We start from the raw sequence: 230,686 nt of genomic DNA, 5'->3' as shown, positions 1-230,686 counted from the left end.
TATCGACGGTACCGGCCTGGTCATCTATTTCAACATTGCCAAACTGGTGATGACTGACCTGCCGGTTTAAGCCGAAACCACCCTCTGTTAAATGGCGGAAGGCAGCGGGAGTCGAACCTGCCCGGGAACGGCTGCCGCCCCCAACCGGGTTTGAAGCCCGGCCGCGCCACCGGACGCGATTGCCTTCCTTGAAGTCAGTCCTCGGTTCGCTGTGCCAGAGCATTGTCCGCACGGATGCGACGCTGGTCGCCAAACCTCCGGGTCAAGCCGATCCGGTCGAAGAACTCGAGTATCTGGATACTGCGCTTGCGGCCGATCCCTACCTTGTCTCGAAACGCCGCCGCCTGAATCAGCGGATTGTCGGCGACCAGTTGCAACAGCATAGCTGCCAATTCGCGCACCGAAGCGTCGAGGTAAAACAGGTCACGGACAACTTGATGAACCAGCCCTGATCTCGCCAGCTTGCGTAGCAGCAAGCGCACGGCAGCTTCATCACATCCAACGGCGCTGGCCAGGTTGCGCACCCAGGGTGGATCGAAGCCAGCCTGTTCGAACAGCGGCTGCAGGCGTTGCCACAGGGCCTCGTCTTCTTCGCTCAGTCGCACCTGGTGTTCGGGCAAATGCAGCCACGGTCCACTGGCGGCAATGGCGCCGCTGGACAGCAGTTCGTCGAGCAGACTGATGAAGGTCGGTCGGTCCAGCGGCGTGGCTGCGAACCGGCGCAAGCGATCCCGGTCTGGCCCCAACTCGTCCGGTTCAAGCTGATGAAAGCGCGCCAGTTGCTCCAGCAACGAAACTTTCAGCGCCTCCCAACGGACAGTGTTGAACAATAACGGACCTTGGCGCGTAGCAACGACACGAACATCTGCCGGCAACTGCCAGGTGCTGCGCAGGCGATTGAACTGGCGTTCCAGGCGCAAGGGGTCGAGCCCGGCGTCACTGTTGGCAAGCAGTTCTGGCAGTGTTTGCTCCAGACTTTCGCTGGCGGCCAGGGCTTGCAACTGCATCAGTCTGATCGGACTGCGGCGCTGGCGTGCCGGTGCAAACGGGTCGAGCACCCGCCCGCCGCCGAGGGTGCGCCGTGCGCTCTGGTCGCGCAAAACCAGGCGGTCGCCATGCACCGCCTGCAACGGCGTGTTCAGCAACAATTGCGCGAACATCCGTTCACCCGGTTCCAGGCGTGTGCCCTCCAGTAATGCGACCCGGGCGGTGACATCCTGAGTGCCCAGATGCACATGCACCGGGCTGAAATGTTCGAAAGCGCGTGGTTCGCTGATCAGCAACTGCATCTCGATGTCCAGGCGCTGCGTGGGCGCGAACAGCCACTCGGCCAGTAACCAGTCACCACGGTGGATTTGTTCCAGGGCCAGGCGCTCGGCACTCAGGTTCAACGCCACCCGCTGCCCGCCCCAGGCTTCGACAACGACGTGGTTCTGCGCATGCAAACTCCGCACTCGCACAGGCTTGCCTGTCTTGCCCAACAGGAGTGTATCGCCCACCTTGACCTGCCCGGCCAACGCTGTGCCGGTGACCACAATACCGGCGCCGGCGACGCTGAAAGCGCGGTCGATAGCCAGACGGAATCCCCCACTGGCGCTACGCTGGTGGACCTCACACTGGGCGGCCAGCAATGCCTGGCGCAGCGCTTCAATGCCCTCCCCGGTCAGGCTCGACACGGCGAACTGCGGCGCGCCGTTATAGGCCCCTGACGCCAGCAACGCGGCGACCTGGGCGTGTACCGACTGCACTCGGTCGGGCTCGACCCGGTCACATTTGCTGATCACGACCAGCAACTGGGGGATGCCCAGTAGCTCGACGATTGCCAAATGCTCGCGGGTCTGGGGCATGACCCCGTCATCGGCAGCCACTACCAGCAGCACCAGGTCGATGCCTTGAGCGCCAGCGAGCATGTTGTGGATGAAACGCTCGTGACCGGGCACGTCGATAAAACCGGTCATGTCCGCCCCGGGTTCCAACGGTGCATAAAGAAAACCCAGGTCGATGGTGATGCCGCGCTCGCGTTCTTCCCGGCGCCGGTCACCGGCCTGCCCCGTCAGGGCTGCGAGCAACGCTGTTTTTCCATGGTCGATGTGTCCGGCGGTGCCGACGATCACCTTGCCTCCCCCACCCCTTGCAGCAGGTTCAGTTGAGCGAGCCAGGCCGCTTCGTCGTCCAGTTGGCGCAGGTCCAGCCACAGGGCATCGTCGTCGATACGACCGAGCACTGGAATGGGCAAGGCTCGCAAAGCGGCTTCCAGGCCATGCAATCGCCGTCCCCGCAAGCGTTTGGATACCAGCGGGCGCAGGCATAAGGCAGCGCTTGGCAACCGAGCCACCGGTTGGCTGCCGCTGCCGATCATCCCCAGTGCAGGTAACGCGGCCACCCCCCAGCCGCCGCCCAACACGTGCGCCAGCAGCGGACGCAGACGTTCGGCCTGAACCAGGATATCGGCTTGCGGGCGGGTGAGCAGACGCAGACTGGGCAGACGTTCGGCCAATCGGTTGGGATCGCGGTACAGCCCCAGCACGGCTTCGAGGGCAGCCAGGGTCAGTTTGTCCACGCGCAAGGCCCGTTTGAGCGGGTTCTTCTTGATCCGGGTGATCAGATCCTTGCGACCGACGATCAATCCCGCCTGCGGACCACCCAGCAACTTGTCGCCGCTGAAGGTGACGATATCCGCCCCGTCGGTCAGCGCCTGGCGTACTGTCGGTTCGGCGGGCAGGCCCCAGCGAGTCAGGTCCAGCAGACTGCCGCTGCCCAAATCTTCAAGCAGTGGCAGTCCATGCCGGTGGGCCAGTTGCGCCAGTTCGGCGGTCGGCACCTGGGCCGTAAAGCCTTGAATGCTGTAATTGCTGGTGTGTACGCGCATCAACAAACCACTGCGAGTGCCAATGGCGGCTTCGTAGTCTCGGGCATGGGTGCGGTTGGTGGTGCCGACTTCATGCAGTTTGACCCCGGCCCGAACCATGATGTCAGGGATGCGGAATGCACCGCCGATTTCGATCAGTTCGCCACGGGAGATGATGCCCTCTTTGCGCGCACCCAGGCTGTTGAGCGCGAGCAACACGGCAGCAGCGTTGTTGTTGACCACCGTTACCGCCTCGGCACCGGTCAGCTCGCGTACCAGGCCTTCGATCAGATCATCGCGATCACCGCGCTTGCCACTTTCCAGGTCGAATTCCAGATTGAGCGGATAGCGGGCAGCCTGTTGCACTGCCTCGATCGCTTCCTCCGGCAACAGTGCCCGACCGAGGTTGGTATGCAGCACCGTGCCGGTGAGGTTGAACACTCGTCGTACCCGACTGCGGTGCTGGTTTTCCAGGCGTTCGCCAGCCCTCCCCGCCAATACCTGAGCCGTGAGTTCAATGGCGTCAAGCTGGCCCAGTTGAACCGGTTCGCGCAAGTCATCAAGCAACTGCCGCAGGGTGGCGAGCAAGGCCTCGCGGCCATAGCGTTCGGCCAGCGGTTGGCAGGCGGGGCTGCGTAGCAGGCTGTCGATGGAGGGTAAATGCGTGGGGACGCTGGCGAGTCTTGCGGGCATCAAGGAGGCTCCCTGAAACGGTTGACCGTCGCGGGAGCGCAACTGAACAGGCGCAGGTCCCGGAAACCTGAGTGTAGCCGCTGCGATCAATCTCCCCCAGGCGCCAGCATCAGGTTCGGTGCCAGGCGCTGGTAGCCTTCCAGGTCCAGGCGCATGTCCAGCGTCAAGCTCGCGAGGTCCGCCGAGAGCGCTTCGGCTTCAGCGTCATTTTCCAGGTAGAGCAGTTTCAGGTAGCGGTTGCAGCCGGGACAGATTTCAGCCCGCAGCGGTGCCTGATCGGCGGTATGGCGGTCATCCTCGAAGCTGACGTATTTGAGCCCTTTGCTCTGCTCGCAGTAGACGCATTTGACCCGCACCACATGCCATTCGCAGGCACACAGCGAACACACCAGGTAACGCAGCCCGTTGTATTTGCCGCGCTGGTGAATCACCCCGGCCATGGCCGGCGAACCGCAAGCCGGGCATTGGCCGAGGCTGGTGCAAGGCTTTAATTCGCCAGTCGGCATGCTGAGTAACCATTGGCTCCAGGCCGCCTGCAAGGCCGCACCGAGAAACGGCACCAGCGCCGCCGGCAGCCCCGCGTACTGGCCGCTGAGCAAGGCAATCGCCCAGACTTTGCACTGCCCGACACTGGCGTTGTGCAAGGTTGCCACGGCATTTTTCACGGCAGATCGCGGCGGTGCCTGGTAACGCCGCAGTAAGGTTTCCAGATACGGCAGCCAGCCGTCCTCGCGCACCAGACTGTCGGCGGCCAACGGTGGCAAGCCATGCTCGTGGCACAGCAACAGGCGCTCGGGAGTCGGGGCCGGAGTCAGCGGCGGCTCGTCCAACAGGCTCTGCTGGAGGTGGCACAGACCGGCGACCAGATGCAGGTAATCGGCCAGTGGATGCCCATTGGCCAATCGCTCCAGGCGAATTGCACGCAAGCTGAACAGGTTGTGCGGCGGCAGGCGCAGGAACGGCGGCGTGCTCGCCGACGCTTCGATCTGGCCGGGCTCGAGTATCAGGCTCAAGGCATCATCCTTTTTTGCTGATCGGGCGGTCGGGTGGCTCGTCGCGCGTCACCTCGCGGTACCAGAGCGCATGGTGTTTTTTCGCCCAGGCGCGGCTGACCCAGCCATGCAGCATCGCGCTGACCGAGCCCTTGATCCAGATGCCGGCGTAGATGTGCACGATGATGCTCAACACCAGCACGAAAGCCGCCAGGGCATGCAGCAGCATCGCCAGGCGAATCGAGGTGATACCGAAGTATTGGCTGAAATAGACCCGCCAGATCACCACTCCGCTAAACAGCAGCACCAGCATGCAGGCCAGCAGGGTCCAGAACAGCAGCTTCTGCCCGGGGTTGTATTTGCCGATCGGCGGCACGCCCTCCTCTTCGTTGCGTATCACCCGGTCGATCCGTTTGAGCCACAGGCGGTCGTTGGCAATGAAAAAATTGGCCCGCCAGAAGCGGATCACCAGCCCGAGGAAAAACACGAACATCAGCACGCCCATAAAAGGATGCAGGATGCGCGTCCAGGGCCCGCCGCCGAATAGCTGGCTGAGCCAGAACAGCGACGGGTGGAACAGTGCCAGACCCGACAGGGCCGCCATCAAGAACAGAATCGCCACCAGCCAGTGGTTGGTGCGTTCGTTGGCGCTATAGCGCTGGATCGTTTTGTCGTTCATGGTCGTTTCCCCTCCTGCGATCCAGGCGTGTTCGGGTCATAGACATGCACGGCCGGGTCGACCTCATGCACGCTGAGGTCCTTGCCGGGCGGGTGTTCGTCTTCCTCGACGCGCTGCGGACCGATGCGCACGTAATGGAAGAAGCCCGCCAGCACCGCGGCTCCCATGGCCAACAACGCCAGGGGTTTGCTCACGCCTTTCCACAGCCCTACCAATGGGCTGATGACCGGCTGATTCGGCAAACCGGCGTACAACGATGGCTGGTCGGCGTGGTGCAGCACGTACATCACGTGGGTGCCGCCGACTCCGGCGGGGTCGTAGAGACCGGCGTTGTCGAAGCCCCGTGACTTGAGGTCAACGATACGTTCGGCGGCATGCTCTTTCATGTCTTCCTTGCTGCCGAACACGATGGCTCCGGTCGGGCAAGTCTTGACGCAGGCTGGTTCCAGCCCGACCGCCACCCGGTCCGAGCACAGCGTGCACTTGTAGGCCTTGTGGTCTTTCTGCGAAATACGTGGAATGTTGAAGGGGCAGCCGGTGATGCAATAACCGCAGCCGATGCAATGGTCCTGATCGAAGTCGACGATGCCATTGGCGTGCTTGATGATTGCCCCCGGACTTGGGCACGCCGCGAGGCAGCCAGGTTCGGCGCAATGCATGCAGCCATCCTTGCGGATCAGCCATTCAAGATTGCCGGCGTCGGTTTCGTGCTCGGTGAAACGCATCAGCGTCCAGGTCTGGGCGCTGAGGTCCTGTGGGTTGTCGTAGGTGCCGTGGTTGTGACCGACCTCGTCACGCAATTCATTCCATTCCGAACAGGCCACCTGGCAGGCCTTGCAACCGATGCATTTGGTGGTGTCGATCAGCTTGGCGACTTCCTCCTGTTGACGTACCGAGGGCGGCAAGGTGGTGGTGGCCGAACGGGCAATGATGTCTTGGTTGGCCATCAGATTTTCTCCACATTGACCAGGAATGACTTGGATTCCGGAGTCTGTGTATTGCCGTCACCGAGAAACGGCACCAGGGTGTTTGTCAGGTAGCCATGCCGGGTTGCCCCGGTGAAGCCCCAGTGCAGCGGGATGCCAATCTGGTGCACGGTCTGGTTGTTGACCTGCAGCGGACGGATCCGCTTGGTCACCACCGCCACCGCCTCGATATGCCCGCGTTTGGAGCTGACTCGCACCCGGTCGCCCGCGGCAATGCCCTTCTCCTTGGCCAGCGCTTCACCAATTTCGACGAACTGCTCGGGCTGGGTCACGGCATTGATCGGGCAATGCTTGGTCCAGAAGTGGAAGTGCTCGGTCAGTCGGTAGCTGGTGGCGGCATAGGGGAAGTCCTTCGCCGTCCCCAGCGAATCCCAGACCGAATCGAAGATGCGTCCGGCCGGGTTGCTGGTCGCCTTCTTGTTGCCGGGGTGCAGCGGGTTGATGCCGATGGGCGTTTCGAACGGTTCGTAATGCTCCGGGAATGGCCCTTCGTTCATCTTGTCGAGGGCGAAGAAACGCGCCACCCCTTCGGGGTTCATGATGAACGGGTTCATGCCCGCTTCCGGCGGCACGTCGGCCTTGTAGTCGGGCACGTCGGTGCCGCCCCAGGTCTTGCCATTCCACCACACCAGGCGCTTTTTCGGGTCCCAGGGCTGGCCCTTCGGGTCGGCCGAGGCGCGGTTGTAGAGAATCCGTCGGTTCATCGGCCAGGCCCAGGCCCATCCGAGGTTCTGCTTCATCCCGAAGGGGTCGCTGTTGTCGCGGCGGGCCATCTGATTGCCCTGCTCGGTCCAGCTGCCGCAGAAAATCCAGCAGCCCGACGCCGTGCTGCCGTCGTCCTTGAGCTGGGCGAAACCGGACAATTGCTGCCCGGCCTTGAGCGTCGTTCCCGAGGCGTCGGTGACATCGGCAATCGCGTAGCCGTTGAACTCTTTGGCGATCTCTTCCGGCGTCGGATCATCGGGCACCTTGTAGGGCCAACTGAGCTTGAGAATAGGCTCGGCGAAGGCACCGCCGTTGGCCTGGTAGCGCTGACGCAAACGGATGAACAGTTCGCTCATGATCTTGATGTCGGTGCGTGCTTGCCCCGGGCCGTCGGCGCCCTTCCAGTGCCATTGCAGCCAGCGGCCGCTATTGACCAGTGAGCCGTCCTCTTCGGCGAAGCAAGTGGTGGGCAGGCGGATGACTTCGGTCTGGATGCTGGCCGTTTCGACATCGTTGTAAGGCCCGACATTGCGCCAGAACTCCGAGGTCTCGGTGGCTAGCGGGTCCATCACCACCAGCCATTTGAGTTTGGCCAGCGCGGCCATCACACGGTTCTTGTCGGGCAAGGCAGCGATGGGATTGAAGCCCTGGCAGACGTAACCGTTGATCTTCCCGCTGGACATCATGTCGAACACTTTCAATATGTCGTAGCCGGGGATGTCGAGCTTGGGCAGCCAGTCGTAGCCCCAGTGGTTGTCGGCGGTGGCGTTGGCGCCGTACCAGGCCTTCATCAGGCTGACGTGGAACTTGCCGTAGTTCTGCCAGTAGGACAGCTGTCCGGGCCGAAGTGGTTTGAGCGCACGCTTGGCGATGTAGGTGTCGTAGTCCTGTTCGGCGTCGCCCGGCAGGGTCAGGTAGCCGGGCAGCAGGTTCGACAGCAACCCAAGGTCGGTCAGGCCCTGGATGTTGGAGTGCCCGCGCAGCGCATTGACGCCCCCGCCCGGCATACCGACGTTGCCTAGCAGCAGCTGCACCATGGCCGCGCTGCGAATCATCTGCGAGCCAGTCGAATGCTGGGTCCAGCCCAATGCATAGAGGATCGTCATGGTCTTGCCCGGTTGCGAGCAGGTGGCGATCTCTTCCCAGATCTTCTGCATGGCGTCTTGCGGCATGCCGCAGATCTGGCTGGTCAGCTCCAGGGTGTAGCGGCTGTAGTGCTGCTTCATCAGTTGGTAGACGCAACGCGGGTGTAACAAGGACGGATCGACTTTGGCGAAACCGTCCTCGCCGATTTCATAGCCCCAACTGGATTTGTCGCTGTAGGTGCGCTTGGTCGCATCGTAGCCGGTAAACAGCCCGTCCTCGAAGCCAAAGCCTTCCTTGACGATGAACGACACGTCCGTATAGGCATGCACGTACTCGTGCTGGATTTTGTTTTCAGTGAGCAGATAGTTGATCAGACCGCCCATGAAGGCGATGTCGGTGCCGGTGCGGATCGGTGCGTAATAGTCGGCCACCGAGGCGGTACGGGTGAAGCGCGGGTCGATCACGATCAGCCGCGCCTGGTTGTGCGCTTTGGCTTCGGTCACCCATTTAAAGCCACAGGGGTGGGCTTCGGCGGCATTACCGCCCATGACCAGGACCAGATTCGCGTTGGCGATATCGGTCCAGTGGTTGGTCATCGCACCTCGGCCATACGTTGGGGCAAGACTTGCCACCGTCGGGCCATGTCAGACACGTGCCTGGTTATCGAACCCCAGCATGCCCAGACTGCGAACGACCTTGTGAGTCATGTAACCGGCTTCGTTGGAGGACGCCGAGGCGGCGAGAAAACCCACCGAAAGCCAACGGTTGACCGTCTGGCCCTGGGCGTTCTTCTCGATGAAATTGGCGTCGCGATCGGCCTTCATCAGGTCAGCGATGCGATCCAGCGCTTCATCCCAGGACACCCGCGTCCATTCTTTGCTGCCCGGCTTGCGCACCTGCGGATAGTGCAGCCGGCTGGGGCTATGGACGAAGTCCAGCAGGCCTGCGCCTTTGGGGCACAGCGTGCCGCGATTGACCGGGTGGTCGGCGTCCCCTTCGATGTGAATGATGCTTTGGGTGACGTTCTTGGCCGCATCGCCCTGGCTATACATGATCAAGCCGCAACCCACCGAACAGTAGGGGCAGGTATTGCGGGTTTCACGGGTATGGGCCAGCTTGAAGTGGCGTACTTGTTCGGCGAAGGCAGGCGCCGGGGCCATGCCCAGCGCAGCCAGACTGGAGCCTCCAAGGCCGATAGCGGCGACCTTGAAGAACTGACGACGGTTGAGGTCCATCGTGCACTCCTGATCAGGTTAAGTTACCCGGAGTTTGGCCGGAAAATCCTGGACGATCACGGTGGCTGCGATACGGCCACACATAGTTGAAACTTTAGTCAAGATTTCAAGGGATGTAACGAAACCCGATCGTCGGCGGGGCATGCGCCCTGCTCCGCTTACTTCCTTGGGTGGCCGGTCAATTCAGATGCCCAATGGCCCGGTCACTGGTTTTTTTTGCGATAGGCCATCGAATCGTCGATACGTTTAAGAATGTAGTCGCCCGCAGCCACCGGCGGGTACAGGCTGAGTGCCGGGTCGATACCCAAATCACAGGGATCGACTCTGGCGCTATAGGTCGGGTCGTAGAATGTCGCGATGGAGTAGCGCTCATGGCCTGAAGAGTTGATCACCCGGTGCAGGGTCGAACGAAAACGATCGTTGGACCAATGCGCCAACAGGTCTCCGACGTTCACTACAAGACTGCCCGGAATCGGCGTGGCCTCGATCCAGCGATTGGAACCCAGTTCGCGCACCTGCAAGCCACCGCTGTTGTCCTGATAGAGCAAGGTGATGCAGCCGTAATCGGTGTGAGGGGCCACACCGAACTGGTCAGCCTCAGCCTGCGGCGGTTGTGGCGGGTAATAGACCATCTGCGTGCGCTGCAGGGGTTTGGTGTATTTATCCGCGAAGAAATTTTCTTCGATACCCAACCCCACCGCCACCACCCTCAGCAGGTCCGCCCCAGCCTTGCCGATTTGCGCATAGTACTCAGTCAATGCGTCACGCAGTTGCGGCATGAATGCCGGCCACTGGTTCGGTCCACGCAGAGCCTCGCCGGCGAGGACGCAAGGATCATCCTCCGCCAGCTCCAGCCCCATACTGAAGAACTCCTTGTGATCGGGCTTGGTCGCTTCATACATGGTCGCCCCACCCAGCGCATGCCAGCCTCGATGGCGCTTGTTTACCGCCACCTGCCGTTTGACCTCGACCGGATAGGCAAAGAACTGCCCGGCAGCCGACATGGCTCTGTCGATCACCGTTTGCGGCACGCCGTGGTTAATGATGTAGAAGAAGCCGGTTTCGCTACAGGCTTTTCGAATGGCGTCACCGGCGCGACGAATACTCGCCTGATCACCTTCGCGGACACCGGACATATCGATCAAGGGCAGATTGGCGCTAGAGGTCATGTTCACTCCTGGGTGCATCGTGCATGCAAGGGTGGGATGAAGGGTTTCGTCAGCAAACCGTTAACCGGTATATACAGGATAAAGCACTTACTGTGCCGCTCCGCCAGGCAATCACTGGCAAGCCTCAGACCAAAGCGAACATCCCTTTTTGATAACCGTACAAAACCGCCAGCGACCTGTTACCTACAGGTTTCCATTCGCCCCAGCCGGGTGCAGAGAGCCCCCACCTGGTGCAACCTTTGGTGACAGGCCTGAAAAAAAACAGGCGCCCGCGATTGCCTCTTCGTCTTGGGTAAACAGCGTCTGGAATGCTGGTTGGCGAGCGAATTCGCAATTATGGCCTGCATATTGCTCTACCTGTATATACAGGAGCATATAGCTACCCTATTCCCCGCCACCCTGACCTCAGGACACTCTCTATGTACGCACCGCTGCAGCTCAAACCCGGCCAGCTCTCCCTCGATCAATTGCGCGCCATTTACCAGTTGCAAAGCCCTTTCGAACTGGACCCGGCCGCTCGCGACGTGGTCAATGCCAGTACTCGTACGGTAGACGAAATTATCGCCAACCAGCGCACGGTGTACGGCATCAACACCGGGTTCGGCCTGCTGGCACGGACCTCCATTCCCACCGAGTCATTGGCCAGACTGCAACGTAACCTGCTGTTGTCGCACTGCACCGGCACCGGCCCGTTACTGGATGATGCCAGTGTCGGCTTGATCATGGCGCTCAAGGTCGGCTCCCTTGCCCGTGGTTTTTCCGGGATTCGCTGGGAAGTCATTCAGGCCCTGAGCAAGCTCTATGCCGCCAGGGTTTATCCCTGCATACCGTCGCAAGGGTCGGTCGGCGCTTCGGGCGATCTGGCGCCGTTGGCGCATATGTCCGCGGTGCTGATCGGTGTCGGCCGGGTGCGTCATGAAGGGCGTGAAATGGATGCCGTCGAAGGACTGGCGATTGCCGGCCTGGAACCGCTGGTACTGGGCCCGAAGGAAGGTCTGGCGCTGATCAACGGCACCCAGGTTTCGACGGCGCTGGCCTTGCGTGGTCTGTTCGCCTGCGAAAAGCTGTTCAGCGCTGCGGTAGTCGCCGGCAGCCTGAGCGTTGAAGCGTTGAAAGGCTCGGACGTGCCGTTTGACCCACGGATCCAGGCAGTTCGCGGACAACCGGGGCAAATCGACGTGGCATCGTTCTACCGTGAACTGTTGGCCACCAGCGAGATTCGCGAATCCCATCGTGACTGCGACCGGGTGCAGGACCCTTACTCGCTGCGCTGCCAGCCTCAGGTCATGGGCGCCTGCCTTGACCACATGCGATTCGCTGCCGGGGTGTTTCTGCGTGAAGCCAACGCCGTCTCGGATAACCCGCTGGTGTTCTGTGCCGACGGCGACGTGCTCTCCGGCGGTAACTTCCACGCCGAACCGGTCGCCATGGCGGCCGATGTATTGGCCCTGGCCATTTCAGAAATCGGTGCGCTGTCAGAGCGCAGGATCGCCCAACTGGTTGATCCGGCACTGTCGGGCCTTCCGGCCTTTCTGGTGCGCGAAGGCGGCCTGAACTCCGGTTTCATGATCGCTCAGGTCACCGCTGCCGCTCTCGCATCAGAGAACAAGACCCTCGCGCATCCAGCGTCGGTGGATAGCCTGCCGACTTCGGCCAATCAGGAAGACCACGTCTCGATGGCGACCTTTGCGGCACGTCGTTTGCTGGATATGGCCGGTAACAGCAGCGCAGTCGTCGCCATCGAACTGCTGGGTGCCGCTCAAGGCGTGGACTTGCATGCGCCTTTGCAGACCTCGGAAAAGCTCGGCGAAGTGCTGACGATGATTCGCCGCGAAGTCGCGCATTACGATGAAGACCGCTATTTCGCACCCGACATCGCTGCTGCACGGGCCTGGGTCGAAAACGCAGCGTTCACCCGCTGGTTGCCTGCCGAGCGCCTGTACGCCTGATCCTGATCTGTACATCTGAGCCGAACCCGTTCGCCGCGGCGCTGCTGCGGCGAACACTGATTCTTCCGTAGCCGAGGGGAAATGCCATGCGCCGCTTTTTTTTTCAGACCCCGATTATCGTCGAGCGCAGAGCTCGCTACCGATGCGGTTTTGCTTGGGCGCGCTACTTTGTATGGAGTGTCGACCGTCACCCGTTGAGCGCGACGCCTACCACTACCTTCACCGTGAGTTGAACCGATGAACGATCTGCAACAGACCCTCGAACAGTTGCGCCAGGCACTGGGCGATGCCGCGGTACTAACGGGCGCCGATATCAGTCAACGGCACTACAGCGACTGGACGGGCCATGCGCCGGCCTGCCCTGCCGCGTTGTTGCTGCCGCGTACCACGGAGCAGGTAGCGAGCGCCTTGCGCATCTGCAACGACGCGCAGCAATCGGTGGTTCCCCAAGGCGGGATGACCGGGCTGGCCGGTGGCGCAGTGCCTCGTGAAACGGACATTGCCCTGTCCCTTGAGCGCCTGCGCGGCATCGAAGAAATCGACCCGGCGGCGGCGACCATCAGCGTCTGGGCCGGCACTACTCTTGAGGAAATCCAGCATGCGGTTGTCGATGCGGGCTTTGTATTCCCGCTGGACCTCGGCGCCCGTGGCTCGTGCCAGATTGGCGGCAACATCGCCACCAATGCCGGCGGCAACGCGGTGATCCGCTACGGCATGACCCGTGATCTGGTACTCGGGCTGGAGGTGGTCCTGGCCGATGGCCGGGTCCTCAATCTGCTCAACAAGATGATCAAGAACAACTGCGGTTATGACCTGAAACAGTGCTTCATCGGCAGCGAAGGCACCCTTGGGGTGATCACCCGTGCGGTATTGAAACTGGCGCCGACACCCGGCGAAACCACCACCCTGCTCTGCGCCCTGCCCGATTACGCCAGCGCGGTCAGCCTGCTGCGGCGGGTGCAGCGCAGTGTTGGTACGCCGCAGGCGTATGAGCTGATGTGGCAGGACTTCTTCCGCCTGGGAGTCAGTTGGCTGGAAAACACCGCCGCGCCGATCTCGCTGGATTATCCGTTGTATGTATTGCTCGAGTCCGCCAGCTCTCGGGAGTCTCTTGAGCAGACGCTGGAAGAGGCTTTTGGCGCCGGTGAAGTGGTTGATGCAGTCCTCGCCAGCTCCCAGACCCAGGCCCGCGCGCTCTGGAAGATCCGTGAAGCGACCGGCGAATTCCCCCTGCGCATGACCCCGTTGAACTTCGACGTCAGCCTGCCGATCGGCCTGATCGGCGACTTTGCCGAACGCTGTCGCCAGCGCCTTGAGCAACGCTGGCCGGGCAACCACAGCGTGTACTTCGGCCACATCGGTGATAGCAACCTGCACCTGACCGTCGACTGCGCCTCCTTGCCCCAGCCCGCGCCCATCCTTGAAGTCGAGGAGCTGGTCTATAGCGCTGTCGGCGAACTGGGCGGCTCTGTCTCGGCCGAACATGGCATCGGCCTGCTCAAACGCGAATTTCTCCATCACTCGGTCAGCAGCGAAGCTCGCCAGGCGATGCAGCAACTCAAGGATTGCTTCGATCCCAAAGGCATTCTCAACCCGGGGAAAATCCTCGGTTGAATTCGAGTTCAAGCTGTATATACCGCAATGGCACGTTAACTGCTGTAGCGGTAATGAATCACCCGCAACACATAACTAGATCCAACACACACCATAAGCCTCGCTGCACCTGATGAAGGAGTTACACCATGCAACTCGATTCTCTGTTCAGTAAAAGATTCAACGGCCTGTGCATCGCCCTGACCCTGGCTGGCGCCTGTATGGCGGCCCAGGCCGATCAACTTGCGGATGTGAAAAAGGCCGGTGAACTGGTGGTCGGCACCGAGCTGCAATTTGCACCTTTCGACTTTACCGAGAGCGGTAAACAGAAAGGCTTGAACGCCGAGCTGTTCGAGCAACTGGGCAAAGAACTGGGGGTCAAGGTCAGGTTCATGGACTTGCCATGGCCAAGTGTGTTGCCGGGGCTTGAAGCGAAGAAATTCGACATGGTCGCAGGCCCCATTATCGTCACCAAGGCGCGTAAGGAGCGTTATCACTTCGTGATGCCGATCGCCGAGGCAACAGTGGCCTTGCTGGTCAGCGCCAAGGACAGTCCCATCAATAAACCCGAAGACATCGCCGGCAAAGCCGTGGGCGCCGGCAAGGGTTCGGCGCAGCTCGAAGAACTGAAAACCTTCTCCTCCACCCTGCCGAAGAAAGTCGATGTCCGTGAATACATCGACAACAACCAGGCCTACGCAGAGCTTGGGACCAAACGCATCGTTGCCGTCGCCAACTCGCTGCCGAACATTTCCTATGTCGCCGCCCAGCATCCGGACAAGTACAAAGTGGTCATGCCTCCGTTCGGCAAAAAGTCCTACTTCGCCTACCTGGGACGCAAGGATGACGACGCCAATAGCCTGATTGCCGCCCTCGATACCGCCATGTTGAAAATGCACGATGACGGTCGTCTCGCCGCCCTGCAGAAGAAATGGCTGGGGACCGAAATGGACGTGCCAAAAGCTGACTTCGACCCGACCTGGTAAACCGGGTTCGCGGGTTCGATGAACGGATCGCCGGCTCAGCCGAGCCGGTGATTTATCCATGCTGGAGGCACGACGATGTTCGATTGGCCTTTACTGCTGCAAAACCTGCCACTGCTGTTGGGCAGCCTGCTGGTGACCCTCGAGATTTCCGTCTCGGCGTTGGCCATCGGCTTTGTCATCGGCGTTATCGTCGGCAGCTTACGTCTTTCGCCCTTGCCGTTGTTGAGGCGCTTGGGTGGCGCTTATATCTTCGTGTTCCGCGGCATTCCGCTGCTGGTGCAATTGCTGTTCATCTATTACTTCCTGCCGCGTATCGGCCTGCCCAACGTTTCGCCCATGGTGGCGGCGGTGATCGGCCTGTCCCTGGCGGCGGGAGCGTACATCGCTGAAATCATGCGCGGTGGCTTTCTTGCCATCCCCGGCGGTCAGCTGGAAGCCGCCGGTCTGCTGGGTCTGAGCTCAGGGCAAATGCTGGTGCGCATTCGTGTCCCTCAAGCCGTGCGCCTGACCCTACCGGCACTGGTCAATGAAATGATCCTGCTGATCAAGGCCTCCTCGCTGGTGTCGGTGGTGGGCCTGGCCGACCTGACCCGCACGGCGCAGAACATTGCGGCCAGTGACTACCTGTTCGTTCAGGACTACCTGATGCTGGCCGGCTTCTATTGCCTGATCAACATTCCGCTGGCGTTTTTTGGCGGCCTGCTGGAACGCCATCTGAAGGAGCGCACCGCATGATCTTTGACCCCACCATCATCACCGACCACCTCGGCGACATCGGTGAAGGCTTCATGGTCACCCTCGGCACCTGGTCTTCGGGTGTGGCGCTGGGTCTGTTGTTGGGCCTGTTGATTGCCATCGCCCAACTGTTCGGCAACAGCCTGGTTCGCGCGCCGTTACGGGTGTTCATCGAGATGATTCGAAGTACGCCATTTCTGGTCCAGTTGTTCCTGGTGTACTACGGCGGCCCGTCTTTCGGTCTGAGCCTGGACCCGATACCGGCCGGTATTCTCGGTTTGGGCATTTATGGCAGCGTGTACTTCGCCGAAATTTTCCGCACCGGTTTTGAATCGGTAGCCCGCGGGCAACTGGAAGCCGCCGACTGCCTGGGCATCAGCCGCCTGCAATGCATCACCCGCATCCAGATCCCGCAAATGCTGGTGATCATCCTGCCAGCGTTGGTCAACCTGGTGACTATTCTGTGCAAGGAAACCGCCGTGCTATCGATCATCACCATCCCCGAGCTGACCATGGTCCTGACCGGCATAGGCTCGGAAACCTTCGCCTTTGTCGAAACCCTGCTGGTGCTGTGCATTGGCTACCTGCTGCTGGTGGAAGCCTGTTCCCGGCTGGGCATGCTGCTGGAACTACGCGTTGGGCGTTTCATGCAGAAGCAACCGCGATGAACAGCCTCCTCTCTACCGCTACGGACCTGCGCGCGAACCCCGTCACTTCGACGCCAGCAGTCCCGCCACACTCATCCGTATTGAAAGAATCAGGTGAAGCGATGAAGACTCCCAAGGCACTCTCCGACAACCGCGAGCCGATGCTCACGCTGCACAACGTCGGCAAGAGCTTCGGCACTCTGCGCGTACTCAAGGGTATCGACTTGCAGGTCCGGCATTCTGAAGTGGTGTGCCTGATCGGCCCCTCCGGCTCGGGCAAAAGCACCCTGCTGCGCAGCATGGCGTTCCTCGAAGAATACGACGAGGGCGAAATTTACATCGAAGGTCAATTGCTTGGCTGGGTGCCGGAAAACGGCAAAGGCCGCAAGCGTGCGGCGCAGTCGCAAATCAATCGGGTGCGGCGCAATGTCGGCATGGTCTTCCAGCAGTTCAACCTGTGGCCGCACATGACCGCCCTCGGCAATGTCAGTGAAGCCTTGTTGCGCGTGCGCAAGCTGTCTGCCGATGACGCTCGGCAACGGGCCATGGCGATGCTCGATAAAGTCGGCTTGGCCCACAAGGCCGCGGCCTATCCGGCGCAGCTGTCCGGTGGTCAGCAACAGCGCGTGGCGATTGCCCGGGCATTGGCGATGGAGCCGCACATCATGCTGTTCGATGAACCCACGTCTGCCCTCGACCCGGAACTGGTCGGCGAAGTGCTGCAGGTCATGAAGACCCTGGCCAGGGAAGGCATGACCATGGTGGTGGTCACCCACGAGATGGGCTTCGCCGCCCAGGTTGCCGACTCGGTGGTGTTTCTCGATCAGGGCCAGGTGGTTGCCCATGGCACACCCCGCGAAATTTTTCACAACGCCGAACAGCCGCGTCTGCAGCAGTTCCTGCAGAACTACCTGGACCGCAACGCCTTCTGGCAAGACACCCAAGAGATCAGCCCAGTATGAATGCCAACGACCTGAATCTGTTAGCCCGCGCCGAAGTGCGCGACCTTGCCAGCTATAACGCCGGCCTCGGCTCGGATGCGGTGCGCCAGCGCTTCGGCCTGACCCGCGTCGCAAAACTGGGCAGCAATGAAAACCCGATGGGCCCCGCCCCCGCCGTGACGGCCGCCACGGCCCGGGCCTGTGATGAAATTGCGCTGTACCCGGATGCCAGTTGCCAGGCATTACGCGCCGCCCTTGCGAAAAAGCTCGGCGTACCAGGTGATCAATTGGTCTTCGGCAATGGCTCGGAAGATCTGCTGAGCATCATCAGTCGAGTGTTTTTGGACCACGACGATGAAGTCGTCACAGTGGTACCGTCCTTTGGCTTGCACTTCATTTATCCAATGGCCGCCGGTGCCCGAGTGGTGGGCGTGCCGATGACGGCCGACGGGACCTTCGACGTGCCGGCGATGATCGCTGCGCTCACCCCGCGCACTCGTCTGCTGATGTTCTCCTGCCCATCCAATCCGGTCGGCTGCACCCTCAGCGCCGATGAGTTGCAGCAGTTGCTCGACGCATTGCCCGCGCACTGTTTGCTGGTGTTCGACGAAGCCTATTTCGAATACGCCCGATTCGAGGCCGATTATCCGGATTGCCTTGGCTTGATTCAGGCCAGCGACAAGCCATTCATCTTGCTGCGGACCTTCTCCAAGGCCTTTTCCCTGGCGGGGTTGCGAGTCGGCTACGGCATTGTCAGCGATCCGCTACTGGCTGATTTGATCAACCGTCTGCGGACACCCTTCAACGTCAACCGCATGGCCCAGGCCGCGGCGGTTGCGGCGCTGGCCGACGACGAACATCTACAGGCCTGTCTTTCCCATGTTGCCAGCGAACGCCGGCGTCTGGTGGCCGCCCTGCAGGAACAAGGCCTGGCGACCGCGCCGTCGATGGCCAACTTCCTGTACTTCAGCACCCCCTGGCCTGCCGAAATCATCAATCAGGCGCTGCTACGCGAGGGGGTGATCATCAAGCCCTGGCGCGAAGCCGGTCACACTCAGTACTTGCGGGTATCCATCGGAAGCTGTGAGGATAACGACCTTTTCCTCAAAGCCCTGGCAAGAGTACTTGCCGTACAAGAGACGCGGACCGACTGATGATCAAAAATGCACCGCAAGCCCTCTATCGGCGCGCGAAGGACTTTGTGCAGAGCCAGCTTCGCGCGGGCGTCTGGAAGCCCGGCGACCTGATCCCGTCAGAGAACCGTTTGGTGCAGGAGCTGGGCATGTCGCGCATGACCGTCAATCGGGCATTGCGCGAACTGACCGAAGAAGGTCATCTGGTGCGGATCTCGGGCGTCGGGACCTTCGTGGCGGAAAGCAAGCCGCAATCGAACCTGCTGCGCATCACCAACATCGCCGACGAGATCGTCGCCCGGGGTCATAGCTACACCTGTCGTGTCCTGCATCTGGGACGCGAGGCCGCCTCGATGCCGGTGGCTGCCGCCCTGGCGCTGGCCACCGGTTCCTCGGTTTTTCATCTGATCTGTGTGCATTGCGAAGAAGGTGTACCGGTGCAACTCGAGGATCGCTACGTCAATCCCGAGTTGGTACCGGAATTTCTGCAGCAAGACTTTGGCGAACACCTGCAACCGGCCAGATACCTGTTGCAGGTCATCAGGCCCGATGAAATGGAACACATCGTCGAAGCCAGCCACCCCAGCAGCGATGAAAGCAAGCACATGCAAATCGATGCCAACGAACCCTGCCTGGTTCTTATGCGTCGGACCTGGAGTCAGGGCAAGATCGTCACTTACGTGCGCCTGGTTCATCCCTCCTCACGCTATCGCCTGGGCAGTCGCCTGCCAGTAAACGGAGCCCACAGAGACAGTTGAGCCCTGATCGCTCTAGTGTCACTGGGGCAGCCGCTACAGGACCGTTGACTCAGGCATGCCATTGCCGCCTTTCCCGGTCACATCGTCCACCCAGCTCATGGCCGCAATGACGGTCGGGAAACCGATGGTGCTGGTCAGTGCGATCAGTGTGTGATGGATCTCCTCAGTCGTCGCACCGGCTGCCAGCGCTCGTCGGGTATGACTGTGCACTGCGCCCTCTGAGCGGATGGCCGCCGCGGCACCGAGCTGAATCAGCTGGACGGTTTTCTCGTCCAGCGGCCCGGCATGATGCGCCGCTGTACCCAAGGCCTCCATGGCACTGAAGTAATCAGGGTATAGATGTTTGAGGCGTTGGTACGTGTACGGGTTGTGATCGCTCTTGCTGTCCATCTTTACCTCCTCGCGTTGACGGTTCGATTCAGTTCTGGCCCTTCACTTCAGACAGCGCTCTACAAGTTCCTTGGCGCTGGTGACCGGGGGTTCGCACGTGTGGTTTCGGCACACATAGGCGCTGGTTTGTCCCGCGAGCGCATACCGGCCCGCGCCGATGGGCACATCCTCGGCAAAAGCCAGGACGCGTGCCGGCAAGTAGCGGCGCTGCAGGCTAGTGACCAAGATGCTGGCGGCGGAGCGGTCGCCGGCAACGACGATGCTGATCGGGCCACGCTGTACCCAGTCCTGCGCCGCCAGTAGATGGGCGAAACCGAAGGGATTCTGCGCGGCTGCGGCGCGGTACATCGTCAACACCTGCTCCGCACGTTCGCGGTAAAGCTCGCGGCCGGTCAGTTCAAAGAGTCGCAAGAAAGCGAACACGCAAGCCGAGGTTCCCGAAGGCCAGGCACTGTCGTGTGGCGCCCGAGGCCTGTGCACCAGCGGCTCGCCATCGCTGGGCGTGAAGTAGAGCCCGTCTTCCCAGAACTTATCGAGGATCACTTCGACCAGTTGCGTAGCGCGTTCGAAATAGCGTTTCTCGAAGTCGCACTCGTAGAGATCGATCAAGGCGTTGGCGAAGAAGGCGTAGTCTTCGAGGAAACCTGGAACCTTGGCCGTGCCCTCCCGCCAGGCCCGGTACAGGCGACCCTCGGGGGTCAAGAGTCGGTCCAGTATGAAATCGGCAGCGCGCCTCGCGGCATTCAGGTGGGTTGTGGTTCCGGTCGCCTGGTAGGCGGCGCAGAGGCCCTGGATCATTAGCGCGTTCCAGCTGGTGAGGATGTTCTCGTCGCGACCCGGACGAATACGTTGAGCACGTGCCAGCAATAACCTGTCGCGCAGACCCGCCAGTTGTACTTCCTGCGCCGCGTCCAGATCGACTGCGCGGTGCAGCACGGTGCTGGCATGCTCGAAGTTGCCAACAGCGGTGATGCCGTAGGCCCGACAGGCCAGCGCGGCATCCGGGTCGCCGAGTGCGGCTTGCACCTGAGCGGGTGTCCACACATAGAATTTACCTTCTTCACCCTCGCTGTCAGCGTCCTCACTGGCGTAGAAACCGCCTTCAGGGTGGGTCATGTCACGCAAGATGTAGTCGATCGTCTCCTCGAACACGCGCCGCCAGGCAGGATTGCCGGTCTCGCGATAGCAGTCGGCATAGAGCTTCACGAGCTGGCCGTTGTCATAGAGCATTTTTTCGAAGTGGGGCACGGCCCAGCGTTCATCCACGCAGTAACGAGCAAAGCCGCCGCCCAGGTGATCGTAGAGCCCGCCGGCGGCCATGCGATCAAGGGTCAGCTCCACAGAACGCAGCAGATCCGGCTCGTGTAGACGCTGATAGAGACGCAGGACGAGATCATGGCAGGCCGGGTTGGGAAACTTCGGTGTATTGCCCAGACCGCCATGCACGGGGTCGGTGTTTCTGGCAAATAATCGGGCTGCGGCCGCCGGCTGGTCTAGCTCCAGCGGAGTATCGCCTTCCAGCATTGACGCCTCCAGCTTGCGATACCCCTGAAGGAACTGCTCGACGTTCTGTTGCAGCGCCGCGCGGTTGTTTTGCCAGGCGTCGCTCAAACCGAGCAGGAGCTGAGTGAAGCCTGGCCTGCCATAACCGTCGTCTGGCGGGAAGTAAGTGCCGCCGAAGAACGGCTCGCGCTGCGCAGTCAAGAACACTGTTAGCGGCCAGCCACCCCCCTGCCCCATCATTTGTACGACGGTTTGATAGATGTCGTCGAGGTCAGGCCGTTCCTGGCGGTCGACTTTGATGTTGATGAAACGCTCGTTCATCAGGCGCGCGGTCTCGGGGTTCTCGAACGACTCATGCGCCATCACGTGACACCAGTGGCAGGCGGCATAACCCAGCGACAGGTGGATGGGTTTGTCCTCGTCGCGTGCGCGGCGGAACGCCTCTTCGCCCCAGGGATACCAATCCACGGGGTTCTCTGCGTGCTGCCGCAGATAGGGCGAAGTTTCTTTGGCGAGTCGATTGCTCACGATTGGCTCCTCACACCGGGTTCCTCAGAACAGCCCCAACTGCAAGCGCGCCGCCTCGGACATCCGGCTTTGATCCCAAGGCGGGTCCCAAACGATCTCGACCTCGACCTCGCTGACCCCAGGGATAGTCTGGACTTTGCTGCGCGCCTCTTCCTTCAGCACGTCGCCCATTCCGCAACCGGGCGCGGTCATCGACATCTTGATCTCGACTCGCTGGCCGCCGTCGGCGAGCAAGCGGGCTTCACATTGGTAGATCAACCCGAGATCGACCACATTTACCGGAATCTCCGGGTCGTAGACGGTGCGCAACATGTCGAGCACCTGCTGGATGTCGAAGGCGCCGCTGACCGCCGGTTGCACGCTTGCCTGAGGTTGCCCTTGCGGGTGAGCGTCCTGGCCCAGCGCATCGGCGTCAGCGGAGGCGATTCGCGCCAGCCGCCCCCTGGAGATTTGCACCGTGAAGCTGCCACCGAGCGCCTGGGTCACCACCACGCGCTCGCCGCGCCCCAGTTGCAGTCGCTCCCCTCCGGGAATCAGGGTCACCACGCAGTCCCGTGTGAGCTCGACCGGTTGCAGATAGCCCGGCTTATTCGGGTTATCGAAGTGGAAGCCGGCGCCATGCAGGTCATACTCGAAATCGATGGACAAGCCATCGGCACGTTCCGCGCTCGCGGGATCGAGCAACAGCGTGATGCCGTCTGCCTCGACCGCGATATCTCCTTCGGCAGCGCGCTCGAAGAAAAACTGATGCGCGAAGTGCTCGTCGATTTTCAGCCGCACCCCGCGCACGTGCCCGTCTGCCAGGGCATCGAGCAAGACCCTGCGCGCTGGTTCGCGGAGGTGAATGCCGGGGATTGGTAATGTGGCTGCCATGGCTGATTACTCCGTCGTGACCTGCGAGGCGCCGCCTTCGAGGGCGCTACGCAGCGTGTGCCAGGCCAGAGTGGCGCACTTGACCCGCACCGGAAACTCCCAAACGCCTGAAAGCACCGCGAGTTTGCCGAGTTCCGCGGGCGTCACCCTGGCGTTTGGCCCTTCGGTGAGCAGCGTATGCACCCGGGCAAAAAGTGCCTGCGCCTCCTCCGGTTTTTTGCCCTTCACCGCCAGCGTCATCAGAGATGCCGAGGCCTGGGAGATGGCGCAGCCAACCCCCTGAAAACTGATGTCCTCGATCACCCCGTTCGCAAGCTTGATATAAATCTTCAACTGATCGCCGCACAGCGGATTGAAACCCTCCGCCATACAGGTTGCGTCCTCTAGCGGGTGAAAGTTACGCGGCCGCTTGCCGTGGTCGATGATCACGTCCTGGTAGAGGTCGCGCAGTTCGTCGTGGCTCATCGGAACACCTCCTGAACCTTGGCCAGCCCCGCCACCAGCGCATCGATATCGCGCTCGGTGCTGTAGCAGCCGAGCGAGGCGCGAGCCGTGGCGGCTACACCAAAGCGGTTCATCAAGGGCTGCGCGCAGTGGTGCCCGGTGCGAATCGCGATCCCCTCGCGGTCAAGGATGGTGCCGATATCGTGCGGATGGATCCCGTCGAGGACAAACGAGAGAACACCCACCTTCTCCGCTGCCGTACCGATCAGCCTGAGGCCGGGCACCGCTGCCAGCGCCTTGAGGGCATAGGCCTGCACGGCCTGCTCATGGGCAGCAACGGCCTCAGGCCCCAGTTCACCGAGAAAATCGATCGCTGCGCCGAGGCCGATAGCGCCGGCCATGTTCGGTGTTCCCGCTTCAAACTTGTACGGGGGTTTGTTGTAGACGGTCTTCTCGAAACTGACCGAGAGGATCATGTCGCCGCCGCCCTGATAAGGCGGCATGCTTTCGAGCAGTTCGTGGCGGCCGTAGAGCACGCCGATGCCGGTGGGGCCGTACATCTTGTGGCCTGACAAGGCGTAGAAATCGCAGCCTAGTGCCCGCACGTCGACCTTGAGGTGGGGAGCCGCCTGAGCACCGTCGACCAGCACGCGTACGCCTTGGGCGTGGGCGAGTTCGACAATGCGCCGGATCGGATTGATGGTGCCGAGCACATTTGAGACATGAGTGACGGCCACCAGCCGGGTCCTGGGTCCGATCAGCCGTTCCAGTTCGTCGAGCAGCAGTTCGCCAGCGTCGTTGATAGGCGCCACCCGTAGCCGAGCGCCGGTCTGTTCGCAGAGCATCTGCCAAGGCACGATATTGGAGTGGTGCTCCATGGCAGTAATCAGCACCTCGTCGCCTGCACGGAGCTGAGTCTTGCCATAGGTTTGCGCCACCAGATTGATCGCTTCAGTCGTGCCGCGAACAAAGACGATCTCCTCGACATGCTCGGCATTGAGGAAGCCCTGGACCTTGGCCCGAGCCTTCTCGTACTCCTCGGTGGCGCGCACCGAGAGGTAGTGCACGCCACGGTGTACGTTGGCGTTCTCCTTCAGGAAGAAATGCGACATGGCATCGATGACCGCCTGCGGCTTCTGGCTGGTGGCGGCGCTGTCGAGGTAAATCAGCGGCTTGCCGTAGATCGTCTCCGCGAGGATCGGGAACGCCTGGCGCACGCGCTCGACGTCGTAGCCTGACGCAAGATCGAGCGGTTTCGATAGTCCTTGAAGGCTGTTTTCGAGGTCACTCATGCCGACACCTCCAGGCTACGCAACTGCGCGGCGACCCGTCGTTCCACATGCTCGCGCAACGGTTCCAGCTGAATCAGTTCGAGCATCTCGCTGACGAACGCAAAGGTCAGTAAAGACCGCGCCGCCGCCAAGGGAACGCCTCGTGAGCGCAGGTAGAAAACAGCTTGCTCATCCAGTTGGCCGACGGCGGCACCGTGAGCGCATTTGACGTCATCGGCGAAGATCTCCAGCCGTGGCTGGGTGTTGACCTGGGCCGACGTCGACAACAACAGATTCTTGTTGGTCTGACTGGCATCGGTCTTCATTGCATGTGGGCGCACGATGATCCGCCCGTCAAAGATCCCATGCCCATGATCATCGATCACACCCTTATAGAGTTCGCGGCTGGTGCAACGCGGTGCCAGGTGCTCGATGGTCGTCTGGTTGTCCAGGTGCTGCTGGCCTCGCGGCAGGTACAGACCGTTCAGGGCAACCTGCGCGCCGGGGCCCTCGAGCACGATCCGCACTTCCTGCCGTGCCAGTGCCGCGCCCAGCGCAAAGGAATGCGAAGCAAAGTGACTGCCCTGAGCCTGACGCACGCTAAGCAGCGCGACATGGAACGCCGCCGTGCTCTCGTTCTGCAGCGTGTAGTGTTCGAGTACAGCCTCCGCGTCGAGTACCACCTCGCTGACGGCATTGCTCAGGTAGACCTCACCTGCGCTGCCGACATGGCTTTCCACCAGAATCGCCCGGCTCCCTGCCCCCGCCCGCACCAGGACGCGTGGCTGTGTCACCCGTGGCGTGGCGCCTGGAGCCGAGAAAAAAACCAGGTGGATCGGTGCTTCGACCGTCGTGTGAGCGGGTATCTGCACCAACGCCCCGTCCTCGGCGAGTGCCGCATTCAGCGCCGTAAAGGCCTGCGGCTGCGAGCGAAACTCATGTGCGAACAGGCTTTCGAGCGCCCCGTTTTCGGCGTTCAACAAGGTCGCAAAAGGGCTTACCTGAGTGCCTGGGGGTAGCCCTTCAAGTACCGAGAGCTCAGCGGCGTAATGGCCATTGACGAAGACCAGCCGCACGCCGCCATAGTCGCCGGCGAGTGGTTCGACGTTGACTGCGGACAGGTCCTGACTCGCGCCCGGTTCGGCCGGCTGGAACGGGATCTCCAGGATCGGCGCGACTCGTGTGTGCTTCCAGGCCTCGTCCTTGGCCGTGGGAAAGCCTTGTTCGGTCACCCACTGGAACGCTGCGCGGCGCAACGCTTGCAGCCACGCAGGATGCCGGGCATCGGTCCTGGGCGTAAGCGGCGCAAGGAACGCCGTGGTGTTCATGGCCTGACTCCCGGCGCCGGATCCTGCTCATAGCTCGCATAGCCGTGCTTTTCCAGCTCGATGGCCAGCTCCTTGCCGCCAGACTGGACGATCCGGCCGTTGGCCATGACATGCACGCGATCCGGGACGATGTAGTCGAGCAGTCGTTGATAGTGGGTGATCACCAGCAGTGCACGGTCCTTGCTCCGCAGCGCGTTGACGCCCGCCGCGACGATCCGCAGCGCGTCGATGTCGAGGCCCGAGTCGGTCTCGTCGAGGATCGCCAGCCGGGGTTCGAGAATCGCCATCTGGAAAATCTCGTTGCGCTTCTTCTCGCCACCCGAGAAGTCGACGTTGACCGAGCGGTTCATGAAGCTCTGGTCCATCTCGACCAGCGCCATGCGCTCCTTGGCGAGCTCGAGGAAATCCAGCGCATCGAGCTCTTCGAGCCCGCGCTGCTTGCGCACAGCGTTGAGTGCCGTGCGCAGGAAATACAGGTTGCCGACGCCGGGAATCTCGACCGGGTACTGGAACGCGAGAAAGATACCGGCGACTGCGCGTGCTTCCGGCGGCATGGCCAGTAAGTCCTGGCCGTCATAGAGCACCTCGCCGCTGACCTCGTAGGTCTCAAGGCCCGCGAGCACCTGGGCCAGCGTGCTTTTGCCAGAGCCGTTCGGCCCCATGATCGCGTGCACCTCGCCCGCTTCAACCCGCAGTGTGATGCCCCGCAGGATTTCACGGCCTTCAACACTGGCGTGCAGATCATTGATGTCGAGCATGCTCCCACCCCGGGCCTCAGCCCACGCAGCCCTCCAGGCTCACGCCCAGCAATTTCTGGGCTTCCACCGCGAACTCCATCGGCAGTTCCTTGAGCACCTCGCGGCAGAAGCCGTTGACGATCATCGGCACCGCGTCCTCCGCGCTGATGCCGCGCTGCCGGCAGTAGAAGAGTTGCTCATCGCTGATCTTCGAGGTCGAGGCCTCATGCTCGACCTGGGCGCTGGGGTTCTTCACGTCGATATAGGGGAACGTGTGCGCGCCACACTCGCTGCCCAGCAGCAGAGAGTCACACTGCGTATGGTTGCGTGCGCCGGTCGCGGCTTTCTGGATCTTCACCAGACCGCGGTAGGTGTTCTGTCCATGGCCGGCGGAAATCCCCTTGGAAAGAATGGTGCTGCGTGTGTGCCGGCCGATGTGGATCATCTTGGTGCCGGTGTCCGCCTGTTGGTGATTGGCTGTCAGGGCGACTGAATAGAACTCGCCGACCGAATAGTCGCCCTGGAGAATCACCCCTGGATACTTCCAGGTGATCGCGGAGCCGGTTTCGACCTGAGTCCAGGAAATCTTCGAATGCACGCCTGCGCACTTGCCGCGTTTGGTCACGAAGTTGAAGATGCCGCCGCGTCCTTGGGCATCGCCCGGGTACCAGTTCTGCACCGTGGCGTACTTGATCTGGGCGTTATCCAGCGCGACCAGTTCGACCACCGCCGCGTGCAGCTGGTTATTGTCGCGCATCGGTGCGGTGCAGCCCTCGAGGTAGCTTACGTAGGCGCCCTCCTCTGCAACGATCAGCGTGCGCTCGAACTGACCGGTGTCCGCGGCGTTGATGCGGAAGTAGGTCGACAGTTCCATTGGGCAGCGCACGCCCTTGGGCACGTAGCAGAAAGAGCCATCGGAAAACACCGCCGAGTTCAATGTGGCGAAGAAGTTATCGCTGTAGGGCACGACCGAACCGAGGTACTTGCGCACCAGCTCCGGATGATCCTGCACGGCTTCGGAGAAGGAGCAGAAGATCACGCCGACCTCGGCGAGTTTGTGCTTGAAGGTGGTCGCCACCGAGACCGAATCGACCACGGCATCCACCGCGACGCCGGTCAGGCGCTCCTGCTCGGCGAGCGAGATGCCGAGTTTGCCAAGCATCTCGCGCAGCTCGGGATCGACTTCGTCAAGACTATTGGGGCCCGGCGTTTTCGGCTTGGGCGCCGAGTAATAGATGATGTCCTGGTAGTCGATGGGCGCGTAATGGACGTTCTGCCAGGTGGGTTCGCGCATCAATAGCCAGTGGCGATACGCCTTCAGGCGCCAGTCGAGCAGCCACTGCGGCTCGTTCTTCTTCGCCGAAATCAGGCGAATGAGGTCTTCGTTGAGCCCGCGCGGGGCCGCATCGCTCTCAAGATCAGAGACAAAGCCGTACTTGTAGGCCCGGTTACTGAGTTCGCGGATCCTGGCATTGTCAGTGCTCATCGCTGATGCCTCCCGCTTTTGGCAGGACGATATGATCTTTTAACTATACTCCTTCCCTCTATCTTGCGACCCGAGCTCGTCGGTAGTGTTCAAACATCCGACGATTGCCGTAACAGGATGTCGTTACCGTCAACCCGGACCTCGAACTGTTCGACTTGATAAGCCGGTTCTGTAAGGCATTCGCCACTGGTGACGTCGAACTCGTAGGCATGAACCGGGCAAATCACCACGTTGTCGCAGAGTATTCCTTCGCCCAGCGAACCGTCTTCGTGCGGGCAGGTGTTGTGGATGGCGAAATACTGGCCATCGACATTGAACAGCGCGACGGGCGTGCCCCCAAGGTTCACGGTTATACCGTTACCCGGTTCGATATCACCCACAGATGCGACCTTGACGAACTCACTCATGGTGCCACCCCTCTTGAGTGTCATTTTAGCTGCTCGAAGCGGCTGCTGATTAACAGCAGTAGGCTAAGCTTTCAGCAGCTATTCACCGGTGTACGCCTTCACCGTAGGAGCTGCCGCAGGCTGCGATCTCTTGATCTTGGCGTCCGTCCAGACAACGAGTCGTCTGTTGGAAAGATCAAAGGATCGCAGCCTTCGGCAGCTCCTACAGGTGTTGTGTACACCTGACACTTCACGCAGGACTGACGTGATGACCGAGCCCCTTCTCAGCTTCGAAGAACTGAAACTTGCCGCTACCGCAGGCGATATCGATACCGTGCTGGTCTGCATGGTCGATATGCAGGGACGACTGGTCGGCAAGCGATTCCAGGTCGAGTTTTTCATCGACAGCGGCCATGAAGAAACCCACTGCTGCAATTACCTGCTGGCCGACGACATCGACATGGAACCGGTGCCGGGTTACGCCGCCGCCAGCTGGAGCAAAGGCTATGGCGATTTTGTGCTGAAACCCGACATGGCCACCTTGCGTCGCGTGCCGTGGCTGGAATGCACGGCGCTGGTGCTCTGCGATGTGCTCGATCACCACCATCGGCGGGACCTGCCGCACAGCCCGCGGGCAATCCTGAAAAAGCAGGTCGAGCGACTGCACGAGCGCGGCTATAGCGGCATGTTCGCCTCTGAGCTGGAGTTCTATCTGTTTGACGAGAGTTATGAGGCCATCCACGAGCGCAACTACCACAAGCCGAAAACCGCGGGTCACTACATCGAGGATTACAATATCCTTCAGACCACCCGTGAGGAGCCGGTGCTGCGGGCGATTCGCAAGCATCTGCAGGCCTCCGGCATTCCCGTGGAAAACTCCAAGGGTGAATGGGGGCCAGGCCAGGAAGAGATCAACATCCGTTATGCCGATGCCCTGACCATGGCCGACCACCACGTCATCATCAAGCACGCCTGCAAAGAGATCGCGCAATTGCAGGGCAAGGCGATCACGTTCATGGCCAAGTGGCGCTATGACGCTGCCGGCTCCAGCAGCCATATCCACAACTCGTTGTGGGACAAGAATGCCAAAAAGCCGCTGTTTTTCGACCCCAAGGCCGAGTTTGGCATGTCGACACTGATGCGCTCCTGGGTGGCTGGGCAGCTCAAATACGCTAACGACATCACCTGTTTTCTCGCGCCCTACATCAACTCGTACAAGCGCTTTCAGGCCGGCACCTTCGCGCCGACCCGTGCAGTCTGGAGTCGGGACAATCGCACCGCTGGCTTTCGTTTGTGCGCCGAAGACAGCAAAGCCATCCGTATCGAATGCCGCATCGGCGGCGCTGACCTCAACCCTTATCTGGCCTTCGCCGCGTTGATCGCCGCGGGTCTGGCCGGTATCGACGAGAAGCTCAGCCTGACGCCGCCCTTTGAAGGCGATGCCTACCTCGACGAGCACTTGCCGGAAGTCTCGAAGACCCTTCGCGATGCCTGCGCCGCGCTCAAGGCCTCGAGCATGTTGCGCGAGGCGTTCGGCGATGAAGTGGTCGACCACTACGTGCACACCGCCGAATGGGAGCAGAAAGAGTACGACCGGCGGATAACCGACTGGGAACTGCAGCGCGGCTTTGAGCGCTATTGAGGCCACCATGACTTCAATGATTCAACTCATCTCGCCGGTCGATGGCCGGGTCTACGCCGAACGCCACTGCGCCGATGCGACACAGATCGAACAGGCTCTGACGGCTGCCGCAGTCGCCCAGGCGTTATGGAAGCGCCGGCCACTGAGCGAACGCGCCGCCCTATGCAGCGCCGCCGTGGACGCGATGCTGGCAATGAAGGCCGAAATAGTGCCGGAACTGGCTTGGCAGATGGGTCGCCCGGTACGTTTTGGCGCCGGCGAGCTGCGCGGTTTCGAAGAGCGCGCCCGCCACATGATCGCCATTGCACCTGAAGCGTTGGCAGCAATAGAACCTACGCCTATCGCGGGTTTTCGGCGCCAGATCAAACGCGAGCCGCTGGGTACGGTGCTGGTGGTCGCGCCCTGGAATTACCCCTACCTGACGGCGGTCAATACGATTATCCCGGCGCTGATGGCCGGCAACAGCGTCATCCTCAAACACGCCTCGCAAACGCTATTGGTCGGCGAACGTTTCGCCGAGGCCTTTCGCCGCGCCAACCTGCCCGAAGGGCTGTTCCATAACCTGCTGCTCAATCATACCTATACCGCGGCGATCATTGCCTCTGGACGGGTGCAGCAGGTGAACTTCACTGGCTCGGTCAACGCCGGCAAAGCCATGGAAAACGCCGCCACTGGGCACTTCCTCGGCATGGGGCTGGAGCTCGGCGGCAAAGACCCGGCCTACGTGCGGGCAGACGCCAACCTTGCACATGCGGTGGAAAACCTGGTGGACGGCAGCTTCTTCAATTCCGGGCAGAGCTGCTGTGCTGTCGAGCGTATTTATGTCGATGAAAAAATTTACCCGGCATTCGTCGAGCGCTTCGTCGCTTTGACCCGCCAATACGTGCTGGGCAACCCGCTGGACGAAGCCACCACGCTCGGCCCGCTGGTCAATCCGAGTGCCGCTGAATTCGTGCGCGGGCAGATCGCCGAAGCGCTGTCGAAGGGCGCCACGGCGCTGATCGATCCGAAGACCTTCCCTGCTGACGCGCCGGGCAGCGCTTACCTTGCACCGCAGGTGCTAGTTGACGTCACCCATCACATGTCGGTGATGCGTGAGGAAAGCTTTGGTCCGGTAATCGGCATCATGCCGGTGGCCAGCGACGACGAAGCCATTACCTTGATGAACGACAGTGAGTTCGGGCTCAGCGCCTCGATCTGGACCGCGGATCTTGCCGCCGCCGAACGTATCGGCAACGAGATCGCCACCGGCACCGTATTCATGAACCGTTGCGATTACCTGGACCCGGCCCTGGCCTGGACCGGAGTGAAGAACAGCGGGCGCGGCGTCACGCTTTCACGCCTGGGTTTTGAGAACCTGACCCGAGCCAAATCCTTCCATTTGCGCCACGAGATCTAAGCCATGAGCCTGACCGCGAACTGGAACTACCCCACGAGCATCCACTTCGGTGTTGGCCGTATCGCCGAGCTGGCCGAAACCTGCCGCAGTCAAGGTATCCAGCGACCGTTGCTGGTCACCGACAGCGGCCTGTCGCGCGCGCCAATCACCACAGCGGCGCTGGAGTCCTTGCGCGCCGCGGGCCTCGGCGTGGAGCTGTTCTGCGACCTCAAACCGAATCCGGTTGAAGCCAACCTGGCGGGCGGGCTCGACGCCTGGCGCGCAGGAAAACACGATGGGGTGGTCGCCTTCGGCGGTGGCAGCGGGCTGGATATGGGCAAGCTCATCGCCTTCATGAGCGGCCAGACCCGACCGGTGTGGGATTTCGAAGACATCGGCGACTACTGGACCCGCGCCGATGAAGGCAGCATCGCCCCGATCATTGCGGTGCCGACCACTGCCGGTACGGGGTCCGAGGTCGGCCGTGCAGCGGTGATCATTGATGAGAGTACGCATACCAAACGCATCATCTTCCATCCGAAAATGATGCCGCGGGTGGTCATCAGCGACCCGGCGCTCACCGTCGGCATGCCGACAAAAGTCACCGCCGGCACCGGCATGGATGCGTTTGCGCATTGCCTGGAGTCGTACTGCGCTCCCGGTTTTCATCCCATGGCCGAAGGTATCGCGGTCGAAGGCATGCGCCTGGTGGCCAACGCCCTGGTGCGGGCAGTACGCACACCCTCCGACCTTGAGGCGCGTGCGGAAATGCTCGCGGCGGCCGCGATGGGCGCTACCGCCTTCCAGAAAGGCCTGGGCGCGATACACGCGCTCTCACATCCGGTGGGCGCCCTGTACGACACCCATCACGGCATGACCAACGCCACGTTCATGCCCTATGTCTTGAAGTTCAATCGCCCGGCTATTGAAGAACGCATCACCCGCCTGGCGGCTTACTTGCGACTGCCATCCCCAGGCTTCGACAGCTTTCTGGCGTTCGTCCTCAAGTTACGCAAGGACATCGGCGTGCCGCATACGCTGTTTGAGCTGGGGGTGGATGATCGGCAGGTCGATCTGATCGCCGACATGGCGATTGTCGACCCCTGCGCTGGCGGCAACCCGCTGCCATTGACACGCAACGGCGCGGTAGAAATTTTCGATGCGGCTTACCACGGCCGGCTCTAGGGCCATCATCAGTCCATGGCCGAGGTATGAACGCGCACTGCCAAACCGACGAACGGTTCCCGGCGGCAATGTACACAGCGCACCATGGATTAATCTGTAGGTATCGGGAAACTCACCTTTGGACGGTGGCTGAAATGCTTGATGCTCCCAAGCCACAACAGAACCATCTGCTGGCGGCCCTTCCCGCCCAAGCGCTGGAACGCTTGTTACCCTACCTCGAACCGGTCACCCTGCCGCTCGGCAAGGTGCTCTACGAGTCTGGAGATGCCTTGCGGCATGTTTACTTCCCCACCGACTCCATCGTGTCCCTGCTGTACGTGATGGAAAACGGCGCATCGGCGGAGATATCGGTGGTCGGCAATGAAGGTTTGATCGGCATCGCCGTATTCATGGGTGGTGAAAGCACGCCGAGCCGGGCGATTGTCCAGAGCGCCGGGCATGCTTTCCGGCTGCCCGGCCAGCGACTCAAGGATGAGTTCAACCGCCACGAAGAGATGCTCCTGTTGATGTTGCGCTACACCCAGGCGTTGATCACGCAGATGGCCCAGACTGCAGTGTGCAACCGCCACCACTCGATTGATCAGCAATTGTGCCGCTGGTTGCTGCTGTCCCTCGATCGTCTGCAAGACAATCAACTGATCATGACCCAGGAATTGATCGCCAACATGCTCGGCGTACGCCGCGAAGGCGTAACCGATGCCGCCGGCAAGCTGCAACGCCTGGGCGTTATCGAATACAGCCGTGGCCACATCAAGGTGCTGGACAGGGACGCGCTCGAGAAACTCAGCTGCGAGTGCTACGCCGTGGTCAGAAAAGAAACCGAGCGCCTGCTGCCCTACGTTCCATTAAAGCCCACTCGCTGAGGCCTGCGACCGACGCCTGCGTGTTCTAGCGAACAGACCGCGCTGCCGGCGTCGCCCACACTTGAAGCATGAGACGGCTCGGCACCTGTCCCGCCCAACCCGGGCCCACTGTGCTGCAGGACGCTCGTGTGCCAAATACACCAGGGCGGCAAGTAGAAAACCGACTACTTCAGGGGCTGTCGAAAATTGACTACGGCCGGCTGGAGGCGCAGTGCGATAAAGTCGAACTGACCTTTGGCACCGTCCTGTGTGAGCCGGGCCATCCGATCCTGCATGTGTACTTCCCGCAAACAGCGTTCATCTCTCAAGTGGTTACGCTGTACAGCCACCCTCCTCTGCAAATGAGTCTGATCGGTAATGAAGGGATGCTCGGGGCGACGCTTGCTCTGGGGGTTAATACCGCCCCGATGCGCGCCGTCGTGCAAGGTAGCGGCACCTGTCTGAGGATGAGTGGCTTACAGCTGCAGGTCGCACTGCGCGAGAGCCCGTTATTGTTGCGCCGGCTCAATCAGTACCTGTATGTGCAGATGATGCAGCTCGCTCAAACCGCCGCCTGTACCCATTTTCACGAGATAGAGCCACGCCTGGCGCGCTGGTTGCTGATGACCCACGATCGTGCACACGCCAATCACTTTCATCTGACCCACATGTCCCTGGCGAACGTGCTTGGCGTTCGTCGCAGTGGCGTGACCCTGGCCGCCGGTGCGCTGCAACAGCGTGGATTGATCCGCTACACCCGTGGTGAGATCACGATTCTTGACCGCAAGGGTTTGGAGGCGGCGTCATGCGAATGCTATAGCGATACCCGCTCGACTCCGCTATGACGTGGCTATCGTGACAGGGGAAACGTCGCCGTAAACGTAGTGCCCTCTTCTATCGAGGAGCTCACCTTCACATCGCCGTGATGCGCTCTGACAATCTCTCTCACAATGAACAGGCCAAGCCCGACACTGCGCAGTCGCGCATTATCGTGACTGCCGCGAATCATCGGTTCGAACAGGTTGTCGAGCAGCTCTGAGGGGATCGGCGTGCCAAGGTTGTGCACGGCAATGATCACCTGGTCCTCAAACCGCGAAGACACCGTGACTCCACCCTCAGCCGTGCCATAGGCAATCGCGTTGGCAACCAGATTGCCAATAAGCTGGTAGAGCCGGTCACTGTCGGCGATGAAATTGCCTTGGCCGACACAGCGATGGGTCAACGTGTGCTCAGGGAACGCCAGACTCAGCTCGTCCAGGCATTCGCCCACCAGTGTGTGCAAATCAACCGGTTTGAGGGAAACCGCAATGCTTCGCCCGACTTGTCTCAGGGTGAAGTCCAACAGGTCCGCCACCAGACGCTGTGCGCGCTCGGCTGCGTGCGTGATATGGGCGAGTATTTGTGCTTGTTTAGGAGGCAAGTCACGGCATCCGAGCAATTGCGAAGCCATTTTTATCGCCGCCAGCGGATTGCGCAGATCGTGGCTGACAATCCCGATCAACTGTTCGGCGAACAGCGCCCGGTCTTCTGCCGCCGCATAGTTGCTACGTAACCCGTCCCGCGCAACGTCCAGTGCGTGTTGGACCTTGAGGTTCGTTGCCAGATGCCGTCCGGCAAGCATGCGTGCAGCGAGAGGCCGGTCGTCAGTCTTGAACAGCCTCATCTCATGCAACATGCCGTGATACGCAATGCCGGGTTGCACGCTATTCACTCCAATGCAAGTTCAGCGTTCCGACGGACTTTCCATCGAGTGCAATGGTGTGGCGCTCTTCATGGCCATTCAAACTGGCAATGACCAGGTATTTGTTTGCCGGTAATTGCGCGTACACGATGGGCCCCACCTGACTCAGCGACAACAGGGGGCTACCTTTTTCGCTCTGGATCACCACGTCGACATTGCTGACGTACTGATTGGCCGGTCCTGTTGAGAAGGTCATGTGAAGGTTGTAACCCTGAGTCTGGAGCAAGGCCTTTGACTCATCCAGGCCGATGCCACCTGTCAGATAGCGGATTCCGTTCTGCTCTTGCGGTTCCAACTGTACGGCCGACATATCGACCGGCTCTGCGGTGGCTGCATGCAGCACCACGGGAGACAAACCGAGCAATAGGGCCAGGGCGAGACTTGAAAGCGTCAGTGAATGACTGAACATCAGGCTGGTTTTCATGTGTTCTCCGGTAAATGACTGGCAGCAATAATCTGCCTGGCACTCAGAGTGCGCGTAGTGGCCGGATTGAGTCTGTGCGCTAGTGCACGGAGACCTGTGTGTATTATTGACAGGCTGATGACGGAAAGTAGCGGTAGGCGAAGGTGGTGGTGTTGCGCTCCCCCACGGCGAATATCTCCCCACTATTCACCGCAACCACTTGAGCGCAGGTTGTTTGTCGACAGACGTCATATTCTTCCTAGCAACAGCAACACAATCAGGACGATAACGACTACGCCCAATAAACCACTAGGCGCATAGCCCCAGCTTCGGCTGTGCGGCCATGTCGGAATGGCGCCAAATAGCAGCACAATCAGCAAGATCAACAGTATGGTTCCCAAGCTCATGGCTTTTCTCCTTGAGTCTGCAAGTGAGTGGATTATGTGCAGGCAGTGAGACCCTGATCTGCGCCCTGCATACCCCAAAGTGGCGCAAGTATCGGGGACGGTCTGTACGGCAACACACATATTGTCATTGTTTAATTGATCAGATGCACAGGTGTTGTTATTCCGTTTGTGCAATGTTTTTTTCGTTATTTAGAGCGCTCAGTGTGTGATGGCGTACAGAACGCTGCGACGATCAGGAACAGAATATAAATAACAACAGAGCAGCCTTCACTGCAGCAGGTAAAACCATGAACACAATGACCGAATCTGCCCTGGTACAGCGCATTAATGCACAGTGCCATCCATTGATGCGCTACCTCCACAAGTTAAGTGGCGTACGCTATTTGGCCGCCTATGACGAAGCCGGCAGTTATGAGCTGAGCCCCATAAACGGCCGCGCAAAACACGCCACCGACAGCGAGTTAGCCGATACGCAAGTCTGGGAGAGACTGCCTTAGGCAGCCTCTTTAACCCAGTTGTTCGTTGTCGGATTTATCGTTTGATCAGCGAAATCTTGGTGCCTTCGATACTGACGCCCGCCATCAGGCCTTGCTGGTCAAAGACAAACGCATAAGCATCGTCCTTCAATGTCGAGCTCGACAGATTTTTCGCCAGCCCTTGATCAACCAGGACCACAGTCGGACCTACGCCAACTTCCCAGCCCTTGGTCTCACGGACATACTTAACCGCCTTGTCAGTCATCAGGAACACGGCATAAGCATAGGACTGGGCACCCGCCTGCAAGCCCCATGAACCGGTCACTGTGTTGTAGTAATTGTCTACTTTCGAACCGCTGAACATGACCCCCTCACCATAGCTGCCACCAAACACCAGACCCGCCTTGACAACTTTAGGGAACACCAGCACTGCCTTGGCAGTGCGCGACATGGTCTCGGCCACCGGATTGGCTTTGTAGAGGATTTGCAAGGCATGCCGGGAATCCTGGTCCAGGTCCGCGGCCGTTGCAGCGCTTGCGGTATTGAGCAAACCTGTTGAAGCCAGCGACAGGGTTGCGAGCGCGATAAACAGAAGTGAACGTAGTGAGGTTGTCATGGTTGTACTCCGATACAAGCGATGCAAACGATGCGGTAAGCCGATAACCATCAGGATGGGCAGCCGCCGACTGTTCATTAGAGTGTAGTAGCGATCTCCCCGCGTCTGTTCGGTGGCGCACAATACCGGCGTCTGAAACGATTCAATCCTGGCGCAACCACTCGATAAACTGCGCGAACTCTGCTCTGGATGAGCGGACGAGCCTGCTAATGAGGGATTTTGCGGGCAGCACCATAAGCGGGTGTTGTCGGAATGATCAACACTCTCAAGACAGTGGAGATCCCTGTGGGAGCGAGCTTGCTCGCGATGGCGGCGTATCAGGCAGCTTCGATGTTGGATGTGCCGACGTCATCGCGAGCAAGCTCGCTCCCACAAGTTATGTGGGGTTGATCAGGCGTCGGCGGCCGCCGGTTTGCGTAGCGGATACAGCTGTTCGTCGAACTGCGACAGACGAGGAAACTCAAGGGGTTGCTCGTCGCCAAGATGCTCCAGGCGCAGGCGATAATCCTCAAGGAATGTCTGGCGCGCCTCATCGCTGATGTAAGGCACATGCCAGGCCACGAACGGCTCCAGCACCTCGAACCCGACGTAGGCCAGCGTGCCGCGCAGAATCGGCCGCAACATGTCCTGCAACGGGCCGTGAATCGCGTCCTCGCCGAACATGTGCTCACGTCCGCCAAGGGTCACGCTCACCAGCGCCTTCTTGCCGCTCAATCCGCCCTGGTCGTAAAAGCGCTTGCCGCCATAACAGACACCGGACACCAGCACCCGGTCGATCCAGCCCTTGAGCATCGCCGGGGCGGAGAACCAGAAGATCGGGAAGTTGAGGATAAGTAAATCCGCCCACAACAGCTTGTCGAGTTCTTGCTGGATATCCGCCGCCAGCGACTGGCTCTTCACGCCCAGACGTTGCTCCAGTGCGTAGACCAGATATTCCGGGTTTTCCCGCGAAGAAAAGTCATCGCTGCTTGCCACCGGGTTCCAGTTCATGGCGTACAGGTCGCTGACCTGGACCTGATGCCCTTGGGCTTCAAGGGTGGCGACAGCCTGGTCACGCAGTGCGGCGGTAAAGGATTTCGGCTCTGGATGGGCATGGACGATCAGTACTTTCATGGTAATTCCTTAGACGTTTGCAAGCTTTGTGTTTGAAGACAGTGACGCGCGCGTGGCCAGCAACCGGTCGAGCCAGTCGGGGTCCATTTGCGGTTCGGATGAAAACAGCAACCCGGTGTAATCCTGATGTGGCGGGGTGAAGATCGCATTGCGCGAGCCATGGTCGACCACCCTTCCCCGCTGCATCACCAGCACTTCATCGGCAATCGCCCGCACCGTGGCGACATCATGGGTAATAAACAGGTAAGCGACGCCCAGTTGCTGCTGAATCCGGTTAAGCAATTTCAGCACGCCTTCGGCGACCAATTGGTCGAGCGCCGAGGTCACTTCATCGCAAATAATCAGTTGCGGATCAGCCGCCAGCGCCCGGGCGATACAGATTCGTTGCTTCTGCCCACCGGACAGCTCACGGGGCTGACGCTCCATAAAGGTCGCCGGATCGAGCTCGATCATCTCCAGCAACTCGGCCACCCGCTCCCTCATCGCCTTGCCCTTGAGCCCCAGGTAAAAGGTCAGCGGTCGACCGATGATGTCGACGATACGCTGACGCGGGTTTAGCGCGGTATCGGGAATCTGGTAAATCATCTGGACGCGCCGCAGTTGTTCCTTGCTGCGCTGCCGGAAGTCCGCCGGCAGCGCCTCGCCGTCATACAGCACTTGACCGGAAGTCGGTGGCAGCAAGCCGGTGATCAAACGCGCAGTGGAGCTCTTGCCGCTGCCGGACTCACCGATCACCGCCAAAGTCTGGCCACGATACAGGCTCAACGAGACATCATGCAGCACCGGTTGATGGCCGTAACTGGCGCAGCTGTTGCGCAATTCCAGCAGCGGTTTTTCCTGTTGCGGGCACGGTTTGGGCTCGGTGCGAAAACTGCGAACCGCCCACAGTGACTTGGTGTAGTCCTCTTGCGGGTCTCCGAGCATCTTGCGGGTTTCGGCCTCCTCGACCAGTTTGCCGTGGCGCAGCACCATGATCCGGTCGGCCATCTGCGCTACCACCGCGAGGTCGTGGCTGATGTAAATCGCCGCGCTGCCGTAGGTCGCCACCGCATCACGAATCGCCGCCAGCACCTCAATCTGCGTCGTCACATCTAGAGCTGTGGTCGGTTCGTCGAAGATGATCAGGTCCGGATGACACGCCATGGCCATGGCGGTCATGACCCGTTGCAACTGCCCGCCGGAAACCTGATGCGGATAACGCTGGCCGATCTGTTCGGGATTCGGCAGCCGCAGCACCCGATACAACTCCACCGCGTCGCGCATCGCCTGAGCACGGCTCATCCCACCGTTCTTGACCGCAGTTTCCACATGCTGATCGATCAACCGATGGGCCGGATTGAACGAGGCCGCAGCGCTTTGTGCGACGTAGGCGATACGCAGGCCCCGCAATTTACGCAGCGCTTCGGGCTTGGCGTGCAGCAGGTTCATCCCGTCGAACTGCACCGAGCCGCCGGTGATCCGGCAACCGTCGCGGGTAAAGCCCATGGCGGCCAGCCCGAGGGTCGACTTGCCGGCACCGGATTCGCCAATCAAGCCCAGCACTTCACCGCGTTGCAGGGTCAGGTCGATGCCCTTGATCAGCGGATGCCAGGCGTCTTCGTAATGGCCTTCGATACGCAGATCACGGATTTCCAGCAGCGGCTTTTCAGGGTTCAGGGTGTTCATGCTCAGCACTCCTTGAGGCCGCTGGATTTATGCAGCATCCAGTCAACGACGAAGTTGACGCTGACCGTGATCAACGCCACGGCCAGCGCGGGCAGCAGCGGACTGATGTCACCGAAGGTAATCAGCACCGCGTTGTCGCGGACCATGCTGCCCCAGTCGGCGGTGGGCGGTTGAATGCCCAGGCCAAGAAACGACAGCGCGCTGATGAACAAAAACACGAAACAGAAACGCAGGCCGAACTCGGCAATCAGCGGCGCGGCGGCGTTGGGCAACACTTCGCGAGTTACCAGCCACCACAGGCCTTCACCGCGCAAACGTGCCGCTTCGACGAAGTCCTGAACCACCACATTCATTGCCACCGCCCGCGACAGGCGAAACACTCGGGTCGCATCCAGCAAGGCGATCACCAGCACCAGCGAGGTGGCCGTGGTGCCGACCACGCTGAGAATCAGCAAGGCGAAGATCAGTTGCGGGATCGCCATCAAAATATCCACCACCCGCGACATCCCCTGATCGATCCAGCCGCCCTTGATCGCCGCGATCAATCCACTCAAGCCACCGAGCAAAAACGCCAGCAGCGTGGTCAGAAAGGCAATCCCCAGAGTGTTGCGCGCGCCATAGACCAGTCGGCTGAACATGTCTCGACCGAGGTTGTCGGTGCCCAGCAGAAACTGGCCGCTCCAGGGCGCAAACCCGTCGCCCACCACTTGCGTCTCGCCATACGGCGCCAGCATCGGGGCGAACAGCGCGATCAGGATGTAAAGGATGATCACCAGCAAACCGAACTTCGCACTCAGCGGCGCCCGGACCAATTGTTTGAGCAGGCTCATGTTCTACCCCTTCGGATGCATCAGGCGTGGGTTGCTGGCGATGGACAGCACATCGGCTGTGGTATTGAGCAGGATGTAGGTCGCCGCGAAGATCAGGCTACAGGCCTGAACCACCGGGATATCGCGCTTGGCCACCGAGTCCACCAACAATTGGCCGAGGCCGGGATAGACAAACACCACCTCGACCACCACCACACCGACCACCAGGTAAGCGAGGTTCAGCGCCACCACGTTGACGATTGGCGCCAAGGCATTGGGCAAGGCGTGGCGGAAAATGATCCGCGACTGAGTGATGCCCTTGAGTCGGGCCATCTCGATGTAGGGGCTGGCCAGCAGGTTGATCAGCGATGCGCGGGTCATGCGCATCATCTGCGCGATGACCACCAGGCTCAGGGTGGCGACCGGCAATACCGAACGCTCCAGCACGGTACCGAAGGACGCGTCCGGCGCCAGGTTGGAAATGCTCGGGAACCAGTTGAGCTTCACCGCGAACAGCAGGATCAGGATGTAAGCGACGAAGAACTCCGGAAACGACACCGCGCTCAGGGCGGTGGTATTGAGCAAGCGGTCGAACCAGCTGTTGCGATACAGCGCCGCGAGCATCCCCAGCATGAGTGCGAGCGGCACTGAAACAAGCGCCGCCAGCAGCGCCAGACTGAAGGTGTTGCCCAAACGTGCAGCGACCAACTCGGCGATCGGTCGCTGGTTGGCCAACGAGACGCCCAGATCACCTTGCAGCAAATGCCAGATCCAGTGGCCGAAGCGAGTCAACGGCGGCATATCCAGGCCCAATTGAGCACGAAACGCCGCCACGGTTTCCGGGGTTGCGGATTGGCCGAGCATGGCCTGGGCGATGTCCCCCGGCAGCATGCCGACCGCCAGGAAAATAATGACTGATACCGCAAACAGCGATAACAGGCCCAGGGCCAGACGCTGGAGGAGCAGTTTGAAAAGGCTATTCATCGTGCGGTTCCTTGATATGGGGCACGGTTGTGAATACGGCGAATGTCTCCTGTGGGAGCGAGCTTGCTCGCGATGACGTCGGCACTCTCAACATTGATGTTGACTGACCCACCGCTATCGCGAGCAAGCTCGCTCCCACAGTTAATCTGCATTGCTACAACGATTACGCCTGCCACCACCGCTCAATCACCCGCAACCCATCCAGTTCGCCGTAAGGCGCGGTGAGTTCGCCATGCGCGACCCGGTTGGAACGCGCTGCCACCGAGCTTGCAAACAGCGGCACAATCGCCCCGCCATCATCCCGGCACAGCGCCTGCATTTCGTTGTACATCTCGCGGCGCAGCGGGTCGTTCATCTCGCCTCGGGCGGCGTTGAGCAATTGATTGAAACGCGGGTTGTCCCAGTGGGTTTCGTTCCACGCCGCGCCCTTGGCGTAGCCGATGCTGAACATCCGGTCGGCGGTCAGGCTGCTGTACCAGAAGGAGGTGGTGAAGGGTTGTTTCATCCAGACGTTGGAGAAGAAACCATCCGCCGGCTCGCGCACCACGTCGATATCGATCCCGGCCTGACGGGCCTGCTCCTTGAACAGTACCGAGGCGTCCACCGCGCCGGTGTAGGCTGCGTCGGAGGCTTGTAGACGAACCTTGAGCGAATCGACCCCGGCCTTGCGCAGGTAGAAACGCGACTTGTCCGGGTCATAAGTGCGTTGTTCCAGCGCAGTGTTGATGAAGCGGCTGCCGGGCTGGATTGGATGGTCGTTACCCACCAGACCATAGCCATGCAGCACCGAGGCCAGCAGGGTTTCGCGGTTGATCGCATGCTTCATCGCCATGCGGATATCGCTGTTCTGGAACTCATGGCTGTCGCACAACATCGGGAAGGTGTAGTGCTGGGCGCCTTTGGTTTCCTCGATGAACAGGTTCGGATTGCGCTTGAGCAGCGCCACGGTTTTCAGGTCGACCTTGTTGATTACATCGACCTGCCCGGTCACCAGCGCATTGACCCGCGCAGCGCCGTCGGCAATGGCGATCAGCTCGGCACTGGCGAAATGCGCCCGGCCCGCTTTCCAGTAATCGGGGCTACGTTCCAGCAGCATGCGCACACCCGGATCGAACGTCTTCAGGCGATAACCGCCAGTGCCGACACCCGACTGCCAATCCGCTACGCCGTCTTTGCTGGGCATGATTGCCAGATGGTAATCGGCGACCACATACGAGAAATCGGCGTTACCTGAATGCAGCTCGAACACCACACTGTCGGTGCCTTGAGCGCGGACCTGGGCGACATCGCCCAACACGGTCTTGGCCGCCGAGGTGGATTTTTCGCCCAAGTGATGCTGGATCGAGGCCACCACATCTTCGGCAGTCAGGGTTTTACCGTTGTGAAAGGTCACGCCCTGACGCAGCTTGAAGGTCCAGATGCGCGCATCCGGTGTTGATTCCCAGCTCTCGGCCAATTCAGGTATCGCGCCGCCGTCCACGGCAATTTCGGTCAGGGTGTTATAGACCGCGGAGAAACCGACGAAGGTGAAGGTGTCGCTCCAGGAACCGGGGTCCCGTGAATCGGTGGTGCTGCCACCGGCCAGGCCAAGGCGCAACACCCCGCCCGGTTTAGGCGTGGCGTCCTGGGCGAAGGCGCCAAACGGCAGTCCCATGGAAAACGCACCCGCCACGGCTGCGGCCGCCGTGCTGTATTTCAGAAAGTCCCTACGTGGGAAGCTGCAGTCATGGTTCGCTTGAGTAATTTTGTTGTTGTTATCGCTCATTGCATTGCCCCTGATCAAAAGCAGAGAAAGTAATGAATCACCGGAAAACCGCTGCCAAACCACGTAAAGCACCGGGCAGTAGCCCGGTGCGAAGGATCGTCAACCTATTCAACGATCACACCTGGATCGCCTTCACTTCAACGAACTCGGCAAGCCCTTCTTCTCCCCATTCGCGACCGTTGCCCGATTGTTTGTAGCCGCCGAACGGCGCCTGATAGTTGAACGCCGCACCATTAAGAAAACACTGGCCCGCCCGTAACTGACGACCCAGCTGCAAGGCGCGGTCAGCGCTGCCGGCCCAGACACCGCTGGAAAGACCGAACGGTGAATCGTTGGCGATCTGAATCGCTTGCGCCTCATCGGCATAGGGAATCAGGCACAGCACCGGGCCGAAGATTTCTTCCTGAGCGATGCGCATCCGGTTGTCGACATCAGCGAACAGCGTCGGGCTGACGTAGTAACCACGCTCGAACGCCTGCGCCGTGTCGCCGCCACACACCAGCCGTGCACCGTCTTGTTGGCCGACCTGAATGTAGTCAAGCACGGTGCGCCGTTGGGCTGCCGAACACATCGGCCCAAGGAAACTTTGCGGATCGAGCGGATCACCCATCCGCAAACTCAAGGTTTCTGCCCGCGCCAGTTCCACCGCCTCGGCGTAGCGACTGGCCGGCAGCAACATGCGGGTCAACGCGGTGCAGGTTTGCCCGGAGTTGATCATCACGTCCTGCACGCCGTAGCGCACCGCTGCGGCCAGATCCGCGTCCTCGGCAATCAGCAGCGGCGACTTGCCGCCCAGTTCCAGGCAGACACGCTTCACCGACGGTGCGGCCGCTTGCGCCACTCGCACGCCGGCGCCGGTGGAGCCGGTGAACGACACCATGTCCACGTCCAGATGCTTGGCCAGCGCTTCACCGACTTTCGAGCCCGGTCCGCTGACCAGGTTGAACACCCCGGCCGGCAAGCCGATGGCCTCGATCATCTGCGCCAGTAAAAAGGCGTGCAGCGGGGTTTCCTGACTCGGCTTGACCACCACCGTGCAACCGGCGGCCAGCGCCGGTGCGAGCTTGCCGATCAGTTGATGCAGCGGGTAATTCCACGGATTGATGAAGGCGCAAACCCCTACCGCCTCGCGAATGACCAGTGAATTACCGACCTCACGCACTTCATCCATCAAGCCTGCGAGTTCGACGTACTGCTCCAGCCCGATGATCGGCCCGTCCACCTGAACCGAACGGCACCACTGAACCGGCATTCCCAATTCAGTGGTGATGACCGCCGCCATTTCGTCGGCCCGTGCGCGCAACTGCTCGGCGAGGGCCCGAATGTATCCGGCGCGTACGCTGGATGGTGTCCGTGACCAGGGTCCGAAGGCTCGACGTGCGGCGGCCACCGCGTTCTCGACATCGCGTTCATCACCCAGTGGCACCACACCGGCCACTTCCTCCGTCGCCGGGTTGATCACCTCGGCAACGCCTTGCCCTGACGGCGTTTGCCAGCGTCCATCAATAAACAGCGCCATGTGCTTATGCATGGACCTGAGCCTCCATCAGTTCACGGGCACAACGGACGATCCGCTGGCAGGCATCGCGCAACGGTTGCGCTCCCACCACCAGCCCCAACCGAATATGCCCGGCGGCGCTTGGGCCAAACGCTTCACCGGCCAGCACTGACACGCCATGCCGATCCAACAGGCGATCGGCAAATGCCTGGGCGCTGAGCCCGGTTTCGCGGATATCGACCATCACGAACATCCCGCCATCGGGCTTCAACGGGCGCACGCCGGGGCAATCGGCGAGGCTTTCGCACACCAGATCGCGGCGCTGGTGGTAGGCGTCGCGCATGGCTGCGAGCTCCGGCAAGTTGCTTTCCAGCGCGACGACAGCGGCGTCCTGAACGAAATCCGGCGAGCCGTACAGCATGCACAGCGCAAGGTTTTCCAGATGCGCCGCCAGTGACTGTGGCGCCACCACCCAACCGACTCGCCAGCCGGTCATGGCGTGGGATTTCGACAGGCTGTTAAGCGTCGCGGTGCGCTCGGCCATGCCCGGCAAACTGGCCGGGCTGACGTGTTCACCCTCGAACAGCAACTCGCTGTAGACCTCATCGGAAATCAGCCACAGGTCGTGGGCGATGCACAGCTCTGCCAGCGCCTGCCAGGTGGTTCGCGGCAGACTGGCGCCCGACGGGTTGTGCGGGCTGTTCAGCGCCAGCGCCCGAGTGCGCGGAGTGATGCGTGCAGCGACGTCTTCGGGCAGTACCCGAAAACCGTTCTCCGAGCGCACCGGCACTGGAATCACCACCGCACCGCAAGCACCGAACACCGCTTCATAAGTGACGTACATCGGCTCGGCAACAATCACTTCATCGCCAGGGTTCAGCACACATTGGGCGACGCTGAACAGCGCACACTGCGCGCCGGCCAGCACGGTGACCTGATCGGCCGAAACCTGCTGGCCGCTGCGTAGCTGGTGACGCTTGGCGATGCTTTCGCGCAAGGCGCGTTTGCCACGCACTTCGGCGTAGTGAGTGTTGCCGGACAACAGGCTGTCGATAGCCGCCTGCACGATCGGCACCGGGGTGTCGAAATCCGGGTCGCCCACCGACAAAAGCAGAATGTCTTCGCCCTGTTCTTGCAGCGCCAGTGCACGGTAATGAATGTCCCAGGCGGCGGCGCCGTCACCGGCGATACGTTGAGTCAGATCGGAAAAGCGCATGGCTCCATCCCCTTAAAAAAAGCCCCGCAACAATGTTTGCAAGTCAGGCTGAAAGTCAGTGCGCGCACGCATGCTTGAGTTCGATCAGGGTCACGCCGTTGCGCTTGAAGCCGTGGCGCAAGTCGGTTTGCAGCTCCGCCAGACTCTGTGGCTGGCTCACGCTGCAACCGAAAGCCCGGCCAAGCGCGGCGAAATCCGGATTACGCGGCAGTACGCCAATCGGCTCGATATCCAGCCCGAGCATGTCGTCACGAATCTGCCCCAGCGCGTCGTTGTTCCACAGCAGCACCACCAGCGGGCTGTCCAGTTCTTCGACGGCGGTCGCCAGTTCCTGCGCGGTGTAGAGAAAACCACCGTCGCCAACCAACACCAGCCCCGGCCGTTGCGGCGCGCCGAACTTGGCGCCGATGCCCGCCGGCAAGCCATAACCCAAGGTGCCGTAGCCGGTCGGATGCAACCAACTGCGCGGTGCCAGGCTGTTGAAGGCGTAGTTGCCGGTGTAGGCCAGTTGGGTCATGTCGGTGCTGATGAACGCGTTGTCCGGCAGCTCGGCGGCGATACGCTCAAGAATCGCCTGATGGATCGCCTGCAACGGACCGTGGCCGGCCTTCACTGCTTCTCGCAATGCAGCGACGGCGGCAATCGGCGCACTGGCATCCCGCGTGGTGGGCGACAGACGCTCAAGCAATGCTGCGAGGGTTTGTTGCGCATCGCCGTGCAACGCCACCGCGCACGGATAGAAGTCGTTGAACTTGCGTGGGTCGATGTCCACGCGCAGCAGCTCGGCGTTCAGCGGCAGACGCTCGCGCCAGAAATCGGTGTCGGCCATTTCAGTGCCAACCGCCAGCACCACATCGGCCTCGGCGATCAGTTGCCAGCCCGGTTCAACACACAAGGTCGAGCCAGCATTGAGCGGTGCCTCCGGCGGCAACAAACCTTTGCCGGCGACGCTGGTGAAGAACGGCGCGGCCAGCCGAGTACTGAGGCTCTGGAGTTCCTGCGCCGCGTTCAGCGCTCCGCCACCGGCAATAATCATCGGACGCTTGGCCGCCTGCAGCTTGGCCACGGCTTGATCCAGCGCAGTAGCTGCCGGAACGCCGCGACCTGGGCGACGCACCACTTCATGGCTCCAGTCGCGGGTCACTTGCGCCGACAGCACATCCAAAGGCACGGAAATGTGCACTGGGCGTGGTCGCTCACTGTCGAATACCGCGTAGGCACGGGCGATCAACTCAGGCAGATCCTCAGCGCTCAGCGCGACTGCCGAGAACGCGGTGATCGGCGCGGTCATTGCGCGCTGGTCCTGAGTCTCGTGCAGGCAACCCCAGCCCTTGCCGAGGCTGGCGGTATGGTTGACGCTGGAAATCACCAGCATCGGAATCGAGTCGGCATAGGCCTGACCGATACCGGTCGCGGCGTTGGTCACGCCGGGGCCGGTAATGATGAAGCACACGCCGGGTTTGCCGCTGACCCGCGCATAGCCGTCGGCCATGAAACTGGCGCCTTGCTCGTGGCGGGTCAACACGTGGCGAATGCCGCTGCCGGGCAGGCCGCGATACAGCTCCAGGGTATGCACACCGGGAATACCGAACACGGTGTCGACGCCGTAGTTGGCCAGCAGGCGTACCAGGGCCTGGCCGCCGGTCAATGTTGTGGTTTGCATGTTCATATCCTCACTTGTGGCCGAGGCGAATCAACGCATCGACCGCAGTCGTGCCATAGGCACCGACCAACAATGGGTTCACATCGAGTTCCAGCAACTGTCCGGCGTTCTCGCAGGCGTAATCGGCCACGGCACGGATCGCCGCCACCAACGCATCCAGGTCCGCCGCTTCGCGTCCACGAAAACCTTGCAGCAAAGCGGCGCTGCGCAGGCTCAACAACGCCCCACGAATCGCGCCATCGGTGGTCGGCAGCAGCAGGCTGCGGCTGTCCTTGAGCAACTCCACCAGAATCCCGCCGGCACCGATGACCAAGGCCAGACCGAAGTCGTTTTCGCGTTTGATGCCGACGATCAGTTCGGCCAATGGCGGTGTGGCCATGGGTTCCAGCAGCACCTGATCGAACGGTACATCCGGCGCGTAATCGGCAATGCTGGCGCGCATCTTTTCCAGCGCTGCGCTCAAGGCCGCGCCATCCTTGAGGTTCAGCGCCACCGCGCCGGCTTCGGTTTTATGCGGCAACTGCGCGCTGAGCGCCTTCAACACCAAGGGATAACCCAGCGCATTGGCATCATTCAGCGCCTGCTCCGGGGTGCTCAACACGCCGTTGGGGGTTGGCAGACCAAACGCGCGCAATGCCTGTTTGGAGTCCCACTCATTGAGCAAGCGGCCTTCGCCATCCAGTGCCTGCGGACACAGCGGCACCAGCGCCGACTCACCAAGGGCCAGCAACGCCTGACGATTGCGCTGATAACCGGCAATGCGTCCCCACGCGGCCAAGCCGTCTTCCACGCCTTGCAACGCCGCCACGCCTTGAGCGTGCAAGCGCTCGCGAGCACTGGCCGGCAGCAGTTCGGGAAAGGCCGAAGTGACGAAACCGGTCTTGCCGTGTCGGACCAACGCCGCGCAGTACAACTCCAGCAGCAGGTCGCATTCCTTGCGTTCGCCGGTGAACTCCGACGGGTAATCCAGCACCAGCATCGCTGCATCGGCTTCGGTACGCAGGGCGCTGTCGAGCATGCGGTTCAAGGCGTCGCCATCACCCCAGATCGCCGTGGTGAAATCCAGCGGATTGACCAGATTGGCGTAGCTCGGCAGCACTTCGGCCAGCTCGCCGCGCTGACTCTCATCAAGCTTGGGCAGGCTCAGGTCGTTGCGTTCGGCGTAGTCGGCAATCAACCCGGCATCGCCGCCCGAACAGGCCAGCGCGATCAGGCTGTTGCCCGCCGGCAGCTTGCCGCACGCCGCAGCCTTGAGGGTTTCGACGAAACTCACCGGGCCACTGACGCGGATCACCCCAAGCCGTGCAAACAGACTGTCGTACAGCGCATCGGAACCCGACAGCGAGCTGGTGTGACTGAGGGCCAGTTCGGCACCGATCTGCGATACACCGGTTTTCAAAGCGATGATAGGAATGCCCTTCTCCAGCGCCTTGTGCGCCGCGCGGGCGAAACCGGGAACGTTTTTCAGGCCTTCCAGGTGCAAGCCAATGGCAGTGACCCGAGGTTCGTCGAGCAACACGTCCATCAATTCGGCAATACCGAGTTGCGCCTGATTGCCGACCGAGGCCATGTAGGCCACCGGCAGCGAACGGTCGCTCATCGACAGGTTGTAAGCGAAGTTGCCGCTCTGGGTCAGCACCGCGACGCCCTTCTCCACCGGTTTACCGCCATGCGCCACCGGCCACAGCGCCGAGCTATGCAGGTAGTCAAGCAAGCCGTAGCAGTTAGGCCCGAGCAACGCCATGTTGCCGGCAACCTTGAGCAATTGCGCTTGCAGAGCCTGCCCTTCGGCGCCGGTCTCGGCAAAACCGGAGGCATAGCAAATCACCCCGCCCGCGCCCTTGGCGGCCAACTCGGCCACGCAGGTCAGGGTCAATTCACGGTTGGTCGCAACAAAAACCGCGTCCGGGCCGCACGGCAGTTCGGCGATGTTGCGCACGCACGGCACGCCTTCAAGGCTTTCATGCTGCGGGTTGACCAGCCACATTTGTCCAAGGTAGCCACCTTCAGCGCAACGCTTGAGGGCCCGGGCCATGCTGCGACCACCGACAAACGCCAGATGGCGCGGCGCGAGCAGGCGTTTGAGGTTGTCACGAATCGTCTGGGACATGGGTATTCTCCAGCGCGATCAGCGCAACAGCGGCCGCAGCAGCTCGCGGGAAATGATGTGGCGCTGGATTTCCGAAGTGCCTTCCCAGATCCGCTCGATCCGCGCGTTACGCCAGATACGCTCCACCGGACCTTCATCCATCAGGCCCATGCCGCCGAAAATTTGCACCGCCTCATCGGCCGCCCGACCGAGCACTTCACTGGCGAACAACTTGGCCATGCCGGCCTCGCCGTCAGTCATCGTGCCCTGATCCATTTTCCACGCCGTGTGCAAGGTCAGCAGTTCAGCCGCGCGGATCTGCGTGGCCATGTCCGCCAACTTGAACGACACACCTTGGTAGGTGCCGATCGGCTGGCCGAACTGCTTGCGATCCGCCGCCCATTGCAGCGACACATCGAGTGCGCGTTGGGCCTGACCGACGCAGTTCGCCGCAACCATCACCCGCCCGGCAGTGAGCCAGGCGTTAGCCACTTCCCAACCCTTGCCGACTTCGCCCAGCACCTTTGACGCCGGTACGCGGCAGTCGTCGAAGAACATCTCGAAGGTGTGATAACCGCGGTTGCTTACGCACCTTGGCCCACGGCGAATGGTCATGCCTGGAGTGTTGCGATCCACCAGGAACGAGGTCACGGCGTTGCGCTGGCGGCCGTTGTGTTCGTAGGTATCGGTGACCGCGAAAACGATGGCGAAATCGGCGTGCCCGGCGTGGCTGATGAAGTGCTTGCTGCCGTTCAGGATAAAGTCGTCACCGTCGCGCACGGCGCGGGTCTTGATCGCGTTGGCATCGGAACCGGCACCTGGCTCGGTCAGCGCGAAGCAGTCAATCTTCTCGCCCTGGATGCACGGCAGCAGGTAGTCGTTGATCTGCTGACCGGTGCAGGCCATGAGGATTTTCGACGGCCGTGCGACAAACACATGCAGCGCCCAGGAAACCTTGGACAGCTCACGCTCGATCAGCGCCTGGGACAGGTAATCGAGGCCGCCACCGCCGACTTCTTCAGGCATGTTGAAGGCATAAAAACCCGCCGCAATCGCCTTGCCGCGAATCTGTGCCGCCAGCTCCGGGGAGACTTCGTCGGCGCGATCAACCGCTTCTTCATGGGGCAGCAGTTCCTTGGCGACAAAGCTGCGTACCGCGTCCACCAACATTTCTTGTTCTTGGGTCAGCTGGAAATTCATGGTGCTACCTGTTGTTCGTTTACTGAATAGATGAGCGACGCGGGCCTACTTGCCGACAAACTGTGCCGAACACTTTTCCATGGCCGCGCGCAAAGCTTCGGCGCCGTCTTCACTGCGACCGCAGAGCAAACCCGCCGCCAACTCGGCTTGCAGCTGTTCTGGCAGGCTGCGCCGGGCGCCTTCGCGCATGAGTTTCTTGGTCTGGGCAAACGCGAAGGTCGGACCAACGGCCAGGCGTGCGGCCAATTCGCCGGCGGCGCCGAGCAGCTGTTCATCGGCGCAGACTTCGCTGACCAGACCCGCTGCCAAGGCGCGATCGGCGCCCCACAACTCGTCGAGAAACAGCAGGCGTTTGGCTTGTTCGGTGCCGATCAGGCGTGGCAGATGCCAGCTGGCACCGGCGTCCGGCGAGTAAGCCATGCTGGTGTAACCGGCCTTGAAGCGCGCCGATTGCCCGGCGATGCGCAGGTCGCAGCACAGCGTCAGGTCCATCCCGGCGCCAACGGCGGTGCCGTTGATGGCGGCGATGGTCGGTTTTTCCAGGCTGTACAGCCGGCTCATCAGCGCGTGGGCGGTTTCGGTCCAGCCATAGCTTTCCAGTGCGCCACGGGCTTCGGCTTCGGCCCACTCCGCGAGGTCGGCACCGGCGCAGAAACTGCGGCCGCTGCCGGTCAGCACGACGACCCGAACCGCAGGGTCGGCATTGAAGCCATCCAGCAAGGCGTGAAGATTTTTCAGGGTTGGAATGTCCAGCGCATTGCGCTGAGCGGTGCGATTGAGGGTGATCCAGGCAACGCCTGCTTCGACCTGACTGAGCAGAGAAGATTGAGTAGTCATGCGAGTCCTCGAATTATTGTGTTTGGCATGAGGTGATGCGACTTGAGGCCATACTAAACGAGTGTTCAGCAAGACGGCAATCTGCGAAGAAATGGGCTGTAACAGCCTTTTTAACTCTATAAATAATTGATTTTATTGAATTATTTTCTTTTTTCTGGCTCTGCAACAGCTGAACTGTTACAACTTTGAACAACTGGCGACAGGGCACCGCAAACAACTGTGGGAGCGAGCTTGCTCGCGATGGCGGCACCCCATTCAACATCTCTGTTGACTGATCGACCGCTATCGCGAGCAAGCTCGCTCCCACAGGGAATGCGCTAAATCAAGGAATCAAACGGTCGGTAAGCTCGGCGCTAGCACGGTCTGGCGTTTGCGATGATGAATCAGGAAATACGCGCCGTAGCACAGCGCCATGAACCCAAAACCCCAATACAGCGAAGGACGCTGGGTTTCATCCATCGCCAGGAACACGAACAGCGAGCAGCACAAGGCGATGCACAGGATTGGCAACAGCGGGAACCACGGTGCACGGTATTTCAGGTCGCTGAGTTTTCCACCATCGCGCAGATAGGCTTTGCGGAACTTGTACTGCGCCAGTGCAATGACGATCCAGGTCACGGTGCCGGACATGCCACTCACCGCCATCAACACCATGAACAGCGTGTCGGCAGCGATGAAACTGGTCATCAGCGACACCAGCGCGAAGCACAAGGTGATGCTCAGCGCCCGCAATGGCACGCCGCGCTTGCTCAATGGAGACAGGCATTTCGGCGCCATGCCGGTTTTCGACATGGCCCACAAAATGCGGGTCGAGGCGTACAGACCGGAGTTACCGACCGACAGAATCGCCGTAAGGATCACGAAGTTCATCAGGTCGGCGGCGTAAGGAATGCCGACCATGTCGAACACCTGCACGAACGGGCTTTCCATCAACCCGGCCTGCTGCCACGGCACAATGGCCGACAGCACCACGATCGCCAGTACGTAGAAGATCAACACGCGGAACACCACGTTGCGCACGGCACGCGGGATGCTTTTTTCCGGTTGATCGGTTTCGCCGGCGGCCACGCCCATGATCTCGCAACCCTGGAAGGCGTAGACCACGGTCATCATCACCGCGAACACTGCCGACAGGCCGTTGGGAAACAACGAGTCGCCAATCAGGTTGGTCATCATTGGCGCTGGTGCGCCACTGGTCAGCGGGATGGCGCCGAAGATCACCAGTACGCCGACCACGATGAAACCGAGAATCGCTGCGACCTTGATCCCGGAGAACCAGTATTCCGCTTCACCAAAAGCACGGGTCGCCAGGGCATTCAGGCCGAACAGGACAACCACGAACAGCGCCGACCAGTACCAGATCGGCACGGTGGGGAACCAGCGCACCATCAACATCCCTGCCGCGGTGAATTCCAGGCCCACGGTGCTTGCCCAACTCATCCAGTACACCCAACCGATCATGAAACCGGTGGCCGGCCCGATGAACTTGGTCGCGTGGGTCTGGAACGACCCGGATACCGGCATTTGTACCGACAGTTCGCCGAGGCAAACCATCACCAGGTACATCAGGAAACCGGCAACCAGATAGGCCAGAATCGCCCCCACCGGACCACCCTGATTGATGGTCACGCCGGAGCCCATGAACAGCCCGGTGCCGATCACGCCGCCCAACGAGAGCATGAAAATGTGCCGGCTTTTCAGGGCGCGGGTCAGTTGTATGCCTTTGCGTTCGATAGTTTCGCTCATGTCGGCACCTCAGTAGTCGGCGAGGTGCGCGGCGGATGACAGGACGTCATGGCGCTGGGAAGGATCAGCTTTACGGCAGTTCATTATTATTATCTCCAATAAGCTTCGAAGACCGCACTGAGGCGGTTGTGTCGATTATTGGAAACCCATGTAAGTTCGCGTTGAACGCAAAGATCAAAGATGTAAAAAGTCGTAACGTTTTTGTACGTCAGGCTTGTACATCAAGCGTGCAACAGCTCTGCCAGCGTCTGTTGCGAACGCTGCAATTGCTCATGCACCCGTGGTGCCAGCACTCGCAGCGCGGACGCATCGTTGACCAGCGCCGCCTCTTCCAGCGTGCGCAGCACGTTGGCCAATGCGCGAAAGCCCAGTGAATCGCTGCTGCCGGCCAGACGATGGGCCAGATGGGCGACTTCGGTACAGTCGTCGGCCTCGATGGCCTCGGTCAGTGCGTCCCGGTGCTGGGTGATCGAGTTGCGCAATACCGCCAGCAAGCCCTGAACCTTCTGTTCGCCGAGCAAGGTCCGGTGAGTGTCTAACAACGGCCAATCCATCGCCTCGTCATCGTGCTGCGGCTCAGGAGTTGGCGACTGCCCGGCCAGCGCCTGCCGCAGGTTTTCCAGCTTCAAGGGTTTGGCAAGAATGCCGTCCATCCCGGCATCCAGATAACCGCGCACCAGGGCGGGTTGCACACTGGCGGTCAGGGCGAAAATCCGGCTGTGGCGGTTCGGGCCGGCGTTGCTGCGGATCAGTTTGCACAACTCGACACCGCTGATACCCGGCAGGTGCACATCGAGCAGGATCAAATCGAAGGTCTGGCTCGCGCAGTGTGTCAGCGCCTGCCCGGCCTCTTCGGCGAGCCAGACTTGATGCCCATCGCGTTGCAGCAAACCGCTGACCACTTCACGGTTCAGCGCCACATCCTCGACCACTAGAACATTAAGCGCCCGGCCCGGTGCACTGCTCGACACCACTTCAGTCACGCCGGTGGCCGGTTGCAACGTCAGCTCAAACCAGAAACAACTGCCGCGCCACACTTCACTGTCAACGCCGATCCGCCCGCCCAACTGCTCCACCAAGTGTTTGCAAATGGCCAGGCCGAGGCCGGTGCCGCCAAACCGTTGCGCAACATCTTCGCTGGCCTGGGTGAAACGCTCGAAGATTTTCTCCTGCATCGCCGGGGCAATGCCGATGCCGTTGTCCGTCACACTTAAGCGCAGCCGTTGACCGCTCTGGCCCGCGGCTTGCGCCAGTAGCGTCACCTTGACGCTGACCCGCCCGCCTTCGGTGAACTTGATCGCGTTGGCCAGCAGGTTGCTCAACACCTGACGCAAAAACTGCTCGGCGCCGTGGTGCCTGTCGGCGACCTGCGGATCGATGCGGCAGTGCAGTGTCGTGTCGTTGCTCAGCGCCCGCGGCTCCAGCAGCGTCAGCACCTCGTCGAGTAATTGCCGGACCGAGAAATCGACCGGTTCCGGGTGGCTTTCGCCCTCTTCCAGCCGGGCGAAATACAGCACTTCGTTGAGAATCGTCAGCAACCCTTCGCCAGCCTTGTACAGCGCATCCAGACGTTTACCGTCGCGCTCATCAAGGCTGGCGCCGCGCAGCAACTCGGCCATGCCAAGGATGCCGTTCAGCGGCGTGCGCAGTTCATGGCTCATGGTCGCCAGAAACCGCGACTTGGCGAGGTTGGCCGCTTCGGCTTCATCCTTGGCACGCATCAGGCTGGCGGTACGGCGCTCGACCATCCTCAGCAGTTCATCACGGTTATCTTGCAACGCCAGACGATCAGTTTCGCGCCGGGCAATGTCGCTGAGGATCGCCCGACGCATATCGTCCAGGGCGTGAGCCACCGTATCGATTTCGTCTTCGTGGGCGCCGCGGCTCTTGTCCAGGTGCAAGGGCTCATGCCAGTCGCCGGCAGCGATGCGCCGGGCAAACCCGGCCATGACTTGCAGATGGCGCGTGACCAGACGGTAAAACAGTCCCGACAGGGCCACCGCCAACCCGCAGAGAAATACGCTCATCCACAACAGACTGGTCAAACCGGTGGCGAACAGCCGCTGATGCACCGCCCCCAAATCAGTGCTGACTTCCAATTGCCCAAGATGCCGCACGGGACCTGCCGGCGGTTGATAGTCCAGTTCAAATCGCTCGATGCGCAACGGCCCGATCGGGTCCGGGCTGCCTTGCAGCAGATCGAAGTCCGGACTGGTCAGATGAACCCGGGCCACGTCGGAGAAATCCACCAGACCACGCAGTTGCACATTCAACTGTTCCTGGTTCAGGTCCCAAAGGCTGCGTTCCAGACTGGCCAGGTATCCGGCGCGAATCAGCTCCATGCGTGAGTCGATGTCGCGCATCTCGCGGCGGTACTCGAAATACAGTTGCACGGTACTCGCCAGCACCGTGAAGCACAGGCTGAACAACAGAATGAACAGCAACAGACGCCGCAACAGTCCGCCGGGCCGTGCGCGGATCATTGTGCATCCGCCGGCAGGTTGATCATGTCGCGATAGGTGACTTCGCTTTCGTTCAATAAACGATCGACTTCCCCGGCATCGACCATGCGCTTCAACTGCGCGTCGATTTCCGGCATGCGACTGGCCAGCGGTGAACGGCGCGATACCGCGATCCTCAGGTAATCCACACTCAAGGCATTGGGCAAGGCAACGATGTCTTGCGCCCCCGGCAGGTTTTCGACGTAAAGCTGCCCGGTGCGCCGCTCCGAGGTGATGAAATCAATGCGCCCGCGAATCAGTTTGCCGAAGTTCTGGCTACTGTCGGAAACCCATTCGATGTTCTGGTGTTGCGCGACAAAGCGGTCGAAATCCACGCCGTAACTTTCACCGAACAACAGCCCGCCCCGGTAATTGGCCAGGTCCTCCAGACGTTCGAACTTCACCGGATGCTGACGGTTGATGAACAGCGCGACTTCTTCGCGCAACACCGGCACCGTCGAGAACCGCATGCTTTGTTCGCGTTGCGCAGTGCTGTAGGCCAGTACCACGTCGACCCGGCCTTCGGCGGCGTCCAGCAGGCAGCGTTTCCAGTTGCCGAGCACGACCATCTCGACCTCGTAGCCGAGTTGCCCGAACAGGTTTTTCACCACGCTGGGGGCCAGGCCGCGCACCTGTTTGCCGTCGCTCCAGGAAATCGGCGGGTACACCGGATAGTCGCAATAGCGAATTTTCTCTGCCGCCATCGCGCTGTTGGCGGTCAGTGCCAACACCAGCGCCATCATCAGACAAAATAGCCGCAGCATGCGCCTCAGGCCGCCACGCTGGCGGTGAACAGATAACCGGCGCCGTGGATGGTGATGATCAATTGCGGCTCGGCCGGATCGTCGTGCAACTTGCGCCGCAAGCGTCCGACCAGCACGTCGATGGAGCGATCGTTCGGCACCCACTCGCGGTTACGGATCTGATCCATCAACTGATCACGACTCAAGGTGTGGCCACTGTTGCGCAGAAACACACTGAGCAACTGGTACTCGCCGTGGGTCAGCAGGGTTTCGCTGCCGGCGTGGTCGATCAGCCGACGACGGTCGGTATCCAGCGCCCACGCGGCGAACTGTTTGACCGGCCGGGAGATAGCCGCCACCGGTTGCGGCGTCTGCGCATGACGAACCCGGCGCACCAGGTTTTTTGCCCGGGACACCAGTTCTCGCGGATTCAGGGGTTTGATCACATAGTCATCGGCGCCGCACTCAAGCCCGACGATGCGGTCGATTTCATCATTGCGGCCGGTGATCAGAATGATCCCGACCTCCGAACGGACCCGCAGCTCCCGGGTCAGGGTCAGGCCGTCCTTGCCCGGCAGACGAATATCGAGCATCACCAGATCGACCGTCTGGCTCGCCAGAAAGGTTTCGGCCAGCTCCGCCGTGGCGGCGCAATGTACGTCGTAGCCTTCCTGGGACAGGTAGGCGTGCAGCAGTTCGCGAATCAGCGGATCGTCATCGACGATCAGTACCCGAGGAGTCATCGCTTGGTGTCCTGCGTATGCCCGAAGGCGTGTTTCTTATTAGAGTTTTTTCCCGCACCGGCGCCAGAGAGTATCCATTGCTGAACGGGTGATCAACAGCCCGTCGTCTGCAAGCAAAAACGCTGGCGTCCACCGGCCTGCAAACCGTCGACCCAGGCTTCGCAAATCTGTATGCCCTGCTCCGGGGTAAACGTGCCGGGGTTGAGTCCCGACTCCAGCCACAAGCCGTCGAGCAAGGCGCTAAGGCTGATGGCCGCCAGATCGGCGTCGAACCGTTCCCAGCCCTCCTCCTGCGCCAACTCGGTCAGGACCTTGCGCAATATGTCGCGGTACTCGCCATAGGAATGTTCGTGCGCCAGATTGATCGCTTCCGCGGTTTTGACCGCGCCCCAGAACGCCAGCCAGGCATCCAGCAGTTGTGGGTCCAATAGCTCAGCGGAAAACGAACCCCGGAAGAACGCCGACAAGCGCTCACGCGCAGTGGGTGCGGCCTGTTCCATGGCTTCGCGCAACAGGCTCATGACCCGCCCGGTGACTGCCATGTAGGCCTCGGCCACCAGTTCATCCTTGCCGGAGTAGTGATGACTGATCAACCCGACCGAGACCCCGGCCTCGGCGGAAATCTTGCGGATCGACGCGCCCTGAAAGCCGTGGCGCTTGAGGCACACCAACGTCGCCTCGATCAGGTTGGCCTTGCGCAGCTCCGGCTCCATGCGGGAAAAACGGGCTTCCTGACTCATGCGCGACACTCTCCTGGATCAATCGTTAGGGGTCGCGGCCGGGAAGACCGCGAGCTAAACGACTGTACAGCAAGAGCATGGCAAGTCTCCAGTCAGTCGCACGCCTGAGTGACCGTGTTGCCCCCATCGCGAGCAAGCTCGCTCCCACAGGGTTATGTGTCGAGCACAAGTGATTGTGGCCACCCGGATCAAGTGTGGGAGCGAGCCTGCTCGCGATGAGGCCAGCCCATTCAACACAGGGCACTCAGATCAATCGCGATAACCCGGCGCTACCCGCTCAAGCAATCGCAACAGCGCAGGCCACACCAGTTGCATGCCATCCGGATCGCTCAACTCGCCCTCGTCCAGCGGTCGACTGTGGTCGTTGAACTGGCGCTCGGTGTATTCGCAAACGTCGGCCGGCGGAAGTACCAGCTCACCACAGGCTTGCGCGGCCAGTTGGATTTCGCAGGCCTTTTCCAGGTAATACATACGCAAGAAGGCCTGACTCACGGTTTCACCGACGGTCAGCAAACCATGATTGCGCAACATCAATACCGGCTTGTCGCCAAGGTCGTGCACCAGGCGCTGCTGCTCACTCAGGTCCAGCGCCACGCCTTCATAGTCGTGGTAAGCAACCCGACCATAAAACTCCATGGAAATCTGGTTCACCGGCAACAACCCACACTTCAACGCCGCCACCGCACAGCCGGATCTGGTGTGGGTGTGCAGCACGCAGTGCGCGTCTTCCCGGGCACCGTGAATCGCGCTGTGAATCACGAAACCCGCCGGATTGACCGGGTACGGCGATGGCTCCACGGCCCGGCCATCCAGGCCGATCTTCACTAGATTGGAGGCCGTGATCTCATCGAACATCAGCCCGTAAGGGTTGATCAGAAAGTGATGTTCAGGCCCCGGCAGGCGCACTGAAATGTGGGTAAAGATCAGATCGGTCATGCGAAAGTGCGCGATCAATCGATAACACGCCGCCAGTTCCTCACGCAGGCGCTGCTCGGTGGCGTTGCGTTGAGGCGTGGCGCCAAGGTGGGTTGCGATCTCGTTCATTGTTCTGGTTCTCCAGGCTGATCGGCTGCGCAGACGGTAAAGCTGGACGCTTTCACACGTCCAGCCCGTTGCAATTACTTGCTGGCCCAGGCGTTGAAACGCTCTTCAAGTTCCTCGCCGTGATCGACCCAAAACGCCACGTTCATCGACAGCGCGCCCTTGAGGTTTTGCGGCGCAGTCGGCACCCATTGCGCCAGTTTGCTGTCCAGCCGGGCGGCGGCTTGGGTGTTGGTCGGGCCATAAGGGATCTGCTCGACATACTTGACCTGCGCATCCGGCTGGTTGGCAAAAGCGATAAAGCGCTTGGCCTGATCGACATGCTTGGAACCCTTGATGATTGCCCAGTAGTCCATGCCGTACAGGCTGCCCGGCCAGACCAGCCCGAAATGACTGCCGCTCTGCGCAGCGGCGGCCACACGCCCACTGTAGGTCGAAGTCATCACCACATCGCCAGCGGTCAGCCATTGCGCCGGTTGCGCGCCGGCTTCCCACCACTGGATATGCGGTTTGAGTTCGGTGAGTTTGGCGAATGCCCGATCCACGCCCTGCGGGGTGCTCAGTACCGAATACACGTCCTCGACCTTCACCCCATCCGCCAGCAAGGCGAACTCCAGGTTGTACACCGCACGTTTGCGCAGCCCGCGTTTGCCGGGGAATTTCTGCACATCCCAGAAGTCGGCCCACGAGGTCGGGGCCTGCGCAAACTTCTGGGTGTCGTAGGCGATCGCCACGCTCCACACCAGCGCGGCGGAACCGCATTCCTGCGCGGCATCCGGGATCAACTGCTCGGCGTGTCCCAGACTCTTCCAGTCCAGGCGTTCGTACATGCCTTCGTCGCAGCCGCGCATCAGGTCCGGGCCTTCGATCTGCACCACGTCCCAATCGACGTTACCGGTGTCGACCATCACTTTGATCCGGGCCATCTCGCCGTTATATTCACTCTGGATCAGCTTGCTCCGATCCGCCGCGCTGAAGGGTTGGAAGAACGCCACATCCTGGGCTTTTTGTCCGGCTCCGCCGTAACCTACCACCACCATCTCCGGTGCTGCCTGTGCGCTGCCGAGGCCCATGGCCAGGGTCAGCAACAAGGGATAAAAACCGTGCTTGAGCGTATTCGATTTCATCAGTGGTTCCTCGTGCAGGTATCACGTGAGCAAACGCCGACGTGACCCTTTTTTATTGTGGTGAGGTTCGCCCCAGGAGTGGGCGCCAAAATAAGCTACTGCAAGCGCCAGTAAAAAAACAAGTTGATTTTTTACTGGCGGTAAATTTCTATAGGGCAATAATAACAACGCCGAAACCCCGGCCTTTCGGCTTCAGCCCGCCTGGAGTACCCGCACCATGCCGACCTCGACCCCAGCTTTTACGCATCTGTTCGAACCGTTGCAGATTCGTGGCAAACGCCTGAAAAACCGCATCATGTCCAGCGGTCATGACACCTCGATGCCCACCGATAACCTGGTCAACGAGCAACTGATCGCCTACCACAAGGCGCGCGCCGAAGGCGGTGTCGGGCTGATCGTGTTGCAAGTGGCCGGCGTGCATGACAGCGCGCGCTACACCTCGCATGTGCTGATGGCCACCGACGACGCTTGCATCGAGGGCTACCGAAAGCTCGCGCAAAGCTGTCACGCCCACGGCACCGTGGTGCTCTCGCAGATCTTCCATCCGGGTCGCGAGATCATGGAGTCCAGCGATGGCCTGCTGGCGGTCGCCTACTCGCCTTCGGCAGTGCCCAACGAGCGTTTCCGGGTGATGCCGCGAGCCCTCGATCAGGCGATGATCGACGAAATCGTCTGCGGTTATGGCGCCGCCGCAAGGCGCCTGTATCAGGCTGGGCTGGACGGTGTCGAAGTGGTCGCCAGCCATGGTTACCTGCCGGCGCAATTCATCAATCCACGGGTTAATCGCCGCACCGACGAGTACAACGGTGATCTGGAACAGCGCCTGCGCTTTTTGCGCGAAGTGATCGCCGCCGTGCGCGCCAACACCGATGAACACTTCATCATCGGTTTGCGCATTTCCGCCGATGAGCGCGACCCCGAAGGGCTCACCGAAGACGAGTCGCTGGAGGCCGTCAAGTCGCTGCAAGCGCAGCTGGATTACGTGCACATCGTCGCCGGCACCTCGGCGTCGTTGGGCGGCGCGGTGCATATCGTGCCGCCGATGGCGATCGAAGCGGCTTACCTGGCCAAGGAAGCCGGGACGTTCAAGGCCAGCCTGAACATTCCGCTGTTCGTCACTGGCCGCATCAACCAGCCGCAGGAAGCCGAACTGATTCTGGCGCGTGGCCAGGCCGATGTCTGCGGCATGACCCGCGCGCTGATTTGCGACCCGCAAATGCCCAACAAGACCGACGCCGGCCGCGCCGAAGATGTGCGGGCCTGCATCGCCTGCAATCAGGCGTGCATCGGGCACTTCCACAAGGGTTTGCCGATCTCCTGCATCCAGCACCCGGAAACCGGTCGCGAGCTGCTGTTCGGCAAACGGCAACCGACCACCCGGCGCAAACGCATCATGATTGCCGGCGGTGGTCCGGCCGGGATGAAAGCCGCTGCGGTGGCCGCGCAGCGCGGACATGAGGTGACCCTTTACGAGGCCAGCGCGCAACTCGGCGGCCAAGTGCTGCTGGCGCAACTGCTGCCACGACGCAGCGAGTTCGGCGGTGCCAGCACCAACCTCCAGCGCGAGATGGAACTGGCCGGGGTGCGCGTGGTGCGCAATACCCGTGTCGACCGGGCGTTGGTGGAGCGCGAACGGCCGGACATGGTGATCGTCGCCACGGGAGCCGAGCCCTACTGGCCGCCGTTCGAACGCGGTGGTGAGTTGCAGGTGGTGGATGCCTGGCAGGTGCTGCGCGATGAGGTGCAGATCGGCCGTTCGGTGGTGGTGGTCGACTGGCGCTGTGACTGGATCGGCCCCGGTATCGCCGAGCGTCTGGTGCGCGCCGGTCATCAAGTGCAACTGGCGGTCAATGGCACCCATTGCGGGGAAAACCTGCCGCTGTACGTGCGCGACCAACTGGCCGGAGAACTGCATAAGCTCGGCATCCCGATCACGCCTTATGCGCGGTTTTATGGCTGCGATGACAACACCGTTTACCTGCAACACACCGCCAGCGGTGAACCGATGCTGTTCGAAAACATCGACACGCTGGTGCTCTGCCAGGGCCATCAACCGGTGGACACCCTGGGTTTCGAGCTGCAAGGCCTGGTGGAGTTTCGGCGTATCGGCGACTGCCTGGCACCGCGTACCGCCGAAGAAGCGATTTACGAAGGCTTGAAAGTCGCCTGGGAACTGTGAGGCTGTTTATACTCCGGGTCCGTATAACCTGTGGGAGCGAGCTTGCTCGCGATAGAGGCGGGTCAGCCAACATTGATGTTGAATGTGCTGCCGCTATCGCGAGCAAGCTCGCTCCCACAGGGATTTCGCTCATCAGCCCGGTTCGGAACTCACCATGAGCAACAGCACGACACAGCCCGCAACCGGCAGCGCCGAGCCGCATTTTCTCGGCACACGAATTCGCGGCCTGCGCAAACGTCGGGGCATGACCCTGGCTGAACTGGCGCAATTGAGTGAGCTGACAGCAGGCTACATCAGCCAGCTCGAACGCAACCTCGCCTACCCGTCGATCCCCGCGCTGTTCAACATCGCCCGCAGCCTGGGCGTGACGATTCAGTGGTTCTTCGCCAGTGAAGCCAACACCGCGCCCGAAGACCACGGTTACGTGGTGCGCAAGAACAGCCGCATGAGCGTGCATTACGAAGACGGTATCGTCGACCAGCTACTGACGCCACAACCCAACCGTCAGCTGGAAATGCTCCATTCACGCTTCCCGCCTGGCACCTACAGCCAGCACAGCTACAGCCACGAAGGCGAAGAAGCCGGCTATCTGCTGTCGGGGAGTTTCGAGTTGTGGGTCGCAGAGCGTTATTTCCAGCTCAACGAAGGCGACAGCTTCAGCTTTTCCAGCCAGGAACCCCACCGTTATGGCAACCCCGGCGATGTGGATGCGGTGGTGTTATGGGTGATTACCCCACCAACATTCTAACGAGGCACGCGCCCATTCGGCGGACTGGCGCAAGCGCGCTTGAGCGTGTCACTCGGTAATTCCTTGAACAGCGCCCGGTAGTTGCTGGAAAACCGGCCGAGGTGCCAGAACGACCAGTTCATCGCCACTTCGGCCACCGTGGTGTCGGTGGCCGTTCGGCTGAGCAATTCGCGGCGGGCGCTGTTGAGCCTGCGCAAGCGCAGCCATTGCGTCGGCGCCATGCCGGTGTAGGTTTTGAACGCGTGTTGCAGCTGACGCAGCGAGACTTCGGCGACCTGGGAAAGCTCCAGCAAATTGAGGTTCTCTTCCGGAGTGTCGGCAGCCCATTCACCCACCCGTTTCATGATCGCCCGCTCCCCTGTCCGCCGCAGCAACGCGCCTCGGTCCAGACAGACACAGGCGTTGTCGAGAATGAACAGGCAGTCGTCCAGAAGCTGCTGGGTCAGCGCTTCCTTGCTCGGTGGATCAAAGGTCTGTGACAGCCGCGTCAAGGTGCCGCTCAGCCAGCGGCTGAACAACGCGTTCTGCTGCGAATTGAGCGGCGCCATGAACAAGCCTTCCAGCCGCTCGATGCTCAGTCCGTGGCGCTGAACGAACTCCGGGCCGAACACCACGGCCACTTCCTGGTAGTTCTCCGGGGTGATCCAGATGTTGCGGCTTTCGCCGTTCAACACATAAAGCGCGTTGTCGCTGCGATCGAAACAGAACGCCAGTGAACCCGGAGGAGCGCTGAAATTCTGCTCGACACGGGTGTTCATGCACTCCTCGTAAATCTCCACGCCTTGCAGGTCGAGATAACGCACTTGCCCTGCGAAATGCCCGGGCGACATCTGCTGATAGTGCTGCACCCACCCAGGGGTCGCGCGGATCTGTTCGGCGACATCAGCGGTGTTGAAAGCCTGCACGTGCAAGGGGTTTGACTCTGTCATGGAATGACCTGTGCGCACTTTTTTGGTGCGTTCTGGTTCTGCTTAAAGTGGATAGATGGATCGAAACGCCTCGCCCAAGATAGTCGTCAACGCGCTACAGGGGAAGTCTCTTGCCGCTTGTACGGAATGCAGAGATCAACTCTGGCGCTGATAAAACCAACAACGAGGTCTTTATGAATGCCCCTTTCGATCAGCTGTCCACATGGCTGAAAGATCACAAGATTACCGAAGTCGAGTGTGTTGTCAGCGATCTGACCGGCATCGCCCGCGGCAAAATTGCGCCCACCAACAAGTTCCTGCATGAGCGAGGCATGCGCCTGCCGGAAAGTGTGCTGTTGCAAACGGTAACCGGGGACTTTGTCGACGACGACATTTACTACGACCTGCTCGACCCTGCCGACATCGACATGGTTTGCCGACCGGACTCTTCGGCGATTTACGTGGTGCCTTGGGCCATCGAGCCGACCGCCATCGTGATTCACGACACCTTCGACAAGCTCGGCAATCCGATCGAACTGTCGCCGCGCAACGTCTTGAAGAAAGTCCTCAAGCTCTATGCCGACAAGGGCTGGCAGCCGATCGTGGCGCCGGAAATGGAGTTCTACCTGACCCAGCGCTGCGAAGATCCGGACTTGCCGCTCAAGGCACCGCTGGGCCGTTCGGGCCGTGCCGAAAGCGGTCGCCAGTCGTTTTCCATCGATGCGGCCAACGAATTTGATCCGCTGTTCGAAGACGTCTACGACTGGTGCGAACTGCAAGGTCTGGACCTCGACACGCTGATCCACGAAGACGGCCCGGCACAGATGGAAATCAACTTCCGTCACGGCGATGCGCTGGATCTGGCCGACCAGATCACCGTGTTCAAGCGCACCCTGCGCGAAGCGGCGCTCAAGCACAACGTCACCGCGACCTTCATGGCCAAGCCGATCGGCGACGAACCCGGCAGCGCCATGCACCTGCACCAGAGCGTGGTCGACATCGCCACTGGCAAGCCGATCTTCGCCACAGACGACGGCCAGATGAGCGAGCTGTTCCTGCACCACATCGGCGGTCTGCAAAAGTACATTCCGAAACTGCTGCCGATGTTCGCACCCAACGTCAACTCGTTCCGCCGCTTCCTGCCGGACACCTCGGCACCGGTCAACGTCGAATGGGGCGAAGAAAACCGCACCGTCGGCCTGCGCGTACCGACCTCCAGTCCCGAGGCCATGCGCGTGGAAAACCGCCTGCCGGGCGCCGATGCCAACCCGTACCTGGCCATCGCCGCCAGCCTGTTGTGCGGTTACCTGGGCATGATCGAGCGCATCGAACCGAGTGCGCCAGTGCAGGGCCGCGCCTATGAGCGACGCAACCTGCGTCTGCCGATCACCATCGAGGATGCGTTGGCGCACATGGAAAACTGCCCGACCATCGAACGTTATCTGGGGACCAAGTTCGTCCGCGGCTACGTCGCGGTCAAACGTGCCGAACACGAAAACTTCAAGCGGGTGATCAGTTCCTGGGAGCGCGAGTTCCTGTTGCTGAGCGTTTGATCTCTATCAATTGAAACACTACCCCTGTGGGAGCGAGCTTGCTCGCGATGGCGGTAGTTCAGTCAGCATTGATGTTGAATGTAATGCCGCTATCGCGAGCAAGCTCGCTCCCACATGTATTGCACTTGACTGAAAAGCTCCGACCAAACACACATCGAAAACAATCATTCAAAGGGGTGTCGAAATGCGTCTATTGAAATCAGTCGTTCCCGCAGCGCTCGCGCTGTTCTGCAGCCTCGGCGCACAAGCGCAGCCGAGCGTCAGTGTGTACAACTGGACCGACTATATCGGTACGACCACCCTCGCCGACTTCCAGGCGAAAACCGGTATCAAGGTCATCTACGACGTATTCGACTCCAACGAAACCCTGGAAGGCAAACTGCTCGCCGGGCGTACCGGGTATGACGTGGTGGTGCCTTCCAACCATTTCCTGGCGCGTCAGGTCAAAGCCGGGGCGTTCCTCAAACTGGACCGCTCGCAGCTACCGAACTGGAAAAACCTCGACCCGAAATTGCTGACGTTGCTGGAGAAGAACGACCCGGGTAACGAGCATTCGGTACCGTATCTGTGGGGCACTAACGGCATCGGCTACAACGTCGACAAGATCAAACAAGTACTGGGCGTTGATCACATCGACTCCTGGGCCGTGCTGTTCGAACCGGAAAACCTGAAAAAGCTCACCCAATGCGGCGTGTCGATGATGGACTCGGCGGATGAAGTGTTCCCGGCGGTGCTGAACTACATGGGCATGGACCCACGCAGTTCGAATGTCGAAGACTACAAAAAAGCCGAAGCCAAGCTGCTGACGCTGCGCCCTTACATCACCTACTTCCACTCTTCCAAGTACGTGTCGGATCTGGCCAACGGCGACATCTGCATCGCCTTCGGTTACTCGGGGGACGTGTTCCAGGCGGCGAATCGTGCCAAGGAAGCGAAGAACGGCGTGAACATCGCCTATGCGATTCCCAAGGAAGGCAGCAACCTCTGGTTCGACTTGCTGGCCGTGCCCGCAGACGCTGGCAACGCCAGGCAAGCCCACGAATTCATCAACTACCTGCTGGAGCCGGAGGTGATCGCCAAAGTCAGCGCCACCGTCGGTTACGCCAACCCCAACCCTGCGGCCAAGCAGTTCATGGACGCGGAGCTGGTGAACAATCCAGAGGTTTATCCCTCCCAGGCGGTGCTGGACAAGCTGTATATCTCGACCACACCGACAGCGGAAATCATGCGTGTGATGACCCGTTCCTGGAGCAAAGTGAAGTCCAACAAATGAATCAGGCAACAGCAATGAACCCGTTGGCGGAGCACGCCCGCTCCTATTACAACGCCTCCGCCAACACGATGGTGCAACACCCGACGCTGACGTCGGATCTTGAGGCCGACGTCTGCGTGATTGGCGGCGGTTTTACCGGCGTGAACACCGCCATTGAACTGGCCCAGCGCGGGCTCTCGGTGATCCTGCTGGAGGCGCGACGGATCGGCTGGGGCGCCAGTGGCCGTAACGGCGGGCAGTTGATCCGCGGCATTGGCCATGACGTTTCGGGCTTTGCCCGTTACGTCGGTCAGGAAGGTGTGCGCTATCTGGAGCGCGCGGGCATCGAATCGGTCGAGGTCGTGGGCAATCGCATCCGCGAGCACGGCATCGACTGCGACCTGCGTTGGGGCTTCTGCGAACTGGCCAACACTCCCGCGCAATTCGCTGCGTTTCAGCTGGAGCAGGAAGCGCTGAACGCCCAGGGTTATGCCCACGAAACCCGCCTCGTCAGACCCGAGGACATGCGGCAAGTGGTGAACTCCGGTGTTTACGCGGGCGGACTGGTGGACATGGGCTCCGGCCATCTGCACCCACTCAATCTGGTACTCGGCGAGGCACGAGTGGCCGAGTCACTGGGGGTGCGGATCTTCGAGCAAAGCCCGGTGCTGGAGATCATTCATGGCAGCACCGTGCAGGTTCGTTGCGCGAGCGGCACGGTGCGCGCCGGGAGTCTGGTGCTGGCCTGCAACGCACATCTGGAGGAGCTTGAGCCAAAACTCAGCGGCAAGGTGCTGCCGGCGGGCAGCTACATCATCGCCACCGAGCCGTTATCGGCGCAGGCTGCCGCCGAGTTGATCCCGCAGAATCTGGCGCTGTGCGACCAGAAAGTCGGACTCGACTACTACCGGCTTTCGGCTGATCGGCGCCTGCTGTTCGGTGGCGCCTGCCACTATTCGGGGCGCGATCCAGCGGATATCACTGCCTATATGCGCCCGCACATGCTCAAGGTGTTCCCGCAACTGGCCAACGTGCGCATCGACTATCAGTGGGGCGGCCGGATTGGCATTTCTGCCAACCGTTTTCCTCAGGTCGGGCGTTTGCCAGAGCACCCGAATGTGTTTTACGCCCAGGGTTATTCGGGGCATGGCCTTAACGTCACGCACTGGACTGCGCGCTTGCTGGGCGAGGCGATTCACGCCGGGCACAGTCAAGGCATGGACGTTTTCAGCGCGGTGCCGCACATGACCTTTCCAGGTGGGCGTGCATTGCGTACACCGCTCCTGGCACTGGGTATGTTGTGGCATCGTTTGCGTGAGGTGCTAGGTTAATGGCCATAGCCATCGAATCGACTGGAGCTTCGGGCAATGGCCACGATCGAACTGCACCGCGCACAACGGGACGAACTGGACTGCATCGAAAACCTGATGCAGTTCTATATGTACGACTTCAGCGAGTGGCTGCCGCTGAAGTTTGGCGCGCACGGTTTCTTCACCATCCAGCCGATGCTCGACTACTGGAGAAAGCCTGCGACGCAGCCGTTTCTGATCAAGGTTGACGGCGACATCGCCGGGTTTGTGACGGTTGACGATGCGGTTCGTTTTGACGACGTGCAGTACAACATCGGTTACTTTTTCGTCAGTCGCCGCTATCGAGGTCGCGGCGTCGGGAAATGTGCAGTGTCTGCCCTGCTCAAGCAGCTTCCCGGTCAGTGGCAGATTTTTCATATCGACGCCAATCATCCGGCCCAGGCATTCTGGGCCACAGTCATCCCGCAGCTGACCCAGGGTGAGTTCACTTGCCATAAGCTGTCTGTCGACGGCTACCCGTGCACGCTGTTCAAGTTTCGGTTCATGCCGGCTTAAGCCCTCTTCATGCATCGAATGATGCTGGCAATGGCTGGCGTACTCCTGACACTGCGTCCAGACTCTGGTCAATAGCCGATCCCCCGCGCTGACGTCTCGAGGCCCTGTGCATGCTGCTTTTCCTGTTACCTCAGGCTGACTACGACCCCACTGAAAGCAGCGTGCCCTGGCAGGCGTTACACGACGCCGGGATCGAGCTGCGCTTTGCCACGCCGCAAGGCTTACCGGCGTATGCCGACGCGCGACTGGTGGACATCGGTTTCGGTCCGTTGAATTCGCTGCTGATGACCCGCAAAGAAGATCTTCAGCATTACGCGGCCATGACCATCGACGAAAATTTCAGGTCGCCCATGGCCTATGCTGACGTGGATCCCGAGCAGTTCGAGGGGCTGGTAATCCCCGGTGGGCATGCCAAGGGTATGCGCAGTTTGCTGGAATCCGAAGACGCCCGGCGGATTGTCCGGCACTTCTTTGAGGCACAGAAACCGGTCGCGGCGGTCTGCCATGGCGTATTGCTGCTGGCCCGCACGCTGGATGCCGACAACGTGTTTTCGGTGCTGCACGGTCGCAAGGTGACCGCATTGCTGGCCAACACCATGGAGCTGCCGGCCTGGTGGGTCACCGCGCCCTGGCTCGGCCGTTACTACCGCACGTACCCACAAACAGTGCAGGCCGAAGTCACCGCGGCATTGGCCAGCCCCCATGACTTCTTGCCTGGACCGCTGTTCCCGCAACGCGATTCGACAGATAAACCGCAACACGGGTTTATCGTGCGCGACGGCAACCTGCTGACCGCACGCTGGCCGGGCGATTGCCATCGATTTGCGGCAGAACTGGTCAGCATGCTGCGCCAGGTACGCGGGGTTCAGACTCAGCGCCGGGCCGACTGGACAGTCGGCATGCATTGATGGCTGCGGGACGCCTCACAGACGTCCGCTGACCGACCACCAACGCGGCAGCAGCTGTTGAACCTTGCTTTCGCCAAAGCGGTCATCGATCAGCATTACTACACCTTGATCCTGTTGGGTACGGATCACCCGTCCAGCGGCTTGCACCACCTTCTGCACACCGGGAAACAGGTAGGTGTAGTCGTAACCGGCACCGAAAATTGCGGCCATGCGCTGCTTCAGTTGCTCGTTGACCGGGTTCAGTTGCGCCAATCCCAATGTTGCGATGAAGGCGCCGATCAGCCGTGAACCCGGCAAGTCGATGCCTTCACCAAACGCCCCGCCCAATACCGCAAAGCCGATACCCTGGCTAGCTGGCGTGAACTGTTCAAGAAACTCCTGACGCCGGGCTTCGTCCATGCCACGTGACTGCGACCACTGGTTGATCTGCGGCCAGGTCTCGGCAAACAACTGCGCCACCTGTTGCAGATAATCAAAGCTGCTGAAAAACGCCAGGTAGTTGCCGGGGCGCTCTGTGAACTGTCGGGCCATCAGCTCGACAATCGGCTCGAGCGAAGCCTGCCGGTGCACGAACCGGGTGGAGATCCGGCTGACGATGTGCACCTTGAGCTGCTCGGCACTGAACGGCGACTCGACGTCGATCCACACCGTGGTCGCCGGCAACCCGAGCAGGTCGGCGTAATAGCGCTGCGGGCTCAAGGTCGCGGAAAACATCACGGTGCTGCGTGCCGCCGTCAGACGCGGGCGGATAAAGCCGGCCGGGACAACGTTGCGCAGACACAACTGCGAAAGGCTGCGCGTGTTGTTGAGATCGCGCTTGCTGATGTCGAACAGGAAATGCTCATCGAACAGCTCGGCGACCCGGCTGAATTGCAGCGCATCGAAATAGAAGCTTTGCAACGCAGCGTCCAGCCCTTGCGGGTGATCGTTGAGGTAATCGCCGATGGCCGCCGTGCAGAGCGACAGCGCCTGCAACAATTTGTCCGGCGCCTTGGCGTAGGCCTGATAAGGGCTGAGCTGTGTTTTGTGCAGCGCGTTCCATTCACGGTTGACCCGCTGCAAACCCTTCTTCAGAACTTCGGGAGCGCTTTTGCGCAACGCAGTCAGCGTGAATTGATCGAGGCTGGCGCTGTACATCTGCCGGCCGCGCTCCACCAGGTTGTGGGCCTCATCCACCAGCACCGCAACCTTCCACTGGTTGGCCTGGGCCAAACCGAACAACAACGCACTGAAGTCGAAATAGTAGTTGTAGTCGGCAACCACCACGTCAGCCCAGCGGGCCATTTCCTGGCTGAGGTAATACGGACAGACCTGATGTTCCAAGGCAACCTGGCGCAGGGCTGCCTGATTAAGCAGTGTCACCCGGCTCGCGGCCTCGCGTGCCGCCGGCAAGCGGTCGTAAAAGCCTTTCGCCAACGGACAGGATTCACCGTGACAGGCTTTGTCCAGGTGCTCACAGGCTTTGTCGCGAGCAATCATCTCAAGCACTCGCAACGGCAAGCCAGCGGCGCTGTCGACGATGACCTGGGTCGCATCCAGCGCCAATTTGCGCCCGGGAGTCTTGGCCGTGAGGAAGAACACTTTGTCCAGTTGCTGCGGCGCCAACGCCTTGAGCATCGGAAACAGCGTGCCCACCGTCTTGCCAATGCCGGTCGGTGCCTGAGCCATCAGACAGCGACCGGTGCTGACCGCTTTGAACACCGATTCGGCGAGGTTGCGTTGCCCCGGCCGAAAGTCCGGGTACGGGAAGCGCAACACCTGCGCGGCCTGATTACGCGCTTCACGATGCGCCATTTCCTGTTCGGCCCACTGCAGAAACAGCCCGCACTGCAGCGTGAAGAAGTGCTCCAGCTGAACCGCGCTCCAGGTTTCGAGCAGACTGGTTTCCTTTTCGCTGACGATATCGAAATACACCAGCGCCAGATTGATCTCGGCCAATTGCAGCTTCTGGCACATCAACCAGCCGTAGATTTTCGCTTGAGCCCAATGCAACTGGCGGTGATTGGCCGGCATCCGCTCCAGCTCGCCACGGTAGGTTTTGATTTCCTCAAGACGGTTCTGGCCAGGGTCATAACCGTCCGCCCTGCCCCTGACCGTCAACTGCCGGTACTCGCCTTCGAGAGCGACTTCGTTTTGATACGTCTCGCTGCGCCGCGAGGCTACAGTGCGGTGGCCCACGATGCCTTCCAGGGCAGTCGGCGACGGGGTGAAGCGCAGGTCGAGATCACCGGCCTTGGCGGTGAACTCACACATCGCACGCACCGCAACGCTGTAGCTCACGCCTCGAGCTCCGCCCATTGCACATAACAGACGGCGACAGGCATCTGATGCTCGTGGCAGAACTCCAGCCAGCGCAGTTGGTTGTCTTGCAGGCGATCACCCGGGCCTTTGACTTCGATCATCCGGTAGGTCTTGTGTTGCGGCCAGAACTGGATCAGGTCCGGCATTCCGGCGCGATTGGCCTTGATGTCCAGTAACAGGCGGTTGAACCAGTGCTTGAGGTGTTCGGCCGGCAGACAGTCCAGCGCCTGCTCAAGCAGCTCCTCGGTCAGCACGCCCCAAAACACAAAGGGCGACTGCACACCTGATTTGGCGCGAAAACGCTGGCGGATGGTCTCGGCATAACGCCCATCGTCCAGCTCTGCCAGGCACGCCTGGAACAACTCGGCACGCCGGGAATGAAAGTCCTCGTTGAGCAGGTCCACCGGCCCGCGCTGGAACGGGTGAAAAAACGCCCCCGGCAACGGTGCGAAAATCGCCGGCCAGCAGAGTAATCCGAACAACGAGTTGATCAGGCTGTTCTCGACGTAATGCACCGGTGCCGTGGGCTCATCGAGATGAGCCTGAACGTGGAACTCGACCGACAGCGCCGGGTCGACTCGCGACAGGCTCAGGTCCAGACGTTCAACTTCGCGCGGCTTGATCCGTGGCGCCGGCGGCCCGCCGAGTTTGCGCCGCAACCTGGGCAACACCCGCAACAGTTGTTGTTGCTCGGCGGCGCTCTCCGGCGCTTGTTCAGCGTCGGTCGCCAACTCCAGGGCCAATTGAAACTCAGCGCAACGCTCAAGCACCCGGATCAAGCGCAACCTGGCGCCGGGATACGCACATTCGCGGTAGATCGCCAGCGCTGCCGGGAAATCGGTGATGCGCTCGCAGTGTTGCCCGATCTGATACAGCAGCTTGGCGCGCCGCCGCTCAAGCCAGGGGTTGGCGGTTTGCAGTGCCTGGATCTGTTCGACGACCTGTGCCAGCGCTTCCCCAGCTTCAAAACGCAGCTGGCAATCGTGCAGATAGAGAAATGCGCTCACGTCGTCACGACTGCGCAAGCCTCGGGACTCGGCGCAAAACTCGACTTTCTCGTAGGTATAGATGCCAAGATCCGCCAGTACGAACTCCGACCAGTCCTGATACAGGTTGCCGAAGAACATCAGCCGCAGGCGATCGCACAGGTCCATGATGGTCAGGCTCAACAGCCGGTCATCCAGCGTTGGGCACCACTTCTTAAAAGTCTGCGGCTGGGTGAATTGCTCGCTCAATGCGGCCAGCCAGTCAGACTTTTTCGCTTTCGGTTGTTCGATGGCCGTGCTGAAACACTGAAGGATTTCCGGTTTGAGCAGCACCTCGAACAGTTGCTCAATCGACAGTGGCACCTGTTCGTCGACCCAGCCAAGGTTCAGCAAAGGTTCTGCCGCACGGGCGATTTCGCCAATTTCGGCATAGTGCAACTTGTCGAGGCGAAAATGCAGGCCCTTGCGCATGACCATTCTGACCAGCAGTGCCTGGGAGGCGCACGGTAACCGACCAAAATCGACGATAAATTGCTGCTCCTCCACGCTGAGCACATCGACATAGCGTTGCTCAAGCCAGGCGAGCACTTGCTGGAAGTTGTTCAGGTAATAGAAGGGATCATCGAGCGGATTGACTGTCACAGATTGAAAGCGCCATGGCGAGCAGGTACTGGTTATGCGTACAGATATCAGCTGTGCCCCGGTGTTGGCAAACGGAAAAAGATGAGTGGCGCGTTTTGCGTAATGCCTGCCAGTTAGGGAAATACATTCTGTAAAACGAAGCAAGTCTAGTGTGGGAGCGAGCTTGCTCGCGATGACGGTTTTACATTCGATATCAATGTTTACTGTTACACCGCTATCGCGAGCAAGCTCGCTCCCACATTCGATCTTTGCTGTTTCGAACCTTGTGTCCACTTAACTGACTGGCATTAACCGGTTTGGTGGCTTTTTCAGCCTTGAACCGAACTTTACCGAAATGAGTGACACCAAGGACGGTCAGTATCGAAATAACGCACCCGTGCGCCAAAACGATCTAGAGAATTCTGAAAGAGAGGTTTGTCTATGAATATCCGCATTCTGAGCTTGCCCCTGGCCATCGTGGGCTTGCTGGCATTAGGTGGTTGCGCGTCACCAACAGTCGTGACGTTGCAAAACGGCACCCAGTATTTGACCACGGACATGCCTAAAACCAAGGGCACAGGCGGCTTCGTTGAGTTCGAGGACATTTCCGGCGCCAAAATCAAGGTCAAGGCGGACGACGTCGCCACCATCCGCAAAGGAAAATGATCGAAAGCTTTAAGGCGTTAGCAGTGTAGGGTCTTGCCCCGGAATACTGTTATCGCAGGAAATAACCTGCCCACCGCGCCGCAGCATTTGCCCCCTGATAGTTTGGCAACGCTCGTAATCCCGAGCATTCGCGTTATCGATGCTGATGTTGCCGGTCACTGGCGGCTGTTTGCCGTCACCCAGGCTGAGTTTCACCCAGGGTTGTTCCGGCTGAATCTGAAAACGGCTTTTCTCGGGGTCAGGCTCAGTCTGTTCGGCCTGTGTGGGCATTGGCAGTTGATCGGCGGTCACACCGTATCGGTTCAAAATCGAGCCATGAGGCAACTCCTCAGCCATCGCGCTCGCCGATAAAATCATCAGCGCTGCTGCGACTGCCTGCCTCTTGCTGTTACTCACTGTGTTCAATCTCCTGTTTTCAGTTCTCCGCGCCTGGCGCCTGTGTTGCGCGCAGCAGTAGTGCCACCTGGAAACGTATGGCGTGGCCGATGGTTTAATGCCATTGCAGAAAAAAACACCGAAGCACACGCAGAAAACGCTCTTTTACGCCTGGCTCGCTGGAACATTGTGGCTATTCTCTCAGCATCGACAGGCTTTTCCTAAGTCCGGCGAAGTGCTTTTGTCAGGTATTGGAGCCTTCCGTGTAGCGACAGGTCACCTTTTTCGATCACAAGGAATTATCAGTGTGCAGACCCTACAACGCCCTTTGAGCGATAAGGACTTCGCGCTTGCCCTGCCTGGCTTCAAAGTACTGGCGCTGGCCCTTGCGGTATTCGGGCTCAGTGCGTGCAGTAGTATCCATTCGCACACCACCGAATACGCCGGTGTCCAGCACACAGCCGCCACGTCCCCGAACTCGGTGCAGATATTGCGTAGCGCGCCCACACGACCGTACACGCGGTTGGGTGAAGTGATTCTGCACTCAAGCGAGCAGCCGGCTCCGCCCGTCAACGAGTTCGAGCAGAAACTGCGTGAAGAAACGGCAAAAATCGGCGGCGATGCGGTGGTGGTGATCTACGACATGGTCCTGCCAATATCGGCTTACGTCAGCGCTCCGCTTCCGCTGAATCGGGATGTCCACACCGAGCAGAGACGCAAGCTCAAAGGCATCGTGATTCACTATGAATAAACGCTGAAAAGCCCGGCGCGAATCGACGTTCGCACCGGGCTTTTTAACGTCAGGCGATAACCACGCCTGAACTGGCCAGGTGATCGAGCCCAACCCCGACCAGTGTCACCGAGTCGTTGCCGAAGCTCAGCACGGTATCGGCGCCAACCGCTTTGGCGTGGTCGCGTACGTCGTAGTTTTGCCCGACACCTTCGACGCCGAGGAAGACCAGCTTGTCGCTGCTCTGGTAGCCCACAATCCGATCGTTGCCGAAGTCGCCGCTGAACAGGAAGGTGTTTTTTCCCCCTCCCGACTCCATCAGGTCATTACCGGCACCGCCGACAAACACGTCATTGCCCTTGCCGCCGATCAGATGATCATTGCCATCCAGGCCAAACAACCAATCGCCAGCCGCATGCGCCGTGAGGACATTGTCTCCCGCGTTGCCCTTCACCGATGACGCGTACTGGGTCAGGTTATTGCCGACCTGCAAGCCTTTGTCGGTGACGCTATGGGTCACGTCATCCTTGAGCAAGCCCCAGAGGAACCCCGGTTCTTTGCTGATGATGCTGCCGATGTCGCGGGTAATGCTGATCCCGCCGTTGGCATCGCGCACATACAGGGTGCCAGCGCCGTCGTTGGCGAAATCGAAGTTTTTCACCGACTGCTGCAGGTCCAGTGTGTTGCTGCCCTTACCGCCCAGCAGGATGTTGTAACCACCGGAATCCCTGAACGTGTCGTTGCCGTCGCCGCCCTCCAGGTAGTCATTGCCTTTGCCCCCCTGGATCAGGTCGTCACCGTTACTGCCTATGATAAAGGTGCTGCCCTTGTGAGTTTCGGCGTTGCGGTTGAGGTCCTGAACCCAGGTGTTAGCGCGCGCAGGATCCGACAGGTTGGCGACGATGATGGTCGAGTCCTTGCTGGTCAGGTCGTAGAACTTCGACTCCAGTACCCGGGTCATGCCATCGCCGTAACCGGTGGGCAGATGGGAAATCCAGGTCGGAACGTTGAGGATCGAAAACGGCAGCATGTTCCAGGCCGCCGAGGCGTAATGGTCGTTGAAGCTGACGATGTTGTTGGTTGCCGAGTCCTGATGGGCATCGTGTACGCCGACCGATGCCAGGTTGAACGTTGAACCGTCCAGCGCACGAAATACCGGATCGTTTTCGTAGCCGATGTTCAGCACTTTGTCAGTGCTGCTCTGGGTTGGTGACGCGTAGGCGACGTAGTTGGAATCCTTGTAGAAGCCGTTCCAGTGATCGCCGCTCAGGTCCGCCAGGCTATTGACCGCCAGCCCGCCGAGGCTGTGGCCGCTGACCAGCACGTCCTTGCCGCTCAGGCCATTGGCCGCAGCAAACTCAGCAACATTCTTGAGCAGTGAACCAAAGGCTTCACCGACGTAGTTCTTGGCGTAATCCTTGGGACCCAACGCCGCCATCAGGTCGTTGATTACATCACCGATGGAGTCCGAAATCTGTATTTCACGGGGACCACTGGTGCCACGAAAGGCGATGCCGATTTCCGTGAGATGCCCTTGAGCGTCGTACTTGCCGAGGATCTCGACTTGAGCCGTGGTGTAACCGGCTTTCTCGCCAAAGAAGGTTCCCCGTACATCGACCTTGCCGTCATAGCCTAACTGGCTGGCGGTGATCGGTGTCCAGCCAGCTTTCTGCACTGCATCCAGCGCGGCTTTTTCCGAATCGGGGTTCCAGGGAACGCCGGGAATCACCCCTTGCGAGTCTGTGCCGCCGATCAGCGCGGTGACCAGCGTCGCCGGTAACCCGAGGCCGAAACCATTGTGCTGATAGCCCGTGGCAAAGCCATTATCGAGGTTGTGATAGGAATACAGCGTGATCGCCAGCGCATCGGAAAACAGCGCTTTTGATTCGGCCGAGTTGTGGTTTTTGTAGTCATAAACACCCATGGTATTGCCTCTCTTTTGTTGAAGTTGTTAGAGATAGCTCACGCAGCTGGAACGCCCCGCAGCGCAGGGCGTTCTATTTAGTGCAATGCCTTGTGCTGCGGTTTAAACAAATACGATCTCCGCACCAGACAGGTTGTTCAGGCCGACACCCACCAGCGTCACCGCGTAGTCGCCGACCTTGAGCAGCGTGTCGTTACCCGATTGCGAAACATGCTGGCTGTAGTCATAGCCCTGCCCCGCGCCTTGAACGCCCATGAACACCAGTTTGTCGCTGCCCTGGTAGCCATTGATGGCGTCAAAGCCGAACGCGCCGCTGAACAGGAAAGTGTTGTGGCCACCGGCGGCATACATAACGTCATTGCCCTCGCCGCCCACGAACGTCACCTGGCTTTTGTCGCTGCGCAGCACGTCGTTGCCGGACAATCCGAACAGCCAGTCACCGTCGGCGGTCGCCACCAGTGAATTGCCGTAGGCATCGCCGTTGAGCGAGTGGTTGTAGTGAGTCAGCTCGGTGCCGGCCAGCAGGCCTTTGGCGGTGACGTTGTAGGTAACGTCCTTGTTCAGCAGACCCCACATGGCCCCCGACTCCTTGCTCACCAGCGCGCCGATGTCGCGGGTCATGCTGATGCCGCCGTAGCTGTCGCGCACATACAGCGTGCCGTCACCATCGTTGGCAAAGGTGAAGTTCTTCAGCGGCTGTTGCAGGTCGAAAACGTTCTGCCCTTTGCCACCGAGCAGGATGTTGTAGCCACCTGCGTCCCTGAAGGTGTCATTGCCGTCGCGGCCTTCGAGGAAGTCATTGCCCGTGCCACCGCGCAACAGATCGTTGCTGTCGGTGCCGATGATGAAGGTACTGCCGGTGTGCGTTTCACCGCTGCGGCCCAGGTCTTCGATCCAGGTGCTGGCCCGCAACGACTCCGACAAGGTCGAGACGAGGATCGTCGAGTCCTTGCTGGTGAGGTCGTAGAAGCTCGAGCCAATGACCCGGTTCAGGCCGTCGGCATAACCGAGGGAGCTGTGCGCCGCCCAGTGCTGCGGGTTGGCAATGCTGAACGGGGTCATCTGGGTGGAGACGTAGTGGTCGTTGACGTTGACGATATTGTTGGTCGCCGACTCCTGGGGCTTGTCGTGCTTGTACAGCGATGAACTGCTGAAGGTGGTGCCATCGAGCACACGAAACACCGGGTCGTTTTCATAACCGATGTTCAACACATGGGTGCCCGCCGAGCTTTGGGTTGGCGAAGCGAAGGTCACGTAGTTGGCCTCCTTGAAGTAACCGCCCCAATGGTCGGCACTCAAGTCGGCCACGCTGTTGGCGCCCAGACCGCCCAGACTGTGGCCAGTGATCAGCACATCCTTGGCGCTCAGACCCTTGGCGCTGGCGAACGCCGCGACATCCTTGAGCAAGGTGTCGAAGGCGCTTTTGGCATAGTTCTTCGCATAATCCGTCGGGCCGACAGCGGCCAGCAGATTGTTCTTCATGTCGCCGTAGGTGTCGCTGTAACCAAGGCCTCCAGTGCCACGAAAGGAAATGCCGAGGGAGATCAGCTTGCCCGCGGCGTCGTACTTGGCCAGCACTTCGGCTTCGGCACTGGTAAAGCCGTCCTGCTCGCCAAAGAACGTGCCCTGGGCACCGACCTTGCCCTGATAGCCCAATTGTCCGGCGGTGACCGGCGTCCAGCCGGAAGCCAATGGCTTGCCGGTCGGCGTGTAGGCGTACAGCGTCAATGCAATCGCATCGCTGTACAACGCCTTGCTGGCGTCGCTGCCGAACTTCCTGTAATCAAAAACACCCATTTTCTTGCCTCTTCATTGCTGGTACGTGTTGCGGTTTTTCAAATCAGAACTGCCAGTCGAGGGTCAGCCCGACGCCATGGGTCTTGTCCCTCGAGCCCAGCAGTCCGTTGTAATCCAGGTTCAGGGTGATATCGCGCGCTAGCGCCAGGCCTGCGCGAACGCCGACCACGGCCGCGTTGCGGTCCATGGAAACGCTTTGCACGGCAAACGGCGTAGCGCCGGATGCAAACGCGAGGTTTTCCTCGGAGTGGGTATTGCTCAGGTTGTGCTGCCAGCCCAGGGTCCCGGACAGGTCGAGTTGCTGATGCTCGGTGAGCGCCAGGCGTTTGTTCGCTCGCAGGCCCAGCGTGGAAAGCACTGCATCGCGGTTGTCGTCGCCGCCCTTGAGTGCCGCCGCACCGCCCTTCTCGGTAAAGCTGTCGCTGCCGAGGTGCACGTAGGCCAGATTGGCGAATGGCTCCAGCGCTAACGGTTGCAGGTCCAGGCGATAGGCCGCCTCAGTGAACACTTGTGTGGTGTGCGCATCGCGCTTGGATTTCTGCTTGGTGCTGATGTCGCCGAACTGCACATCGCGTTGAGTGTCGATGCGATGCCAGCTGTACGCACCGCCGACGCTCAGACGCAGCGCGTCCATTTCATGCCCGGCGTACAGACCCAGGTGATAGCTGTCGACCGAGGCAGAAGAATGGGTGCCATCGCCCATGTTCAACGAGCTGTTGCTGTAGCCAGTGACGAAACCCAGTCGAGTGTGCTCGGCAATCAAACCGTCGCCCCCGGCCAGCACACCGCTGATGGAGCTGGTGTAGTTGGCGTTGTCGTGGCCGCTGTCGGTCTTGCCCCACGCCCCCAGCACTTTGACCCAGGCGTTGTTCTCGTTGCTGTTGGGCGTCGCGGCGTCATAGAGGCCGCCATCGCGCAGACGCTCACCGACGGCATCACGCAGATAGCGCGAATCGTTGACCAGCAAGGTGCCAACCGCCGGATGAATTTCCCCGGACAGTTGCTGGAAAGCTTGCTGCGCGGCCGCCGCGCTCGGTGACAGCAGCAGGCTTTCATACACCGGATCGCCCGCGCCCAACTGCTCGGCGGCGACGGCCACAGAGCGCTGATTCGGGGTTTGCCCGACGCTGGCAAAGGAGTTGCCGTTACGCACGATCGCCAATTGCACGCCGGTCGCCGAGTAATCGAGACTGCCACCGATAAACGCGTAGTTTGGCAACACCGCGGCAAACTGGCCCTGAATACCGCCAGCCGCTTGCAGGATGTTGTACTGATGACCGATCAGGCTCTTCACGTCGCTGGGACTCAACAGCGTCGGACTGTTTTCCCGCGAAAGGCTCACGGTCGCGCCCTGGATCGTGGCTGTGCCGCCGGCAACGATGCTGTCGCTGCTGGTGGGCGACAGCTCGACGGCATAGGTCGAACCGGGCTCGAAGGTCACATCGCCGGCCACGTGCAAGGTGCCGATCGAGTTGCCCGGTGCGACGGTGCCGCCGCTTTTCGCGGTCAATGCGCCGACCCGCCCGGAACCACCGAGGATGCCGCTGTCATTGACCGTGACCGCTGACAGCAACGAACCGTTAACCGCCAACCGCCCCTGATTCACCAGGGTTGGCCCGGCATATGTGTTGCTGCCGGTCATCACCAGCGTACCGATACCCTGCTTGGTCAAACCACCGTGACCGGATATATCGTTGCGCCAGACATCGAGCCCGCAACTGATGTCATTACAGATTCGCTGCGTCGGCTTGCCAGCATCGATGACCGCGCCAATACCTGGCAGGTCGGCGACAAACTGGCCTGAGCCATAGGCCCCGGCCACGCGGAATTCCTGCGGAATGTCGGCGTCGGCGACGAACATGCCCGGACCATCGATACCCTTGCGCAGGTTGATCATGCCCCAGCCGTACAACGAATCGATGCCCGGAGCGCCGAGGTCGGTGGCGGTGGTTTTCAGTACTGTGGCGACCTGCGCGCCGGTCATGTACGGGAAGCGTTCCATCAACACTGCCGTGGCGCCGGCCACGTGTGGCGCGGCCATCGAGGTGCCGTTCTTGTTGGCATAGCCCATGGTCAGGTTGTCGACGCTGGTGCCGCCGATCACTGCGCTGTAGATCTTGGTACCCGGTGCCGACACGCAAAAGCCTGCGGTATAACCGCAACGCGACGAGAAGGTGCTGATGATGTAGGGATTGGGACTATTGGTGTCCGGGTTCATTTGCAGAGCCGCGACGGTGACCCAGTTCGCGGCAATGTCCGGCACGAAGTAACCCAGGCCGGCAATCGCGTCCGGGTTGTTGAGGTTGTAGTCGTTACCAGCGGCGAAGATCGTCACGATGCCGCTACGGGCCGCGTCGATGGCGCCTCGGTAAGCACCGCCCTGTTTGGTGTTGAGTAGCGGCTGGATCTGATCGAACTGAGCCTGGCCGTCCTGCACGGTGAAATGCGCGAACGCCGGGTCCTTGCCCCCCTTTTTGAAGCGGTCGGTGATGCCGATGCCCCAGCTGTTGTTGATGATCCGTGCACCGCTTTCTCGCAGAGCGTCCCAGCCGGCTTTGTAGACCGCGCCGTCGTTGCCGAGAATGATCCCGTCTTCAGGGCCCGGGTCGCCGTTGTCGGCGCTGATGATTTGCGCATTGAAGGCCACGCCGTGCATCGGGCTGCCATCGCGGCTGCCGGCGGCAATCCCGCCGACGTGGGTGCCGTGAGAGCCCAGCTTGCCGTCGGAACCCACCGACGGTGTGCCGTCATACCGAAAGGCATCTCCGGCTTTGACCGGAATGTAGGGGTCGGTGTATTCGCGGATACCGCTGGTGACCAGGGTCAGCACTTTATTCGCCCCGGAGAACTCCGGGTGTTGGGCGTAGACCGGCTGATCGAAGATCCCCAGTTTGACGCCTTTGCCGGTGTAGCCGGCCGCGTAGGCATCCTGAGCGTTGATCGCGCCCAGGCCCCATTCGGCGTTGAACTCGCTGCTGCGCCAGCTGTTCGGATCGCCAAGCATGCCGCTTTCCACATAGGGTGCGGCCTGAGCGACACCGGTCGCCGCCAGATACGCGATAAAGGCCCCATTGAGGGCTTTTGCCTTGCGGCTGATGCCGATTTGCACAGGCGTGTTGTTGCGAGACTTGCCTTCCATCCAGCTACCTTCCTTAGTTGTCGTGCTTGAATCCCGGCGTGCTTACCTGCACGCGTCTTGTTTTGTTCCGCGTTCCCCCCCGTAGCAGTTGCTGAAGGCAACGTTCGGCTGCGAAGCAGTCGTACGTCAGGCTCACCGAGTCGTCCGCATTGGCGAGCGCTGCGCACTCGAACGCAGGCTGCGCCAGCTGCTACAAAAGCTGTGGTGTTCTTTAGAACTGCCAATTAAGGCTCAGCCCTACCCCATGGCTGTTTTCGCCGCTGGCCAGACGGCCGTTGTAATCAAGGTTCAAACGAACGTCCTTGGCCAATGCCAGCCCTGCCTGAACCCCGATCAGCGCCGCGTCGCGCGCCAGTGGTGCACTTTCGACCGCGAACCCAGGACCGCCACTGGCAAACGCCAAATGGTCTTCCGATTGAGTAGCGCTCAGGTTGTGCTGCCAGCCGAGGGTGCCGGCGAGGTCGAGCCGTTGCTGACTGGAAAGGTTGATGGTTTTCAGCGCGCGTACGCCCAACGTGCCGAGCACCGCATCACGCGTGTCGCGACCACTTTTCAGCGCTGCGGCATCGCCTTTTTCGGTGAAGCCATCGGTATCCAGATGCACATAGGCGAGATTGGCGAACGGCTCCAGTGCCACGGGCTGCCGTTCCATTCGGTAGGCGGCTTCGGTGAACAATTGCGTGGTGTTGGCGTCGACCCTGGTTTTCTGCCTGGCGCTGACATCACCGTATTGCAGGTCTCGCTTGATATCCGCCCGGTGCCAACTGTAAGAACCGCCGAGACTCAGACTCAGTGCTCCCAGTTCGCGTCCGGCGTAAGCGCCCAGGTGGTAGCTGTCGACCTGCGCCCGGGAATGGGTGCCACTGCCCAGGTTCAGCGAACTGTCGCTGTAGCCAGTGACAAACCCCAGTCGGGTGTCTTCGTCGAGCAAACCGTCGACCCCGGCCAGCAAGCCGCCAATCGACATGGTCGAACCTGCCGTGTCGTTACGCGCATCGGTCTTGCCCCAGGCGCCCAGCGCCTTGACCCAAGCATTACTGCCGGTCGCCGGATCCGCCTGCAAACGCTCTCCCACCGCATCACGCAGGTAACGGCTGTCGTTGATCAGCAAGGTGTCGAGCGCTGGGTAGATTTCCCCGGACAACTGCTGGAACGCCTGTTGGGCCGACGTTGCCGACGGCGACAGCAAAAGGCTTTCGTACACCGGATTGCCCGTGCCCAATTGCTCGACGACAGCCGCCACGGAACGTTGATTCGGGGTTTGCCCGACGCTGGCAAAGGAGCTGTTATTGCGCTCGATCGCCAATTGCACGCCGGTCGCCGAGTAGTCGAGACTGCCGCCGATAAATGCGTAATTCGGCAACACCGCAGCAAACTGGCCCTGAATACCGCCGGCCGCTTGCAGGATGTTGTACTGATGACCGATCAGGCTTTTCACGTCGCCGGGGCTCAACAGCGTCGGACTGTTTTCCCGCGAAAGGCTCACGGTCGCGCCCTGGATCGTGGCTGTGCCGCCGGCAACGATGCTGTCGCTGCTGGTGGGAGACAGCTCGACGGCATAGGTCGAACCGGGCTCGAAGGTCACATCGCCGGCCACGTGCAAGGTGCCGATCGAGTTGCCCGGCGCGACGCTGCCGCCGCTTTTCGCGGTCAATGCGCCGACCCGCCCGGAACCGCCAAGGGTGCCGCTGTCGTTGACCGTCACCGCCGAGCTCAGCGAACCATTGACCGTCAGCAAGCCGCCATTGACCGTGGTCGCACCGCGATAGCTGTTGTTCCCGGCCAGAATCAACTGACCCGCGCCGGATTTGATCAGGCTGCCTTCATAGAGTCGTGTCGCGGCTGCCGCATCGCGCGCCGTGCCCACCGCGTAATCGGTCTTGTCCTGCTGACTGGCGTTGGCCGCAACGCCGTTTTCCCAGCCCTTGTCTTTCAAGGTCTGTTGCCAGGCGCCGTGCTCGGCGGCATCTTCGCTCTGACGCTGTATCAGCGCCTTGTCCGAGATGTCGTTGCTCCATACATCACGCTGGCCGGCACCAAGGTTGGCGTCGAATGAACCGAGCAACTGCCCCGGCCCGCGCATTGCCCGCGCAAGGTCGGGCACGCCCCAACCGACCCGAGTGCTCGGCGCATCGGTGATCGAGCCGTCGAGCTGGGTCGCGGTGGTCAGCAGCACCTGCAAGGCTTGCTGGTTGTTCATGTACGGGTAGCGTTCCATCACCAGTGCCAAGGCGCCGGTGGCATGCGGCGCCGCCATCGACGTGCCGTTGTAGTTGGCATAACCGCCACCGACGATGGTGCTGTAGATCTGCGCGCCCGGCGTGCTGATGCACCAGTACTTGGCGATCCCGCACTGGTTGTATTTCTGCTGATTGTTTTTATCGAGCCCCGACACCGCCAACCAGTGGCCTTCCAGGTCTGGCTCGAAATACGGCAGGGCCGCGCGGACGCTGGCATTGGCGTACCCGCTGTTGCCGGCGCTGAACACGTTGATCACCCCACGACGCGAGACATCGGCCGCCGCATCGATCCAGGTGTTCTGGTTCCAGTGCTGGGCATAGGCGGCGTGCAGACTCTCGATCGTCTTGTAGTCGACATCCTTGGGCTGGCTGCCCCAGCTGTTGTTGATCACCCGTACGCCGGCATCGGCCAAGGCGTCATAGGCCGCTTTGAAATAACGCGGATCGGGGCCGGGGCCAAAGAGGAAGCTGTCGTTCTGATTGGTGTTGGCGACATACACATCCGCGTTGAACGCCACGCCATGCATGCCGACACCGTCACGCGCGGCGCCCATGGTGCCGGTGACGTGGGTGCCGTGGGAGTCGTTGTTGGCGTTGTGATTGCCGCTGACACTGAACGGCGCGCCGTTGAGGTAATTACCGGTGGCCGTGACCGCATGAAAGCGTGCGGCTTCGGGATGGTTCGGATCAAAACCTGAGTCCAGCGCGCCGATCTTCACCCCTTTGCCGGTGAATCCTGCGGCATAGGCCTGATTCGCCTGCATGCGCTCCAGGCCCCAGTCCCGTTGGTATTCCGCTGTGCGCCAGCTGGCGGGATCTCCTGCTTGCCCCGGATCAAGGTAGGCCGCGTGAACTGCGGCGGGCAACGCGGCGACGAGCAACAATAATGAGCCGCTGGTGATCGGCTGGGAGCTATAACGACGTACATCCGTGTTCATGACATCTCGCCTTATTAGACTTGTAGTCCCCCATCCGGGGGGAGTGCTGCAGTGAGGTGCTTATCGGGTGGTCTTACGCGGGCCGAAGGCTTCATCGACCTTGGCCAGGTCCTCTTCACGCAGGTTGCCGGCGTAGTAATGCAACTTGGTCCACGCCATCAAATAGTCATAACGGGCCTGGGCCAGGTCACGGCGCGTGGTGTAGAGCTGCTGTTCGGCATTCAGTGCATCGAGGTTGACCCGCTCGCCGCCGAGGATGCTTTGCTTGGTCGAGATCACCAGCGCTTCAGCCGACGTCAGGGCCTTTTGATAGGCACGCAGCTTGCTGACACCCGACAGGCAGGCACTGAACTGGCGACGCAGTTCGATCAGGGTTTCGCGGGTTTTCGAGTCCAGATCGTATTCGGCCTGCTCCATCGAACGACTGGCCTGACGAGTCGATGCCGACACCCCGCCACCGGCATACAGCGGTATGGTGACCTCGATACCGATGGTGTTGGTGTCGTAACGCTGGTTGTAGGTGTTGCCGCTTTCCGACTCGTTCTTGCGCGCTGTCGCGTAGGCGTTGACCCTGGGCAAGTGCCCGGCGCGATTGCGCTCCACTTCGAACCGCGCCACTTCAACCGCCTGACGCTGGGAAGCCAGGTTCGGGTTGTTGCTCAGCGCGAGCTCATGCCAGGTGTCGAAATTGGCCGGTTGCAAGGTGAACGACTCAAAGGACTCGCCCAAAGGCTCAAGGTCTTTGATATCAATATCCCGCGTGCCGATCAGCGCCCCCAGCTCACGCAAGGAAGCGTCTTGCTCATCACGAGCCTCAATCTCTTCGGCAGTGGCCAGTTCGTAACGCGATTCCGCTTCGAGAATATCGGTGCGGGTGCCCTCGCCCTGGCGGAACATCTGCTCGTTCTGCTGGAACTGTTCTTCGAAGGCTTTTTTCTTCGCTTGCGCGATGTCGATCTGATCCTGGGCAAACAGCGCCTGGGTGTAATAGGTCAGCACCCGCACCAGCAGTTCCTGGCTCTTGCCGCGAAAATTTTCATCGGCGAACAGCGATTGCGCCACGCCCTTGCGATACGCCGCGTAGGCCTCGTAGTCGAACAACGGTTGCTGCAGGGTGAAGGTCGAGCCGTAGCTGTCGTAGTTACGGTTTTCGGTCTGGTTGCGGCGGCGCTCGTCCAGGGATGTGGCCTTGGAGTTGTTGCGGCCCTTGTTGTAGTTGTACGACAGTTTTGGCAGCAGGCCGGCGCGACCAATCGTGCGGTTTTCAAGGCCGGCATCACGTTCCTTGATGGCGCCGAGAAATATCGGATCGTTGCGCAGCGCCTGTTCGTAAACCTCGAATGGCCCCATGGCGTGAACGTGGGTACAGACCAGCAATGCTATAGCGGTCCCGAGAATGGAAAGCTTGCTCATACGACGGAACATCCTTATTCCTCGGTCAATGCGGAGCCTGCCCGGTCGAGCAGAGGTTTGAACAGATAGTTGAGGAGTGAGCGTTCACCGGTGCGTACGAACATTTCCGCCGGCATGCCCGGCTTGATCACCAGCCCGTTGAGTTTCTCCATGGCCACATCGCTGACGCTGCTGCGCAGCACGTAGTACGGCACGCCGGTTTTCTCGTCGACCATCTGGTCGGCTGAAATCAGGCTGACTTCGCCCGGTACCCGAGGGGTTTTGCTCTGGTTGAACGCGGTGAACAGGATGTCCACCGGCAAGTGGCTGCCGACCTTGTCGATCAGGTTCACCGGCAGGTGACCTTCGACCTCAAGGTGCGTGCCTTGGGGCACGATCTCCAGCAAGGTTTCACCCGGGCGAATCACTGCGCCTTCGGTGTGTACGCCGAGGCTGACTGCAATGCCGTCGGCCGGCGCGACGATTTCACTTTGTTGCAGATTAAAACCGGCCGAGGTCAGTTGCTGCTCCAGGGTCAGGCTCTTGAGCTGTGCGTCCGCCAACTGGCTGCGCACCTCTTTCTGGTACTCCTCGCTGTGCTGTTGCAACTTCAAGCGCGTTTCAACAATGCCCTGGTCCACTCGCCCGCTTTCGCCGGTGTTCTGCGCCAACTGCTGTTGTACCTGCGAGAGCTGACGCTGGTAATCCATCAACCGGTTGCGCGGGATGTAACCGTTGTCGGCCAAGGGCTGCAGGTTGGTCAGTTGCTGACGCAAGGATTCAGCCTGCGCGGTCAGGTCGGTACGTGCCCGACGCATCCCGGCCAATTGCGCGGTGGCGCCTTCGATGTTGGCGCGCAGCCCGGCCTGCTCACGATCAAACGCTTCGCGGCGGCTGCTGAATAGTTGCCGCTGGCCTTCGAGGACCAACGCCAGACGCGGGTCGGGGTCGCTGCTCAGTTCGGTCGGAAAAATCACCTGTTTGAGGTTGTCACGCTCGCTCTGCCAACGCGCCAGACTGGCCCAGGCCATGCGGTACTGGGCTTGCAAGGATTGCACGTCGGCTTCGACCTGAGTCTGGTCGAGACGAAACAGCGGCTGGCCTTGCTTCACTGCCTCACCTTCACGTACCAGAATCCGGCTGACCACGCCGCCACTCATCGATTGCACAGCCTTGCGCTTGCCGGACACCACCACCGTGCCCTGCACCGGAATCCCCTGATCGAGAGGCGCCAGGCTGGCCCAGAGAAAAAAACTGCCGGCGCCGACCACGGCGAGAGTCCAGCCCATGCGGGCAAAAAACCCGGCGTCGCGCTCAGGGCGCTCCGGTGCGTAACCTTGTTCGATTGTCATGCCGCTGTCCTTGCTCATACACCGCTGCTCTTGGTCGGGGCCTGATACTGGCGGCTCATGCTGAGCCCGGCCGGTGACGCGGGTTTCTCCCGTGGTTGTTCCTGCTGTGCGCCAGACTGCTGTGAGCCAGAGAGTGCCTTGAGCACTTCCTGACTCGGCCCGAAGGCTTGCAGGCGACCTTCGTTAAGCACCAGCAACTTGTCGGCCTGGGCCAACGCCGAAGAGCGGTGGGTCACCAGAATCACGCTGGTGCCCTGGGCTTTCATCTGCGCGATCGCACTGGCCAATGCAGCCTCGCCAATGGTGTCGAGGTTCGAATTCGGCTCATCGAGCACCACCAGGCTTGGCCCGCCATACAGTGCTCGGGCCAGGGCCACGCGCTGTTTCTGGCCGCCGGACAAACCGCTGCCATCCTCGCCCAGCAGGGTGTCGTAGCCTTGCGGCAAGCGCAGAATCATCTCGTGCACGCCGGCTTGTTGAGCCGCCTCGACAACCTTCTGCGGGTCGGCTTCGCGAAAGCGCGCGATGTTTTCGGCGACACTGCCACTGAACAGTTCGATGTCCTGTGGCAGATAGCCGATGTAGGGGCCGAGGTCGTCGCGGTTCCAGCGATGGATGTCCGCACCGTCCAGCCGCACAGTGCCGGCCAGGGTCGGCCAGACACCTACCAGCACTCGCGCCAGAGTCGATTTACCGGAGCCGGACGCACCGAGCACGCCCAGCACTTCGCCGGCCCCGAGGTTGAAATTGACCATGTGCAAGGTCGCCGTGCGTTGCCCCGGCGGGCCGGCGCTGACCTGCTCGAAGGTTACCTGGCCCTTGGGCGCGGGCAACTCCATGGCGCCGTCGCTCGGCGGGAATTCCTGCAGCAAGGCATCCAGCCGCCGATACGCCAGCTTCGCCCCGCTCCATTGCTTCCAGACGGCAATCAACTGATCGATCGGGCTCAGCACCCGGCCCATCAGGATCGAGCCGGCGATCATCATCCCTGCAGTCATCTCGCCCTTGATCACCAACAGTGCGCCGAGCCCCAGCACCAACGATTGCAGGCATAGACGCAGGGTTTTACTCAGGGAACTGATGACCGCGCCGGTATCGCTGGCCTGATTCTGCAAGCCGAGAAAGCGCGAATGCACCTGGAACCAGCGCTTGCGCAGCGCCCCGAGCATGCCCATCGCCTGGATGGTCTCGGCGTTGTGCAGGTGACTGGTGGCCAGTTGCGTGGACCGTTGCGAGTAACCGCCAGCTTCACCCAAAGGCTTTTTGGTCATCGCCTCATTGAGGAATGCCAAACCGATCAACAGCACTGCGCCGACGGTAGCGAACACCCCAAGCCAGACGTTGAACAGATAGATCACGAACAGGTAGACCGGAAACCACGGTGCATCGAAGAACGCGAACAACGCAGGTCCCGTGACGAATTGGCGAATGTGGGTCAGGTCGCCCAACGACTGGCCGGCGTTGCCCTCGCCCTTGAACAGGTTGCGCTCGAACGCGGCCTGATAGACCCGCAGATTGAAACGTCGCTCCAGTTGGCTGCCGATGCGAATCACGATGAAGCTGCGCACGGTCTCCAGCAAACCGATAAACACAAAAAAGCCCACCACCATCAACGACAGCATGGCCAGAGTGGTTTCATTCTGCGACGACAGTACCCGGTCATAGACCTGGAGCATGTAAATCGACGGCACTAACATCAGTACGTTAATCAGTGCGGTGAAACAACCAACGCTGATCAGAATACTTTTATAGTCGCCCAGCGCCTTCAATAGCGGTGCAGTGGGAGTGGTCTTCGCCATTCTCATTGATCTTCCCTGAGCTGATAGCCCGCGCGGTAGTTCGACACGGTTCCAATAAACTGCCCCCCCACTCTGGCGGGGGGATTGCTTTTAATAATGCAACTGGCAGGCGAACGAACCCTATGTCATGACGATATAGAGTTCAGTTTATTTAGCTGCCAGCGGAAAACTGTGGGTGAATCCTTATTTCCATGACGGGAAAAGATTCGGCTTACAGCCCTGCCCTTTAGTGCGGCGCGCGTTGCAAAACAATCTGCGGATCAGAGTGTTTGGTACTTTGGTAGAGCCCTTCCTGCTGTCGGCCAAGATGAATAATTCTTGAACCTTCTTTACCGGTCAGTGATATACCGTCAGGTTCCGGGAACCAACCGATGGGTGTTGCACTCAGCCAACCGGCGAGGCATTCAATATCGCCAGCCAATGTTTGATTCTGCTCAAGTTTCAGTGCACAGATGTTCTGCGGGGCAGACTTCTGGTAAACCTGCCACTCCCCGGCCAGTTCCGACGGGTCCGCTAATCTCAGGCTGCTTGCCATGGCTACATCTCCAGAAAACATCATCAGCGTGGCGATCAGCCAAGCCATTGCCCTGTAGGTAAAGGCGTTATGGGTCATAAGGTGTTTCGTCCCAGGTTGTAGCCTGTGCAGCCTCGCCTACCGCAGCGATGCTGGCAAGGACAAGGGGCAGCGCATCGGCGCTGCCCCCATAGTCATCGACTCAGGCCACGATGTCCGTGGTAGCTGCCTGGCCAACGGTGCTGACCAGGAAGTCAGCCACGCCGTGCCCGGAGAAGTCGATGGCAAGGCTGCTGCCACCGGAGATCGAACTCAATACCGCGTCGCCCACCGCACCGGTGAAGGAACTCACAAAGTGCAGGCCTGCGCCGTTGGTAATGGCACTCAGGTCGATTTTATCCAGACCGCTGGTGAAATCCATGATCTGATCGGCCGCACCCGGCTTGGAGTCGGAGCTTGCTGCAAACACGAAGGTGTCGGAACCGCTGCCACCCCAGAGTTTGTCCGCGCCACCCGCACCGTAGAGGATGTCGTTGCCGGCACCGCCCTTGAGCTCGTTGGCCACGCTGTTACCGATCAGCAAGTCGTTGCCCGAACCGCCGATGGCGTTCTCGATGGTCACACCCTTGGCAATGGAAACGTTGCCTACCAGGCCACCAACATCGGAGAACGAGGCCTCATTGAGGTTGATCTTCTGGTTTTGGGTGAACCCGGAGAAGTCCAGGGTGTCCTTGCCGCCCGCGTCCCACACCGAAAACACGACTTTGTCCGACGACGAGGTAGCGCTGTAGAAATCGCGGCCAGCGTTGGAGTTGAAGCCGTAGGTAGTGTCACCGGTACGGGTGCTCATGTTGGCGCCATAGAGTTTCTGCACCGCAGCAATATCGTCCATCAACGGACCGGACGAATAAGCCTCGACACCGCCCTTGCTGAAGTTCTGGTTGGTGTTGCTTTCACTCCAGTAACTCATGAGGCTGTAGCCACGAGTGTCCTGGCCATAGGACGCATCGTTGTAGGTCGGGTTGCCTTCGCCGGCGTTGTAGTCGCCAGGGTGAGACAGACCGAGGGTGTGCCCGATTTCGTGAGTCAGGGTCTGACGACCGTAGTTGTTCACGCCCGGGGTCTTGTTGACGTTGTAGCCACTGCCGGTCAGGTACCACGATTGGCCGTCGTAGCCAGGCTCAGTACCCGGCAGGAAGGCGAATGCTGCTGCACCTTCCTGGCCGCCACTGTAGTTGCCAAAGGTCATGTGACCGTCACCGCCCTTGGCAGCTTCAGTGAAGGTGACATTCGCCACGTCCGCCCAGGATTGCATGGCGAGCACGGCCTGAGCCTTCTGCAAGGAGCTGAACTGGCTGAAGCCGGTAACGCCCAGACCGCTGAAGTTCGACGTCTGGCTCGTCAGAAACGTATAGGTGAGTTCGATCTTGCCGCTGCCGTTGAGATCATGCCAGGAGGCACCATCACGCAGCAGTTGAGTCGCGGCTTGATCTACCGAGTAGGAGGGTTTGCCATTGACCGTAAGATTGCCGCCACGGTCATACTGATGGCTGAAACTATCGATTTGTGACCACGCAGAACTTGGTGCTGCGTCGGCCGTTTCAATAGCTTTCACTTTTACTTTCGACATAAACACACTTCCTTGTTTAGCAATGGAACAGTTTTTTGTCAGACAGCGACAATCTCTGGCGAGATCGTCCTATCACTCGCCCAATGAAGGCGAAAGAAAACTGACACAATTTGAAATCAAACGTCCACTACTTTTTTGACGTCAAATTGAACTATTCCACAAAACTCCCGAAAACAATGACCGGCGAGTCGAAATAATCTTTGTAGTTCAATCCCCAGACAGGATTGTCGGACAATGCTCTATTTAAATATTAAATAACAGTACAGTTGTATTTGATTACTACGTCGCAGCATTACTGGCTTTGCGCCATCTAGTTATAGCACCCAAAGCGCGCAGTAAATATTCGGGGTCAAGTGCACTAATCTGACGACCGTCGTCGCTGCGCATATTCTCATCCGCCAACAACGCCAGCTGCTACAAAAGCCACGGTGTACACAACCCCGTAGCAGTTGCCGAAGGCGACGTTCGGCTGCGCAGCAGTCGTAAAACCGGGCGCCTCGGTATCAGAACCAGCACGCGTCCCATAACGGGTAATCATGAACCCGTTCAACCAATCCGGCACGAATCGGGTTTTGAATAACGTATCGCGCAAGGGTTTGCACGTCCTCGTCCTTACGAACAGCTCGATCGTGATACCCCTTCTGCCACAAACGTCCTTTACGCCCTAACGCCTGATTCACCGCCAGGCTACTGCGTGACTTGATACGACACATCACTTGCGCCAACGTCTTTTCTCGCAGTCCCTCCGTGTCAGGCTACCTGTCGCCCTTGTTGATTGACTCATTTATTCAAAGGAGGCGCAGAACTTACAACGTTAACGACATTCAGGCTGGCGCAATGCTCAACCAGATGTACCCCCTCAACTCCCCCGGCCGAATCTTGTTCCACAACCGTGTGCGGACCCGGTCGATGTTCGGTGCCCTGTCTTCAAGGGTGAACAGCCGCCCCGCCTCGATGAGCCAGGCGGGACGGTCGGGTTTAGAACTCTCCAATGTCAAATTTTACGGCGACGCGATATCTGTCGCCATCGATGGTTATCGTCTTGAACAGCAACCTCCCGTTTATGGGCTTTTCGAAGGATTTTCTTTGGAGAACGACCTCACCTGTTTCAGCTTTGAAGAAAACATCCTTCAAGTTGTTGTCCCCGCTACCATATTTCATGTATCCGAGGCTCAGTACCTCCGGACTTCCAACAAGATAGGTGCCGCTGGGCGCGCTACTGCTGCTGAGTTGGACCGCAATCGCCACGCGTTTCCCTGGTGTCTCCGGGTCATCCATAGTGCCGTGGAAGCGAAGCGTTCCGTGCTGTTCGTCGCGCCATATCCAAGAGGCGAGGAATTGGAATTCCTTCTCGGTTCGAAGATTAGTAATGGTTCCCTTGATGGTTCCGGTGGCGACCCCTTTGGTGCTCTCAGGGCGTTCAAAAGGGAGCAGTTCCTTGCTGGACATAGTCATTTTCCCTACTGGCATTGGCGTCGCTGATTCGACGCCATTCACCCAGCCATTTAGCAAGAAAATCCGCATGCTGTAACCTGTCATAAATGACAGGTATAGCCAGGTTGTTTCTTATTTCGAAATGAGCGGCATCAGGGACACTGATACACGCTTACGCGATTCGCTTGAGGATTTTGAGTTTCCTGGACGACCGGTCACCAAGCCCGGCGTCTTTGGGCGAACAAAAAACCAACGCCTCCACACAGGGAGGCGTTGCGGGTTTTCAGAAACACCGAATGGAATATGACGCCTCTACTCTTGGCAACCTCCCTGGAGCCCCCTGACCAAAGCGATCAGGTTGAGGTGGCCCACCCTCAAGACCCAGGGTCCAACGTTCGCGTCAGCGGAGGTCGAAGCGGTCAAGGTTCATCACCTTGGTCCAGGCCGCTACGAAGTCTTTCACGAACTTCTCCTGCGCGTCGCTGCTTGCATAGACCTCAGCCAACGCCCTCAACTGCGCATTCGAGCCAAAGACGAGATCGACACGAGTGCCTGTCCATTTGAGGTCGCCGGTTTTACGATCGCGTCCTTCAAACTCTTCATTGGCGTCCGAGACCGGCTTCCATTCCACGCCCATGTCGAGCAGGTTGGTGAAGAAGTCGTTGGTCAACGCTTCAGATCGCTTCGTGAAGACCCCGTGCGGGGTTTGTCCGACGTTGGTGTTCAACACGCGCATGCCGCCAATGAGCACCGTCATTTCTGGTGCGGTGAGTGTCAACAGTTGCGCCTTGTCGATCAGTAACGCCTCGGCCGGTACGCGGTATTTGCTCTTGAGGTAGTTACGGAAGCCATCGGCGATGGGTTCGAGAAACCCGAAAGATTCCACATCCGTCTGCTCTTGGCTCGCGTCCATCCGCCCCGGAGTGAAAGGCACCGTGACGGTGTGACCGGCATTTTTCGCCGCCTGTTCGACGCCAGCGCTCCCGGCCAGCACGATCAGGTCCGCCAGCGAGATCTTCTTGCCGCCAGTCTGCGCGCTGTTGAACTCGCTCTGGATTTTCTCGAGGGTCGCCAGCACGTTCGTCAGTTTCTCGGGTTGGTTGGCCGGCCAGTCCTTCTGCGGGGCCAGGCGCAGGCGCCCACCGTTGGCGCCACCACGCTTGTCGGAGCCACGGAAGGTGGAAGCCGCCGCCCAGGCAGTTGATACAAGTTGCGAGACTGCCAGGCCACAGGACTGGAGCTTGCTCTTGAGTGAGGCGATGTCGCTGTCGTTGACCAGTGCGTGGTCGACCGCCGGGATGGGGTCTTGCCACAGGAGTTTTTCGTTGGGCATTTCCGGACCCAGGTAGCGCGAGAGCGGCCCCATGTCGCGGTGGATCAGCTTGAACCAGGCACGGGCGAACGCGTCGGCCAACTGATCCGGATTTGCCAGGAAGCGCCGTGAAATGGGTTCATAGATCGGGTCGAATCGCAGGGACAGGTCCGTGGTCAACATGGTCGGATTACGCCGCTTGGACGGGTCGTGAGCATCTGGAATGATGCCCGCGCCTGCGCCGTTTTTCGCCGTCCACTGGTTCGCACCTGCCGGGCTCTTGGTCAGTTCCCACTCGAAACCGAACAGGTTCTCCAGGTAGTTGTTGCTCCACTTCGTGGGCGTGGTGGTCCAGGTCACCTCCAGGCCACTGGCGATGGTGTCGCCACCTTTTCCGCTGCCGAAGCTGCTCTTCCAGCCCAGGCCCTGCTGTTCGAGGCCAGCGGCTTCGGGGTCGGCGCCCACATTGGTTACAGGCCCGGCGCCGTGGGTTTTGCCGAAGGCGTGGCCGCCGGCGATCAGTGCCACGGTTTCTTCGTCATTCATCGCCATGCGAGCGAAGGTTTCGCGGATATCCACCGCAGCAGCGACCGGGTCCGGGTTGCCCTCCGGGCCTTCCGGGTTGACGTAGATCAGGCCCATTTGCACCGCAGCGAGCGGTTTCTCCAGGTTGCGCTCCTGGACAGTAGGGCTCTCATCTTTGCCATAGCGCACGTCGCCCCCCAGCCAGGTTTTTTCGGAGCCCCAGTAGACGTCCTCATCCGGTCCCCAGACGTCCGGACGACCTCCGGAAAAACCAAAGGTCTTGAAGCCCATGGACTCCAGCGCGACGTTGCCGGTGAGGACGATCAGATCGGCCCAGGAGATATTGCGACCATACTTTTGCTTGATCGGCCAGAGCAGTCGACGCGCCTTGTCGAGGCTGACGTTATCCGGCCAACTGTTGAGCGGCGCGAAGCGTTGCTGACCGGAGCCGGCACCACCCCGCCCGTCACCGGTGCGGTACGTGCCTGCGGCGTGCCAGGCCATGCGAATAAAGAACGGCCCATAGTGGCCGAAGTCCGCAGGCCACCAGTCTTGCGAGTCGGTCATCAGCGCATGCAGGTCTTTCTTGAGCGCCGCAAAGTCCAGCTTTTTGAACGCTTCGGCGTAGTTGAAGCCCTCGTCCATGGGATCGGACAGAGACGAGTGCTGGTGCAGGATCTTCAGATTCAGTTGGTTTGGCCACCAGTCGCGGTTCGACGGGCCACCGCCCGCGGCGGCGTGATTGAACGGGCATTTCGATTCAGTTGCCATGTGTGAGCTACCTTTGGTCGTGTTCATCCGGCTATCCGGCCCGGCGTGGGCGCGCAATAGCGACGAGCGAAATCAATGACATAAGCTGCAGGGCCAACGGTTCGATCAATTGATCGTCGTGGTCACACGGGCAACCCGGATAGCGGCAATCGATTTGCCTGCACGGTGGCCCACGGCAAGCCTAGTACGCTTCTGACTTATTCGTATCTCTTATCAGGTCTCAACCGGCCAGTTTTCACCAGCGCTCCGCTAAGGTTAGCCCCCTGTAAAGCAGTCAGCTAATAGGTGGAGTGTTGGATCTTGATAGGCATAATCTTTTTTATAGGGCCATGTAGGCATCAGTGAGGCTAGCATTCCTGTAACGACCTTTTACGCGACGACCCTATGCCACGGCAGAGGACCAGACCATGAATAAGCGCCAGCGCCGCACGGCCGTCCACGAAGCTGGCCACGCCCTGGCCTTTTGGTGGAATGGTCAACACATAGAGCGCGTCACTGTGCGCACCAGGACAGAAGCCTGCACCGGCCCAATGATTGATCTGCGCGGCAACCCGCAAAACGTAGAGGGGTTGGTCGAGGCTGATTACCTGGTCCCGCACCCATCCTTCGACGCCCCCGGGATTGCTGAATACCTGCCCTCTATGGTCGATGCTATTGAGCGCGATCTTCTCGATTGCTTCGCCGGCCCCGTGGCCGAAGCAGTCTACAGGCGCACCAGATCGGACAAATTCATCTGGGGCAGCGGCAGTGGGGACCGGTGCCGGGGTTACGAATTGATAAGTTTGCTGCCTGCACGAAAGCTACTCGACGCCGAATCCCAGGCAATCGCCCGCTCCAGCTGTCTGGTTCGTCGTTACTGGCCCGCTGTCACCGCTGTGGCGGATCTTCTACAAGAGCACGGCACGGTTAACGGGGAAGCTATAACCGCGCTGCTGTGCGAAATCACCGGGGAGTCACCTACGCGGCTCACTAATGACCTGGCAACCCTCGACACGCGACGCAATAGGCGGTGGACTGCAGCCCACTCGAATCTGCTTCGGGACACTTGGAAAAAGTTCATTTCCCCACTCCAGACCTGAACTCGCCCGGAGTGGTTCCACTCCAGCGCCAAAACTCCGACGACACCTGGCCACTCTTGAACGCTATCAACTCCCCGTCCGAATCTTGTTCCACAACCGTGTGCGGACCCGGTCGATGTTCAGTGGCATGGACTCCAGAGCGAACAACTTGCCCATCATTTCCGGGCTTGGGTAGACCTTGGTGTCGCTCTTGATGGCCGGGTCGATCAGGCTGTCGGCCTGTTCGTTGCCGTTGGCGTAGTGCACATAGTTGCTGATGCCGGCCATGACGTCCGGGCGCAGCAGGTAGTTCATGAAGGCGTAACCGGTCTTCTCATCCGGCGCGTCGGCCGGCATGGCGACCATGTCGAACCAGATCGCCGCGCCTTCCTTGGGAATCGAGTAGCCAATATCCACGCCATTCCTGGCTTCCTTGGCACGGCTTTCAGCTTGCAGGATGTCGCCGGAGAAACCCACCGCCACGCAGATATCACCGTTGGCCAGGTCGCTGGTGTATTTGGATGAGTGGAAATAGCTGACGTAAGGCCGGACCTTCATCAGCAGCTCTTCGGCTTTCTTATAGTCCGCCGGATTCTTGCTGTGATGCGGCAGGCCCAGGTAGTTCAACGCGGCGGGCAGCAGTTCCGGACCGTTATCGAGAATCGCCACGCCGCACTTCTGCAGCTTTTTCATGTTCTCGGGTTTGAAAATCAGGTCCCAGGAATCTACCGGCGCGTTATCACCGAGCACCGCTTTGACCTTGGCAATGTTGTAGCCAATCCCGGTGCTGCCCCACAGGTACGGGAAGCCGTGTTCGTTACCCGGATCGTTGTTTTGCAAAGCCTTGAGCAACACCGGGTTGAGGTTCTTCCAGTTCGGTAGCTGGTTCTTGTCAAGTTTCTTCAGCGCCCCGCCCTCGATCTGCCGCGCCATGAAGTGGTTGGACGGAAACACCACGTCATACCCCGATTTACCGGTCATCAGCTTGCCGTCGAGGGTTTCATTGCTGTCGTAAACGTCATAGCTGAAACCGATGCCGGTTTGCGTCTGGAAGTTTTTCATCGTGTCCGGGGCGATGTAGTCCGACCAGTTGTAGATCTTGACGGTCTCGGCGGCGTGGCTGAGTGACGCAGCGAGCATCAGCGGAGCCAACAGCAATGGGGTCAGCATTGATTGAGCTTTGGGCGTGCGGATCATGATTCGATTCCTGTATGGCGTTTTTATTGGCAGGTTTTCGGGTGATCAGAGGATCAAAAAATCAAGACGTAGGTTTTGCGCACGGTTTCCCGGATGTCCCAGACTCCGGTGCTGTTGGCTGGCAACAGCAGTGCATCGCCGGCCTCTATGTGCAGGGTTTCGCCGTTGTCCGGGGTGAATGTGCAACGCCCCTGGATGAAGTGACAGAACTCTTGAGCGACGATCTGTCGCCGCCAGCGTCCGGGGGTACATTCCCAAATACCGGTTTCGACTCCGTCCGAGCGTTCCACGCTGGTGCTCGAAGTCACCGCCACCGGTGTGCCCAATGGCACGGCGACCGGTGCCGATTCCTCCAGAGTGACGAGATGAGTGTTCTTGAATTGGGTAATGCTCATGCTGATACCTGTCGAGGGTGGAAACGCGTTTACTGCATGAAGCCTTCCATGAAACCCGCCACTTGACGGGCCAGTTTGCGGCGCCATGGCGCGCTGGTCGGGTCGGCCAGGGTTTGGTCCTCATGGATGAAACTACGAATGATTGCGTTGTAGCCCAACCAGCGCAGCGGCTCTGGCTCCCAGGCTTTGAGCGCATCGAGACTGCCCTGCGCGGTAACCCACGGCTGACGGACCAACTCGGTGTCGCGCCCGAGAATCAGGTCCGCCAGGGTTCTGCCGCCGAGATTGCTCGCGCCGACACCCTCGCCGCCGTAACCACCCGACAAGGCGATACCGCTGCGCTGATCGCAGAGCATGTGCGGCTTGAAGCGTCGGGACATGCCCAGGTTGCCGCCCCAGGAGTGGGTGATGTTGACGTTCTTCAGCTGCGGAAAAAGCTCGCCAAACAGATAGCGGCGCAACTCGACTTCACTCTGGGTCAGGTCAAAGTCGTGGCGCAGTTTGCCGGCAAACTGATAGCCGCCACGGGCACCGAACACCAGCCGATTGTCAGCCGTGCGCTGACCGTAAGTGACCTGACGACTGCTTTCGCTGAACGCCTGGCCACGGCTGAGGCCAATCTCGTCCCAGGTCGCGGCAGACAAGGGTTCGGTCGCCACCAGCAAGCTCTGCACCGGCAATTGATAACGCCCCAACGGCGCCAACGTCACGGCGTAGCCTTCCACGGCCGGCACGATCCAACGACTGCGCACTGACGCTTTGGCGGTGCGCAAGCTGCCGGACTGCCACTGAGTGACCGGACTGTTTTCGTAGATGTTGACGCCCATGCGCTCCACCGTCCGCGCCAGGCCACGCACCAGCTTTGCCGGCTGGATCGTCGCGCAGTGCGGCGCAAAGATTGCGCCATAGGGTTTGGCAACACGGATCTGTTGAGCGAGTTGCTCGGGGTTGAGCCAGCGATAATCGGCTTCGCTCAGGCCCTGACGGTAGAGCGAGTCCAGATAACGACGCAGGCTGCTTTCCTGCTCGGGATAACGCGCCGCGCAGTAAAGCACCCCGCCCATGCGAAAATCGCAGTCGATGCCTTCGCGTTCGAGGACGACTTCCACTTCATCAGGAATGCGGTGCAGCAAATCAAAGGAAGCGCGGCGCTGTTCGGCCGGCAAATCTGCGAGTAAACGGTCTTCGCCCAGCAGATTCCCCATCAACCAACCGCCATTGCGGCCCGATGCACCGAAGCCGGCGGTCTGGGCTTCAATGATGACAATCTTCAGGTCTGGCACCTGGCGCTTGAGGTAGTAAGCGGTCCAGAGGCCGGTGTAGCCGGCGCCGATGATTGCGACATCGACGTCCAGATCCTTCTCAAGCGAAGGTCGCGCCAACAACGGCTCCTCAAGCTGGTCCATCCACAAACTGATAGTGCGCCACGCCGGCATGCAAGACTCCGCCACTCAAACTTCGATGGCGTCGATCCTAGTGCGTCGGTTCAGTGGCTGTCTTGCGCGCGTGCACGCAAAGAAATTTGCTTGGCATAGGCCTTGGGCGACAGGCCGGTGTGCTGGCGAAAGCAGCTGTAGAACGCTGAGAGCGAGTTGAAACCGGCGGCAAACGCCAACTCGTCGATGCGCAGCGGCGGTGTTGCTGCGTCCAGCGCCGTCAGCAAGTGCCGCAGGCGTGCCTGATTCACGTAACGGTAGAAGCTTTGGCCGAGCACCTGGTTCAGCAAATAGGACATCTGATTGCGGCTATAACCACATTCCTTCGCCACCCGTTGCAGATCAAGCTCTGGGTCGAGATAAGGTTGCTGGCGTTCGAAGTACTGCCGCAGGTCCTCGGCCATGAAACTCAGCTGACGCGGCGAAAGCCCCAGCCGACTGACTGCCGGGCGCAAACTGACCGCTGATTTACCGGGCGCCGGTTCGTGCACCAGGGATGCGTATTCATTGACCCGCCAGATCAGCCCGTCGCGCACGGTAATCGCCTCACTGGAGCGAAACGACACCAGCCCTTCGCCGCCGCGCAAGGTCACACGGTACTGAATGAACGCGGTGTTGCCGTCCAGACGAATCCGGTCCGAATGCTCCAGCGCCTCATCCGGGTCACGCGGCATGCTGCTGCGCACATACTCACGCAGTTCGCTCAAGCCGAGGACGCGGTTCTGGAAAAAATCGTTGTACTGGATGTCCGGGTGATACAGCGCCATGACACCGTCCAGGTCCCGGTGCTTCCAGCACAAGTGATAACGCAGCACGGTCTCGCCGGTGGCCTGGGTTTGCAGCGGGCCATCATCATGGGCAGACATAGGGCACTCGACGACAGAAAAACCGAGCTTGCCGAACTTCGGCCAAGGCTTCAATGCTCAATTCAACCGCCCGAAACAGCGGCGCTTTGCCTGATGCCAATCAGTTAAGCGAACACAAGGTTCGAAACAACAAAGATCGAATGTGGGAGCGAGCTTGCTCGCGATGGCGGCTTTACATTCGACATCAATGTTGACTGTCACACCGCTATCGCGAGCAAGCTCGCTCCCACACTAGACTTGTTTCGTTTTACGGAAGGTACTTCCTTAACTGACAGGCATTAAGCGCTTTGCCCGGTGCTCAACAGAACATGATCCAGCTCAAGGAAAGCGCTTCAATCGCCGAACGGTCTGAAAGATTTCACGGACTTTTCACGGGCGAATGCTATTTTTAAACACTCAAACGGTTGGGCCATTGATGGCTCTTCCCTCCTAACACGAGCTAACGGACGCGCTCGATGAAGAAGGTGGGCAACACATGAATAGAGTGTCGTTGAGCAAGGTTACGTTTCCGAACGCCTGTCAGCTGATGCGCTGGCATTTTCATCCCATGGGATTCGAGGCGAGCATGGATGCACCGGGCAGCATGATTGCCCGACTGTTTGATCGTGCCAGTGGCGAGACCATGATCGCCATTGCCGGAATTCCCTGCGCCACCGTGATGAACGCCACCGATGTCGAGCGGATAATCGAAGCGGTGGAAGATGAACTTGAAACCTTCGTTCCTCCTCTTGCCTTCAGAAGGCTTGCCTGAACCGCCACCGTTGACATCAAAGCCCACATTCAGTGGGCTTTTTCATGTTCGAAAGTACTCCTGATTCCTGCGCCATCCTGTTCAGACTGAAAGCTTTCCGGCGCGCTGATCGGCGAAGAACGGTTTGCCCTGCGCGATCCTGTCGGACGCCTTGGGCATATTGACCGATTGATTGTCCTGACCATCGACATACCAATAGCAATGCTTCACTGCTCGGGTGATGCCGACATAGGCCAACCGCAAAATCTCGTCTTTCTGTGCACTGTCATAAGGTTCCGCATCACCATCCTTACCCAATCCGGCCATGCGATAGACCTGATTCTTGTACGGTGAACTGGTCAGATGCTGGCAATCACCGAGCAGGAATACTGCGTCAGCCTGGAGCCCCTTGGCACTGTGATAGGTCAACTGTTTGAGCCGTCTAGCCTCGAATGGCAAGCTAGAATCCGCATTAACTACAGGTGAAATATGCTCTTCAATCAACAACTTATCGCTACTTTTTCGATACAACATCAAGATTGAATCGCCGTTTCGATAATGCTCCGTCAGACGCCTGGCCATCGCCGCATCATCCCGATCATGGATGTTGACTGGCAACAGTTCCCCAGGCTCGCCACTGGCCTTGGCTTTTTTGCCCGGGATTGCCGGCGCCGCGCGCACGATATGCTCGGCGGCGTCGATGATGTGCTGATGGCTGCGGTAGTTTTCGCTGAGCATTACCCGCGTGGTGCCGGGCGACGGGAATTCCTTGTTGAACTCCATGAAGTACTTCGGCGAACTGCCGCGCCAGCCATAGATTGATTGCCAGTCATCGCCGACACACAGCAGCGACGAGCGTTGAGCCCCACGGCCGACATGCATGGCCGGACCACGGCTACGGATCTCCCCCAGCGTCGCCCGAATCCAGGAGACGATTTGCGGGGAAACGTCCTGAAATTCGTCGATCATCAGATGCGACATCGGTCGCAGCAACTCATCGCTCAGAAGCTTGAGGTTCTCCGGCGAATGTTCGCTGAACAAGGCAAACATGCGGTTGTAGGTCATCACCGGCGGCGACTGATCCAGCAGGTGATCCTCCAGGGCTCGCCAGTACAGGCTAAGCGCCTCAAAGAACAAGCGATCCGGATCGTCCTTGGCGAAACTCATCTGGCCCACGGCAGCGGGAACATCCAGCCCAAGGTTTTCGATAAAGCTGGCCGCGGCGACAAAACAATCGAGCAGCGGCGCAGAACCCAGTTCGCCCTTGACCTTGTAATCGAACCCCGGCCCAGCGCTGGCATCCCCCGCCAGCGTGGCCAAAACGCGCTTTGAAGACTCATAGCTATCTAGCCAAATCAAAGGCTTACGACAGAAAGCTTGAAACAGGGTGCGCTTGACTGCCCATTCGGCGCGAACCGTCAGTTTGGCGTTGGGGCGGCTGACCTGCGGGTTTTCACGGGGATCGAAGCCCAGCACGACCCAGGCATCGAGCGTCGGGATGTAACCGTGACAGTGGAAGTTCGAACCGTTGATCTCGAATGTCTGGCGGCTGGGCTCAATGCCCTTGATCGGCCAGGCGCCCGCGCGAAACCACAGATCTTCGATGGCATCGCAGAGTTCTTCATCACGCTTGGCCGCCAGCTCGGTCACCGCCATACGCTTTTGCACGTCCGGGTGATCGCGCTCCAGCTCCTTGAGCTGCAAGGCATGGCGCGACAGCGGCTTGATCAGTTCGCGAAAGCGCTCGTCTTGAGTAAACAACCGGTGAAAACAGGCATTGAGCTGCTGGCGCTGGGTGTCGTTGATCCGCAGATCGAACGGGTTGCTGTCGACCTCGGCGTCATCGAGCAGCGAGCGGGCATTGAGGTTCTCGAAGGCTTGCAGCCGTTCGAATCCTGGCAGGCTGCGGACCATCGGCAGAATGCGCGAGTGGAAGGTTCGCACCAGATCACGGGCGTCTTTCTGAGGGAGCGTGCGCCCCCACACCGCAAACAGCCCGATCAGCTTGTTGATGAAGTCCTTGCGGGATTCGCGGGTGAACGTCACCACGGTCAACGAGTCGAGTTCAAACCCCAGGTAATGCACCAGCAACACAATGCGCAGCGCCAGGGTCGTCGACTTCCCGGCACCCGCCCCGGCAATCACCGAGGTCGAGGGTGTATCGCTGAAGATCATCTTCCACTGTGCGACGCTGGGCTGCGCCGACTCTGGCAACCAACGGGCAACATCGGCCTTCATGCGTTTCTTGATGTCAGCACTGAGTGGCAGTCGCCAATCGTCGAACAGGTTTTCATCGATACGTGGCGCCGGATGCTCGGTGGATCGGCTGTCGCGAATCAGCAGCACCTGGCGGCCTTCTTCTATCCCCTCCAGCTTGCCTTCCTTGTAGCCGTAATCCACGCCCGCGCTATGACCGCTACGAAAGCCGTCGGCCTGGCCATGCAGCCAGGACGCCCGGTGTTGAGCGCGCAGACGAGTGAGGCCGTGGCCAAAAAAACGCGCGGCCAGGCGTTTGAGCAACGGCATCTCGGCCAGGGGCAAAAGCTCGGAAGGAAGATCGGGATTGTGTCGCGTCACGCTGACTCCAGGGTGTGAGGCTGTTGCAGGCTATGGTGTCTTCATTTGCCGGCGAGTTCTAGTCAAATGCTTATCCATCATTGGTTTAAGCGATGAAGTGAATGCTGAAACGCAGAATCCAGCCTTCAATTAATATCTACTAAACTGATTGGATTGAGGCAGTTTTTACGCTTTTTATCGATTGTTAACTGATAGATGATGCTCCCCATCAACCACCGGTTCTCGTTTTGCGGCTCAAGCGTTCTGCCCCATGACGAACCTTTTCAGGAGACGATCATGCTTGAACTCAGACCCTTCAATTCCCTGGGCGGCGCCCATCATGGCTGGTTGGATGCCCATCACCACTTTTCGTTCGCCGAGTACCATGACCCAAAACGCATGAACTGGGGCAACCTGCGGGTGTGGAACGACGATGTGATTGCTCCGGGTACCGGTTTCCCGAAACACCCGCATCGGGACATGGAAATCATCACCTACGTTCGCGAAGGTGCAATCAGCCATGAAGACAACCTGGGTAACAAGGGCCGCACCGAAGCCGGTGATGTACAGGTCATGAGCGCCGGCACCGGGATTGCTCACAGCGAGTACAACCTGGAATCGACGGCGACGAAGATTTTCCAGATCTGGATCATCCCGAATGAAACCGGGCTGGCACCGTCCTGGGGCGCCAAACCGTTTCCTGAAGGTCAGCGCGAAGGTTTCGTGACCCTGGCCAGCGGCAAGGCCGGCGACGACCAAAGCCTGCGGATCCGTGCCGATGCGCGGTTGGTGGCGGCAAACCTGAAGGCCGGCGAAACCGCCGAGTATCGACTGGATAACGGTCGTCGGGGGTACCTGGTACCTGCCACCGGAGTCATTGAAGTCAATGGCTTACGTGCACAAGCTCGAGACGGTGTAGCGGTTGCGCAGGAGCAGCTTCTGCGAGTCACAGCGATAGAAGACAGTGAAATCGTGTTGGTGGACCTGGCTTGATGCGCTAAAAGCCGGATGCAAAAAAGGGGTGACCGTTTTGGTCACCCCTTTTTTGTGCCTCGTGGCAATTACTTCGCGCTGATTGCGCTATCCACCAGTGTCTGAGCTTCGCTGACCAACTGCTTTAGGTGATCGTCGCCAATGAAACTTTCGGCGTAGATCTTGTAGATGTCCTCAGTGCCCGAAGGACGGGCCGCGAACCAGCCGTTTTCGGTCATGACTTTCAAGCCGCCGATCGCCTGATCATTACCCGGCGCCTTACTAAGAATGCTCTGGATCGCTTCGCCAGCCAATTGCGTCGACTTGACCTGATCCGGCGACAGCTTGCCAAGCAAGGCTTTCTGCTCAGGGTTGGCCTTGGCGTCGACACGTACCGAGAACGGTTCACCCAGCTCATCGGTCAATGCGCGATAAGCCTGGCTTGGGTCACGACCGGTGCGAGCGGTCATTTCAGCCGCCAGCAAGGCTGGAATCAAGCCGTCCTTGTCAGTGCACCAGACGCCGCCATCCTTACGCAGGAACGAAGCGCCGGCACTTTCTTCGCCACCAAAACCCAGCGAGCCGTCGAACAAGCCGTCGGCGAACCATTTGAAACCGACCGGCACTTCGTACAGACGACGATTCAGGCGCTTGGCAACGCGATCGATCAAGCCACTGCTGACCACGGTTTTACCCACGGCAGCATCGGCGCGCCATTGCGGGCGGTTCTGGAACAGATAGTCGATGGACACAGCCAGGTAATTATTCGGCGCCAGCAAGCCACCGGACGGGGTAACAATACCGTGACGGTCGTGGTCCGGGTCGCAGGCAAACGCCACGTCGAAACGCTCTTTCAGGCCGATCAGGCCCTGCATGGCATAGCTGGACGATGGGTCCATGCGAATCTGCCCGTCCCAGTCGACGGACATGAAACGGAACGTTGGATCGACCTGGGTGTTCACCACATCAAGGTTCAGACGGTAATGCTCGGCAATCGCCGACCAGTAGCGCACCCCTGCTCCGCCCAACGGATCTACGCCCAGACGCAGGTTGGCGCCACGAATGGCATCGAAGTCGATCACGTTGACCAGATCGGCGACGTAAGTATTGAGATAGTCGTGGCGATGGGTGGTGCTGGCCTTGAGGGCCTGCTCGTAGCTGATGCGTTTGACACCGGCGAGCTTGTTGGCCAGCAACTCGTTGGCCTTGGCCTCGATCCACTTGGTGATGTGGGTATCGGCCGGGCCACCGTTGGTAGGGTTGTACTTGTAACCGCCGCTTTGCGGCGGGTTGTGGGACGGCGTGATGACGATGCCGTCCGCCAGCCCCGAGGTGCGGCCGCGGTTGTAGCAAAGAATGGCGTGGGAGATGGCCGGAGTCGGCGTGTACTCATCGCCTTCAGCAATCATCACCGTTACGCCATTGGCGGCCAGGACTTCCAGTGCACTGGCGCCGGCCGGCGTCGATAGCGCGTGAGTATCAATGCCGACAAACAACGGACCGTCAATGCCCTGGGCTTCGCGATACAGGCAGATAGCCTGGCTGATGGCCAGAACGTGCCATTCGTTGAAACTCAGCTCGAAGGAGCTGCCACGGTGACCTGAAGTACCGAACGCAACGCGTTGGGTAGCGATCGAGGCATCGGGCTGACCGGTGTAATAGGCCGTTACCAGTCGCGGGATGTCGACCAACAATTCTGCTGGTGCCGGTTTGCCCGCAAAAGGACTGAGTGTCATGCAAAACCTCTGAAGAAAGAGTGGTTCAGGAATTGGGAGGCAGTTTACTGACAGTTTGACCGGAGAGCGACGATATCTATCCAGACGAAATCTATCCAGTCGTCAGCTGGCTCTTTTTGCCGCCCGGTCAATCGGTAAGTTCAAGCCTCAACGCATCCGCCAGCATCGTCAATGCAACCTCCAGATCATGCTGCCCGCTGAATGTGTGACTGAGCCTGAGGTTCTGCGAATGCAACCCATGCAGGCTGAACAGCTCGCCAGGCGCAATCACCACGCGTTGCTTGAGCATGCGCTGGAAGACCCGCCGCACATCGACCGGTCGCAACGAGCGTGCCCAGATGGTTGCCCCGCCCGATGGCTCGACAAACTCCAGCGAGTCGCTCAGGCGTTCCTGTAGCAGTTGGGTCATCCGGGTTTTACGCTCTTTCAACAGTCGACGCAGCACCAGCAAGTGCTGATCGATACGACCGCTGCTGTACAAGCGTGCGATGGCTTTCTGACGAATCGGCGACAGACGAAATGAACGCAGCAAAAAGTGCCGTTGCAACTCGACGCTCAATTGCCGCGACAGCAGATACCCGTAAGGCGCCTCGGGCCCCATGAGTTTCTCGAAAGTGGAACAGACAATCAGGCGATCAGGATCGAGCAGATCGCGAAAGCGAGTTTCATTCGGCTCATGACCGAGTTCACCGTACACATCGTTCTCCAGCACCCAACTGCCGTGTTGTTCCAACAGCTTGGCGGTGGACTGCCTGTTGTCGGACGGCATCAGGCTGCCGCGCGGCATGCTGACACCCGATGACAGCACCACCAGGCGAACCGCCTCGGTCTTGAGCAAATGCCCAAGCGACTCAAGGTCAAGGCAGCCGTTGCCGTCTATCGGCAGTTCGATCACTTGCACACCTGCGGTCTGGAATAAACGCAGGATGGTCCAGTCACAGGGCGATTCGACCAACACGGTCGCGTCTTTGAGTTCGAGCACCGCGATCAGTATTTCCAGCACGCCACGCAAGTCGGCACCGATGTAAACGTCATCGGCATGCCAGCAACGTGCCGGTGAAGTGGTGTAGCGCGCCGCCAGCGCGGTGCGTAGCTCCAGCTCGCCACACGGTTGCGAGTGAAGCTGCGGTTGGCGCGGATACTGGCGCACCAATTCCCGCTCCAGCAGTAACAGCGGACTGTCCAGGGACTGCAACAACGCCGGCTCGTCGGTGCTCAAGATCAGCATCCCCGGGCGCCTTGCGCTGACATAGACCGATTCAAGCAGGTCGTTGCCGCTGCTGAACGAAGTGTTCAAGGAAACCGGTAGCGCGTAGTAGCCGGATTTTGCCACCGAATACACTCGCCCTTCTTTCTCCAGCAGCGAATAGGCGTACTGAATGGTCGAAATCGACACGTTCAACCGGTCGGCAAGCTGCCTCAACGAAGGCAGCTTGATCGGTGTTTCAGCCCCCATTTCATTGATCAGGCTGGTCAAGTATCGGTACACGGCCTGGTAGGCAAAATCGGTTTCTCTTGGTCCTTTCATGGGCGGTGGCCGATTGCGGTACGCGTGTTTTTTGGATCGGTCAAACCAGGCTCCTTCAACGTCTCGCCGACAGTTCACTCAGCGCATCGGCATCCTCGAACTCTCCCTGCTCTTCAGTGTTCACGCCAGGATCACCCGTCTCAAGTTCGATTCCGGCAACCGAACGCATGCCGTATAGCTTGCAGATCAAGCTGACGGACAAACCACTCACGTCGATCATCCATTGCATGACTTGCTCGGGGGCGGCATTGCCCTGCATCGCCTTGTGCAGCTCGGGCATCGCTACCAACATGCCGGGATGACAGCGGCGTAAAAAGTTTTCCAGCCCGGCACCGGCATCGACAAAGGGTGCAAAGAGCAGGCACAGCTGCTGTGTTTCATTGAGTCCCAGTGCTTGCTGAGCCTCCATGGCCGCCTGGGCCCGCAGTTCAGCCATCACCTGCCGATTGCCGTAAACCTCCAGCACCTGATCGCAAAGGCGCTCGGGCAGGCGTCGTCTGCGCATCATCAACAACGCCCGCTGAATGTACTCTCTGAATCCGCTTTCGTAGGTCAGGCCTTTGACGAAACTGGCCTGCAACCCCCGTAAGTGGGCCGAGAGCAAAGGACTGGCGTATTCGTTTTCGCGCAGGTGGGCGTCAACTTCATCAGGTTGCAGCCCGAGAAAGTCGGTGAGCAATGGCCAGCGCTCCTCCATGTTGCCGGTCACCAGGTCCTGGATATCGATGTAGTCCGCACCGCGTCGCGTTTCAAAACTCTCGCGTGGCCGCCACTCGACGGTTTCATGGCCCGCATAAAGCACGCGATAACAATCGCCCCCCAACTGATCGAGCGTTGACAGCAACCCATCGAAACTACAGGCGGGACGCGTGATCGCCGGCAAGCCGGCCTTCTGCGCACCTCGCGTCAGCCCCGCCAGAAACTGCTTCTGCTGACGCGCTGTTTCACCGCTGATCAACGCATCGACACCGCCCTCCCATCGGGTCATCTGTGTGTAGAACTCGCCTGTCGCCAGATAACAGTCGTCACACGCTTCGAACACCCCGTCAGTCCCTCGCAGGTGACCGAGCATCAGCATGTTTGTGCGATTCAAATCGCGGCCAGCGTCAGACATCGGTGCCAAATGATTGAATGGCAGCACCTCGCGGTTATCGCCCATCAGCACCTCGATCCGAGGATCGTCGTAGACAAACAGGGCACCGTAACTGCGGTGAATATTCTCCATGATCGTCGGCGTCGTCCCGCCCAGACGTAGCGTGCTGACACGAAGCTGGAAGGTCGCTGGTGCTCTGCCCGCGATACTCAACTGCGCGGCACGCAGGAACGCCAATGTGTAGCAACTGTCCCGTGTTCCCGAGTGCGTCATCAACACCTTGTAAGTGCCGATTCTCTCCATGCCCCCGGCAGCCACCACCAGACGCTGGATCAAAAGCTGCAATGCAGTACGCTCCGCGCGGGAAAAGAAACTCAGCAACCGCTGCAAAACTTGCTGGTAGACATAGTTCATTGCTTGATCATGAATAGAGCTCATCGTCATTTACCTGATATTCAAAAAGTCGACATCGAACAAATAATCGTTTGTTTGTTCGATTTGCGATCGGTGATGGCTGATTACGGCGTGTCGTGAGTATCTGCTGTCAAATGCTAACACTTTGATAGTAGTAACCATTTGAAACGATTGTTTAGGAATAACTTTCACGAACGGACAAGTCGCCCGCAACGCCCGAGGCAGAGAGCTCCAGCAGGCCGAAAGGACGGCCTAGGACTATTCCGACAGCGTCCCACAGACAATGAGCACGAAAAATAAAGAAACCAGAGCAGCGCAATAGTTCGGCAACTAATAAGCGAACCGACTACTTCCCATATTTGAACGCAAGGCGCAGATGAGCAATGGTCCGCATACGTAGTACCAGAACCCGTACCGATTAAAAGAAGATGCCCAGCCATGACTCATTCCTTGAGATGAAAGTAATCATTCAATTATCAGGGCTTACATGATGATTAGAAGATACAGATCAGGAGCAAAAACCAGTTCAGTTGCTGAACCAATAGATCACGAAGGGGGAAATCAGAGGTTTGCAAGTCCAACAAAAACGCAAGAGTCCGTAAACACGGACTCTTGCGCAAGGGTCATGCAGGTTCGACTTGAAGCGCCACACGTTCGCGGCAAGGACACTCATCCATGTAACGGTGCGCCTGGACAAACTCGCTAAACGGGAAGACCCGGGTCTTGAGTGGCAGCAGAACACGGTCAGCCGTCAACTGGTTGATATCGCGCAAGGCCCGTTGCAGTGCGACCTGATCCTGAACGATGCCAAGTTCCGGTTTGCCGGTGAAGTTGCCGATGCAGTGGACGAAGAACTGAATGTTTTTCTGGAACGCTGCACACGCAGGGAATGGCGTCTGGTTACCGCCTTGCAGACCATACAACACCAGGCTGCCACGAGGCGCCAGCACGTCACCGAGCATCGACATCTGTGGACCGCCAAGGCCGTCGAATACCACGTCGACACCGCGGTTGTCGGTGAGCTTGTTGATCTGCATGAGCAGATCCTGCTCTTCAGTGACAATCACCTTCTCGGCACCGAGGGACAACAGGTACTCGCGTTCTTCGGCGGTTTTGGTCGCGGCAATGACCCGTACACCCAGAGCCTTGCCCAGTTGCACAAAGGACGGTCCGGCGCAGTGGCTCGCATCGGTTACCAGCGCAAACTGCCCCGGCTTGACCCGTGCCAGATCGGCGTAAGCAAAGTAGGCAACCAACAGCGGCGTGTAATGCACGGCGGCTTCGATCGGACTCAGCACATCCGGGTAACGCGTCAGCGCCGAACGCGGCAGAACGATTTGCTCGCCATAAACGGGATAGTCATTGGGGCTTTCTGCCGGGAAGCTGGCGACCTTGTCACCCACCGCCAGATCATCGACACCTTCGCCGATGGCCGTCACCACACCGGCCATTTCATGACCAAGGCCAGACGGTAACCGGGCATGGGAAGACGCCAGGTTCTGACGCCAGAGGATGTCATACCAGCTGATGCCAATCGCCTCGACACGCACCTGCACTTCGCCCGGCGCTGGCAGAGCTGCCGCATGCTCTTCGCATTTGAGCACCTCGGCTGGACCAAACTTGTGAAAACGGATCGTGCGGGACATCGCAAACCTCGTCAAAGTAACCTCTAATGCCCTGAACTCTATCTGGGCTTTCTGACCAAGACCATCAGTGGCTATTAATAGTCGACATGCCTGTCATTGATTCCGCAGCTCCGGCGATACGTCAATCAACGTAGAAAACCGAACCAGCATTTTGGAAAAACTGAATTACTCGGTGCAGAGTACCAGTCTTTCCCCGTAAGATTCATGCCGGCCATTGTTCTCATATGGCCGCTCCCGTCAAGTTTGCTGACTCTGCCAGGACTCCAGATGAATCGTAATGACCTGCGTCGTGTCGACCTGAACCTGTTGATCGTGTTCGAAACCCTCATGCATGAACGCAGCGTGACCCGCGCGGCGGAGAAACTGTTTCTCGGCCAGCCGGCCATCAGTGCAGCGTTGTCGCGCCTGCGCAGCCTGTTCGATGATCCGCTGTTTGTGCGTACCGGCCGCAGCATGGAGCCTTCAGCCCGGGCGGTGGAAATTTTCGCCCTGCTCTCTCCGGCCCTGGACTCGATTTCGACCGCGGTCAGTCGTGCTGCCGAATTCGACCCGGCCACCAGTACCGCCGTGTTCCGCATTGGTCTTTCGGATGATGTCGAATTCGCCCTGCTACCGATGCTGTTGAAGCGCCTGCGTGCCGAGGCACCCGGCATCGTGCTGGTGGTGCGTCGAGTGAATTATCTGTTAATGCCGGGATTGTTGGCCTCGGGTGAAATCTCGATTGGCGTCAGCTACACCACGGATCTGCCGGCCAACGCCAAACGCAAAGTGCTGCGTCGCAGCATGCCGAAACTGCTGCGCGCCGACACCGTACCCGGCGCCTTGAGCCTCGACGATTTCTGCGCTCGCCCGCATGCACTGGTGTCCTTTGCAGGCGACCTCAGTGGCTTCATCGATGAAGAACTGGAAAAACTCGGGCGCAAGCGACACGTGGTGCTCGCGGTTCCGCAGTTCAATGGTTTGAGTACATTGCTGGCCGGCACCGACATCATTGCCACTGTGCCGGACTACACCGCCGAAGCGCTGACCGCAGCGGGCGGCGTACGTGCCGAAGAACCGCCGCTGCCTATGCGCACCTTCGAGTTGCACATGGCCTGGCGCGGCTCCCAGGACAACGATCCGGGTGAGCGCTGGCTAAGGTCGCGGATTCAGATGTTCTTTGGGGACCCTGAGAGTCTTTGATACGGCATTGCGCGCGCCCAATGTTCCTGTCAGCAGTCTCAGGCATCGGCCCGTTCTAGCTTGTTGATCCCGGCCAGCGTGTGGCGCAGTAAATTCATTCCAGAGTTGGAATCCCGGGCATTGATCAGCCCATGGCTGCCCTGGAAACCCACCAGATCAGTCACGGCCGAATCAGCTCTGCAGAGCAGCAAACTGCAATGGTCACCACCCGAGCTATGGGTAAGCTCATAACTCGGGCGCCCTACCAGTCTCACCTTTCCCCGCAGTGACGTGATGAATGGATAACCACAGGTCTGGGATAACAAGAGATCCGGGGAAAGCCAATGGGGCGTTGGATCAACGATCGGCTTTTGCTCACGGCGCTCGCCCAAGATCTCCAGGACGCATTGGAGCCAGGCCTCTTGTGCCTGTAAAACCCTGGCAGGAGCGAGGTACATGGATAGATCGCTGGTCATATGAAAATCCAGTCAGGGGATGTGATTAGTGCTTGGCCCCAGATCACAGCAAGAAGCTGTTAACAGGCCTTTTCAAGCCCAAACGGTCCCTCAGCGTCCCAGGTTCATATTCCTTGCGGAAAACCCCTTTGGCTTGCAGCAAAGGCACCACGCCGCGTGTGAATGCTTCAAAGTCCGTTGGCAAAAACGGAAACATGAGGTTGTAGCCATCGACGGCATTCGACTCGTATAACGCTGAAAGCTTATCGGCAATATGCTCCGCCGTTCCGATCAGTAGCCAGGTACTGGAGCTCTTGACCAAACGGCGCCCTATTTCGCGGATAGACAACGAAGCATCGTACTTCTTGAGAAGGGCCAGCTCAGTTCGAATGCCATCGAACTCAGACTCATCCGGCAACGCTGGCAATGGGCTGTCGGGCGAAAGTCCTGTCAAGTCGAGGCGGGTGTAAGTGGAGACCAGATCAATCGCCACGGCATCGATAATGAGGCTGTCCTCCAGTTGCCGACGTCGCGCCTCCTCAGTCTCATCTTCTAGCACCACCGGAAGCACGCCGGTAATAATTTTCAGATCACTGGAATGCCTGCCCTTCAATTCAAGTCGGCGATTCAAATCTGCCCTGTACGCCAGTCCTTCTTCGACCGAATTGATGAAACAGAAATGCACGTCCGCATGGGCGGCGGCCAGATTCTTGCCTGCTTCAGAAGATCCCGCCTGGGCAAGGACGGGATATCCTTGAGGTGGACGCGGCACGTTAAGCGGCCCACGCACGCTGAAATGTGCCCCTTTGTGATTGATCGGGTGAATTTTCGATGGGTCGGCAAAATCGCCGGTGCTCTTGTCAAATTCAAGCGCACCCTCCTCCCAGGAGTCCCAAAGCTGCTTGACGATATGGATAAACTCTTCGGCCCGCAGATAACGATCGCCGTGTTTCGTCACGCCTGACAATCCGAAATTCGAAGCCTCCTCTTCCAACCAGGAAGTCACGATATTCCAACTGGCTCGCCCTGCACTGAGATAGTCCAGCGAAGCAAAATACCGCGAGATGTTGAACGGCTCGTTATAGGACGTTGAAGCAGTGCCCATCAGCCCGATGTGCTCGGTCACAGCAGCCAGTGCGGACAAGAGCGTAATAGGTTCAAGCCGGGCGTTGGCATAGTGCCTCAACCCGCTGGCCACGGAGTCCCAGACCGCCACGTGGTCCGCGACAAAAACCGCGTCAAACTTCGCCGCTTCGGCCGCCTGCACCAGTTTTACGTAGTAGCCCAGCGTCAATATTTCGTGGCTCGGTGACAGCGGATGGCGCCAGGAAAAACGATGGTCCCCTTGGGGATTAAAGAAGAACAAATTCAGAATCATACTTTTATTGGACATAACGCCTCCGCGACCTTACCAACGTCGCATTCATTTTCACTGGGCCGTCTTGACGGTATGTTCGGCGACCCACTGCGCCGCGACCTTGGCTGGATCCTTGTGATCGATATCAACAAGACGATTGAGTTGCTTGAGGTCGTCATCGGTCAGCTTTGCAGAAACCGCGTTGAGCACCTTGGTGACGTCTGGGGTCAGCAACGCCTTGCGCCCCAGTGGCGTGATGTTTTGCAGGGGCTGTTGGTGCTTGTCGTCCTCGAGGACAACCCAAGGCTCCTTAGCCAGGATGCCTTGCGTGGAGACCACCGTGGCGACGTCGATAGCGCCTGAGTTCAACGCCAGCCGCGACAAGGGCCCACCCATGTCCAGCGATTTGATGCTCTTGAAGTTGATGCCGTAGACCGCCTTCAACCCGGGCAGGCCCAATGCAGCAGTGGCGACTTCGGGAGGCCCGCCCAGCGTGAAATCACCCGAGACGGGCGCTAGGTCGGACAAGGTGTGCAAGTTGTACTTTTCTGCGGTTTTTCGGGTGACGGCCCAAGCGGTAATGGAGCCCGCGGACGAAGGCTCAAGCAGCTGGAGGTCCGCCGGCAACTTCTGTTGCAAAGCGCTGACGATCTCCTTTTGGCTGGTCAGAGCAGTCTTGTCGTCATAGAAACTCAGCAGTGATCCTATGTATTCGGGTACAACGTCTATATCCCCGTTTTCCAGCGCCTTGGCGATGATCTGACGGTTCCCCAGATTGAGTCGGGTCTTGACGTCTATCCCTTCATTTTTCAAGGCTGACGCATAGATGTTTGCGAGAATAGTCTGCTCGGAAAAATTGGCCCCACCGATGGTGATGGATTGAGCACTGGCAAACGTGCTGCCAACCAGCAGTCCCAATCCCAGTAACAGTGAGGCCGAGAGCGGTGACCGAGCCTTCAAACGGTATTTATTTTTCATTTTGATTTGCACCTCTGCAGAATTAATACGCACTTTCAAATGCCCATGATCATGTAGCACTCAGTTCAACATCATTCGCTCGCCATTTTCGAACCATGAGTGTGTCTATCATCGAGCACACCCACTCGCTGACAATCGCAAGTGCCGACACCATCAGTGCGCCGCCAATAATTTGCGGCGTATCATTTCGGCCCAGTCCATCAATAAGAAACCTGCCCAGCCCGCCGAACCCTGCATACGCAGCGATGGTGGCTGTTGCGATAAGTTGCACCAGGGCTGATCGGAATCCAGAAAAGATCAGCGGAAAAGCCAGCGGCAACTCGAGCTGAATAAACATCTGCCCTCTGCACATCCCCATCGATCTGGCAGCCTGCTTCAGAGACGAATCCACCTGATCGATTCCAACATAGGTATTGGTTAATATCGGCGGGATGCTCATGGTCACCAATGCGATAATCACCGTGCTGGCTTCATAGCCAATGAGCATGATTGCAAGTATCACAATACCCAGAGAAGGTAATGCTCGCCCAATATTGAATAGCCCTATCGCCACCTGCGCGCCTTTGCGGTAGTTAGCCAGAAGTACGCCGAGCGGCAACGCTATTGCACAAGCAATAGCCAGGCTCAAAGACACATAATAAATATGCTCTGCCAGCCGAGTCAGTATTCCGCTTTCACCCAACCAATTGTCAGGAAGAGAAAACCAAAGGTAGACACCTGCGATCATGTTCATCAGCGCACCCAAGGGACCAGCCATTTATTTATTGAATAAAACAGAAAATCAAAACATAACGCCAACATCACCGTCAGGACTAGGCTGACCGCCACAGGCGTAGTGAAACTTTGAGCCAGCCCGGTAATGAACATCTGGCCTAATCCGCCCTGACCAATCAAGGCAGTAACGGTCACCAGCCCCACTAATGTAACCGAGGTCGTTCGCAAGCCTGCCAATAACGAAGGCAGCGCCAGTGGAAGTTCAACCCCGAGGAATCTCTGCATGCGCGTATACCCTAGCGCACGGGCTTCTTCCAATACGTCCGGGGGATTACTCGCAAGCCCCGCCAAGGTGTTCTGCAACACAATAAGCAAGGAATACAGGCTCAAACCAATGACCGCCGTCGTCTTGGATAAACCGGTAAAAGGCATTATCAAAATAAACAGCGCCAGGGACGGAATGGTAAAGAGTATGCCGCTGACATAAATCATGGGGCGCGCCAATCCTGGCTGCCACAACGTCAAGAGCACCATTGCGCCCGCTAATAGCATCCCTATACACAGGCCCAAGGTCACCAGCTGAATATGATCAAATAACAGCTGGCCGATCTGCTGCCAGTTTTCAACGATCCAGGACCAGTCAATCATTGCGCACTTCCGAAACGGCATTCATTGAGTGCGCTGTGAAGGCTGGCAATCGAGAGGCAACCTTCGTAACTTCCCGCCTCGTCCACGCGAACAACCACACCGATAGGAGCCGTTAGAATTTTAACCAGTGCGTGATGCAACGAGTCGTTACTCGACACCGTTGTCAGCTCGGGAACAGGCACGTCCGATTCACTGACCCATTTCAACGGATTGGACTTATCATCCACCAGAAGTTTGAACTCGCAATTGACCTCATCCGCTGGAAGATCAGAAACCTTCATCAGCGAAAGTCTTTTTAACAACGGATCTTTACCGATAAAGTTCTTCACAAACTCGGTGGCAGGATGGGCAAGGATATTGTGAGGTGTGTCGAACTGAACAAGCTTTCCTTCGCCCTCGAAGATGGCAATCCGGTCACCAATTTTGATGGCCTCCTCCATATCGTGGGTCACCAGAATAATGGTTTTATGCAAACGCCTCTGAAGCGCAACCAGTTCATCCTGCAGTCGCTCGCGTATCACCGGATCAAGCGCGGCAAAGGGTTCGTCCATCAATACAACCGGTGGGTCCGAGGCCAATGCCCTCGCCAGAGCGACACGACTTTGCTGCCCGCCCGACAGCTGATTAGGATACCGGTCAAGAAATTCGGGCTGAAGTCCAACCAGGGAAATGAGCTCGCTCACGCGCTGGCAGATTTTATGTTTGCTCCAGCCCAGGAGCCGCGGTACTGCGCCAATATTTTCTGCAACCGTCTGGTGAGGAAATAAGGCTGCGCTCTGCATCATGAAACCAATGCCGCGGCGTAGCGTAACGACGTCAAGCTCATCGGTCGCCACGCCGTTGACACAAATGCGGCCACTGTCCTGGGTATCCAGCCTGTTGATCATTCGCAAAATGGTTGTTTTGCCACACCCGCTTGGCCCGACAAATATACAGATCTCACCCTCTCGGACGTTAAGCGTTAAATCGCTCACGGCCATTCGCGGGCTGCCTTTATGAGTTTTCTTGATGGCTTCAAAACGTATCATTTTCCGACGCCCAGATTGGCTTTAGTGTTTTTATTGCCTGGCAGGATGGCGGGGACAAGGCGTTGTATTGTTCAACCAAGGTCAGCACCACGGCAACACTTAGCATATGAACTGCCCACACCATCGACAGCCAGAGCACGACCAATGGAATAAACAGAACAATGGTGAATACTTCGCCAAATGCCTGCCCATAAAAAGCAACGACAGCCCAGGCCAGATAGAAGCCAACAAGCAAAAGCCAGGTGGGCCATTCGGTTTGACTGGTAACTGTAGTGCTCAGCTTAACAATTTCAGCTCGATGAGCTTCATCCAAATAGTTTGGCATTGTTGTAAGTCGCGATAGGTATTGTTCTGTACAGACTCCCAATCACTCACTCTCCAAGCCATAACCCTATGGAACCAGGGCATTACTTGAAGATGACTGGCTAGACTTACGGTATTGAAATGACCAGCAGCGATGCTTCACATGGCGTAGAGCAGAAACGCCAAGCCTTCGCTGATTGCACTGCAGGCTTCGCTGTTGGCCTGACAAGGAAGAGGTTTGCCGGTAACGAATGGAACGGCAATGGAGGCACAAGGACTGATGCGGATATTGCCGGAGTGAGAAATCGCGACATGAGCTCTGTCATAAGACAGAGCCTCAAGGCTGATTTGGAAGATTCGGGCGCCGGACATAGTCGTACCATAAAATAGGGTTAAACATATCCGGCGGTCCGGTAACCACAATGTAGCAGAATGGCTAATGCACTCAAGAAATATATTTTATTATGCTTATTCCAGAAATGAATAAGCATTAAGCGGTGCGTCTCCCCTCCTCTCAACTTGCCTGCTCCGCTAGCCTAGTTTCAGCGTACCGACTCTAAACAACTTTACGCATAGCCGACTAACTAAATGACCGGACACAACGTCGCGCCGTAGCCCACGCATCGCATTACACCTTAATCAAGGCTGCTCCCGAAAGGCCTAGATAGCCACGAAGAATCTAGCGCTACATTAATCGGCGATGCTATGCAGCCTGCGCGTAAATGCCCAGGCCGCACCGCAACGCAATATTAATTTACGCGGGTGTTGAGCGGCCTTAACATGTTCGGCCATTAAAACAGTTATGGCGCACTCAACAACAAATTACGATCTCGGCCGCGCAACATCCAAGGCTAGACCTCTGATTCCTTCAGACTAAAACCTTTGTGGCATCACACTCTCCACTCCGCCGTAAGGCTCAAACCAATTCGGCTAAAGATGCCGGATTGAAGCCCTTCAGATCCGCGTAATCGCCTTTTTCCACTTTGGCGGCCCAATCCTTGTCACTCAGCAGAACACGCCCTACAGCGATCAGATCAAACTCTTCGCGCTCCATGCGCTCGACGAGCCGATCCAAACTCGCAGGGGTTGATCCCTTGCCGGCGAAGGCATTAGTAACATCATTTTCTAGCCCAACCGAACCAACACTGATGGTCGCGGCCCCGGTTACTTTCTTCGCCCAGCCCGCGCAGTTCAGGCCGTTCTCACCGTCAATCTCGGGGAACTCAGGTTCCCAGAAGCGGCGTTGTGAGCAGTGCAGGACGTCGACACCAGCCTCGACTAATGGCAACAGCCAGTCTTCCATCACAGCTGGCGTTTCAGCGACGCGTACTCCGTAATCCTGTTGCTTCCACTGGCTGACACGCATGATGATCGGGAATTCAGGGCCAACAGCATGACGAACAGCAGACACTATCTCACTGGCAAAACGCGAGCGTTCCTTGATCGTCGGGCCGCCGTAGCGGTCGGTGCGCAGATTGGTACCAGACCAGAAAAACTGATCGATCAAATAACCATGGGCTCCGTGGATCTCAACGGTATCGAAGCCCAGTCGTTTGGCATCCGCTGCGGCCTTGGCGAACGCTGCTACCGTGTCGGCAATGTCCTCTTCACTCATCGCCACACCACGCAGGTCACCTGGCGAATCAAGGCCCGACGGGCTTTCCACTGGCGCATCTGGCTCCCAGTCGTTGATGTAACGCGTGGCACCGGTGTGCCAGATCTGCGGTGCCATGCGCCCGCCAGCGTTGTGGACCGCATCGATCACGTTTTTCCACCCAGCCAGCGCCGCTTCGCCGTGAAAAAAAGGAATGCCGGAATCATTGCGCGATGCTGGGCGATCAATCACGGTGCCTTCCGACAAAATCAGCCCGACACGTCCCTCTGCCCGCCGCCGGTAGTAGGCAGTGCTCGCTTCACCCGGGATGCCTTCGGGTGAGAACAGACGCGTCATTGGCGCCATGACAATCCGGTTTTTCAGTTCAAGCGACCGGATGGAAAAAGGACGAAATAAAATACTGGTTTCAGGGTTTGACATTGGATGGACTCCATTTGCTTTTGGAAGCCATATAAGTATATTTTGTAAACCAAATGTCAATTAGGCACCTAAAGTCGCCTAGGTATACATGAGGAAACTTCGATGCTGGAATTAAAGCCGCAGTGTTTTTCGTCGGAGTGCCCAAGCCGGGCGCTGTTCGACCAAATCGCAGACAAGTGGTCGATGATGGTTCTGGCGGTACTTGATGACGGGCCGCACCGTTTTAACGCCATCAGGCGTCGCCTGGAGGGCGTCACTCAGAAAGCACTGACACAGTGCCTGCGTCGACTGGAACGAAATGGACTTGTCTCGCGCCAGGTCATCTCGTTTTCGCCCGTGGCAGTCCAGTATGAGATCACCCAACTTGGTCGAACACTGCAGCAGCCGTTTCGCGAATTGCATAAATGGACGCTCGACAAATTGTCTGAGGTTGAAACGGCCCGGTTGAAGTTTGACGAGGCCGCGCAGATAAGCCTGACGAAGTGATTTTTTATTGACTCGCCGCCACTGCCCATCTGAAACGCATTACTTCGTAGGTTTACTCGCGGTATCCCTAAACCTACCAACGCTACATTAAGTGCCTAATTGACTCTAGGTTTATCACGTATACCTTGTAATGGTCGACAACGATGGTCTCACTCGATGCCTTATTACGACCTTTGATCAATGCTTCTCTGCGATTCTCAACGATTGGCCAAGCGCCTTCGATATCGACGCGGCAGCGCTGATCCCAGCGGCCTGACCTTTTTTGGAAAGCCCAATGAGTCAATCGATGGTCGGCTGCGCCAGCAGCCGTCCAACCGCACGTTTTTCCATTCATAAAGCTGAACCTGGATGCTGCCTCTCCTCCTAGAGCTTTGCTGCACCAATCTTTGCTACCAGAGCTCACCCAATTCCCATCTGGAGTTACACTGAAAACCACCCTGTACCGTCTTGGTGTTCTGTCAGAAATCGCCATTAGCGATCACTCGCACACCCGATGCGAGCGGGGGCAAATATGGGGGCAAATTTCAATTTTTTTTGCCAGAAACCATTGTCCTAGAGCCAAGTCAAAATGTTTTTTGGGGACCCTGAGAGTCTATGACTGCACAGAGATCAGCGATTACGCCGTCTGCTCTCTCCCCCACAGACACGATAAAGCCCCGATGAATCGAGGCTTTATCGTTAAATCCGGCGAGAATTCCAGCGTGCCGTGTCGTACCGCCAAGACCGGAGAAAGTCGCAGAACTCTCCCCTGCCTCTAGGCTGGCCGACTGTCAGAAATCAACCGATGCCGAAAGCTGAAGGGTACGTGGAGCGCCCAGGCCGCCGGACAGGCCACTGCCGTCGCCGCCGCTGTAGGAACCGATCCAGTATGCCCGGTTGGCGATGTTCTCTACGTTAGCCCGTAAGGTCACAGGTTTGGACATGACCTTGGTGGTGTACCGACCGCCCACATCGAAAACGGTGTACGACGGCAACTCCATCCGATGGTCGTCCGTGACGTAGCGGCTGCCTACGTAGTTCGTGCCTGCGGTCAGGGTCAGCCCAGGAACCATCTCCAGGTCGTACTCGGCCCCCAGCTTGGCGATGATTTTCGGAACGCCGGTCACCTGATTGCCTTCGTTCGCCGCTACCAGCGCCTTCGTCAACACCGCCTGCGTGTAGGAAACACCGCCCATCAAACGCAGATCTGGTTGGGCCTCACCGAAGAAGCTCCATTCCACGCCACGGTTGCGCTGCTCACCATTGACGCCAAAAATGTTGGTGACCGGGTCGGTAAAGGTGCTGGGTTTTTCGATCTGGAACACGGCCAACGTGGTGGCGAACGCACCCAGGTCAAGCTTGGCGCCCACTTCATACTGCTTTGTCTGAATCGGGCTCAGGACTTCACCCGGGTTGGCTGCCGTCGTCGGAGCCGTCCCCCCCTTAGACAGACCTTCGATGTAGTTCGCGTAGACCGACACATCGTCGGTGACCTTGACCAGCAACGCGGTAGCCGGCGAAACACGGCTCTCGTTGTAGTGAGAGGTTCTGACGCGCGCCGGTGTCAGGTTCGAGCTTTCCACTGTCTGATTCCGCAAGCCCAGCGTCCATTGGATACGGCCATCAAGGAACGAAAGGGTATCGAGCAAAGCAACACTGCCCAGTTTGTCTTCGGTCCGGGAGGTGACAGCGCCGAATTTACCCAAGGGCGGCGTTGGGCCGAAGTCAAGGTTGTAGTAGTTGGTGGTCACGTAGTTGGGTATCTGAAGATCCTTGTAGCTCATCTCCGACTTGTACTGAGTGGCCGCCAGCGACCATTCGTGGCCTACGGGGCCGGTGTCGAAGCGGCCCTTCAGGCCAGCCTCGCCTGATTTCTGGGTGCCCTGCCCATCCGAGCGATAAGCCAGAACATTGATATCACCAGCGTTGTTGACCAGCGTGTCGCGCGTCATCAAGGCGTTGCGGCCACCGTCCCTCTGCCCATAGGCCGCAAAGGCGGTGAGCGAGTCATTCAAATCGACCTCGCCTCTGAGCAAAAAGGTTTCGGTGTCGTTGGTGGTGTATGCCCAGTCAGGTGCCAGCGCGTAATCACCCTTCTTCGCGCGGGGTACGCTGGTGACCTTAGGGTTGATCGAGGCAATGCCGAAATAGTTGGCACCCTCCAGATGTTCACGTTGCTTGTAGGCGTCCAACGACAGGCGGAAGCGCTCGGCGCGCCAGTCCAGGCCCAGCGCATTGAGCTGCATGTTTTGTTTCTGATCGTCCACGGCGGTGTCGCCGTCGCGATACACCCCGTTGTAGCGGATACCAAACTGATTCTGATCGCCAAAGCGCCGACCCACGTCGGCATGCGCACCGTATAAACCATTGGATTCAAAAGAGGTCGTCAGGCGCGTCAGGGGTTCGTCGCCGGCGCGCTTGGGGACCATATTGATGCTGCCTGCGACGCTGCCATCTGGTGGCATGCCGTTCAGCAGAGCGGACGGGCCCTTGAGCACTTCGATGCGCTCGGCCAGTTCGGTCGAGCCGCGCAGGTTCGGCGCCATACCGATCAGGCCGTTGTAGGTGATGTCGTTGGCGCTGGTATTGAAGCCACGAATAAAGAAGGTTTCGATGATGGCCCGTTTGGAGGGGACGTTCACCGATGGATCGGTTGCACCGATTACCGAACCGATGTCCTTCGCCTGGTGGTTGCGCACGAAGTCATCGGTGTAGCTGATGGCGCTGAAGGGAGTCTCCATAAAGTCCTTGGTGCCCAGCAGCCCGACTCGACTGCCAGTGGCAACCTGGCCGCCCGCATACGCCGGCGGCAGGTCGGCAGATGCGCCCATAGTGCCCTCCACCGTTGTTTCAGACAGGACAAGGCTATCTTCGCCAGTGCCCGCCGGAGACTGCGTTGACGGCTCAGGGGCAGGCGCAGCGGCCACAGCCATCGAGCCCCCGGTCAGCCCTAGCAACAGCGCCATCTGTACGGCAGAGAAAGTGCGATTCAAGGTAAACGAAAAAGCGCGTTGCGTAGCCTGCGATGAATCAGGGTTGGCGCTATGTGGGCGGCCGTGTTCCGACATGCTGGATTCCTTTCGATGCAAAGAATTGGAGTGCATTCACTAGGTTTCCGTACCAGAACGCTAAATCCTCAATCTAAATGATAAATATTTACAATCATTCACCGCGCACTATTCGAAATGTCGCCCACTACACCGCTGCTCTAAAATCGCTTTTGCTTCAATGGTCAGGCTGTAGCTCTTATCGTGATTGCGGGTAATGACACCCACGGAACAAAGGCGCTTGAGCGCCTCACGAACGCTGACGAGCGATAACGCCAGCGCTCTGAGTTGGTCATGTACCGACTTCGCATTCACCGTCGTCCCGTTGACAGCCGCAGCGCATAAAATATTGATGATTTTGAAGCGCAGTAAGCTGGTACGTAGCCCATAGCGATATAGCATCTCGCGAATGTGCTCGTTGTTACGGTCGCAATCGAAGGGGCGATGCGTGGATGAGCTTTGTAATTGCTGGGGCGCCAGAGCTTCTTCCGAGGCTGATCTGTGGTACATGCGAATAGTCCATTTCTATTGTTTTAAACGCCATGGGATGGCTGCCGTGCCTGAAATCACCACTGGCGATCCCCCATGACCGAAGCAAAATGCGAATCCACAAAAAGGGCCGGCGCCTGAACAGGACCAGCCCTTTGTGCTGCAGATACACGTCGTGAATCAGCCCTTGTAGCCCTGAACCACCTCGTCAGCCATTCGATTGAGACAGGTCACGCTAGCGGTACACAGATACCAGGTCTGAGCATCGACAAAGATTACACGGCCGTTGTTCCAGGCCTTGGTCTTGCGCAGCAGCGGGTTATCCAGGCTCTTGATGTCCAGTGCCGGACGATGCTCCATCACCGCGGTACGGTCGATGACATAGAGAATGTCGGGATCGGCCTGCTGGATAAACTCATTGGAAATCGGCTGTCCATGCAAACCGGCTTCGATGTCAGTACTGGCCGGTTTCACGCCCAAGGTGTCGAAGATAAAGCCGTAGCGCGACTTCACGCCGTAGGAGGTGAAGGCGCCGTTGTTATGCAGCACGATCAACGCTTTCTCCGGACGTCCTTCGGTAACACGGCGGGTCTGTTCCACCTTGGCTTCCATTTCCGCGACTTTCTGGCGGGCCAGTTCCTCTTTACCGAGGATGCGTCCCAAGAGGGTCAAATGCGCCTTGGCTGTGCTGATGATATTGCCTTGTTTGTTGGTCAGGTCCACGTCGTCGTAGACGGTCGGGGCGATCTGGCTGAGTTCCTTATAGCTTTGTGCCTGGAGCGGAGAGATCAGAATCAGGTCGGGCTTGAGCGCATGCAACCGCTCGAGATTGGGCTGAACAGTCGCCCCTACATCCATAACATTCGAGTCGTCACGGTATTGGGTGAGAAAGCTGGTGACGTAGTCCTTGGCGATGCCCACCACCGGTGCCCCCAACTGATCGAGTGTATCGAGCTCGCTCATATCGAAAGCCACTACGCGCTCGGGTAGTTTGGTCACCACGGTTGTGCCCAGAGGATGCTCGATCTTGATCGGCTCGTAGTGCACCTGCGCACTCACTGGCGGGGTTGCCTCTGCCGCTGGCTTGTCACATCCCTGCAGCCCGGCCGCTACGGCCATTGCCAGTAGCACTCCACAGAGTTTTTTCGGGTGATCAGTGCTCATATCAGTTCCCTTGACGGTGACGGGTTGAAGTAGTTGCAGACGAACCCTTGTTCGCTCTGCAGGATTTCGAAATCCAGATCAAAAAGTTCGCGCAGGTGCGCCTCGGTAACAACCTCCGCGACCGGGCCGTGGCAGTGAATTCCCCCGCCTTTCATGGCAACGATATGATCGGAATAGTTAGCCGCGAAGTTGATGTCATGGACCACCAGGATCACTGTGCGGCCTTGCTCATCACACAGGCGACGCAGGGCACGCATGATTTGTACGCCATGCTTCATGTCGAGGTTGTTGAGCGGCTCGTCCAGCAACAGGTAATCCGTTTGCTGGGCAATGGTCATCGCCAGGAACGCCATCTGCCGTTGTCCGCCGCTGAGCTCGTCAATGTAGGAGAGGCGCAGGGACTGCAAAGACAAGAACTCGATGGCCTCATCGATTGCCTCGCGATCCTCGGCGGTAAGCGCTCCACGACTGTAGGGGAAGCGCCCGAAGGCTACCAATTCCTCGACGGTCAGGCGCAGGCTGAAATCCGGGGACTGGCGCAAGGTGGCCACGCGCTTGGCATAGTCGCGAACGGGCACATCCAGAATGCTGCGCCCGCCAATCAGAACGTCGCCCCGGGTCGGCGCCAGCAGGCGTGCGATCAACATCAGCAGCGTGGTCTTGCCCGCCCCGTTCGGGCCGATCAGCGACGTGACCTGCCCCGGTGGAAACCGGACGCTGACGTCACTAAGGACATGCTTGGTGCCATAGGCCTTGTAAACGTGATTGAGAGAGATCATGGGGTGCCTCGGGTTCGAATCATCAGCGCGAGGAAATACACACCACACACCAGGTTGACGAGAATGCTGACGGAGGTGTTGTAGTTGAATATCTGCTCGACCAGGTATTGGGCGACAATGAAAATGCCAATGGCGATGGCGCAACTCATGGGCAACGTGACCCGGTGCCGAGCGGTTCGGGCAAGCGCATATGAGATGTTCGCAACGAACACTCCCATGAATGCCGTCGGCCCGACGAGGCTCGTCGAGATCGCCACCAGAATTGCAATAAGTGCCAGTTGAAGTCGCACGCTGCGCGGGTAATCGACCCCCAGGGAAATGGCTTGGTCACGTCCCAGGGAAAGCACATCGAGCACCGGCAGGGTTCGTTGGGCGATGCCGCACACCACAGCGACCAGCACGCCCGAATAGATCACTTGCCCAGGTTGCGCCTTGTTGAAGGAGGCGTAGTTGAACCCTTGGAAAATCGAGAATTCTCCGGGGCTGATCTTTAGCTGGATAAATTGGGTAAACGTCCCCATCACCATGCTCAGTACCAGTCCCAACAGGAGCAGCAGGTACACGTTGTTGCTTCCGTCACGGAACAGCCAACGGTGAATAAGCCATGAATAGCCGAGCATCAGCAGGACCGACAACAGGACGTTACCGTCACGCCCCAGCAACACCAGGCTCTGGGTGCCCAGCACCAGAATCAGTAGCGCCTGGAACAGCAGGTAGATCGCCTCATACCCCATGATCGCCGGCGTCAGTATCCGGTTGCCGGCGATGGTCTGGAAAATCACCGACGAATAGGCAATGCACACCCCGGCAATGCACATCGCCGCCAAACGGGTGAGTCGCTTGGGAATGACGTAATCGAAGTCGAAGCCGGCCCCCAACAACAGGAACGCGATCGCCAGCGCCAGAACCAGCAGCCAGAGACCATAACGGGTAGCCACGCGCCTCATGTGTACTTCCTGATCAGCAGCACGAGAAATAACAGGCCGCCCACACTGCCGGCGGTGAGACCGATAGGCACTTCGAAGGGGTAGATCAGCAGGCGGCCGAGGATATCGCAGGCCAATAACAACGACGCGCCACACAAGGCGACGATGGGCAATGTTCGCTCCAGGTTTTCGCCGTAGTGCAGCGCCACCAGATTGGGAATCACCAGCCCGACAAAGGGGATCGCCCCCACGGTGATGACCGTGGCGGAAACGGTGACCGCCACGAGCATCAGACCTAGCGCCGCATTGGCTGCATAGTTCAAGCCCAGACTGCTGGCCATGCCCTCACCCATCCCCAGTACGGTAAACCGGTGCGCATAAAGGTAGGTGAGCACGACGATCGGCAGGATCAGATAGATGATCTCGTAATTGCCCTGCACGATTTTGGAGAAGTCACCGAGCATCCAACCCTGCATGCTCTGCAAGATGTTGTGACGGTAGGCGTAGAACTCGGCGACGGCGCTCAATACGCTGCCATACATCAGGCCTATGACCGGAACCATCACCGTGTTCTTGAACTTGATACGGCGGATGATCGCGACATAGATCAGGCTCGCGGCAAAACAGAACGCCAGGGCAAACAGCATCCTGCCGGCAGCACCAACAGCGGGGGCCACCGTCAGTGAAATCAGAATGCCCAGCTTTGCAGCATCCAGTCCACCGGACGTGGCGGGCTCGACGAACCGGTTACGCACAATCTGCTGCAGGATCACGCCGCAGACGGCCAGCCCTACCCCGGTGAGTATCAGGGCCGCGAGACGCGGAAGGCGGCTGGCGGTCAGTGTCAGCCAGGCATCATCGGAAAATGTGAAAAGTGCTGTCCAGGAGACCTGTTTGACTCCCACCATCAGCGAAAGGCAACAGAGCACAACAAACAGGATCAGTAAGGCTGCACGACTCAAGAATCGTCCTCACTGCCAAACGCCCCGGCAATGCGCCAGCCCTTTGCCGCCCGGCGCTGGGCGAGAAAGTGCGCGTAGAGTCCTGGCTTGGCACTCAATTGCGCGTGGGAACCTTGCTCGCTGATCTGGCCATTATCGAGCACCAGAATCTGGTCGGCCATGGCCACCGTCGAGAGCTGGTGCGCGATGACGATCAGCGTACGAGTACCACGCAAGCGTGCCAGTGCCTCAGCAATAGCGGCCTGGTTCTCGGCATCGAGCGCAGCAGTGGCCTCATCGACCAACAGAATCGGTGCATCCTTGATCAGCGCACGGGCGATGGAAATCCGCTGACGCTCGCCGCCGGACAGTCGGGCACCGCCCTCGCCCACCGGTGTATCCAGGCCTTGAGGCAGTCGTTCGATGATCTCCACGACGCCGGCTTGTCTTGCCGCTTCCATCACCTGGGCATCGCTGGCACCGGGTTTGCCGATGCGGATGTTGTCGGCGATGCTGCCCTGGAACAGGTAAGCATCCTGGAAGATCTGACTGATCTGGCCGGCCAGTTGCTCGCCGGACATCTGGCGCACATCCACACCACCCACGATCACACTGCCTTGAGTCACGTCGAAGAAACGCGCGATCAGCCTCACCAGCGTGGTCTTGCCCGAGCCGGAAGCGCCGACCAGAGCGGTCATGCTGCCCGGCTCGATACGCAGGCTGACATCCCGTAATACATCAGCCTGGTCCTCGGTATAACGAAAGCTCACGTTGCGCAATTCGACGGACCCATCGACGGGTGCCTGTGGCGACTGCGGCTCAGGCAGCGGCTTGACCGCAAAGATCTCACGCACGGCTCCCAACTGGCCACGCGCGCCACGCAGCACCTCGCTATAGCCAGCCACTTCCAGCAACGGATCGATAAAGCGGCTGACCAGCAGCAGTGCAACAATGACGGCAATGACCGACCCCGCCTCCAGGCTTGCGCCCAACAGCTCACCCAGCCATAGCGTGGCGGCCACCAGCAAGGCGGCGAAGCTCGCCTGTACAGCCCAGGCATTGAACACCACCGACATCGCCGAGACGTGAATCAACCGTCTCGCGGAGTGCTGCTGGCGCCCGATGGCCTGTTCAAGAAACTGAGTGCCACCGTCCTCGCCATTGAACGCCCGCAGCACCGATTGCGCCTGGGCGAACTCGACCATGCGCTGGCTGGTGTGGGCCGCGTTGTGCTGGAAGTCCTGGTCTGCACGCTGCCCCAAGCGAGCGGTCAACACAAAGACACCCAACAGGATCGGCAGCGTCACCAGCGCGATCAGGCCCATCTGCCAGTGCAAGGCGAACAGTGCAATCAGGATCACTACCGGCGTGACCACGCCAGTAATCAGCGGCGTGAAAACATGGGCGGGAAGCTGCGCCATTTCCATCATGCCCTGGGACGCGACATGGCTTAGCCGCGCGGTGTTTTGTGCAGTGAACCAACCCACCGGCAAACGCGCCACATGGTCGCCGAGCCGATGGCGGCCCCGCTGGAGAACGGCGATGCCTACACGGATACCGGCTTTCTCCACTGTGCGTCGTAGCGCCCAGCAAATCACCACGCCGATCACCAGCGCGATCAACCATTGCCCCGCTGCGCGCGTTTCACTGCCCAGCAGGCTGGTGAGTACCGGCACCAAGGTGACAATCGTCAGCCCGCAGAGCAGGCCGTAGACCAGCGTCATATAGAGATAGCGCCGCAGCACCGGGGCATCTTCACCCAACAGTTGAATAAAGGTTCTCAGCATGCCGACACCGCCTGTTCCTTGGCCTGTTCGTAGCCGCCCAGTGCCCACAGTCGGGCGTAGCGGCCTTTGCGGGCGAGCAGCTCGTGATGACGTCCCTGCTCACAAATCGTACCGTTGTCGATCAGAATGATCTGGTCGGCGTGCATCACCGTATCGAGCCGGTGAGCGATCACCATCAAGGTGCGGCCCCGGGCGAATCGCGATAGCGCTTGCTGGAGCTTCACCTCGTTCTCGGCATCGGCTGCCGCCGTGGCTTCATCAAGCACCAGCACCGGCGGGTCCAGCAACACGGCGCGGGCGATACTCACGCGCTGTAACTCGCCGCCGGAGAGCTGCACATCCTCACCGATCACCGAGTCATAACCGCGCGGCAAGGCGAGGATGCGCTCGTGAATATTCGCGGTGCGCGCTGCGTCTTCGATTTCCTGCTGGCTGGCCGATGGCCTGCCCAAGGCAATGTTGTCGCGCAGGCTGGCATGGATAAGACGCACTTCCTGCAACACAAAACCGATGCGCCGGTACAACTGCGCGCTCTCGATCTGCCTGATGTCGACGCCGCCCAGGGTAATGCGCCCTTCAGTCGGATCGAAGAAGCGCAGCAGCAGGCGTGCCAATGTCGACTTGCCGGAGCCGGAAGCACCGACAATCGCCGTCACGGTGCCGGGCTTGAGGGTGAAGCCAATGTCCTTGAGCACCGGGTTCCGGCCGTCGTAGCTATAGCCGAGTTGCTCGACGCGAATCTCGGCATTTTCGGGCAACTGCCGTGATTCGCCCGCCAGGGTTTCCAGTACCGGCGTTTCCAGCAGCGTATGCACACGCTGGGCAGCGGCGGTAGCATTGTTCAGGTCGTGGGTGATGTAGCTCAACAGCAGCAGTGGCGCACAGATGCCCGGCGCCACCAAGGCGAAAGGCAAGACCTCTACCGGCGTGATCCAGCCCAGGCTCACCAACAAAGTGCCAAAGGCCAGCACCACCCCGAGTACCGCAACCGGGGTAATCATTGCATGGGCGTTGGCCATAGCGCTGACCAGCGGCCGCGTGAAGTCGGTGAACGCCTCGGCGAAGGCATCCACCGCTTCACGGTAGCTGCCATGGGCCTTGCCCTCGACACCAAAGGCCTTGACCACGGGAATGCCGTTGACGAACTCAACCACTGCGTTGTTGATACGTGCCATACCGGCGCCGAACGATTGCATGTTCGCCCCACTGGCCTTGGTCGCCCTGGAGAAAAACAGGAAAAACAGCGGGAATGGCAGCAGGGAGACAATCGCCATGCGCCAGTCCATGGCAAACAGGTACAGGATGGCGATGAGGATCGCACCAACGGTACGGCCCAGCGTGGTAAAGAAATGCGCAGTCAAGCTGTGCAGCGTACCGATGTCATCCTGCATGGCCTGTTTGACTTCACCCGAAGCCCGACTGGTAAACCAACCCAGCGGCACCTTGGCCAGTCGACGAGTAATCGCCAAACGCAAATGGCCGGTGATGTGATTGTCGGCCAGGTGCGCGACCATCTCGCCCACCGAAATCAATGTCATGCCGAGGAACAGGCACACCAGGCTGACGCTGACACCCCGCCAGACCTGATTCTGCATCTGGACCCAGCCGGTAGCGACCTCGGCCTGCCCCAACGAGAACTGTGCGATATGGGCGATGCCGGCCAGTGGCACCATCGTCAGCATGGTCCCGATGGCGGCCAGTACCGCGGCGACAATCAGCCGGCCGCGTACGGGTCTCAGTATCCGAGATACCGAGCCGGCGGCGGGTTTGTCTTTATCACTCATGAGCTCTCCTGAATAACCACTGCCGGCAGCCTGAAGGCATGCCTGACTTCCTTTGTGTTCGAGCGTTTTGCGCGTTGCATACCTTGTATTCCGAGCGGCGACGCAAAATCCTCAATCGAAATACCGATTAATCCGTTCGCCGCCGTGAACCGAACGACCGATCACAGGCCCGCCCCCGATGCGAATGGGTGACAGGCCCGAAGGCCCGCAGCGATGTATTTCTCGACGGAGGACACCGACACCTTCAACTCGGCCGCGATATCCCGGTGACCCATGCCATGCAACTTGCACAGCAGCAACGCTTCGCGGGCCTTGAGTGGCTTGTTATGCAAGGCAACATCGATCTGAGACAGGGCCTCCGATGCCAGCGCGCGAACCTCTTCCGATGGCACCAGAGGCTCGGCTTGCTGCATCAGCCCTTCCAGATGGCTGGCCTCAAGATGCCGGCGGCGATAAAGATCTATCACCATTCCTTTGGCGATTTGAGTCAGATGACTGCGTGAGTTCTCGGTCGAGGGAACCTGGCCCTTCCTGATGAGGTTGAGATAGACATCATGGGCGAGATCCGCGGCATCCACCGAATTGCCCAGCTTGCGACGCAACAAACTGCACAACCAGCGGTGATGGTCGACATACAGCTTTTCAAATTGCTCCCTGGACGCGAACGCTCCGTTGTCCACAACACCTCTCCTGAGACGATGGCTTTCGCGATCAGATTTTGACTAATGCGAATAGGTATGATTATTATTTGTCATCATACGGTGTTCATAGAGCCCCTGCAATGCGACCTCGTTGCAACTCCTCTGACGCCCGGAATTCCGGGCGTTACACCAGACCGAGGATCGGTCTGTCGGCACTCGGTGCCACCTCTACTTCTTACTGTTCAGTTTGATAAGGCGGGAAATTTCCATGATGGAACTCAGTCCAGATTCGTTACCGAAGCTATCTGTCAACGGTTACGAAGAGCATATCTGGCTCTTGCAGCAGCAATACCCCGAACGCATCCTCAAACACCTCTGCGCCTGGCGGCTCGACGCTGATGTCGACCTTTCAAGGCTCGAGTTGGCGATCAAGGCCGTCATCGAAACACTGCCCGATCTGAATGCACGCTATCAATTCAACGACGACGGTGAAGTGGACAAAGTCCACGCCAGTGACTGGAAGTCCTGCGTCGAACTTATTCGCTCACACTCCGACGCCGAGGCCACCGAGAATTTGCTCTCGCGGCAAGCGGCATCGTGGGACGCACAAAGCCAGCCGCCGTTCAAGGCGCTGATGATTCAAACCAGGCAGAACGTTATCCTGGCGTTCGTGATCCATCAGATCCTCGACCAGACCTGCCAGGAGATCGACCTGTATCACGGGGTCCTGAACGCCTATGTCGGTCACTCGACCAGCGACACCCCCTGGTTGCACCGTCAGGCAGATGGCAAGGTTGCAGCGCCAGCAGCCAGTGCACCCAACGCCCGGCCAGTGGCCAACAGCAGTGCAGTGGCGACGATTATCCTTGGCGAGTTCCGTGGTGCCCTGGCCGAGCCCGACATGCAACTTACGGATGACTTCTTTGATTTCGGAGGCCACTCCCTGCTGGCCACCCGCATCATTGGCAAGCTGTTGAGCAATCACGGCATTGAAGTCCAGTTCAATGACTTTTTCAGCGCCCCTACGGCCGAGGCCCTGGCGTCGCGGGCCCACGTCATCGCGCAAAACAACCCGGCAGCGTCTGCCGCAGGCCTGCCGCAAGACGTGCAGCGGGCACCTTTCGCGCTGGCCCAGGCCTCCCTCGGGCGGGCCTATGTCGCCTATGAGTTCGGGACGATTTTCAACCTGCCCTTTGCCTTGGACTTCCTCGATAACGTGGATGAAGCGCTGTTCGAGCAAGCCTTCAGCGACCTGCTCATACGCCATGCCAGCCTGCGGACTACCTTCCACTTCCAGGACGATGAGGCGTACCAGCAAATCGTGCCAATCGCACAACTGTCCCACTACAAATGGTTCTGGCCTAGCCATGAGAGCCAAGGGGCAACGCTGGAAAGTGAAGCCTCCTATCAGTTCGACCTGGCCCGCGAACTGCCCCTCAGGGTTCGCTTCATGTACGACTCGCAGCGCAAGCGCCAAACCCTGTCTTTGCTGATCCATCACATGGCCATTGATGAATGGTCGCTCAACGTCATGATGGAAGAACTGACCCAGGCCTACCTCGCCCGAGCAGCCGACAAAGCGCCGACCTGGGAAGCGCCTGCACGCTCTTTCCACGAATTCGCCGTGCAAGAGCAAAGTACCGGCGTCAATCAGAAGCATCTCGACTATTGGACGAGCCTGTTGCGTGATGCAACCCGCGGCTTGACACTGCCCTCCCCTGATCATCAGACGAGCGCGCCTGCGAAAGCCGTTTCGACGAAAGCTCAATGGTTCGAAATCAAACCCGACCAGGACCTCACCGATAATCTGTATGCCTTCGCCAGACAGAACAACTCGTCGCTGTTCGGCGTGGTCTATACGGCCATTGCGTTGTCCCTGCATAAACTCGGTGACTTGCAGGATCTGGTGATCGGCACATCGGCTTCCGGGCGAACCGATCCCGGGTTTTACGAGACGGTCGGTTACTTCACCACCATGGTGGCGCACCGGGTGCAGTTCGATCCTCAGCAGGCAGTGGGCACGCTGATCGAAAGCGTCACCCACTTGATCAATGACTCCATGGCCTATGCCGATGTGCCGATGGAGTCGATTCAACAAGCCCTGGGCATGACGGCTGCGGACGGCCTGCTGTTCGACGTCTACATCCAGATTCATGCCAACAACGCATTGAACGGCACCCTGAGCACGCCAGACGCAGGAACGATCCGCTACCGACAGATTGACCCGGACAAGAGCCAATCGATGTTCGGTATTCAGTTCGAGATCATGGAAAACCTGATCGACGGCAAACGCTCACTGCGCCTGGTGATCACCTACCGCTCGGATCGTTACAGCGCCGAACAGATGACACGCCTCAGCGCAATGATCGATCACGTGTTCGCACTCTTCACAACGCCAGAGGCAGCCGGCATCGCCCTGAATCAAATCCGCGCATAACCCTCAATCGGGGTCTTGGTAACGCCAAAAGCGTTAACAAGACCCTGCACATCAAGCTCTACGCCTCATGCATCCCGTAGCGCTGGAACGATGAGCGCTTGGGCAAGCGGTAGTGCGTTCGACCGAGTAACTGGTTGGCAATCGTCGCATTGCGTATGGCAGCTATCCCGAGATCCGGCGAACCAACACCATGCTGGAAGATCTCCGCGTTCTGCACGAAAATACGGCCCGTGCCTTCGTCGCAGCGGCGCGCTGTAAAATCTTCCTGGACGATACAGTCGCCGTATTCATCGGTTTCAAGCACAGCGCCTTTGAGCCGTTCAAACCACTGCGGCCAGGCATGCCCGTATCCCGTCGCCGCAACAATGGCATCTGCCTCGAGGGTACTGGTCTGATCCAGTTCACGGTGCCGGTAGGCAATTCGCAGCGTGCCGTCGACATCCTCCACGGTCTCGACCTCGCAGTTGGAAAGCAACGTCAGACCTGTATCAGCGCCGCCAATCGAGCGTTCGTAGATCAGGTCGTAGATCTCGGCAATGGTCGAAAAACTGATGCCCTTGTACAGCAACCCCTGCCCCGCAACGATGTTTCGGCGACGCTCCCGTGGAATACTGTGGAAGTACTCCATATAGGATGGCGTAAAGCACTCCTGCCCAAGTTTTGAATACTCCATGGGATGGAAGCCCGGCGAACGCGTGATCCAGCGAATCGAAGCACCGGCCGCGATCCGCTCGGGGGTCAACTCGTTGAACAATGCCAGCACGCACTCCGCCGCACTCTGCCCGGAGCCAATGACCGTGACCCGCCGGCACTGCGCCAACTGCTCCCGTCTTTTACCGAACTCCGCCGAATGCATGACCGGCGCCGTGCTCTTCAGCTGGGCCCATTTCGGCAACAGCGGCACGGTGCCGACGCCTATCGCCAGGTCCCGGCTGTAGTAATGGCGTTTGAAGCCGGACACGGACTGGCTTTCAATCAGGAATCGGTCAACGCTCGCGTCATAGCTCACATCACAGATGTCTTCGCCGAAGTGGCAGGCGGGCAACTGCTGCGACGCCCATCGGCAGTAATGGTCGTACTCGCGCCGCGGCACCTGAAAGTTCTCGTAGTAATAGAACGGGTACAGGCGATCGTGCTGATGCAGGTAGTTCAGATAACTCAGTGGATGCGTGGGGTCCGCCATCGTCACCAGGTCCGCCAGGAAGGGAACCTGAAGCGTCGTGCCTGGCAAGAGAAGTCCTTCATGCCAGCGAAATTCCGCTTTGCGATCAAGGAAAATACCCGTCACGCCCGAGTGTCTGGACAGTAATGCAGCCAGCCCGAGATTAAAGGGCCCAATGCCAACACCGGCAATATCTACAGTGGGTATATCCGTCATCCGATCCATCTCCATAAGAGCTGCTGTTTGGGTAGAAGGGAGCACGCTCTGTGGTGCCCCTCTCCATTCATTTCAATAGTATTCAGAGGCGCTCACGAACCTTCAGCCACAAGCAGCCGTTCGACGTCTTGTGCATTGCGGCAACGCAGCAATTGGCCGGGTGAAAGCGCCACCGAAAAGTCTTCCTGGAACCGCGCCGAAATGGCTTTCAAATGCTGGGGACGCAACCCCAGGCTGATGAAATCCACCGCGTCATTGACCCCGTCTTCCAACGGGCGGCCCAGTACACTCAGGTAGATGTCCAGCACCTTGTTTCTCTTGGTCGACACGCTCCTGGCGGCAGGCTCGGCCACTTCATTCGCCGGCGCAGTGAGCAGGCTGCGGGCACGCTGGCGATCAGGCTTGCCATTTTGCGACAGCGGCAACTCATCCACTCTCAAGAACCGCGTGGGTACATGGGAATGCGGCAGATGTTGGCGGGCATAGTTGCGCAACTCGGTTGCCGTCAGCTCTGCGGCACCCTGCTGGCCGACATACAGCGCACCGATGCAAACCTCACCTCGACGCTGCTCGCCATAATCCACGACCAGCACGTGCCTGACCGATGGGTGATTGATCAGTTCGATCTCGATATCCGGGAGCGACACCCGTACACCGCGAACTTTCACATAGCCGTTGACCCGACTGTCGAAGATCAAGGTGCCATCGCGACGGTAGCGACCACAGTCACCGGTGCGGAAAGCACGGACGGCCTGGCCATGTTCATCGCTGACGGTCACGAACTCGCTCTGTGTCAGCTCACCGTTTTCCAGGTACCCCAGTGCGAGATTGACACCCGCCGTGTGAATTCGGCCGACAACGCCCGCCGGGCAATGCTCACCCTGTGAATCAAGGGTGAAGTAACGGTTGCCGGGCAAGGGCCTTCCGTAGGGGATCAGCGCTCGGTCATCGGCTGTGATTTCGTGCCAGATACTCCAGATGGTTGTCTCCGTCGGCCCCCCAAGGGAGATCAACCGAGAAACCGGCAGCAGCTCGCGCAGCTCGGCAATGACGGCGGGCTTGATGTAGTCACCGCCCTGCGCAATCAGGCGCAGGCTCTTCAAGTCATGAGTGGCGCGGCAAGAAAGGAGCATCTCCAGGATGGCGGGCACCGAGCACCACAATGTCACCTGATGCCGGGCAATCAACTGATTCCAGCGCACCGCATCCTTTTCCTCGCCCTGGCCAGGAAGTACCAGCGTCGCCCCCGCTGTCAGGCAGCCCAACACGTCGAAAACCGACATGTCATGGTGAAGCGGGGTTACGGACATGAACACATCGCGCTCGGTCACTGCCCAGCGCTCAAGGGTGCTGCCGATGACATTGGCTGTGGCTCGGTTGCTCAGCACCACACATTTGGGCTTTCCGGTGGTGCCCGAGGTATAGAGGTAATAGGCCGGCGCATCGCTTGACGACAGGTCCTCCATTACCGGTGGAACCTGGGCTTGCGCTGCCAGCAGCTCATCGGGTGTCGCGCAAGGATGCTCGACAGGCTCACCCTGGGTGATCACCACCAGATCAGGTCGACAGTTTTCCAGCAGGAAAAGCCGTCGCTCCTCGGGCGCGGAAGCATCGATGGGGACCCAGATCAAGCCCGTCAGTGCACAGGCCAACGTCACCATCGTGTGCTCCGGGCTGCGCGGCAGGCATATGGCAACCACATTGCGCCGAGAAAGCCCACGCGCTTTCAACGCCGCGATCACCCGGCATACGCCGTCGCCAAGTTCGGCATAGCTGATTTGTCGGTCGCCGCTGATGAGGGCGATTCTGGCGTTGGTACGATCAAAGATATTGCTCGCGATCCGCCCGAGAAACGTTGCATGGCACGCATCAGTCACCGGGCTATTCAGCCGGTAGTGGCACCTGTCGATAATCGCCGGGGCATCAATGGCAAAAACTCCGTTTGCCGTGATCTGACTGATCGCCCTTTCGAAGGCACTCAAGATATCGCTGACCACAGCCGGATCGAGTACTTCGCGTGCATAGTCGATGTCGAACACCAAGGCACCCTCGGCGTTGGCCGAAAAGCGAATATCCATCGCCACCTGTGGTGTCTGGGTCAGTCCGCCACACAGGCTCATGGGACTGTCCGTCAGCGAGACCGGCCAGGAAAAACCGTTGGTGATCACCACGGGCAGGACGGGGCCTGGACCGTGGGATTCGAACAGCAACCGGGCAAGATCAACCCCTGAAAAGGCCAGATGCTGCAAACCTTCCAGCACATCGACTTGCAGCTTGGTAGCCCGCTGCGCGAAACCGTCCGGATCGGAGTTCCAATTGACCGCGATAAAGCTTGAGCGATTGGCAAAGGCACCACCCGTTTGCGGAGCAACAGGCACCGCGACACACAATCCCCCCTCATCGACCCAGTGGGAAAGCACTTCCAGCACCAGCGCCATCAGGGTGGAGTTCTTGAACAGCCGTTGCCGCGCTCCCAGTTTGCAGAACGCGCTGAACGCCGCTTTGGGCACCAACAGGCTCTGTCGCTCATAGCGAGAAGCGCCCACATGGTCCAGCGGGGTGATCCACGGCAAACGTGGAGCACCGCTCACGGAGGCGAGTTTGGCTTTCCAATAAGCCGCATCCGCCTTTCGTTGGCAGGCGAGGTCTTCTGGCTCGGAGGTAACCTCTGTGAACGGTTCCTCGCCGACGACACCGTCGAACAGTTCAACCATGAGGGTTGCGATCGATCGCCCATCGAGGATCAATGCATCAAGGCGCACAAAAACGCTCAGTTGACCTTCCGGGAGCCGGAAGACCGTGACATTCCACGGCGAGCGATCCAGTTCGAACAGCGCATGCGCATAAGCCTCACGACGCTCCTCAACGTAGCCAAGCGCATCTTCTGGCGACAGAGCAGTGAGGTCGATTTCCTGCAGGTTTATCTGCACCTCATCACTGACAAACTGCACGAGTTTTTGCGCATCGATCCGCGTTCTCAGGCTTTCGTGGCGCTGAACCATCCCGGCCAAACGGCTTCGCAGCAGAGCAGGCTCCAAAGAGCCGCGGTACTCGCGAAACTCCTGCATGGCCACGCCGCCCAGCGGCATCTGCGCGCTGCGGCCAAGCAGATAGGCCTGCTGAAGAGCGGTCAGTGGCTTCTCGACCAGCGTGCCCCGAGAAAACGGTTGATCCAGGACCGCAGAGCAGACAGACGCCTCACGCACGAGCGCCACGAAGCGATCGAATAGATCCGACACCCAGGCTTCCGGCAGAGCATCAAGACGAATGTCCCAATTGATCAATATGCCGCCATCGGCGCAGGCAATCTGCGCGTCGAGTGCAACCTGGGGCCCTTGGGAGATCACCCAGTTCATCGGCCCGAAGACACGCCGGACGCGCTCCGAAAGAAGATCGCCGCCCGGCATGTCCAGCGCTGCGGTAAACACCACTGGCGCCAGTTGCGGCGAACCATGATGGCGAGAAAGATCGCGCATCAGATTCACTCCGGGATAGGCGCAATGTTCGAGCAAATCGACCATCTTTTTCGCCATCTGCGTGCAAAGGGCTGCGAGGCTCGGGGCCGACTCGATATCCACATCGAGAATCAGCACGTTGGCGAAATCGCCGACTATCCGCTCGACTTCATCCACCAGTGGCGGACGCCAGAACGTGGGCACGTTGAGGCGGAATTTCCGGTCTCCTGTCTGCGCCCCGAGTACCGCCGCGAAAAGCCCCATCATCAAGGTCGACAGGGTCATTCTTCGCTCACGGGCCAGACGCTGTAACGCCTGACGCTCATCAGGGCCAAGCCATGTGCTTAATCGATGGCTGCGGGCTTGATCAGGCTGAACCTCGAGAAACGGCAATGTGGGCGCAGGAGCGACTTCAGCCAGGCGCTCACGCCACCAAATGCGGTCTCGTTCCCGGGCGACTTTGAGCGAGGTATCGGTACGCGCCTTGTCGTACCAATCGAAGAAAGAAGGCGTGTGTGGAACCGGTCCATCGGGGTCATCATAAAACCGTGCGAGGTCTTCGATTAAGGTGCGGAAACTCGACGGGTCGATGGCGATCATGTCCGTATCGACGTGCAAGCGGAACTCATCGCCCGCCAGCAGGCTGACCGAGAAACGGACGCCCGGACAATGGCCGAGATCAAGCTGCTGATGCGTCCATTCCTCACGCTTGCAGAGCAGATGCCGCGCCACTTCCAGCTCAGTCATCAGGCGTAGATCTTCGACTTCCAACTGCGGTGACTGGTCCATCGAAGCAATGGATTGCAGGCCATCTGCATTCAGCCGAACCCGCAGCATGGGATGCAGCAGACATACCCGTTCAAGTGCCTTGCGAAGCCGTTCAAGGTCAATGGAACGACCATCAAACTCGGCATAAAGATGAGCCGAAACTCTCCCTAAAGACGCATGAGCAGCGCGCCCGATCCAGCAGGCGGCTTGCATTGAAGTTAACTCTCTCATGGCTCACTCATGTGATTGACAAATCTAAATGATTAGCGTCCCCTATTAGAAACGATAATGATTATATTTCAAACCTTAATTTTTAACCCATAGGCCACGGAGGCTTCCCCCCAAATGAGATCGGGCACCCTAAGAGCGAATGACACAGATGAGGTGCAAGCCATTGATGAAAAAGAGAGTTTTTCATTCACCTCGGGCGATAGAGAACTAATAGTCGCCGGGATGCTTCAGCGAATCGAAACACCTGCCATTGGCGGCGATAACGCCAATAGCCTGTTCCAGAAAACCGTAATGCAAGCCCTCGACCGGGCGCGCAAGGCCGGCCAGAGCAACCCGATAATCGTCGGCGCCATCCCCTTCGATCCTGCTGAAGCCTCTTGCCTCTACATCCCCGAACACGCCGAGTGGCAAGCACGAAGCGCCACCGTGCGGACAGGCGTCGCAACACTGCCTGAGCTGATCGAGCAAAAAAACATACCGGACGAGCAAGGCTTCAAACGCGCGGTAGAGCATGCAATCGTCAACTTCCGCCACAGTGACGTGCGCAAGGCCGTGCTCTCGGTGCAACGTGAGTTGGTGTTTGCGCAGGATGTGGATGTGGGCGCCATGCAGAACAATCTGCGGGCCCAGAATCAAAGCGGCTATCACTTCCGTGTACCCATGCCGGACGGCACTACGCTGATCGGCGTCAGCCCCGAGCTGCTCGTCCACAAGGACGGTCTGAACTTCGTTTCCAACCCGTTGGCAGGCTCGGCCAAACGCATGACCGATCCACAAGCGGACCGGCGCAACGCAGATTGGCTGTCAGCTTCGGAAAAGGATCACTACGAGCACCGCCTCGTGACCGAGGACATCGCCACTCAACTTGGGGAGCTGTGCACACAGCTGAATGTACCCCAGCGCCCTACCCTCATCAGCACGCCCGCACTTTGGCATCTCTCCACGCGTATCGAAGGCACATTGGCGGATCCGACAGTCTCGGCCTTGCAGCTAGCCTGCCGCCTGCATCCAACCCCTGCCGTCTGTGGGTTCCCCACCGAGCGCGCCCGGCGCCTGATCCGCTTCGTCGAACCCTTCGAGCGTGGCCTGTTCACCGGCATGGTTGGCTGGTGCGACGCCCAAGGCAATGGCGAGTGGGTGGTGACCATTCGCTGCGGCACCATCAAGCGCAACAGGGTCCGCTTGTTCGCCGGCGCTGGCATCGTCGAAGCCTCGAGCCCCGACTCCGAATGGACAGAAGTCCAGACCAAACTCGGCACCATGCTGCGCGCATGCGGTTTGGCCCACTAATACGAACTTTTTCAGTAGTGACAATCATGACTTTAGAATTCAATCACTGGCCCCTCGACAGAGCACAGAGCTATCGGGAAAAAGGCTACTGGATCGACAAACCACTCACACACATTCTCCAGGCACGCAGCCAGTCGCAACCTCACGCATCGGCGATCATTTGCGGTGATCGTCGCTTCAGCTATGCCGAGCTGGAGCAGCTGTCGTCCAACCTGGCTTCGCGCCTGGCGGCCAGCGGGCTTGGCAAAGGCGACACCGCCTTGGTGCAATTGCCCAATATTGCGGAGTTTTACATTGTCTTGTTCGCGCTGCTCAAGGCCGGGATTGCGCCCCTCAACGCGCTCTACAGCCATCGAAAACTGGAACTCAAGAGCTACGCCAAGCAAATCACGCCAAGGCTGCTGATCGCCTCTCGTGAGCATGAAGTCTTTCGCGACGACAGCTACATCGCAGACCTCAAGGAAGTCGGTTCCAGCCCTGAAATCACCCTGCTGCTGGGCGAACCGCGTCACGAAAACGACCTTGCCGCCTGGATCAAAACCCCAAGTCAGAGCCACGTGGACTTCTCCCCCAGCGAACCGGGTGAAGTGGCGCTATTCCAATTGTCGGGTGGCAGCACAGGCACCCCCAAACTCATCCCGCGTACCCATAACGACTATCACTACAACGCTCGGGCGAGTGCGCAAGTATGCGAGCTCACAGCACAAACGCGCTTTCTCTGCGCCCTGCCTGCGGCGCACAACTTCTTGCTCAGCTCGCCCGGCGCCTTGGGTGTCCTGTATGCCGGCGGCACTATCGTCATGGCTCCCAGCCCGGAACCGTTGACTTGCTTCTCGATCATTGCGCGCCATGAAGTGAATACCGTGGCCCTGGTTCCAAGTGCGGTCGCCTTGTGGTTGCAGGCCGCACCGGAGCACAAAGAGCAACTGCAATCGCTGGAATTCCTCCAGGTCGGCGGCGCCTGTTTCGCCGACTCGCTGGCACGCCAGGTTCCCGGCGTGCTCGGCTGCAAGTTGCAGCAGGTGTTTGGCATGGCCGAGGGCCTGATCAACTACACCCGCCTGGACGACTCCAACGAACAGATCTTCACCACTCAAGGCCGTCCGATCAGCCCGGATGACGAAATCAAAATCGTCGACGAACAAGGCATTCCCGTCCCGCACGGCGAGCCTGGCATGCTTGCCACTCGCGGTCCTTACACGTTCTGCGGGTATTACCGAAGCCCCGAACAGAATGCCCAGGCGTTTGACAATGAGGGCTATTACTATTCCGGCGACCTCGTTCAGCTCACACCGACAGGCGATTTGCGGGTCGTCGGCAGGGTCAAGGACCAGATCAACCGCGGCGGCGAAAAAGTCGCCTCGGAGGAAATCGAAAACCTTATCGTCCTCCACCCGGACGTGACCCACGCCGGCCTGGTGGCCATGCCCGACGACAGGCTGGGGGAAAAGAGCTGCGCCTTCGTCGTCTCCCGCAACCCCAATCTCAAACCACCCGCCTTGAGACGCCACTTGATGGAACTCGGCATCGCCGAATACAAACTGCCCGATCGCATCCGGCTCATCGAGACCATGCCGCTGACGGCCGTGGGCAAGATCGACAAAAAGCGACTACGCCAGCTCCTGGCGGCGGAAACCACCCGTGCCTGGTTACACACCCGCGTACTGCAACTTGTCGAGGACTGTGAAGACCTGGACCCAGAGGAAAACCTGATTTTCTACGGCCTCGATTCCTTGCAGGTGATGAAGCTCGCTGCGGAGCTCAAAGAACGCGGCATCGCTGTCAGCTTCGAAGAGCTGGCGGCCTCGCCCACGCTCGCCAGTTGGTGGTCGCTGGTAGACACGAAGCAAAAAGCCGCCTGACCGGGCAGCCTCTAAAAGGAGTTGGAAATGACTTTATCCACCGCCGACCAAAGCAGGCTTGAGCGCTTCTGGCAGCACTGCGTGACGAATCAGTACTTCAATATCGGGTACCCCGAATCAGCGGACTTCGATTACTCCCAGTTGCATCGCTTCCTGCGTTTTTCGATCAACAACTGCGGGGACTGGAACGAGTACAGCAACTACCTGTTGAACTCATTCGACTTTGAAAAGGACGTCATGACGTACTTCTCCGAGCTGTTCAACATCGCGCTCGACGACAGCTGGGGCTACGTCACCAACGGGGGGACCGAAGGCAACATGTTTGGCTGCTACCTGGGTCGCGAACTGTTCCCGAACGGCACCCTGTACTACTCCAAAGACACCCATTACTCCGTGGCGAAGATCGTCAAGTTGCTACGGATCAAATGTCGTGCAGTCGAGTCACTGGCCAATGGAGAAATCGACTACGACGACCTGATGGCAAAAATAACCGCCGACCAGGAACGCCACCCCATCATCTTCGCTAACATCGGCACCACCCTGCGCGGAGCGGTCGACAATATCGCCACCATTCAACAGCGTCTGCAGCAGGCGGGCATTGCCCGTCATGACTACTACCTGCACGCAGACGCAGCGCTGAGCGGGATGATCCTGCCCTTCGTCGATCACCCACAGCCCTTCTCGTTCGCCGATGGCATCGACTCGATCTGCGTCTCCGGCCACAAGATGATCGGTTCGCCCATTCCTTGCGGGATCGTCGTGGCCAAACGCAAGAACGTTGCGCGCATCTCGGTGGAAGTGGACTACATCCTGGCCCATGACAAGACCATCAGCGGCTCGCGCAATGGCCATACACCGTTGATGATGTGGGCGGCACTACGAAGCCACTCGTTCGCTGACTGGCGCCGGCGTATCCACCACAGCCTGGAAAAAGCACAGTATGCGGTGGATCGATTCCAGGCTGCGGGCATTGATGCCTGGCGCAACGAGAACTCCATCACCGTAGTGTTCCCTTGTCCGTCGCAAAGGCTTGCGAAGAAATATTGCCTGGCGACGTCTGGCGATACAGCGCACTTGATAACGACACCCCATCATCACGACAACTTGATGATCGACGCATTGATCGATGAGGTCATTACCGAGCTTGAGACGGATGCCTGGCGATTTGGGGGGGCGCAGGTCAAACAAGGGGGTAATGAGCGACGACCTTCAAACTCCGTCAGGGAGACGTGTCCCCGATTCGACGTCATCTGAAATTGGCTACTTTCATCACACATCGAGACAAGCACTATGTCGCAACTTAAAACCCCTGAAGCCTGCGAAAGCCTCAATGATATTCGGGCCGGCATCGATTTTTTTGATCGCCAGATCCTTGAGTCCTTGAAACAACGCCTGGGTTATGTGAAAGCCGCTGTGCAATTCAAAGCCAATGAGCAGGCTATCCCCGCTCCGGAGCGGGTCGCGGCAATGCTCGAAGACCGCCGCGAGTGGGCAGTCGTCGCCGGTTTCGAAGTGGCCTTCGTCGAGAAGCTCTACGAGCACATTATTCATTGGAATATCCAACAGCAGATTCTGCACTGGCAAGTCACTTATCCCGACCGAAACAAGGCATAAGCCCATTGATGAGCGTATGACCAGGGATACGGTGTAGACGTTTCCGAGTGTGTGGTTTTGAAAGGGCGCCAGAGAGGGGCGCCCTGCGCTTTCAATCGGTTTATCGTCCGAGTGAATGGCCAGGCGTACATCGTTCAATCGTGGCTATTACCAATCACCGATCGCCACAATCGATACTCCTGAGCAGCAGGCTCAAGCCGTCTGAAAAACGGGTTGGAGCGGTCAAGGAAAAACGCTCAAGCAGACGACTGTTGTCGGCTCGTGAATGCCGGATATCGCCGGAACGCGGCGCATCGTGGTTCAACGCCAAAGGCCGGCCCAGCACATCGCTTAACGTTGCGGCCAGGTCGTTGATGCTGGTGGATCGGTTAAACCCGACGTTGACCGGTTCGCTGCTCGCCCGCGACTCGTCAAGTGCCTGTACCAGCACCTTTACAAGATCCCCTACGTAGACAAAGTCCCGTGTTTGTTCGCCGTCACCATAAATAGTGATGGGGATGTTATTGCGGGCTCTCTCGCTGAAAATGCTGATGACCCCGGAGTAAGGCGACGACGGATCCTGACGCGGTCCATAAATATTGAAGAACCGTAGAATGACCGGGTCCAGAGCGTGTTGGCGTCGATAGAAATCCAGGAAATGCTCACTGGCCAGTTTGTCGGCGGCATAGGGTGTCAACGGAGCTTTAGGGCTGTCCTCGGTAATCGCCGTGCCCTCGCCATTGTTGCCATAGATCGCCGCACTGGAGGCATACACCACCCGTTTCACGCCAGCCTGGCGCATGGCTTCGCAGATATTCAGCGTCCCGACGAAATTGCTTTGGTGAGTGGCGACCGGGTCTTCGACCGAGGCCTGAACCGATGCGACTGCGGCCAGATGAACCACCGCTCTGCAATTTTTCAGAGCACGCACCACCGTTGGTGCGTCTGCGACGTCCCCCACCACCATGCTCAAATGCATGCTATCCACCGGTAGATTGGCCAGCTTACCGGTTGAAAGATCGTCCAGCACCCTGACGCTATGCCCGTCTTCGAGCAGCGCTTCGACAAGGTGCGACCCAATGAACCCGGCTCCGCCCGTCACGAGAATTCGATCGGCAGACATGATTGATTCACTCCTGGGTGGTCGTTGTCCGATCCATTGCGATGAGGCCCTCGAATCGTTCGATGAGTTCACGGCTGGCACTGAACATTTGTTGCCAATCGGTGGGGAAGCGAACATTCAACGGCAGTTGATCGATCCGCCAGCGCGGCGGCAACGCTTCATCAAACCGGGCCGCGACCTGCAAGCCCATTTCACTGGTGGCAAACGGTCCGCGTAATACCGTCGGCGTACGTCCGGCACTGTCTACCGCCTGGACCACATGGGCCGGTAACCAATCGCCGTTCGGCATGCGCACACGCAGGGGCTGACCGATAACGGCGTAGCTGATATTCAGCGGTTCCAGGTAAATCCACAGCAGCGGTTCCTCCAGTCGCTCCAGGCGCATCAGCAACGTGCCTGCACCGACGTTTTCGCCCGGATTGACCAGTACTTCGGCGATCCGACCACTCTGGACCGCCTTGACGGACAAAGCGGCCAGGCGCGTCTTCAGCCATTGTTGTTCGGAGTTCTGTTGAATGACCTCCCGCTCAAAGCCGGGTGGCGACTGGCGTGCCAATTGCTCTCGACGCTCAAACGCCAACAGGTCTGATTGATACCCGTCGCGTTCGGACTGCGCCGCCAGTACTTCCCCGCGTGTAGCAGCCCCCTGCTCGACGAGGTTTTCCAGCGCTCGAACCCGTTGCTCCGCCCTGCCCACCCGGGCCCTCAGCAACTGACGCTCCTTCTCGCCCAGCGCACCTTGCCCGGGTGGCACTGCATTGACCGGCATCGCGGCCAGTTGCAGCAACCGGGCACGCCACTCGGGATTGTCCAGACTGATCAGCTGTTGGTCGGCCTGCACCTGCTCGCCAGCCGTCACAAATAACTGATCGACCCGGCCGGCCTCACGGGCGCGAACCTCCAGAATAGGCAGGCGCAATTGTGCCGGTGCGTCGATCATCAGCATGCCGTACACCAGTTTGCCGCCCAGCCAGAGCAACGGACTGGCAACCAGTAGCAGGATCAGATACCAGCGCATGCGAAACGCCATGCGCTTGCCGGGCGCATACAACACACTCAGCCCGTGCTCCTGCGTGGGGTTCAGCTCTTTACGACTATCGAATCGAATTTTCATGAGCGGCTCACCATTTTGGGAAGTCTCGCCAGTCTTGCCAGTCGATGCCGGCAATCCCATAGGGTTGCAACTGTTCGCGCCAGGCGCTCACCTGATGTTGCAACTGTTGCGTCGACGAACCCGCCCAGCTCTCCGTGGCGGGCAATTGCGATTCCGTGCTTTGCGCCAGGCGAAATTGCAGAGCCGGCCAGCGTTTGGCGATTTGCTCGGCCATTCGTGCGCTGCTTTGCGGGTTGCGTGTGTAAATCATCAGGCTGACCTGACGCACGCCGACCTCAGGAAGCGCACACGGCACACAGGTCTGTCCCGGGTTTGCCTCAGCGAACCAGCGATGATGGCTGGAAATCTCGACCGGCCAAGGGCTCTCTTTTGACGCCGCACGCAAGGTCTCGAGCCAGTTTTTCAGGCGCTGATCAGGCACTGGCATCCCCAACTGCTCGACCTCCAGGTCCAAATGAAGGCTTGCGAATGAAAGCCCCTTCAATGTCTTCAGCAGATCAATCAGCGACTGCCGTTGCTGCGGCTCGATCCAGCCGGGGTCGCCGAGCAGAAGGCTCACTTGTAGACCCTGGCGTGCCGCCTCCTGAAGCAGTTGCTCGATTCTCGGGCGGGTGACGGCAAAATCGTTGAGTTGCGAGGCCTTGAGTCCGAGATAGATTTTATCCATACCGGCCTTGCGCAACGCCTGCAGCTGCGCCGAACGTCGGGCAGGATCGAGCAACGCCTCGCTGTCCCAGACGTAACTGGCCTGGGACCATTTGCCCGGCCCCGGTGATGGCAAGGTACGGCGCGGTTGCGCGGGATCGGCAACGGGGGACGCGGCCAGTGTGGTGTTCGGCGATGACCATTGTTGATGTTCCTCGCCCAACAGTGCCGCAAAGCGCGGGTTGTCATCGGTGAGGAGGTTCAAATCCGCCTGACGCAACCAGGCTGCATGCCAGGCCGCAATCGAATCGAAAGCTGTCTGAAAATAAATACGTTGGGTGGTGAGCGAGTTTTCCAGATTGCCACCCGGTGCCTGGCGTCTGCGTTCCTCTTCATCGAAGGCCCTTTGAGCAATTTGCGATTGCTGACGAGACTGATTGATCGTCGCCAATGCTCCGCTGTACGCCCGCAATGCCCTGCTCAGCTCCAGCCCCAGTGCACGCTGTTCAGCGACGACACGCTCAGTGGCCGCTTCGTAGCGCGCATCGGCGACTTGTTGGCGAGCACGAGTATTGCCGACCAGATCGAATGGCACGGAAAAAACCAGACTGGCCACCAGGCCACTACCCGCTTTGTCAGAATTGTTGTTGTACTGCTGAGAGTCGGCCAGTACCACATCGGAATCGATGGAGGTGTACCAGGGGGTGTCGCGCTCACGATCAGCCTGGTCGCGCAGGTTCTGCTTTTCGGTCACCCGCGGATGCTGATTCAACAGCGCCTGCCATTGCACCAAAGGTTGTGGTCTTGTCGCCAAAGGTTCCGCGACGGCCTCCGCGGTCGGAGGAATGTCGCTCATGCTGACGCGGGCCAGATCCTCGCGAATGTCAGCCTCGACCTGGCGCAACGCGTTGCAACGGCTTGCAACCCCCTCCCACTCGCTCATTTGCAACTCAGCCTCGGAACCCCGCATCAGCTGAGACTGCAACCGCGAACGAAGGGTCGTGCCGGCCCGTTCGGCAACAGGAATGAGTTTGCTGCACAATGCGACTTCCTGTTGCACGCGCCACCAATCGGCGTACGCACTGCGCAGGGCCAGCCGCTGGCTGGCCTGTTCCAACGCAATGCGCAACTGCTGTCGTTGACGTTCGTATTGATTGGCTTGCACCAGATCCAGTTGGCGCTTGAGACTCCCCAACAATGGGTGACGAATGCCCAGGCTGACATTGCGACCGTAGTAATCATTGCGGATATCTTGTGTCACCAGTTCTCGGTAGCGACCGACGCTAGCGCCGGCAAAAGCATGCCATCCGGCCTCGTCTTCAGAAAGTTTGGACTCTGCTTCAAGCGCGTGCAGGTCAGCCTGGCCAGCAAGAAACAAAGGATCGGATTGTTGCCTGTCGATCAACGCCTGAAGGGTCAGGGGTTGCGCGACCAGCGCCGCAGGGGGCAACGACAACGTCAGGGCCAGAAATATCGATCGCATATCAAAACCTCGTGGCTCGTTTGAGAACCCACCAGGGCGCCATCGCGGTTTCTTCATGGCCACGACGAAATATCTCGTTGAGCATGGCCACTGCACTCCAGCACCGTATAAGCATCATGAACAACGGGAATACCGGTACCAGCAGCGCCAGTGTCATGTCCTGTCGAGGTCGGTCGGACACCATCAACAACATGGCGCCGAACATCATCGCGGTGATCATCAAGTACAAGAGATAAATCAGCGCAAACAGAAACAACAGCGTCTTGCCGGGGAGCACAAACAGCGCCAGCAAGGTGTAGCCGAAAATAATGAACGGCAGCACCAACTGAAAGAAAAAGCCGCTGACCAAAATCATCAGGAAAGTCGGCCAGCCCAGCAAAGCCGGGTTGATGTTGTGGTTGTGCTTTCTGACGTACAGAAAAAACAGGTCTCCGTCCCAGCGCAGTCGTTGCATCAGAAACTGCCTGAGAGTTGCCGGTGCGTCGGTATGCCCAATCGCCTCCGGCTCGAACGGGATCCTCAAGCCGTGACGCTTGAAGTAGCTTTTGATCCGCAGCGTCAGATCGAGATCCTCCGCTGTATGGGTATTCCAGCCGCCGATCTTCACCAGGAAACTGCGGCGGAAAGCGCCGAAAGCACCGGAGACGTTGTTGACCAGATTCCACTCGGCCAAACCGATTTTCGACATATGGATCGAGAGCAGGTATTCCAGCGCCTGCATCGCGGTGACCCAGGAGCCCCATACATTACGTACGCGCAAACTACCGGCGACCGCCGGCACCGAAGGGTCCTCGAAATGCCGCACGATGGCGCTGACCATCGTGTTATCAAAGGAGGTGTCACCATCGAGCGCCATCACGATTTCTCCGCTGGCATGGGCCAGGCCGGCGTTCAATGAAGACACCCGCCCGCCCCTTTGCCATTTGGCAATGGGCCGCAAATGGCGGCGGGGGTACAACTGCGGGTCAACCCGAAACTGGCGAACGGCACTGAGGGTCGGCTGGTTCATCGTGGCCCCATCGACCACCGGAATCATTTCGATGTGCCCGGGGTACGTTTGCTCGCACAGGCTTAACAGCGTCGTCTGAACATCCATCCCTTCGCTGTAGCAGGTGATGATGCAGGACACTTTGGGTCGGTACAGACTGAGCGGCACAACACTGCTGCGCTTGCGGGCAAACCAGCGCAAAACGCCCAGCATCACCATGAACGTCAGTGGCAGTTCAAAAAGCAGAAACATTGGAAAGAGCATGTAGAACAACCGACTCAATCCATCCGGTCCCGCGAGCGCGCCGAGCGCGTTATAGAGTTGCTCCAGTAATGGGCTCATGGTCACACCAGCTCGCTGGCCAGACGGGCCAGCAGTAGTTCGCCATCTTCTTGCTCAAGCAAATCCTCAGGCGCAGTGAAACTGACGACACGCAGGGCGATGTCACTGACTTCTGGCGCGGAAAACAACTCAGCGACCCGGCTCAAGCGCTGTTTGACACTGACCAGACCGGCCTTGTCGGTATGGGGAAGCATGATCCAGAAAAACTCTTCCGTACTCCGGGAGCAACGGTCTGTTTCCCGGACGGTTTCCTTCAGCCGATCGGCAAGGCTATCGATAAAGGCATGCCCGCGGTGCTCACCCAGACGAGACAATGTACTGGTCAGATTGACGAAGCGCAGACCGATCACTGAGAAAGCCGGAAGTTGATAACGGCGCACGACCTGGAGCTGCCAGGTCAGAAACTCATAAAAGTCTTTGCCGCCCAACAAATTGAGGCGGCCGAAGTGATCGACTGATCGGTCGTTGAAGTCCTGGCGACAGCGCAAACGCCCTGCTTCTGCCAGCCGGAAGTCTCTGACTTCCCGTACCCGCAACTTATCGGGTGCGTGCGAAAGGCCGCAGTCCAGACACCGCGCCAGCACATCGGCGTCGACAAAGAATGCCTGGCATGACCTGCAGCGATAATTCTCCAGCGGACGATCATAGTCGCTGCCGATATGTCGCAAACGGTTCAGGCAATTGGGACACAGCAAAACGTTATCTTTGAGAAAGGATTCCTGAGGCCCGACATGCCCACAGGTAAAACAGTGCAAGGAGGGCTGCCTTGAAATGTCCAAAGCCTGGCATTCGGCACACACGTCAATGTAATTAAGCCGGCCCGAGCCACAACCTGAACAGAGCCGGATGCGATCGACCAGAACGCCCTCTTCGAGCCAATCCTGTTGCACCATTAAACTGAGCCAGACGAAAGGATTGACCTGCTCGTTATCGGCCAGTGCTTCGAGCAAGGGATAGCGATAATGCTGGGGGACTTCCGGATCTCGCAGAGCAAACACATGGGCGTTGGCGCGTAACCACAACCATGACAGCACCCGACTTTCAAATCGTTCGGGAGCCGAACCCTGCGTGAATAACGCGAAGCGTTCTTGCCACACATTCCACAACGTCTTTATTTCGCTGGTTTCGGCAGGACACGCTCCATCTCCTAACGCTTCACACCAGTCGTCCTGGTCTCGACAACAGTAAATGAGGGTGTAGCGATAAGGGGGAGCCGAGCGTAACTTGCGAAGCACTCGCCCAGCGTAAGTCGCCGGCATGTCCAGCAGCAGAACATCAAATACGGGAGCGGCCAGCAAGCTGCTTATATCAGTAAAGTGCTCAAATTCGAGAACATTAGAGCTGGAAACCCTATTGCCAAGAATCGCAATCCGAGGATTTGGAACCGGCATGTCGCACTCCCCCTTACAGGTAGGCGAAATGTGATTAACAGAAGACTATCAACACTAGCACCCCGCCAGAAAAGCGCCTGACTTATTGAGGAGTTTTTTCTGACACTAAAACGCCAAAATATCGCCACCGCTACAGACTCAAACTAGCAACCATTAATAACATTATGTGATAAGAGCCACTTAATTATACAAATCACTTAATATTCATATAGTTACGATTTAACGTTTTACCTTGAGTATATAAACTCAAGGCAGTCATTAGCTAACAGCCATTATTTAGCCATCCGTCAATCGCACTACCAAAGCGCCATAAAACAAACACTCAATGCTTTTCGGTAAAAAATTTAACATGCCATACCGCTTATCAATCAATGAGCTCATGATTTCAGTGGGTATAACAGCCCATCAATATCCATTCCAGTGCTTAGTTAATAACTATCAGTTGTTACTCTGCCTTTACACTGCTAGCGTATTAATATTAGCCAATGAAAACACGTTAAGGTCTGGGTTTTGTATCGGGGCTGATAGCCTCTTCGCGAGCAAGCTCGCTCCCACAGTTAATCTTCAGTGCACACCGGTTTGGCGTCCGGCATAGATCCAGTGTGGGAGCGAGCTTGCTCGCGATGGCCGCGACCCGGTTTTCAGCCTGACCTTTGCATTCCGTGCAACACTGAATTGTCAGTGCGCAGATTGATAGCCACCTAACGAAAGCCCCATGCTAGAGGGCTCACTTCGCACTTATATCATTCCGAATGATAGTTACCTTTGCTTCATTCGATTCGTGAGATACAAGCCCGCCGAGCATCATCCGTCCATCTCAATACAATTGGCGGATGCATCCATGGAACAGTCACTCAAACATTTGCGCTTCCCCTTGGCCGTTCTGGCCTTGCTGGTGATGAGCGCCTGCGGCAAGACCCCGGGCACCGCTGCCGCCATGCCTGCGGCCAAAGTCAGCGTGGCCAAGGTGCTGGAACAACCGGTCAACGAATGGGACGACTTCACCGGCCGCCTCGAAGCACCGGAAACCGTCGAGATTCGTCCTCGGGTGTCTGGCCAGATCGATGAAGTCGCTTTCACCGAAGGTGCACTGGTGAAAAAAGGCGACCTGCTGTTCCAGATCGATCCTCGACCGTTCCAGGCTGAGGTCCGCCGCCTTGAAGCCCTGGTTGCCCAGGGCCGCGCCAATGCTACCCGCAGCGAAAATGAAGCCCAACGCGGTGAACGCCTGCGCACCAGCAACGCGATTTCTGCAGAACTGGCCGACTCGCGCAGCAGCGCCGCCCAAGAAGCTCGAGCCGCTGTCGGCGCGATCCAGGCGCAACTGGACCTGGCCAAACTGAACCTCAGTTTCACCCGCGTCACCGCACCGATCAGCGGCCGCGTCAGCCGTGCCGAAATCACCGCCGGCAACCTGGTCACCGCCGACGTCACCGCGCTGACCAGCGTGGTCTCCACCGACAAGATTTACGCCTACTTCGACGCCGATGAGCGTGTGTACCTCAAGTACACCCAGCTCGCCCGCCAGGGCCAACGCGGTCAAACCACTCCGGTTTACCTTGGCCTGTCCAATGAAGAAGGCAACCCACACCTGGGCCAGATGAACTTCGTCGACAACCAGGTCAACCCGAAAACCGGCACCATTCGTGGTCGCGCGGTGTTTGATAACAGCAAGGGCGAATACACCCCCGGCCTCTACGCTCGCCTGAAGCTGGTGGGTAGCGGGACCTATTCCGCCGTGCTGATCAACGACGAAGCCGTCGGTACCGATCTTGGTAAAAAGTTCGTACTGGTGATGGACGCCGACAACAAATCGGCTTATCGCGCCGTCGAACTGGGGCCGAAGATCGAAGGATTGCGCATTGTGCGCAGCGGCCTGAGCAAGGACGACACGATCATCGTCAAGGGTCTGCAACGGGTGCGTCCGGGCTCACCGGTGACGCCTGAAGTGATTCCGATGGCCAGCCAGGAAACCCTCGCGGCCCTTGCTCAACAACGTCAAGCGCTTGAAGCCAGCAACCTGCCCCAAGTCGCACCTGCCAAGGTTGCGCCGGGTACGGCTGTGAAACTCGCCGCTGCGACTCCACGCGGTTAAGGGACGACAACTCCGATGAATTTTTCCCAATTCTTCATTTCACGGCCGATCTTCGCAGCGGTGCTCTCGCTGCTGATCCTGATCGCCGGCAGCATCTCGCTGTTCCAGCTACCGATCAGCGAATACCCGGAAGTCGTGCCACCGACCGTGGTGGTTCGCGCCAACTTCCCGGGTGCCAACCCCAAAGTCATCGGTGAAACCGTGGCCGCTCCGCTGGAGCAAGCCATCACCGGCGTCGAGAACATGCTGTACATGTCCTCGCAGTCCACCGCTGACGGCAAGATCACCCTGACCATCACCTTTGCGCTGGGCACCGACCTGGACAACGCTCAGGTGCAGGTGCAGAACCGCGTCACCCGCTCCGAGCCCAAGCTGCCCGCAGAAGTGACCCGGATCGGTATCACGGTGGACAAGGCCTCGCCCGACCTGACCATGGTTGTGCACTTGACCTCGCCGGACAAACGCTACGACATGCTCTACCTGTCCAACTATGCCCTGCTCAACATCAAGGATGAGCTGGCGCGGTTGGGCGGTGTCGGTGACGTGCAACTGTTCGGTATGGGCGACTACTCGCTGCGGGTCTGGCTCGATCCGAACAAGACCGCTTCACGTAACCTGACCGCGACCGATGTGGTCAACGCGATTCGCGAGCAGAACCGTCAGGTTGCCGCCGGTGCCCTGGGTGCTCCGCCTGCGCCGAACGCCACCGCGTTCCAGCTCTCGGTCAACACTCAAGGTCGCCTGGTCTCCGAGGAAGAGTTCGAGAACATCATTATTCGCTCCGGCGAAAACGGTGAAATCACTCGCCTCAAAGACATTGCTCGCGTCGAACTGGGTTCCAGTCAGTACGCCTTGCGCTCCCTGCTGAACAACCAACCGGCCGTAGCGATCCCGATCTTCCAGCGTCCGGGCTCCAACGCTATCGAGATCTCCAACGAAGTGCGCGCCAAAATGGCCGAGCTGAAGAAGAACTTCCCCGAAGGCATGGACTTCAGCATCGTGTATGACCCGACGATTTTCGTTCGCGGTTCCATCGAGGCTGTGGTGCACACGCTGTTCGAAGCACTGATTCTGGTGGTGCTGGTGGTGATCCTGTTCCTGCAAACCTGGCGCGCCTCGATCATTCCGTTGGTGGCGGTACCGGTATCGCTGATCGGTACGTTCGCAGTGATGCACCTGTTCGGCTTCTCGCTTAACGCGCTGTCGTTGTTCGGATTGGTACTGGCCATCGGTATCGTGGTCGACGACGCCATCGTGGTGGTGGAAAACGTCGAACGAAACATCGGTCTGGGGCTCACGCCAGTCGAAGCGACCAAGCGCGCCATGCGTGAAGTAACCGGCCCGATCATCGCCACCGCGCTGGTACTGTGTGCGGTGTTTATCCCGGCGGCCTTCATCTCCGGGTTGACCGGGCAGTTCTACAAGCAGTTCGCCTTGACCATTGCGATTTCCACGGTGATCTCGGCCTTCAACTCGCTGACCCTGTCGCCAGCCCTGGCTGCCGTCCTGCTCAAAAGCCATGACGCGCCCAAGGACCGCTTCTCGAAAGTCCTCGACGGGATCTTCGGTGGCTGGTTGTTCCGTCCGTTCAACCGCTTCTTTGATCGTGCCAGTCATAGCTACGTAGGCACCGTGGGTCGTGTGATCCGCAGCAGCGGCATCGCCCTGCTGCTGTACGCCGGCCTGATGGCGTTGACGTTCCTCGGTTTCTCCAACACACCGACCGGTTTCGTGCCGGGCCAGGACAAGCAATACCTGGTGGCCTTCGCCCAACTGCCGGACGCGGCGAGCCTGGACCGTACTGAAGATGTGATCAAGCGCATGTCCGACCTGGCCCTGAAACAGCCTGGCGTGGAAAGCGCAGTGGCCTTCCCGGGCCTGTCGATCAACGGCTTCACCAACAGCCCGAATGCCGGCATCGTGTTCGTGACCCTGAAACCGTTCGACCAACGCAAGGACCCAAGCCAGTCGGCCGGTGCGATTGCCGGTGCCTTGAATGGCCAATACGCCGGGATTCAGGAAGCCTACATGGCGATCTTCCCACCGCCGCCAGTACAGGGCCTGGGCACCATCGGTGGTTTCCGCCTGCAGATCGAAGACCGGGGCAACCTGGGCTATGACGAGCTGTATAAAGAAACCATGAACATCATCACCAAGAGCCGCAGCGTGCCGGAACTGGCCGGGCTGTTCACCAGCTATACCGTGAACGTGCCACAGGTCGATGCCGCCATCGACCGTGAAAAAGCCAAGACCCACGGCGTGGCCGTCAGCGACATCTTCGACACCCTGCAGATCTATCTGGGTTCGTTGTATGCCAACGACTTCAACCGCTTCGGTCGCACCTATCAGGTCAACGTTCAGGCCGAGCAGCAGTTCCGCCTTGAACCGGATCAGATCGGTCAGCTGAAAGTGCGCAACAACAAAGGCGAGATGATCCCGCTGGCGACCTTCATCAAGGTCAGCGACACCTCGGGTCCGGACCGCGTGATGCACTACAACGGCTTTATCACTGCTGAAATCAACGGTGCCGCAGCCCCAGGCTACAGCTCCGGCCAAGCGCAACAGGCCATCGAGAAACTGCTCAAGGACGAACTGCCTAACGGCATGACCTACGAGTGGACCGACCTGACCTACCAGCAGATTCTGTCCGGCAACACTGCGTTGTTCGTGTTCCCGCTCTGCGTACTGCTGGCGTTCCTGGTACTGGCCGCGCAATACGAGAGCTGGAGCCTGCCACTGGCGGTGATCCTGATCGTACCGATGACGCTGCTGTCAGCGATTACCGGGGTGATTCTGTCCGGTAGCGACAACAACATCTTCACCCAGATCGGCTTGATCGTACTGGTGGGGCTGGCCTGTAAGAACGCGATCCTGATCGTCGAGTTCGCCAAGGACAAGCAAGAGGAAGGTATGGACTCGCTCAGCGCGGTACTGGAAGCCTGCCGTCTGCGTCTGCGGCCGATCCTGATGACCTCCTTCGCCTTCATCATGGGTGTGGTGCCTCTAGTGTTCTCCAGCGGTGCCGGTGCAGAAATGCGTCATGCCATGGGTGTGGCGGTGTTCTCCGGGATGCTCGGGGTGACCTTCTTCGGTCTGTTGCTGACGCCAGTGTTCTACATATTGATCCGTCGTTTTGTGGAGCGCGGCGAAGCACGCAAAGCGGCCAAGGCCCTGAAACTGGAGGCGCAACAATGAGTCTGAAAGTCTTCCTGCCGAGTTTGCTGGTACTGGCCCTGAGCGCCTGTGCCGTAGGCCCGGACTACAAGACGCCGCTTACTGCGGCGGCCAACATCACGGCCGCCACCGACGGCGCAAACGGTCAGAAGAACTTCGACCGCGCACGCTTCGAAGGTATCTGGTGGAAGCAGTTCGACGACCCGGTCCTCAATCAGTTGGTGACCCAGTCGTTGCAGGGCAACCGTGATCTGCGAGTGGCATATGCCCGCTTGAAGGCGTCTCGTGCGTTTCGTGATGACGCGGCCACCCAGACCACACCCAACGTCACCGCCCGCGCCAGCAGCGACTTGGCCAAGGGCCAGATTCCCGGCCAGACCACTGACCGCGTCAACAGCGAGCGCTATGACCTGGGCCTGGACATGGCCTGGGAAGTCGACCTGTTCGGCCGTATCCAGCGCAATCTGGAAGCAGCCGATGCCGATCAGCAAGTGGCCGAAGCCGATCTGTACCAACTGCAAGTCAGCATGATTGCCGAACTGGTGGACGCTTACGGTCAACTGCGCGGTGCGCAACTGCGGGAAAAAATCGCGCTGGCCAACCTGAAGAACCAGCAAGAGTCGAGCAAGATCACCGTGAGCCTGCGTGATGCCGGCGTCGGTGATCAGCTCGATGTGGTTCGCGCTGATGCCCGCCTCGCTGCCGTCGAAGCCAGTGTGCCGCAACTGCAAGAGGTGCAGGCACGCCAACGCAACCGCATCGCCACCCTGCTGGGTGAACGGCCGGACAAACTGACGGTCGATCTCAGCCCGGCTAACTTGCCGGCGATTGCCAAGGCCTTGCCGATTGGTGATCCGGGTGAGCTGCTGCAACGCCGTCCGGATATCCGTAGTGCCGAACGCAAGCTGGCCGCCGCCACCGCCCGCATCGGCGTGGCCAAGGCCGATCTGTTCCCACGGGTCAGCCTCAGCGGTTTCCTCGGCTTCACCGCCGGGCGTGGTTCGCAGATCGGCTCGTCGGCAGCCAGCGCCTGGGCGCTCGGCCCAAGCATTACCTGGGCAGCGTTTGACCTGGGCAGCGTGCGCGCTCGTTTGCGGGCAGCCGATGCTAACGCCGAAGGCGCCCTGGCGACCTACGAACAGCAAGTCTTGTTAGCGTTGGAAGAGTCGGAGAACGCTTTCTCCGATTACGGTAAACGTCAGCAACGCCTGATCTCGCTGATTCGTCAGAGTGAGTCGAGCCGTGCCGCAGCTGACCTGGCACAAATTCGCTACCGTGAAGGCACCGCGGATTTCCTGGTGCTGCTCGACGCGCAACGTGAACGCCTGGCGGCCGAGGACTCCCAGGCCCAGGCCGAGGTTGACCTTTACCGTGGCATCGTCGCCATTTACAAGGCGCTCGGCGGTGGCTGGCAACCCGAGACGGTCGCCAGCAAGTAACCCTTCAAGAGCTCCTTTGGTTGGCCGCAACCAACCAATTTTTTTGCCCCGCGCCTCATTCGGTCGCGGGGCTTTTTTTGGTCGCCAGGACCGTCACCGTTGCCGTGGTGCCAGCGCGCAGGCGGTTTTTGCCCGCATAGTCGGCGTCGATATCGATCCGTACCGGCACCCGTTGTGCCAGTTTGACCCAGGTGTAGCTGGGATTGATGCTGGCCAACAGTCGGCTGCCCGGCGAGTTCTCCCGGTCAGCAATGGCGAACGCGATGCTTTGCACCTTGCCACCAAAGGTTTCGCCACTCATCAGTTGAATCCTGACTCGATCCCCCTCCTCAATTCTTGGCAACTTGGTTTCTTCAAAATAGCCACTGACATAAAACGAATCGCTGTCGACCAGTGCCAACAGCGCGCTGCCCGCAGCGGCATAGTCGCCCTGGCGAGTCAGCAGGTTGGTGACGTAACCACTGACCGGCGCCTCGACCCGTGTGCGCTGCAAGTCCAGTTCAGCCTGGGTCAACGCGGCAATCGCCAGCTGCACATTGGCTTGAGCCAACCCCAGATTGGCTTGATTGCGCAGCAGGTCTGCCTGTGCCACCGCCACTTCAGTACTGGACTTCTCCCACTCTTCCCCCGAAACCGCAAACTTCTGCTTGAGGGTGCGCCGCCGCTGCTCTTCGCTCTGGCGCTGCTTAAGCAACGCATCACTGGCAACAATCGCGGCGTGTGACTGACCCAAAGCGGCCTTGGCGACCTCCACCGAACGCTTGGCACGTTCGACCGCCAGCGTATAGCGGGCCGGGTCGATTTCCAGTAGCAGGTCGCCCTTCGTTACATGCTGATTGTCTTGGACATGCAGACCGACGATGCGCCCGGACACATCAGCGGAGAGTGTCACCACGTCGGCGCGAACCCGTGCATCGCGAGTCCAGGGCGCGCGGGTGTAATGCTCCCAGGCAAACCAGCCAAGCACGATGGCCAGCACTACCACTATCAGGGTCAAGCTTTGAGCGAGGATTTTCTTCAACGTCATCAAGCTCCCATCAGCAGAACTACGGTCGCGCAGACGCACGCGTACAGCGCCCCCTCGAACAGCGCCTCATGCCAGACCAAACGCAGCAGGCCGACACGGCGCAAGGCCCAGTCCAGCAACAAAAAGATCGGCAGCGCCAGTAACAAAGCCTGGGCGATCGGAGGCAAGTAGACACCGCCTATTTCGAAATCAATGGGCAAGAACCGGTACTCCTTCTTCTGATGGCACCAGCAGTGAGCGATAACGCTCCAGAAACGCTGCGACAATCAACAACGAAACGCGCATCCGGAATATCGACCACAAAGTGTCGTGGGCGGTCGGCGATCCATCGGCATGCAGGTCGTCGAGCTCATCACCGAGTATCCGCAAGTCATTAAGCAACGGCGCCAGCTCGACACCGCGCCGGCCGGCAACCAGTCTTCCCGCCTCGCGTACCGCGGTCAGTAGACGGACTCGCATTGGCTGGTTCAGCAAGACATTGCTGAGGTTCAGGCTTTGCTGTTTCAATTGGTTCAAGGCCACACCGAATGCCATACACCCGAGGCTGGCTTCAAAAAGCTCGTTCGAGCGCGGATTATTGGCGGCCGGCAATACCCCCAACATCATGGTCAAGCGGTCGACCATGCGACTTTCAAAAGCGAATTGCTGTTCATCGGTGGCCGAGGCTTTCTGCAAGGCATACACCTGCTCGCGGTTTTCCTTGAACAGTCGACGGATCCGCAACGCCGGATTGAAGGGGAAAATCAACGCGTAAACCATTACTGCAAGCACACACGCACTGCTATAAGCGCCCGCAAACTCGAACCACTGGCTTGCCGTGTTCTGCCCGATACCGATGTTCTGCGGAGCGATCATCAGAAATCCCGAAAGCCCCAGCCCCATGCCGATGCCGGCGGTCGCAGGGCTCGACAATCCCACGGCAACCACATAGAGCAGTGGCGTAAATATCAGCGCCAGCAACTCGAAGCTGTTAATCGCCGGCACCAGCATGAACTGGTAGAACGCCGATACCACCAATCCCAGCACTAGCCCCCTGGCGTAGTTCAGGCTGGCCAGCAACGGACGTGGCAACGTCGCCATCAGCGAGCAGAGGATGCCTATCAGGACCATCCCGGCACGGGCGCCGTCCCAACCGGTTTCGATCCAGATCATTCCGCCAACCAGCAATGCCGTGAACGCTCGAATAGCGTTCATCGTCGCCAGGGTGAAATCCAGGTGCAATGGATTGATCTGGCCCTCCCGGTAAATACAACTGGCCGCGCGCCCTTCCTGTATCGCCTCGCTGAGCTCAAGAATCTGCTCCAGTTGCTGCAGCATCCGGGCCTGCTCCCACCGTAGCGCCCAAGCCAGTGAGCGCAAGGTCGCCGGCATCGCCTCGACCCGTTGTTCGGCTTTTTGCGCCTGACGGTCGAAGCGTTGCTGCAGTGCGGTAAAGTGCTGGCGAGACTCGGCCGAAAGCGCACGCCCGTGAACGGCCAACTCATCAAGAAATGTCAGTTCTTCTGCCCGCAAGCGCTGGATATCCTCAGGAAGCTCGCCTTTCCAGCGCTCACTGAGCAGCAGCCGCTGATGGCGCAGGACGGTCAGCCGCGAACTCAGTAACACCAATTGGTTACCCAGCAACTGCACCAGGCCATTGGCCTCGCGCAAGCGTGGCGCATCGAAATACAAATGCCGACGCAAGCCCTCCAGCGCGCTGATCTCGCCCAGGAGTTTCATTTGCCGTTGATGAAAATCGGCCTCGCTTTCTTCGGTACGAATCACCGCCGCCGCGTGAGTCGCCGTTAGTTTGATCAATTGGTCGACCTTGGCGAAGTAACCGCGCGCCACGGCTTCCGGCCGTGCTGTCAGCAAACTCACGACACAGACACACGCCACCGCCAGCAGGTTTTCAGTCACCCGGGTGATGGCCAGCATCAAGGTGTTGTCTTGATCGGGCTGAGCCAGCAGCGCGACGACCACCGCGGTGTAGCCGCTCAACACAAACGCCTGGGAACTGGTGTAACGCAGCAATGTGCCGCCGGCGGTGCAAAACCCCAGCCATATCGCCAGTGTGACAATGAACGGCAGCGGCGCTTGCGGAAAAATCGCCATGATCAGTACCGCCACAGCGGCACCGAGAGTGGTGCCGATGATCTGACCAAAACTCCGTGCCAACGCCATGCCGCCCAACGGCTGGCTGACAATCACCACGGTCATGATCGACCATTTGGGCTGATCCAGGTCGAAGAGAAACGCCAGATAAAGGGTCAACAGGCCAGCCGCGATGGTCCTCAACGCAAACAGCAACGTTGCCTGACCAGGGTTCATGACCATTTTGAAATAGTGGATCAGCGGCTGCATGGGTTAGCTCGATCAGTCATCTCCAGCAAGCGTATCACTGCGACGCTACGTTGGGAGGTTTCAGAGCCTTCAGGTCAGCTTGAGCCCATCGAGTATGCGTTGAACCGAGTTCGGGGTTTGACTCGCAGCGCCGGCTGACCGAAGCTGACGGCTTTGCAAACGCTGTCAAATTCCGGATTCCTGCATGCCCAAGCCTCGCCGTCACCTGTTCATCAGCCTGCTTGTCCTGATTGCCGTCGGTATTGCCTGGTTTTCGTTGCGCAGCACGACGCCCGTGGTACCGCCTGCAATCAAGCAGGGCTATCACGACGCCATGGAAAAAGCCCGCAATGGCCAACCTGGCGCGGCGCGAGTGCTTTATCAGCAACTGGCGCGTCCGGACTTATCAGACACGCGTCGTGTCTTGTTGCATGCCGAACTGCCGAACTACCCGAGCCCGCAGGCGCTGAAACTGGCAGACGCCGACCTGCAAAACCCGGTGGTCGAAGTTCGCCTGGCCGCAATCAAAAGCATTGTCGGGCTGGTGCCCAATGGCCAGCGCAGCCTGTTGCTCGGGCCCTTGCTCGATGACAGCGAGCAAGCCGTGCGTTTTGCCACAGCGAATGCATTATTGGGGCTTTCACCGGATGATCTGGGGTTGTACTTCGGCCCTTTGCAGCAGGTCATCGATGAGTATGAGCACTCGCTCAAAGGTCAGCCCGAAAGCGCCGGGACCCACTATCAACTGGCTCGCCTGTACCTGCACAACGCCGAACTGAAAGAAGCACAGCAAGCGCTCGATCAGACATTACGCCTGGATCCGGGCAACCTGCCGGCACTGGTGATGCAGATCGAGGTGCTGGATAAACAGGGCCAGGTCGATGCTGCCCAGCAAATGCTGGCCAAACAGCTGAAAACCCAACCTGATTCTGCCTATCTGCAGCATGCGCTGGGGTTGTGGTTGCTGCATCACGGACAAAGCGAGTTCGCCCTGCTCGGCCTTTCAAAAGCAGTGGAACTGGAACCCGACAACAAGGAATACCGCTACGACCTGGCGACTACCTTGCACGGTCAGGAAGAACTCGATGCGGCGCAAAAGCAACTGCAAGAGATTGTTCAGCGTCACCCGGCCGATCGCAAGGCACGGGTGCTGCTGATCAACTACTGGAAGGAAAGCGGCCAGTTGCAGAACGTTCAGGTGCTGCTAGCGCAGCTTGAGCAGATGAATCCGGATGATCCGGCGTTACAGCAGGGACTGTAGAAGACCACGGTTTTCGACAGACACACCGTGGGCTTACGAAAGCATGTCCTGCATCAGTGCCTGCAACTCATCAAGGTCGAACGGCTTGGCCAGGATCGGTGCTTTTTGCGCGATCGGGCTGCCAGACTCACGAATTTCCTGCGGGTAACCGCTGATGAAAATCACCTTGAGCTCCGGTCGCAATTTCACGGCGGGTTCGGCGATCTGTACCCCGGAGATGCCGCCGGGCAGACGGTAATCGGTGATCATCATGTCCAGGTGCGGTTTGCTGGCCAGAATTTCAAAGGCCTGTTCACCATCGACAGCCTGCAAAACCCGATAGCCTTCACCCGACAGATAGGCGACCAGTACCATCAGGATCGAGGGGTCATCTTCAACGATCAATACGACGTCTTGTGCATCTTCACTCATGGGAAGCCTTTGTTCGGTCAATAGCTGCAGATACGACCCTGCGGTCTTGCAGAGGTTGCGTTACTTGGGCAGTTTTCCTACAGCGGTAGGCAAACACGAAATAACGAGCCTTGATTAATCTTGCTCTCAACCGTGATGTATCCGCCATGGGCAGCGACGATCTGCTCGGAAATAAACAGCCCCAAGCCAAGCCCGGCCACTGCGGTTTTCGCCGATACACGCTCGAACTGCTGGAAAATTCGCTGCTGGTTTTCCTCGCTGATGCCAATCCCCTGGTCCCGGACCTCCACTCGCGCTTCGCCGTCCTGGCTATACACGTACACTTCAATCGGGTTCCTGGCGCCATAACGCAGGGCGTTGGTCAGCAGATTGCACACCACCTGCTCGATGCGGAACTCATCCCAATGGCCTTCCACCGGTTGCGGCGCGACCAACGTCACCGACGATTCGGCGGACTCCAGCTGCGGCGCAAAATTCTGCAACAGGTTGCCCACCAATTGCGCCAGGTCAAACCGGCTGGGGCGGATGGACAACTTGCCCGTGCGAATCCGCGACACATCGAGCATGTCCTCGATCAAACGAATCAGGCTCTTGATCTGCCGCTCATCGCGATCGACCATCGCGTGCATCTTGTCCAGGGTAAACGCCGCAGCATTGTCCCGGGCCAAGTGCATCTTGCGCAGTTGGGTTTCGAGGATCAGCCCGTTCAACGGCGTACGCACCTCATGAGCGACGATCGACATGAAGTCATCGCGCATGCGCACGGCCTGCTCCAATTCGTTCTGGGTGGCCTGCAATTGCTTGAGTAACGCCTCCTGCTCACGGCGGCTTTTCTCCAGGGCTTCGACCTGCAGTTTCATCGCCTTGCGTTGTCGGTACAGGTCGACAAACACATTCACCTTGCTTTTCACTGCGTGAATATCCAGCGGTTTCTGCAGAAAGTCCACGGCACCGCTTTCGTAACCCTTGAAGGCGTAATTGCGCTCTCGTCCAGCAGCACTGACGAAGATTATCGGAATGTTCCGGGTTTTCTCGGTACCGCGCATCAATTCGGCCAGTTCGAAGCCATTCATGCCGGGCATCTGCACATCGAGAATGGCAATGGCGAACTCGTGCTGCAGCAGCAATGACAAGGCTTCGTCTGCCGACAGCGCCTTGTACACCGTACGGTCTTCACGCTTGATCAGCGCTTCGAGAGCCAGCAGGTTCTCCGGCAGATCGTCGACGATCAGCAATTTGGCCTGGATATTACTCAGCATGCTTGCGGTAGATCCGTTCTTGTTTGACCAAAGGTTCGAATTGCTTACCGTAGGTTGAGAACTCCAGGGTTTCCTTGCTTCCCAGCACCAGGAAACCACGGTGACAAAGCGACTCATGAAACAGCCCGAAGGCGCGATCCTGCAGCTTTTTATTGAAATAGATCAATACATTGCGACATGAAATTAATTGAGTTTCTGAAAAAACACTGTCTGTCGCCAGGCTGTGATCGGCGAAGGTCACGTTCTCACGTAGGGTCTTGTCGAAAATCGCGTGGTCATACGCTGCCGTATAGTAGTCGGCGAACGAGCACTGGCCACCGGCCTGCTGGTAGTTATGGGTGTAGGCACGGATGTTTGCCAGCGAGAAAATCCCTTGTTTGGCCTTTTCCAGCGAACGCGGGTTGATATCAGTGGCGTAGATAATGGTGCGCTCCAGCAAGCCCTCTTCGCGCAGCAGAATCGCCATCGAATAGACCTCTTCGCCCGTGCTGCAACCGGCGATCCAGATCTTGATCGAGGGGTAGGTCTTGAGCAGCGGCACCACTTCCTGACGGATCGCCTGGAAGTGTGCAGGGTCGCGAAACATCTCGCTGACCGGAATCGTCAGCAGCTGCAGCAACTGCATGAACGCCGTCGGGTTGTGCAATACCCGCTCCTGTAGCGCGGAAATGGTCTTGCACTCGAACTGATGCAAGGCGTGATTGACCCGACGCTTAATCGAAGCGCCGGAGTAGTCACGAAAGTCATAGCTGTATTTGAGGTAGATCGCTTCGATCAGCAGCCTTAGCTCGATGTCAGGGTCTGTCATCAGTTATTTCCTGTGCTGCGCCGGCCCTGCGTTCCACTAGATTCTTTCCATCTTCGGTAACCACACGCGAATCAGCGAGAAGAGCCGATCCAGGTCGATGGGCTTGGCCAGATAATCGTTGGAGCCCGCTTGCAGGCAGCGTTCCTGATCGTCCTTCATGGCCTTGGCCGTCACCGCGATGATCGGCAGTTTGCGCCAGCGCGGGTCCTTGCGGATCAAGGTGGTGGCTTCAAAACCATCCATCTCCGGCATCATCACGTCCATCAGCACCAGGTCGATGTCATCCACTTCATTGAGTTTCTCGATCGCTTCACGGCCGTTACGGCCAATCACCACGATGGCGCCCTTGTGCTCCAGTGCACTGGTCAGCGCGAAGATGTTGCGCACATCGTCGTCCACCAACAGCACCTTGCGACCTTCGAAGACCTTGTCGCGGCTGCGAGCAGTCTTGAGCATCCTTTGCCGTTCATGGGACAACCGCGATTCGACTTTGTGCAGAAAGAGTGTCACTTCATCGAGCAAGCGCTCTGGCGAACGCGCGCCCTTGATGATGATCGAGCGTGAATACTTGCGCAGATCCGCTTCTTCATCACGGGTCAGGTTGCGCCCGGTGTAGACGATCACTGGCGGGAACGAGCAGATGTCTTCGGTGGACATGCGCTTGAGCAAGTCATTGCCGAGCATGTCCGGCAGTTTCAGGTCGATGATCATGCAGTCATAAATAGTATCGCGCAGCAGGTCCAGCGCCTCCTGGGCCAGGCCGACGGCGGTGATCTCGATATCATCGTCACCGATCAGCCGGGCAATGCTGTCGCGTTGCAGGTCATCGTCTTCCACCAGCAGCACGCGTTTGACCTTTTGGGTCAACTTGGCTTCCAGTCGCGCGAACACATCCTTGAGCTCTTCGCGAGTCGTCGGCTTGAGCGCATAACCGATGGCGCCCATATGCATGGCGGCTTCGACACGGTCCTCGACGGAAATCACATGGACCGGAATATGACGGGTTTCGGCATGTTCCTTGAGACGCTGCAATACCGTCAGCCCGGAATGGTCCGGCAAGCGCATGTCCAACAGGATCGCATCCGGCATGAATTGTGTCGCCAGGTCGTAACCTTCATCGGCACCGTGAGCCACCAGGCATTGATAGCCCAGTTCGTGGGCCAGATCGAAGAGGATATGCGCAAAGTTCACTTCATCTTCCACCACCAGGATGCAGCGAGTGGTAAATGGCGCATTGTCACGGTCATCGGCAAAGCGCGCAATGCCCACTTCGGCAATGGACGGTACGGGCGCGGCGCAAACCTTGGGTGCAGCGACGACTGACGCGATCTTCATCGGCTCAACAGGCTCATCGCCAGGTTCGACGTACTGCTCGGGCATCACCAGCGTGAATGAACTGCCCTGCCCCGGTTCGCTGATGACGCTGATCGAACCTCCGAGCAACGCCGCCAGGTCACGCGAGATCGACAAGCCCAGCCCCGAGCCCCCGTAACGACGGTTGGTGGTGCCATCGGCCTGACGGAAGGCCTCGAAAATACTTTCCTGCTGATCGCGGGCGATGCCGATACCCGAGTCACCGACTATAAAGGCAATGCCCGCGTCCGGATGCCGGGTGACGGTCAGGCTGACAGAGCCCTTCTCGGTAAATTTGACGGCATTCGACAGCAGGTTCTTGAGCACTTGCTCCAGACGCTGACGATCGGTGAACAGCATCAACGGCGCATCCGACTGCAGTTCGACATTGAACGCCAGGTGTTTGTCCGCTGCCAGTGGTTCAATCATGTCGCGCAAGCCGTCCACCAGGCGCGCGACGCTGGTGTTTTCGGGGCGTATTTCAAGCTTGCCGGCTTCGACCTTGGAAATGTCGAGAATGTCGTTGATCAGGTTGAGCAGATCGTTGCCAGCCGAGTAAATCGACTCGGCGAACTTTACCTGCTCGGCACTGAGATTTTCGTGTGGGTTCTCTGCCAGCAACTTCGCGAGAATCAACGAACTGTTCAGTGGTGTGCGCAGTTCGTGGGACATATTGGCGAGGAATTCGGACTTGTACTTGCTCCGCTCCTCAAGTTGTACCTGGGCCAGGTTCAACTCCCCGTTCTTGCGATCCATCGTATCGCGCTGCTCGGCCAGGATTTGTGCTTGCTCGGCAAGCTGTTCGTTGGTCCGCTCAAGCTCGAACTGCTGGGTCTCCAGGTTCGCCTGGGATTCTTTGAGAATCCGCGACTGCTCTTCCAGCTCTTCGTTGGCGCTCTTCAGTTCTTCTTGTTGCACCTGCAACTCTTCATTGAGTTGCTGGGTTTCGGCCAGCACTTCCTGCAACCGCTGACGATAGCGCGCCGCTTCGATGGAGGTGCCGATGTTCCCGGCAATCAACTCCAGCAGTTCGATATCACGCTCGGTCAGGGCCCGCAGGAAACCCAGTTCGATCACGCCGTTGACCCGGCCGTCATCACTGACCGGCACCACCAGTACGCTGCGTGGCGCTCCTTCACCCAACCCGGAGCTGACTTTGAAGTAGTCGACCGGCACTTCATCCAGACGAATCAACCGACCCTGTTGTGCCGCCTGGCCGGTAATGCCCTCACCGCTGTAGATCGCTTGCTCGCGCTCTTCCTGCTCACGGGAGAAGCCATAAGAAGCTATGCGCGTGAGGCCGCCGTGTTCTTCTTTCACATACATCGCGCCGACGGCGGTGCCCAGGTACTGCGCGCAGAATTGCAGAATATTGCGACCCAGCAGGTTCAGCGTCAGTTGCCCCAGCACCTGTTCCGCCAACTCGGTCTGGCCATTGCGCAGCCAGGCTTGCTGCTCCAGACGTTGTGCGCTCTTGTGCTGCTCGGCGAGGTTGACACTGTGGCTTTTCGACAGGCTGAGCAGATCGCGCCGACCGACATAGGCCAATAAACCACTGACACCGACAACAAACAGCAAATACAGGGCGATGGTCCAGATCGTCGTGCGGCGAACGTCTTCGTTGCGAGTGGTGCGTAGCTGTTGTTCTATGTCGATGACATCTTCGTACTGCTTGCGGATTTCATCGGTCAGTCGCTTACCCCGGCCAGACTTCACGGCAGCCCGGTAATCACCGCCGCTGCGCTGCAAATCGATCATTCTTTGCGCGTAATCGTTCCACTCGACCTGCAAAGCCTCGAGCCTGTGCAGGCGATCGACCTGTGGCGGGTTATCGGCCGTCAGCTCCTGCAAGGTCTTGAGCGCGGCAAGGATTCTCGGTTTGGCCGTTTCATAGGGATCGAGAAAATGCTCGTCACCGGACAGCAAAAAACCACGCATTCCGGTTTCCAGGTCGACCGTCAGCCTTACCGCTTCGTTGGCGTTATTGATCACCCGGTCCGTGTGCTCGACCCACTGGATTACCGAGAACAGATAGCTGATCAAGGAGACGAAAAACACCGCGCTAAGCACGCCCACACCCAGCGGCAAACTGATGTTGCGGCTCAGGACGTTGCGAAAACGTTGCTCATCAGCCGAAGACGAAGAAGTCATTAGGTGGCCTTGGTGAACGGTTGTAGATGAAGGAGTTTGCCCCATAAACGCGTCAGGGATCTATTTTTCTGGCGCCTGCGCCGACGATATCCGGCAGCGCTCTACACTGACTCTAGAAGAACGGTTCTGCTGTCGACTCCTGTACAGTGGTTCTTTTTTGTACAGAGTAGGGAGCTTGTCGGGATCCGCCACTTACTGATGCAAGAGGCCGGTATTTTCGAACGACCGGTGACCGAACACCTACCGTTGAGAGCCACGCCTATGTCCGCCACAGCGCCCACCATCCTTGTAGTCGAAGACGACGCCATCGTGCGCATGCTGATTGTCGACGTGCTGGAAGAACTGGAGTTCAAGGTGCTTGAGGCCGACAGTGGCAAAGCAGCCCTCGCCCTGATCAACGATAGCGCGCAAATCATCGATCTGCTGATGACCGATGTGGGATTGCCGGAAATGGATGGCCGAGAGCTCGCCGCTCAGACGCGCGTGCTGCGCCCGGCGTTGCCGATCCTGTTTGCCAGTGGTTATGCCGAAAGCATCGAGGTGCCTGAAGGCATGTCGGTGATTGGCAAGCCGTTCTCGATTGATCAATTACGCGACAAGATCCAGAGCATGTTAGCGGTTTGAGCTCAGCCTTTCTTGCGCACTTCATTCAACGTACTGGCCACTTTCAAGTGCCGGTACAGCAAGGTCGATGCCCATTCCCGATCGCCCTGCTCCAGCGCGTCGATAATTTCCAGGTGTTCACGGCAGGAGGTACGAACCCGCTCCAGGTTCGACACGGTATGAAACTCGGTAAGCCTGCGCAGGCGATTTTGCTGCTGCACGGTTTGTAGAATGAAGCTGTTGCCCGAGGCGGCGGCGAGTAACTCGTGGAACTCGGCGTTGGCTTCGAAAAAGCCCAGGCTATCGGGGGTTCCTTCGAGCAGCGCCTGCTGTTTTTCACGGCAGCGCTGCAAGCGCTCGCGGGGCAGATTGAAGGTCGGCTCGAGCAGACCGGCAGGTTCCAGAAGCATGCGAAAGCGATAACTTTCGAAGCGCTTTTCGGCCGTGCTCAAGGTGGGCATGAACATCCAGCCGTGCCCGTGCTTGCGCTGCATCACACCTTCGTCAGACAAACGCAGCAAGCAACGGCGCAATACCGCCTTGCTTGCACCATAACGACGCAGCAGATCACTCTCCATCACCTGATCGGGTATCGCCTGCGCCAGGCGATCATCGATCAGTCGCTGATACAGCTCCTCATCCTCCCCAACCGGCAGACTGACCTTGGCCAACTCATCGCTGAGCGGTGTATCCAGTACGCAGTAACCCTGATGGGGCAACCGTCCGATCACTTGCTCTTGTGCCAGGTAGACCAGCGCCCCCCGAATCGGCGAGCGAGACACGCCAAAGCGCTCGGCCAGTTCGACCTCTTTGAGGTGACTACCGGGTGTTAACTCGCCAGACCGGATCGCCATGAGAATCTGCGAGGCGACTTTAGTCTGAAGTGCGGTGGGTTGGGTCATTGAAAAACGTCCATGGATCAGCTGCCAGACGCTAACTCATGAACCGGGAAACTTCCAGTCAATACAAGCGCATAACGTACCCTGGGGCGATTGCCGGGCACAATCGACACCGCCAGCTGTGGTTTAATTGCGCCCCTCGTTTCTCCCCTGTCTTCTGCCTGCATCAAGGAAACCCCGTTCATGAGTCAGCCCCGCGCAACCAAAGTCCTGGTCATTGGTTACGTCTGGCCCGAACCGCGCTCTTCTGCCGCCAGCGGACACGTGATGCAAATCCTTGAAACGTTTTTGCAGGAAGGCTGGGACATCACGTTCAGCAGCCCGGCCGGTGTCGGTGAACACAAGGCAGACCTGGCTGAGCTGGGTATTCGTGAGGTCTCCATCGAGCTGAACAACAGCAGTTTCGATGCATTCATCAGTGAGCTTGCCCCCGATATCGTGCTGTTCGATCAGTTCATGATGGAAGAGCAGTTCGGTTGGCGTGTCGAGAAACACTGCCCTGGCGCATTACGCGTACTTGAAACATCTGATCTGCAAAGTTTGCGACATGCCCGGCACCAACGGCTCAAGGAGCGCTTGAAGGCCAGTGACGACGTTAATGACTTCAGCACGTTGTTCGCCCCGGCGTTGCGTGAAGAGTTCGAACTCATGACCGATACCGATCTGGCCAAGCGCGAAATTGCCGCGTTGTACCGCTGTGACCTGAACTTGATGATTTCGCAGGTGGAAATCGAATTGCTGGTGGAACAGTTCAAACTGCCACGCCAGTTGCTGCACTGGTGTCCGCTGATGATCGACCCGATCACTCAGCCGTTCACACCGTTCGAAGACCGCGCGCACTTCCTCAGCATCGGCAATTTCCGCCACGCCCCTAACTGGGATGCGGTGCTCTGGATGAAAACCACGCTCTGGCCACTGATTCGTCAGCAACTCCCGGGAGCGCAGTTGCATATATACGGCGCCTACACACCGCCCAAGGCCACCGCCTTGCACAATCCAGCGCAAGGCTTTCATGTGATGAACTGGGCCGAAGACGCGTTACAGGTCATGTCCGCAGCACGGATCTGCCTGGCACCCTTGCGCTTTGGCGCGGGCATCAAAGGTAAAATTATCGACGCGATGCTCTGCGGCACGCCAAACGTCACCACGCCTGTGGGTGCCGAAGGTATGCACGGCGGTTTACCTTGGGCTGGCGCGATAGCCATGTCGGCCAGCGCCATGGCACACGCCGCTGTTGAGCTTTATTCAGACAAAACCTGTTGGGAACAGGCTCAGCAGGCCGGTACACAATTACTGACCACCCATTATCAACGGAACACCCATGGTCCTGCACTGGTGGATCGACTCAATAGTTGTCGTCTGAATCTGGAGCAACTACGGCGCGATAATTTTATCGGAAGTATGTTGCGTCACCATCATCATAAAAGCACTCAATACATGGCGCAGTGGATTGAAGCGAAAAACCGTTAATACCAGGAATGCATAACGACACCCATACATCACGATAATTTTCCGACACCGAGAACAACTCTTTCTCGGCATGTCCAGTCATTGTCTATTTAAAGATCTCACCTTATAAATACCCGCGACTTGCGTGCGCGCACTGCACCGCCACGCGATTGACCACTCAACCTATTTATAATCTGGATTCCTGATGGACATTACTAACGTGCGTTATCGCGCCACCCGTAACTGGATGAGTTCCTCCCCCGGCATCAATACATTGACCATTGACCAAATCATCTGGCCAGGCGCTCATAATTCGGGGATGGACTGGGGCCTTCCTCAACCTTTATACGACTCCGTGATATCGAACTGGATCTTGTGCCAGAACCAGGATTTCCTCTGGCAATTGAGAAACGGCGCCAGGGCCCTGGACCTCAGGTTTGTCAACGCTCAATCAGGCTTCAGGACATTCCATGGACACGTTCTTGGCCGGTCCCTTAAGGAGCTTGTCTCAGCCGTGAATGCCTTTCTGAATGAAAATCCGGATGAATTCATTATTCTTGACCTTCATCAACTCGAAGGAACCGGGGACGTCAACTTCGACTACAAAAGCTTCAATCAAGCGTTACTGTCAGGGTTAGAGTCCAGACTTGTCCCTTGGGAGAATCGACACCACACGGTGCAACAGCTGAAAACAAACAAGCGGCGACGCGTGGTTGTTGCCGCCTCTTATCACCCTGATCTTGATGGGCGTTATTTCTGGGCCGGCATACACCATGAGTGGGCGGGTGAGGCAATCGTTAATACCGCTGACATCAGTCGGCATATTGGAAACGTATTGAAGACCCCCCCAACGAAGATGCCATGGTCGTTGTCCGCCACGAGCTACAGCCCGTTCAAAGGCCCAACAAAACTGACGAAAGAACTTAATGATTGGTTCTTTCCTGGCGGAGGACTTATTGAGTACGCGAGTATTATCAATGTTGATTTTTTCGATGAAAGCAAGATCGTAGGATACTGCGCCATGGCGACCGATCGCGTTGCCGAAAATCAAGCCCTGCGCCGATAATTACCGCTCGCCGTTATGCTACGAAGGCACCAGAAGCCGACATCAGAGGCTGATGGATCGGCGCCCAAAGGCTGGTGCTGCACCACGCTAAAGAGGCATGATCAGGGCGCAATAACAATAAAAGTGCCCAGAGATGACCCGAGCAGCCAGAGTCACCGACCCTTCCTACGAATTGATGGATGACCACAACGGGTTGTCCATCATCTATCGCCAGCACGGTTTTCCTTGCCCGCTGGTGCGCTGGCATTTCCACAAGGAATACGAACTGCACCTGATCGTCGCAAGCTCGGGCAAGGTGTTCATTGGCGACTACATTGGCAATTTCTATCCCGAAACCCTGTTTCTGACCGGCCCCAACCTGCCCCACAACTGGATCAGCCAGGTCGCCGAAGACGAAGTGGTGCCCAAGCGAGACATGCTGGTGAACTTCGCCGACGAGCTGTTCGACAGCGGCCATCAGGTGTTTGCCGAACTCAAGAGCCTGACGCCACTGCTGGAGCGCGCGCAGTACGGCATCGAATTTCGCTGTAAACACACAATCCGCCAGGCCATGGACTTGATGCAGCGGATTGCCGACTCCAAAGGCGTCACCCGCCTCGGGTACTTTTTCATTCTGCTGGAGCTGTTGGTTGCCTGCGACGACTACCAGCTGCTGTCCGGGGCCACCACGCCACAGCTGGCCGACGAACATAACATCGACCGCACCAACCGGGCAGTGGATTACATCTTTGCCCACTACGCTCGCGAACTGCCGCTGGAAGAAGTCGCCGAGTATCTGGGCATGAAACCGACCTATTTCTCCCGGGTTTTCAAGCAGGCCACCGGGCGTTGTTTTGTCGAGTTCGTCAATCGCTTGCGCATCAGCAAATCCTGCGAGTTGCTGGCCGATGGCAATAAACCGGTGACCGATGTGTGTTTCGAGTCTGGCTTCAACAATATTTCCAACTTCAACCGGCGCTTTCAGCAACTCAAAGGCATGACCCCTTCCCATTACCGTCGGCTGGCGGTGCAGCGTTTGACTGAGCAAAATCGGGGCTAGCCTAAAAGATCGTCCGAACGCGGCCCGAACCTTCGGCAGCTCCTACAGAGGACTACCCGCGTAGGAGCTGCCGAAGGCTGCGATCTTTTATGTGCAAAATAGTATCAGTACCCGTGCTACCAACGATTTGTCATTGCGTGTTTTGAAGGCTGTAATCAGCCTCAGATTCTTCCTACCTCCGGAAGACACAAAAACAACAACTGTCCTTCTGCTGCCCCCTGGGTTCAGAAGAGGAGTGCGCGATGAAACCCTCTGTAAAAGCTCTGCTTGCCTGCACCTGCATGACCCTCAGCAGCGTCAGCCTTGGCGCACAAACCCTGACCATTGCCACCGTCAACAACAGCGACATGATCCGCATGCAAAAGCTCTCGAAAACCTTCGAGGCCGAGCACCCGGAGATCAAGCTCAATTGGGTGGTACTGGAAGAAAACGTCCTGCGTCAACGCCTGACCACTGACATCGCCACCCAGGGTGGCCAGTTCGATGTGCTGACTATCGGCATGTACGAAGCCGCACTCTGGGGCGCCAAGGGTTGGCTCGAACCGATGAAAGATCTACCTGCCAGTTACGCCCTCGACGACGTATTCCCCTCGGTGCGTGAAGGTCTGTCGGTCAAGGGCACGCTCTACGCCCTGCCGTTCTACGCCGAAAGCTCCATGACCTATTACCGCACCGACCTGTTCAAGGACGCAGGCCTTGCCATGCCCGAGCATCCCACCTGGGAGCAGATCGGTGAATTCGCCGGCAAACTCAACAAACCCGATCAGGAGCAGTACGGTATCTGCCTGCGCGGCAAGGCCGGTTGGGGGGAGAACATGGCATTGATCACCACCATCGCCAATGCCTATGGCGCACGCTGGTTCGATGAGAAGTGGCAGCCGGAATTCAGCGGTCCGGAGTGGAAGAATGCGCTGAACTTCTACGCCGACACCATGAAAAAATCCGGCCCGCCCGGTGCTTCCAGCAACGGTTTCAACGAGAACCTGGCACTGTTCAATAGCGGCAAGTGCGCGATCTGGGTCGACGCCAGCGTCGCTGGCTCGTTCGTCACCGACAAAACCCAAAGCAAGGTCAGCGACCATGTCGGCTTCACCTACGCGCCCCATCAAGTGACCGACAAAGGCTCGGCCTGGTTGTACTCCTGGGCGCTGGCGATCCCCGCCAGCTCCAAAGCCAAGGACGCGGCGAAAACCTTCAGCGCCTGGGCCACCTCCAAAGAGTACGGCGCACTGGTGGCCGAGAAGGACGGCATCGCCAACGTACCGCCTGGCACCCGCGCCTCGACTTACAGCGAGGCCTACATGAGCGCCGCGCCGTTCGCCAAAGTCACGCTGGAGTCACTGAAAGTTGCCGACCCGAGCAAGCCAACCCTGAAGCCGGTGCCCTACATCGGCATCCAATTGGTGACCATTCCTGAGTTCCAGGCGGTTGGCACCCAGGTCGGCAAGCTGTTCTCTGCTGCGCTGATCGGCCAGACCACTGTCGACCAGGCGCTGGCCGCCGCCCAGCAGACCACCGAACGTGAAATGAAGCGCGCGGGTTATCCCAAATAACCACGCAACCCGCTCCTGCCTTCTGTGGGAGCGAGCTTGCTCGCGATGACGGCCTCCCATTCAACATTGTGGGTGACTGATACATCGCCATCGCGAGCAAGCTCGCTCCCACATTAGATCGTCATAGATCTACTTGAAACGGTTTTGATCGCCATGAATATTTCAACTGCTAAAGCTCACATGGTCATTCCCCAACCGCTGCGTAAAAGCCGGCTGGCCAACCCTGGCTGGTTTCTGGTCAGCCCTTCGGTGACCTTATTGCTGCTATGGATGATCGTGCCGCTGGGCATGACCCTGTACTTTTCGCTGATCCGCTACAACCTGCTTTACCCCGGCGACAATGCGTTCGTGGGGCTGGAGAACTTCAGCTACTTCCTGACCGACTCGGGCTTCCTGCCGGGTGCCACCAACACCTTATTACTGGTCGGCAGCGTGCTGTTGATCAGCGTGGTGTTCGGGGTACTGATCAGCGCCCTGCTGGAAGCCAGTGAGTTTCTCGGCCGCGGTATCGTGCGGGTGATGTTGATCTCGCCGTTCTTCATCATGCCCACCGTCGGTGCGCTGATCTGGAAGAACCTGATCTTCCATCCGGTCTCGGGGATTCTCGCTGCCGTGTGGAAGCTCTTCGGCGCTCAACCCGTGGACTGGCTCGCCCACTACCCGCTGCTGTCGATCATCATCATTGTCTCGTGGCAATGGCTGCCCTTCGCGATCCTGATCCTGATGACCGCCATGCAGTCGCTCGACCAGGAACAGAAAGAGGCGGCACGCCTGGATGGCGCCGGGCCGATCGCGATCTTCTGGCACCTGACCTTGCCGCACCTGGCACGGCCGATTGCCGTGGTGGTAATGATCGAAACCATCTTCCTGCTCTCGGTATTCGCCGAAATCTTCACCACCACCAACGGTGGCCCCGGCTACGCCTCGACCAACCTCGCCTACCTGATCTACAACCAGGCACTGGTGCAGTTCGACGTCGGCATGGCCTCGGCCGGTGGCTTGATCGCGGTGGTGATTGCCAACATCGCGGCGATCATCCTGGTGCGGATGCTCGGCAAAAACCTGACTGACAAAGCCTGAGGCCTGCCATGACTCTTCAACAATCCCGTCGTTTGCACAGCCTGTTGCTCGGCACCCTGGCCTGGGCCATCGCGATCCTGATTTTCTTCCCGATCTTCTGGATGGTGCTGACCAGTTTCAAAACCGAAATCGATGCGTTCGCCACGCCGCCGCAGTTCATCTTCACACCGACGCTGGAAAACTACCTGCACATCGAGGAGCGCAGCGGCTACTTCAGCTTCGCCTGGAACTCGGTGGTGATTTCGTTCAGCGCTACGGCCCTGTGCCTGCTGATCGCGGTGCCGGCGGCGTATTCCATGGCCTTCTACGAAACCCAGCGCACCAAAGGCACGCTGCTGTGGATGCTCTCGACCAAAATGCTGCCACCCGTGGGCGTGCTGATGCCGATCTACCTGCTGGCCAAGAGCTTCGGCCTGCTCGACACCCGGATCGCGCTGATCATCATCTACACGCTGATCAACCTGCCGATTGTGGTCTGGATGATTTACACCTACTTCAAGGACATCCCCAAGGACATCCTCGAAGCCGCCCGTCTCGATGGCGCCACCCTGTGGCAGGAAATGGTCCGGGTACTGCTGCCGATTGCCAAGGGCGGCCTGGCGTCGACCGTGTTGCTGTCACTGATCCTGTGCTGGAATGAGGCCTTCTGGTCGCTGAACCTGACCTCGTCGAAAGCTGCGCCGCTGACCGCGTTGATCGCCTCGTACTCAAGTCCTGAAGGGTTGTTCTGGGCCAAGTTGTCGGCGGTCTCGACACTGGCTTGCGCACCGATTCTGATCTTTGGCTGGATCAGCCAGAAACAACTGGTCCGCGGCCTGTCTTTTGGCGCCGTGAAATGAATCAAAAGATCGTCCGAACGCGGCCCGAACCTTCGGCAGCTCCTACGAGGGCTCACGCGATCTTTTGATCTTGAACCTTAACAATTAAAAGCGGAGGCCCGTCATGGCCCACCTGAAAATCAAGAATCTGCAAAAAGGTTTCGAAGGCTTTTCCATCATCAAAGGCATCGACCTTGAAGTGAACGACCGCGAGTTCGTGGTCTTCGTCGGTCCGTCCGGCTGCGGTAAGTCGACCCTGCTGCGGCTGATCGCCGGTCTGGAAGAAGTCACCGCTGGCACCATCGAACTGGACGGGCGCGACATCACCGAAGTCAGCCCGGCCAAGCGTGACCTGGCGATGGTGTTCCAGACTTACGCCTTGTATCCGCACATGAGCGTGCGCAAAAACATGTCTTTCGCCCTCGACCTGGCCGGCGTGAACAAGGCTGAGGTGGAGAAAAAGGTCAACGAAGCCGCGCGTATTCTCGAACTCGGGCCGATGCTCGAACGCAAGCCGAAACAGCTCTCCGGTGGCCAGCGTCAGCGCGTAGCGATCGGCCGGGCGATTGTGCGTAACCCGAAGATCTTCCTGTTCGACGAACCACTGTCCAACCTCGACGCCGCCCTGCGGGTACAGATGCGCCTGGAACTGGCGCGGCTGCACAAAGAGCTGCAAGCGACGATGATCTACGTGACCCACGACCAGGTTGAAGCCATGACACTGGCCGACAAAGTGGTGGTGCTCAACGGTGGCCGGATCGAACAGGTCGGCTCGCCGCTGGAGCTCTATCACCAGCCGGCCAACCTGTTTGTCGCAGGCTTCCTCGGCACCCCGAAAATGGGCTTTCTCAAGGGCAAGGTCAGCCGCCTCGATCGCCAGGGCTGTGAAGTCCGGCTCGATGCCGGGACGCGCATCAGTCTGCCGCTGAGTGGCGCCAACCTCAACGTCGGTGACGCAGTGACCCTGGGTATTCGCCCGGAACATCTGGAACTGGCACAACCCGGAGACTGCACGTTGCAGGTCACCGCCGACGTCAGCGAGCGCTTGGGCAGCGACACTTTCTGCCACGTTCTGACCGCCTCCGGTGAAGCCCTGACCATGCGGATTCGCGGTGATCTGACGAGCCGTTATGGCGAGCAACTGAGCCTGCATCTGGACGCCGAACACTGCCACTTATTCGATGCCAACGGGGTGGCCGTGGCCAGACCGCTGCGCGCCGCTGCCTGATTGCCGAGACCCGACATGAAATTGAACAAACCCAATCTCACCCGCCTGGCACCTGAAGTGGCGCTGCCCGCCTACGCCCTGAGCGCTACCCGCCACGGCATCGCCCACATCGGCGTCGGCGGTTTCCATCGCGCCCATCAGGCCTATTACACCGATGCCTTGATGAACTTGGGCGAAGGTCTGGACTGGAGCATATGCGGCGTTGGCCTGCGCGCCGAGGACCGTCGCGCCCGGGACGACCTGGCCGGCCAGGACTACCTGTTCACCCTGTTTGAACTGGGCGATACCGATGACACTCAGGTCCGGGTCATCGGCGCCATCAGCGACATGTTGCTGGCCGAAGACGGCACTCAGGCGCTGATCGATAAACTCGCCAGTCCGGACATACGTATCGTCTCGCTGACCATCACCGAGGGTGGTTACTGCATTGACGACAGCAGCGGCGAGTTCATGGCCCAACTGCCACAGATCCAGCATGACCTGGCGCACCCAAACAGTCCGAAAACCGTGTTCGGCTTCCTCTGCGCAGCCCTGGCCAAACGCCGCGCCACCGGTACTCCAGCGTTCACCTTGATGTCCTGCGATAACCTGCCGCACAACGGCGCGGTCACCCGCAAGGCTCTGCTGGCCTTCGCCGCGCTGCGCGATGCTGACTTGCGGGACTGGATCGCCGCGAACGTCAGTTTCCCCAACGCCATGGTCGACCGCATTACCCCGATGACCAGCTCGGCTCACCGCTTGCAACTGCACGACGAGCACGGCATTGACGATGCCTGGCCAGTGGTCTGTGAACCCTTTGTGCAATGGGTGCTGGAAGACAACTTCGTCAACGGCCGCCCGGCCTGGGAAAAGGTCGGCGTGCAGTTCACCGATGACGTCACGCCCTATGAAGAAATGAAAATCAAACTGCTCAACGGCAGCCACCTGGCCCTGACTTATCTGGGTTTCCTCAAGGGCTATCGCTTCGTCCACGAGGCCATGAACGATCCGCTGTTCGTGCGTTACATGCGTGCCTATATGGACCTCGACGTAACGCCACAATTGGCCCCCGTACCGGGCATCGACCTGACGCAGTACAAACATACGCTGGTGGAGCGTTTCTCCAATCAGGCGATTGCCGATCAGCTGGAGCGCGTTTGCTCCGATGGCTCGTCGAAGTTTCCCAAGTTCATCGTGCCGACCATCAACCGCTTGATTGCCGATGGACGCGAGACCAGGCGTGCGGCGTTGGTGGTGGCGGCGTGGGCGATCTACTTGAAGGGCGTGGATGAAAACGGCAATGCCTATTCGATTCCCGACCCACGAGCGGAATTCTGTCAGGCGCTGGTCACCGATGATCCGTTGATCACTCAGCGACTGCTGGAAGTTGAGGAGATCTTCGGCACGGCGATCCCCCACTCAGCGGAGTTTGTTGCAGCGTTCGAGTGGTGCTGTAACAGCCTGCGTGAGCATGGCGTGACGCGAACTCTGGAGCGGGTGTTGGCAGACTGATCGAAGGACTCTCCATGGCAAACCAACAATTATTCCTCGGCATCGACTGCGGCACCCAAGGCACCAAAGCGCTGATCCTCGATGCGCGCAGCGGTAAAGTCCTCGGTCAGGGCGCCGCCGCCCACAGCCTGATCAGCGGCGCCAACGGCTGTCGTGAACAAGACCCCGCCCAATGGCTCGAGGCGTTAACGCTCGCCACGCGCCAGGCCTTGCTGGCCGCCAACATCAGCGGTCAGGAGATTCTCGGCATCGGCGTCTCGGGCCAGCAACATGGCCTGGTCCTGCTCGATGAACAAGGCCAGGTCCTGCGCCCGGCCAAGCTCTGGTGCGACACCGAAACCAGCGCAGAAAACCAGCGGTTGCTGGCCCACCTGGGTGGCGAAAGCGGCTCGTTGGAACGCCTCGGCGTGGCCATCGCACCGGGCTATACCGTGTCCAAACTGTTGTGGACCCAAGAGCAGCATCCGCAGATTTTCGCCCGCATCGCGCACATTCTGTTGCCCCACGACTACCTCAACTATTGGCTGACCGGGCGCTACTGCAGCGAGTTCGGCGACGCTTCCGGCACCGGTTATTTCAATGTGCGCACCCGCCAATGGGACGTACAACTGCTGCGCGACATCGACCCCAGCGGACGCCTGCAAGCGGCGCTGCCTGAGTTGCTGGAGGCGCATCAAGCGGTCGGCACGATTTTGCCAAGCATCGCCGAACGGTTGGGCATTAACCCAAAGGCGCTGGTCGCCAGCGGTGGCGGTGACAACATGATGGGCGCCCTCGGCACCGGCAATATTCAGCCCGGCGCAATCACCATGAGCCTGGGGTCTTCGGGCACCGTGTATGCCTACGCCGAGAAGCCCAAGGTCAGCCCGGATGCGTCAGTCGCGACCTTCTGTTCCTCCAGCGGTGGCTGGTTGCCGTTGATTTGCACGATGAATCTGACCAATGCGACCAGCGCGGTTCGTGAGCTGTTCAATCTGGACCTCTCACAGTTCAATGCGCGGGTCGAACAGGCCCCGATTGGCGCCGAAGGCGTGAGCATGCTGCCGTTTCTCAACGGCGAGCGCGTTCCCGCCCTGCCCCATGCCACCGGCAGTTTGATGGGGCTGAACCTGAGAAACCTGACCCAGGCTAACCTCTGCCGCGCAGTAGTCGAAGGCACCACCTTCGGTTTGCGTTATGGTCTGGACCTGCTGCGCAGCAGCGGTTTGCAGAGCCGCAGCATTCGCCTCACCGGTGGCGGCTCGAAAAGCCCGGTGTGGCGGCAGATGGTCGCGGACATCATGAACACTCCGGTGGTTTGCACCGAACACAGCGAAGCCGCGGCACTCGGCGCAGCGATTCAGGCCGCGTGGTGCGAATCCGGGGCCGGGACCCGGCAAAGTCTGTTGGCCTTGTGCGAACGCTGTGTCAGCCTCGACCCCAGCAGCGAAACCCAACCCATCGTGGCGAACGTGGCGGCCTACCAACAGGCCTATGAGCGCTATCGACAACAGGTCGCAACCCTTTAAAGAGTGAACAACTATGTATCTGGTGTGTGGCGAAGCGCTGTTCGATTTCTTCAGCGAAAACGAGGCCAGCGGTCAGGCTTCAAAAGTGAATTACAAGGCGATTGCCGGCGGATCACCCTTCAATGTGGCAGTCGGCTTGCGCCGCTTGGGTGTGGACGCGGCGCTGTTCGCAGGGCTTTCCACCGACTACCTCGGCCGTCGCTTGCTACAAGTGCTGGCGGATGAAGGGGTATGCCCGGATTACCTGCTGGACGTCGACGCACCGACCACCCTGGCGATGGTCGCGGTCGGTGCCAACGGCTCGCCACATTACAGCTTTCGCGGTGAAGGCTGCGCTGATCGTCAGCTCACGCTGGCCCATCTGCCAGAGTTGAACGAGCAAGTACGCGGTCTGCACATCGGCTCGTTCTCGCTGGTGGTGCAACCGATTGCCGACACGCTGCTGGCGCTGGTGCGCCGGGAAAGCGGCAAACGCCTGATCAGCCTCGACCCGAACGTGCGGCTCAATCCCGAGCCGAACATCGAGTTGTGGCGTTCACGTATCGCAGAGCTGATAAAACTTGCCGATCTGATCAAGGTCAGCGATGAAGACTTGAGCCTGCTGTATCCGGATCGCGACCCGCAGAGCGTGATCGACGGCTGGCTGGAGCATCGCTGCCAACTGGTGTTCCTGACCCGTGGCGGCCAAGGCGCGACGGTGTTCAGCCGCCGCCACGGCAGCTGGTCCGCGCCGGCGATCCCGGTGGTGATTGCCGACACCGTCGGTGCCGGCGATACCTTCCAGGCCGCGCTGATTACCTGGCTGACCGAACAGCAGCTCGATTCGGTCGACGGTTTGCAGCGCTTGAGCCGCGAACAGATCGACGCAATGCTCAGGTTCGCCATCAGCGCTGCAGCCCTGACCTGCAGCAAGACCGGGCCGGATTTGCCGTATCGGCAGCAGTTGGAAATGCGCTGAATCTGAGGGCCTCATCGCGAGCAAGCTCGCTCCCACAATGGATTTTTGTGTGATGCAAATTCTGCATACGACTCAGATCCCCCTGTGGGAGCGAGCTTGCTCGCGATGGCATTCTGTCAGGCGCTACAGGATCGAAAAGTTGTAACTCACAATCAACCGGGTCTCATCCACATCCCGGGCGAACTTCTCGTAGTTGGTCCGGTACGTCGCGTTGCGCAACCGCGGTTACGGAGGGTAATTGCCAATGGTGGCATATGGCTGCTAGCCAAGACAGACAACTTTAGTCTGAAAATGACTGTCTGTTTCTACTCGCGGTAGGTAGCCGATGCTCCTTAACGGCATTACATTGATTGCCAAACGTCCCGATTTCATTGACCTAAACCTTGTAAATAGGGGTTTTCCCGATGCCCATCACTGCCATCGCCTAGGCCATTTGCGCCTTGAACCGATGGATTTAATCCTGCACCATCGCGCCCTGGTTATTCAAAGGACGGAATCAAAGGCATGCTGGATGCTAACGCTACCCATATTTCTCTTACCCTCGAAGGTGTTTCCACTGACCTTCAGGTGCTCAGTTTCGTCGGCCGCGAAGCCCTCAATCAGCCGTTCTGTTTTGATATCGAACTGGTCAGTTCCCGTCCCGACCTGAAGCTTGAAGAGCTGCTGCACAAACCCGCGTGCCTGACTTTCGGCGCTACCGGCGAAGGCATCATTCATGGCCTGGTCTACCGCATCGCTCAGGGCGATTCGGGTAAGAGCCTGACGCGCTACAGCATCAGTCTGACCCCGCAGCTCAACTACCTGCGCCACAACCATGACCAGCAAATCTTCCAGCAACTGAGCGTGCCGAAGATCATCGCCCAGGTCCTCGAAGCCCGCGGCATTCTGTCCGATGCCTACCATTTCCAGCTTGGCGCGATCTACCCCGAGCGCGTGTACTGCGTGCAGTACGACGAGTCCGACCTGCATTTCATCCAGCGACTGTGCGAAGAAGAAGGCATTCACTTTCACTTCCAGCACAGTGCCAACGGCCACAAGCTGGTGTTCGGCGATGACCAGACGGTGTTCCGCAAACTGGCGCCGGTGAGCTATCAGCAAGACTCCGGCATGAGCGCCGACAAACCAGTGATCAAGCGCTTCAACCTGCGCCTCGAAACCCGCACCAGCCGCGTCAGCCGCCGCGATTACGACTTCGAAAAACCGCGCATCCTGCCTGAAGGCGCGGCCAGCAGTGCGTTCCTGCCAGACCTGGAAGACTACGACTATCCCGGCCGTTTCACCGACCGCGAACGTGGCAAGCAACTGGCGACCCGCGCCCTGGAGCGTCATCGCAGCGACTACCAACTGGCCGAAGGCAAAAGCGATCAACCGATCCTGGTCAGTGGCCACTTCCTCGCCTTGAGCGAACACCCGCGTGCCGAATGGAATGACCTCTGGCTGCTGCTGGAAGTCATTCACGAAGGCAAACAGCCGCAAGTGCTGGGCGAGTCCATCACCAGTGACGTCACTCAGAACAAGGATGACTTCCACCAGGGTTACCGCAACCGCTTCCTCGCCACGCCGTGGGACGCGCACTACCGCCCGGCCCTCGAACACCCGAAACCGAAAGTCCTGGGCAGCCAGACCGCGGTGGTCACCGGTCCCAAAGGCGAAGAAATTCATTGCGATCAATACGGCCGCATCAAGGTGCAGTTCCATTGGGACCGCGATGGCCAGTCCGACGACAAGACCAGTTGCTGGGTTCGCGTCGCCAGCGGCTGGGCCGGTAGCGCTTACGGCGGCATCACCATCCCGCGCATCGGCATGGAAGTGCTGGTGACCTTCCTCGAAGGTGATCCCGACCAACCGCTGGTCACCGGTTGCCTGTACCACAAGGAAAACGTCGTCCCCTACGACCTGCCGGCGAACAAAACCCGCAGCACCTTCAAAACCCTCAGCTCACCGGGCGGCAAGGGCTACAACGAATTCCGCATCGAAGACAAAAAAGGTGCCGAACAGATCTACCTGCACGCCCAACGCGACTGGGACGAAAACGTCGAGCACGACCAGAAAATCCGCGTCGGCAACGAACGCCACGACACCGTCGAAGCCAACACCCTCACCGAACTCAAGGCCGAAGAACATCGCATCACCCATCTGGATCGCAAGACCGAAGCGCGGGCAGATGATCACCTGACTGTTGGTGTGACGCAGCATGTGAAAGTCGGCACGGCGCAGTTTGTCGAGGCAAGTCAGGAAATTCATTACCACGCCGGTGAAAAGGTGGTGGTGGAAGGCGGGATGGAACTGACAGCCAAGGCTGGGGGGAGTTTCGTCAAGGTTGATGCGGGTGGTGTGACTATCAGCGGTGCTGAGGTGAAGGTGAATTCGGGGGGTGGGCCGGGTTCGGGCTCTGGTATTCAGATTCTCACACCTTTGATTCCCGGTGCCGCCGCTGCAGCTATCGCGGGGAGCCTGCTCAAGGCGCCGCCAATCGGCAAATTCAACGCCGAGCCTGACCCGTTGGCGCCACCTCCGAAAGACGAGGAACTGGAAGAGGAGGAAGAAGAAGTCGAACTGGAGGACATCACCCTACGAGTTGGCGTGTTCTTCGACGGCACGGGCAACAACCGAACCAACAGTGAGCGCGTCTTTGGCTGTTTTGCGCCAGATGTGAATCTCGAAGAAGCAGCTGAAGATATTCGCAAGTACTGTGCAGCTCATGGTTATGACGGTAAAGGGAGTTCACCGGATAACAGCTACGGGAATGACACCAGTAATGTGGCGAAGCTGTATGACTTGTATGACCAACAAGCAACTCTCGCTCTACCAATCGATGCGACGACAGCGAATTTAGCCATCTATGTGGAGGGTATTGGCACCAGTAGCACCGGAGAGGACTCCCTGTACTCGCAGGGCACTGGCTTAGGATCGCAGGGCGTTAGGGCACGGGTAGAACAAAGCCCTGCGCTGCTACTTGAAGCTCTCAGAACATTTAGAGAAAACAATCCGGAAAAACTTATTCAACAGATCGAATTCGATATTTTCGGGTTCAGTCGCGGGGCTGCTGCCGCACGGGACTTTGCTAATGAAGTACTCAATGGTGAAAACAGCATCTTGGCTAAAGCTATTCTCGTTGGTACACCTGGCTTAGCAGATAGCTTCGCATGGAAAAAGCACACCGATGTCTCAATAAACTTTATCGGTATCTACGACACCGTAGCGGCCATTGCCAACCCGCTGTTATTGGACTTCAATGGCCATAACGCGGATAACCCAGGTATCAATATCGTTTTGGCTCCAGATGTAGCCAAGAAGGTCGTTCACCTGGTCGCCCGAAATGAGCGGCGCTATAACTTCTCCCTAAACAGTGCCGGTGCGGCGGACATTGTCTTGCCCGGCGTGCACTCGGACCTCGGTGGTGGGTATCTGCCAAAAGCCACGGAGCGCGTACTGGTTAGTAAACCACGGAGAAGCAATGTCGAAGAAAAAGCCTTATTTACTGAAGCCAATAGTTACAAGCTTGCCCAACAGGACTTGAGAAGGCTTCAGGACCAATTGGCCCAGTACAACCTTCCTTTGGAGGTGCGAACGTGGGAAGTGCCGTATCGCACCACAGGCAAGGACAATCGAACCAATATGAAACACGTTTATGCTGCGGTTAGCAGCCAGCGCGAAGTCAGGAGCGATCTGGCATTGATCTACTTGCGGATAATGCGTGAACTGGCCGTAGAAAATGGCGTGCCATTTGACGAGATTGACGAGGAAGAGCCAAGACTCGCACTACCTGCCGAACTCGTTCCAATTTCTGAAAAACTGATGAACTACGCATTGGGTAAAAGCCCGACGACCGGGCTGAGCTCGCAAGAAGAAGAGCTACTTTTTCGACGTTATGTTCACCTGTCCGACAATTGGAATGCTGCTAAGAACCTCAATAATAGTGATCTAAGCGTGGTCTTCATCAATCGCCCCAACGACGACGTTTTACGCACGGTGCACCCTAATGAGTAAACTTGTACGTATCGCCATCGTCGCGCTCTTGCTCAGCGGCTGCACACTTGCCAATAGCGAATCATTACCTTATGACGCTTGGCGCTTGGGCTTTTCGGCACCTAGTTATATGGAGGTCTGGATCGAAACAGCTGATGTGGTGGATATTCAAGGGGATGTCTATAGGCGTGCCATGAGTGGAAACGCTGAAATTCTGAAGCCTTCGAACAACACTGGCAATCCCAAAGGCTGGCCTGCAAGACCAGGTTGGGGTAAGGGCAAATATGTAATGGGTGCGGACCTACCGAAAAAAATCTTTGTTCGCTGGCAATCTCTGGTCGAACCTCAAACCTACAAAGTGGCTATCGAAATACCAGAGTCGACCAGAGAGTTAATGCGTAAGGGTGAAAAAGCTTTTTGTAAGTTTGATGGCAAATGGATAACGGACTATCGCAAGGCAATCGTCGTGGGGCTAGCTCCCGGTGGCATTGCCAAAGTGTGGGTGCTCGGTCCCTGCCTGCCACCAATCGAAGTAACCCGGGTACAAGCCGAGGTTGATCCGCGAGGGCCATATGAAGGGGAATCTGGAGGTAAGCACCGTCCTCTGTCAGCTGTTTCAAAAGCCTATGTCGAGAAGTTTGGTGTGCCGTATGGTTCTTGGTAGCGATAGAATCCAACATCCTAATGAGTAAAATTCTACGTATCGCTACCACCGCGGTCCTGCTCAGCGGCTGCACATCTGCCAATAGCGGGTCCTTACCCTACGACGCCTGGCGACTGGGCTTCTCCGCACCTGACTATATGGAGGTCTGGATCGAAACAGCTGACGTGATAGATATGCAGGGTAACGTCTATAGACGTGCCATGAGTGGTATCGCTGCTATGCAGACGCCTCCCAACAACTCTGGAGATCCTAAAGGCTGGCCTGCAAGACCCGGTTGGGGTAAAGGTAAGTACGTAATGCGGGCGGACCTGCCGAAAAAAATCTATGTCCGCTGGCAGTCACTGGTAGAACCCCAAACGTACAAAATGGCTGTCGACATTCCCGAGTCAACCAGGGCGATCATGCGAAAGGGCGAAAAGACCTTCTGTGCTGCCGATGGGAAATGGATTACCGGCTACCGGGAAGCGCTTGTCGTTGGCTTGGCCCCTGGCGGTATTGCCAAAGTCTGGGTACTCGGTCCCTGCCTGACACCCATCGAAGTCACCCGGGTACAAGCCGAGGTTGATCCGCGTGGACCATATGAAGGGCAATCGGGTGGAAAATACGACCCGCCCTCCGACGAGTCGAAAGCCTATGTCGAGAAGTTTGGTGTGCCTTACGGCTCTTGGTAACTGAAAAAAATGGAGATCCAATGAAAGGAATCGTACAGCTAGCCTACAGCCTCGCGCTGATCAGCTTTGCCAGCGTGCAGGCATCAGAACAGAAAGAGTTGGCGGGGCATTACTATCTGCAAGGTGCGATGGAAATGGGTTCGGAGTTGTTGCTGCGCGACAACGGTCGGTTTGAAGCGAACATGGTGTACGGCAGTGCCGAAGGTTATGCCAAAGGCGACTGGACGCTGAAGGGACAGAGCCTGACGCTTCATCGCGACCCTGCCGGCCCCGTTTCGAAGGACGACATCGGGCAGTTGTTCGATGGCCTGATACTCCTCGTTCGTCCTGGCTGCCTGGCACTGCAAGAGAATGGCGGGTGTTACGTCAAAAGCGTCAAGAAAGGTTTGGTCCAGTAGTTGGTGAGCCTCCATCCTCCGCATCAAAACATCCACCTCTGCCCCCACGCTGGGCAGTCAGGGAAAGAGGACCGATTTATTTAAATGCCCTTTCTGATGAAATTGGCTCTTAAACAAACCTATCCCCTGTCTTCTCAACCAGCGACTAACCCTACACCTTAACCCGATACTCCACCGGACTCGGTGGGTCGAGGTTGTCCATGGCGCGGTCGATCAGCAGTTGTGCGCCTTCGGCCATGCGGTAGATGGCCAGGGCGACGTTGCGGCGGGAGCCTTCGATTTCGAAGGCGAGGTCGCCAGCGATGGCTTTGATAGAGGCGATGTCTTCGGAGGCGTTGGCCAGGAGGGTGTCGGTGTCGACGTCTGGGGCGACGATGAAGAGTTGGCCTTTGCGGGCATCGGCCAGATGAATCTTGTGCTGGGGTTTGCCCAGGTGGTGGTCTAGGGCGCGTTCGGCGGCGTCGTGGAGCTTTTTCGAATCGAAGGATTCGTAAGGAGAGGTGGTTGGGTCTTCTGGCGGATTCGGTGATTGTTTGAACATTGGTGTAATTCCTAAACAGTTAGTGAGGAACCGTCACCGTTCGCTTGCACGCGAATGAGGGTGGCAGCCGTGCGCAGGTGTGCAAGACCGGGCCTGTTTAGGACACCCAGCAGATCCGGAGATCTCCTGCGCGCAGCCGCCATAATGCAGCGAACGTTAAAACGCTCGCGATTGGCATGGGCGTTTGCGCCCTAAACAGTTTCGTCGGACTTGCACGTCCGTGTCATCGTTTTTTCGGTGACAAGACCAGACTAGCCACGGCCCACCGGCCGGACAAGTTACCGAACACCGCTACAGGTTGAAGGAAATTTCCGAGGGGGCGCAACGGATGACTACCGAACAGGGAGCAAGCAATGTTCAACCCTTCTAACGAAACCCATTTCAGTCTGACCGTGGCTGACTTTCAGGGTGGTTACCGCAACCGCTTCCTCGCGACCCCGTGGGACGCGCACTACCGCCCTGCCCTCGAACACCCGAAACCGAAAGTACTGGGCAGCCAGACCGCGGTGGTCACCGGCCCCAAAGGCGAAGAAATTCACTGCGATCAATACGGCCGCATCAAGGTACAGTTTTTCTGGGACCGTGAAGGCCAGTCCGACGACAAGACCAGTTGCTGGGTTCGCGTCGCCAGCGGCTGGGCCGGTAGCGCTTACGGCGGCATCGCCATCCCGCGCATCGGCATGGAAGTGCTGGTGACCTTCCTCGAAGGTGATCCCGACCAACCGCTGGTCACCGGTTGCCTGTACCACAAGGAAAACGTCGTCCCCTACGACCTGCCGGCGAACAAAACCCGCAGCACTTTCAAAACCCTCAGCTCACCGGGCGGCAAGGGCTACAACGAATTCCGCATCGAAGACAAAAAAGGTGCCGAACAGATCTATCTGCACGCCCAACGCGACTGGGACGAAAACGTCGAGCACGACCAGAAAATCCGCGTCGGCAACGAACGTCATGACACCGTCGAAGCCAACACCCTCACCGAACTCAAGGCCGAAGAACACCGCATTACCCATCTGGATCGAAAGACCGAAGCGCGGGCTGATGATCACCTGACGGTCGGGGTGACGCAGCATGTGAAGGTCGGTACGGCGCAGTTTGTCGAGGCAAGTCAGGAAATTCATTACCACGCCGGTGAAAAGGTGGTGGTTGAAGGCGGGATGGAACTGACGGCCAAGGCTGGGGGGAGTTTTGTCAAGGTTGATGCGGGGGGTGTGACTATCAGCGGTGCCAACGTCAAGGTCAACTCCGGCGGCGCTCCAGGTGCGGGGACCGGCATTCAGATTCTCACACCTTTGATTCCCGGTGCCGCCGCTGCAGCTATCGCGGGGAACCTGCTCAAGGCGCCGCCAATCGGCAAATTCAACGCCGAGCCCTCTCCACTGGCACCGCCTCCAGAGGCAGAGGAACTGGAGGAAGAGGAAGAAGAAGTCGAACTGGAGGACATCACCCTGCGGGGCGGGATGTTTTTCGATGGTACGGGCAACAACCGTAACAACAGCGAGCGCGTCTTTGGCTGCTTTGCGCCGGATGTAAACCTAGAAGGCATGGCAGAGGATATCCGTCAGCTCTGCGCTTCTTACGGCTATGACGGTAAAGGGAGTTCGCCGGACAACAGCTACGGGAACGATGTCAGCAACGTGGCCAGGCTGTATGAGCTTTACATGAACCAGACGGATGAAACCCTGCCCATTGATGCTAAGACGGCAAGCCTGCGAATTTATGTGGATGGGATCGGTACCAGTAGTACCGGAGCTGACTCCACTTTTTCGCAAAGTACTGGCCTAGGGGCACAGGGCGTCAGAGCGCGAGTCGAAGAAACACCGCAACTTATTCTCACGGCCATCCAAATCTTTCAAGAGAACAATCCCGATAAGCGCGTGGAGAAAATCGAGTTCGATATTTTCGGATTCAGTCGCGGCTCGGCGGCGGCAAGGGACTTTGCCAATGAGGTATTAAAGGGTAACCAAAGTATCCTCGCAAAAGCGTTGCCGATGGGTGCCCCGATATTATCGGATAGTTTCTCATGGACACCGCACTCCGATGTTTCCATAAATTTCATTGGCGTTTACGACACCGCCGCAGCCATTGCCAACCCATTGTTAGGAGACTGGAGCGGTAATAACGCTTATAACCCAGGGATTGATATCCATTTGGCACCAGACGCGGCTAAGAAAGTCGTCCATCTGGTCGCCCGAAATGAGCGACGTTACAACTTTGCCCTCAATAGTCTTGGCGCGGCTGATATTGTCTTGCCAGGCGTGCATTCGGACCTGGGGGGCGGCTATTTGCCCAAGGCGATGGAAAGGATACTGCTCAGCAAGCCGCGTCAAAGTGAGGTCGAAGAAAGGACGTCTTTCGCTGAAGCCAACAGCTACAAGCTAGCCCAGCAGGACTTGAGGCGGCTTCAAGACCAACTGTCTCAATATCACGTTTCGTTGGAGGTCCGGACCTGGGAAGTGCCGTTTCGTAGCACTGACAAAGACAATCGAAAAAAAACATGAAATACGTTTATGCCGCCGTCAGCAGTCAGCAGTCAGCGCGAAGTCCGCAGTGATCTGTCCTTGATTTACTTTCGGATCATGCGCGAACTGGCCGTGGAAAATGGAGTGCCTTTTCGACATATTCCCGAAAATAATCCAAGGTTGGCGCTACCTGCAGAGCTCGTTCCCATCTCCGAAAAATTGATGGCATACGCTCAGAGAAAAAGCAAAACACTAGGGCTGAATCCGCAAGAAGAGGAGCTATTGTTTCAGCGTTACGTTCATTTATCCGACAACTGGAACGCCGTTAAAAATCGAAATAATAGCGACCTGAACATCGTTTTCATCAATCGACCAGACGAAAACTCTGTGCGCACGGTGCATCCCAATGAGTAATTTTATACGTGTCGCTATTGCCGCTTTTCTACTCAGTGGCTGCACATTTGCTAACAGCCAGTCACTGCCTTACAAATCTTGGTACCTGGGGTTCTCGGCCCCCGCCTACATGGAGGTCTGGATCGAGTCGGCGGATGTGGTCGATATTCAGGAACAGGTATATCCACGTGCAATGAGTGGCGTTGCGTCATTGCTAACGCCTCCCAACAACTCCGGCGATCCCCGAGGCTGGCCGAAAAGAGCCGCCATGGGCAGCGGTAAGTACGTGACTGGGGCAGATTTACCCAAACAGATTTATGTCCGCTGGCAGTCGCTGGTCGAACCACAAACTTACCAAATGGTGATTAACATACCGGAGGCAACTCGGGAGATCATGCGTAAGGGTGAAAAGGTTTTCTGCGCGGCTGATGGGAAATGGATCACGGGATATCGTCAGTCAATCGGTATAAGGCTGGTCCCCGGAGGTATCGCCAAAGTCTGGGTAGGCGGTCCTTGCATGACACCGATCGAAGTGACCAAGGTAAAAGCTGTGATTGATCCGCGTGGCCCGTATGAAGGTAAGTCTAACGGTAAGTACGACACGCTCTCCGATGAGTCCAAAGCCTATGTCGAAAAATTTGGTGTGCCTTACGACTCTTGGTAACTGAAAAATAACGGAGATCCAATGAAAGGAATCATACAACTGGCCTACAGCCTCGTACTGATCAGCTTTGCCAGCGTGCAGGCATCAGAACAGAAAGAGTTGGCGGGGCATTACTATCTGCAAGGTGCGATGGAAATGGGTTCGGAGTTGTTGCTGCGCGACAACGGTCGGTTTGAAGCGAACATGGTGTACGGCAGTGCCGAAGGTTATGCCAAAGGCGACTGGACGCTGAAGGGACAGAGCCTGACGCTTCATCGCGACCCTGCCGGCCCCGTTTCGAAGGACGACATCGGGCAGTTGTTCGATGGCCTGATACTCCTCGTTCGTCCTGGCTGCCTGGCACTGCAAGAGAATGGCGGGTGTTACGTCAAAAGCGTCAAGAAAGGTTTGGCCCAGTAGTTGGTGAGCCTCCATCCTCCACATCAAAACATCCACCTCTGCCCCCACGCTGGGTAGTCAGGGAAAGAGTGCCCTCGGCATGAGCGCCGTGTTGTTGAGCAGTACCAAGGCCTGATCAGGGCATTTCAACCCGCAGCCTTCTCGCCAGCCTCTTGCGAGGCTGGCATTTGCACAAACAAGCCCGGCTTTTTCGGGAGATGGGCTTGTTGTGCAATGGTTAAGTCAGACCGGCGCTGTCCACCCCAACATCCGCTGCTGAGCCACCTTCAACAGGTCGCAACCATCCTGAGTCAGCAAATACAATGCATGAGTAATGTGTGGAATGTCCTGCACATCGCCGTGTTTGAAGCACTGGCAGTGCAGCGTCTCCAGCAGATCGCTGGAGGCACGGATTCGCTGTAGAGCGGCTTCAAGTATGTCTTGGGGATTGGCCTCGGTATCGATGACCATTGGGTTTGAGTCGGTAACACTGCTTTTGATGGCGCGATAACGATCGGGTAATGGATTTAGCTTAGGCATTAGGATTACTCGTTAGCTTTTAAGTAACCGCAGGCACCGTGACCAAACGATGGAGGCGGACTGTGCACAGGCTTGGTCAACCGAGAGCAACAACTCAGCTCGCCCGAAGGCGTCCTGCACACAGCCGCCATAACAACTACGAGGACGAAGACGTCCGCAGGGCAAATAATGGCACACATGTGTGCATTGCTCTCGGGTGACCAAACCCGTTCGCTGATTTTGCAGCGACGGCCAACAGTAAACCCTTGCCGCTGACTGGCGAAAGACGACGATGCCTATGACGTTGTAGGAAGGAGCCGAAGCTCGCTCAGGTTTTTATCGTGAGGATCCTGGTTGGTAAAATGCCCACCGGCGAGTTCCTGACCCGTGGTGGTCAGGGCGCAACAGTCGACGGCTTGCAGCGCTTGAGCCGCGAACATACGCGTGAAATAGTCGACCACCCCCTCAGCCCCGCCGCCGCAGGCGATAGAGACCAAAAACCGCTTCATCCATCTTGACCGCCTGAACACCCACCAAACTTAACCCTTGGTTAATCCTGTGGTCTAAAAGTAACTGGACCGCGTTCGCGCAGAACCTTCTGACGCCCTCCGCGGCAGGGCCGACATCGTCAGGTGTCGCGCTGACTTCAAGTCTGCACCGGAGATTTCTCATGAACATGCGTATTTTGCTGGTGGCCTCTGCCCTCGCCTGCACCGGGTTTGCCGGGCTGGCGCTTGCCGACTCCGCGCCTTCCCAGCCTGTGCCGTATCACTACGGAATGCCACTGCACGTCAAGAAAGTGATTTCGATGACCGAACCCACGACGCTGGACTGCAAAGTGGTGACGGCGGAAATGAAGTTTATCGACAACACAGGCAAGCAAGAGGACATCAGCTACCTCAAGCTGTCGGATGCCTGTAACTATCAGAACTGAGTGATCGCTACAGTGGGTGGGCGGGAGCCAGGCCAAAGGTTATGCTTTGGCCTTCTCCCTCACTGCCGCAAGGATTCGCCATGCAGTTATCGTTTCGCACTCTGTCTACGTTCACCGCTGGCCTGAGTTTTACTCTGGCGCTGGTCTGGGGCTTTATGCCCGATGTGATGCTGTCGATCTGGAGTGTCGGGTACTCAGACGCAACAGGTCTGGTCGCCAGACGCGGCGCGGTGTTGTTTGTGGCGTTAGGCGTGATGTTTTACCTGGCTCGAAATACGCCGCCGTCCGCTTCGCGCAGTGCACTGAGCAGTGGTTTGATGGTGGGGGTATTCGGGCTGGCGGCGCTGGGTGTCGGCGAATGGCTCAACGGCCATGCCGGCCCCGGCATCTTGCTGGCAGTTGCGGTGGAAATCGCGCTGGGCCTGGCATTTCTCCAGACCCAGCGTATACCCGTCGAACTCGCAGAAACCGTGGATTAATGCGTGCGGGCCTTTAACTCCGTCAGGTGGCTGCCGGGTTTGTGCGCGAGATCGTTGCGCAACTCGGTGATCAGTTCGCTGATTTCACGACAACTATTAAGAGCGTTCGCGTCGATGCCGCTCACGACCAGATCCAGTTTGTCCGTCTGGTTGTCGCCATAGACCTTGACGGTCATCGACAGATCCGGTGACAAGGTGCACTGGCAACGCTTGGGCAAAAAACTGCTTTCAATGATGCTGCGAAGTTCCAAGGCAGAAAGAAACATTACAACCCTCCGTTCTTATAAGGCCGTCGATCAATCGCCGGGTTAACCGCCGTCAGTCTTGCCAATCCTTATCTCGCGGTTTTTCCTGGAGTGTTTTTCATGAACTGGACTAAGCATAAAACATGCCCGGGAATTCGCACGACGGGCCGTCGGTAAATCGGGGATTTGCGACGAACCGGCCAATGGCCTCATGCAAAACGCAACAACCGACACAAATGATCCTGCAATTAGCCAGCTTCGCCATCGTGGTTTGCATTGAACGACCAGCGCAGTAAGAATGCTCGCGTTCACTGACTCAACCCAGAGCAAGGAGGCATCATGCGCTCATCTACCCTCACCGCCGCAGCGGTGCTGCTGTCCGGTCTGTCCACCCTGGCCAGTGCTGCGAAACTCGAAGACGTTGCGCCCTACCCCAAGGCTGAAAACGGCTTTACCCGCCAGGTGATTCACCTGGCGCCGCAAACCCGGGAAGACAACTACCAGGTCGAGATTCTCGCCGGCAAAACCCTGACCGTAGACTGCAATCACCAGCGTCTGGGTGGAGCGCTGGAAGAGAAAAATCTTGAAGGCTGGGGTTATCCGTTCTATCGGCTGGAGAAAGTCATCGGCCCGATGAGCACCTTGATGGCGTGTCCTGGCGGCAAGAGCAAACAAGACTTCGTGCCGGTCGTCGGCGATGGTTTCCGGCTGCGCTACAACAGCAAGCTGCCGATTGTGGTTTACGTGCCGAAGGACGTCGAAGTGCGCTACCGGATCTGGTCGGCGTCGGACAAGGTCGAGAAGGCCCGTCAAGAATAAAGGTTACGAGCGGACGTTTCTGCGCCCGCTGCTCGCCTGAATCCCTTCTAGCGACTTACACCAGGGCGCCGCTTAATGCGGCGCGCTCGGCCACATGTCGCAAGCTATCAAAATTGATATTGGCCCCTGAGTCGATCGCCACCAGGGTCTGACCCCGGACACCGGTTTGCGCTACGTATTTCTTGATCCCGGCAACAGCCAACGCGCCGGAAGGCTCGGTGATCGAGCGGGTGTCGTCATAGATGTTCTTGATCGCCGCGCAGAGCTCGTCGTTGCTGACTGTCAGCACTTCATCGACGTGATGGCGGCAGATCTCAAAGCCATAAGCGCCGATCTGCGCGACCGCCACGCCATCGGCGAAGGTGCCCACGCTCGGCAACACTACTCGTTCTCCCGCCAGCATTGCCGCTTGCAGGCACGCGGAGTGCTCCGACTCGACGCCGATGATGCGGATATCCGGTCGCAGGTATTTGACGTACGCGGCGATGCCAGCGATCAAACCGCCGCCACCCACCGGGACGAAGATCGCGTCCAAGGGGCCTTGATGCTGTCGCAGGATCTCCATGGCCACCGTGCCCTGCCCGGCGATCACGTCCGGGTCGTCGAACGGCGAAACGAAAGTACGACCGGTTTGCCGGGCCAGGTTCAATGCGTACTCCAGGGCGAACGGAAAACTCTCGCCATGCAACACCGCATTCGCGCCGCGACTACGCACGCCGATGACCTTCAGCTCCGGTGTTGATATGGGCATGACGATACTCGCCTCGATCCCCAACTCCCGCGCCGCCAGTGCGACGCCTTGGGCGTGATTGCCGGCCGACGCAGTGACCACGCCACAAGCCTTTTGCGCGTCGCTCAGTTGGGCCAGTTTGTTGTAGGCGCCGCGAATCTTGAAGGAAAAGGTCGGTTGCAGGTCTTCGCGCTTGAGCAGGATCTGATTGCCCAACACCTCGGATAGCGCCGGTGCCACTTGCAGAGGCGTGCGCACTGCCAGTTCATAAACCGGTGCGGCGAGGATTTTTTTCACGTAGTGCTCAAGCAGGGCCTGCTTGGCGGTGGCAGTGCTGGTGTCCATCAACGTCTCCTGGCTTTGTTCGGAGCCCCGGAGACAGAAAATGAAAACCCGCCTCTAGGGCGGGTTGGGTGCAGTCGTCAGCTAGCCCGCCAAATAAGGAATGGCGGTAATAATGCTTGGCTGGTGGCGCAATACGGTGGAAGTCATGGCTCGAAATTAGCTGCGCGTGAAAGGCAAGTCAATGGCCAATAGGTCGTTTTCAATGTTATCGCCACGGTAGAAGACTGCGACAACAGCTCACCAAACCTGCCCGCGACGCTTGAGTTCGAGCCTGCGCACGAACTCTTCGAGTACCAGCGAATACAGATCGTCCTGCAAATAGGCGTCTTCGATGCCGGCGTCGATGTTCGGGTTGTCGTTGACCTCGATCACCACCACTTTGTCGCCGGACTGCTTGAGATCGACGCCGTACAGACCGTCGCCGATGAGGTTGGCGGTTTTCACTGCAAGGTCCACCACGGCCTTGGGCGCTTCGTGAACCGCCAGGGTGCGGCACTCGCCATTGATGTCCTGGCCCTTGGCCTTGTGGTTGTAAATCTGCCAATGGCCCTTGGACATGAAGTACTGGCAGGCGAAGATCGGTTTGCGGTTGAGTACGCCAATGCGCCAGTCGTACTCGGTGTAGAAGAACTCCTGCGCCAGCAGCAACACTGAATGCTCGAACAGCTCGGCAGTGGCTTCGAGCAAGGCTTGCTGACTTTCGACCTTGATCACCCCTCGCGAGAAGCAACCGTCAGGAATTTTCAGCACCAATGGAAAACCCAGGCGCTCGCCCACCCGTTCGAAATCTTCCGGTCGTTCCTTGTAGAGAATTTCCGTGGCCGGCATGCCCAGTTGATGACTGTTGAGCAAGTCCGTCAGGTAGACCTTGTTGGTACAACGCAGAATTGACGCCGGGTCGTCCATCACCACCAGACCTTCGCTTTCGGCTTTTTTCGCGAAACGGTAGGTGTGGTTGTCGACGCTGGTCGTCTCGCGGATCAGCAACCCGTCGTATTCGGCGATACGCGCGTAGTCCTTACGCTCGATCAACTCGACGTCGATGCCCAGCCCCTTGCCCACCCGGACGAAATTCTCCAAAGCCCTGGCGTTGGATGGCGGCAACGCTTCCTGCGGATCGTGAAGGATTGCCAGGTCATAACGGGCCAGCCGTCGTGAACGCGGCATGCGCCAGATCTTGCGACTGAAACTGTCCAGGGAGTTGGCAAAGTGATCTTCCTGATCTTCTCGCAACTTATGTAACGCGCCAGACTTAACGCCTTCGATGTGCCAGCCGTTACTTCGACGAAACTCCACCAGTAATATCGGACAGGGAAACACTTCAAATAATTGACGCGCTAAATCCTGCAACGGCTCGATATTGGTCTTTCCGAAGTACAGCGTCAGCGTAAATCCTTCAGTGTCGCTGTAAAGGTGGTTATTGAGTGCCTTATCCAAGGCTTTATCCAAATCGTCCAGAGACAGGCCATACAGGGATTTGCGCGTCAGCTCACTGATGGTTCGCACCGAGGGAATTACCTTGTGCCCACGGGCTTCGGCCAGCAATGAGCAATAGTAGCCGTGCCCCAGGTACTTGTAGCTGCGGCACAGGTTGATCACCTGAACCCGCTTGCCCTGCTCGCTGCCACGGGTTTGCTCAAGATATTCCTGGGCACTGACGATGTCTTCACTGGGAAAGTAAGATGCCCAGTCTTCCTTGCGCTCGACAATAATAACCAACTGACTGGAAGCTCTTGCAGCCTCTGATAAATAAGTGGTTTTAGTTATTGCTGCCGGCAAACATTGCTCCGATACTTCACGCCAATGACCTTGTAGCGCTGACATAGTGATTGATCCGTTGGAGAACAAGACCTTTCCTATTAAGCACGAACTTTTTCGAAAGTCCCGTTTCGTTACGCAACTTTTACGGTGGTCATATGAATCTTGTCTTTCGCCTTGCGGTACTGGATGACCTGGCGGCACTCCTGGAACTTGAGCAGCAATGTTTCACCACTGACCGGCTCAACAGCCGCAATTTTCAATGGATGATCAACCGCGCCCACGGGCAGTTGATCGTCGCCGAACGGGCAAACCAATTGCTCGGTTATGCTCTGGTGCTGTTTCACCGAGGCACCTCGCTGGCGCGGCTGTACTCGATTGCCATCGCGGTTCAGGCCCGAGGTACAGGCCTGGGCAAACAGCTGCTGGAGCGAATCGAGGCCTGTGCGCTGGAACGCGACTGCGCCTGTCTGCGACTGGAGGTGCGTACCGACAACCCGGCAGCGATTGCTCTGTATGAACGTAACGGCTACCGGCGTTTTGCGTTGATTCACGACTATTACCAGGACCATGCCGATGCCTTGCGCCTGGAAAAATGCATCCGCTAAGCCTGCGCCTGCAATACGCTCAATAACTGCTGGTATCCGGATCTCGGGGGGCTGGCTTGGGCGGGACATACGGTTTGACCGAACCCGGCGCAGTGCCGCTGCGCGGATAGCCATTGCCTATCCCGCCGTTTTCGAGAGTCGGTGGACGGGGAACCGGCACGGTGTTCGGCCCGCGAATGACCGGCACACTGGGCTGGGTGCCCTGCATACTGTTGGGGTTGGCCCGGCGAATCGGGTTGTTGTAGGGGTTATCGCTGTTGTCAGGGAGATTCTGGGCGAGAACGACCGGATGCCCCACCACTGCAGTCAGCATGCCAATGTCTGCGCCGGCCTGGGCCAGCGTGCCAAGCAAGCCACTCAACGCCAGTGCGGTGGTCCCGAGCACAAACCTGTTCATGGTGGAATTTCTCCCATACATGCAGATACAGTCTTCGATAACACGCTACGCGCAGCGCTCTCCTCTGTGAAGAGAATACTCCAGCGCAGATGTAACACCGATTGACCACACCACAGACCGGCCGGAAAACCTCAACAACGTAGCGCCAGCAAAGACTGCTGACGCGTTGATCGTGCTCAGATCAAAACAATAATGGCCAGCAAGCCGCCGAAAATCGCCCACTTTTCGAGGTAGTAGCGCGTCCGGTTGCGCTTTTTCAGTTCTTTGCCGCGCAGACGGACTTTGTAGATCTTGCCGAAAAAACGGTTCAAACCACCGGTTTTATCGCCTGCATCGTTTGGCGCGCCTGCAGCGGACATCACGTTGCGGCTGAACCAGCGATTGAATGCTGTTGCCCAGCGGTACTTCATCGGGCGCTCGATATCGCAGAACAGGATGATGCGGTTCTGCTGGGTGGTGTTCTCGGCGTAGTGAATGTAAGTCTCGTCGAACATCACCGCCTCGCCGTCACGCCAGTGGTAACGCTCGCCGTCGACGTCGATGTAGCAACCCTCATCGTTAGGCGTTTCCAGGCCCAGGTGGTAACGGTACGAACCGGCATACGGGTCGCGATGACGGACCAGCTTCGAACCCGGTGGTAATTCGGCGAACATCGCCGCCTTGATCGAACCGATGCTTTGCACCAGCTCTGTGGTACGCGGGCAGAGCTTGGTAGCCGACGGATGGCTGTCGCCATACCACTTCAGATAAAAGCGCTTCCAGCCGGTTTTGAAGAACGAGTTGAAGCCCACATCGTCGTATTGGTCCGAGCGCTTGATCTCCCCCGCCCTCAGCAGGTTCTGGCCTTCGGCACGAATCTCCTGCCAATTGGCCTGCAACGGGCTCAGATCCGGGAAGTCGGCCGGATCAAGGTAGGGCTTGTTGGGGATTTTCGAAAACAGGTAAAGGAAGCAGTTGATCGGTGCCAGAAAGGTCGAGTGATCACTCAACTGGCGATTCAGTTTGTGTCGAACGCGGCCACGCAGATGCACATACGCAATGGATAAAATGTAGAGGGAGGCAATGATGAGCTTCACGGGAAATCGTCACAGGTCAGAAGAATAAATGCCGCGCGCCACAAGGCTGATATGAACGCAGCGTCCAAGATTTATCTATCGAATGAATCGGTAACACATGGAGTTTGAACAAAAAGCTAGCTCATGGCCACTGATTCGTATTCTAGCCGTAGTTTGTAACCAACGGTTAACCTGGATTTGTGAAAATCTGTGGGGGAAGTTGTGCCAGAAAAACGCCTGTTCAGCTCAACAGACACAGGGCACCCTGGGTAGCTGCCGACGCAAGCGCCAGCGACCCGACGAAACTGGACTGAATGATCGGCTCACCGCTGCCGGCCTTCGATGCGCTGGCCCAGTACCTGATCAAGCAGCCTTGAAGCGCTAGAGCCAACCGTCGCATCCGGTCGCGGATGGCGGTGTCAGGCCAGCTTGATCAATACTCCAGAGACATCATCTCTGGCTTGCCGCAACTCACTTGCATCCTGATTCAGGCGATGAACGACACCCAGCAGCCGCTGGCGCAGCAGCTCGTCGCTGAGCTGATCAATAGCCCGCATGACATCAACTGCAGCAGCCTCGTTATTGGCTGCTGCGGAGTCGAGTGCTTTACGCAGATTTCGTGCTGATCGGTTCACTTCAATAGCCCTCATGATTCAGGCCTGTACCCTATAACAACATTGTTTCTTTTTAATTTCAGTTGTTTAGCTTCGGATCAGCGACTGGTCATGGTCGAACGAAAGGCCGAACAGATTATGGGGCTACGGTTCGCCAGCTCTCGCCGCTGCTCGACGCACCGTTTACGTTGTTCATGGATAACTCCGCGACACCATTCGTCGCATATGAAAACGTGGTGCAGGATAAGCGACCATGCCTGGCTTAAGGATTGCTAAGTACGCCCGTAGCGGCCCCAGAACGACGTAATTCTGACGCGGCGGCAATCAAAATCAACGCTTAAGGACTCCAGCGATACGCTTGGTCAGTCACCGGAGATGTAACGTGTCAACCCTCAATGAAATCGCAGCGAACCACGCGAGAATGGCAAAGGCAAATGAAGCAGAGTCGACCGGACTGAGTGAGCAACACCTTCAAATAGTGGGTAGCTTCGAAATCCCATCGATCGATGAGCAACAGCACATTCCACTGCACCTGATCGTCGGAGCGCAGGACAACCACCTCGGACAAGCAACTGGCTACTTGCTCTGACTGCGTTTGATCTCAGCACCGAGTCGGTTTGTCACCGACTTGTCGCATGCCATGCAGGGCTCACCGCTCAGCGTGCGGTAGAGACTATCCCCGTCAAGGGCGAATATTGATATTTTGAACTATGTGCGAGCAAAACTTGCTGTGAGCTGATCGGGATATTCGGGAGGGTGCCATGGCAGCTGTTTCCGATACGCTGAAGCTGTTTCTCGCCGGCGACGTCATGACCGCCCGCGGGATTGACTCAGTACTGCCGCATCCTGGCGATCCACGGCTTTACGAAGCTTACGCCAGGAATGCCGGCGATTACGTCCGGCTGGCAGAAAGACTCAATGGCTCGATTCCCCGTCCAGTCGATTTCACCTATGTCTGGGGCGCTGCGCTGGATGAGTTCGAACTTCGCCAGCCACACGCACGCATCATCAATCTGGAAACTGCGGTGTCACGCCGCGGACGACCGGAGCAAAAGGGCATCAATTACCGCATGAGCCCGGAGAACTTCCCGGTCATCAGCGCAGCCGGCATCGACTGCTGCATGCTGGCCAACAACCATGTGCTGGACTGGGGAGCAGCCGGCCTGGCCGATACGCTGGATACCCTATCGAGCAACAGCATGTGCAGTGCCGGCGCCGGGCACAACCGGCAATCTGCCGAAGCGCCCGCCGTGCTGCCGCAGCCTGGCGGGCGGCGCTTGCTGGTGTTTGGCCTCGGCGCACCTGACAGCGGTATTCCGCCGGATTGGGCTGCCACGGATAGGCGCGCGGGCGTCGCGCGGCTGAAGGATCTGTCGATGCAAAGCCTGCGCCCTGTGGCCAAACGGATTCTCGAGGGCAAAAATCCGCGGGATCTGGTGGTCGCCTCCATTCACTGGGGCGGCAACTGGGGGTTCGATATCCCGCAGGAGCAGGTCCGGTTCGCTCACGCCTTGATCGACGAGGCCGGAGTTGACGTGGTGCACGGGCATTCCTCGCACCACGTCAAGGGCATCGAGGTATACCGCGATCGCCTGATTCTCTATGGCTGCGGTGATCTTCTGAACGATTACGAAGGCATCGAGGACCACACAGCCTTTCGCGGCGACCTGGGGCTTCTATACTTTGCCTCGCTGGACCCCGGCGGGCACCTGCAGTCGCTGGACCTGATACCTACCCGCCTCCGACGCTTTCGCATCTGTCGCGCCGAAGGGGATGACCGTCAATGGCTGCACGACACCCTTTCTCGCGAGTGCGCACGCTTGGGCAGCAGCAGCATCCAGCCAGGCGCGAAAAATGCCTTCACGTTGCGTTGGTAGGAATACCGTTAGAGCTCTGACGCCCAGATAACGTTCGAGCTATTGATAACGGGACACCGGTCAGGGTTGATCTCGCGCTCGCGATGAAGCCAGAGCTTAGTTTGCTCAACATCAAATTTTCGCTCCTTCCTCTCCCTCATTACGATGCCAGATACACTGAAATGCCCGCACTCAGGACAAATCAGTTCAACGCCATCCATTCCGGATTCAATACATCGCGCGTCTTCCGAGCAGTTCAAACACCACATGAGCCACTCCCAAGTACTTGTCAGTTTCCACGGCCAAGTAATCGAGCTGCCAACTCAATACCGCACCGCCGAGCATCGCCGAACGTCTTCCAGGTGCCTGACTCCCCGCCAACCCTTACGTAGCGTCCGCACTCATTGAGCCAGACGATAATGACCCGCGGCGTCGAACTGTCTGGCTCGCCCCAAATGAAGTCGATCGTTGCTTTCCTACCGTTCGGATGAACGTAATCCACGGGATATGGCCTTTCGGTGGCTGAGTCCATGCGGGCCTCCGGCTTGGTGCTGGTTGTCAATTAATAGACCATTTCCAACCGTCACGCTACCTCAACGAGGCATTCTTCATGCCCACAGAAAACCCAACAACTCCAGTCCCGGTCAGATGGCTGTGAATACCCTCGAACGGCTATCGACGGAGTGACCGTCGGCCTCACCTTTTGTCGCAAGTCGATTGACTGACGGGGACCTTTGGAGCCCAGTACTCAGCGGGCCAGACCAGATCAGAAGAAGAAAAACCATGTCGAAAATAACAGTGATATCCGGTGACTTTCTGGCAGGTGATGCCGAATTTCAATCTGGACTTTTCACCCTGAAATCCGCATTGAAGCCCTCTCTGGAATTAAAGATTCCCATTTCAAAACTAGAGTCCCTGGAAACAGCAACCGAAGAAGTCGTCAACAAGAAAGGAAGCGCTATTCGATGGGGTCTGGCTGGAGCATTGCTTCTAGGACCCATTGGGCTAGTTGCAGGCTGGTTGCTATGTGATAAAGAGCGGGAGGTGACTTTCTACGCAAAGTTCAAGGATGGCCGCTGCCTTCTTGCCACAACCGATAGCGACACCTACTCAAAAATTTCTGCCTCCCCCCTCAAGCAACGCCACTCTCCCCCCCATCAAAGTCAGCCGCTATAGCGGTAAGGACGAAGTATTACTGTAGGCGTTCGGCCAGCACACCTTCCTGATCCTGGTGTCCACCCAGGCGCTTACCGTTGCCGTCGCAGTTTCCGCGCACGCTGAATGTTTACTTGAACGCAGCGCATGAACAACCGCTCGCATGGCCTATATCAGCGCGTTGCTCGACGAGGTAACGCCATTTCGCTCCTACCGCATTAATCCAGCGCTGCAAAGCAGAGTTGATCACCTCAGCAACATGCCGCCGGAGCACATCAGCCTCGGACAAGATTGCATTACAACTTTGTAATTGTTCTGTTCGTCGGCTGTTTGAGTTGCCTTGTTACTGTGAACTCACTGCCAGATAACAGGCAGCCCAACTTAGATAAGGAGTTACTGCCATGAAACTGTTCATCCTCGGGTTCGCCACCCTCCTCGCCGCCGGTTCAGCCTTCGCCGATACCACCGACACCACCGATACCACCGGCACTACCGGCACCACCGACACCTCGGCGGTGATCCACGACGAGACCGGATTCTTCGTCCACATGGACATTGCGAAAGTCATATCCATGACTGACATCTCGGACCAATGCGGCGTAATTCCGGCCCGTCTCGATTACCTGGATCATCAGGGTCGGGAACATGTGCTGGACTATCGGGTTCAAGGACGCTGCACGAACGAAAACTGATGAGATGCTTTATACATATGACTGTCCGCGAGCAGGCAATACGCAACACAACCTGACGATTGGGTTACACTTGCGCTACCTGCTCGCGGCTTTCAGGTCCGTTTTTTGTGGATCGAATACCGAAACTGAACCAGGGTAATTCTCATGAACATCCTTGTAGTGGAAGACGAACCCAAAGCGGGCAATTACTTACTCAATGGTCTGCAGGAACAGGGATACTCCGTCAGCCTGGCCCGCGATGGCGTTGATGGTTTACACCAGGCCCTGGAAACGTCTTACGACGTCATCGTGCTGGATGTGATGATGCCGAAGATGGACGGCTGGGAAGTGCTGCGCCGCCTGCGCAAGGAAGCCGACACGCCGGTACTGTTCCTGACCGCGCGGGATGACATCGCCGACCGAATCAAAGGCCTGGAGCTGGGGGCCGACGACTACCTGATCAAACCCTTTTCTTTCGCCGAGCTGGTCGCACGCCTGCGCACCCTGACCCGCCGGGGTCCGACCCGGGAAGAAGAGCAACTGCAGATTGCTGACCTGCAGATTGATGTACTCAAACGCCGCGTCACCCGCGCCGGCGTGCGAGTGACGCTGACAAACAAGGAGTTTGCATTGTTGCACCTGCTCGCCACGCATCAGGATCAGGTGCTGTCTCGTTCACTGATCGCCTCCCGGGTCTGGGACATGAACTTTGACAGCGACACCAATGTGGTGGACGTGGCTGTGCGACGCCTGCGCTTGAAAATCGACGACCCTTTCCAGCTGAAGCTGATCCACAGTGTGCGGGGCATTGGCTACCGCTTTGATACGCAACCATGAACCCTCGCCATTACTCCCTGACACTGCGCCTGGCTGTGGTGTTTGCCTTGCTGGCCTTCGCCCTGCTGGCAACCACCGGCGTCGCACTGTACCGCGATCTTGAACGCGAACTGATACAACGCGACGAGTCCACCCTGGTCTACCGCGTAGATCAGCTGCGTAATTTTCTCAATGGCAGCAATACGCTGGAACTGATCAGGAACAAACCTGTGCTGTTTCAAAACATACTGGGCAATCGCGAGTACGTACTCACTGTTGGCGTTTCAGGGGAAGCCCCTTTACTACAGGTCAATCCCAGAGATATCGATATTCCCGACCTCACTCCCGTGGCAATGGACCACTCCCTGGCACTGACGGATGTACAGCATCTACCCGCCGTGAACGGTACCCCCTTCGCTGCCATCTCCGCGAGTATCGACTCGGGCAAGCTGAAAATGACCATTGGCTGCCTGATGACCGAGCGAACTGCAGTGCTCGCCAGCTATCGTCTCAGCGTATACGTCCTCGCCGTTCTCGCGGCCATTGTCCTGGCGCTGGCTGGATATCTAATGGTTCACCGCGGTTTGTTGCCCCTCAGACGCCTGACGCATCAAGCCCACGGTATCGGTATTGGCAATCTGACAGAGCGACTCGACGGCCGAGGCGCCCCGAAGGAGTTGCTCCCGATGATCGACTCTTTCAACACCATGCTTGAGCGACTCGCCAAGGGCTTTGCGCAACTGAGCCAGGTCTCGACTGACATGGCCCACGAACTACGCACGCCCATCAACAACTTGCTGGGTGAGACCCAGGTCGCCATGCAGCAAAACCGCAGCGTGGAACATTACCAGCAGTTGCTCGCCTCCAACGTCGAAGAACTCGAACGCCTGACACGCATGCTCGACAACATGCTGTTCCTCGCTCGAACTGACCCCGGTAGCGCTCGTGATCAGCGCCAGGAACTGGACGCCGCCGACGAGCTGGAACGCGTAGCCGATTACTTTGAAGGTCTGGCCGCGGACGTCGATATCACCATCCGCACGGAGGGCGACGGCCTTATCTGGGCCGAGCCAACACTGCTACGCCGCGCCTTGGCTAACCTGTGTGCCAATGCGATAAAATATGGTGCACCTCATTCCGAACTGTTGATCCAGGCCACGCCGTCCGAGGATGGCATCCATCTGCGCGTGCGCAACTACGGAACAACCATCCCGGCGGAACACCTTCCAAGATTATTCGAGCGTTTCTACCGTGTTGACCAATCACGCGAGCGCTCCGCCCTGTCCAATGGCCTGGGGCTTTCGATCGTAGCCACTATCATGCAGCTGCATTGTGGCCGCTACAGCGTCACCAGCGAGAATGGCGTGACCTGTTTCGAGCTGTTTTTCCCCATGCGGGATCAGCAAGAGCCTCAGGCCGGCGTTCAAACCGGCCCAGACACCCCTCGCCTCAGCATCGTCGCGAAGCGCCCCTCCCCCGGTTGACCTTAGCTTTTCGGAGGTGCCTTGAGGCTATCCAATCGACCGCTCTCCAGCAAAGCCTTGTACTTCAACGCGTCGGCTTCACTGTGATAGACACCTACAAGAACATCCCCTTGATACACATCCCACATTCTGACTCCCGCGCTACTTGAGTCATGAGACATATGGTGCTCATCGCGTTCTTTGATAGTAATGACCATTTGCACATCCTCTGGATTGAGGCAGGTAAGGTATTTTTTACTCCAGTAATCCCCAAGATTCCATGATGAAAACTTTCACATCCCTTCCCTCGCTCCGCCTCCCGCCTCAAAACCTGGGAGGCGCACAAGTCTGAAGGTCGCCAGTGGCAAGCCTGTGAGCCACATTAAAAGAATCACCTCTATCCATTCACTGAGCGGGCAGTGTTTGGCGCAAGCCCCAGAGTATGAGCAGCGCAGCAACAATGATTGCGACCCCGACACTCGCAAAACCTGCAGTCACCAAGCTCTCCTGCCATAGTTCAGCTGTGTGTCCTGCGCCAGTGAAAGGCGACATGGCCGCCGTCCCCAGGACGGCAGCAAGTGCCGTAACCGCCCAGTTTGCATAAGTGCCATAAAGAAGGGTCCAGTAGGCAATTGCCTTACTGCGTGGAGCGAGATGTATCTCCATCCAGACGGCGCCAATCGCCACGAGCAAAATTCCATTCATTACCCCTTCAAGGTGTGCAGCCAGGGCCATGCGCGGATTGCTGAACTGCTGTTCGATGAGACCTGTACAGAGGCCCAGGAAGAACAAAAACATGCCATGCCAGAGCAATCTACGCCGAGTGTGGACCATGACCATGCAGCTCCCACGATTGACTGAAAGCTGATCCCCCAATCCATCTCATATCAACTCTAGATGGTTCTGCAAAAGAACGCGGCAGCCTAGCCCGAACAGCACCCATTCTCCGAATCGTAAGCGGGCAGGCATCACACCTTGGCTTACGAAATACGTACAGACGATCACGGCCCGGGCAGTCCCTGCACAACCGGTTCGATTAACCGCATCAGCCCTTTGGCCAACGGGATAACCAAACCGCTGACGTTAGTCGTCTTCGTATCATCACATGCACAGACGACGGGTCAGATCATTCAGAAGCCATCGGCCTGCTTTCCCTAAAGAGCGATTTTGCATGTGCGCTGCGTAGATCGTCAGTGTGTCTGGTGTGCGCTGAAGTTCGGCGGCTAACTCAAGCGGTAGGAGGCGTCCTGAAGCCAGATGATCCGCAATCAGATGCTCTGGCATTCGGCACCAGCCGAACCCGGCGAGCAAAAAGTCCAGCCTCCGTGCCAAATCTACAAACCGCCACTGGTGACTGCCCGTCACCCCATAGCTAGGGCCGTCGGGAGAAACCGGGTCGGAAAGTACCAGTTGCACATAAGGCTTGAGGTCTGCACTTGTTGCCCGACGGCCTAACATAGCCAGGGGATGCCCGCTGGCTACTACTGGTCTCAAATCGACGCTGAGCAGCGGCAGTGCGGTGACATCGTCGGGCACTGTCGGAATCAATGTGCAAAGCGCCAGTGCCGCATCGCCGTTGCGCAATCGGCGTTCTGCGCCGCCTAAGCCTTCTGTAGAAAAACTCACTGCCAGATGCGGAAAAGCCTCACGGATAGCGCGCAGGCTTTCGATGAGCGGTGCGCTAGGGACTAAAGGGTCTATGGCGAGAGCCAACTCCGGCTCAACCCCTGCTGCCGTACTTGAGGCCATTGCTTCAAACTGGGCAGCGCTTGCCAGCACTGCGCGCGCTTGAATCACTAGCACTCTACCGACCTCAGTGAGCGTTGGACGATGGCCGCTCCGATCAAACAGCCTCACACCTTGAACTGACTCAAGTGTGGCAATCGACTGGCTAATGGCAGATTGAGCACGCCGCAGGTGACGTCCCGTTGCCGAGAAACTGCCTGTATCAGCAATGGTTACAAGGATTCGCAACTGATCCAAGCTGAGATTTCCGATCATGACCCATCACTTAAACAGATGGACTCAATCATATTTACATCACTCCTGCGTATAGATCGTATTGGGTAGAGTGTGTCGCACATCGCCTAGAGCGACAACGCAAAACATACCGCCGCGTCACTGCGCAGGAGTTACTTACATGTCCAGGCTTCTCTCCATTGAAACCAGCGCACGTGGGGATGCTTCAATCTCCCGGCAGCTCACTCGCCGATTTGTGGCCGCGTGGGAAGCTGCACACCCTAGGGGCGCCATCAAAATACGGGATCTAACGGACACTTCGCTTACGTTCGTGACGGCCCCTTGGTTACAGGCTTACTTCACCCCGCAAACCCAACATTCGCCTGAAATGAAAGCCGTGTTGCAGCTATCCGATGAGCTTGTGGCCGAGTTGCTGGAAACCGATCACGTGGTTATTTCAACGCCGGTCTACAACTATAACGTCCCTGCGGCGCTCAAGGCGTGGGTGGATCACGTGGTACGTAAAGGCCTGACCTTGGGCTTTGATGGTAAAGGGCTGGTGACCGGTAAAAAGGCAACGGTGCTGCTCGCCTCGGGAGGTGTATACACCAACGACTCCCCGATTAGAGACCGTGACATTGCGACCCAATATTTGAAACTGATCCTGAACGTCCTAGGTATCACTGATGTCACCTTTATCGCGGCCGGCGGCGCTAAAGCTGTAGATCTCGGAGACATCAGCATGCGCGATTTTCTAGATACATTTGATCATCAAATTCAAAAGTCGCTGGTTTAGACAGCATTTCTCCTGGCCCATACGATTCTGCTCTATCGACTTCGCGTGGTTAAACGGGCATCCACTTATGCGGCAGCAACTGATCGATTTCACTCGCCCGCTGCCATGACCCCATACCGTGGCGCCTTCTGTCGGAAGTCTGAGAACTATAGAAAATGCTATGCGTCCTAATTCATGCAAACCCACTCTGATCGGCGGAAGCAATCATGCTTTTAAAGAAGACGAATTTCGTAGCTGTGATGACATGCGTAATGATGCTGGCTGCAGCGCCTTTACTCCCAATGTCCTCTGCCTATGCAAAAAGTGCTGGTGGCGGTAACAGCTCGGGTCACGGTAGCAGTAGCGGCGCTAGCGGACAGGGAGTAGGTCATTCTGCCGACGCTGACAGCAATGGCCGTAGCGAAGGCCAGGAAAGTGATCATGACGGTCAAGCGGTCAGGGACCACGGACTCAATGGCAAACACAAAGGGAGTGCTCGCAACGACAGCAAAGGCCATGGCTCGACTACCTCCGGGATTGCACACTCCAAAACCACACACGGAGTTACAAAAGCCACTGCGATCTCAACTACCACCCCCGGAGATCACAATTCAAAAGGCCTGAGTAACGCTACTGATTCGAGCACCAAACAAGATCAGTAAACCCACCCCTTGCTGACGTGCGGGCATTTCCTGATCTCGTGCGATGCAGAAAGCCCGCCCCTTGCGGGCGTTCTGTTGTCTGCCCTCCCCAGCTCGCTCTGGAAGCAGCCCTCGTGGTTCAATCGCAATAGACAGGCACTCAATCAGAGTGCTCACCACCTCATTAACCAGCCTCTTGGGTCGCCTGCATTTCACGACCCCTTTCAGCTTTTTGAACCAGCGCGTTCAAGAGTTCTTCGGTATGGTCTATCGAATCACGTATCTCATCAAACGCCTCATCCAGAGCTTTTTCGATCTCGAGTACAGGAGCACCACGTAATGTCTCCTGTATTTCAAGCTCGTCCCGCTTGAACTGCGACAGGTTGGCGCGCAAGCCCTCTAATCGAAGAGATATCTGTGAGATATGGTGTCGGCGGCGCTGAACCATGATGCTTCTCCTATTGAGCTCCCATACCTATTTAGAGCTCTGTCTACAAAGAGATGTTCAGCATTTCCTGACCAAAGGATTCGGTCTCGGCAAAAGTCCTTTAGAAATAAGGACTGCCCACGTGAGGAATCTGCAGCTCGGCCATTGCTCGACTAGGCTATACATCTCCACAGGAGCCAAAGCCATGGAAGACAAAAATCCGGTTTATTTCGCTCTGCTTATCTAAATCAGACGCAGCACCTATGCGACTTCGGAGCCAATACCGGCCCGGTGTTGGCAAAACAGGTTCAACATTGGAGGGAACCATGAGCAATATCATCGCCACCGGCGAGCCACCTGAAGCCATCCGTCTCATCATCAAGGTTTATGCCAGCTTGCTGCTCGCAGGATTTGCGTTTATTCCGGCCTATCTGATTGGTTACTTATTTTTCTTCCAGGACCCCACCCTTATATTCGAGAACCACGCGTTCCATATCATTGCGATCACGGCAGCCACCCTGGAAGGCTTGTTTGTTACTTACGTGACGTGGCGCTGCTATCAGTCATCGGGAGAACCGCTGCTGCGATGGATGACGCTTGGCTTTCTCGGTTTTGTACTGATCTACTCGTTGCATGGTGCGTTCACTGGGCTCGCACACCACAATCTCTGGCTGTTCCTGCTGTATGGACCGGCCTCTCGACTGGTCATGTCGATACTGCTGTTAGTCGGAATGCTGTCGTACCACCGCCCGCCCGATGCTGCGGACCAACGAATGAAACCCCGCCCGTGGTTGACCTGGATAGGACTGTTCCTGCTGGTTGACCTGGCAGTGGCGTACGTCGCGAATTCGTCGATCGCCGGCGAACTCGCGGTGCGCCTCTCGCTGGAAGGTGGTGCCCTGGTTTTTTCCACTTTGAACGTGGTAATGCTCCTGCTGCGCCGTACCCGCTCGCCGCTGATGGTGATTTTTATCATCTCGGTCACTGCGTTCGCGTTGTCATCTCTCGCATTCATCCTTGCACGTCCATGGAACCACATGTGGTGGCTGGCTCATGCGATCTTTGCCGCTGGATTCTTCCTGTTGAGCTATGGGGTCGTGCAAGCGTTCCTTACCACGCGGTCGTTCTCGACGATTTACAGCCAAGAGGAGCTGATGGTGCGTCTTGCCGAGGCGATGGCGTACACCGAGAACGCCCTGCAGGAACTCCAGCGCGCCAATCAGGAACTCGGGCATCTTGCGGCGACCGATCCTCTGACAGGAGCTGATAATCGGCGTCGGTTCATGGAGCGGGTCGAAGCCGAAATTGGCCGGACCAACCGCGGTGGTGCGCCGTTCTCCGTGCTGGCACTTGATCTGGACAATTTCAAGTCCATCAATGATCGTTTCGGGCATCAGATTGGCGATGACATCCTGAAAGGGTTCGTGCAGAAATGCCTCGATTCGATCCGGCCGTATGACGGCGTAGCCCGAGTGGGCGGGGAAGAATTCATGATACTGCTGCCTCAGACTTCACTCGAAGGCGCGCGCGTAATCGCTGAGCGCCTCCGAACCAGCGTCGAAAATACTTCTTTCAATAGCGGCCTGCAGCGGATAAGCGTGGTCACAGTGAGCATCGGCATATCGCAATCCAGCCGCGACGGCGACACCATCGAGGCAATTTTGCGCGTAGCCGACCAACGCCTGTATCACGCTAAACACCAAGGCCGTAACCGTGTGGTCACCACCATCAAAACCAGTCTCCAACCTCTGCCCTGACCATCATTTCGAAGTCGATGGAAACGTCGGAACTGAATTTAAGGTTGTAATCCAAGACCTTGGTAGTGGCAGATCCGGAGTCTGATAAGGACTCCGGACTTTTTATGCCCGTTGCACAGTATTTGAGCGCTGTTCCGGAAGTACAGCTAAGCGATTGCGGAGATCGTCAGATAAGACGCCGTGTAAATGCGCCGAGCAATCTTGTGACTTATTTGGAGGCGACGACCTTTTTCAGCGCGGCCGGAACGAAGGTATCCAGCTGCTTCACCACCTCGACATAAGCCTCCATCGGCTTGCCCCAGGCATCCGGCACATCGACATTCTTGCCCGTCGCATATTCTGCCAAGGTGAAAGTCTTGTCTTTTGCTTCGGGGAACTGCTCGATCAATTTGTTCTTGTGTTTTTCGGTCATCGTCAGCAATGCGTCGGAGTGTTTGATGTCGTTCGCGGTCAACTGCGCCGATCGATGTGCAGTGACATCAATGCCGCGTTCCAGCATCAAGCTGGCTGCGTGGACTTCCGGTTTGGCGTCATAAGGGTCCCCGTCGACTGCGCGCGAGATTACCGCAATATTTGCATTGTCTTTGCTGATAGCTGCGTTGGCGATTGCTTCCGCCATCACACTTCGGCCAGTATTTCCGGTGTCTACGAAGGCAAGCTTTTTAGGCTCCTCGGCTAGTGCGTGGCCAGATAGACCCATCACGCACAGTACGCCAGCCATGGCTGCAAAGCGAAGTTTCTTGAACATTTGTTACCCCTTATATTATTGATTTTATGGAGTCGAAAACCGCTACATGCAACGTAGTCACTTAAGCAAGTTGTCGATGCAAATCTTGTTTGCGGAGGCAACGTAGCACCGCGCACATACCTGAACAACAGCCATGTCGCACGAAAGGAATTTGATGACGCATCGCACGACACCCAATGTTTTCGCTGCCAAGGTGCCCTGACAACGTCATCGACGCTCGGGCATTTTAGGTGGACGTGCGTTGAGCGGCTTGTTTTTTCTAAGCATCTCCAAGCGGTGCTACCAGCGTCTGTATGAGACGTAACTTCAAGTAAGCGATACGTGGAGTCATAAACAACAAAGCCCAGCACTAGACTGGGCTTTTTCACATCTGGTCGAGTCAGCTACTTCTGAGCAGGCTCTGTATGAAAGGCGGTATATGGCAGAAATAACGTGTCGGCGACCATGCTGAATGGTAGGTCGATCACTGCCAGCGGTACCAGGGCGCGCAAGGCTCCAGCGCTTTCGTCCGTTACGGCCTTGATCAGCTCAATATCAGTGGAAGTTCCGCAATAGGGATGAGCTCCGCAGCCTGGGCGATCACCAAAGGTTTCGGAAAAAGTCGAGCACCCCGCCAACATCGCCACCGCCAAAGCGCCTGCAAACAACTTCATGTCGTTCCCTCGTTGAGATTTGGCGAGACTTTAGCACCGAGGCATTCGCCTATACGAAATCTCAGTAGCCCCTCTCTAACTGCGCGCGATCGTCAGTGTTGCCGCAGAAATGGGGAGATCAAAGCCATGATCCTCCCAGCCCTCGCCTTCATGGCCTGGCTCATCTAAACGGGGCCAAGGTGATGAGCAAACCAAAGGTTTGCACAAGAAAAAGAGTTCGCCCTGACCAGCCGCTGGCCACTCAGCATGTTTCCTGAAGCATCTGGCAGGGCGAACGGGGAAACCTTACGCGCTCCGCAACACCGCGTCCCCTCCGCAATTCTGAATTAATCACAACTGAACAGCCTGTCGGTGAACGGCGGGCGAGGAACACTCATGGAAGAACCCAGCAGCCCCACTTGAGCTTCCAAAGCGAAGCAGAAAAGAGATTGACCCCTTCAGCCTGGAGGAAGCCAACACCATCATCGCGAAGATGTACCAGCACGAACATTGGCCCAGCACCATCTACGCGGCATTTTCGAGTTTGTTTTTTTCGCGGGCCTACGTCTATCTGAGGCCCTGGTCTTGCGGTGGGATGCAGTGAGCATGGAGAAAAGGACTGCCCACGCAGGGATTTGCAAGAAAATATGCAGGACGTCGGAAAAAAGAAGCCGGCAAGATACTGGAACCCCCCCGTCATTTCCCCACCGTCCAAGAACAGCAAGTATGTCAAACAGACCTCAGACCTGCGTAAGAGTGGGGGTCGACACTGGAGAAGCTGGCGACACGTTATCGCCCCGCCGTACAACTGCCGTCACACTTATGCGACAATATGCATAATGTCTGGCATGAATCCCGCCTTTATTGCTCAACAGCTTGGACACCGCGTCCAGATGCTGCTCTCGACTTATGCGTGTTGGTTGAACGCTAGCGGCGACTGGGGAGAGATGGAGAAACTCCAAAATGCCCCAGGAATGGCCCAAACGCCAAATGTGCAGCCCGCAACCTATTGATAGGTAAAGTAATTGATCTCCACAGCTAACATTACGATGCGGTATGAAATGCATTCTGGTGATGGCTTGTGATCAGTGTTTGCTAGGCCAAGTCGGCATGAGTAATCATCAGTAATGCACGAAAATGCACCCGTTGGTTCCTGAAATGGTCCCAGCGGGTATTAAAAACCTCATGCCGAACACGCATAACCCCCTTCCCCCTGGCGTCCTGCCGACCGAACACATCCCCTTCAAACACAAGACACCTTCCACAACTGATCGAGCCTGGTCGTGTCGCTCTGACTCATCATTTCGCGCCGCATCCCCCAGTCCGGATTGCTCGGCACGCTGGCCGAACGAAGCGTTCCCCTGCCCCATCGTTGATTGATCTAGTCCAGAACCCCCATCAGCTTTGTCGAGGCGCGCGAATGTGAACAAATGGTGACGTAGCAAGGCAGGCCGTTCGAGGATATTGGAATATTCAGGGCTGTATGCTGAATTGATCACCCCGTGGGTAAGTGCACCATTAGCGTGTTTATGTGTATTGATAGCAATATCAGAACTGACAAAGTCCAAAACTCCGCACCGTACCTTTAAGCCAAAACTGAATATTGAAATAATAAAATATAACCCTTTGCAATAACAAAAACACCTATTCAACCCATACTGGGCTACCGTTCATCTCTTGCCTACAAATATTTAAGATAATTATTTGACTCCCCAAACCTTGGGCCTATAGTCAACTCGAAAACTGCTTAACAAAAGCCAATCCGCTGAACATTTAATTCATCGCGCCCCTCTAACCCAGACAAAGGAAAGTCATAATGGGAATTATTGTTGATGTACTAACCGTGATAGATGTAGACACCATTATTCAATACTACAACGAAAAGGGACACCCGGACATCAGCACTAACCGCAACCAACCAACTATGCTGAGCTACGATTTAGCCCAAAAAACAATCCACATGACTGCCAAGTTTAGCAACGGACTTCAACATCAAGGAACAGGCAACCTATATCTCCCAGTAGGAGTTGGCGATGTCATTCGATGGCGCGCAACAGACATCTCAAGGAGCCTCGGCACCGCGGTGATACTAGATAAATTCAAAATTCTTAGTTCCAACCCCCCTGGAATTATTGACCAGCCTAGACTAACGCCAATCACTGACAACGTATCATCGCTTAATCCCAATAACCCAGACGGACCACCAATCCCACAGATGATCACTATCAATGCATGGGAGGCTACTGCAGGAGCCAGAGGTACCGTAATATACACATGGTCCTTTATTATCGTCGACAGATTTAACAAAGTCGTTGGATGCTGCATGTGGGATCCAACACTCAACATCGAATAAACTGGACGACTATTAGGCAGCAAGACTCTCGCCCAACATAAATTGGGCGAGAGTCCTAGTACTGTTCACCTATTACGAAAGTCTATTTAATACATACGCCACACTCGCAGCACTAAGTCGACCACCCTAAGCGCTGACATTTAAAGAATTCAATACTTGTAAAAAACCCAATTTGCAGAAACATCCATTGCATACGCTTGACACGCAGCCAGCGCGATCATTCCCCCGGTCTCCGTCGTCGGTGATGCCGATAATTCGTTGAGCATGCGCTGAGTCAAGTCGGGCACGCGCTCCTCCATGAACCACGCTGCCGGCTTCGGTACCGGCTGGCAATGAACAGCCACCGGCTGAATCCGCTGCGTCGATAAGAACTGACAGCCGTAGATCGGAAGTAGCAAGGCGATCGCGCAGACGAGCCTGGTCTTTTTGAGCATTGGTCAAAGCCTCGTGGTGGGTTTGGTCGCTCGTCGCCAGGCGCTGCTCAAGCGCGAGGCGCTTGTCCTGTTCGGTGCGCTGCTGGGTAGCGGCCGCCCGGGTCAGCTCGTTCAGGGTCTCGCCGTGAAGTTTCGACTGCTCGGCCAGCTGCCAGCCGTAGCGCCAGTCCTGCACCTTCCACGCCCCGCCGGCGGCCAGCAGCACCAACGTAAGCACGCCGACCACCGCCAGCTTCAGCCCGGCGGGACTCATGGCACATCCTTGAAGAAGACGTGGTGCCCGAGCTTCAGCGTCTGCTTGGCCTTCGCGGCCCAGACCGGTGCCTTCGGCATGGTGGTCGCGTAGTAATGCGTGGCCCCGCCGGTGGGATCTGGCGCGGTACCGGCGATCACCTGGTCAGCGGCCTTTTGCGCCTGGGCGAACTGCCCGACCGGGATCGGCTTCGCGCCACTAAGGTAGGCAAAGTTCGGATCGTTCTTGTTCCAGCAACTGAACTGGTAGGACTTCAGGCACACGCCGGCAGCGCTCGCAGCTCCCGATAGATCGTCGGCCCTCGCCGCCACTGCTTAAGTTGGATCGCCCGCAGTCGGTGGCAGGCATCTGACTTCCGGTCGTTCGCATCAACATGGCCTCTAACACTTTCTCTCGTTCGGCCTGCCGATTGCCGTCAATCCGTCCCTCGTCCTGCTTCCTTGCGCGGCCATGCTTGGAATCGCCGTGGCGATTACGGCGGCGACGTTCAAGAAGTACCTCTGACGCAATCACGCGCTTGCCCTGCGTGTTCACTGCTACGCTTGCTCCGGTGGGCTATACACCATTGGTAAAGCAGGGAGCGCAGAAATGCCATTTAGCAGGTCCTATCTATTTCAGCAGCGTGATTACCGGTTGAAACTCGGGATCCACGACCTCGAGGGACTGTGCGTGTCCCTAGTGGGTAAGTGGTGTCATCTGATGCTATCTGACTCCAAGGACAAGTGGAGCAATCCGAACAGCTCTGCCGAAAAGCGCTTCGAAAACTTCTTCCTGAAGGAAACCTATCAATCCATTGCCCAAGAACAACGTGTTTCCAACGCTCGACTGGCGCGGATGAGCACCGCCACCCAAGGCCTCGAGAAGATGCTCAAGGTGGCAAAAATCATGGGGGCCCGAGGGTATGGCAAAGAGCGCCAACCGTTGATCGATACGGCCATAGAAACATCTGCAGAGTTGGAGGCGCGGGGCGATACGATTCCCCGGCAGGTGCTATCAAAGTTCGGCTGCACCAACGTCAGCCAACCCACCACCGTCACCTGGAGCAACCTCGCCACGGGCTTTGAGGCCAAGCATTGCTACGCCATCACCTTCCTCACCAAATCAGGACAATCAACAGGCCAACATGCTATTGGCGTCTATATGTCGGATGGTCTTTTTAATTATGACTACCATATCTTCGATCCCAACTTTGGCGAGTACAAGGCAACGGATGCCGCGTCCGCTCAACGCTTCCTTGATCGATTGTCCGCGAAATATGGAAATCCACTGAATGCCAGAGTCTTCCGCATGCAACTTTGACGAAGGGTAAGAGATGCAGCGAGGGGCAGTCAGTTTGGTCTGCCGACACTCAGTTGGAGGCTCCTCGAACGGCGATTACCTTTACCGTTTGCGTCGGGGTACCTCCTGAGCCGTCTGCTTCGCTTCGGTTTGTTGGCGGACTTGCATGGTCATCTCGGGCGAGACGTCTTCCTCGAAACAGAGAGGGGCATACCCGCCGGTGCGGTTGTAGGCGCTGCGTTTGCCGCAGCAGCTGCCATTGCGGGCCAGGTTGTAGCGGCCGGGACAGTTGCCCGAGGAGGAGTCGATGGATTCCTGGATCAGGCGCTTGGCGATTCATCACCGCGCGGTCGCCCCATCTTCTGCTCAGGGGAAGCCAGATCCTTGATCATCTCCTATGCCGTATCGGGGAGTTCGTAGCGCCTTGCCATGCGGGCCTCCAGCCAATCTTGGCGGCGATTCTACCCGCACCGACTTTTCGTACAGAGCCTAGGAAGGAAGTCACAGCTTTATCAAATTAAACGAATAGCCATCATGTCACTGACGACATAGGAGCCTCCAATAATCAAGATGGCAGCTATAAAAATCAGAACCGCTCCACCGAAGCACCAGTAAACAAACCGAAGCTCACCAAAGTCGTAATTTCGATCTATAAGCAAAGCTAACTGCACCGATCCAAAAACGCACCCTAGTCCAATCAAGACGGTTATCAAGGTGGTGGCAATTGCCCACGCAACCTGCCTCGGGTTCGTATCTCCGAGCATCGATCCGGCTGTCAAAATTGACATGCCGGTAATCGATGCAACCGAGCTAACAACACTCAAAACCTCAGACCACTTCATATCCACTCCTTAGAAATGCGGCGATGTTCGCATACCACCCTAAAAAACCCACTCTGTCATCAGCCGTTATAGCGGCAAAGGAACAGTCATGCCTGAAGAAAACGTACTGAAGTGCTATGCAGTCGGCGATTGCGATTTTGTCGCTGCCTACGACGAAGACGGCGCCATTGCTGTGCTGGCCAACACGAACGGTGATGAACCGATCAACTATGCAGCTTGGGACGTAGAGCTGGTCAGCGAGGAAGAGCTCGATAAGCCATGGTGCGATGAAGATGACCGAACCAAGATCGTCGGCACCCTTCGTGAGTGGCTGGCCGCCGCAACCGAACCAACCTGGCTTGCCGGGACAGAGTGACGCCATGAGCAGAACTGTCGTACTTACCGGCAAGGCAGTCGTGAATTTTCGAAAGGTTATTGAGGACATAGATGACGATGAGGTCGCGGAGCTGTTGGCTAGCAACGATCTGCGAGAGGCGCAGATCGACGGCGATGACCTGCTTGATATCGAATGGATTCATGACGATGTCGACATCAAGGAGACGCCATGATCGCACTCGACGACATGGCCTGGCTCATCTACACGGGGCCACGGTGAGGCTCGCCCCGCCAAGCTGCTTCAGGAAGGGGGCTGATTGGTTTGCAGTTGGTGAGGCGAACGATTAGAGGCTAGCTCACCTATCGAACTTTCCTCACCCCCTTCATCAGATACCCATAACCCACCTACCAGCCTGCCGGTGAACGGCGGGCGAGGAACACTCATGCCTCACGCACTCTACGACCGGCCTCTACTGGTCCGGCTCAATGCACGCACTCAAAAGTACCAGGGCTGCACCACGAAGCCAATCGCCACAGATATGGCGCTGCACCAGCAGTCAGCAGACGAAATCAACAGGCTGACGACTGAGAACCTCCGGCTTCGAAAGCACATAGAGGGATATCGCCAAGTTAGGGACGTGCCATTTCTCAAAAGTTACGCCCCCTACCGCAACCTCGACAGCCCCGTCTACAAAGAACCCACCACCAAATAACCACCTTCTGCCGCCACGCGCGGCATGGAGCATCACCATGGCAGCGGCAGAACAGCTGGACGACAGCATCATGGGCGACAAGGTGCCCGAAGCAAAGATGGCCGAAATTCTCGGCACCACCATCGCAGCCTTGCGCTAGAAGCGTGCACGAAACCAAATCCCCCTCGGAGTTTGGAACAAGCACGGAAGCAGGATCCTCTACAGCATCAGGAGATATCACGAATGGCTCGAAAGTCAGTGGGTTTGCCCGCAGGAATGGACATCCACCACGGCTCAATCCGCATCCGCTTTATGTGGAACGGCACCAGGCGCAGTGAAACGCTCCCCTATCCCCCGACACAGAAAAGCATCAAATCAGCCGCACAGATTAGTGATCAGGTAAATAGCCTGATCAAGCTGGGGTTGCTCGACGACGATAAGTACGCCGAGCTATTCCCTGGCTCTATCAACGTCGCCGGAGGGAAAATCAATTTTGGTGAGTATGCCCAGCTCTGGCTGGACAGCCGCGAGATTGTCGGAGGGACAAAGCTCGGGTACAAGGGCGCCCTGAACTTGTACTGGATGCCGACCCTCGCGCTGGTCCGGATCGATCTGATAACCACCACCCTCCTACGCCGCACGATGGCCAGCATCAAGTGGTCGTCGCCGGCGGTAAAGCGCAATGCCCTGGTCAAGCTTTCGACAATCCTCAAATCAGCGGTGTCAGAAGAACTCTTGGCCAAAAACCCAGCGGCCCCACTTGAGTTTCCAAAGCGAAGCAGAAAAGAGATTGACCCCTTCAGCCTAGAGGAAGCCAACGCGATCATCGCGAAGATGTACCAGCACGAACACTGGCCCAGCACTATCTACGCGGCGTTTTTCGAGTTTGTTTTTTTCACGGGGCTGCGCCTATCTGAGGCCCTAGCCTTGCGATGGGATGCAGTGAGTATGGAGAAAAGGACTGCCCACGTCTGTCGCGGGATTGCCTTGGGGGAAGTGGTGGAGCGCACAAAAACTGGTGGCGATCGCTTTGTTCTGCTCAACGAACGAGCATTGCACGCCTTGGAGTTCGCCAAAAAGTATGCAGAACGTCGGAAAAAAGGGGCAGGAAAGATCCTGGAAACCCCCTTCATCTTTCCGCCATCAAAGAACAGCGAGTATGTGAGACAGACGTCTGACCTACACAAGCAGTGGAAACCGACCCTGAAAGCCTTGGGATTGCGACACAGGCCGCCATACAACTGTCGTCACACCTATGCGACAATATGCATTATGTCTGGCATGAACCCCGCATTCATTTCCCAGCAACTCGGCCATAGCGTGCAGATGTTGCTGTCTACTTATGCGCGTTGGATCAACTCAAGCTCAGATTGGAGTGAACTGGAAAAACTCCAAATTGGTCCCAAATTGGTCCCAGCTCAAAAAAGCGCAACCTAAGCTATTGAAAGGTAAGGTAATTGATCTCTACAGCTAATATCACGATGCAGTTCGGCGCCAAGCCGTTGTTCGAGAACGTTTCGGTCAAATTTGGTGCGGGTAACCGCTATGGCCTGATCGGCGCCAACGGTTGCGGCAAGTCGACCTTCATGAAAATCCTCGGCAGCGACCTCGATCCGTCCGGCGGACAGGTCATGCTCGAGCCGAACGTGCGTCTGGGCAAGCTGCGCCAGGACCAGTTCGCCTACGAAGAATTCAGCGTGCTCGACACCGTGATCATGGGTCACGAAGAGCTGTGGAAGGTCAAGGCCGAGCGTGACCGCATCTACTCGCTACCGGAAATGACCGAAGAAGACGGCATGGCCGTCGCCGAGCTGGAAACCGATTTCGCCGAGATGGACGGTTACACCGCCGAATCGCGCGCTGGTGAATTGCTGCTGGGCCTGGGTATCGGCATCGAGCAACACAATGGCCCGATGAGCGAAGTTTCGCCCGGCTGGAAACTCCGCGTTCTGCTGGCTCAGGCGCTGTTTTCCGATCCGGAAGTGCTGCTGCTCGACGAACCGACGAACCACTTGGACATCAACACCATCCGCTGGCTGGAAAACATTCTGACCCAGCGCAGCAGCCTGATGATCATCATCTCCCACGATAGACACTTCCTGAACAGTGTCTGCACCCACATGGCTGACCTGGACTACGGCGAACTGCGCCTGTTCCCGGGTAACTATGACGAGTACATGACCGTGGCGACCCAGTCCCGCGAGCAACTGCTTTCGGACAACGCCAAGAAGAAAGCGCAGATCTCGGAACTGCAATCGTTTGTCAGCCGCTTCTCGGCCAACGCCTCGAAAGCCAAGCAGGCCACCTCCCGCGCCAAGCAGATCGACAAGATCCAGCTGGCCGAGGTCAAGCCTTCGAGCCGCGTCAGCCCGTTCATCCGCTTCGACCAGACCAAAAAGCTCCATCGCCAGGCAGTGATTGTCGAGCGTATGGCCAAGGGCTTTGACGGCAAGGCCCTGTTCAAGGACTTCAGCTTCACCGTTGAAGCCGGCGAGCGCGTGGCGATCATCGGTCCGAACGGGATCGGCAAGACCACCCTGTTGCGCACCTTGGTCAACGAACTGACTCCGGACGCAGGTACCGTCAAGTGGACCGAAGCGGCCGAACTGGGCTACTACGCCCAGGATCACGCGTCGGACTTCGAAGACGAATCCAACCTGTTCGACTGGATGGGCCGCTGGACCAAGGAAGGCGAGCAAGTAGTTCGCGGCACCCTGGGCCGCATGCTGTTCTCCAACGACGAGATCCTCAAGTCGGTCAAGGTGATTTCCGGTGGTGAGCAAGGCCGTATGTTGTTCGGCAAGCTGATCCTGCAAAAGCCGAACGTGCTGATCATGGACGAACCGACCAACCACCTGGACATGGAATCCATCGAAGCGCTGAACCTGGCGCTGGAAAACTACCCGGGCACGCTGATTTTCGTCAGCCACGACCGTGAGTTCGTATCGTCCCTGGCCACTCGAATCATCGAGCTGAGCCCAAGCGGCGTGATCGACTTCAGCGGCACCTACGACGACTACCTGCGTAGCCAGGGCGTAGTGTTTTAAGAGCAGCTTTTAGCGACAAGCTTCAAGCAGCAAGCAAAGCCCTGTCCATGTGACGGGGCTTTTTTTCGCTTACAGGATGCGATAAAGCAAGCGCTCGATCCGCACCCGGCTGACCCGACGCAGAAACTTGCTCACTGCTGGTGGGTATTCCAGCAAGGTTTCCAGTTGCTGATAGCGCTCGATGCGGCTGGTATTACGGAAAATCTCCGCCAGCTCACTGCGACGGGGTTCCTGCAATTCACCTTTGGGATCATCGATCAGCAAAGCATTTTCCAGGTCCAGGCGAAACGCTCGCGGATTGAGGTTGTTGCCGGTCAGCAAGGTGTAGCGTTGATCGATCCACATGCCTTTGAGGTGATAGGTGTTATCACCGTCGCACCACAGATGCAGGTTCAACTGACCGCTGTCGATCACTCGCTGGTGACGCTTGGCAAAGCGTCGCAGGCTGATTTCATAGAGATAAGGTAACGCCGCGATCACCTTGAACGGCTCGCTCGGCGGGATGTAGAAGTCGTTGGCGGTCTTGTCACCGACAATGATGTCGATCTTCACCCCGCGTGCCAGGGCCCGGTTGATTTCACGGGTTACCGGCAACGGTAAGTTGAAATACGGCGTGCAGATGGTCAGCTGATGGTGAGTGCTGGCGATCAGTTCACAGATCACCCGGCTCAACGGATTGTTTTTACCAACCCCGAGCAGTGGGCTGACTGACAGACCGTCCTTGGCCAGCGTGCCCACCGTGGTGTCGTACGTCGCATGCTTGAGGCGGCTGCGCAGGTCGCCGATGTCATTGCGCAGGCTGCGGGTGGTTGGCAGGTTCGGCAGATCGAGACGGTGCACGGCCTTGGAAGCGATCAACCCGTGCTGAACCAGATGCTGCATGGAATCGGCCAGCGCGCGGTTGCGCAGCAGGTGATAACGGTCGAATCGGTATTTGTCGAATTTGTGCAGATAGACGTTGTTCAGGCTGGCGCCGCTGTAAATCACACAGTCATCGATCACGAAGCCTTTGAGGTGCAACACGCCGAACAGCTCACGGGTTTGCACCGGCACGCCATACACCGGCACTTCGCTGGCATGCTCGCGAGTCTGCTGCTGATACCACGCCGAGTTGCCCGGCTGTTTGCCGGCGCCGATCAATCCGCGCTGCGCCCGCAGCCAGTCAACCACCACCACCACGTCCAGTTCCGGACGCGCAGCTTTGGCGGCATGCAAGGCATCCAGGATTTCCTGGCCAGCTTCGTCGTGTTGCAGGTAGAGCGCGACGATGTAAATGCGCTGGGTCGCCTGGGCAATTTTCTCCAGCAGGCAACGACGAAACTCGGCAGCGCCAGAAAGGACGGAGACCGCATCGGCGGTCAGCGGAAAACTGCGCAGCTTGGGCAGTAGAGAGCGTTTGAAAAGCGACGGCATAGGGCTCGCAAAAGGGTCGAATCCAAAGAACCCGAGAGCTTACACCATGGATCCGCTCGGGTCTTGTTACTGTCTGTAATGGCCTCTTCGCGAGCAAGCCCGCTCCCACAGGGGGCTGCATTTCAACTGTGAGAGCGAACGTGCTCGCGAAGGCAACTCAACAGGCACCTGGAATACCTGCTTGACCAAGGAGAACGCTCGTTCTACTCTCTGCAACATGAACGAAATCATTAGCAACGACACACGCGACATTATTCTGGATGTCACCGAAAAGTTGATCTACAAAAGTGGCATTGCTGCCACGGGCATGGATCTCCTGGTGAAAACTGCCGGCGTCTCCAGAAAAAGTATTTACCGCTACTTCGCCAGCAAGGAGGAGCTGACCGTCGCGGCCCTGCAACGTCGCGACGTACGCTGGATGAACTGGTTCAAAACCGAAGTGAACAAGGCCCCGACCCCGGCCGAGCGATTGCTCAACCTGTTCACCGTGCTCAAGGACTGGTTCGCCAGCGAAGGCTTTCGCGGCTGCGCCTTTATCAACACCAGCGGTGAAACCGGCGACCCGCAAGACCCGGTGCGCCTGGTGGCGAAGGAACATAAACAGAAGCTGCTCGACTACGTGTGCGAGCTCTGCACCGAACATGGCGTACACGATCCGGAGGCGCTGGCCAAACAGTTGCTGATCCTGATCGATGGCGCCATTACCGTTGCTCTTGTCATGGGCGATCACAGTGCCGCCGATAATGCGCAATGCATGGCGCGAAAGTTATTGGACCTGTCACTGTTTAAACAAGACCAACCCGCTGTTTGAACACACACTTTCCCTGGAGACTTTAAATGTCATCTGATGCCGAAGTTCGTCCGCCACTTCCGCCGTTCACCCGTGAGTCGGCCATTGAAAAGATTCGTCTGGCCGAAGACGGCTGGAACTCCCGCGATCCGCAACGGGTATCCCTGGCCTACACCCTGGACACAAAATGGCGTAACCGCGCCGAATTCGCCAGCAACCGCGAAGAAGCCAAGGGCTTTCTGACCCGCAAATGGGCCAAGGAACTCGATTACCGGTTGATCAAAGAGCTGTGGGCCTTCACCGATAACCGTATCGCCGTGCGTTACGCCTATGAATGGCATGACGATTCTGGCAACTGGTATCGCTCTTACGGCAATGAAAACTGGGAGTTCGATGAGCACGGCCTGATGTCCAACCGTCACGCCTGCATCAATGACCTGCCGATCAAGGAAAGCGAACGCAAGTTCCACTGGCCGCTGGGCCGTCGCCCGGATGACCATCCGGGTCTGTCGGATCTGGGCTTGTAACACCCCCGCGCGCGTACGCGTAGGAGCTGCCGCAGGCTGCGATCTTTTGATCTTGAAAAGATCGCAGGCTACGCCAGCTCCTACGCGCCGTTCGATGTTCGACGTTCGCTTGCTTGCTTGCTTGCTTGCGATGAGGCCAGATCGGTCGCCGCAAAGTCTGGATATAGGTAAGATACCGGCCCTTCCCCGCAGCCCGCTCCTGCACCCCGCCGAATAAGTCGACCTCATGCCTTTCGAACTCAGCGTAGACCTCACCACTCTGGCCATTTTGGCCATCGTCGCGTTCATTGCCGGTTTCATCGATGCCATTGCCGGCGGTGGCGGTCTGCTGACCACCCCGGCGCTGCTCACCGCTGGTTTGCCGCCGCACCTGGTGCTGGGCACCAACAAACTCAGCTCGACCTTCGGCTCGGCCACCGCCAGTTTCACCTTTTACCGACGCAAGCTGTTCCACCCACGGCAGTGGCTGCACGCGATCATCGGAACCCTGGTGGGCGCACTGACGGGCGCGATCGTTGCGCACTACCTGCCAGCTGAATGGCTGAACAAGATGCTCCCGGTGATCGTCTTCGCCTGCGGTGTGTATCTGCTGTTTGGCGGCACACCGAAAGCGCCGCTGGACAGCGACGCACCGATCAAGAAGAAGTGGCAATCGAGCCAGGGTTTCAGCCTCGGTTTCTACGACGGCGTGGCCGGCCCCGGCACTGGCGCCTTCTGGACCGTCAGCAGCCTGCTGCTTTACCCGATCGATCTGGTCAAGGCCAGCGGCGTGGCGCGCAGCATGAACTTCGTCAGCAACATCGCGGCGCTGTCGGTGTTCGTCTTTTCCGGGCAAGTGGACTGGATCATCGGCCTGAGTATGGGCCTGTCGGTGATGGTCGGCGCGTTCTTTGGTGCACGCACCGCCATCAGCGGTGGGGCGAAGTTCATTCGCCCTGTATTCATCACCGTGGTGCTGAGTCTGACCGTGCGTCTAGCCTGGCAGCACTGGTTCAGCATGGCCTAAGCGCCGAGCTACATAAATGTCGATCAGGTAGCGGGCAATCGAGCGTCCCGCCGGCAACGGCGGTAGCGCGTGAATGTTGAACCACTGAGCGTCTTCGATCTCATCAGCTTGCGGCACGATCTCGCCACCGGCGTACTCGGCATGAAAACCGAGCATCATCGAATGCGGGAACGGCCAGCACTGGCTGCCCAGGTACTGGATGTTCCTGACCTCGATCTGCACCTCTTCGCGCACTTCACGGATCAGACAATCTTCAGCCGATTCGCCGGGCTCGGCAAAACCCGCCAAGGTACTGTAGACCCCCGGAACAAAGCGCGGCGAGCGCGCCAGCAGAATTTCGTCACCTCGGGTGATCAACACGATCATGCTCGGTGAAATCCGCGGATAGCTACGCAAATCACAGGGCTCGCAGTACATCGCCCGCTCACGCGGCAGTTGTGTCATACGCTGACCGCAATTGCCGCAGAACCGATGCTCACGCGCCCAGGTGCCGATTTGCGCGGCGTAGCCCAGCACTTTGTAAACCGTGTGATCGCCATCGAGCATGAACGCTCGCAAGCCTTTCCAGTTGCAGCCCGGCACCTCGCTGTGAGCCTTGAGTTCCAGCAAATACACCGGCTCACCGTCGAGATGACCGATGCCATGCTCGGCGAGAATCGACAGGTCCTGACGCTTGAGCCATTCCCGCGGAAACAGCGCGCCGTTGTCGTCGAACAAAAAGCCTTCGGGGCTGCGGGCCACGGCCCAGCCGCCGGGTAAGTCGGTGTCAAGTACTGCAGTGGTCCAGCGTGAAGTCATGTGTGCTCAGTCCAGAAATTCGGGTTTCTGCTTGCTCATCGACGCCGCCATGGCGACCCGCAGGTCTGTGGATTGCAGCATCGCGGCGTTCCAGGTAGCGATGTATTCCAGGCCATCGTTGATGCTGTGATCACGCATGTAGCTGATCATCTCTTTGGTCCCGGCAATCGCAATCGGCGATTTTGCAGCAATTTCACGGGCAATGCCCATCACCCCATCCAGCAGGCTGGCCGTGTCCGGGTAGACCCGGTTGACCAAGCCAATGCTGCGCGCCTCTTCCGCGCCAAAGGTGCGACCAGTGTATGCCAGTTCTCGCAGCATGCCGTCACCGATGATCCGCGGCAAGCGTTGCAAAGTGCCAACGTCGGCGGCCATGCCCATATTGATTTCCTTGATCGAGAACTGCGCATCCTCTGCCGCATAACGCATGTCACAGGCAGAAATCAGATCGATGGCACCGCCCAGGCAATAGCCCTGAATTGCTGCCAGCACCGGTTTACGGCAGTTATCGACAGCATTGAACGAGGCTTGCAACGCCAGGATCTTGCGCCGTAGCAGGCGCGCATTGCGACCGACGTCTTTGCCCATTTCATTGGCCACCGAAGCCAGCATCATCAAGTCGATGCCCGAAGAGAAATGCTTGCCGGCGCCGCTGATCACCACTGCACGGACTTCATCCGTGTCGTCGATCCACTGGAAGATCTCGATGATTTCAGTCCAGAACACCGCGTTCATCGCGTTGATCTTTTCCGGGCGATTTATCTGCACATGGGCGATGTTGTCCGTCAGTTCGACGCGAAAGGCTTGGTATTCGGACATGGCAGTGATCCTTGCAGGCGCTGAAAATGAGGCCCGAACTATAACAAGCCATCGCGCGTGGCCGTAAGGCTGTGCATCGGCCAAAAGCGGGACTGAACGTTCGCAGCCCGCGCCGGCGGGGTTCAGTCATGGACTCGAGCACTTTGTCGACGTCCCAACCGACGGTGCCGGCTTCGGCGTCATGAACCGGCGCCTGGCTGACCATGCGCCGTTCAATTATGTCCGGGCATTCTGGTAAGGCGACTCAGGCCCCCAACTCACCACTGGCAATCGCCGCCGAGGCCGCCAGCATCGCCCGTAACAACACCGCACAACCGGCTGCCAGATCATCCGGTGCGGCGTTTTCGATTTCGTTGTGGCTGATGCCGCCCTCGCACGGGACGAAGATCATCCCGGCCGGCCCCAGCTCGGCGAGGAAGATCGCGTCGTGCCCTGCTCCGCTGACAATATCCATGTGCGACAGCCCAAGACCTTGCGCTGCGCCGCGCACCGCCTCGACGCAGCCCTTGTCGAAATACAGCGGCGGGAAGTCGGCAGTTGGAGTCAGTTCATAGCTCAGACCGTGTTCGTCGCACGTGGTATCGATCACCTGCCGCACCTCGGCGATCATCGAGTCGAGCCGCGCCGGTTCCAGATGCCGGAAGTCCAGGGTCATGCGCACCTCACCGGGTATCACATTGCGCGAGCCTGGATAGGCTTGCAGGCAACCGACGGTGCCACAGGCGTGAGGTTGATGGCCGAGGGCGGTGCGGTTCACAGCAGCGACAATGGCGGCTGCCCCGACCAGTGCATCCTTGCGCAAATGCATCGGCGTTGGTCCGGCGTGGGCCTCGACACCACGTAGCTTGAGGTCGAACCACTTTTGCCCCAACGCGCCCATCACCACGCCAATGGTTTTGCGCTCGTCCTCAAGAATCGGCCCTTGCTCGATGTGCGCCTCAAAATAGGCACCGACTGCATGACCACTGACCTTGCGCGGACCGGCATAGCCGATAGCGTTCAGCGCCTCGCCCACGGTCACGCCGCTGGCGTCGGTCTTGGCCAG

The 230,686-nt window shown here is 58.5% G+C and carries 192 protein-coding genes, 1 tRNA gene and 10 pseudogenes (2 of these 203 cut by a window edge); 81 read left to right on the top strand and 122 right to left on the bottom strand.

Annotated elements, in window-relative coordinates; translation table 11 throughout:
* Positions 1 to 70, top strand: the final stretch of a protein-coding gene (locus tag AC1RKH_RS03940) for a magnesium transporter (protein WP_493061193.1). The gene continues 881 nt to the left of window position 1, outside the view; 70 of the gene's 951 nt are visible here — the last part of the coding sequence; its start codon lies off the left edge, out of view; it ends in the stop codon at positions 68 to 70.
* Between the two features lie 22 nt (positions 71 to 92).
* Here AC1RKH_RS03940 and AC1RKH_RS03935 read toward each other — a convergent pair.
* From AC1RKH_RS03935 to AC1RKH_RS03900, 8 genes are all read right to left on the bottom strand, one after another.
* Positions 93 to 188 (bottom strand) — tRNA-Sec (locus AC1RKH_RS03935).
* A gap of 6 nt (positions 189 to 194) precedes the next feature.
* Positions 195 to 2,114, bottom strand: coding sequence for a selenocysteine-specific translation elongation factor (gene selB / locus AC1RKH_RS03930; RefSeq protein ID WP_493061192.1), 1,920 nt, complete (start codon positions 2,112 to 2,114; stop codon positions 195 to 197).
* Entirely contained in the window at positions 2,111 to 3,541 is a 1,431-nt protein-coding gene (gene selA / locus AC1RKH_RS03925; protein ID WP_493061191.1) for an L-seryl-tRNA(Sec) selenium transferase, read from the bottom strand. Before selA ends, selB begins: the two co-directional genes overlap by 4 nt.
* Positions 3,542 to 3,627: 86 nt before the next feature.
* Positions 3,628 to 4,554, bottom strand: a complete 927-nt coding sequence (gene fdhE / locus AC1RKH_RS03920; protein ID WP_493061190.1) for a formate dehydrogenase accessory protein FdhE — start codon at positions 4,552 to 4,554, stop codon at positions 3,628 to 3,630.
* A gap of 4 nt (positions 4,555 to 4,558) precedes the next feature.
* A complete protein-coding gene (locus AC1RKH_RS03915) occupies positions 4,559 to 5,212 on the bottom strand; it encodes a formate dehydrogenase subunit gamma (protein ID WP_123424635.1) in 654 nt (217 codons plus the stop codon).
* Positions 5,209 to 6,159 carry a formate dehydrogenase subunit beta gene (gene fdxH / locus AC1RKH_RS03910; RefSeq protein WP_493061189.1) on the bottom strand — a complete coding sequence of 317 codons (951 nt, stop codon included), beginning with the start codon at positions 6,157 to 6,159 and terminating at the stop codon, positions 5,209 to 5,211. The genes AC1RKH_RS03915 and fdxH overlap by 4 nt, the downstream gene beginning before the upstream one ends.
* Complete coding sequence (fdnG, locus tag AC1RKH_RS03905) at positions 6,159 to 9,224, bottom strand: formate dehydrogenase-N subunit alpha (RefSeq protein WP_493061188.1); 3,066 nt, start codon at positions 9,222 to 9,224, stop codon at positions 6,159 to 6,161. The genes fdxH and fdnG overlap by 1 nt, the downstream gene beginning before the upstream one ends.
* A gap of 203 nt (positions 9,225 to 9,427) precedes the next feature.
* Positions 9,428 to 10,393, bottom strand: coding sequence for an isopenicillin N synthase family dioxygenase (locus AC1RKH_RS03900; protein WP_493061187.1), 966 nt, complete (start codon positions 10,391 to 10,393; stop codon positions 9,428 to 9,430).
* A gap of 419 nt (positions 10,394 to 10,812) precedes the next feature.
* Here AC1RKH_RS03900 and hutH point away from each other — a divergent pair, with 419 nt between their 5' ends.
* The 8 genes from hutH (at position 10,813) to hutC (ending at position 19,135) form a co-directional block, all read left to right on the top strand.
* Entirely contained in the window at positions 10,813 to 12,342 is a 1,530-nt protein-coding gene (gene hutH, locus AC1RKH_RS03895) for a histidine ammonia-lyase (protein ID WP_493061186.1), read from the top strand.
* Between the two features lie 237 nt (positions 12,343 to 12,579).
* Positions 12,580 to 13,956 carry an FAD-binding oxidoreductase gene (locus tag AC1RKH_RS03890; protein ID WP_493061185.1) on the top strand — a complete coding sequence of 459 codons (1,377 nt, stop codon included), beginning with the start codon at positions 12,580 to 12,582 and terminating at the stop codon, positions 13,954 to 13,956.
* 128 nt (positions 13,957 to 14,084) lie between these two features.
* Complete coding sequence (locus AC1RKH_RS03885; RefSeq protein WP_493061184.1) at positions 14,085 to 14,921, top strand: transporter substrate-binding domain-containing protein; 837 nt, start codon at positions 14,085 to 14,087, stop codon at positions 14,919 to 14,921.
* 75 nt (positions 14,922 to 14,996) lie between these two features.
* Complete coding sequence (locus tag AC1RKH_RS03880) at positions 14,997 to 15,656, top strand: amino acid ABC transporter permease (protein ID WP_123424626.1); 660 nt, start codon at positions 14,997 to 14,999, stop codon at positions 15,654 to 15,656.
* The gene (locus AC1RKH_RS03875) at positions 15,653 to 16,324 is read left to right on the top strand and encodes an amino acid ABC transporter permease (RefSeq protein WP_493061183.1); all 672 of its coding nucleotides are present in this window, start codon (positions 15,653 to 15,655) and stop codon (positions 16,322 to 16,324) included. The genes AC1RKH_RS03880 and AC1RKH_RS03875 overlap by 4 nt, the downstream gene beginning before the upstream one ends.
* Before the next feature lie 101 nt (positions 16,325 to 16,425).
* A complete protein-coding gene (locus AC1RKH_RS03870) occupies positions 16,426 to 17,265 on the top strand; it encodes an amino acid ABC transporter ATP-binding protein (RefSeq protein WP_493061182.1) in 840 nt (279 codons plus the stop codon).
* Positions 17,262 to 18,398, top strand: a complete 1,137-nt coding sequence (gene hisC, locus AC1RKH_RS03865) for a histidinol-phosphate transaminase (RefSeq protein ID WP_493061181.1) — start codon at positions 17,262 to 17,264, stop codon at positions 18,396 to 18,398. The genes AC1RKH_RS03870 and hisC overlap by 4 nt, the downstream gene beginning before the upstream one ends.
* On the top strand, positions 18,398 to 19,135 hold the full coding sequence (gene hutC / locus AC1RKH_RS03860; protein ID WP_123424622.1) for a histidine utilization transcriptional repressor HutC: 738 nt from the start codon (positions 18,398 to 18,400) through the stop codon (positions 19,133 to 19,135). Before hisC ends, hutC begins: the two co-directional genes overlap by 1 nt.
* A 33-nt stretch (positions 19,136 to 19,168) precedes the next feature.
* Here hutC and AC1RKH_RS03855 read toward each other — a convergent pair whose 3' ends face one another.
* The 9 genes from AC1RKH_RS03855 to AC1RKH_RS03815 form a co-directional block, all read right to left on the bottom strand.
* The gene (locus AC1RKH_RS03855; RefSeq protein WP_123424621.1) at positions 19,169 to 19,525 is read right to left on the bottom strand and encodes a carboxymuconolactone decarboxylase family protein; all 357 of its coding nucleotides are present in this window, start codon (positions 19,523 to 19,525) and stop codon (positions 19,169 to 19,171) included.
* 42 nt (positions 19,526 to 19,567) lie between these two features.
* Positions 19,568 to 21,556: a thioredoxin domain-containing protein gene (locus AC1RKH_RS03850; RefSeq protein WP_493061180.1), complete on the bottom strand. Its 1,989-nt coding sequence runs from the start codon at positions 21,554 to 21,556 to the stop codon at positions 19,568 to 19,570.
* 24 nt (positions 21,557 to 21,580) lie between these two features.
* Positions 21,581 to 22,429: a putative Fe-S cluster assembly protein SufT gene (gene sufT / locus AC1RKH_RS03845; RefSeq protein WP_493061179.1), complete on the bottom strand. Its 849-nt coding sequence runs from the start codon at positions 22,427 to 22,429 to the stop codon at positions 21,581 to 21,583.
* 6 nt (positions 22,430 to 22,435) lie between these two features.
* The gene (sufU, locus tag AC1RKH_RS03840; protein WP_493061178.1) at positions 22,436 to 22,894 is read right to left on the bottom strand and encodes a Fe-S cluster assembly sulfur transfer protein SufU; all 459 of its coding nucleotides are present in this window, start codon (positions 22,892 to 22,894) and stop codon (positions 22,436 to 22,438) included.
* Entirely contained in the window at positions 22,891 to 24,165 is a 1,275-nt protein-coding gene (locus AC1RKH_RS03835) for a SufS family cysteine desulfurase (protein WP_493061177.1), read from the bottom strand. Before AC1RKH_RS03835 ends, sufU begins: the two co-directional genes overlap by 4 nt.
* Positions 24,162 to 25,472 (bottom strand): Fe-S cluster assembly protein SufD, encoded by a 1,311-nt coding sequence (sufD, locus tag AC1RKH_RS03830; RefSeq protein WP_493061176.1) that lies wholly within the window; start codon positions 25,470 to 25,472, stop codon positions 24,162 to 24,164. The genes AC1RKH_RS03835 and sufD overlap by 4 nt, the downstream gene beginning before the upstream one ends.
* A complete protein-coding gene (gene sufC / locus AC1RKH_RS03825) occupies positions 25,469 to 26,230 on the bottom strand; it encodes a Fe-S cluster assembly ATPase SufC (protein WP_493061175.1) in 762 nt (253 codons plus the stop codon). Before sufC ends, sufD begins: the two co-directional genes overlap by 4 nt.
* 16 nt (positions 26,231 to 26,246) lie before the next feature.
* On the bottom strand, positions 26,247 to 27,695 hold the full coding sequence (sufB, locus tag AC1RKH_RS03820) for a Fe-S cluster assembly protein SufB (protein WP_493061174.1): 1,449 nt from the start codon (positions 27,693 to 27,695) through the stop codon (positions 26,247 to 26,249).
* An 89-nt stretch (positions 27,696 to 27,784) separates the two neighbouring features.
* Positions 27,785 to 28,102 carry a Rieske (2Fe-2S) protein gene (locus tag AC1RKH_RS03815; protein WP_123424614.1) on the bottom strand — a complete coding sequence of 106 codons (318 nt, stop codon included), beginning with the start codon at positions 28,100 to 28,102 and terminating at the stop codon, positions 27,785 to 27,787.
* A 247-nt stretch (positions 28,103 to 28,349) separates the two neighbouring features.
* Here AC1RKH_RS03815 and AC1RKH_RS03810 point away from each other — a divergent pair, with 247 nt between their 5' ends.
* From AC1RKH_RS03810 to AC1RKH_RS03790, 5 genes are all read left to right on the top strand, one after another.
* Entirely contained in the window at positions 28,350 to 29,723 is a 1,374-nt protein-coding gene (locus tag AC1RKH_RS03810) for a glutamine synthetase family protein (protein ID WP_123424613.1), read from the top strand.
* Positions 29,724 to 29,730: 7 nt separating this feature from the next.
* Positions 29,731 to 31,122 (top strand): aldehyde dehydrogenase family protein, encoded by a 1,392-nt coding sequence (locus AC1RKH_RS03805; protein ID WP_493061173.1) that lies wholly within the window; start codon positions 29,731 to 29,733, stop codon positions 31,120 to 31,122.
* A gap of 3 nt (positions 31,123 to 31,125) precedes the next feature.
* Positions 31,126 to 32,286: an iron-containing alcohol dehydrogenase gene (locus tag AC1RKH_RS03800; protein ID WP_493061172.1), complete on the top strand. Its 1,161-nt coding sequence runs from the start codon at positions 31,126 to 31,128 to the stop codon at positions 32,284 to 32,286.
* A 134-nt stretch (positions 32,287 to 32,420) separates the two neighbouring features.
* Positions 32,421 to 33,149, top strand: a complete 729-nt coding sequence (locus tag AC1RKH_RS03795; protein WP_493061171.1) for a Crp/Fnr family transcriptional regulator — start codon at positions 32,421 to 32,423, stop codon at positions 33,147 to 33,149.
* A gap of 128 nt (positions 33,150 to 33,277) precedes the next feature.
* A complete protein-coding gene (locus AC1RKH_RS03790; RefSeq protein WP_493061170.1) occupies positions 33,278 to 33,973 on the top strand; it encodes a Crp/Fnr family transcriptional regulator in 696 nt (231 codons plus the stop codon).
* 5 nt (positions 33,974 to 33,978) lie between these two features.
* Here the strand turns inward: AC1RKH_RS03790 and AC1RKH_RS03785 are convergent, their stop codons facing one another.
* From AC1RKH_RS03785 to AC1RKH_RS03775, 3 genes are all read right to left on the bottom strand, one after another.
* The gene (locus tag AC1RKH_RS03785; protein ID WP_493061169.1) at positions 33,979 to 34,830 is read right to left on the bottom strand and encodes a sensor histidine kinase; all 852 of its coding nucleotides are present in this window, start codon (positions 34,828 to 34,830) and stop codon (positions 33,979 to 33,981) included.
* A 1-nt stretch (position 34,831) separates the two neighbouring features.
* A complete protein-coding gene (locus AC1RKH_RS03780; RefSeq protein WP_493061168.1) occupies positions 34,832 to 35,293 on the bottom strand; it encodes a carboxypeptidase regulatory-like domain-containing protein in 462 nt (153 codons plus the stop codon).
* Positions 35,294 to 35,520: 227 nt separating this feature from the next.
* Positions 35,521 to 35,679, bottom strand: coding sequence for a DUF3309 family protein (locus AC1RKH_RS03775; RefSeq protein WP_071555606.1), 159 nt, complete (start codon positions 35,677 to 35,679; stop codon positions 35,521 to 35,523).
* A 287-nt stretch (positions 35,680 to 35,966) separates the two neighbouring features.
* On the opposite strand from AC1RKH_RS03775, the gene AC1RKH_RS03770 reads away from it, so the two are divergent.
* Positions 35,967 to 36,176 carry a hypothetical protein gene (locus tag AC1RKH_RS03770; RefSeq protein ID WP_493061167.1) on the top strand — a complete coding sequence of 70 codons (210 nt, stop codon included), beginning with the start codon at positions 35,967 to 35,969 and terminating at the stop codon, positions 36,174 to 36,176.
* 34 nt (positions 36,177 to 36,210) lie between these two features.
* On the opposite strand, the gene AC1RKH_RS03765 is transcribed toward AC1RKH_RS03770, so the two are convergent.
* The 19 genes from AC1RKH_RS03765 to AC1RKH_RS03675 form a co-directional block, all read right to left on the bottom strand.
* Positions 36,211 to 36,771, bottom strand: a complete 561-nt coding sequence (locus AC1RKH_RS03765) for a lipid-binding SYLF domain-containing protein (RefSeq protein ID WP_493061166.1) — start codon at positions 36,769 to 36,771, stop codon at positions 36,211 to 36,213.
* Positions 36,772 to 37,161: 390 nt separating this feature from the next.
* Positions 37,162 to 37,884: an NAD(P)H-dependent oxidoreductase gene (locus tag AC1RKH_RS03760; protein WP_493061165.1), complete on the bottom strand. Its 723-nt coding sequence runs from the start codon at positions 37,882 to 37,884 to the stop codon at positions 37,162 to 37,164.
* Positions 37,885 to 37,893: 9 nt separating this feature from the next.
* A complete protein-coding gene (locus tag AC1RKH_RS03755; RefSeq protein WP_493061164.1) occupies positions 37,894 to 39,549 on the bottom strand; it encodes an ABC transporter ATP-binding protein in 1,656 nt (551 codons plus the stop codon).
* Between the two features lie 2 nt (positions 39,550 to 39,551).
* On the bottom strand, positions 39,552 to 40,379 hold the full coding sequence (locus AC1RKH_RS03750; RefSeq protein ID WP_493061163.1) for an ABC transporter permease: 828 nt from the start codon (positions 40,377 to 40,379) through the stop codon (positions 39,552 to 39,554).
* Positions 40,380 to 40,382: 3 nt separating this feature from the next.
* Entirely contained in the window at positions 40,383 to 41,342 is a 960-nt protein-coding gene (locus AC1RKH_RS03745; RefSeq protein WP_493061162.1) for an ABC transporter permease, read from the bottom strand.
* Positions 41,343 to 41,505: 163 nt separating this feature from the next.
* Positions 41,506 to 43,107, bottom strand: coding sequence for an ABC transporter substrate-binding protein (locus tag AC1RKH_RS03740; protein WP_493061161.1), 1,602 nt, complete (start codon positions 43,105 to 43,107; stop codon positions 41,506 to 41,508).
* A 115-nt stretch (positions 43,108 to 43,222) separates the two neighbouring features.
* Positions 43,223 to 44,638 (bottom strand): aldehyde dehydrogenase family protein, encoded by a 1,416-nt coding sequence (locus tag AC1RKH_RS03735; RefSeq protein ID WP_493061160.1) that lies wholly within the window; start codon positions 44,636 to 44,638, stop codon positions 43,223 to 43,225.
* The gene (locus AC1RKH_RS03730) at positions 44,631 to 45,821 is read right to left on the bottom strand and encodes a pyridoxal phosphate-dependent aminotransferase (RefSeq protein WP_493061159.1); all 1,191 of its coding nucleotides are present in this window, start codon (positions 45,819 to 45,821) and stop codon (positions 44,631 to 44,633) included. Before AC1RKH_RS03730 ends, AC1RKH_RS03735 begins: the two co-directional genes overlap by 8 nt.
* 55 nt (positions 45,822 to 45,876) lie before the next feature.
* Entirely contained in the window at positions 45,877 to 47,484 is a 1,608-nt protein-coding gene (locus AC1RKH_RS03725) for a 5-guanidino-2-oxopentanoate decarboxylase (protein WP_493061158.1), read from the bottom strand.
* Positions 47,485 to 47,494: 10 nt separating this feature from the next.
* Positions 47,495 to 49,594, bottom strand: coding sequence for an acetate--CoA ligase family protein (locus tag AC1RKH_RS03720; protein ID WP_493061157.1), 2,100 nt, complete (start codon positions 49,592 to 49,594; stop codon positions 47,495 to 47,497).
* A gap of 18 nt (positions 49,595 to 49,612) precedes the next feature.
* The gene (locus tag AC1RKH_RS03715; protein ID WP_493061156.1) at positions 49,613 to 50,773 is read right to left on the bottom strand and encodes an acyl-CoA dehydrogenase family protein; all 1,161 of its coding nucleotides are present in this window, start codon (positions 50,771 to 50,773) and stop codon (positions 49,613 to 49,615) included.
* A gap of 45 nt (positions 50,774 to 50,818) precedes the next feature.
* Complete coding sequence (locus tag AC1RKH_RS03710) at positions 50,819 to 51,610, bottom strand: enoyl-CoA hydratase/isomerase family protein (protein ID WP_493061155.1); 792 nt, start codon at positions 51,608 to 51,610, stop codon at positions 50,819 to 50,821.
* A gap of 330 nt (positions 51,611 to 51,940) precedes the next feature.
* Positions 51,941 to 53,356 (bottom strand): amino acid permease, encoded by a 1,416-nt coding sequence (locus AC1RKH_RS03705; protein WP_493061154.1) that lies wholly within the window; start codon positions 53,354 to 53,356, stop codon positions 51,941 to 51,943.
* Positions 53,357 to 53,577: 221 nt separating this feature from the next.
* Complete coding sequence (locus tag AC1RKH_RS03700; protein ID WP_493061153.1) at positions 53,578 to 55,839, bottom strand: ATP-binding protein; 2,262 nt, start codon at positions 55,837 to 55,839, stop codon at positions 53,578 to 53,580.
* Positions 55,836 to 56,621 (bottom strand): substrate-binding periplasmic protein, encoded by a 786-nt coding sequence (locus tag AC1RKH_RS03695; RefSeq protein ID WP_493061152.1) that lies wholly within the window; start codon positions 56,619 to 56,621, stop codon positions 55,836 to 55,838. Before AC1RKH_RS03695 ends, AC1RKH_RS03700 begins: the two co-directional genes overlap by 4 nt.
* Before the next feature lie 5 nt (positions 56,622 to 56,626).
* Complete coding sequence (locus tag AC1RKH_RS03690; protein WP_123424594.1) at positions 56,627 to 57,343, bottom strand: response regulator; 717 nt, start codon at positions 57,341 to 57,343, stop codon at positions 56,627 to 56,629.
* Between the two features lie 92 nt (positions 57,344 to 57,435).
* Positions 57,436 to 58,083, bottom strand: coding sequence for a TetR family transcriptional regulator C-terminal domain-containing protein (locus AC1RKH_RS03685; protein ID WP_493061151.1), 648 nt, complete (start codon positions 58,081 to 58,083; stop codon positions 57,436 to 57,438).
* Between the two features lie 249 nt (positions 58,084 to 58,332).
* Positions 58,333 to 59,127, bottom strand: a complete 795-nt coding sequence (locus tag AC1RKH_RS03680) for a class II aldolase/adducin family protein (protein WP_493061150.1) — start codon at positions 59,125 to 59,127, stop codon at positions 58,333 to 58,335.
* Between the two features lie 74 nt (positions 59,128 to 59,201).
* The gene (locus AC1RKH_RS03675) at positions 59,202 to 60,251 is read right to left on the bottom strand and encodes an ABC transporter substrate-binding protein (protein ID WP_493061149.1); all 1,050 of its coding nucleotides are present in this window, start codon (positions 60,249 to 60,251) and stop codon (positions 59,202 to 59,204) included.
* Between the two features lie 217 nt (positions 60,252 to 60,468).
* On the opposite strand from AC1RKH_RS03675, the gene AC1RKH_RS03670 reads away from it, so the two are divergent.
* A complete protein-coding gene (locus tag AC1RKH_RS03670) occupies positions 60,469 to 62,430 on the top strand; it encodes an oxidoreductase (RefSeq protein WP_493061148.1) in 1,962 nt (653 codons plus the stop codon).
* 154 nt (positions 62,431 to 62,584) lie between these two features.
* Complete coding sequence (locus AC1RKH_RS03665) at positions 62,585 to 63,178, top strand: cupin domain-containing protein (RefSeq protein ID WP_493061147.1); 594 nt, start codon at positions 62,585 to 62,587, stop codon at positions 63,176 to 63,178.
* Here the strand turns inward: AC1RKH_RS03665 and AC1RKH_RS03660 are convergent.
* Positions 63,175 to 64,107: a helix-turn-helix domain-containing protein gene (locus AC1RKH_RS03660; protein WP_493061146.1), complete on the bottom strand. Its 933-nt coding sequence runs from the start codon at positions 64,105 to 64,107 to the stop codon at positions 63,175 to 63,177. The genes AC1RKH_RS03665 and AC1RKH_RS03660 overlap by 4 nt on opposite strands.
* Positions 64,108 to 64,280: 173 nt before the next feature.
* On the opposite strand from AC1RKH_RS03660, the gene AC1RKH_RS03655 reads away from it, so the two are divergent.
* From AC1RKH_RS03655 to AC1RKH_RS03635, 5 genes are all read left to right on the top strand, one after another.
* Complete coding sequence (locus tag AC1RKH_RS03655) at positions 64,281 to 65,639, top strand: glutamine synthetase family protein (RefSeq protein WP_123424586.1); 1,359 nt, start codon at positions 64,281 to 64,283, stop codon at positions 65,637 to 65,639.
* Between the two features lie 184 nt (positions 65,640 to 65,823).
* Positions 65,824 to 66,912, top strand: a complete 1,089-nt coding sequence (locus AC1RKH_RS03650; protein WP_493061145.1) for a polyamine ABC transporter substrate-binding protein — start codon at positions 65,824 to 65,826, stop codon at positions 66,910 to 66,912.
* Positions 66,909 to 68,222 carry an NAD(P)/FAD-dependent oxidoreductase gene (locus AC1RKH_RS03645; RefSeq protein ID WP_493061144.1) on the top strand — a complete coding sequence of 438 codons (1,314 nt, stop codon included), beginning with the start codon at positions 66,909 to 66,911 and terminating at the stop codon, positions 68,220 to 68,222. Before AC1RKH_RS03650 ends, AC1RKH_RS03645 begins: the two co-directional genes overlap by 4 nt.
* A 36-nt stretch (positions 68,223 to 68,258) precedes the next feature.
* The gene (locus AC1RKH_RS03640) at positions 68,259 to 68,756 is read left to right on the top strand and encodes a GNAT family N-acetyltransferase (RefSeq protein ID WP_493061143.1); all 498 of its coding nucleotides are present in this window, start codon (positions 68,259 to 68,261) and stop codon (positions 68,754 to 68,756) included.
* A 110-nt stretch (positions 68,757 to 68,866) separates the two neighbouring features.
* The gene (locus AC1RKH_RS03635; protein ID WP_493061142.1) at positions 68,867 to 69,664 is read left to right on the top strand and encodes a DJ-1/PfpI family protein; all 798 of its coding nucleotides are present in this window, start codon (positions 68,867 to 68,869) and stop codon (positions 69,662 to 69,664) included.
* 15 nt (positions 69,665 to 69,679) lie between these two features.
* On the opposite strand, the gene AC1RKH_RS03630 is transcribed toward AC1RKH_RS03635, so the two are convergent.
* Entirely contained in the window at positions 69,680 to 71,944 is a 2,265-nt protein-coding gene (locus AC1RKH_RS03630) for an ATP-dependent DNA helicase (protein ID WP_493061141.1), read from the bottom strand.
* Complete coding sequence (locus tag AC1RKH_RS03625) at positions 71,941 to 73,593, bottom strand: VRR-NUC domain-containing protein (RefSeq protein ID WP_493061140.1); 1,653 nt, start codon at positions 73,591 to 73,593, stop codon at positions 71,941 to 71,943. The genes AC1RKH_RS03630 and AC1RKH_RS03625 overlap by 4 nt, the downstream gene beginning before the upstream one ends.
* A gap of 420 nt (positions 73,594 to 74,013) precedes the next feature.
* Between AC1RKH_RS03625 and AC1RKH_RS03620 the strand changes: the two genes are divergently transcribed.
* Positions 74,014 to 74,238 carry a YgdI/YgdR family lipoprotein gene (locus AC1RKH_RS03620; protein ID WP_123424579.1) on the top strand — a complete coding sequence of 75 codons (225 nt, stop codon included), beginning with the start codon at positions 74,014 to 74,016 and terminating at the stop codon, positions 74,236 to 74,238.
* 9 nt (positions 74,239 to 74,247) lie between these two features.
* Here AC1RKH_RS03620 and AC1RKH_RS03615 read toward each other — a convergent pair whose 3' ends face one another.
* Positions 74,248 to 74,634: a hypothetical protein gene (locus AC1RKH_RS03615; protein ID WP_493061139.1), complete on the bottom strand. Its 387-nt coding sequence runs from the start codon at positions 74,632 to 74,634 to the stop codon at positions 74,248 to 74,250.
* Between the two features lie 307 nt (positions 74,635 to 74,941).
* On the opposite strand from AC1RKH_RS03615, the gene AC1RKH_RS03610 reads away from it, so the two are divergent.
* The gene (locus AC1RKH_RS03610; protein ID WP_493061381.1) at positions 74,942 to 75,364 is read left to right on the top strand and encodes a hypothetical protein; all 423 of its coding nucleotides are present in this window, start codon (positions 74,942 to 74,944) and stop codon (positions 75,362 to 75,364) included.
* Between the two features lie 49 nt (positions 75,365 to 75,413).
* Here the strand turns inward: AC1RKH_RS03610 and AC1RKH_RS03605 are convergent, their stop codons facing one another.
* The 12 genes and pseudogenes from AC1RKH_RS03605 to katG all read right to left on the bottom strand — a co-directional run bounded on the left by AC1RKH_RS03605 (position 75,414) and on the right by katG (position 96,137).
* Positions 75,414 to 77,267, bottom strand: coding sequence for a polyurethane esterase (locus AC1RKH_RS03605; protein ID WP_493061138.1), 1,854 nt, complete (start codon positions 77,265 to 77,267; stop codon positions 75,414 to 75,416).
* 102 nt (positions 77,268 to 77,369) lie between these two features.
* A complete protein-coding gene (locus AC1RKH_RS03600; RefSeq protein WP_493061137.1) occupies positions 77,370 to 79,064 on the bottom strand; it encodes a polyurethane esterase in 1,695 nt (564 codons plus the stop codon).
* A 43-nt stretch (positions 79,065 to 79,107) separates the two neighbouring features.
* A complete protein-coding gene (locus tag AC1RKH_RS03595) occupies positions 79,108 to 82,203 on the bottom strand; it encodes an autotransporter domain-containing protein (protein ID WP_493061136.1) in 3,096 nt (1,031 codons plus the stop codon).
* Between the two features lie 211 nt (positions 82,204 to 82,414).
* Entirely contained in the window at positions 82,415 to 85,381 is a 2,967-nt protein-coding gene (gene eprS / locus AC1RKH_RS03590) for an autotransporter serine peptidase EprS (RefSeq protein WP_493061135.1), read from the bottom strand.
* Between the two features lie 60 nt (positions 85,382 to 85,441).
* Positions 85,442 to 86,806, bottom strand: a complete 1,365-nt coding sequence (locus AC1RKH_RS03585) for a TolC family outer membrane protein (protein ID WP_493061134.1) — start codon at positions 86,804 to 86,806, stop codon at positions 85,442 to 85,444.
* A gap of 2 nt (positions 86,807 to 86,808) precedes the next feature.
* On the bottom strand, positions 86,809 to 88,125 hold the full coding sequence (locus tag AC1RKH_RS03580) for an HlyD family type I secretion periplasmic adaptor subunit (protein WP_493061133.1): 1,317 nt from the start codon (positions 88,123 to 88,125) through the stop codon (positions 86,809 to 86,811).
* A 14-nt stretch (positions 88,126 to 88,139) separates the two neighbouring features.
* The gene (locus tag AC1RKH_RS03575) at positions 88,140 to 89,930 is read right to left on the bottom strand and encodes a type I secretion system permease/ATPase (RefSeq protein ID WP_493061132.1); all 1,791 of its coding nucleotides are present in this window, start codon (positions 89,928 to 89,930) and stop codon (positions 88,140 to 88,142) included.
* 220 nt (positions 89,931 to 90,150) lie between these two features.
* Positions 90,151 to 90,537 carry an AprI/Inh family metalloprotease inhibitor gene (locus AC1RKH_RS03570; RefSeq protein WP_493061131.1) on the bottom strand — a complete coding sequence of 129 codons (387 nt, stop codon included), beginning with the start codon at positions 90,535 to 90,537 and terminating at the stop codon, positions 90,151 to 90,153.
* 103 nt (positions 90,538 to 90,640) lie between these two features.
* Positions 90,641 to 92,068: a serralysin family metalloprotease gene (locus AC1RKH_RS03565; RefSeq protein ID WP_493061130.1), complete on the bottom strand. Its 1,428-nt coding sequence runs from the start codon at positions 92,066 to 92,068 to the stop codon at positions 90,641 to 90,643.
* Positions 92,069 to 92,571: 503 nt separating this feature from the next.
* Positions 92,572 to 92,808 (bottom strand): annotated as a pseudogene (locus tag AC1RKH_RS03560) (transposase); the annotation flags it as partial.
* A 238-nt stretch (positions 92,809 to 93,046) separates the two neighbouring features.
* Positions 93,047 to 93,517, bottom strand: a complete 471-nt coding sequence (locus tag AC1RKH_RS03555) for a hypothetical protein (protein WP_493061129.1) — start codon at positions 93,515 to 93,517, stop codon at positions 93,047 to 93,049.
* 385 nt (positions 93,518 to 93,902) lie between these two features.
* Entirely contained in the window at positions 93,903 to 96,137 is a 2,235-nt protein-coding gene (katG, locus tag AC1RKH_RS03550) for a catalase/peroxidase HPI (RefSeq protein WP_493061128.1), read from the bottom strand.
* A 380-nt stretch (positions 96,138 to 96,517) separates the two neighbouring features.
* Here katG and AC1RKH_RS03545 point away from each other — a divergent pair, with 380 nt between their 5' ends.
* Entirely contained in the window at positions 96,518 to 97,189 is a 672-nt protein-coding gene (locus AC1RKH_RS03545) for a hypothetical protein (RefSeq protein ID WP_493061127.1), read from the top strand.
* A 66-nt stretch (positions 97,190 to 97,255) separates the two neighbouring features.
* Here the strand turns inward: AC1RKH_RS03545 and AC1RKH_RS03540 are convergent, their stop codons facing one another.
* The 4 genes from AC1RKH_RS03540 to AC1RKH_RS03525 all read right to left on the bottom strand — a co-directional run bounded on the left by AC1RKH_RS03540 (position 97,256) and on the right by AC1RKH_RS03525 (position 101,062).
* Complete coding sequence (locus AC1RKH_RS03540; protein WP_493061380.1) at positions 97,256 to 98,338, bottom strand: polyamine ABC transporter substrate-binding protein; 1,083 nt, start codon at positions 98,336 to 98,338, stop codon at positions 97,256 to 97,258.
* A gap of 80 nt (positions 98,339 to 98,418) precedes the next feature.
* A complete protein-coding gene (locus tag AC1RKH_RS03535; RefSeq protein ID WP_493061126.1) occupies positions 98,419 to 98,760 on the bottom strand; it encodes a cupin domain-containing protein in 342 nt (113 codons plus the stop codon).
* Positions 98,761 to 98,789: 29 nt separating this feature from the next.
* A complete protein-coding gene (locus tag AC1RKH_RS03530; RefSeq protein WP_493061125.1) occupies positions 98,790 to 100,196 on the bottom strand; it encodes an NAD(P)/FAD-dependent oxidoreductase in 1,407 nt (468 codons plus the stop codon).
* Between the two features lie 50 nt (positions 100,197 to 100,246).
* The gene (locus AC1RKH_RS03525) at positions 100,247 to 101,062 is read right to left on the bottom strand and encodes a helix-turn-helix domain-containing protein (protein WP_493061124.1); all 816 of its coding nucleotides are present in this window, start codon (positions 101,060 to 101,062) and stop codon (positions 100,247 to 100,249) included.
* Between the two features lie 475 nt (positions 101,063 to 101,537).
* Between AC1RKH_RS03525 and AC1RKH_RS03520 the strand changes: the two genes are divergently transcribed.
* Positions 101,538 to 101,813, top strand: a complete 276-nt coding sequence (locus AC1RKH_RS03520; RefSeq protein ID WP_123424565.1) for a DUF1652 domain-containing protein — start codon at positions 101,538 to 101,540, stop codon at positions 101,811 to 101,813.
* 81 nt (positions 101,814 to 101,894) lie between these two features.
* Here AC1RKH_RS03520 and AC1RKH_RS03515 read toward each other — a convergent pair whose 3' ends face one another.
* Complete coding sequence (locus tag AC1RKH_RS03515; RefSeq protein ID WP_493061123.1) at positions 101,895 to 104,369, bottom strand: UvrD-helicase domain-containing protein; 2,475 nt, start codon at positions 104,367 to 104,369, stop codon at positions 101,895 to 101,897.
* A 276-nt stretch (positions 104,370 to 104,645) separates the two neighbouring features.
* Here AC1RKH_RS03515 and AC1RKH_RS03510 point away from each other — a divergent pair, with 276 nt between their 5' ends.
* A complete protein-coding gene (locus AC1RKH_RS03510) occupies positions 104,646 to 105,341 on the top strand; it encodes a pirin family protein (RefSeq protein WP_493061122.1) in 696 nt (231 codons plus the stop codon).
* A 68-nt stretch (positions 105,342 to 105,409) separates the two neighbouring features.
* Here the strand turns inward: AC1RKH_RS03510 and pgm are convergent, their stop codons facing one another.
* The 4 genes from pgm to AC1RKH_RS03490 form a co-directional block, all read right to left on the bottom strand.
* Positions 105,410 to 107,056, bottom strand: coding sequence for a phosphoglucomutase (alpha-D-glucose-1,6-bisphosphate-dependent) (gene pgm / locus AC1RKH_RS03505; RefSeq protein ID WP_123424562.1), 1,647 nt, complete (start codon positions 107,054 to 107,056; stop codon positions 105,410 to 105,412).
* A gap of 127 nt (positions 107,057 to 107,183) precedes the next feature.
* Complete coding sequence (locus AC1RKH_RS03500; protein WP_493061121.1) at positions 107,184 to 108,584, bottom strand: aminotransferase-like domain-containing protein; 1,401 nt, start codon at positions 108,582 to 108,584, stop codon at positions 107,184 to 107,186.
* Between the two features lie 55 nt (positions 108,585 to 108,639).
* On the bottom strand, positions 108,640 to 110,115 hold the full coding sequence (locus AC1RKH_RS03495; RefSeq protein WP_493061120.1) for a hypothetical protein: 1,476 nt from the start codon (positions 110,113 to 110,115) through the stop codon (positions 108,640 to 108,642).
* 599 nt (positions 110,116 to 110,714) lie between these two features.
* Positions 110,715 to 111,737 carry a zinc-dependent alcohol dehydrogenase family protein gene (locus AC1RKH_RS03490; RefSeq protein ID WP_493061119.1) on the bottom strand — a complete coding sequence of 341 codons (1,023 nt, stop codon included), beginning with the start codon at positions 111,735 to 111,737 and terminating at the stop codon, positions 110,715 to 110,717.
* Between the two features lie 267 nt (positions 111,738 to 112,004).
* Between AC1RKH_RS03490 and AC1RKH_RS03485 the strand changes: the two genes are divergently transcribed.
* Positions 112,005 to 112,919 carry a LysR family transcriptional regulator gene (locus AC1RKH_RS03485; protein WP_123424558.1) on the top strand — a complete coding sequence of 305 codons (915 nt, stop codon included), beginning with the start codon at positions 112,005 to 112,007 and terminating at the stop codon, positions 112,917 to 112,919.
* 38 nt (positions 112,920 to 112,957) lie between these two features.
* Here AC1RKH_RS03485 and AC1RKH_RS03480 read toward each other — a convergent pair whose 3' ends face one another.
* The 9 genes from AC1RKH_RS03480 to AC1RKH_RS03440 form a co-directional block, all read right to left on the bottom strand.
* A complete protein-coding gene (locus AC1RKH_RS03480; protein ID WP_493061118.1) occupies positions 112,958 to 113,374 on the bottom strand; it encodes a hypothetical protein in 417 nt (138 codons plus the stop codon).
* A 43-nt stretch (positions 113,375 to 113,417) separates the two neighbouring features.
* Positions 113,418 to 114,746 (bottom strand): LLM class flavin-dependent oxidoreductase, encoded by a 1,329-nt coding sequence (locus AC1RKH_RS03475; protein WP_493061117.1) that lies wholly within the window; start codon positions 114,744 to 114,746, stop codon positions 113,418 to 113,420.
* A 36-nt stretch (positions 114,747 to 114,782) separates the two neighbouring features.
* A complete protein-coding gene (locus AC1RKH_RS03470; RefSeq protein WP_493061379.1) occupies positions 114,783 to 115,721 on the bottom strand; it encodes an ABC transporter substrate-binding protein in 939 nt (312 codons plus the stop codon).
* Positions 115,722 to 115,737: 16 nt separating this feature from the next.
* Positions 115,738 to 116,421 carry an ABC transporter permease gene (locus AC1RKH_RS03465; protein WP_493061116.1) on the bottom strand — a complete coding sequence of 228 codons (684 nt, stop codon included), beginning with the start codon at positions 116,419 to 116,421 and terminating at the stop codon, positions 115,738 to 115,740.
* Complete coding sequence (locus AC1RKH_RS03460; protein ID WP_086946308.1) at positions 116,421 to 117,050, bottom strand: ABC transporter permease; 630 nt, start codon at positions 117,048 to 117,050, stop codon at positions 116,421 to 116,423. Before AC1RKH_RS03460 ends, AC1RKH_RS03465 begins: the two co-directional genes overlap by 1 nt.
* Positions 117,047 to 118,078, bottom strand: coding sequence for an ABC transporter ATP-binding protein (locus AC1RKH_RS03455; protein ID WP_493061115.1), 1,032 nt, complete (start codon positions 118,076 to 118,078; stop codon positions 117,047 to 117,049). The genes AC1RKH_RS03460 and AC1RKH_RS03455 overlap by 4 nt, the downstream gene beginning before the upstream one ends.
* Positions 118,065 to 118,403: a hypothetical protein gene (locus AC1RKH_RS03450; protein WP_493061114.1), complete on the bottom strand. Its 339-nt coding sequence runs from the start codon at positions 118,401 to 118,403 to the stop codon at positions 118,065 to 118,067. The genes AC1RKH_RS03455 and AC1RKH_RS03450 overlap by 14 nt, the downstream gene beginning before the upstream one ends.
* A 137-nt stretch (positions 118,404 to 118,540) precedes the next feature.
* Positions 118,541 to 118,753 carry a hypothetical protein gene (locus AC1RKH_RS03445; RefSeq protein WP_493061113.1) on the bottom strand — a complete coding sequence of 71 codons (213 nt, stop codon included), beginning with the start codon at positions 118,751 to 118,753 and terminating at the stop codon, positions 118,541 to 118,543.
* 544 nt (positions 118,754 to 119,297) lie between these two features.
* The gene (locus AC1RKH_RS03440) at positions 119,298 to 120,416 is read right to left on the bottom strand and encodes an NADH:flavin oxidoreductase (RefSeq protein ID WP_123424553.1); all 1,119 of its coding nucleotides are present in this window, start codon (positions 120,414 to 120,416) and stop codon (positions 119,298 to 119,300) included.
* A gap of 102 nt (positions 120,417 to 120,518) precedes the next feature.
* On the opposite strand from AC1RKH_RS03440, the gene AC1RKH_RS03435 reads away from it, so the two are divergent.
* Entirely contained in the window at positions 120,519 to 120,902 is a 384-nt protein-coding gene (locus AC1RKH_RS03435; RefSeq protein ID WP_493061112.1) for a winged helix-turn-helix transcriptional regulator, read from the top strand.
* 770 nt (positions 120,903 to 121,672) lie between these two features.
* Here the strand turns inward: AC1RKH_RS03435 and AC1RKH_RS03430 are convergent.
* From AC1RKH_RS03430 to AC1RKH_RS03390, 9 genes are all read right to left on the bottom strand, one after another.
* Positions 121,673 to 123,949 (bottom strand): TonB-dependent receptor, encoded by a 2,277-nt coding sequence (locus tag AC1RKH_RS03430; RefSeq protein WP_493061111.1) that lies wholly within the window; start codon positions 123,947 to 123,949, stop codon positions 121,673 to 121,675.
* Between the two features lie 108 nt (positions 123,950 to 124,057).
* Positions 124,058 to 124,438, bottom strand: coding sequence for a fe2+ zn2+ uptake regulation protein (locus AC1RKH_RS03425; protein ID WP_493061110.1), 381 nt, complete (start codon positions 124,436 to 124,438; stop codon positions 124,058 to 124,060).
* Between the two features lie 159 nt (positions 124,439 to 124,597).
* Positions 124,598 to 125,581 (bottom strand): siderophore ABC transporter substrate-binding protein, encoded by a 984-nt coding sequence (locus tag AC1RKH_RS03420; RefSeq protein ID WP_493061109.1) that lies wholly within the window; start codon positions 125,579 to 125,581, stop codon positions 124,598 to 124,600.
* Positions 125,578 to 126,360 carry an iron ABC transporter ATP-binding protein gene (locus AC1RKH_RS03415; protein ID WP_493061108.1) on the bottom strand — a complete coding sequence of 261 codons (783 nt, stop codon included), beginning with the start codon at positions 126,358 to 126,360 and terminating at the stop codon, positions 125,578 to 125,580. Before AC1RKH_RS03415 ends, AC1RKH_RS03420 begins: the two co-directional genes overlap by 4 nt.
* Complete coding sequence (locus AC1RKH_RS03410; protein WP_493061107.1) at positions 126,357 to 127,307, bottom strand: iron chelate uptake ABC transporter family permease subunit; 951 nt, start codon at positions 127,305 to 127,307, stop codon at positions 126,357 to 126,359. The genes AC1RKH_RS03415 and AC1RKH_RS03410 overlap by 4 nt, the downstream gene beginning before the upstream one ends.
* On the bottom strand, positions 127,304 to 128,248 hold the full coding sequence (locus AC1RKH_RS03405; protein WP_123424548.1) for an ABC transporter permease: 945 nt from the start codon (positions 128,246 to 128,248) through the stop codon (positions 127,304 to 127,306). The genes AC1RKH_RS03410 and AC1RKH_RS03405 overlap by 4 nt, the downstream gene beginning before the upstream one ends.
* Positions 128,245 to 130,014 (bottom strand): ABC transporter ATP-binding protein, encoded by a 1,770-nt coding sequence (locus AC1RKH_RS03400; protein ID WP_493061106.1) that lies wholly within the window; start codon positions 130,012 to 130,014, stop codon positions 128,245 to 128,247. The genes AC1RKH_RS03405 and AC1RKH_RS03400 overlap by 4 nt, the downstream gene beginning before the upstream one ends.
* Positions 130,008 to 131,798 carry an ABC transporter ATP-binding protein gene (locus AC1RKH_RS03395; RefSeq protein WP_493061105.1) on the bottom strand — a complete coding sequence of 597 codons (1,791 nt, stop codon included), beginning with the start codon at positions 131,796 to 131,798 and terminating at the stop codon, positions 130,008 to 130,010. Before AC1RKH_RS03395 ends, AC1RKH_RS03400 begins: the two co-directional genes overlap by 7 nt.
* Positions 131,799 to 131,959: 161 nt before the next feature.
* Complete coding sequence (locus AC1RKH_RS03390) at positions 131,960 to 132,478, bottom strand: sigma-70 family RNA polymerase sigma factor (protein ID WP_123424545.1); 519 nt, start codon at positions 132,476 to 132,478, stop codon at positions 131,960 to 131,962.
* Between the two features lie 229 nt (positions 132,479 to 132,707).
* Here AC1RKH_RS03390 and AC1RKH_RS03385 point away from each other — a divergent pair, with 229 nt between their 5' ends.
* Positions 132,708 to 134,876: a condensation domain-containing protein gene (locus AC1RKH_RS03385; RefSeq protein WP_493061104.1), complete on the top strand. Its 2,169-nt coding sequence runs from the start codon at positions 132,708 to 132,710 to the stop codon at positions 134,874 to 134,876.
* Positions 134,877 to 134,934: 58 nt separating this feature from the next.
* Here AC1RKH_RS03385 and basC read toward each other — a convergent pair whose 3' ends face one another.
* Both basC and AC1RKH_RS03375 read right to left on the bottom strand, forming a co-directional pair.
* Positions 134,935 to 136,254 (bottom strand): putative histamine N-monooxygenase, encoded by a 1,320-nt coding sequence (gene basC / locus AC1RKH_RS03380; RefSeq protein ID WP_493061103.1) that lies wholly within the window; start codon positions 136,252 to 136,254, stop codon positions 134,935 to 134,937.
* A gap of 92 nt (positions 136,255 to 136,346) precedes the next feature.
* On the bottom strand, positions 136,347 to 140,690 hold the full coding sequence (locus AC1RKH_RS03375; protein ID WP_493061102.1) for an amino acid adenylation domain-containing protein: 4,344 nt from the start codon (positions 140,688 to 140,690) through the stop codon (positions 136,347 to 136,349).
* A gap of 132 nt (positions 140,691 to 140,822) precedes the next feature.
* On the opposite strand from AC1RKH_RS03375, the gene AC1RKH_RS03370 reads away from it, so the two are divergent.
* From AC1RKH_RS03370 to AC1RKH_RS03355, 4 genes are read left to right on the top strand one after another with little or no spacing between them, the layout of a single operon-like run.
* Complete coding sequence (locus AC1RKH_RS03370; protein WP_493061101.1) at positions 140,823 to 141,998, top strand: isochorismate synthase; 1,176 nt, start codon at positions 140,823 to 140,825, stop codon at positions 141,996 to 141,998.
* A gap of 26 nt (positions 141,999 to 142,024) precedes the next feature.
* Positions 142,025 to 143,860 carry a (2,3-dihydroxybenzoyl)adenylate synthase gene (locus AC1RKH_RS03365; RefSeq protein ID WP_493061100.1) on the top strand — a complete coding sequence of 612 codons (1,836 nt, stop codon included), beginning with the start codon at positions 142,025 to 142,027 and terminating at the stop codon, positions 143,858 to 143,860.
* A gap of 27 nt (positions 143,861 to 143,887) precedes the next feature.
* Positions 143,888 to 145,114, top strand: a complete 1,227-nt coding sequence (locus tag AC1RKH_RS03360; RefSeq protein WP_493061099.1) for a histidine decarboxylase — start codon at positions 143,888 to 143,890, stop codon at positions 145,112 to 145,114.
* Between the two features lie 36 nt (positions 145,115 to 145,150).
* Entirely contained in the window at positions 145,151 to 145,474 is a 324-nt protein-coding gene (locus AC1RKH_RS03355) for an isochorismate lyase (protein WP_493061098.1), read from the top strand.
* Positions 145,475 to 145,628: 154 nt separating this feature from the next.
* On the opposite strand, the gene AC1RKH_RS03350 is transcribed toward AC1RKH_RS03355, so the two are convergent.
* The 5 genes from AC1RKH_RS03350 to AC1RKH_RS03330 are packed head-to-tail and all read right to left on the bottom strand — an operon-like array spanning position 145,629 to position 152,539.
* Positions 145,629 to 146,576, bottom strand: a complete 948-nt coding sequence (locus tag AC1RKH_RS03350; RefSeq protein WP_493061097.1) for an NAD-dependent epimerase/dehydratase family protein — start codon at positions 146,574 to 146,576, stop codon at positions 145,629 to 145,631.
* A gap of 7 nt (positions 146,577 to 146,583) precedes the next feature.
* Positions 146,584 to 147,690 carry an HlyD family secretion protein gene (locus AC1RKH_RS03345; RefSeq protein WP_493061096.1) on the bottom strand — a complete coding sequence of 369 codons (1,107 nt, stop codon included), beginning with the start codon at positions 147,688 to 147,690 and terminating at the stop codon, positions 146,584 to 146,586.
* Between the two features lie 7 nt (positions 147,691 to 147,697).
* Positions 147,698 to 149,818 carry a TolC family protein gene (locus AC1RKH_RS03340; protein WP_493061095.1) on the bottom strand — a complete coding sequence of 707 codons (2,121 nt, stop codon included), beginning with the start codon at positions 149,816 to 149,818 and terminating at the stop codon, positions 147,698 to 147,700.
* Position 149,819: 1 nt separating this feature from the next.
* Positions 149,820 to 151,148, bottom strand: coding sequence for a glycosyltransferase family 2 protein (locus tag AC1RKH_RS03335; protein WP_493061094.1), 1,329 nt, complete (start codon positions 151,146 to 151,148; stop codon positions 149,820 to 149,822).
* 2 nt (positions 151,149 to 151,150) lie between these two features.
* Positions 151,151 to 152,539 carry a TackOD1 domain-containing metal-binding protein gene (locus AC1RKH_RS03330; protein ID WP_493061093.1) on the bottom strand — a complete coding sequence of 463 codons (1,389 nt, stop codon included), beginning with the start codon at positions 152,537 to 152,539 and terminating at the stop codon, positions 151,151 to 151,153.
* Positions 152,540 to 153,380: 841 nt separating this feature from the next.
* On the opposite strand from AC1RKH_RS03330, the gene mexE reads away from it, so the two are divergent.
* The 3 genes from mexE to AC1RKH_RS03315 are packed head-to-tail and all read left to right on the top strand — an operon-like array spanning position 153,381 to position 159,247.
* Positions 153,381 to 154,634 (top strand): multidrug efflux RND transporter periplasmic adaptor subunit MexE, encoded by a 1,254-nt coding sequence (mexE, locus tag AC1RKH_RS03325; protein ID WP_123424533.1) that lies wholly within the window; start codon positions 153,381 to 153,383, stop codon positions 154,632 to 154,634.
* Positions 154,635 to 154,649: 15 nt separating this feature from the next.
* Positions 154,650 to 157,829 (top strand): efflux RND transporter permease subunit, encoded by a 3,180-nt coding sequence (locus AC1RKH_RS03320; RefSeq protein WP_493061092.1) that lies wholly within the window; start codon positions 154,650 to 154,652, stop codon positions 157,827 to 157,829.
* A complete protein-coding gene (locus AC1RKH_RS03315; protein ID WP_123424531.1) occupies positions 157,826 to 159,247 on the top strand; it encodes an efflux transporter outer membrane subunit in 1,422 nt (473 codons plus the stop codon). The genes AC1RKH_RS03320 and AC1RKH_RS03315 overlap by 4 nt, the downstream gene beginning before the upstream one ends.
* Before the next feature lie 55 nt (positions 159,248 to 159,302).
* Here AC1RKH_RS03315 and AC1RKH_RS03310 read toward each other — a convergent pair whose 3' ends face one another.
* The 3 genes from AC1RKH_RS03310 to AC1RKH_RS03300 are packed head-to-tail and all read right to left on the bottom strand — an operon-like array spanning position 159,303 to position 162,617.
* A complete protein-coding gene (locus AC1RKH_RS03310; RefSeq protein WP_493061378.1) occupies positions 159,303 to 160,268 on the bottom strand; it encodes an HlyD family secretion protein in 966 nt (321 codons plus the stop codon).
* A 5-nt stretch (positions 160,269 to 160,273) separates the two neighbouring features.
* Entirely contained in the window at positions 160,274 to 160,474 is a 201-nt protein-coding gene (locus tag AC1RKH_RS03305; protein ID WP_493061091.1) for a DUF1656 domain-containing protein, read from the bottom strand.
* The gene (locus AC1RKH_RS03300) at positions 160,464 to 162,617 is read right to left on the bottom strand and encodes an FUSC family protein (protein ID WP_493061090.1); all 2,154 of its coding nucleotides are present in this window, start codon (positions 162,615 to 162,617) and stop codon (positions 160,464 to 160,466) included. Before AC1RKH_RS03300 ends, AC1RKH_RS03305 begins: the two co-directional genes overlap by 11 nt.
* Positions 162,618 to 162,801: 184 nt before the next feature.
* Here AC1RKH_RS03300 and AC1RKH_RS03295 point away from each other — a divergent pair, with 184 nt between their 5' ends.
* Positions 162,802 to 163,857 (top strand): tetratricopeptide repeat protein, encoded by a 1,056-nt coding sequence (locus AC1RKH_RS03295; RefSeq protein WP_493061089.1) that lies wholly within the window; start codon positions 162,802 to 162,804, stop codon positions 163,855 to 163,857.
* 33 nt (positions 163,858 to 163,890) lie between these two features.
* Here the strand turns inward: AC1RKH_RS03295 and AC1RKH_RS03290 are convergent, their stop codons facing one another.
* The 4 genes from AC1RKH_RS03290 to AC1RKH_RS03275 form a co-directional block, all read right to left on the bottom strand.
* Positions 163,891 to 164,268, bottom strand: a complete 378-nt coding sequence (locus tag AC1RKH_RS03290; RefSeq protein ID WP_493061088.1) for a response regulator — start codon at positions 164,266 to 164,268, stop codon at positions 163,891 to 163,893.
* A gap of 77 nt (positions 164,269 to 164,345) precedes the next feature.
* Complete coding sequence (locus AC1RKH_RS03285) at positions 164,346 to 165,527, bottom strand: hybrid sensor histidine kinase/response regulator (RefSeq protein ID WP_493061087.1); 1,182 nt, start codon at positions 165,525 to 165,527, stop codon at positions 164,346 to 164,348.
* Positions 165,517 to 166,335 carry a CheR family methyltransferase gene (locus tag AC1RKH_RS03280; protein ID WP_404942517.1) on the bottom strand — a complete coding sequence of 273 codons (819 nt, stop codon included), beginning with the start codon at positions 166,333 to 166,335 and terminating at the stop codon, positions 165,517 to 165,519. Before AC1RKH_RS03280 ends, AC1RKH_RS03285 begins: the two co-directional genes overlap by 11 nt.
* 36 nt (positions 166,336 to 166,371) lie before the next feature.
* Positions 166,372 to 169,839, bottom strand: a complete 3,468-nt coding sequence (locus tag AC1RKH_RS03275) for a response regulator (protein ID WP_493061086.1) — start codon at positions 169,837 to 169,839, stop codon at positions 166,372 to 166,374.
* Positions 169,840 to 170,100: 261 nt separating this feature from the next.
* Between AC1RKH_RS03275 and AC1RKH_RS03270 the strand changes: the two genes are divergently transcribed.
* Positions 170,101 to 170,463: a response regulator gene (locus tag AC1RKH_RS03270; RefSeq protein WP_493061085.1), complete on the top strand. Its 363-nt coding sequence runs from the start codon at positions 170,101 to 170,103 to the stop codon at positions 170,461 to 170,463.
* Between the two features lie 2 nt (positions 170,464 to 170,465).
* Here AC1RKH_RS03270 and AC1RKH_RS03265 read toward each other — a convergent pair whose 3' ends face one another.
* Entirely contained in the window at positions 170,466 to 171,344 is an 879-nt protein-coding gene (locus AC1RKH_RS03265) for a GntR family transcriptional regulator (protein WP_493061084.1), read from the bottom strand.
* Positions 171,345 to 171,524: 180 nt separating this feature from the next.
* Here AC1RKH_RS03265 and AC1RKH_RS03260 point away from each other — a divergent pair, with 180 nt between their 5' ends.
* The 10 genes from AC1RKH_RS03260 (at position 171,525) to AC1RKH_RS03215 (ending at position 183,531) form a co-directional block, all read left to right on the top strand.
* The gene (locus tag AC1RKH_RS03260) at positions 171,525 to 172,811 is read left to right on the top strand and encodes a glycosyltransferase (protein WP_493061083.1); all 1,287 of its coding nucleotides are present in this window, start codon (positions 171,525 to 171,527) and stop codon (positions 172,809 to 172,811) included.
* Between the two features lie 184 nt (positions 172,812 to 172,995).
* Complete coding sequence (locus tag AC1RKH_RS03255; protein ID WP_493061082.1) at positions 172,996 to 173,856, top strand: phosphatidylinositol-specific phospholipase C domain-containing protein; 861 nt, start codon at positions 172,996 to 172,998, stop codon at positions 173,854 to 173,856.
* Positions 173,857 to 173,989: 133 nt separating this feature from the next.
* The gene (locus tag AC1RKH_RS03250) at positions 173,990 to 174,895 is read left to right on the top strand and encodes a helix-turn-helix domain-containing protein (RefSeq protein ID WP_493061081.1); all 906 of its coding nucleotides are present in this window, start codon (positions 173,990 to 173,992) and stop codon (positions 174,893 to 174,895) included.
* Positions 174,896 to 175,137: 242 nt separating this feature from the next.
* Positions 175,138 to 176,448, top strand: coding sequence for an ABC transporter substrate-binding protein (locus AC1RKH_RS03245; protein ID WP_493061080.1), 1,311 nt, complete (start codon positions 175,138 to 175,140; stop codon positions 176,446 to 176,448).
* Positions 176,449 to 176,601: 153 nt separating this feature from the next.
* Entirely contained in the window at positions 176,602 to 177,528 is a 927-nt protein-coding gene (locus tag AC1RKH_RS03240; RefSeq protein ID WP_493061079.1) for a carbohydrate ABC transporter permease, read from the top strand.
* Positions 177,529 to 177,536: 8 nt separating this feature from the next.
* Positions 177,537 to 178,367 (top strand): carbohydrate ABC transporter permease, encoded by an 831-nt coding sequence (locus AC1RKH_RS03235; RefSeq protein WP_123424516.1) that lies wholly within the window; start codon positions 177,537 to 177,539, stop codon positions 178,365 to 178,367.
* Between the two features lie 103 nt (positions 178,368 to 178,470).
* Entirely contained in the window at positions 178,471 to 179,574 is a 1,104-nt protein-coding gene (locus AC1RKH_RS03230) for an ABC transporter ATP-binding protein (protein ID WP_493061078.1), read from the top strand.
* A gap of 15 nt (positions 179,575 to 179,589) precedes the next feature.
* Complete coding sequence (locus AC1RKH_RS03225; RefSeq protein ID WP_493061077.1) at positions 179,590 to 181,065, top strand: mannitol dehydrogenase family protein; 1,476 nt, start codon at positions 179,590 to 179,592, stop codon at positions 181,063 to 181,065.
* Between the two features lie 14 nt (positions 181,066 to 181,079).
* Entirely contained in the window at positions 181,080 to 182,573 is a 1,494-nt protein-coding gene (gene xylB / locus AC1RKH_RS03220) for a xylulokinase (RefSeq protein ID WP_493061076.1), read from the top strand.
* Positions 182,574 to 182,586: 13 nt separating this feature from the next.
* Positions 182,587 to 183,531, top strand: a complete 945-nt coding sequence (locus AC1RKH_RS03215) for a carbohydrate kinase family protein (RefSeq protein WP_493061075.1) — start codon at positions 182,587 to 182,589, stop codon at positions 183,529 to 183,531.
* Positions 183,532 to 183,654: 123 nt separating this feature from the next.
* Here AC1RKH_RS03215 and AC1RKH_RS03210 read toward each other — a convergent pair.
* A pseudogene (locus tag AC1RKH_RS03210) lies at positions 183,655 to 183,753 on the bottom strand (OprD family outer membrane porin); the annotation flags it as partial.
* 282 nt (positions 183,754 to 184,035) lie between these two features.
* Between AC1RKH_RS03210 and tssI (AC1RKH_RS03205) the strand changes: the two are divergent.
* From tssI (AC1RKH_RS03205) to AC1RKH_RS03190, 4 genes are read left to right on the top strand one after another with little or no spacing between them, the layout of a single operon-like run.
* On the top strand, positions 184,036 to 187,521 hold the full coding sequence (tssI, locus tag AC1RKH_RS03205; RefSeq protein ID WP_493061074.1) for a type VI secretion system tip protein TssI/VgrG: 3,486 nt from the start codon (positions 184,036 to 184,038) through the stop codon (positions 187,519 to 187,521).
* Positions 187,514 to 188,164, top strand: a complete 651-nt coding sequence (locus tag AC1RKH_RS03200; protein ID WP_493061073.1) for a DUF2931 family protein — start codon at positions 187,514 to 187,516, stop codon at positions 188,162 to 188,164. Before tssI (AC1RKH_RS03205) ends, AC1RKH_RS03200 begins: the two co-directional genes overlap by 8 nt.
* A gap of 20 nt (positions 188,165 to 188,184) precedes the next feature.
* On the top strand, positions 188,185 to 188,835 hold the full coding sequence (locus AC1RKH_RS03195; protein WP_493061072.1) for a DUF2931 family protein: 651 nt from the start codon (positions 188,185 to 188,187) through the stop codon (positions 188,833 to 188,835).
* 20 nt (positions 188,836 to 188,855) lie between these two features.
* Positions 188,856 to 189,233, top strand: coding sequence for a hypothetical protein (locus AC1RKH_RS03190; protein ID WP_493061071.1), 378 nt, complete (start codon positions 188,856 to 188,858; stop codon positions 189,231 to 189,233).
* 151 nt (positions 189,234 to 189,384) lie between these two features.
* On the opposite strand, the gene AC1RKH_RS03185 is transcribed toward AC1RKH_RS03190, so the two are convergent.
* Entirely contained in the window at positions 189,385 to 189,774 is a 390-nt protein-coding gene (locus AC1RKH_RS03185) for a DUF6124 family protein (protein ID WP_493061070.1), read from the bottom strand.
* Between the two features lie 353 nt (positions 189,775 to 190,127).
* On the opposite strand from AC1RKH_RS03185, the gene tssI (AC1RKH_RS03180) reads away from it, so the two are divergent.
* From tssI (AC1RKH_RS03180) to AC1RKH_RS03165, 4 genes are read left to right on the top strand one after another with little or no spacing between them, the layout of a single operon-like run.
* Positions 190,128 to 192,275, top strand: coding sequence for a type VI secretion system tip protein TssI/VgrG (gene tssI, locus AC1RKH_RS03180; RefSeq protein ID WP_493061069.1), 2,148 nt, complete (start codon positions 190,128 to 190,130; stop codon positions 192,273 to 192,275).
* Between the two features lie 9 nt (positions 192,276 to 192,284).
* A complete protein-coding gene (locus AC1RKH_RS03175) occupies positions 192,285 to 192,650 on the top strand; it encodes a hypothetical protein (protein ID WP_493061068.1) in 366 nt (121 codons plus the stop codon).
* Positions 192,643 to 193,293: a DUF2931 family protein gene (locus AC1RKH_RS03170; RefSeq protein WP_493061067.1), complete on the top strand. Its 651-nt coding sequence runs from the start codon at positions 192,643 to 192,645 to the stop codon at positions 193,291 to 193,293. Before AC1RKH_RS03175 ends, AC1RKH_RS03170 begins: the two co-directional genes overlap by 8 nt.
* A gap of 21 nt (positions 193,294 to 193,314) precedes the next feature.
* Entirely contained in the window at positions 193,315 to 193,692 is a 378-nt protein-coding gene (locus tag AC1RKH_RS03165) for a hypothetical protein (protein WP_493061066.1), read from the top strand.
* A gap of 222 nt (positions 193,693 to 193,914) precedes the next feature.
* On the opposite strand, the gene AC1RKH_RS03160 is transcribed toward AC1RKH_RS03165, so the two are convergent.
* Positions 193,915 to 194,211, bottom strand: coding sequence for a hypothetical protein (locus tag AC1RKH_RS03160; protein ID WP_427527998.1), 297 nt, complete (start codon positions 194,209 to 194,211; stop codon positions 193,915 to 193,917).
* 649 nt (positions 194,212 to 194,860) lie between these two features.
* On the opposite strand from AC1RKH_RS03160, the gene AC1RKH_RS03155 reads away from it, so the two are divergent.
* Together AC1RKH_RS03155 and AC1RKH_RS03150 are read left to right on the top strand one after the other, a co-directional pair.
* Positions 194,861 to 195,124 (top strand): DUF2790 domain-containing protein, encoded by a 264-nt coding sequence (locus AC1RKH_RS03155; protein ID WP_493061065.1) that lies wholly within the window; start codon positions 194,861 to 194,863, stop codon positions 195,122 to 195,124.
* An 80-nt stretch (positions 195,125 to 195,204) separates the two neighbouring features.
* A complete protein-coding gene (locus tag AC1RKH_RS03150) occupies positions 195,205 to 195,603 on the top strand; it encodes a hypothetical protein (protein ID WP_123424506.1) in 399 nt (132 codons plus the stop codon).
* Here AC1RKH_RS03150 and AC1RKH_RS03145 read toward each other — a convergent pair.
* Positions 195,600 to 195,869: a DUF1652 domain-containing protein gene (locus tag AC1RKH_RS03145; RefSeq protein ID WP_123424505.1), complete on the bottom strand. Its 270-nt coding sequence runs from the start codon at positions 195,867 to 195,869 to the stop codon at positions 195,600 to 195,602. The two genes, AC1RKH_RS03150 and AC1RKH_RS03145, sit on opposite strands and share 4 nt — an antisense overlap.
* Positions 195,870 to 196,187: 318 nt before the next feature.
* Between AC1RKH_RS03145 and eco the strand changes: the two genes are divergently transcribed.
* Positions 196,188 to 196,667: a serine protease inhibitor ecotin gene (gene eco, locus AC1RKH_RS03140; RefSeq protein ID WP_493061064.1), complete on the top strand. Its 480-nt coding sequence runs from the start codon at positions 196,188 to 196,190 to the stop codon at positions 196,665 to 196,667.
* Between the two features lie 55 nt (positions 196,668 to 196,722).
* Here the strand turns inward: eco and ilvA are convergent, their stop codons facing one another.
* Both ilvA and AC1RKH_RS03130 read right to left on the bottom strand, forming a co-directional pair.
* Positions 196,723 to 197,742: a threonine ammonia-lyase, biosynthetic gene (gene ilvA, locus AC1RKH_RS03135; protein ID WP_493061063.1), complete on the bottom strand. Its 1,020-nt coding sequence runs from the start codon at positions 197,740 to 197,742 to the stop codon at positions 196,723 to 196,725.
* A 237-nt stretch (positions 197,743 to 197,979) separates the two neighbouring features.
* A complete protein-coding gene (locus AC1RKH_RS03130; RefSeq protein WP_493061062.1) occupies positions 197,980 to 199,566 on the bottom strand; it encodes a RimK family ATP-grasp domain-containing protein in 1,587 nt (528 codons plus the stop codon).
* Between the two features lie 92 nt (positions 199,567 to 199,658).
* Between AC1RKH_RS03130 and rimI the strand changes: the two are divergent.
* Positions 199,659 to 200,102, top strand: a pseudogene (rimI, locus tag AC1RKH_RS03125) (ribosomal protein S18-alanine N-acetyltransferase); the annotation flags it as partial.
* Positions 200,103 to 200,127: 25 nt separating this feature from the next.
* Here rimI and AC1RKH_RS03120 read toward each other — a convergent pair.
* The 3 genes from AC1RKH_RS03120 to AC1RKH_RS03110 form a co-directional block, all read right to left on the bottom strand.
* On the bottom strand, positions 200,128 to 200,505 hold the full coding sequence (locus tag AC1RKH_RS03120) for a hypothetical protein (protein ID WP_493061061.1): 378 nt from the start codon (positions 200,503 to 200,505) through the stop codon (positions 200,128 to 200,130).
* A 176-nt stretch (positions 200,506 to 200,681) separates the two neighbouring features.
* Complete coding sequence (gene lpxO / locus AC1RKH_RS03115) at positions 200,682 to 201,581, bottom strand: lipid A hydroxylase LpxO (protein ID WP_123424499.1); 900 nt, start codon at positions 201,579 to 201,581, stop codon at positions 200,682 to 200,684.
* A 398-nt stretch (positions 201,582 to 201,979) separates the two neighbouring features.
* On the bottom strand, positions 201,980 to 202,195 hold the full coding sequence (locus tag AC1RKH_RS03110) for a hypothetical protein (RefSeq protein WP_493061377.1): 216 nt from the start codon (positions 202,193 to 202,195) through the stop codon (positions 201,980 to 201,982).
* A gap of 361 nt (positions 202,196 to 202,556) precedes the next feature.
* Here AC1RKH_RS03110 and AC1RKH_RS03105 point away from each other — a divergent pair, with 361 nt between their 5' ends.
* The 6 genes from AC1RKH_RS03105 (at position 202,557) to AC1RKH_RS03080 (ending at position 208,156) form a co-directional block, all read left to right on the top strand.
* Positions 202,557 to 202,763, top strand: a complete 207-nt coding sequence (locus AC1RKH_RS03105; RefSeq protein WP_493061060.1) for a hypothetical protein — start codon at positions 202,557 to 202,559, stop codon at positions 202,761 to 202,763.
* Between the two features lie 172 nt (positions 202,764 to 202,935).
* Complete coding sequence (locus AC1RKH_RS03100; protein WP_493061059.1) at positions 202,936 to 204,051, top strand: CapA family protein; 1,116 nt, start codon at positions 202,936 to 202,938, stop codon at positions 204,049 to 204,051.
* Positions 204,052 to 204,813: 762 nt separating this feature from the next.
* A complete protein-coding gene (locus AC1RKH_RS03095; protein WP_493061058.1) occupies positions 204,814 to 205,206 on the top strand; it encodes a hypothetical protein in 393 nt (130 codons plus the stop codon).
* A gap of 380 nt (positions 205,207 to 205,586) precedes the next feature.
* Positions 205,587 to 205,877, top strand: a complete 291-nt coding sequence (locus AC1RKH_RS03090; protein ID WP_493061057.1) for a DUF2790 domain-containing protein — start codon at positions 205,587 to 205,589, stop codon at positions 205,875 to 205,877.
* Positions 205,878 to 206,021: 144 nt separating this feature from the next.
* A complete protein-coding gene (locus AC1RKH_RS03085) occupies positions 206,022 to 206,693 on the top strand; it encodes a heavy metal response regulator transcription factor (RefSeq protein WP_493061056.1) in 672 nt (223 codons plus the stop codon).
* Positions 206,690 to 208,156 (top strand): heavy metal sensor histidine kinase, encoded by a 1,467-nt coding sequence (locus AC1RKH_RS03080; RefSeq protein WP_493061055.1) that lies wholly within the window; start codon positions 206,690 to 206,692, stop codon positions 208,154 to 208,156. The genes AC1RKH_RS03085 and AC1RKH_RS03080 overlap by 4 nt, the downstream gene beginning before the upstream one ends.
* 384 nt (positions 208,157 to 208,540) lie before the next feature.
* Here the strand turns inward: AC1RKH_RS03080 and AC1RKH_RS03075 are convergent, their stop codons facing one another.
* Entirely contained in the window at positions 208,541 to 208,969 is a 429-nt protein-coding gene (locus AC1RKH_RS03075) for a styrene oxide isomerase (protein ID WP_493061376.1), read from the bottom strand.
* 267 nt (positions 208,970 to 209,236) lie between these two features.
* Complete coding sequence (locus AC1RKH_RS03070; protein ID WP_493061054.1) at positions 209,237 to 210,136, bottom strand: LysR family transcriptional regulator; 900 nt, start codon at positions 210,134 to 210,136, stop codon at positions 209,237 to 209,239.
* Positions 210,137 to 210,275: 139 nt separating this feature from the next.
* Here AC1RKH_RS03070 and AC1RKH_RS03065 point away from each other — a divergent pair, with 139 nt between their 5' ends.
* Together AC1RKH_RS03065 and AC1RKH_RS03060 are read left to right on the top strand one after the other, a co-directional pair.
* On the top strand, positions 210,276 to 210,890 hold the full coding sequence (locus tag AC1RKH_RS03065) for an FMN-dependent NADH-azoreductase (protein WP_493061053.1): 615 nt from the start codon (positions 210,276 to 210,278) through the stop codon (positions 210,888 to 210,890).
* Between the two features lie 206 nt (positions 210,891 to 211,096).
* Entirely contained in the window at positions 211,097 to 211,531 is a 435-nt protein-coding gene (locus AC1RKH_RS03060; RefSeq protein WP_493061052.1) for a hypothetical protein, read from the top strand.
* Positions 211,532 to 211,694: 163 nt separating this feature from the next.
* On the opposite strand, the gene AC1RKH_RS03055 is transcribed toward AC1RKH_RS03060, so the two are convergent.
* Entirely contained in the window at positions 211,695 to 211,958 is a 264-nt protein-coding gene (locus AC1RKH_RS03055; protein ID WP_493061051.1) for a hypothetical protein, read from the bottom strand.
* Between the two features lie 305 nt (positions 211,959 to 212,263).
* Between AC1RKH_RS03055 and AC1RKH_RS03050 the strand changes: the two genes are divergently transcribed.
* Positions 212,264 to 213,694 carry a GGDEF domain-containing protein gene (locus AC1RKH_RS03050; RefSeq protein WP_493061050.1) on the top strand — a complete coding sequence of 477 codons (1,431 nt, stop codon included), beginning with the start codon at positions 212,264 to 212,266 and terminating at the stop codon, positions 213,692 to 213,694.
* Positions 213,695 to 213,902: 208 nt separating this feature from the next.
* On the opposite strand, the gene AC1RKH_RS03045 is transcribed toward AC1RKH_RS03050, so the two are convergent.
* From AC1RKH_RS03045 to AC1RKH_RS03035, 3 genes and pseudogenes are all read right to left on the bottom strand, one after another.
* Positions 213,903 to 214,442 carry an arsenate reductase/protein-tyrosine-phosphatase family protein gene (locus AC1RKH_RS03045; RefSeq protein WP_493061049.1) on the bottom strand — a complete coding sequence of 180 codons (540 nt, stop codon included), beginning with the start codon at positions 214,440 to 214,442 and terminating at the stop codon, positions 213,903 to 213,905.
* A 383-nt stretch (positions 214,443 to 214,825) separates the two neighbouring features.
* On the bottom strand, positions 214,826 to 215,095 hold the full coding sequence (locus AC1RKH_RS03040; protein ID WP_493061048.1) for a YceK/YidQ family lipoprotein: 270 nt from the start codon (positions 215,093 to 215,095) through the stop codon (positions 214,826 to 214,828).
* 1,222 nt (positions 215,096 to 216,317) lie between these two features.
* Positions 216,318 to 216,485, bottom strand: a pseudogene (locus tag AC1RKH_RS03035) (DUF4113 domain-containing protein); the annotation flags it as partial.
* A gap of 405 nt (positions 216,486 to 216,890) precedes the next feature.
* On the opposite strand from AC1RKH_RS03035, the gene AC1RKH_RS03030 reads away from it, so the two are divergent.
* A complete protein-coding gene (locus tag AC1RKH_RS03030) occupies positions 216,891 to 217,427 on the top strand; it encodes an inclusion body family protein (RefSeq protein WP_262117336.1) in 537 nt (178 codons plus the stop codon).
* A 149-nt stretch (positions 217,428 to 217,576) separates the two neighbouring features.
* On the opposite strand, the pseudogene AC1RKH_RS03025 reads toward AC1RKH_RS03030, so the two are convergent.
* The 3 pseudogenes from AC1RKH_RS03025 to AC1RKH_RS03015 all read right to left on the bottom strand — a co-directional run.
* A pseudogene (locus tag AC1RKH_RS03025) lies at positions 217,577 to 218,114 on the bottom strand (lysis system spanin subunit).
* Positions 218,111 to 218,383 (bottom strand): annotated as a pseudogene (locus AC1RKH_RS03020) (cell wall hydrolase); the annotation flags it as partial. The pseudogenes AC1RKH_RS03025 and AC1RKH_RS03020, both read right to left, overlap by 4 nt.
* A pseudogene (locus AC1RKH_RS03015) lies at positions 218,377 to 218,454 on the bottom strand (group II intron maturase-specific domain-containing protein); the annotation flags it as partial. The pseudogenes AC1RKH_RS03015 and AC1RKH_RS03020, both read right to left, overlap by 7 nt.
* Positions 218,455 to 218,516: 62 nt before the next feature.
* Here AC1RKH_RS03015 and AC1RKH_RS03010 point away from each other — a divergent pair.
* Both AC1RKH_RS03010 and AC1RKH_RS03005 read left to right on the top strand, forming a co-directional pair.
* A pseudogene (locus tag AC1RKH_RS03010) lies at positions 218,517 to 218,618 on the top strand (IncC plasmid conjugative DNA transfer DtrJ family protein); the annotation flags it as partial.
* A gap of 84 nt (positions 218,619 to 218,702) precedes the next feature.
* Positions 218,703 to 219,413 carry a YopT-type cysteine protease domain-containing protein gene (locus tag AC1RKH_RS03005; RefSeq protein WP_493061047.1) on the top strand — a complete coding sequence of 237 codons (711 nt, stop codon included), beginning with the start codon at positions 218,703 to 218,705 and terminating at the stop codon, positions 219,411 to 219,413.
* Positions 219,414 to 219,494: 81 nt separating this feature from the next.
* On the opposite strand, the pseudogene AC1RKH_RS03000 reads toward AC1RKH_RS03005, so the two are convergent.
* The 3 genes and pseudogenes from AC1RKH_RS03000 to AC1RKH_RS02990 form a co-directional block, all read right to left on the bottom strand.
* Positions 219,495 to 219,728: pseudogene (locus AC1RKH_RS03000) on the bottom strand (hypothetical protein); the annotation flags it as partial.
* Positions 219,728 to 219,823: pseudogene (locus AC1RKH_RS02995) on the bottom strand (IS5/IS1182 family transposase); the annotation flags it as partial. The pseudogenes AC1RKH_RS03000 and AC1RKH_RS02995, both read right to left, overlap by 1 nt.
* Positions 219,824 to 219,904: 81 nt before the next feature.
* Positions 219,905 to 220,234 (bottom strand): hypothetical protein, encoded by a 330-nt coding sequence (locus AC1RKH_RS02990; protein ID WP_493061046.1) that lies wholly within the window; start codon positions 220,232 to 220,234, stop codon positions 219,905 to 219,907.
* Positions 220,235 to 220,322: 88 nt separating this feature from the next.
* On the opposite strand from AC1RKH_RS02990, the gene AC1RKH_RS02985 reads away from it, so the two are divergent.
* The 5 genes from AC1RKH_RS02985 (at position 220,323) to AC1RKH_RS02965 (ending at position 224,288) form a co-directional block, all read left to right on the top strand.
* Entirely contained in the window at positions 220,323 to 220,589 is a 267-nt protein-coding gene (locus AC1RKH_RS02985) for a hypothetical protein (protein ID WP_493061045.1), read from the top strand.
* 4 nt (positions 220,590 to 220,593) lie between these two features.
* Complete coding sequence (locus AC1RKH_RS02980; RefSeq protein ID WP_493061044.1) at positions 220,594 to 220,782, top strand: hypothetical protein; 189 nt, start codon at positions 220,594 to 220,596, stop codon at positions 220,780 to 220,782.
* 210 nt (positions 220,783 to 220,992) lie between these two features.
* The gene (locus AC1RKH_RS02975) at positions 220,993 to 221,262 is read left to right on the top strand and encodes a hypothetical protein (protein ID WP_493061043.1); all 270 of its coding nucleotides are present in this window, start codon (positions 220,993 to 220,995) and stop codon (positions 221,260 to 221,262) included.
* Between the two features lie 222 nt (positions 221,263 to 221,484).
* Positions 221,485 to 222,678, top strand: a complete 1,194-nt coding sequence (locus AC1RKH_RS02970) for a tyrosine-type recombinase/integrase (protein ID WP_493061042.1) — start codon at positions 221,485 to 221,487, stop codon at positions 222,676 to 222,678.
* Between the two features lie 20 nt (positions 222,679 to 222,698).
* Positions 222,699 to 224,288 (top strand): ABC-F family ATPase, encoded by a 1,590-nt coding sequence (locus AC1RKH_RS02965; protein WP_493061041.1) that lies wholly within the window; start codon positions 222,699 to 222,701, stop codon positions 224,286 to 224,288.
* 69 nt (positions 224,289 to 224,357) lie between these two features.
* Here AC1RKH_RS02965 and pssA read toward each other — a convergent pair whose 3' ends face one another.
* On the bottom strand, positions 224,358 to 225,701 hold the full coding sequence (gene pssA, locus AC1RKH_RS02960) for a CDP-diacylglycerol--serine O-phosphatidyltransferase (RefSeq protein ID WP_493061040.1): 1,344 nt from the start codon (positions 225,699 to 225,701) through the stop codon (positions 224,358 to 224,360).
* Between the two features lie 217 nt (positions 225,702 to 225,918).
* Here pssA and AC1RKH_RS02955 point away from each other — a divergent pair, with 217 nt between their 5' ends.
* The 3 genes from AC1RKH_RS02955 to AC1RKH_RS02945 all read left to right on the top strand — a co-directional run bounded on the left by AC1RKH_RS02955 (position 225,919) and on the right by AC1RKH_RS02945 (position 228,024).
* Positions 225,919 to 226,512 carry a TetR/AcrR family transcriptional regulator gene (locus AC1RKH_RS02955; RefSeq protein WP_123424482.1) on the top strand — a complete coding sequence of 198 codons (594 nt, stop codon included), beginning with the start codon at positions 225,919 to 225,921 and terminating at the stop codon, positions 226,510 to 226,512.
* 26 nt (positions 226,513 to 226,538) lie between these two features.
* Complete coding sequence (locus AC1RKH_RS02950) at positions 226,539 to 227,018, top strand: nuclear transport factor 2 family protein (protein ID WP_493061039.1); 480 nt, start codon at positions 226,539 to 226,541, stop codon at positions 227,016 to 227,018.
* A gap of 226 nt (positions 227,019 to 227,244) precedes the next feature.
* Entirely contained in the window at positions 227,245 to 228,024 is a 780-nt protein-coding gene (locus AC1RKH_RS02945; RefSeq protein WP_493061038.1) for a TSUP family transporter, read from the top strand.
* Here AC1RKH_RS02945 and nudC read toward each other — a convergent pair.
* The 3 genes from nudC to AC1RKH_RS02930 all read right to left on the bottom strand — a co-directional run.
* Complete coding sequence (gene nudC, locus AC1RKH_RS02940; RefSeq protein ID WP_123424479.1) at positions 227,992 to 228,822, bottom strand: NAD(+) diphosphatase; 831 nt, start codon at positions 228,820 to 228,822, stop codon at positions 227,992 to 227,994. The two genes, AC1RKH_RS02945 and nudC, sit on opposite strands and share 33 nt — an antisense overlap.
* 6 nt (positions 228,823 to 228,828) lie before the next feature.
* Positions 228,829 to 229,641: a crotonase/enoyl-CoA hydratase family protein gene (locus AC1RKH_RS02935; RefSeq protein WP_493061037.1), complete on the bottom strand. Its 813-nt coding sequence runs from the start codon at positions 229,639 to 229,641 to the stop codon at positions 228,829 to 228,831.
* 244 nt (positions 229,642 to 229,885) lie between these two features.
* On the bottom strand, positions 229,886 to 230,686 hold the 3' portion of the coding sequence (locus AC1RKH_RS02930) for a Zn-dependent hydrolase (RefSeq protein ID WP_493061036.1). Its footprint extends 483 nt past the window's final position; 801 of the gene's 1,284 nt are visible here — the last part of the coding sequence; its start codon lies beyond the right edge, outside the window; it ends in the stop codon at positions 229,886 to 229,888.

The organism is Pseudomonas sp. GW822-FHT06B12 (genome assembly GCF_058799675.1).
This window is presented reverse-complemented; position numbering and strand designations above follow the sequence as displayed.

Coding starts and splice junctions, on each gene's coding strand:
- selA (WP_493061191.1), bottom strand. CDS start 3,541: ATGCCCGCAAGACTCGCCAGCGTCCCCACGCATTTACCCTCCATCGAC.
- AC1RKH_RS03915 (WP_123424635.1), bottom strand. CDS start 5,212: ATGAACGACAAAACGATCCAGCGCTATAGCGCCAACGAACGCACCAAC.
- fdxH (WP_493061189.1), bottom strand. CDS start 6,159: ATGGCCAACCAAGACATCATTGCCCGTTCGGCCACCACCACCTTGCCG.
- AC1RKH_RS03900 (WP_493061187.1), bottom strand. CDS start 10,393: ATGACCTCTAGCGCCAATCTGCCCTTGATCGATATGTCCGGTGTCCGC.
- hutH (WP_493061186.1), top strand. CDS start 10,813: ATGTACGCACCGCTGCAGCTCAAACCCGGCCAGCTCTCCCTCGATCAA.
- AC1RKH_RS03890 (WP_493061185.1), top strand. CDS start 12,580: ATGAACGATCTGCAACAGACCCTCGAACAGTTGCGCCAGGCACTGGGC.
- AC1RKH_RS03885 (WP_493061184.1), top strand. CDS start 14,085: ATGCAACTCGATTCTCTGTTCAGTAAAAGATTCAACGGCCTGTGCATC.
- AC1RKH_RS03880 (WP_123424626.1), top strand. CDS start 14,997: ATGTTCGATTGGCCTTTACTGCTGCAAAACCTGCCACTGCTGTTGGGC.
- AC1RKH_RS03875 (WP_493061183.1), top strand. CDS start 15,653: ATGATCTTTGACCCCACCATCATCACCGACCACCTCGGCGACATCGGT.
- AC1RKH_RS03870 (WP_493061182.1), top strand. CDS start 16,426: ATGAAGACTCCCAAGGCACTCTCCGACAACCGCGAGCCGATGCTCACG.
- hisC (WP_493061181.1), top strand. CDS start 17,262: ATGAATGCCAACGACCTGAATCTGTTAGCCCGCGCCGAAGTGCGCGAC.
- hutC (WP_123424622.1), top strand. CDS start 18,398: ATGATCAAAAATGCACCGCAAGCCCTCTATCGGCGCGCGAAGGACTTT.
- AC1RKH_RS03855 (WP_123424621.1), bottom strand. CDS start 19,525: ATGGACAGCAAGAGCGATCACAACCCGTACACGTACCAACGCCTCAAA.
- sufT (WP_493061179.1), bottom strand. CDS start 22,429: ATGGCAGCCACATTACCAATCCCCGGCATTCACCTCCGCGAACCAGCG.
- sufU (WP_493061178.1), bottom strand. CDS start 22,894: ATGAGCCACGACGAACTGCGCGACCTCTACCAGGACGTGATCATCGAC.
- AC1RKH_RS03835 (WP_493061177.1), bottom strand. CDS start 24,165: ATGAGTGACCTCGAAAACAGCCTTCAAGGACTATCGAAACCGCTCGAT.
- sufD (WP_493061176.1), bottom strand. CDS start 25,472: ATGAACACCACGGCGTTCCTTGCGCCGCTTACGCCCAGGACCGATGCC.
- sufC (WP_493061175.1), bottom strand. CDS start 26,230: ATGCTCGACATCAATGATCTGCACGCCAGTGTTGAAGGCCGTGAAATC.
- sufB (WP_493061174.1), bottom strand. CDS start 27,695: ATGAGCACTGACAATGCCAGGATCCGCGAACTCAGTAACCGGGCCTAC.
- AC1RKH_RS03815 (WP_123424614.1), bottom strand. CDS start 28,102: ATGAGTGAGTTCGTCAAGGTCGCATCTGTGGGTGATATCGAACCGGGT.
- AC1RKH_RS03810 (WP_123424613.1), top strand. CDS start 28,350: ATGACCGAGCCCCTTCTCAGCTTCGAAGAACTGAAACTTGCCGCTACC.
- AC1RKH_RS03805 (WP_493061173.1), top strand. CDS start 29,731: ATGACTTCAATGATTCAACTCATCTCGCCGGTCGATGGCCGGGTCTAC.
- AC1RKH_RS03800 (WP_493061172.1), top strand. CDS start 31,126: ATGAGCCTGACCGCGAACTGGAACTACCCCACGAGCATCCACTTCGGT.
- AC1RKH_RS03795 (WP_493061171.1), top strand. CDS start 32,421: ATGCTTGATGCTCCCAAGCCACAACAGAACCATCTGCTGGCGGCCCTT.
- AC1RKH_RS03780 (WP_493061168.1), bottom strand. CDS start 35,293: ATGAAAACCAGCCTGATGTTCAGTCATTCACTGACGCTTTCAAGTCTC.
- AC1RKH_RS03775 (WP_071555606.1), bottom strand. CDS start 35,679: ATGAGCTTGGGAACCATACTGTTGATCTTGCTGATTGTGCTGCTATTT.
- AC1RKH_RS03770 (WP_493061167.1), top strand. CDS start 35,967: ATGAACACAATGACCGAATCTGCCCTGGTACAGCGCATTAATGCACAG.
- AC1RKH_RS03765 (WP_493061166.1), bottom strand. CDS start 36,771: ATGACAACCTCACTACGTTCACTTCTGTTTATCGCGCTCGCAACCCTG.
- AC1RKH_RS03760 (WP_493061165.1), bottom strand. CDS start 37,884: ATGAAAGTACTGATCGTCCATGCCCATCCAGAGCCGAAATCCTTTACC.
- AC1RKH_RS03755 (WP_493061164.1), bottom strand. CDS start 39,549: ATGAACACCCTGAACCCTGAAAAGCCGCTGCTGGAAATCCGTGATCTG.
- AC1RKH_RS03750 (WP_493061163.1), bottom strand. CDS start 40,379: ATGAGCCTGCTCAAACAATTGGTCCGGGCGCCGCTGAGTGCGAAGTTC.
- AC1RKH_RS03745 (WP_493061162.1), bottom strand. CDS start 41,342: ATGAATAGCCTTTTCAAACTGCTCCTCCAGCGTCTGGCCCTGGGCCTG.
- AC1RKH_RS03740 (WP_493061161.1), bottom strand. CDS start 43,107: ATGAGCGATAACAACAACAAAATTACTCAAGCGAACCATGACTGCAGC.
- AC1RKH_RS03735 (WP_493061160.1), bottom strand. CDS start 44,638: ATGCATAAGCACATGGCGCTGTTTATTGATGGACGCTGGCAAACGCCG.
- AC1RKH_RS03730 (WP_493061159.1), bottom strand. CDS start 45,821: ATGCGCTTTTCCGATCTGACTCAACGTATCGCCGGTGACGGCGCCGCC.
- AC1RKH_RS03725 (WP_493061158.1), bottom strand. CDS start 47,484: ATGCAAACCACAACATTGACCGGCGGCCAGGCCCTGGTACGCCTGCTG.
- AC1RKH_RS03720 (WP_493061157.1), bottom strand. CDS start 49,594: ATGTCCCAGACGATTCGTGACAACCTCAAACGCCTGCTCGCGCCGCGC.
- AC1RKH_RS03715 (WP_493061156.1), bottom strand. CDS start 50,773: ATGAATTTCCAGCTGACCCAAGAACAAGAAATGTTGGTGGACGCGGTA.
- AC1RKH_RS03710 (WP_493061155.1), bottom strand. CDS start 51,610: ATGACTACTCAATCTTCTCTGCTCAGTCAGGTCGAAGCAGGCGTTGCC.
- AC1RKH_RS03705 (WP_493061154.1), bottom strand. CDS start 53,356: ATGAGCGAAACTATCGAACGCAAAGGCATACAACTGACCCGCGCCCTG.
- AC1RKH_RS03700 (WP_493061153.1), bottom strand. CDS start 55,839: ATGATCCGCGCACGGCCCGGCGGACTGTTGCGGCGTCTGTTGCTGTTC.
- AC1RKH_RS03695 (WP_493061152.1), bottom strand. CDS start 56,621: ATGCTGCGGCTATTTTGTCTGATGATGGCGCTGGTGTTGGCACTGACC.
- AC1RKH_RS03690 (WP_123424594.1), bottom strand. CDS start 57,343: ATGACTCCTCGGGTACTGATCGTCGATGACGATCCGCTGATTCGCGAA.
- AC1RKH_RS03685 (WP_493061151.1), bottom strand. CDS start 58,083: ATGAGTCAGGAAGCCCGTTTTTCCCGCATGGAGCCGGAGCTGCGCAAG.
- AC1RKH_RS03680 (WP_493061150.1), bottom strand. CDS start 59,127: ATGAACGAGATCGCAACCCACCTTGGCGCCACGCCTCAACGCAACGCC.
- AC1RKH_RS03675 (WP_493061149.1), bottom strand. CDS start 60,251: ATGAAATCGAATACGCTCAAGCACGGTTTTTATCCCTTGTTGCTGACC.
- AC1RKH_RS03670 (WP_493061148.1), top strand. CDS start 60,469: ATGCCGACCTCGACCCCAGCTTTTACGCATCTGTTCGAACCGTTGCAG.
- AC1RKH_RS03665 (WP_493061147.1), top strand. CDS start 62,585: ATGAGCAACAGCACGACACAGCCCGCAACCGGCAGCGCCGAGCCGCAT.
- AC1RKH_RS03660 (WP_493061146.1), bottom strand. CDS start 64,107: ATGACAGAGTCAAACCCCTTGCACGTGCAGGCTTTCAACACCGCTGAT.
- AC1RKH_RS03655 (WP_123424586.1), top strand. CDS start 64,281: ATGAATGCCCCTTTCGATCAGCTGTCCACATGGCTGAAAGATCACAAG.
- AC1RKH_RS03650 (WP_493061145.1), top strand. CDS start 65,824: ATGCGTCTATTGAAATCAGTCGTTCCCGCAGCGCTCGCGCTGTTCTGC.
- AC1RKH_RS03645 (WP_493061144.1), top strand. CDS start 66,909: ATGAATCAGGCAACAGCAATGAACCCGTTGGCGGAGCACGCCCGCTCC.
- AC1RKH_RS03640 (WP_493061143.1), top strand. CDS start 68,259: ATGGCCACGATCGAACTGCACCGCGCACAACGGGACGAACTGGACTGC.
- AC1RKH_RS03635 (WP_493061142.1), top strand. CDS start 68,867: ATGCTGCTTTTCCTGTTACCTCAGGCTGACTACGACCCCACTGAAAGC.
- AC1RKH_RS03620 (WP_123424579.1), top strand. CDS start 74,014: ATGAATATCCGCATTCTGAGCTTGCCCCTGGCCATCGTGGGCTTGCTG.
- AC1RKH_RS03605 (WP_493061138.1), bottom strand. CDS start 77,267: ATGGGTGTTTATGACTACAAAAACCACAACTCGGCCGAATCAAAAGCG.
- AC1RKH_RS03600 (WP_493061137.1), bottom strand. CDS start 79,064: ATGGGTGTTTTTGATTACAGGAAGTTCGGCAGCGACGCCAGCAAGGCG.
- AC1RKH_RS03595 (WP_493061136.1), bottom strand. CDS start 82,203: ATGGAAGGCAAGTCTCGCAACAACACGCCTGTGCAAATCGGCATCAGC.
- eprS (WP_493061135.1), bottom strand. CDS start 85,381: ATGAACACGGATGTACGTCGTTATAGCTCCCAGCCGATCACCAGCGGC.
- AC1RKH_RS03585 (WP_493061134.1), bottom strand. CDS start 86,806: ATGTTCCGTCGTATGAGCAAGCTTTCCATTCTCGGGACCGCTATAGCA.
- AC1RKH_RS03580 (WP_493061133.1), bottom strand. CDS start 88,125: ATGACAATCGAACAAGGTTACGCACCGGAGCGCCCTGAGCGCGACGCC.
- AC1RKH_RS03575 (WP_493061132.1), bottom strand. CDS start 89,930: ATGAGAATGGCGAAGACCACTCCCACTGCACCGCTATTGAAGGCGCTG.
- AC1RKH_RS03570 (WP_493061131.1), bottom strand. CDS start 90,537: ATGACCCATAACGCCTTTACCTACAGGGCAATGGCTTGGCTGATCGCC.
- AC1RKH_RS03565 (WP_493061130.1), bottom strand. CDS start 92,068: ATGTCGAAAGTAAAAGTGAAAGCTATTGAAACGGCCGACGCAGCACCA.
- AC1RKH_RS03555 (WP_493061129.1), bottom strand. CDS start 93,517: ATGTCCAGCAAGGAACTGCTCCCTTTTGAACGCCCTGAGAGCACCAAA.
- katG (WP_493061128.1), bottom strand. CDS start 96,137: ATGAACACGACCAAAGGTAGCTCACACATGGCAACTGAATCGAAATGC.
- AC1RKH_RS03545 (WP_493061127.1), top strand. CDS start 96,518: ATGAATAAGCGCCAGCGCCGCACGGCCGTCCACGAAGCTGGCCACGCC.
- AC1RKH_RS03540 (WP_493061380.1), bottom strand. CDS start 98,338: ATGCTGACCCCATTGCTGTTGGCTCCGCTGATGCTCGCTGCGTCACTC.
- AC1RKH_RS03535 (WP_493061126.1), bottom strand. CDS start 98,760: ATGAGCATTACCCAATTCAAGAACACTCATCTCGTCACTCTGGAGGAA.
- AC1RKH_RS03530 (WP_493061125.1), bottom strand. CDS start 100,196: ATGCCGGCGTGGCGCACTATCAGTTTGTGGATGGACCAGCTTGAGGAG.
- AC1RKH_RS03525 (WP_493061124.1), bottom strand. CDS start 101,062: ATGTCTGCCCATGATGATGGCCCGCTGCAAACCCAGGCCACCGGCGAG.
- AC1RKH_RS03520 (WP_123424565.1), top strand. CDS start 101,538: ATGAATAGAGTGTCGTTGAGCAAGGTTACGTTTCCGAACGCCTGTCAG.
- AC1RKH_RS03510 (WP_493061122.1), top strand. CDS start 104,646: ATGCTTGAACTCAGACCCTTCAATTCCCTGGGCGGCGCCCATCATGGC.
- pgm (WP_123424562.1), bottom strand. CDS start 107,056: ATGACACTCAGTCCTTTTGCGGGCAAACCGGCACCAGCAGAATTGTTG.
- AC1RKH_RS03500 (WP_493061121.1), bottom strand. CDS start 108,584: ATGAAAGGACCAAGAGAAACCGATTTTGCCTACCAGGCCGTGTACCGA.
- AC1RKH_RS03495 (WP_493061120.1), bottom strand. CDS start 110,115: ATGAGCTCTATTCATGATCAAGCAATGAACTATGTCTACCAGCAAGTT.
- AC1RKH_RS03490 (WP_493061119.1), bottom strand. CDS start 111,737: ATGTCCCGCACGATCCGTTTTCACAAGTTTGGTCCAGCCGAGGTGCTC.
- AC1RKH_RS03485 (WP_123424558.1), top strand. CDS start 112,005: ATGAATCGTAATGACCTGCGTCGTGTCGACCTGAACCTGTTGATCGTG.
- AC1RKH_RS03480 (WP_493061118.1), bottom strand. CDS start 113,374: ATGACCAGCGATCTATCCATGTACCTCGCTCCTGCCAGGGTTTTACAG.
- AC1RKH_RS03475 (WP_493061117.1), bottom strand. CDS start 114,746: ATGTCCAATAAAAGTATGATTCTGAATTTGTTCTTCTTTAATCCCCAA.
- AC1RKH_RS03465 (WP_493061116.1), bottom strand. CDS start 116,421: ATGAACATGATCGCAGGTGTCTACCTTTGGTTTTCTCTTCCTGACAAT.
- AC1RKH_RS03460 (WP_086946308.1), bottom strand. CDS start 117,050: ATGATTGACTGGTCCTGGATCGTTGAAAACTGGCAGCAGATCGGCCAG.
- AC1RKH_RS03455 (WP_493061115.1), bottom strand. CDS start 118,078: ATGATACGTTTTGAAGCCATCAAGAAAACTCATAAAGGCAGCCCGCGA.
- AC1RKH_RS03450 (WP_493061114.1), bottom strand. CDS start 118,403: ATGCCAAACTATTTGGATGAAGCTCATCGAGCTGAAATTGTTAAGCTG.
- AC1RKH_RS03445 (WP_493061113.1), bottom strand. CDS start 118,753: ATGTCCGGCGCCCGAATCTTCCAAATCAGCCTTGAGGCTCTGTCTTAT.
- AC1RKH_RS03440 (WP_123424553.1), bottom strand. CDS start 120,416: ATGTCAAACCCTGAAACCAGTATTTTATTTCGTCCTTTTTCCATCCGG.
- AC1RKH_RS03435 (WP_493061112.1), top strand. CDS start 120,519: ATGCTGGAATTAAAGCCGCAGTGTTTTTCGTCGGAGTGCCCAAGCCGG.
- AC1RKH_RS03430 (WP_493061111.1), bottom strand. CDS start 123,949: ATGTCGGAACACGGCCGCCCACATAGCGCCAACCCTGATTCATCGCAG.
- AC1RKH_RS03425 (WP_493061110.1), bottom strand. CDS start 124,438: ATGTACCACAGATCAGCCTCGGAAGAAGCTCTGGCGCCCCAGCAATTA.
- AC1RKH_RS03420 (WP_493061109.1), bottom strand. CDS start 125,581: ATGAGCACTGATCACCCGAAAAAACTCTGTGGAGTGCTACTGGCAATG.
- AC1RKH_RS03415 (WP_493061108.1), bottom strand. CDS start 126,360: ATGATCTCTCTCAATCACGTTTACAAGGCCTATGGCACCAAGCATGTC.
- AC1RKH_RS03410 (WP_493061107.1), bottom strand. CDS start 127,307: ATGAGGCGCGTGGCTACCCGTTATGGTCTCTGGCTGCTGGTTCTGGCG.
- AC1RKH_RS03400 (WP_493061106.1), bottom strand. CDS start 130,014: ATGCTGAGAACCTTTATTCAACTGTTGGGTGAAGATGCCCCGGTGCTG.
- AC1RKH_RS03395 (WP_493061105.1), bottom strand. CDS start 131,798: ATGAGTGATAAAGACAAACCCGCCGCCGGCTCGGTATCTCGGATACTG.
- AC1RKH_RS03385 (WP_493061104.1), top strand. CDS start 132,708: ATGATGGAACTCAGTCCAGATTCGTTACCGAAGCTATCTGTCAACGGT.
- basC (WP_493061103.1), bottom strand. CDS start 136,254: ATGACGGATATACCCACTGTAGATATTGCCGGTGTTGGCATTGGGCCC.
- AC1RKH_RS03375 (WP_493061102.1), bottom strand. CDS start 140,690: ATGCAAGCCGCCTGCTGGATCGGGCGCGCTGCTCATGCGTCTTTAGGG.
- AC1RKH_RS03370 (WP_493061101.1), top strand. CDS start 140,823: ATGAGATCGGGCACCCTAAGAGCGAATGACACAGATGAGGTGCAAGCC.
- AC1RKH_RS03365 (WP_493061100.1), top strand. CDS start 142,025: ATGACTTTAGAATTCAATCACTGGCCCCTCGACAGAGCACAGAGCTAT.
- AC1RKH_RS03360 (WP_493061099.1), top strand. CDS start 143,888: ATGACTTTATCCACCGCCGACCAAAGCAGGCTTGAGCGCTTCTGGCAG.
- AC1RKH_RS03355 (WP_493061098.1), top strand. CDS start 145,151: ATGTCGCAACTTAAAACCCCTGAAGCCTGCGAAAGCCTCAATGATATT.
- AC1RKH_RS03350 (WP_493061097.1), bottom strand. CDS start 146,576: ATGTCTGCCGATCGAATTCTCGTGACGGGCGGAGCCGGGTTCATTGGG.
- AC1RKH_RS03345 (WP_493061096.1), bottom strand. CDS start 147,690: ATGAAAATTCGATTCGATAGTCGTAAAGAGCTGAACCCCACGCAGGAG.
- AC1RKH_RS03340 (WP_493061095.1), bottom strand. CDS start 149,818: ATGCGATCGATATTTCTGGCCCTGACGTTGTCGTTGCCCCCTGCGGCG.
- AC1RKH_RS03335 (WP_493061094.1), bottom strand. CDS start 151,148: ATGAGCCCATTACTGGAGCAACTCTATAACGCGCTCGGCGCGCTCGCG.
- AC1RKH_RS03330 (WP_493061093.1), bottom strand. CDS start 152,539: ATGCCGGTTCCAAATCCTCGGATTGCGATTCTTGGCAATAGGGTTTCC.
- mexE (WP_123424533.1), top strand. CDS start 153,381: ATGGAACAGTCACTCAAACATTTGCGCTTCCCCTTGGCCGTTCTGGCC.
- AC1RKH_RS03320 (WP_493061092.1), top strand. CDS start 154,650: ATGAATTTTTCCCAATTCTTCATTTCACGGCCGATCTTCGCAGCGGTG.
- AC1RKH_RS03315 (WP_123424531.1), top strand. CDS start 157,826: ATGAGTCTGAAAGTCTTCCTGCCGAGTTTGCTGGTACTGGCCCTGAGC.
- AC1RKH_RS03300 (WP_493061090.1), bottom strand. CDS start 162,617: ATGCAGCCGCTGATCCACTATTTCAAAATGGTCATGAACCCTGGTCAG.
- AC1RKH_RS03295 (WP_493061089.1), top strand. CDS start 162,802: ATGCCCAAGCCTCGCCGTCACCTGTTCATCAGCCTGCTTGTCCTGATT.
- AC1RKH_RS03290 (WP_493061088.1), bottom strand. CDS start 164,268: ATGAGTGAAGATGCACAAGACGTCGTATTGATCGTTGAAGATGACCCC.
- AC1RKH_RS03285 (WP_493061087.1), bottom strand. CDS start 165,527: ATGCTGAGTAATATCCAGGCCAAATTGCTGATCGTCGACGATCTGCCG.
- AC1RKH_RS03280 (WP_404942517.1), bottom strand. CDS start 166,335: ATGACAGACCCTGACATCGAGCTAAGGCTGCTGATCGAAGCGATCTAC.
- AC1RKH_RS03275 (WP_493061086.1), bottom strand. CDS start 169,839: ATGACTTCTTCGTCTTCGGCTGATGAGCAACGTTTTCGCAACGTCCTG.
- AC1RKH_RS03270 (WP_493061085.1), top strand. CDS start 170,101: ATGTCCGCCACAGCGCCCACCATCCTTGTAGTCGAAGACGACGCCATC.
- AC1RKH_RS03265 (WP_493061084.1), bottom strand. CDS start 171,344: ATGACCCAACCCACCGCACTTCAGACTAAAGTCGCCTCGCAGATTCTC.
- AC1RKH_RS03260 (WP_493061083.1), top strand. CDS start 171,525: ATGAGTCAGCCCCGCGCAACCAAAGTCCTGGTCATTGGTTACGTCTGG.
- AC1RKH_RS03255 (WP_493061082.1), top strand. CDS start 172,996: ATGGACATTACTAACGTGCGTTATCGCGCCACCCGTAACTGGATGAGT.
- AC1RKH_RS03250 (WP_493061081.1), top strand. CDS start 173,990: ATGACCCGAGCAGCCAGAGTCACCGACCCTTCCTACGAATTGATGGAT.
- AC1RKH_RS03245 (WP_493061080.1), top strand. CDS start 175,138: ATGAAACCCTCTGTAAAAGCTCTGCTTGCCTGCACCTGCATGACCCTC.
- AC1RKH_RS03240 (WP_493061079.1), top strand. CDS start 176,602: ATGAATATTTCAACTGCTAAAGCTCACATGGTCATTCCCCAACCGCTG.
- AC1RKH_RS03235 (WP_123424516.1), top strand. CDS start 177,537: ATGACTCTTCAACAATCCCGTCGTTTGCACAGCCTGTTGCTCGGCACC.
- AC1RKH_RS03230 (WP_493061078.1), top strand. CDS start 178,471: ATGGCCCACCTGAAAATCAAGAATCTGCAAAAAGGTTTCGAAGGCTTT.
- AC1RKH_RS03225 (WP_493061077.1), top strand. CDS start 179,590: ATGAAATTGAACAAACCCAATCTCACCCGCCTGGCACCTGAAGTGGCG.
- xylB (WP_493061076.1), top strand. CDS start 181,080: ATGGCAAACCAACAATTATTCCTCGGCATCGACTGCGGCACCCAAGGC.
- AC1RKH_RS03215 (WP_493061075.1), top strand. CDS start 182,587: ATGTATCTGGTGTGTGGCGAAGCGCTGTTCGATTTCTTCAGCGAAAAC.
- tssI (WP_493061074.1), top strand. CDS start 184,036: ATGCTGGATGCTAACGCTACCCATATTTCTCTTACCCTCGAAGGTGTT.
- AC1RKH_RS03200 (WP_493061073.1), top strand. CDS start 187,514: ATGAGTAAACTTGTACGTATCGCCATCGTCGCGCTCTTGCTCAGCGGC.
- AC1RKH_RS03195 (WP_493061072.1), top strand. CDS start 188,185: ATGAGTAAAATTCTACGTATCGCTACCACCGCGGTCCTGCTCAGCGGC.
- AC1RKH_RS03190 (WP_493061071.1), top strand. CDS start 188,856: ATGAAAGGAATCGTACAGCTAGCCTACAGCCTCGCGCTGATCAGCTTT.
- AC1RKH_RS03185 (WP_493061070.1), bottom strand. CDS start 189,774: ATGTTCAAACAATCACCGAATCCGCCAGAAGACCCAACCACCTCTCCT.
- tssI (WP_493061069.1), top strand. CDS start 190,128: ATGTTCAACCCTTCTAACGAAACCCATTTCAGTCTGACCGTGGCTGAC.
- AC1RKH_RS03175 (WP_493061068.1), top strand. CDS start 192,285: ATGCCGCCGTCAGCAGTCAGCAGTCAGCGCGAAGTCCGCAGTGATCTG.
- AC1RKH_RS03170 (WP_493061067.1), top strand. CDS start 192,643: ATGAGTAATTTTATACGTGTCGCTATTGCCGCTTTTCTACTCAGTGGC.
- AC1RKH_RS03165 (WP_493061066.1), top strand. CDS start 193,315: ATGAAAGGAATCATACAACTGGCCTACAGCCTCGTACTGATCAGCTTT.
- AC1RKH_RS03160 (WP_427527998.1), bottom strand. CDS start 194,211: ATGCCTAAGCTAAATCCATTACCCGATCGTTATCGCGCCATCAAAAGC.
- AC1RKH_RS03155 (WP_493061065.1), top strand. CDS start 194,861: ATGAACATGCGTATTTTGCTGGTGGCCTCTGCCCTCGCCTGCACCGGG.
- AC1RKH_RS03150 (WP_123424506.1), top strand. CDS start 195,205: ATGCAGTTATCGTTTCGCACTCTGTCTACGTTCACCGCTGGCCTGAGT.
- AC1RKH_RS03145 (WP_123424505.1), bottom strand. CDS start 195,869: ATGTTTCTTTCTGCCTTGGAACTTCGCAGCATCATTGAAAGCAGTTTT.
- eco (WP_493061064.1), top strand. CDS start 196,188: ATGCGCTCATCTACCCTCACCGCCGCAGCGGTGCTGCTGTCCGGTCTG.
- ilvA (WP_493061063.1), bottom strand. CDS start 197,742: ATGGACACCAGCACTGCCACCGCCAAGCAGGCCCTGCTTGAGCACTAC.
- AC1RKH_RS03130 (WP_493061062.1), bottom strand. CDS start 199,566: ATGTCAGCGCTACAAGGTCATTGGCGTGAAGTATCGGAGCAATGTTTG.
- AC1RKH_RS03120 (WP_493061061.1), bottom strand. CDS start 200,505: ATGAACAGGTTTGTGCTCGGGACCACCGCACTGGCGTTGAGTGGCTTG.
- AC1RKH_RS03100 (WP_493061059.1), top strand. CDS start 202,936: ATGGCAGCTGTTTCCGATACGCTGAAGCTGTTTCTCGCCGGCGACGTC.
- AC1RKH_RS03095 (WP_493061058.1), top strand. CDS start 204,814: ATGTCGAAAATAACAGTGATATCCGGTGACTTTCTGGCAGGTGATGCC.
- AC1RKH_RS03090 (WP_493061057.1), top strand. CDS start 205,587: ATGAAACTGTTCATCCTCGGGTTCGCCACCCTCCTCGCCGCCGGTTCA.
- AC1RKH_RS03085 (WP_493061056.1), top strand. CDS start 206,022: ATGAACATCCTTGTAGTGGAAGACGAACCCAAAGCGGGCAATTACTTA.
- AC1RKH_RS03080 (WP_493061055.1), top strand. CDS start 206,690: ATGAACCCTCGCCATTACTCCCTGACACTGCGCCTGGCTGTGGTGTTT.
- AC1RKH_RS03075 (WP_493061376.1), bottom strand. CDS start 208,969: ATGGTCCACACTCGGCGTAGATTGCTCTGGCATGGCATGTTTTTGTTC.
- AC1RKH_RS03070 (WP_493061054.1), bottom strand. CDS start 210,136: ATGATCGGAAATCTCAGCTTGGATCAGTTGCGAATCCTTGTAACCATT.
- AC1RKH_RS03065 (WP_493061053.1), top strand. CDS start 210,276: ATGTCCAGGCTTCTCTCCATTGAAACCAGCGCACGTGGGGATGCTTCA.
- AC1RKH_RS03060 (WP_493061052.1), top strand. CDS start 211,097: ATGCTTTTAAAGAAGACGAATTTCGTAGCTGTGATGACATGCGTAATG.
- AC1RKH_RS03055 (WP_493061051.1), bottom strand. CDS start 211,958: ATGGTTCAGCGCCGCCGACACCATATCTCACAGATATCTCTTCGATTA.
- AC1RKH_RS03050 (WP_493061050.1), top strand. CDS start 212,264: ATGAGCAATATCATCGCCACCGGCGAGCCACCTGAAGCCATCCGTCTC.
- AC1RKH_RS03045 (WP_493061049.1), bottom strand. CDS start 214,442: ATGTTCAAGAAACTTCGCTTTGCAGCCATGGCTGGCGTACTGTGCGTG.
- AC1RKH_RS03040 (WP_493061048.1), bottom strand. CDS start 215,095: ATGAAGTTGTTTGCAGGCGCTTTGGCGGTGGCGATGTTGGCGGGGTGC.
- AC1RKH_RS03030 (WP_262117336.1), top strand. CDS start 216,891: ATGGGAATTATTGTTGATGTACTAACCGTGATAGATGTAGACACCATT.
- AC1RKH_RS03005 (WP_493061047.1), top strand. CDS start 218,703: ATGCCATTTAGCAGGTCCTATCTATTTCAGCAGCGTGATTACCGGTTG.
- AC1RKH_RS02990 (WP_493061046.1), bottom strand. CDS start 220,234: ATGAAGTGGTCTGAGGTTTTGAGTGTTGTTAGCTCGGTTGCATCGATT.
- AC1RKH_RS02985 (WP_493061045.1), top strand. CDS start 220,323: ATGCCTGAAGAAAACGTACTGAAGTGCTATGCAGTCGGCGATTGCGAT.
- AC1RKH_RS02980 (WP_493061044.1), top strand. CDS start 220,594: ATGAGCAGAACTGTCGTACTTACCGGCAAGGCAGTCGTGAATTTTCGA.
- AC1RKH_RS02975 (WP_493061043.1), top strand. CDS start 220,993: ATGCCTCACGCACTCTACGACCGGCCTCTACTGGTCCGGCTCAATGCA.
- AC1RKH_RS02970 (WP_493061042.1), top strand. CDS start 221,485: ATGGCTCGAAAGTCAGTGGGTTTGCCCGCAGGAATGGACATCCACCAC.
- pssA (WP_493061040.1), bottom strand. CDS start 225,701: ATGCCGTCGCTTTTCAAACGCTCTCTACTGCCCAAGCTGCGCAGTTTT.
- AC1RKH_RS02955 (WP_123424482.1), top strand. CDS start 225,919: ATGAACGAAATCATTAGCAACGACACACGCGACATTATTCTGGATGTC.
- AC1RKH_RS02950 (WP_493061039.1), top strand. CDS start 226,539: ATGTCATCTGATGCCGAAGTTCGTCCGCCACTTCCGCCGTTCACCCGT.
- AC1RKH_RS02945 (WP_493061038.1), top strand. CDS start 227,245: ATGCCTTTCGAACTCAGCGTAGACCTCACCACTCTGGCCATTTTGGCC.
- nudC (WP_123424479.1), bottom strand. CDS start 228,822: ATGACTTCACGCTGGACCACTGCAGTACTTGACACCGACTTACCCGGC.
- AC1RKH_RS02935 (WP_493061037.1), bottom strand. CDS start 229,641: ATGTCCGAATACCAAGCCTTTCGCGTCGAACTGACGGACAACATCGCC.